The 180,234-nt window shown below is 47.5% G+C and carries 154 protein-coding genes and 1 rRNA gene; 109 read left to right on the top strand and 46 right to left on the bottom strand.

The window, feature by feature from the left end; translation table 11 throughout:
* The 3 genes from EKM94_RS03280 to EKM94_RS03270 form a co-directional block, all read right to left on the bottom strand.
* Positions 1-1,722, bottom strand: a 1,722-nt coding sequence (locus EKM94_RS03280; protein ID WP_125597404.1) for an IS1182 family transposase, incomplete at its 3' end; no start/stop codon positions are given.
* Between the two features lie 66 nt (positions 1,723-1,788).
* Positions 1,789-2,199, bottom strand: coding sequence for a helix-turn-helix transcriptional regulator (locus EKM94_RS12970; protein ID WP_225422141.1), 411 nt, complete (start codon positions 2,197-2,199; stop codon positions 1,789-1,791).
* Positions 2,200-2,343: 144 nt separating this feature from the next.
* Entirely contained in the window at positions 2,344-2,751 is a 408-nt protein-coding gene (locus tag EKM94_RS03270) for a cupin domain-containing protein (RefSeq protein ID WP_125597401.1), read from the bottom strand.
* Positions 2,752-2,865: 114 nt separating this feature from the next.
* Here EKM94_RS03270 and EKM94_RS03265 point away from each other — a divergent pair, with 114 nt between their 5' ends.
* A complete protein-coding gene (locus EKM94_RS03265) occupies positions 2,866-4,869 on the top strand; it encodes a glycoside hydrolase family 127 protein (protein ID WP_164511082.1) in 2,004 nt (667 codons plus the stop codon).
* 64 nt (positions 4,870-4,933) lie between these two features.
* On the opposite strand, the gene EKM94_RS03260 is transcribed toward EKM94_RS03265, so the two are convergent.
* From EKM94_RS03260 to EKM94_RS03250, 3 genes are read right to left on the bottom strand one after another with little or no spacing between them, the layout of a single operon-like run.
* Complete coding sequence (locus EKM94_RS03260; RefSeq protein WP_125597394.1) at positions 4,934-6,328, bottom strand: glycoside hydrolase family 1 protein; 1,395 nt, start codon at positions 6,326-6,328, stop codon at positions 4,934-4,936.
* A 29-nt stretch (positions 6,329-6,357) separates the two neighbouring features.
* Positions 6,358-8,640, bottom strand: a complete 2,283-nt coding sequence (locus EKM94_RS03255) for an alpha-galactosidase (protein ID WP_225422139.1) — start codon at positions 8,638-8,640, stop codon at positions 6,358-6,360.
* Positions 8,627-9,586, bottom strand: coding sequence for an acetylxylan esterase (locus EKM94_RS03250; protein WP_125597391.1), 960 nt, complete (start codon positions 9,584-9,586; stop codon positions 8,627-8,629). Before EKM94_RS03250 ends, EKM94_RS03255 begins: the two co-directional genes overlap by 14 nt.
* Before the next feature lie 845 nt (positions 9,587-10,431).
* On the opposite strand from EKM94_RS03250, the gene EKM94_RS03245 reads away from it, so the two are divergent.
* The 6 genes from EKM94_RS03245 to EKM94_RS03220 all read left to right on the top strand — a co-directional run bounded on the left by EKM94_RS03245 (position 10,432) and on the right by EKM94_RS03220 (position 15,631).
* A complete protein-coding gene (locus EKM94_RS03245) occupies positions 10,432-11,322 on the top strand; it encodes a carbohydrate ABC transporter permease (protein ID WP_225422138.1) in 891 nt (296 codons plus the stop codon).
* Positions 11,323-11,339: 17 nt separating this feature from the next.
* Positions 11,340-12,221 carry a carbohydrate ABC transporter permease gene (locus EKM94_RS03240; RefSeq protein WP_125597390.1) on the top strand — a complete coding sequence of 294 codons (882 nt, stop codon included), beginning with the start codon at positions 11,340-11,342 and terminating at the stop codon, positions 12,219-12,221.
* Between the two features lie 19 nt (positions 12,222-12,240).
* On the top strand, positions 12,241-13,527 hold the full coding sequence (locus EKM94_RS03235) for an ABC transporter substrate-binding protein (RefSeq protein WP_125597386.1): 1,287 nt from the start codon (positions 12,241-12,243) through the stop codon (positions 13,525-13,527).
* Positions 13,528-13,610: 83 nt separating this feature from the next.
* Positions 13,611-14,231 carry a hypothetical protein gene (locus EKM94_RS03230; RefSeq protein ID WP_125597383.1) on the top strand — a complete coding sequence of 207 codons (621 nt, stop codon included), beginning with the start codon at positions 13,611-13,613 and terminating at the stop codon, positions 14,229-14,231.
* 17 nt (positions 14,232-14,248) lie between these two features.
* Positions 14,249-14,857: a hypothetical protein gene (locus EKM94_RS03225; RefSeq protein WP_125597380.1), complete on the top strand. Its 609-nt coding sequence runs from the start codon at positions 14,249-14,251 to the stop codon at positions 14,855-14,857.
* Between the two features lie 54 nt (positions 14,858-14,911).
* On the top strand, positions 14,912-15,631 hold the full coding sequence (locus tag EKM94_RS03220) for a GntR family transcriptional regulator (RefSeq protein ID WP_318531095.1): 720 nt from the start codon (positions 14,912-14,914) through the stop codon (positions 15,629-15,631).
* 266 nt (positions 15,632-15,897) lie between these two features.
* On the opposite strand, the gene EKM94_RS03215 is transcribed toward EKM94_RS03220, so the two are convergent.
* The 3 genes from EKM94_RS03215 to EKM94_RS03205 form a co-directional block, all read right to left on the bottom strand.
* On the bottom strand, positions 15,898-17,913 hold the full coding sequence (locus EKM94_RS03215) for a beta-galactosidase (protein WP_125597431.1): 2,016 nt from the start codon (positions 17,911-17,913) through the stop codon (positions 15,898-15,900).
* Between the two features lie 143 nt (positions 17,914-18,056).
* Positions 18,057-18,776, bottom strand: coding sequence for a GntR family transcriptional regulator (locus tag EKM94_RS03210; protein ID WP_125597372.1), 720 nt, complete (start codon positions 18,774-18,776; stop codon positions 18,057-18,059).
* Between the two features lie 290 nt (positions 18,777-19,066).
* Positions 19,067-20,185: a GntR family transcriptional regulator gene (locus EKM94_RS03205; protein WP_125597369.1), complete on the bottom strand. Its 1,119-nt coding sequence runs from the start codon at positions 20,183-20,185 to the stop codon at positions 19,067-19,069.
* A gap of 262 nt (positions 20,186-20,447) precedes the next feature.
* On the opposite strand from EKM94_RS03205, the gene EKM94_RS03200 reads away from it, so the two are divergent.
* From EKM94_RS03200 to EKM94_RS03180, 5 genes are all read left to right on the top strand, one after another.
* Positions 20,448-21,710: an ABC transporter substrate-binding protein gene (locus EKM94_RS03200; RefSeq protein ID WP_125597366.1), complete on the top strand. Its 1,263-nt coding sequence runs from the start codon at positions 20,448-20,450 to the stop codon at positions 21,708-21,710.
* Between the two features lie 43 nt (positions 21,711-21,753).
* Positions 21,754-22,686 (top strand): carbohydrate ABC transporter permease, encoded by a 933-nt coding sequence (locus EKM94_RS03195; RefSeq protein ID WP_225422136.1) that lies wholly within the window; start codon positions 21,754-21,756, stop codon positions 22,684-22,686.
* 23 nt (positions 22,687-22,709) lie between these two features.
* On the top strand, positions 22,710-23,537 hold the full coding sequence (locus EKM94_RS03190; protein WP_125597363.1) for a carbohydrate ABC transporter permease: 828 nt from the start codon (positions 22,710-22,712) through the stop codon (positions 23,535-23,537).
* A gap of 34 nt (positions 23,538-23,571) precedes the next feature.
* Positions 23,572-25,707 carry an alpha-galactosidase gene (locus tag EKM94_RS03185; protein WP_125597360.1) on the top strand — a complete coding sequence of 712 codons (2,136 nt, stop codon included), beginning with the start codon at positions 23,572-23,574 and terminating at the stop codon, positions 25,705-25,707.
* Positions 25,708-25,814: 107 nt separating this feature from the next.
* On the top strand, positions 25,815-26,663 hold the full coding sequence (locus tag EKM94_RS03180; RefSeq protein WP_125597358.1) for an aldo/keto reductase: 849 nt from the start codon (positions 25,815-25,817) through the stop codon (positions 26,661-26,663).
* 164 nt (positions 26,664-26,827) lie between these two features.
* Here EKM94_RS03180 and EKM94_RS03175 read toward each other — a convergent pair whose 3' ends face one another.
* Entirely contained in the window at positions 26,828-27,733 is a 906-nt protein-coding gene (locus tag EKM94_RS03175; protein ID WP_125597356.1) for an ArsR/SmtB family transcription factor, read from the bottom strand.
* A 210-nt stretch (positions 27,734-27,943) separates the two neighbouring features.
* Here EKM94_RS03175 and arfA point away from each other — a divergent pair, with 210 nt between their 5' ends.
* The 9 genes from arfA to EKM94_RS03130 all read left to right on the top strand — a co-directional run bounded on the left by arfA (position 27,944) and on the right by EKM94_RS03130 (position 37,403).
* Positions 27,944-29,446: an arabinosylfuranosidase ArfA gene (gene arfA / locus EKM94_RS03170; protein ID WP_125597353.1), complete on the top strand. Its 1,503-nt coding sequence runs from the start codon at positions 27,944-27,946 to the stop codon at positions 29,444-29,446.
* A 12-nt stretch (positions 29,447-29,458) separates the two neighbouring features.
* Positions 29,459-30,811, top strand: coding sequence for an ABC transporter substrate-binding protein (locus EKM94_RS03165; protein ID WP_125597349.1), 1,353 nt, complete (start codon positions 29,459-29,461; stop codon positions 30,809-30,811).
* Between the two features lie 67 nt (positions 30,812-30,878).
* Positions 30,879-31,808 carry a carbohydrate ABC transporter permease gene (locus EKM94_RS03160; RefSeq protein WP_225422135.1) on the top strand — a complete coding sequence of 310 codons (930 nt, stop codon included), beginning with the start codon at positions 30,879-30,881 and terminating at the stop codon, positions 31,806-31,808.
* Positions 31,809-31,822: 14 nt separating this feature from the next.
* Positions 31,823-32,683, top strand: coding sequence for a carbohydrate ABC transporter permease (locus EKM94_RS03155; RefSeq protein ID WP_225422134.1), 861 nt, complete (start codon positions 31,823-31,825; stop codon positions 32,681-32,683).
* Between the two features lie 30 nt (positions 32,684-32,713).
* On the top strand, positions 32,714-33,334 hold the full coding sequence (locus tag EKM94_RS03150; RefSeq protein WP_125597346.1) for a DUF624 domain-containing protein: 621 nt from the start codon (positions 32,714-32,716) through the stop codon (positions 33,332-33,334).
* 42 nt (positions 33,335-33,376) lie between these two features.
* Positions 33,377-34,357 carry a glycoside hydrolase family 43 protein gene (locus EKM94_RS03145; RefSeq protein WP_125597343.1) on the top strand — a complete coding sequence of 327 codons (981 nt, stop codon included), beginning with the start codon at positions 33,377-33,379 and terminating at the stop codon, positions 34,355-34,357.
* 15 nt (positions 34,358-34,372) lie between these two features.
* The gene (locus tag EKM94_RS03140) at positions 34,373-35,821 is read left to right on the top strand and encodes an alpha-N-arabinofuranosidase (RefSeq protein ID WP_125597340.1); all 1,449 of its coding nucleotides are present in this window, start codon (positions 34,373-34,375) and stop codon (positions 35,819-35,821) included.
* Positions 35,808-36,062 carry a DUF6171 family protein gene (locus tag EKM94_RS12965; protein ID WP_125597337.1) on the top strand — a complete coding sequence of 85 codons (255 nt, stop codon included), beginning with the start codon at positions 35,808-35,810 and terminating at the stop codon, positions 36,060-36,062. Before EKM94_RS03140 ends, EKM94_RS12965 begins: the two co-directional genes overlap by 14 nt.
* 123 nt (positions 36,063-36,185) lie before the next feature.
* The gene (locus EKM94_RS03130) at positions 36,186-37,403 is read left to right on the top strand and encodes an arabinan endo-1,5-alpha-L-arabinosidase (RefSeq protein WP_125597334.1); all 1,218 of its coding nucleotides are present in this window, start codon (positions 36,186-36,188) and stop codon (positions 37,401-37,403) included.
* 110 nt (positions 37,404-37,513) lie between these two features.
* On the opposite strand, the gene EKM94_RS03125 is transcribed toward EKM94_RS03130, so the two are convergent.
* Genes EKM94_RS03125 through EKM94_RS03115 form a run of 3 tightly spaced genes read right to left on the bottom strand, consistent with a single transcriptional unit; the run spans position 37,514 to position 41,499 of the window.
* Positions 37,514-39,070: a response regulator transcription factor gene (locus tag EKM94_RS03125; protein WP_125597331.1), complete on the bottom strand. Its 1,557-nt coding sequence runs from the start codon at positions 39,068-39,070 to the stop codon at positions 37,514-37,516.
* Positions 39,063-40,517, bottom strand: coding sequence for a sensor histidine kinase (locus tag EKM94_RS03120; RefSeq protein WP_125597328.1), 1,455 nt, complete (start codon positions 40,515-40,517; stop codon positions 39,063-39,065). Before EKM94_RS03120 ends, EKM94_RS03125 begins: the two co-directional genes overlap by 8 nt.
* Positions 40,518-40,524: 7 nt before the next feature.
* Positions 40,525-41,499, bottom strand: a complete 975-nt coding sequence (locus EKM94_RS03115; protein WP_125597326.1) for an ABC transporter substrate-binding protein — start codon at positions 41,497-41,499, stop codon at positions 40,525-40,527.
* Between the two features lie 265 nt (positions 41,500-41,764).
* On the opposite strand from EKM94_RS03115, the gene chvE reads away from it, so the two are divergent.
* The 11 genes from chvE (at position 41,765) to EKM94_RS03060 (ending at position 55,331) form a co-directional block, all read left to right on the top strand.
* On the top strand, positions 41,765-42,880 hold the full coding sequence (gene chvE / locus EKM94_RS03110; protein WP_225422133.1) for a multiple monosaccharide ABC transporter substrate-binding protein: 1,116 nt from the start codon (positions 41,765-41,767) through the stop codon (positions 42,878-42,880).
* A 117-nt stretch (positions 42,881-42,997) separates the two neighbouring features.
* Complete coding sequence (gene mmsA, locus EKM94_RS03105) at positions 42,998-44,533, top strand: multiple monosaccharide ABC transporter ATP-binding protein (RefSeq protein ID WP_125597322.1); 1,536 nt, start codon at positions 42,998-43,000, stop codon at positions 44,531-44,533.
* Positions 44,534-44,595: 62 nt separating this feature from the next.
* A complete protein-coding gene (mmsB, locus tag EKM94_RS03100) occupies positions 44,596-45,738 on the top strand; it encodes a multiple monosaccharide ABC transporter permease (protein WP_379861879.1) in 1,143 nt (380 codons plus the stop codon).
* Positions 45,739-45,747: 9 nt separating this feature from the next.
* Positions 45,748-46,080, top strand: a complete 333-nt coding sequence (locus EKM94_RS03095; RefSeq protein ID WP_125597316.1) for a PTS sugar transporter subunit IIB — start codon at positions 45,748-45,750, stop codon at positions 46,078-46,080.
* 241 nt (positions 46,081-46,321) lie between these two features.
* Entirely contained in the window at positions 46,322-47,407 is a 1,086-nt protein-coding gene (locus tag EKM94_RS03090) for a GntR family transcriptional regulator (RefSeq protein WP_125597313.1), read from the top strand.
* Between the two features lie 244 nt (positions 47,408-47,651).
* A complete protein-coding gene (locus EKM94_RS03085; protein ID WP_125597310.1) occupies positions 47,652-48,356 on the top strand; it encodes an L-ribulose-5-phosphate 4-epimerase in 705 nt (234 codons plus the stop codon).
* Between the two features lie 25 nt (positions 48,357-48,381).
* Positions 48,382-49,812: an L-arabinose isomerase gene (gene araA / locus EKM94_RS03080; protein WP_125597307.1), complete on the top strand. Its 1,431-nt coding sequence runs from the start codon at positions 48,382-48,384 to the stop codon at positions 49,810-49,812.
* A gap of 232 nt (positions 49,813-50,044) precedes the next feature.
* A complete protein-coding gene (locus EKM94_RS03075; RefSeq protein WP_125597303.1) occupies positions 50,045-51,649 on the top strand; it encodes a xylulokinase in 1,605 nt (534 codons plus the stop codon).
* A 109-nt stretch (positions 51,650-51,758) separates the two neighbouring features.
* Positions 51,759-53,144, top strand: a complete 1,386-nt coding sequence (locus EKM94_RS03070; RefSeq protein WP_225422132.1) for a glycoside hydrolase family 43 protein — start codon at positions 51,759-51,761, stop codon at positions 53,142-53,144.
* A 96-nt stretch (positions 53,145-53,240) separates the two neighbouring features.
* Complete coding sequence (locus EKM94_RS03065) at positions 53,241-54,500, top strand: glycoside hydrolase family 27 protein (RefSeq protein ID WP_125597299.1); 1,260 nt, start codon at positions 53,241-53,243, stop codon at positions 54,498-54,500.
* A 156-nt stretch (positions 54,501-54,656) separates the two neighbouring features.
* Positions 54,657-55,331, top strand: coding sequence for an MIP/aquaporin family protein (locus EKM94_RS03060; RefSeq protein ID WP_125597296.1), 675 nt, complete (start codon positions 54,657-54,659; stop codon positions 55,329-55,331).
* Positions 55,332-55,652: 321 nt separating this feature from the next.
* Here EKM94_RS03060 and EKM94_RS03055 read toward each other — a convergent pair whose 3' ends face one another.
* Complete coding sequence (locus EKM94_RS03055; RefSeq protein WP_125597293.1) at positions 55,653-57,623, bottom strand: glycoside hydrolase family 127 protein; 1,971 nt, start codon at positions 57,621-57,623, stop codon at positions 55,653-55,655.
* A gap of 130 nt (positions 57,624-57,753) precedes the next feature.
* Between EKM94_RS03055 and EKM94_RS03050 the strand changes: the two genes are divergently transcribed.
* The 5 genes from EKM94_RS03050 to EKM94_RS03030 all read left to right on the top strand — a co-directional run bounded on the left by EKM94_RS03050 (position 57,754) and on the right by EKM94_RS03030 (position 63,982).
* A complete protein-coding gene (locus EKM94_RS03050) occupies positions 57,754-58,725 on the top strand; it encodes a helix-turn-helix domain-containing protein (protein WP_125597290.1) in 972 nt (323 codons plus the stop codon).
* A 171-nt stretch (positions 58,726-58,896) separates the two neighbouring features.
* A complete protein-coding gene (locus tag EKM94_RS03045) occupies positions 58,897-59,118 on the top strand; it encodes a hypothetical protein (protein WP_125597287.1) in 222 nt (73 codons plus the stop codon).
* Positions 59,119-59,183: 65 nt separating this feature from the next.
* Positions 59,184-59,648 (top strand): hypothetical protein, encoded by a 465-nt coding sequence (locus tag EKM94_RS03040; RefSeq protein ID WP_125597284.1) that lies wholly within the window; start codon positions 59,184-59,186, stop codon positions 59,646-59,648.
* A gap of 105 nt (positions 59,649-59,753) precedes the next feature.
* Positions 59,754-61,256: a glycoside hydrolase family 43 protein gene (locus EKM94_RS03035; protein WP_125597281.1), complete on the top strand. Its 1,503-nt coding sequence runs from the start codon at positions 59,754-59,756 to the stop codon at positions 61,254-61,256.
* A 53-nt stretch (positions 61,257-61,309) separates the two neighbouring features.
* Positions 61,310-63,982, top strand: coding sequence for a beta-glucosidase (locus EKM94_RS03030; protein WP_164511081.1), 2,673 nt, complete (start codon positions 61,310-61,312; stop codon positions 63,980-63,982).
* 116 nt (positions 63,983-64,098) lie between these two features.
* On the opposite strand, the gene EKM94_RS03025 is transcribed toward EKM94_RS03030, so the two are convergent.
* Positions 64,099-64,704: a YesL family protein gene (locus EKM94_RS03025; protein WP_125597275.1), complete on the bottom strand. Its 606-nt coding sequence runs from the start codon at positions 64,702-64,704 to the stop codon at positions 64,099-64,101.
* A gap of 103 nt (positions 64,705-64,807) precedes the next feature.
* Between EKM94_RS03025 and EKM94_RS03020 the strand changes: the two genes are divergently transcribed.
* The 11 genes from EKM94_RS03020 (at position 64,808) to xylB (ending at position 78,818) form a co-directional block, all read left to right on the top strand.
* Positions 64,808-65,770, top strand: a complete 963-nt coding sequence (locus tag EKM94_RS03020) for an ABC transporter permease (protein ID WP_125597272.1) — start codon at positions 64,808-64,810, stop codon at positions 65,768-65,770.
* Between the two features lie 40 nt (positions 65,771-65,810).
* Complete coding sequence (locus EKM94_RS03015) at positions 65,811-66,725, top strand: carbohydrate ABC transporter permease (RefSeq protein WP_125597270.1); 915 nt, start codon at positions 65,811-65,813, stop codon at positions 66,723-66,725.
* Positions 66,726-66,751: 26 nt separating this feature from the next.
* Positions 66,752-68,509, top strand: a complete 1,758-nt coding sequence (locus EKM94_RS03010; RefSeq protein WP_125597267.1) for a type 2 periplasmic-binding domain-containing protein — start codon at positions 66,752-66,754, stop codon at positions 68,507-68,509.
* Between the two features lie 102 nt (positions 68,510-68,611).
* Positions 68,612-69,274, top strand: a complete 663-nt coding sequence (locus EKM94_RS03005; protein ID WP_164511080.1) for an SGNH/GDSL hydrolase family protein — start codon at positions 68,612-68,614, stop codon at positions 69,272-69,274.
* Positions 69,274-70,737 carry an alpha-L-fucosidase gene (locus EKM94_RS03000; protein WP_125597261.1) on the top strand — a complete coding sequence of 488 codons (1,464 nt, stop codon included), beginning with the start codon at positions 69,274-69,276 and terminating at the stop codon, positions 70,735-70,737. The genes EKM94_RS03005 and EKM94_RS03000 overlap by 1 nt, the downstream gene beginning before the upstream one ends.
* 8 nt (positions 70,738-70,745) lie before the next feature.
* The gene (locus EKM94_RS02995) at positions 70,746-71,561 is read left to right on the top strand and encodes an alpha/beta hydrolase (protein WP_125597257.1); all 816 of its coding nucleotides are present in this window, start codon (positions 70,746-70,748) and stop codon (positions 71,559-71,561) included.
* A 56-nt stretch (positions 71,562-71,617) separates the two neighbouring features.
* Positions 71,618-72,499 carry an ROK family protein gene (locus EKM94_RS02990; RefSeq protein ID WP_125597254.1) on the top strand — a complete coding sequence of 294 codons (882 nt, stop codon included), beginning with the start codon at positions 71,618-71,620 and terminating at the stop codon, positions 72,497-72,499.
* 1 nt (position 72,500) lies between these two features.
* Positions 72,501-73,979, top strand: a complete 1,479-nt coding sequence (locus EKM94_RS02985; protein ID WP_125597251.1) for a glycoside hydrolase family 1 protein — start codon at positions 72,501-72,503, stop codon at positions 73,977-73,979.
* A 539-nt stretch (positions 73,980-74,518) separates the two neighbouring features.
* On the top strand, positions 74,519-75,673 hold the full coding sequence (locus EKM94_RS02980; RefSeq protein ID WP_125597248.1) for an ROK family protein: 1,155 nt from the start codon (positions 74,519-74,521) through the stop codon (positions 75,671-75,673).
* Between the two features lie 140 nt (positions 75,674-75,813).
* Entirely contained in the window at positions 75,814-77,154 is a 1,341-nt protein-coding gene (gene xylA, locus EKM94_RS02975) for a xylose isomerase (protein ID WP_125597245.1), read from the top strand.
* Positions 77,155-77,315: 161 nt separating this feature from the next.
* A complete protein-coding gene (gene xylB / locus EKM94_RS02970; RefSeq protein WP_191987492.1) occupies positions 77,316-78,818 on the top strand; it encodes a xylulokinase in 1,503 nt (500 codons plus the stop codon).
* 79 nt (positions 78,819-78,897) lie between these two features.
* Here xylB and EKM94_RS02965 read toward each other — a convergent pair whose 3' ends face one another.
* The gene (locus EKM94_RS02965) at positions 78,898-79,920 is read right to left on the bottom strand and encodes an aldose epimerase family protein (protein ID WP_125597239.1); all 1,023 of its coding nucleotides are present in this window, start codon (positions 79,918-79,920) and stop codon (positions 78,898-78,900) included.
* 131 nt (positions 79,921-80,051) lie between these two features.
* The gene (locus EKM94_RS02960; protein WP_164511079.1) at positions 80,052-80,681 is read right to left on the bottom strand and encodes an HAD family hydrolase; all 630 of its coding nucleotides are present in this window, start codon (positions 80,679-80,681) and stop codon (positions 80,052-80,054) included.
* Positions 80,682-80,845: 164 nt separating this feature from the next.
* Here EKM94_RS02960 and EKM94_RS02955 point away from each other — a divergent pair, with 164 nt between their 5' ends.
* On the top strand, positions 80,846-81,385 hold the full coding sequence (locus EKM94_RS02955; protein ID WP_125597233.1) for a cysteine hydrolase family protein: 540 nt from the start codon (positions 80,846-80,848) through the stop codon (positions 81,383-81,385).
* Between the two features lie 229 nt (positions 81,386-81,614).
* Complete coding sequence (locus EKM94_RS02950) at positions 81,615-82,430, top strand: DUF368 domain-containing protein (RefSeq protein WP_125597229.1); 816 nt, start codon at positions 81,615-81,617, stop codon at positions 82,428-82,430.
* Between the two features lie 438 nt (positions 82,431-82,868).
* Here EKM94_RS02950 and EKM94_RS02945 read toward each other — a convergent pair whose 3' ends face one another.
* Positions 82,869-84,896: a beta-galactosidase gene (locus tag EKM94_RS02945; RefSeq protein ID WP_125597226.1), complete on the bottom strand. Its 2,028-nt coding sequence runs from the start codon at positions 84,894-84,896 to the stop codon at positions 82,869-82,871.
* A gap of 199 nt (positions 84,897-85,095) precedes the next feature.
* Between EKM94_RS02945 and EKM94_RS02940 the strand changes: the two genes are divergently transcribed.
* From EKM94_RS02940 to helD, 3 genes are all read left to right on the top strand, one after another.
* Complete coding sequence (locus EKM94_RS02940; protein WP_125597223.1) at positions 85,096-85,893, top strand: AraC family transcriptional regulator; 798 nt, start codon at positions 85,096-85,098, stop codon at positions 85,891-85,893.
* A 553-nt stretch (positions 85,894-86,446) separates the two neighbouring features.
* Positions 86,447-86,698, top strand: a complete 252-nt coding sequence (locus EKM94_RS02935) for a hypothetical protein (protein WP_125597220.1) — start codon at positions 86,447-86,449, stop codon at positions 86,696-86,698.
* A gap of 255 nt (positions 86,699-86,953) precedes the next feature.
* Positions 86,954-89,236: an RNA polymerase recycling motor HelD gene (gene helD, locus EKM94_RS02930; protein ID WP_125597218.1), complete on the top strand. Its 2,283-nt coding sequence runs from the start codon at positions 86,954-86,956 to the stop codon at positions 89,234-89,236.
* A gap of 157 nt (positions 89,237-89,393) precedes the next feature.
* Here helD and EKM94_RS02925 read toward each other — a convergent pair whose 3' ends face one another.
* The 6 genes from EKM94_RS02925 to EKM94_RS02900 form a co-directional block, all read right to left on the bottom strand.
* A complete protein-coding gene (locus EKM94_RS02925; RefSeq protein ID WP_125597215.1) occupies positions 89,394-90,062 on the bottom strand; it encodes a CPBP family glutamic-type intramembrane protease in 669 nt (222 codons plus the stop codon).
* A 225-nt stretch (positions 90,063-90,287) separates the two neighbouring features.
* The gene (locus tag EKM94_RS02920; RefSeq protein WP_125597213.1) at positions 90,288-90,647 is read right to left on the bottom strand and encodes a hypothetical protein; all 360 of its coding nucleotides are present in this window, start codon (positions 90,645-90,647) and stop codon (positions 90,288-90,290) included.
* Entirely contained in the window at positions 90,640-91,941 is a 1,302-nt protein-coding gene (locus EKM94_RS02915; protein ID WP_125597210.1) for a Y-family DNA polymerase, read from the bottom strand. Before EKM94_RS02915 ends, EKM94_RS02920 begins: the two co-directional genes overlap by 8 nt.
* Before the next feature lie 264 nt (positions 91,942-92,205).
* Complete coding sequence (locus tag EKM94_RS02910; RefSeq protein WP_125597207.1) at positions 92,206-93,225, bottom strand: alpha/beta hydrolase; 1,020 nt, start codon at positions 93,223-93,225, stop codon at positions 92,206-92,208.
* Between the two features lie 45 nt (positions 93,226-93,270).
* The gene (locus tag EKM94_RS02905; RefSeq protein ID WP_125597204.1) at positions 93,271-94,005 is read right to left on the bottom strand and encodes an SDR family oxidoreductase; all 735 of its coding nucleotides are present in this window, start codon (positions 94,003-94,005) and stop codon (positions 93,271-93,273) included.
* 51 nt (positions 94,006-94,056) lie between these two features.
* Positions 94,057-94,545, bottom strand: a complete 489-nt coding sequence (locus EKM94_RS02900; protein WP_125597202.1) for an LbetaH domain-containing protein — start codon at positions 94,543-94,545, stop codon at positions 94,057-94,059.
* Positions 94,546-94,669: 124 nt separating this feature from the next.
* On the opposite strand from EKM94_RS02900, the gene EKM94_RS02895 reads away from it, so the two are divergent.
* Positions 94,670-95,545 (top strand): LysR family transcriptional regulator, encoded by an 876-nt coding sequence (locus tag EKM94_RS02895; protein WP_125597199.1) that lies wholly within the window; start codon positions 94,670-94,672, stop codon positions 95,543-95,545.
* 196 nt (positions 95,546-95,741) lie between these two features.
* Here the strand turns inward: EKM94_RS02895 and EKM94_RS12755 are convergent, their stop codons facing one another.
* The gene (locus EKM94_RS12755; RefSeq protein ID WP_263853224.1) at positions 95,742-95,876 is read right to left on the bottom strand and encodes a hypothetical protein; all 135 of its coding nucleotides are present in this window, start codon (positions 95,874-95,876) and stop codon (positions 95,742-95,744) included.
* 477 nt (positions 95,877-96,353) lie between these two features.
* Between EKM94_RS12755 and EKM94_RS02890 the strand changes: the two genes are divergently transcribed.
* The 7 genes from EKM94_RS02890 to EKM94_RS02860 all read left to right on the top strand — a co-directional run bounded on the left by EKM94_RS02890 (position 96,354) and on the right by EKM94_RS02860 (position 103,473).
* On the top strand, positions 96,354-96,584 hold the full coding sequence (locus EKM94_RS02890) for a hypothetical protein (protein ID WP_125597196.1): 231 nt from the start codon (positions 96,354-96,356) through the stop codon (positions 96,582-96,584).
* Between the two features lie 429 nt (positions 96,585-97,013).
* Complete coding sequence (trpS, locus tag EKM94_RS02885; RefSeq protein WP_125597193.1) at positions 97,014-98,030, top strand: tryptophan--tRNA ligase; 1,017 nt, start codon at positions 97,014-97,016, stop codon at positions 98,028-98,030.
* 74 nt (positions 98,031-98,104) lie between these two features.
* Positions 98,105-99,274 (top strand): aminotransferase class I/II-fold pyridoxal phosphate-dependent enzyme, encoded by a 1,170-nt coding sequence (locus EKM94_RS02880; RefSeq protein ID WP_125597190.1) that lies wholly within the window; start codon positions 98,105-98,107, stop codon positions 99,272-99,274.
* A gap of 54 nt (positions 99,275-99,328) precedes the next feature.
* The gene (locus EKM94_RS02875) at positions 99,329-100,321 is read left to right on the top strand and encodes a D-2-hydroxyacid dehydrogenase (RefSeq protein WP_125597188.1); all 993 of its coding nucleotides are present in this window, start codon (positions 99,329-99,331) and stop codon (positions 100,319-100,321) included.
* 315 nt (positions 100,322-100,636) lie between these two features.
* The gene (locus EKM94_RS02870; protein WP_125597185.1) at positions 100,637-101,218 is read left to right on the top strand and encodes a LemA family protein; all 582 of its coding nucleotides are present in this window, start codon (positions 100,637-100,639) and stop codon (positions 101,216-101,218) included.
* 19 nt (positions 101,219-101,237) lie between these two features.
* A complete protein-coding gene (locus EKM94_RS02865; RefSeq protein ID WP_125597182.1) occupies positions 101,238-102,074 on the top strand; it encodes a TPM domain-containing protein in 837 nt (278 codons plus the stop codon).
* 25 nt (positions 102,075-102,099) lie between these two features.
* Complete coding sequence (locus EKM94_RS02860) at positions 102,100-103,473, top strand: MATE family efflux transporter (protein ID WP_125597179.1); 1,374 nt, start codon at positions 102,100-102,102, stop codon at positions 103,471-103,473.
* Positions 103,474-103,733: 260 nt separating this feature from the next.
* Here the strand turns inward: EKM94_RS02860 and EKM94_RS02855 are convergent, their stop codons facing one another.
* From EKM94_RS02855 to EKM94_RS02835, 5 genes are all read right to left on the bottom strand, one after another.
* Positions 103,734-104,459 carry a GntR family transcriptional regulator gene (locus EKM94_RS02855; RefSeq protein WP_125597177.1) on the bottom strand — a complete coding sequence of 242 codons (726 nt, stop codon included), beginning with the start codon at positions 104,457-104,459 and terminating at the stop codon, positions 103,734-103,736.
* 265 nt (positions 104,460-104,724) lie between these two features.
* Positions 104,725-105,843: a GDSL-type esterase/lipase family protein gene (locus EKM94_RS02850; protein WP_125597174.1), complete on the bottom strand. Its 1,119-nt coding sequence runs from the start codon at positions 105,841-105,843 to the stop codon at positions 104,725-104,727.
* 34 nt (positions 105,844-105,877) lie between these two features.
* On the bottom strand, positions 105,878-107,335 hold the full coding sequence (locus tag EKM94_RS02845; protein ID WP_125597171.1) for a PTS transporter subunit EIIC: 1,458 nt from the start codon (positions 107,333-107,335) through the stop codon (positions 105,878-105,880).
* Positions 107,336-107,757: 422 nt separating this feature from the next.
* A complete protein-coding gene (locus EKM94_RS02840) occupies positions 107,758-108,675 on the bottom strand; it encodes an aldo/keto reductase (RefSeq protein ID WP_125597168.1) in 918 nt (305 codons plus the stop codon).
* A gap of 18 nt (positions 108,676-108,693) precedes the next feature.
* Positions 108,694-109,203 carry a YbhB/YbcL family Raf kinase inhibitor-like protein gene (locus EKM94_RS02835; RefSeq protein ID WP_125597165.1) on the bottom strand — a complete coding sequence of 170 codons (510 nt, stop codon included), beginning with the start codon at positions 109,201-109,203 and terminating at the stop codon, positions 108,694-108,696.
* 76 nt (positions 109,204-109,279) lie between these two features.
* Here EKM94_RS02835 and EKM94_RS02830 point away from each other — a divergent pair, with 76 nt between their 5' ends.
* The 3 genes from EKM94_RS02830 to EKM94_RS02820 are packed head-to-tail and all read left to right on the top strand — an operon-like array spanning position 109,280 to position 111,292.
* Positions 109,280-110,278: a hypothetical protein gene (locus EKM94_RS02830; protein WP_125597163.1), complete on the top strand. Its 999-nt coding sequence runs from the start codon at positions 109,280-109,282 to the stop codon at positions 110,276-110,278.
* Positions 110,271-110,978 carry an NAD-dependent protein deacylase gene (locus tag EKM94_RS02825; RefSeq protein WP_125597159.1) on the top strand — a complete coding sequence of 236 codons (708 nt, stop codon included), beginning with the start codon at positions 110,271-110,273 and terminating at the stop codon, positions 110,976-110,978. The genes EKM94_RS02830 and EKM94_RS02825 overlap by 8 nt, the downstream gene beginning before the upstream one ends.
* Positions 110,972-111,292, top strand: a complete 321-nt coding sequence (locus tag EKM94_RS02820) for a chorismate mutase (RefSeq protein ID WP_125597156.1) — start codon at positions 110,972-110,974, stop codon at positions 111,290-111,292. Before EKM94_RS02825 ends, EKM94_RS02820 begins: the two co-directional genes overlap by 7 nt.
* Positions 111,293-111,464: 172 nt before the next feature.
* Here the strand turns inward: EKM94_RS02820 and EKM94_RS02815 are convergent, their stop codons facing one another.
* On the bottom strand, positions 111,465-112,373 hold the full coding sequence (locus EKM94_RS02815) for an EamA family transporter (RefSeq protein WP_125597153.1): 909 nt from the start codon (positions 112,371-112,373) through the stop codon (positions 111,465-111,467).
* 749 nt (positions 112,374-113,122) lie between these two features.
* Here EKM94_RS02815 and EKM94_RS02810 point away from each other — a divergent pair.
* A complete protein-coding gene (locus EKM94_RS02810) occupies positions 113,123-113,350 on the top strand; it encodes a hypothetical protein (RefSeq protein WP_125597150.1) in 228 nt (75 codons plus the stop codon).
* 308 nt (positions 113,351-113,658) lie between these two features.
* On the opposite strand, the gene EKM94_RS02805 is transcribed toward EKM94_RS02810, so the two are convergent.
* A complete protein-coding gene (locus tag EKM94_RS02805; RefSeq protein WP_125597147.1) occupies positions 113,659-115,659 on the bottom strand; it encodes a glycoside hydrolase family 31 protein in 2,001 nt (666 codons plus the stop codon).
* A 157-nt stretch (positions 115,660-115,816) separates the two neighbouring features.
* On the opposite strand from EKM94_RS02805, the gene EKM94_RS02800 reads away from it, so the two are divergent.
* Positions 115,817-116,689 (top strand): AraC family transcriptional regulator, encoded by an 873-nt coding sequence (locus EKM94_RS02800; protein ID WP_125597145.1) that lies wholly within the window; start codon positions 115,817-115,819, stop codon positions 116,687-116,689.
* Between the two features lie 157 nt (positions 116,690-116,846).
* Here EKM94_RS02800 and EKM94_RS02795 read toward each other — a convergent pair whose 3' ends face one another.
* From EKM94_RS02795 to EKM94_RS02785, 3 genes are all read right to left on the bottom strand, one after another.
* Positions 116,847-118,781, bottom strand: a complete 1,935-nt coding sequence (locus tag EKM94_RS02795) for an ABC transporter ATP-binding protein (protein ID WP_164511077.1) — start codon at positions 118,779-118,781, stop codon at positions 116,847-116,849.
* Positions 118,759-120,594, bottom strand: coding sequence for an ABC transporter ATP-binding protein (locus tag EKM94_RS02790; RefSeq protein WP_125597140.1), 1,836 nt, complete (start codon positions 120,592-120,594; stop codon positions 118,759-118,761). The genes EKM94_RS02795 and EKM94_RS02790 overlap by 23 nt, the downstream gene beginning before the upstream one ends.
* A 305-nt stretch (positions 120,595-120,899) precedes the next feature.
* Positions 120,900-122,051, bottom strand: a complete 1,152-nt coding sequence (locus tag EKM94_RS02785; RefSeq protein WP_125597137.1) for an ABC transporter ATP-binding protein — start codon at positions 122,049-122,051, stop codon at positions 120,900-120,902.
* Between the two features lie 428 nt (positions 122,052-122,479).
* Between EKM94_RS02785 and EKM94_RS02780 the strand changes: the two genes are divergently transcribed.
* From EKM94_RS02780 to EKM94_RS02735, 11 genes are all read left to right on the top strand, one after another.
* Positions 122,480-123,325, top strand: a complete 846-nt coding sequence (locus tag EKM94_RS02780; RefSeq protein WP_225422140.1) for a DUF72 domain-containing protein — start codon at positions 122,480-122,482, stop codon at positions 123,323-123,325.
* 92 nt (positions 123,326-123,417) lie between these two features.
* A complete protein-coding gene (gene metG, locus EKM94_RS02775; RefSeq protein WP_125597131.1) occupies positions 123,418-125,454 on the top strand; it encodes a methionine--tRNA ligase in 2,037 nt (678 codons plus the stop codon).
* Positions 125,455-125,490: 36 nt separating this feature from the next.
* On the top strand, positions 125,491-126,273 hold the full coding sequence (locus EKM94_RS02770; protein ID WP_125597128.1) for a TatD family hydrolase: 783 nt from the start codon (positions 125,491-125,493) through the stop codon (positions 126,271-126,273).
* Positions 126,270-126,824, top strand: a complete 555-nt coding sequence (rnmV, locus tag EKM94_RS02765) for a ribonuclease M5 (protein WP_125597125.1) — start codon at positions 126,270-126,272, stop codon at positions 126,822-126,824. Before EKM94_RS02770 ends, rnmV begins: the two co-directional genes overlap by 4 nt.
* Complete coding sequence (gene rsmA, locus EKM94_RS02760) at positions 126,814-127,713, top strand: 16S rRNA (adenine(1518)-N(6)/adenine(1519)-N(6))-dimethyltransferase RsmA (RefSeq protein ID WP_379861858.1); 900 nt, start codon at positions 126,814-126,816, stop codon at positions 127,711-127,713. The genes rnmV and rsmA overlap by 11 nt, the downstream gene beginning before the upstream one ends.
* 114 nt (positions 127,714-127,827) lie before the next feature.
* Entirely contained in the window at positions 127,828-128,082 is a 255-nt protein-coding gene (locus EKM94_RS02755) for a Veg family protein (protein WP_125597119.1), read from the top strand.
* A gap of 213 nt (positions 128,083-128,295) precedes the next feature.
* A complete protein-coding gene (gene ispE, locus EKM94_RS02750) occupies positions 128,296-129,192 on the top strand; it encodes a 4-(cytidine 5'-diphospho)-2-C-methyl-D-erythritol kinase (RefSeq protein ID WP_125597412.1) in 897 nt (298 codons plus the stop codon).
* A 68-nt stretch (positions 129,193-129,260) separates the two neighbouring features.
* Positions 129,261-130,106 carry a pur operon repressor gene (gene purR / locus EKM94_RS02745; RefSeq protein WP_125597116.1) on the top strand — a complete coding sequence of 282 codons (846 nt, stop codon included), beginning with the start codon at positions 129,261-129,263 and terminating at the stop codon, positions 130,104-130,106.
* 359 nt (positions 130,107-130,465) lie between these two features.
* Complete coding sequence (locus EKM94_RS12290; protein WP_164511075.1) at positions 130,466-130,606, top strand: hypothetical protein; 141 nt, start codon at positions 130,466-130,468, stop codon at positions 130,604-130,606.
* A 312-nt stretch (positions 130,607-130,918) separates the two neighbouring features.
* Positions 130,919-132,307: a bifunctional UDP-N-acetylglucosamine diphosphorylase/glucosamine-1-phosphate N-acetyltransferase GlmU gene (gene glmU, locus EKM94_RS02740; protein ID WP_125597113.1), complete on the top strand. Its 1,389-nt coding sequence runs from the start codon at positions 130,919-130,921 to the stop codon at positions 132,305-132,307.
* Positions 132,308-132,340: 33 nt separating this feature from the next.
* Positions 132,341-133,327, top strand: coding sequence for a ribose-phosphate diphosphokinase (locus EKM94_RS02735; protein ID WP_125597110.1), 987 nt, complete (start codon positions 132,341-132,343; stop codon positions 133,325-133,327).
* A 107-nt stretch (positions 133,328-133,434) separates the two neighbouring features.
* Here the strand turns inward: EKM94_RS02735 and EKM94_RS02730 are convergent, their stop codons facing one another.
* The 6 genes from EKM94_RS02730 to EKM94_RS12750 all read right to left on the bottom strand — a co-directional run bounded on the left by EKM94_RS02730 (position 133,435) and on the right by EKM94_RS12750 (position 139,305).
* A complete protein-coding gene (locus EKM94_RS02730; protein WP_125597107.1) occupies positions 133,435-135,237 on the bottom strand; it encodes a MucBP domain-containing protein in 1,803 nt (600 codons plus the stop codon).
* A gap of 323 nt (positions 135,238-135,560) precedes the next feature.
* Positions 135,561-135,980 carry a large conductance mechanosensitive channel protein MscL gene (gene mscL / locus EKM94_RS02725; RefSeq protein WP_125597104.1) on the bottom strand — a complete coding sequence of 140 codons (420 nt, stop codon included), beginning with the start codon at positions 135,978-135,980 and terminating at the stop codon, positions 135,561-135,563.
* A gap of 27 nt (positions 135,981-136,007) precedes the next feature.
* Complete coding sequence (locus EKM94_RS02720) at positions 136,008-137,360, bottom strand: HD domain-containing protein (RefSeq protein WP_125597101.1); 1,353 nt, start codon at positions 137,358-137,360, stop codon at positions 136,008-136,010.
* A 280-nt stretch (positions 137,361-137,640) separates the two neighbouring features.
* The gene (locus EKM94_RS02715) at positions 137,641-138,465 is read right to left on the bottom strand and encodes a lipoyl protein ligase domain-containing protein (protein ID WP_125597098.1); all 825 of its coding nucleotides are present in this window, start codon (positions 138,463-138,465) and stop codon (positions 137,641-137,643) included.
* A 165-nt stretch (positions 138,466-138,630) separates the two neighbouring features.
* On the bottom strand, positions 138,631-138,906 hold the full coding sequence (locus tag EKM94_RS02710) for a hypothetical protein (protein ID WP_125597095.1): 276 nt from the start codon (positions 138,904-138,906) through the stop codon (positions 138,631-138,633).
* A gap of 273 nt (positions 138,907-139,179) precedes the next feature.
* Positions 139,180-139,305: a hypothetical protein gene (locus EKM94_RS12750; protein WP_263853223.1), complete on the bottom strand. Its 126-nt coding sequence runs from the start codon at positions 139,303-139,305 to the stop codon at positions 139,180-139,182.
* Positions 139,306-139,613: 308 nt separating this feature from the next.
* Here EKM94_RS12750 and EKM94_RS02705 point away from each other — a divergent pair, with 308 nt between their 5' ends.
* The 8 genes from EKM94_RS02705 to EKM94_RS02670 all read left to right on the top strand — a co-directional run bounded on the left by EKM94_RS02705 (position 139,614) and on the right by EKM94_RS02670 (position 146,153).
* Positions 139,614-140,057, top strand: a complete 444-nt coding sequence (locus EKM94_RS02705; protein WP_125597092.1) for a DUF1934 domain-containing protein — start codon at positions 139,614-139,616, stop codon at positions 140,055-140,057.
* A 46-nt stretch (positions 140,058-140,103) separates the two neighbouring features.
* The gene (gene rpoE, locus EKM94_RS02700) at positions 140,104-140,811 is read left to right on the top strand and encodes a DNA-directed RNA polymerase subunit delta (RefSeq protein WP_125597089.1); all 708 of its coding nucleotides are present in this window, start codon (positions 140,104-140,106) and stop codon (positions 140,809-140,811) included.
* Positions 140,812-141,031: 220 nt separating this feature from the next.
* Entirely contained in the window at positions 141,032-141,352 is a 321-nt protein-coding gene (locus EKM94_RS02695) for a PadR family transcriptional regulator (protein ID WP_125597086.1), read from the top strand.
* A gap of 61 nt (positions 141,353-141,413) precedes the next feature.
* Positions 141,414-141,773 carry a DUF1048 domain-containing protein gene (locus EKM94_RS02690; RefSeq protein WP_125597083.1) on the top strand — a complete coding sequence of 120 codons (360 nt, stop codon included), beginning with the start codon at positions 141,414-141,416 and terminating at the stop codon, positions 141,771-141,773.
* Complete coding sequence (locus EKM94_RS02685) at positions 141,770-142,084, top strand: DUF1048 domain-containing protein (RefSeq protein WP_125597080.1); 315 nt, start codon at positions 141,770-141,772, stop codon at positions 142,082-142,084. Before EKM94_RS02690 ends, EKM94_RS02685 begins: the two co-directional genes overlap by 4 nt.
* A 305-nt stretch (positions 142,085-142,389) precedes the next feature.
* Complete coding sequence (locus EKM94_RS02680; RefSeq protein WP_125597077.1) at positions 142,390-144,003, top strand: CTP synthase; 1,614 nt, start codon at positions 142,390-142,392, stop codon at positions 144,001-144,003.
* A 473-nt stretch (positions 144,004-144,476) separates the two neighbouring features.
* The gene (locus EKM94_RS02675) at positions 144,477-145,793 is read left to right on the top strand and encodes a UDP-N-acetylglucosamine 1-carboxyvinyltransferase (RefSeq protein ID WP_125597074.1); all 1,317 of its coding nucleotides are present in this window, start codon (positions 144,477-144,479) and stop codon (positions 145,791-145,793) included.
* Between the two features lie 96 nt (positions 145,794-145,889).
* On the top strand, positions 145,890-146,153 hold the full coding sequence (locus tag EKM94_RS02670; protein WP_125597071.1) for a type B 50S ribosomal protein L31: 264 nt from the start codon (positions 145,890-145,892) through the stop codon (positions 146,151-146,153).
* A gap of 602 nt (positions 146,154-146,755) precedes the next feature.
* Here EKM94_RS02670 and EKM94_RS02665 read toward each other — a convergent pair.
* Entirely contained in the window at positions 146,756-147,061 is a 306-nt protein-coding gene (locus EKM94_RS02665; RefSeq protein WP_125597068.1) for a hypothetical protein, read from the bottom strand.
* A 211-nt stretch (positions 147,062-147,272) separates the two neighbouring features.
* Here EKM94_RS02665 and EKM94_RS02660 point away from each other — a divergent pair, with 211 nt between their 5' ends.
* The 9 genes from EKM94_RS02660 (at position 147,273) to EKM94_RS02620 (ending at position 157,700) form a co-directional block, all read left to right on the top strand.
* Complete coding sequence (locus EKM94_RS02660) at positions 147,273-148,181, top strand: helix-turn-helix domain-containing protein (RefSeq protein ID WP_164511074.1); 909 nt, start codon at positions 147,273-147,275, stop codon at positions 148,179-148,181.
* Between the two features lie 565 nt (positions 148,182-148,746).
* Complete coding sequence (locus EKM94_RS02655) at positions 148,747-149,841, top strand: D-alanine--D-alanine ligase family protein (protein ID WP_164511073.1); 1,095 nt, start codon at positions 148,747-148,749, stop codon at positions 149,839-149,841.
* A 91-nt stretch (positions 149,842-149,932) separates the two neighbouring features.
* Positions 149,933-151,306: a UDP-N-acetylmuramoyl-tripeptide--D-alanyl-D-alanine ligase gene (locus EKM94_RS02650; RefSeq protein ID WP_125597060.1), complete on the top strand. Its 1,374-nt coding sequence runs from the start codon at positions 149,933-149,935 to the stop codon at positions 151,304-151,306.
* Positions 151,307-151,931: 625 nt separating this feature from the next.
* Positions 151,932-153,479 carry a DEAD/DEAH box helicase gene (locus tag EKM94_RS02645; RefSeq protein ID WP_125597057.1) on the top strand — a complete coding sequence of 516 codons (1,548 nt, stop codon included), beginning with the start codon at positions 151,932-151,934 and terminating at the stop codon, positions 153,477-153,479.
* A gap of 377 nt (positions 153,480-153,856) precedes the next feature.
* Positions 153,857-154,210, top strand: coding sequence for a holo-ACP synthase (gene acpS, locus EKM94_RS02640; RefSeq protein ID WP_125597054.1), 354 nt, complete (start codon positions 153,857-153,859; stop codon positions 154,208-154,210).
* Between the two features lie 12 nt (positions 154,211-154,222).
* Positions 154,223-155,359, top strand: a complete 1,137-nt coding sequence (alr, locus tag EKM94_RS02635; RefSeq protein WP_125597051.1) for an alanine racemase — start codon at positions 154,223-154,225, stop codon at positions 155,357-155,359.
* Positions 155,360-155,721: 362 nt separating this feature from the next.
* On the top strand, positions 155,722-156,081 hold the full coding sequence (locus EKM94_RS02630; RefSeq protein WP_125597048.1) for a type II toxin-antitoxin system PemK/MazF family toxin: 360 nt from the start codon (positions 155,722-155,724) through the stop codon (positions 156,079-156,081).
* Between the two features lie 291 nt (positions 156,082-156,372).
* Complete coding sequence (locus EKM94_RS02625) at positions 156,373-156,693, top strand: hypothetical protein (RefSeq protein ID WP_125597045.1); 321 nt, start codon at positions 156,373-156,375, stop codon at positions 156,691-156,693.
* Between the two features lie 80 nt (positions 156,694-156,773).
* Positions 156,774-157,700 carry a DUF7916 family protein gene (locus EKM94_RS02620; RefSeq protein WP_125597042.1) on the top strand — a complete coding sequence of 309 codons (927 nt, stop codon included), beginning with the start codon at positions 156,774-156,776 and terminating at the stop codon, positions 157,698-157,700.
* Positions 157,701-157,822: 122 nt separating this feature from the next.
* Here EKM94_RS02620 and EKM94_RS02615 read toward each other — a convergent pair whose 3' ends face one another.
* Both EKM94_RS02615 and cbpA read right to left on the bottom strand, forming a co-directional pair.
* Entirely contained in the window at positions 157,823-159,334 is a 1,512-nt protein-coding gene (locus tag EKM94_RS02615) for a MucBP domain-containing protein (protein WP_125597040.1), read from the bottom strand.
* Between the two features lie 234 nt (positions 159,335-159,568).
* Positions 159,569-160,237 (bottom strand): cyclic di-AMP binding protein CbpA, encoded by a 669-nt coding sequence (gene cbpA / locus EKM94_RS02610; RefSeq protein ID WP_125597037.1) that lies wholly within the window; start codon positions 160,235-160,237, stop codon positions 159,569-159,571.
* 121 nt (positions 160,238-160,358) lie between these two features.
* On the opposite strand from cbpA, the gene EKM94_RS02605 reads away from it, so the two are divergent.
* On the top strand, positions 160,359-161,057 hold the full coding sequence (locus EKM94_RS02605; protein WP_125597035.1) for an O-methyltransferase: 699 nt from the start codon (positions 160,359-160,361) through the stop codon (positions 161,055-161,057).
* A gap of 494 nt (positions 161,058-161,551) precedes the next feature.
* On the opposite strand, the gene EKM94_RS02600 is transcribed toward EKM94_RS02605, so the two are convergent.
* Both EKM94_RS02600 and EKM94_RS02595 read right to left on the bottom strand, forming a co-directional pair.
* Positions 161,552-162,928, bottom strand: coding sequence for a L,D-transpeptidase family protein (locus EKM94_RS02600; protein ID WP_125597032.1), 1,377 nt, complete (start codon positions 162,926-162,928; stop codon positions 161,552-161,554).
* Between the two features lie 316 nt (positions 162,929-163,244).
* A complete protein-coding gene (locus EKM94_RS02595) occupies positions 163,245-164,225 on the bottom strand; it encodes an L-lactate dehydrogenase (protein WP_125597029.1) in 981 nt (326 codons plus the stop codon).
* Between the two features lie 540 nt (positions 164,226-164,765).
* Between EKM94_RS02595 and EKM94_RS02590 the strand changes: the two genes are divergently transcribed.
* From EKM94_RS02590 to EKM94_RS12560, 14 genes are all read left to right on the top strand, one after another.
* Entirely contained in the window at positions 164,766-165,014 is a 249-nt protein-coding gene (locus EKM94_RS02590) for a hypothetical protein (protein ID WP_125597026.1), read from the top strand.
* 110 nt (positions 165,015-165,124) lie between these two features.
* Complete coding sequence (locus EKM94_RS02585) at positions 165,125-165,460, top strand: hypothetical protein (protein ID WP_125597023.1); 336 nt, start codon at positions 165,125-165,127, stop codon at positions 165,458-165,460.
* Positions 165,461-165,813: 353 nt separating this feature from the next.
* Positions 165,814-166,374: an aminoacyl-tRNA hydrolase gene (gene pth / locus EKM94_RS02580; RefSeq protein ID WP_125597020.1), complete on the top strand. Its 561-nt coding sequence runs from the start codon at positions 165,814-165,816 to the stop codon at positions 166,372-166,374.
* A 66-nt stretch (positions 166,375-166,440) separates the two neighbouring features.
* Positions 166,441-169,995, top strand: coding sequence for a transcription-repair coupling factor (gene mfd / locus EKM94_RS02575; RefSeq protein ID WP_379861874.1), 3,555 nt, complete (start codon positions 166,441-166,443; stop codon positions 169,993-169,995).
* A complete protein-coding gene (locus EKM94_RS02570; RefSeq protein WP_125597017.1) occupies positions 169,985-170,242 on the top strand; it encodes an RNA-binding S4 domain-containing protein in 258 nt (85 codons plus the stop codon). The genes mfd and EKM94_RS02570 overlap by 11 nt, the downstream gene beginning before the upstream one ends.
* Before the next feature lie 134 nt (positions 170,243-170,376).
* Positions 170,377-170,799 carry an FtsB family cell division protein gene (locus EKM94_RS02565; protein ID WP_125597014.1) on the top strand — a complete coding sequence of 141 codons (423 nt, stop codon included), beginning with the start codon at positions 170,377-170,379 and terminating at the stop codon, positions 170,797-170,799.
* Between the two features lie 70 nt (positions 170,800-170,869).
* On the top strand, positions 170,870-171,349 hold the full coding sequence (locus EKM94_RS02560) for a S1 domain-containing RNA-binding protein (protein ID WP_125597011.1): 480 nt from the start codon (positions 170,870-170,872) through the stop codon (positions 171,347-171,349).
* 10 nt (positions 171,350-171,359) lie between these two features.
* Complete coding sequence (gene tilS / locus EKM94_RS02555) at positions 171,360-172,880, top strand: tRNA lysidine(34) synthetase TilS (RefSeq protein WP_125597008.1); 1,521 nt, start codon at positions 171,360-171,362, stop codon at positions 172,878-172,880.
* A gap of 32 nt (positions 172,881-172,912) precedes the next feature.
* The gene (hpt, locus tag EKM94_RS02550) at positions 172,913-173,449 is read left to right on the top strand and encodes a hypoxanthine phosphoribosyltransferase (RefSeq protein WP_125597005.1); all 537 of its coding nucleotides are present in this window, start codon (positions 172,913-172,915) and stop codon (positions 173,447-173,449) included.
* A 107-nt stretch (positions 173,450-173,556) separates the two neighbouring features.
* Entirely contained in the window at positions 173,557-175,824 is a 2,268-nt protein-coding gene (gene ftsH, locus EKM94_RS02545) for an ATP-dependent zinc metalloprotease FtsH (protein ID WP_125597003.1), read from the top strand.
* A 173-nt stretch (positions 175,825-175,997) separates the two neighbouring features.
* On the top strand, positions 175,998-176,888 hold the full coding sequence (gene hslO / locus EKM94_RS02540; RefSeq protein WP_125597000.1) for an Hsp33 family molecular chaperone HslO: 891 nt from the start codon (positions 175,998-176,000) through the stop codon (positions 176,886-176,888).
* Between the two features lie 180 nt (positions 176,889-177,068).
* Positions 177,069-178,070: a tRNA dihydrouridine synthase DusB gene (gene dusB / locus EKM94_RS02535; protein WP_125596997.1), complete on the top strand. Its 1,002-nt coding sequence runs from the start codon at positions 177,069-177,071 to the stop codon at positions 178,068-178,070.
* A gap of 63 nt (positions 178,071-178,133) precedes the next feature.
* Positions 178,134-179,609, top strand: coding sequence for a lysine--tRNA ligase (gene lysS / locus EKM94_RS02530; RefSeq protein ID WP_125597407.1), 1,476 nt, complete (start codon positions 178,134-178,136; stop codon positions 179,607-179,609).
* Positions 179,610-180,112: 503 nt separating this feature from the next.
* Positions 180,113-180,234: ribosomal RNA gene (locus tag EKM94_RS12560) — 16S ribosomal RNA — on the top strand; the annotation flags it as partial.

Raw genomic sequence — 180,234 nt, 5'->3', positions numbered from 1 at the left:
GAGGCTCGGCCATAATTGCCGATCCAAAAATAAAGACGATCGAACATTCTGTTTTCTCTGGGAATGTTCGATTTTTTTATTTTTTTCGGCCAGATCTATTTTTTGGGTACACAAATAGAGCGCCATAAAACGCTCAAATTTTACCAATAGGTTATCGTTGTTTAATAATGACTTCGTCAGTTTTTTTAGGTTAGCGGCCATAAATACCAATCCCATTTCGTTATTGGTTGCCCGTTTCCCACGTACAGAGAAGCGCATAAAATTCATGTTCGTTTTAATATTTCCAAAAACTGGTTCAACTTCAAACTTCCGTTTGGCGAAGATCGAAGCAGTCTTGTCTGCGCTGAGGTTAGATTTAACAGAATTCTTCAAATCCTCCCAGTGTGGGTTAACGCTGATACGGCGGAGGTTACCACCATCCGTATTCGCGTAGTAATAGAGCTCAGGTGTATCTGCATTAACCGCCGTATATTCTACGAAGTGCCTCGTTGTCCCGTATTTATCTGTTCGATAGTAGTCCCGATGATGTTCAAATTGGACGCCGTGATCATCGGTATAACGGTCTAAAGTCTTTTCATATAACCAGTTTTGACGCTTCGACATATCCTTCCGGTATTTACGTGAGAGCTCTTTTAAGTACATTGTGTACGGAATGAGTGGAATAGCTCTGTACTCATCAATGACGTAATCATAGTTAGATTCACTACCATATCCTGCATCAGCAACAATATAGTTAAAGTGGTGATCAACCTGTTCAAGGAAAGGTACAAGCGTTCGCTGGTCTGTAGGCCGTTGGCAGACGTAATAGTAGAGTACATACTGGCACTGCGTGCCGATTTGGACATTGTACCCCGGCTTGAGCTGACCATTCATCATCGGATCTTCTTTCATACGCATAAAAGTGGCATCGTGGTCAGTTTTTGAGAAGCTATTTCGATCACCGAAAAGGTGACGAGCCTCAACATACTTGGTTTTACGCGGAATGAGGTCTTTTTTCAGTGTATGAAGGTAGTGCTTGTACTTTCGTCTAAGTCGCTTATTTGGTGAGCCGCCAGGCTTGACCTCTTCAGAATCAATGGCCGTTGTCAGCTCTGCAACCTTCTGTTCCAATTGAGATGCGGCGCTTTCCATCTTCTTGAGAATATCAGGGTCATCAGCATCAACATTGAGATTGATATTATTTTGAATGAGTTCATCAAATAATTCATTGGCTTTTTGATCGAGTATGGGTTCATAGCGCTCCACAGAGGCACGCCAAACGAAGCTATACTTATTCGCATCGGCCAGGATCTTTGTGCCATCAATAAAAAGCGCCTCATCTGTAATCAAGTTAAGTTGCTGGAGCATGAAGCGAAAGTGCAGAAACATTTGCTTAATTAATGTCGCCGCGGTATTAGAAGACCTAAAACGATTGATCGTTCGGGCACTGGGAGTGACATCAGGATCACCAATGAGCCATTTCATCGGAATATTTTCTTCCGCCATTTCCCTTAGCTTTGACGCGGAAGTAACATTACGTAAATAGCCAAATAGTAACATTTTAAGTAGTAGGCGAGGATCATACGGCCGCTGGCCGCGTTGAGCGTTTACCCTTTGTGGGATAAAATCATCCGGAATAGAGTCCACAAACAAGCTAATAATGCGAACAACGTGTTGATCGTTGACTTTAATTTCAAGGGGGATTGATAAAGTGGTTTGATTATTGTTATACTGTTTAAACATAGAGACCGACTCCTGACACTTATTTTTTTCGTCGAATTTAAGGTTACCAGAAGATGGTTTCTATGCCTACATAAAAAGCCCCAAAATTCCGAAAAAGTTCGGAATTTTGGGGCTTTTATTTTTGAAACTAGAATTGTGTCCTAGCCTCTCAAGATCTTGGACGATTTGATGGAAGTCGGTGCCGGAATCGAGTTGGCTATTGTTATAGAAAGTTGCGGCGTAGTTGCGCCGGTATTGAGTGGGTGTCACTAAATTTCGTTGTTTGAAAACACGAGTAAAGTAGTGGGCATCTGGGAAGCAACAGGTTCGGCCGATTTCTTCAACCAATTGATTGGTAGTCAACAAGAGGTATTTGGCCAGATCGAGCCGAGCGTCGGTCAGATAGGCCTTGATCGTCGTACCAAATTCCTGTTTGAAAATGCGATTGAGGTAGTCAGGATTGAGATGAAAATGTTCAGCGATTTGTGATAACGTCAATGTATTTTTTAAATTAACGCGAAGCCATTCTCGAATTTGGAACAAGGTCGGTGCCAATAATTGTTGCTGTTGCAGGCGATAGTCATTGGCCAGTTCAATTAGAGCTAGCGTTGTTTGATAATCTCTTAAATCTGGGTGGTCGTTTCACCGATGTCCGCGGTCAAGTAGTTGTTGACCCGCCAGCAGGCTACGGGTCGGATCTTTCAGTTGAAAAAAGCGGGGCAAGATAATGATTTTTGGTGTGGTGGCAGCCTTTGATACGATGTTTGGCATAGTCTGACTGGTAAAGTGAAACCAGAGAAACTGGGCGGTGCGCTCGCAGGGGCGATCACCATCAATCTGTGTTTGGGGTGCTAGACAAAGAACCTGACCAGCCTTGAGAGTGACCGGCTGCTGATCAATCCTAAGGAAAATCGTCCCCGCCAGACCAATCATGATTTCGGTATTGTTGTGGCGATTTGGCGCGTGACGCCAGCCAGGCTGGGCCGTGAATTTGCCGCTATTAAGATAGTGAACGGGTTGAGTGAGATCGAAATAATTGAGGTCGATCATGGGAAATCTCCTAAAGAGGTCGTTTTTGTCCTCTTTTTCTGCGTGATTGGTTGTATTGGTGAGCAGCGGGACTGATTATACTAAGGCTAACAGTGAAAGGTTAAGGTGATCAGGGTGCAAATCGAGCAAGACAAGGTACAAGACGAATTCTGGAATTACTATCGCCGAATTGTCCAAACGGTGGTGGTGCCGTATCAGTGGAAGATCATCAGTGATGAAGCCACGGTCAAAATTGAGCGGGCCAATGGTAACTCCTCTGATATGGTTCAACAAAGTCACGCCATTCAAAATTTGAAAATTGCGGCCGGATTGGCAAAGGGACATTTCTACGGCGAATGGTTTCAGGATTCAGATGTTTATAAATGGTTAGAAACGGTTGCCTATACTTTACGCTATGCGCCTGATCCTGACTTGGAGCAACAGGCGGATCAAGTGGTGGCCTTGATTGGTCAGGCACAGCAAGCGGATGGTTATTTGGATACCTATTTTCAAATCGAGCGTCCCGAGCGCCGCTTCAAACACGTTTCCAAAAGCCACGAATTATATTGTATGGGCCACTATATTGAGGCAGGGGTAGCTTATTTTAAAACCACGGGTAACCAGAAGGCCCTAGATATTGCTATTAAAATGGCGGATTGCCTCACCCGTAATTTTGGCCCCAAGCCTGGTCAGCTTCATGGCTACCCGGGCCATCCGGAGCTGGAACTGGCCTTAACAAAGTTAGCGGAGTTGACCGAATCAAGGAAATATCTCGATTTAGCGGCGTACATGGTTCAGCAGCGGGGAACCAAGCCGAGTTTTTTTGCTGGTCAAAACAAGCTGAATGTTGATGTTGACGAAGGCTACTGGCCAGGCATCGAACCTGCTGCCGATCACTACCAAGATCGCGTTCCACTCATGGAAATGACCCGTGGAGAAGGTCACGCCGTCCGTATGGCCTATCTATTGACTGGTGCGACTCGCGTGGCGTCGCTGACCCATGATCAAGCACTCCTGGCCGCGTGCCAACGTCTTTGCCGCCACATCAGTGAAAAGCAAATGTATCTCACTGGTGGCGTCGGCTCAACAGCCAATGGTGAGGGCTATACGTTTGATTATGATCTGCCCAATGATACGATGTACTGCGAAACTTGCGCTTCCTGTGGCATGGCTTTTTTGGCTCAGGCCTTGCTTCAAGCAGACCCAGAAGGTTGGGTAGCCGATCTCTTGGAAACCGAACTTTATAACGGCACCATCAGTGGCATGGCGCTGGATGGTCAACACTATTTCTACGTGAATCCTTTGGAAGTGGATCCACAGGCCTGCCGCTTTGATCCACAAAAGGCGCATGTTAAAGCAACACGTTCCGCGTGGTTAGGCTGTGCCTGCTGCCCACCTAATCTGGCCCGCCTGATCGCCTCTGTCGATCAGTATATTTATTCTATCAAAGACGAGACTATTTTCAGCCATTTATTCATTGGGAATGAAGCACGCTTTTCCAATGGGGTGCTGATCAAACAGTCGGGACACTATCCTTGGTCGGGGGAGCTTGATTTCTTGATTGATAATCGGTCGGGGCATCAGGATCAAAAGGTGGCGATCCATGTCCCAGCTTGGGCGGCAGAAGACTTTGAAATCCTTACTGATGGTCCGATAATCAGTTCGGAATTACAGGCGGGATATTTACGGTTCTCTGTCCCGGCCGGATGTTGCTGGCAGTTTGAATTGAAGTTAGCGATGCCGGTGAAGGCGTTACGGGCCGTGCCTCAGATCAAGGCTGATTTTGGCAAGGTCGCGCTCCAACGTGGGCCGGTGGTTTATTGTGCTGAAGAAGTTGATAATGGCGCCGGGCTGCAGCAATTACTGCTGGCAAGTCATGCTGAATTTGCCCATCACGCTGACCAGCGAACCTTTGGAATCAGAACCGAATTGATTACGGCACAGGGATGGCGACGTTCAGTTGACTCGCGTTCTCCGCACCGGCCGTACCATTCTGACGCAAATCAAACAAGTGAACCGCTAACGTTGACCTTTATTCCCTACTTTCTCTGGGCCAACCGCCGTGTTGGTGAAATGACCGTTTGGCTCCAAGAGGCGAACACATCTTTATTTTCGACCGAACACCAGTTGAACGACTAGTTTAAAAAATGATCAGTGAAGCCAAGAAACCTTCACTGATCATTTTTTTGGTTGCTGAGCTTATTTACGCGTCAAAGCCGTTGTTCTTGCTGGCGTCAGCGAACCAACGACCAGATCGTTTGATGGTCTTGACTTGGGTGTGGATATTCGTCGAAATCAGGCCATAGCGGTTGCGATAGGCATTGGCCCAAGACCAGCAGTCGATCGGGGTCCAAACGTGGTAGCCGAAGCAATTGGAACCAGCCTCGATGCCCTTGTGCAGCCAAGTCAGGTGGTCATGCATGAATTTGATCCGGTAGTCATCGTTGATCACACCGTTCGCGTCCATGAAACGTTCTTCCCGGGAAACGCCCATACCATTTTCGGAAACGAACCAAGGAATATTGTGGTAGTCATCGCGTACGGTCAAGGCGATGTCGTAAAGGGCTTTGGGATAGATCTCCCAGCCTTTATCCACGTTCATTACGCGGCCAGGCATTTCATAGTTGTTGAAATACTTGGACGGCATCCAATCCATTAAACTATCAGGCGAGATCTCCGGTCGCTGAACGCGGAAAGGATGATAGTAATTGACCCCTAGTTGATCGATTGTTTGTTCACTGATTAGTTGCAGTTCTGCCGGTGTCGCTTGCCAAAGGACGCCATCCTGCTTTAAGGTCGTGACTAATTTCTCCGGGAAATGACCGTTGATTGCTGGATCCAAGAATAATTTGTTGGTCCACAGGTCAGCCATTTCGGCGGCAGCTTGGTCTGCAGGGTCATCAGAGGCGGCATAAGCTGGGGTCAGATTCAGAATGATCCCGATTTTGCCAGCGTTGTTGTGATCCAGACCGCGATATTTCGCCATCGCCTTGGCTGAAGCCAGGGAGAGATTATAAGCGACTTGGACGGCCTTTTTCCCATCCACGATCTTGGGGTAGTGGAATTGATAGAGGTATTCGCCGTCAACGATGACCATCGGCTCGTTGAAGGTGAACCAATTCTTGACCCGATCGCCGAAGAGTCGGAAACATTGTTCGGCATACTTGGCGTAGAGGTCGGTGACATGCTTGGATTCCCAACCGCCATAACGGTCATAAAGTTCGACGGGCAAGTCAAAGTGATGCAGGTTGATCACCGGGGTAATGTCATTGGCAATGAATTCATTGATCACGTCATTATAAAAGCGCACACCATCCGGATTGAGACTGGCCGTTTCGAAATCATCGATCAAACGGGACCATTGGATCGAGGTCCGGACCGTATTCAAACCAACTTCCTTCATCAACTTGATATCCTCGCGAAAACTATGGTAGAAGTCCGACGCTGTATCGGGACCGACATAGTTATAGAAATCCTCGGGGGCAATATCGTACCAATGATCAAAGACATTCACGTGTTGCTTATTGAAGCGGCCCTCACTTTGTGGACCTGATGTAGCGGCGCCCCACCAGAAATGATCTGGAAATGTTAATTTCATGTCAAAACCTCTTTCGATTAAATTTTTAGTCACAGCTGCAGGTCGGCAACTGCCTTTAGGGCAAATAACTGGCTAGCAAAGTCGTGTGGTTGCGGACGATTCCAATAATCTGCCGTCCGTTCACTATAATCTTCACTGAAAATGATCCCCAGGTTCATCAGTTCATCACCGTGCACGAGGATCGGCTGGCCGAGCTGGTAGTGGGCATCGATCCGCGTCAATTGATACGTTTGTTCCGGGTCTAGCCCCTGAAGACGCAAGCGACGATAAGGTGGGTTGGCCGGACTGAGGATCTGGTAAGCGGCGATCAACCCCCGGCCACTTTGGCGATCATACACTTGCCAAGCTGGTTGGTTTGAGGTAAAAGGACTGGCCAGTCGCGTGAACTCCCCCGTCAGCAGCAAATGTTGTTGCTGTTTAACAAAAGCAATTTGACGTTTGATCTGAGCCAATTCCGCCTCACTTAATTTCGTGATATCCAATTCATAACCAAACGTCCCAAACATCGCCACATCTCCTCGAGTTTGCAGCGGCGTGATGCGCCCAACTTGATGATTGGGCACAGCTGAAACATGGCTGCTGATAGCTTGGAGGGGGTAACCTAGCGAAGCGCCATATTGGATCTTCAGGCGCTCGATCGCATCGGTATCGTCACTGGCCCAAGCCTGGGGTGCATAGTACAGCATGCCCGCGTCGAACCGACCACCACCCCCGGCGCAAGATTCGATCATCAGCTCAGGAAAGCTCTGCGCTAGCAGACTGTATAGATGGTACACTCCCATAATGTAACGATGGTAGAGTTCTCCTTGTTGCTGCGCCGCGAGGTAAGGCGAGAAGGCTTCAGAGATGTAGCGATTCATATCCCATTTAATGTAGTCGATTTTCGTGCTGTGTAAAATCGCGGCCATTTGCTCGAAGATCGCCGTGACAACTTGTGGGTTGCTGAAATCTAAAACATATTGATTGCGTCCGTGGGATATGTTTTTGTCAGGATGACCTAAGCGCCACTCCGGGTGGGCCTGAAAAAGTGGCGTGTCGGTTGAAATCATTTCCGGCTCGAACCACAGGCCAAACTTCAAGCCTAATTGATGGATCGCGCTCACCAAATGAGGTAGACCCGCTGGCAGTTTGTGCCGATCAACCGTCCAATTCCCTAGCGAACCAGTATCACTGTCCCGCCGACCAAACCAACCGTCATCAAGGACGAACAAATCCAGCCCCACTGCTTGAGCCTTGGTTGCCAGTTGCAACAATTTGGTTTCATTGAAGTCGAAGTAGGTGGCCTCCCAATTGTTGATCAAGATCGGTTTAGGCTGATCCGCCCACCGCTGATCGATCAGATGCCGCCGATAAAAGTCGTGGAACTCATGACTCATCCCATTTAGTCCGGTGGTGGTACAACTCAAGACCACTTCTGGCGTTTGAAAACTTGTTCCCGGCGTCAATTGCCAAGTGAATTGCGTCGGTGAAATTCCCAACGACAGGCGGGTAACCGCGTAATTATCCACTTCGACCTGCGCCAGAAAGTTGCCACTATAAAGTAGCGCGGCGCCATAGACTTGACCTTGCTGTTCGTCAGCGTTGGTGGCGGCTAAGGCGATGAAGGGATTGTGCTGGTGACTGCTGGCCCCGCGATCACTATCGATGCTCATCCGCCCGACCATCAAGGGCTGCCGCTGGATCTGCATCTCTTTGGCCCAAGCGCCATGTAGATGGATCAAGTCATAATCGGCGTTAGGCAGATCAAGATTAGCGCTTAGGGCCTTGGTCAATTGATAGGTGGTTTCACTTTGTGGCGAATTGCTGAAGGTGCTACTGCGAATGATCAGCGCATTGGTTGTGTTGATCGTGTAATGCAACTGTAAGGTGAGCGGTGAGTTCTCATCGTGCAAGGTAATCGTCAAAGTGGCCGCCGTTTCATCACCGTAGCGGGCATGGGGTAGTTCGCCGAGATCAGGATAACCAGCGGTAACTTGATAGCTGGCATATTTGAACGCCGTGATCTCATCACCGTCCGGATAACGAATCGCGTAAGCCCCTTGGCGAAAATCAGTCGTCCCAAAAACCGGATATTCTTGCCGGATCGCCTCCAATGAGGTCGTATAATTACCGGTCAGTAAATTATTGCCCGGTCGAAGCTCCCGCTCGTTTAAATGGCCATCCAGGCTGGGTTGCTGGATCCGCGGACCATAATAGTAGTTTTCCAATTGCCCGATCTCCGGAATTACCCGGAAAAGGTAGCTAATTTTGTCATTGTGAAGGTGGAAAACCAAGTGTTGTTGATCCACTTGAATCAAATCAGTCGTCTGCATCAATAAAGAATCCTCGAATCTGATCACTGACTTTCGGCAGATACTCATGCCCGTACTCTGGCAGAACGAGTAAATGCTTCTTGGCCGTGATCTTATTGTAAGTCGCGAATTGGGTGATCGGTGGCACGGTGGTATCTTGGAGACCCATGGACCAGTAGACCTCACCACGGATCCGAGACGCTAAGTTTTGAATGTCGATATACTCTAAGGTGTGGAAAATCTCGGCTTCACGCTGATGGAGTGGGTCGCGAAATTGGAACCAATAAGGAATCTCCTCAAAGGCTGACGTTTGTGCGCCCATTTGATAGGCTTTGCGATAGTCGGACAAGAACGGATAACTCACTTGGACCCGATAGATCTCAGGCACCAAACTGGCGCAAGCAATCGCGAGCCCACCACCCTGAGAAGCGCCTGTGGCATAAACGCGTTCACGATCAACACCAGGATAATTCATCAAGATCCGCGCCGCCTGGGCCGTATCCAAGAAAACACTGCAATAATACAGCGCCTCAGGACCAGCCTCCATTCCGCGAATGATCAAGCCTTTCATCGCGTCACCTTGAGGCACCGCCGCCATTTCTGACGTGCCACCTTGGCCCCGCGCATCCATCGCCAGAACCACATACCCTTCCGCGGCCCAACCGAACTTGTCCTGATAATCCCCAGAGTCACAATGATAGCCGTGAAACATCACCATGCCCTTATGTGCTTGCCGCTCATCATAGTTCTTGGGCAGAATCAGCTGACAGTGGATCCGCGCCCCTTTGACACCAGAAAAGTAAAGATCATAAGCCTGAGCGACCCGCGATGGAATCGGCACCGCCGTCGTCGTGTAATCCAACGGTAAAGCCTGCATTTCTGCTAAAGCCCGCTCCCAAAAATCATCGAAATCAGCCGGTTTTTGCGCACTCCCAGCATACTTTTTACCCACTTCAAGATCGATCATCATTTAACCCCTTTTCAAAAATCGTTATTGGTCAAGTTAGTAATCTGAATAAAGTACAGCGTTTTCATTAATTAGTATATACTATTAAAATGTGATGTCAATAAATAAGAGGATGACTGTCAAATTCAAAATTTTTTTCTCGAATAGGAAGTGTTTCAATATTCCTGATATTTTTTTGAAGTCGACAATCAATCGTTAGGTATTGCCTAATACTGTTTCTATCTATAGATAATTATGGAGACTGGTTAATCGTTATTGTTAGATTCAAACACAATAGTGAGTAGTTAACACCCGAGTGGTCTAAATAATTATCAGCATGATAGCAACTTAAAAATGTTAAAAATGATTGATGCAGGGGACTTATATTTAATTTTAATTACGAACAGCTGACAGTGAGAGGAAAATGGTATGTGGAAATATGTGGGAATAGATGGAGAGAGAATGAAGAAAATAACAAAAAAATCTGAAAGCGCTTGCGTTTGGAATATTTAAAGTATATACTATTTGGTGTAAAAGAAACATTCGATTGAATCAAAGATCAGTCTTTGACAATTAAAGACCATACAAATGTAGCAAAAAGTGATTTCAATGGTGAATCTTTTGCGATGGAAGAGGAAAGGATGAGATAGATCATAACTGGATGTAGAACTTTGTAACGGGTCAGTATTTCTTGGGTCTAAGAAGTTTAAATTTTCAATGCTCTAATTGGATGTTTGTCAGATAGAGTTTACGGAAACATATTTTTATCAAGCCTTTTACAGATCAATTACTTAAGTGGTTAATGTTTATACTGGGCTACTCTAATTTCGTAGGAGTTATTGCAAAGGCTTGGGGAGGTGACACAAGTGTCAAGAAAAAGAACGACGTTATTATTCTATTTGTTTATTTCACCGTGGTTGTTGGGTTTCTTTATCTTCACTGCGGGTCCGATGATCTATTCATTATTTATTTCCTTAACAGACTTTTCCGGTATTGGCAGTGCCAAATTTGTTGGTCTAGCCAATTATGCGAAAATGTTTACCGGCGACCCACTTTTTTGGAAATCGTTGTGGAATACATTTGTTTATACAATATTTGGTGTTCCGTTAGGGCTCATTGCCGGCTATCTCCTGGCACTATTGCTTAATACTAAAGTTAAGGGTTTGGGTGTGTGGAGAACGATTTTCTATTTACCATCACTCGTTCCTGCAGTCGCAAGCTCGTTACTTTGGTTATTGATCTTCCAGCCTGACTTTGGTGTCGCAAATGCGATTTTACGTTGGGCAAACCTACCCACATCTAATTGGCTTTTAAGCGAGGCCATGTCTAAGCCAACGTTGATTATCATGAGCCTTTGGGGTGCCGGTGGTGGGATGATTATTTACTTGGCGGGACTTCAAGATGTTCCAACTTCGCTTTATGAAGCGGCAGAACTTGATGGTGCTGGACCGCTGCGCAAATTCTTTACTATCACTATTCCGATGACATCAAATGTAATCTTCTTTAACTTGATTATGGGGTTGATTGGCTCATTTCAAGTATTTACTCAAGCGTATGTTGTTAGTAATGGGAAGGGTGGTCCTAACAACTCAACCCTATTTTATGTGCTGTATCTCTATTCTAATGCCTTTTCGTATTTCAAAATGGGATATGCATCAGCACTTGCTTGGATTCTATTCCTCATTATTTTGGTTGTCACGGTGATTCAATTCAAATTCTTCGGCAACAAAGTTTATTATGGTGACTCTACAAATTAGGGGGAAAGGAGAGAAAAATGGATATTTCAAAAGTTCCAGAGAATACGCGCAAAAAGAAATCAAGAAGTATCAAACAAGGCCGTAAATGGTCAAAAATCATTAGTTATCTTTTGTTGATAATCTTATCTGTCGTTTTCCTTTTCCCGTTTTTGTGGCTTGTTTTCACCGCGGTTAAACCGGAGCGAGAGGTCCTAACATTTCCGCCAAGAATGTTTCCAAGTGTTTGGAAATGGTCAAACTATCCTGAAGTTTTCAAGCTGATAGACTTCGGCCAATATTACTTGAACTCAATCTTTGTTTCTTTGATTGGCGTATTTGGTACAGTTCTATCGTCAACTTTAGTTGCATTTGGCTTTGCTAGATTAAAAGGCGCCGGCCATGGCATTTGGTTTGCCTTATTGCTAGCAACGATGATGTTACCATCGCAGGTCACAATGATTCCAGTTTATCTGATTTATTCGAAGCTGAAATTGGTAAACACATTTGTTCCGCTAACATTAGGGGCGTTCTTCGGCAGTGCTTATTATATATTTCTACAAAGGCAATTTTTCTTAACCATTCCAAAATCATTGGAAGAATCGGCCAGGTTGGATGGCGCCAACACTTTTCAGATATTTGCAAAAATCATGTTACCACTTTCGGTGCCATCCGTTATTACCGTCGCATTGTTGACATTTATGGGCTTTTGGAATGACTTTATGAATCCACTAATTTATTTGAACGATCAATCTAAATACACATTAGCGCTTGGCATAATGCAGTTGCAGGGTAGTCACGTTGTTGCGTGGGGACCACTGATGGCAGCGAGCGTCATGGTGATTGTACCAGTCATAATCACATTCTTTGTCGGTCAAAAGTACTTTATTCAGGGTATTGCTACAACAGGTAGTAAAGAATAATTTTTGGAGGAAAGAAAACATGAAGAAATCTTTTGGATTAAAGTTAGCATCTTTGGCGATGCTGAGTTTAGGGTTAGTTGCAGCGTTAGCAGGCTGTGGGAGTGGTAGTTCAAAGGGTGGCACAACAGAAAAGAAAGAGGATGTCACCTTACGAATTTATACTTGGAACCAAGATCCATCTGGGGCGAAACGTGAACAGGCTATCTTCGATGAGTTTACGAAGGATACTGGGATTAAAGTCAAACAGGTGGTCGCGCCCTGGGACAAATATGTTGATAAATTTATGACGATGGCCTCTAGTAACACGTTACCTGACCTGACTTGGATTCAGACGGCTTCATTCGCGACAATCCAAAAGAAAGGTTTGTTAATGGATCTTGATTCATATGTCAAGAAGAATATTGATACTGATAAATTTTTGCCATCAGCATTAAAGATTGGTCAGATCGATGGTAAACAGTGGGCTTTACCACGTGATATGTCAGCTCAGCAGTTGTCAATTAATACTGATATGCTTAAAGAGGCCGGTCTATCAATGCCAAAGAATGACTGGACGATGGACGAATTCTTGGATTATGCCAAGAAATTAACCAAAGTTGAAAACGGAAAAACCACAGTCTTCGGTATCGATAATTTCTATCTTTCTCCATTGCTATTAGCATATTCAGGTAACAACATTACTAATCCTGCTGGTACAAAAATTACGATTGATCAGAAGAATGATGTTGCGGGTGTACAATTTGCTTCTGATTTGGTGAACAAGTATCATGTTTCGCCAACATCCGCCCAAGCACAAGGTATTTCAAACATGTTTGTTGCTGAGAAATCAGCGATGGCAATCTGTGGTCCTTGGGACTGGCAAAACATTTCCGAAAACGCTAAGTTCAATTGGGATGTCATTCCAATGCCAACTGTTAACTCCTCTTCTGTACAACCACAGGCAGGTTTACCAATTGGTGTGACTTCGCAGACTAAGCACAAGAAGGAAGCACTTCAATTCTTGAAGTGGTTGAGTGCTGGACGTGGTCAGAAATTGCAAATGAAGGGCGTTGGGTCAGTTCCCGTTCTTAAGTCACAAGTTAATGATGTTACTAAGACAGAATTTGCACCTAAGAATGCTAGCTCATTAGTTGATATTTTGGAGCATTCGAAGATGTGGATTGCAGCAGCTTATACTGAAGACTATGCCGAAATTCAAACCAAAGCCAATAACGAAGTTTCAAACATTATTTTAAAGAATCTTGATGCAAAGACTGATTTGAAGAAATTGGCCAAGAGTTTGAGATCTGAGTATAATCTAAAATAGAACGTTTCTATGGGGGCGCATCTTTCATTTAGATGACGCCTCTTTTTTGAAAGATCAAACATTTCTTAGATAGGGGTATACAAATGGAAAAAGATATCCAGCGGAATCAGAATAAAGGACGGGAATCAATCTTCTATCACTGCATGACACGCTTGTATGCTGCGATTAAGTTGAGTCTTGTATTTTGGGTAAAACTAGTCCAGAGTATCTTTACCCTAAGAATGTTTGATAGCCTGAACGCCTTATTTCAAACTAATCGGGATATTCGTGAAGACAATCTGATCAAAGTTAGAAAAAGCTATCTTGGGAATTTTAAGCAATTGCCCATTAGGCGAAAAATGGATTTATCCTGGCCACTTGTGACTATCTATTTTGGAGTCTTTGTTTTCGTGCCATTTCCCAGCTATGTGCAGTCATCGATCGTTTATTTTGTTAAGTATGTTGCACTGATTCTCTTGGTGATTTGGCAAATTATTGTCATGGTGCCCATCACAGTAACCGACGAGAAACAGAATTTACGTCTTCGTGATCAACTCTGGATAGGTTTTAGCCAGATGTGTTCTCATGCCTTTCGGTCAATTCTGTTAGTGGCTGTAACCCTAATTCTTAGTTATTTTGCCCTTAAAAATACCATTTTCTTAATTTTCTTTTTTCCTGGTATTCTTGCGTTGTTGGTACAAGGAATTCATGATCATATTGTTTAAGCTTGGAGGATTTCAAAATGAATTTGCGAGTTAAAAAGGTCTTGAAATCTGACCAACCCTTTCGACAAAAGTTATCCTACATGTGGATGTATTTTGGCAAACTATTTCTTGTATTTGTTGGGCTCTTGGTTGTACTAGTTTTTTTCCTAGGACAAGTGGTGACTAGGAAAGACTCAATTCTGACAGTTGGGATCTATACCCAAGGAATGAGTAATCCTGTTGCGACAAAGTCTATGAAGCGAGAGTTTCAGAAAGTTCTTGTTCCCAATAAGAAGCAAGAGGTTGTTGTGACATGGAACGATTTAGCAAAGCGTGATATTATGGCAAAGTTTTTAGGTACCGTCAATGATCATTCGGTTGATATTTTGATAACTAATGAGAAGCTATTTAAGCAAGTGGAAAAGGATATTGGCTGTGAGGTCCTACCCGTAAATACTGGGATTCGGAGTGCTTCTGGGAAAAAAATGAAGCAGTATATGAACCGTAATAACCACATTATTGGAATCAAAAGCGATGACGTTGAATTCTTTAAGAACTATCAAATTAAGGATCAAGTTATCTATGTACCCAAGAAATCAAAGAATATAAGTAGTGCGATGAAGCTAATTCGTTCGCTTACTGAGTAGCTGGTCTTTTGATTGTTGACTTTATATTCTGATTAGATGAAGGGAGGAACCGATGTGCAACAATCACCTAAATATGAATTAATCGCAAACGAGCTCAGGAAAAGGATAACAACTGGGAAATATCAACCAAATGAGTTGATTCCTGATCAAGTTGCACTTGCCGAAGAATTTGGCGTTAGTCGAATGACAATCAAGAAAGCAATTGATGGATTAGCAATGGAAGGCCTTTTATATACAAGGCGGGGTGATGGGACTTATGTAATGGGAGATATCTCGCTAAAAATAGAACAGAATTCTCCTGCTGAAGAGCATTTGGGCTTAACGGCATCATTTGAAGAAGGGCGTGTCACTAGCAAAATAATTCAGTTTGATATCAGATTCCCCAGCGAATCTCTTCAAAAGCATTTGAAGCTAGAGAAGAATGAACCAATATTTGAAATTCTGAGATTAAGGTTGTTAGACGGACGGCCATATGTCCTGGAACACACATACATGCCCCAAAAGCTAATGCCAGGTCTTGACGAGGCAGTGCTAATGAATTCGATATACGCTTATCTGAAGAATACGGTTAACTTAAAGTTGAGCGGGGCCTACCGAAGAATCCATGCGTTATTTGCCGATGAGTTGGATGTTAAATATTTGGAATGCAAAGAGGGGGATCCGGTTTTAGAAGTTGAACAAGTTTCCTGGCTAGATGATGGTACACCGTTCGAATATTCTTTTTCGAGAAATAAATATGATGCACGTAGCTACAATGTCTTAGACATCGGCTAGTCTTTAGTAGCTGTGAAGATGGATAAGAAAGATTTGCCCATTTATTTGGCCTAAACATCGAATCGAGGTTGATCTCGTTTCGATGTTTTTGTTATTCGGCATGCGTAGCAAAAGGACAGGGAAAGGCGCTAAATTTGTTATTAACTCAGACAACAAATTTAGCGCCCTTATTACGGGTTCTCTTATTTCTGGTTCTTATCTTATCGGTAAATCAAATTTTGATGTGCTAGTATTTAGATGTTTGTAGACACTTAACCAATTTCCTTTTAGGAGAAGAGCAGAGGATGGGCAATATCTGACTTGATAATACTAACTCCGAATGGTGCCAAATCAATCTGGCCTTGAATGGTTGTCATCGTCAATATATCATTGCCTGAAATGTCTAAATCAAAATGTTTATTCTCGTTTGAATGGTTAATGATGAAGATATAAGTACCATTTGTATTGACTCTCAAGGTTACACTGACTGCTTCAGGTGTATAGGTTGATTTAATTCCAGCTGTATTCAGAATTTCATCAAAGATAGTCTTCATGCCTTGTTTATTCAAAACTGTGCCGATGTAAAAGCTGGTTCCGTTGCCGAAATGGTTGCGGGTAATTGCCGGCAATCCTTCATAAAAAACACCGGAGCCGTATTCAGCGACAACGTCGGCCGATTTGGGATGAATGATATCGCAAAGCAAAGTTCCCGTTTCTTTACCATTGGTGTTTGCGACAAAATGAAGTGGAATCTTACGAGTGAATGGCATCGCATCGAATTCTTCGACCCAAACACCAGTCACTTTTTTCAGGGGACCGGGATAACCCCCTAAGTGAATGTTATCGTTTGAATCAACAAGACCACTCATTGTTGTGGTTACGAAGATACCACCGCTCTCCGTGAAGGCCTCAATTTTACTTGCTAGCTTATCATCAAGCAGATAGAGACATGGCGCGATTACGATGCTATATGAATCAAGTGCACTTTCTTTAGATACGAAATCGATTGGAATGTTACGTGTGTATAACTCATCATAGTACCGTTGGATTTGATCAACGTATTTGATTTCTAAGTTTGGACCGATTGCGTATTCAAGCGCCCAGTAATTTTCCCAATCGAAGAGGAGTGCAACCTTTGCTGGTGTTATTCCGTCAAGAAGTGTGGTACCAATCTTTTGCAGTTCGTTGCCTAATTGTTGAACCTCTTTAAAAACCCGTGGTTCTTCGGTCCCAACATGATCAATCACGGCACCGTGAAACTTCTCCGCGCCTCCGATTGATTTGCGTAGTTGGAAGAATTGTACCGTATCAGCTCCGTGGGCAATTGCATTGTAACTCATGTTTCGCATTTGTCCCGGCAGTTTCAAGGCATTGAATGGTTGCCAATTTTGCTGACTTGGTGTTTGCTCCATCATCATAAATGGTTGACCGTTTTTAAGCCCCCGCATTAAGTCGTGCATCATACTAGCCGAACTATTTGGCGTATCATTCGTTGGGTATGAATCCCAAGAAATAATATCCATTTCTTTAGCAAATTTGAAATAGTCAAGGGGCTTGTAGGCACCCATCAAATTAGTTGTCACGGGTGTCTTGGCATCATATAAGCGTATTGCCTTCTTTTCTTCCTTAAAGGTATTCAAAATTGAATCGGAATTGAAACGAGAGTAATCAAGCGATAGTCCTGGGAAAGAGGCCTTTTCATTTGGAATACCATCACCTATGAAATTGGGCGGAATGATCTCCTCAAACGAATAATATTTATGGCTCCAAAGATTTGTATTCCACGCCTGGTTAACTGCCTCAATCGTTGAATATTTATCTTTTAGCCACACTCTGAATGCCTTAGCGCAGTTTTCGCAATAGCATTCGCCACTATACTCGTTGGAAATATGCCAGCAGACAAGAGAATCCAATTGGCCATATCTCTCTGCTAACTGTTTGACCAATCTGATTTCGTATTTCCTAAAGGATGGGCTATTGGGACAGAAATTATGACGATGCCCAAACTTGTGAACCAATCCATAAAAATCAGTTCGATTAACATCTGGATAACGTTGACTCATCCATGCCGGCAGTGCCGCGGTTGAAGTGCCCATAACAATTCTGTAATTATTCTGGGTCAATAAACTAACAATTTTATCCAGCATTCGAAAATCATATTCGTTCTCTGAAGGTTGAAGAATTGCCCATGAGAAAACATTGATGGTTGCTGAGTTAATGTGGGCATCCTTAAGTATGTGCATATCCTCAAGCCAAATATTTTCCGGCCATTGCTCAGGGTTATAATCGCCACCGTAAATCATTTCTTTGAAGAAGCTCAAATAAAATCCCTCTTTTCAATTATTAATGAACGCAAAAATGATTATACTTATATATAAAAGTATAATCATTTGAGGGCGTTTATTCAATACTTTTTTCGCAATGACATCAAGATATCATTACGTTGTCATAGCGTGTTATTATCCACGACGGTGTAACTGCGAGCATCGTATCGATTGCGGGAAAGAGAGTACTCGAATGGGGTGCCGTCGGCTAACCATGCCACCTGTTCTACCTCAAGAACCGGATCTTTGGGACTACAATTGAGATATTTAATATCGAATTCATCGGCGAAAACGGCATGTATCTTTCGATAGGAACCGCTTAGTTTAAGACCAGTGCTTTTTAAGTACGCATAAATCGACCCATAAAGAACAGATTCATCCAGATCCGGCATCAGCTTCTGAGGCATATAAGTATGCTCGAGAACATAGGGCTGCTGATCAACCAATCGTAGACGAATTATCTTAAAGACTGGATCATTCTTTCTAAGGTGGAGCTTCTCTTGGATTTGGGGACTAGGAAATTGAATATCAAAGACAATGATCCTACTTTCAACGCGATCGGCGCCAAAATAAACCGTCAATCCCTGATGTTCAGAGGCAGGGGCGTTCTTTTCAATTTTTTGAGGAATATTGGTCATTACATAGGTACCATCTCCTCGGCGAGAATAAATCAATCCTTGAATGGCGAGAGCGTCTAGGACACGCTTGACAGTCATTCTGCTAACTGAAAATTCTGAAGAAAGAGCGAGCTGATTTGGTAGTTTCGAGCCTTGAGGGTATTCCCCATTCTCAATTCTGTTCCGTATTTCTTGTTCTATTTTCACATATTTTGGGGTGTTCATTTTGATTGTACCTTTCCAGTCAAATGTAATCGAAATCATTGTGAGTATGAAATTTCGGATGTGAAACACTGCTAGAATGACTATATCATATTAATCATATATTTAGGTAAGTGACGAACCCTTTCTATTGAAATTCACAATTTTGTTAAGCGTATTAATTATGATTAGGACACTATTATCGAATTAAAGAGCAAAGAATTCGATAACAATCAAAACGAAAATATGGGAATAATTACGAAAACCCCACTCCGGATTTTTTTGAGGGGTGAGGTTTTCTATCTTTGAAAGTATTAGTGCTGATTTTGTGTTACTGGTGCAATTGAGTTACCCATTACTAAAGTTGCTGGATATTTTTTTTGAACCTTTTTTTCTGTTGGCTGTTTCAGCGATAATTCCTTAAGCAAAAATGATGCGGCGTCCATTCCCATTTTTTCTTTTGGATGATTAATTCCGGTTAAATTTAGACCGAGTCCATGAGCTAGGGATGAGTTGTCATAACTGACGATGGAGACATCATTTGGGATTTCGATACTTAATTCATGTAGTGCTCTTATTACCGAAATAGCGCATAGATCGTTATAGCAAATAATGGCAGTCGGTCTTTGGTCATGGTCGTTGGTGAAGATGGCTTTGACATAATTACCAATCTCTTCCTCAGTATGTCCTGATTGGAAAGTTAATACACGAAAATCAACATGTTCATCCACTTGGTCAATCGCGGAATATGCACCAGCCATTCTAAGTTGTCCCTGCTGATCATCGGTCTTGAATATTCCTAATATATTCCTATGACCGTTGTTTAATAGTGACTGGGCCTGTTGCCCTCCTCCAGAGAAATCGTCCATTACAAACGAGGGGATTTGAAAGGTGTTCAACGATGAGTGAATTGATACAATCTTTACTCCTTTCCTTAGGAGTGCGGCGTACATATCGGTATTCTTTGATGGAAATGCTGATTTTGTTGGTTCAACGATTAGTCCAGTAATACTAGAATCATTTAAGAGTTGGATTAGATTTTTTCGTTCAATAACTGAATCATCTTGAGTACTGCTTAAAATAAGTTGAACGTTGTTTTGATTCAGCACGTTTTCTATCCCTGAGATAATTGGAGGGAAAATATAATTGGAAATATGTGCAGTCATTACTGCAACCATTGGTTTGTTGAAGAGAGAATCTGAGTTCTCAGCAGTTTGACGATTTTCAGGGTTTTGAACAAATGTCCCTCCACCCTGAACCTTGTAGATCAACCCGCGAAGCTCGAGCTCTGAGAGCGCACGGCGGACTGTTTGTCGACTGACCGAGAATCGAGAGATGAGTTGAGCTTCCGTTGGTAGTTTTCCGGTTGTAACGAAGTCATTATTCAAGATTTGAGTTTCAAGTTCTTTTTCAATTAATTTATATTTTTTCATATTACCACCTATACATATAGACAAATTATACCGCAATGGTACAAATTTAGATAGTTAAATAAATTCTGATAGTCCCTTGTTGTAGGGGGTCGAACCGGTAAAACGGGACAACTTTTGAAACAAATAAAGAATGCACGAGAGAATTGTACTAACCTATTTACTTATTTCAATTTGTATGGTATAACTTTGTTGTTAGCGTTTCCACGATGAGACTCAAATGGTTGAGTCTGGATGTGGGTTTATCGAAATGGAGGAAGTAAGAATGAAAAAAGGCTGGTTACTAGGGTTGGCTGTTGTCTTGGCATTGGGTGTTAGTGGATGTGGTAAGAAGAGTACAGGCAAGGCGGAAAATAAAACATTAACAGTTTGGACTTCGTATACCGAGGGCGCAGGAACTGGGAAAGAAATAAAAAAGACAATTTCTGAGTTTGAAAAGAAAACTGGTTATACGGTAAAACAATCCAACTTTACTTATGACATGATGCACGACAAGATAAAGGCGTCGGCTGCCGGTGGCAACTTACCGGATGTTATTTGGGGATTGCCAGAATACATCGGTGAGTTTAATAAGATGGGTATTCTTGAAGACATCACCACTGAAGTGAACAAATGGGATCAAAAGGATAAGATTACCAAATCAGCGCTTGAAACAATGAAAGTGAATGGTAAATATGTGGCGATCCCATATGAAGCGACAGTTCGCGCGTACCTAACTCATGAAGATGATTTCAAAAAAGCTAATGCTACCGCACCTAAGACTTGGTCGGATTTACTTGCACTTAAGTCCTTTAAAGATGAAACAGGAAAATACCCGTACTCAATTGCTGGCAAGGGAGCTCGTGAGCCACAGGAATTGATTGTTTATTTGGCCCAGTATGGTCTTGAAATTGCGAGTGAGAAGAACGGTAAGTATAAGAACACTTGGAATGAAAATGCTGATCAATTGGAGAAGGCAACAAAGGTTTTCCAATTCTACAAGGATTTAGTTGCTGAGGGAATTGTCGATAAGAACTCAGCCAACTTAGGATGGGAAGATACTGATGAAAATTTTGCTAGTGGAATAACCGCTTCTTACGTAACTGGGAATTGGTTACAAGAACGTGAAGCGACCAATCCAGATACCATGAAGGATGTTGCGGTTAACGCTATTCCTTATCCAACAGATGGGAAGCCAGCAACATACTTGGAGGCGAAGCCATTATTTGTCTTGAAAAATGATACTGATAAGAAAATGAAAGTGAAACTAGCAGAAGCCTTTCTTAGCAAAAAAGCGCAAAAGGCTGCTTTTCTAGACCGTTCTCCGCGGATTGACGTTAGCGGTGATTCGAAGTGGAGCAAGGATTTCAAAAAGCTTTCTGAATATGGGGTTACTTTCCCACCGGTAACCGTTTCAAATATCTCACAGAATATGATCGATGCACTGGCGAAGGTGCTTCAAGAAGGCAAAGAACCTAAAGAAGCAGCGAAGTGGCTATCAACGGAAGTGAATAAGTCACTTGAAGACAACGACGAGCTGGCCAAATAGGAAAGGAGTGCACTCAGCCAAGTGCTGAGTGTTTTTATATAATATGGATATGTCTAATAAGCGAACAAAAAAACGATTTTTACGTACTCGAAAACAGCGCGAGCAGTTTTTTTCTGCGACAATGCTTTTTCCGGCTTTACTTTTCCTGATTGTTTTAATTGGTTATCCCTTAGTCACGGTTTTAGTTGATGCTTTTCATAATGTCAATTTATTGAATAATTCTGCTCAACCATTTGTTGGTCTAGAGAATTTCAAGAAGGTCTTATCAGATCCTAAATTTGTTCCAGCATTGCAGCATACATTATTCTATACGTTCTTTTCGGTTGTAGGAGAGTATATTCTTGGGCTTACAAGTGCCATTCTCTTAAACAAAAAGGTAAAAGGAAGAGCCTTCTTTAGAATCGCAATCTTCATTCCGTGGTTGGTACCAATAATTGTCGCGGGCATGACGTGGAGTTGGATGCTGAACCCTGATTTCGGGATTATCAATTATCTGTTAACACACTTAGGAATTATTAAGGAACCAATCAATTTTTTGGGCGATGCAAATTATGCCCTTCAGACAGTGACTTTCGTTAATGTGTGGCGCTCCTTTCCTTACTATACAATTTCCCTGTTAGCGGCCCTACAAGCCATTCCTGATGATCTTTACGAGGCCTCGGGAATCGACGGTGCTGGTAAATTTGAGCAATTTGTCCACATAACTTTGCCACAACTTAGGTCAGTTTCGTTAGTCATTGTTTTTATGCATATTATTTGGACCGCGATTAATTTTGACTTTATCTGGGTTTTGACACAGGGCGGACCAAATTATGCCACAGATACTTTGCCATTGATGATATATCGCTACTCGATGCAAAAATTTGACGTGGGCACAGCGTCGTCTTTATCGACGATGATGTTACTCGGAATGTCACTGATATTTGTTTTCTATTACAAGATTAAAACAAAAATTAGTGAAGAAACGCTTAATTAGGAAAGGCTAGGTGAAAATTGATTATGAAGAAAAAGGGTGGCCCAGTTACCTATATTTTATTAGCATTGATTAGTCTATTTTGTATTTTTCCGTTTGTTTGGATGCTGATTTCTTCGTTTAAACCTATTGATGAAATCAGACAAAGTGTTCCAAAATTTACGATTAATAATCCGACGTTTGCTAATTTTTCAAAAGTACTATTTGAGGCAGATTTTATTAAGTATATTAAGAATAGTTTGATCGTATCGTTGACGGCGTGCGTTCTGTCGTTGTTTATCGCAATCTGTGCCGGCTACGTTTTTAGTCGCTATTTTAGATTACGAATTGTTAAGTTTTCGAACCTGTTTATGCTTATTTCCCAGATGATTCCCGGAGTGTTATTGCTTATTCCCCTTTATCTTACGATGAAATTCTTGGGTATTCTAGAGTCCTATATGTCGCTTATTCTAGCCTATACAACGTTTGTGATTCCTTTATGTACTTTCATGATGAGTAGTTTCTTTGATACGGTACCAATTGCACTTGAAGAGGCGGCGGAACTAGATGGATATAATAAATTCCAGACGCTATTCAAGATAATCTTACCAATTTCTATTCCCAGTTTGATTTCAACCGGGCTTTATGCCTTTATCAATGCATGGAATGAATTTATGTTTGGATATGTTTTCATTTCATCGGAGGATTATCGTACATTGACGCCAGCAATTATGCTTTTCAAAGGGGCGAACACTGTTGACTGGGGTTCGTTGATGGCAGCTTCAGTCATTGCAATCATTCCAGTTACATTAATCTTTTTGTTTTTACAACGATATTTCCTTGCCGGACTGTCTAATGGATCTGTTAAGGGGTAACACAACACAACGCTTTATTTGGAAGGGTAAATAAATGGAAAAAATTAAAATGAAATTAAAATCATTGGTATTGGAGTTCCATGTCAACGATAATCAGACGATCTCACTAGTAAATTTCTCGACAAATGATAAAGTCAATACGATTGGGAGCGAGAATCCCAATATACAAAACAGGAAATTTAATATTCAACAACCGGTTGAAATGAAACTCAGTGGCATAAATTCTCCAGCCGAAACGCACGGACCCAAGTATTCATTTTCGGCCCCAGGTTATCGCCTAACGTACTTGGGGCATAAAATTATCGATAATGAAATGGGCCAGAAATTGATAATCACACAAATGGATAGTGCAACAGGTGTTTATGTAACTACGGTTTATCAGACATATGCAAACTTAGATATTGTCCGTGTGTGGTCCACAATCGAGAACAAAGGTGATTCATCGGTTGGTCTTGAATATGTGTCATCGTTTTCCTATATTGGTATTGATCAGGGGGGACTAAATACAGCGGAGGAGAAACTAAGACTGCACTTACCACACAACGCGTGGCAGAAAGAGCTTGACTGGCAAGAGTATCGTTTATCCCAGTTGGGTATGAGTAATTCACAGGCCTCATTAAGGAGAAGCTCGAACTTAATTCAAATCAATAACACCGGAAATTGGTCAACTAAGCACTTCCTACCCATTGGGATTTTGGAGAACCTTGAACTTGAGCATAGCTATTTCTGGCAGATTGAGAATAACGGATCCTGGACCTGGGAAATCGGAGATCAAGATGGGCAACTATATTTAAGAACAAGTGGACCGAGCGAACAAGAATCTTCATTTTGGAAAGAGATTCAGCCTGGAGAATCCTTTACGACCGTTAAAGCAGCAGTTGGTTGCACGAATGGTGGAGCGGATGAAGCAATTCAGGAACTAGTTAAGTATCGACGCCGAATTCGCAGAAAGAATTCGGACAATCAAGTATTACCAGTTATTTTCAATGATTATATGAACTCACTTTTTGGAGACCCTACAACGGAAAAAGAAATTCCAATGATAGATAAGGCAGCGGAAGCAGGGTGTGAATATTATTGTATCGATTGCGGCTGGTATTCTGACGGATATTGGTGGGATACGGTTGGAGAATGGCGGGAAGCGGTTGGTCGATTTCCTAATGGGTTAAAAGAACTTACAGACTATGTCACGTCAAAAGGGATGGTTCCGGGACTTTGGTTAGAGATAGAAGTTATTGGAATCAATAGCCCACTATTCAAAAAGCTACCAACTTCTTGGTTTTTCCAACGACATGGCAAACCTGTCTTTGACAGAAGTCGGGTACAACTTGATTTTCGTAACAAAGAAGTTCGGGATTACTGTACAGGCGTTGTTGAGCGATTAATAAACGAGTATGGCATCGGCTATATTAAAATGGATTACAATATTGATGCGGGAATAGGCACTGATTTGAATGCCGACAGTGCCGGCGAGGGCTTGCTTGAACATAATCGTGCATATTTACGTTGGCTAGATGATATCTTTCTGAAGCATCCCGACCTTGTTATTGAGAACTGCTCAAGTGGTGGATTACGTATGGATTATGCTATGCTGAGTCGATATAGTATTCAATCAACTAGTGATCAAGAAGATTTTCGGAATTATGCAACGATTGCCTGCAATGCTGCCTCGGGTGTTAATTCTGAGCAAGCTGCGATGTGGTCGTATCCTTTGACTGAGGCTAAGCCAGAAGAAGTTATCTTTAACATGAATAATGCCCTTCTGAGCCGCATTCATCAAAGTGGACATTTGGCGAAACTGAGTCAAAAGAATTTTGATCTTGTCAAGGAGGGAATCACTGTCTATCGAAATATTAGGCCCGATATAAAGCAAAGCCTACCATTCTGGCCGCTAGGATTTGCATCTTACGAAGACGAATGGCTGTGTTATGGTGAAAAAATCGAAGGTACGCAAAAAATTTATTTGACCGTTTGGCGCCGATATGCAAATGCAAAAGTTCTTAACATTCCACTGGATTTTCTTCTTGGTAAGGAGATTACTGTTAGTCAAATTTATCCAGTCGACGCAGATGCTTATTCGAGTACAGCCGAGTGGAATAAGTTAAATGGACTATTGATGGTTGAATTACCTGAAAGACTCTGTTCGCGAACCTTCAAGATTGAGTATTAACGGCGCCAGTCCCAGTCATCCTTCCTAAAAATAAGCAAAAACATTCGCACTCCTAGAGTCCAAGTGCTAAAATAGTAATGCATTAGCAAAACGAATGGAGGAATTTCATGTCAGTTTTAACTGAGACTTATACATTAACGAACGGTGTCAAAATTCCTAAAGTTGCTTTTGGGACTTGGCAGATCCCTAATGGTGAACCTGCTTATAACTCTGTTAAGGTTGCTTTGGAGAACGGCTATCGTCATATCGATACCGCTAAAGCATACGGAAATGAAAAGAGTGTTGGTCAGGCGATCCGGGATTCTGGAATCGACCGCAAAGATATCTTTGTGACATCGAAATTACCGGCCGAGATCAAGACTTATGAGGGTGCGCTCAAGGCCTTCGACGAAACCATGGCTGATTTGGATATTGATTATTTGGATCTTTACATTATTCATGCGCCATGGCCATGGGGTGAGATCGGCAAGAATTGTGATCAAGGTAATCTTGATGCTTGGCGGGCTTTGGAAGAAGTTTACGCCAGTGGACGTGTTCGCGCCATTGGGGTTTCCAACTTTGCGGTTCGTGATTTAGAGAATCTGTTACCTAACGCTAAAGTTAAGCCAATGGTCAATCAGATTCAATATTATGTCGGCTTCACTGAACCTAAGATCACGAAATATTCTGAAGATAATGGGCTGTTAATCGTGGCCTACTCACCATTAGCAACCGGCCGGATGTTGACCAATGAACATGTGGTGGCCATTGCCAAGAAATATGACGTTACCACAGCTCAGTTAGCGATTCGTTTCTGTATCGAAAACGGCGCGCTGCCATTGCCTAAAGCAGTGACACCAGCTCATATCGTCAGCAACAAGGAACTTGATTTCACCATTTCAGCCGAAGATATGGCTGTTCTGAACAGTTTAGCTGATACGACGAATGGTAGTAATCATAATCCAACGCAAGGCTAGTCACCAGATTGATTTAAGCATTTATTTTAAAAGACCCAGTCGATCCACAATGCGGCAAAGTTAGCAGTAACTTTGAAGCTCAGTGTGATTGGCTGGGTCTTTTTTTGTGGTGAACACAGTTTGTAAAGACGTTAACGTTTTTGTTAATGTCTAGTGTTCAGCTTTTAACTATAATACACATTAAACTTGATGTCTTGATCATGATTGCCGAAGCCACTGCCGAAAAGCGTGACACCACCCACATGTTTAGCGTCGTCTTTGACTTGGATTCGGAAGTCCCAAATGTCATTTTTGCCGTCGAAATCATTGATGCTCACGTCGGAAAGCGCATCGCCGTCAATGTAAGTGCCATTGTCTTTAGTTAGTCGCAATGTCTTGAGCAGGCCATACTGGTTGATGTTTGATGGCCACCAATCAGGTGTGAATTTGCCCCGCGCATCGCCAAAATCACCCGGGCTAGTCCAAGTGCCTAACTCGGTGCCGTTTAAGGAGAAGGTGATATCAGAGGGCCATTCGTTATTGGTAAACGGAAATTCGGAAGAAATCTCGAAACTAATGTCGATTTGTTCAAGACGCTCGTCTGTTTTGAGTAAATTGGGTGTTTTGTATTCAACGAACCCCTTGGTAAACCAAAGAATCCCCGCATCCATCCGTTTGGAGTCCATAAAGAACTTAGGCTCATCAACTTCACCAATGAAGCTTTCGCGAGTTGCCAGGCCACAGGTTGGCGCGACATGATAGTCAACATAGTGACCAACCGGAATTGAGGCCGTATGCGTTTCGAATGAATGGTAGATTTTTTGGGGAAATTCCACATCAATATGATCGACCTTGAGAATCGAAATTTTCTGAATTCCAGATTTTCCGGGAACACGTTCTGTTTTGATAATGCCCGCCTGCTCCAATTTATTGACGTGTTTGGTGACGATTGCACTGCTCAATCCCAGGCTAGCAGCGAGTTCCTTGATGTTCATCTTATTGGTCGAGAGCAGCTGAATGATTCTGAGACGAACGTCGCTAGCCAGCGCTTCGTAGACTGGTAGTGAAGCTGAAGAGATATCTAATTGCATGATATTCACGTAACCTTTTCGTTTATTATTGCTTATGTAATTAATATAAACGCTTTTGTTACAGTTAGTCAAGCCAAAAGTAGCGATTTCAGTTAACTTTATCGTTGATGTAATTATATAAATAAAAAACACGAATTACCAAAAGGTTATTGACAGCGATTTCAAAATGGAGTATATATAATGGTGTAGTTAATTAAAGGAGGCAAACAGATGAAAGGAAAGCTTGTCTTGGATACGCGAGCACGAGTAGCCAAGATTGATCCACGTATTTTTGGGTCTTTCATCGAACACATGGGTCGGGCGGTTTATACAGGAATTTACCAACCGGATTCACCATACGCCGATGAGGATGGTTTCCGCAAGGATGTCATTGAGCTGGTCAAACAGCTTAACGTACCGATCGTCCGTTATCCTGGTGGTAATTTCGTTTCCGGTTATAACTGGGAAGATGGTATCGGACCAGTCGCAGATCGTCCTAAACGCCTTGATTTAGCGTGGCGAACCGTTGAAACCAATGAATTTGGCTTACACGAGTTCATGAAATGGGCCAAGAAAGTTGATACCGATGTGGCGATGGCTGTTAACTTAGGCACTCGCGGAATCGATGCGGCGCGGCATTTAGTTGAGTACTGTAATTTCGATAAGGGCACTTATTATAGCGACCTGCGCCGTAAGAATGGTGCCGAGAAGCCGTTCAATGTTAAAACTTGGTGTCTGGGCAACGAAATGGATGGTCCATGGCAGATTGGTCATAAGACAGCTGATGAATACGGACGTCTCGCCGAAGAAACAGCTAAGGCGATGAAATTAGTCGATGAAAATATCGAACTCATTGCATGCGGTAGTTCTGCCTTAGATATGCCAACATTTGGTTCATGGGAATCCACTGTTTTGGAACATACCTATGATCAAGTCGATTATTTGTCCTTACATCGCTACTATGGTAATCGTGATAATGATACACCTAATTATCTTGCCCAAAGTCTCGATATGGATGATTTTATCACCGGTGTTCTGGCGATTTGTGATTCGATCAAGGCCCGGAAACACAGTAAGAAGACCATCAATCTTTCTTTCGACGAGTGGAATGTTTGGTATCATTCGGATCAACAAACGGCTGATAATCAGCCATGGCAGATTGCTCCGCACCTATTAGAAGATATTTATAATTTTGAGGATGCCTTGTTGGTTGGGACTTTACTGATCACGTTATTGAAGCATGCAGATCGGGTGAAAATCGCTTGTTTGGCACAACTTGTCAATGTGATTGCGCCGATTATGACCGACGAGAACGGGGCTGCGTGGATGCAATCGATTTTCTTCCCATTCATGCAAGCGGCTCAATATGGTCAAGGCACTGTTTTGACTCAGATCCAAGATTCACCGGTCTATTCAACCAAGCAATTTGATCAAGTGCCATATCTGGAGAGTTTGGGTATTTTAAACGATGACGAAACTGAACTAACAATTTTTGCGGTCAATCGTTCAGATCAAGAAAGTCTTGAGCTTGATTTAACAGTTACTGACGGTTTCGTCATCGATCATCAATTGCTGGCCACCGAATTTACAGGATACGGCATTAAAGAAACAAATGAGAATGGGCAAATGAAGCTTCAAAATAATGACAATGTGACCCTTTCTCGGGAAACTGCACAGGCAACACTGAAACCATTGTCATGGAACGTCATTAGATTAGCAGTAAATAAAGCATAGGGAGTGCTGGAAATGAAGATCTGGAAAAAAATTGGGCTTTTAGCATTAAGCGCAGTAGCTGTTTTAAGTATCGCAGGATGTGGCAATAAATCTGCTTCAGGTAGCGATAGCAATAAGAAGCATACTATCACCTTTATGTATCGTGGTGGCGAAGACGAAAAGAAGGCTTATGGGCAAGCAATCAAGCAATTTGAGAAGACTCATAAGGATGTTAAAGTCAAAATTATTGTTACGAGTGCTGATAACTACGCAACGAAATTACAAGCGGCAATTTCTGGGAATAAAGTTCCTGATGTCTTCTATATCGAACAAAACAACTTATTGGCATATGTCAATAGTGGTGTCTTGAAGGATATTTCAAAAGAAGTTGAGAAATCAAATATTGATTTAGATAACGTTTGGTCTTACGGCGTAAATAGTTATCGTACCAATGGTAAGACGGTTGGTAAGGGTGCCCTTTATGGCTTACCAAAGGATGTTGGTCCAATGTCTTTAGGCTACAACAAGACAATGTTCGAAAAGAACAATATTCCTTTACCAGATAAAGACAAACCCTATACTTGGGATGAATTCATCAAGGTTTGCCAGCAATTAACGAAAGATACGAATAATGATGGTAAGATCGATCAATATGCAACTGGGTTCAATGTTAACTGGAGTCTACAATCCTTCGTTTGGAGTAATGGCGCTGATTGGTCCAATAAGGCCAAGACAAAGGTTACAATCGATACTCCTAAATTTGCTGAAGCACTTCAACTTTTTGCTGATTTACAAAACAAGTATCATGTAACACCATCAGCTAAAGAGGCACAATCGTTGGATACCTACCAACGTTGGATGAAAGGCGAGTTGGCCTTCTTCCCAGTAGGTCCTTGGGATTTGAGTACTTACAATAAGCTGAACTTTGACTATGATTTGATTCCTTGGCCAGCTGGTTCTACAGGAAAATCTGCTACGTATGTTGGTTCATTAGGTATCGGTGTATCAAACAAGACTAAATATGGTCAAGATGCCGTTGAATTGGCCGAATACCTTTCGACTAATAAGAAGGCTCAAAAGACCCTGGTTGATGCAATGGTACAAATTCCTAACTTGAAAGATATGGCACAGGAATGGGCCGATGATACTTCGATCAAACCTGCCAACCGTGAAGAATTCTTGCAAATCGTTAACGATTATGGTCATGCAATGCCAGCAGCAACAACTTATAACTCTGAATGGTATGACATGTTCATGACTGATATCCAACCAGTCCTTGATGGTAAGATTACGGCAAAGAAGTATGTTAAGGAAGAGCAACCTAAGATGCAAGCTAAGCTGGACGCAGCAAATCAACAATTAAAGACAGCGTCGGCTGGTAAATAGTGGTTTTATTCAGTTTTTGGAAGGGTGGATAAAAATCCATCCTTTTCTTTTTAGGAGGTCACTGAAAGTGGACAGTACAAAAGTTGTTAAAAAGAAGAAATCAATGTTTCATCATGACTCTAAGCTGTATCGTGATGAACACCGCGCCGCATTTCTAATGATCATTTTACCAGTCTTGGGTTTCTTGATTTTTAGCTTGGTTCCTTTGATTTACTCCGTCTTTGCTTCATTTACGAATTGGAACGGCATTGGTCAGATGACCTTCACAGGTTTAACTAACTTTAAATTAATGCTCAAGGATAATTATTTCTGGAAGACACTATACAATACATTCTTCCTGATGATTGGGATTCCGATTGGGTTGATTCTATCGTTTCTTCTGGCATCAGCCTTGAGTCGTGGTCTGAAGGGTACAACTTTCTTCCGGGTCATCTATTATATTCCGGTTATTTCATCCTTGGCCGCGATTGCAATTATGTGGCAATGGGCATACAACGGTGATTATGGACTAGTTAACCAAGTGTTGGCGTTGGTCGGCATTAAAGGCCCGAACTGGTTGCAAAATGTTCATACAGTCAAACCAGCCATTATTGCTATGAGTGTTTGGAAAGGGTTAGGCTATTCCATGCTTCTCTATCTGGCCGCAATTCAGTCAGTTCCGAAGTCATACTATGAGGCAGCAGATCTCGATGGTGCTAATAGTTTTCAGAAATTTAAGAACATTACTTGGCCAATGTGCCGTCCTGTAACTTTCTTCCTGATTATTACTAATGTCATTGGCGGTTCTCAAATCTTTACCGAAATCAATATTATGACGCCAACTGGTGGTCCTGAATATAGCTCAGCGACAATCGTTTGGTACATCTGGCAAAAGGCCTTCAAGAACTTCCAAATGGGCTATGCTTCTGCGATGTCATTGGTTTTAGGTATTTTGATTTTCATTATCACCGCACTTCAGTTCTATATGAACCGTAAGTCAGACTATCAATTAAGTTAGGAGGAGTTCTGATAATGGCTAAGACAGCAAGTGTTGGCGTTAGACGCCAAAGTAGAACTGCAAATGTATTTATCTATATTATTTTGATTCTTGGTGGGATCATCATGGTTGGACCGTTATTATGGATGGTCTCCACATCATTGAAAGATAAAATGGGCGTGTTCCAGCTGCCTCCTCAATGGATTCCAAATCCTGTTCGTTGGGACGCATATCGGCGCTTGTTTAAATTGAGTGACATGTATACGGGCTTTAAGAATACGATAATTGTTTCCTTGACGGTAACAATTATTGGTACGATGACTTCGAGTTTGGCGGCGTTCTCTTTCGCCAAGCTACGGCTACCGTTTAAGAATACTATTTTCTTAATGCTATTGATTGCCTTAATGGTTCCTTACCCTGCAGTTATGATTCCTCAATTCATGATCTTTTCTCAAATTGGCTGGGTTGATACGTTGAAACCATTGATTGTTCCGGGGTTATTTGGGAATATCACCATGATTTTCTTCCTGCGACAATATCTGCAAAGCGTACCAGATTCGGTGATTGAATCAGCTAAAATCGATGGTGCAGGATACATGAAAATCTTCATTAGCATCATCTTTCCGCTGATTCGTCCTGCGGTTGCGGCGCAATTCATTCTGTGGTTCATGGGTGCTTGGAACGATTATTTAGCCCCGTTGATTTACTTGAATTCGCCTGAGAAGCAAACATTACAGGTCGTTATTGCCAATTTATCAGCAACTTATGCGACCCAAACAGATTATCCACTGATTATGGCAATGTCATTTATTGCGTTGTTGCCCGTCCTGATCGTCTTCTTGATCTTCCAAAAACAAATCATCGAATCAGTTGCCTTATCTGGAACAAAGGGATAGTTATTTCTAAAGAACAAGGAGTGAAACTATATGGGTTGGTCAGAAAAGTTGATGAAGGTCCTGTACATTATCGAGATAGTCCTTTTTCTAAATCTGTTATGGATCGGTGGCGCATTGATTGGCCTTGGAGTTCTTGGTATTTTTCCAGCTACAAGAGCACTTTATCAATTGATTAGTCGAGAATTGTTTAATTATGATGGTGGTGGCAGCTCCTTTAAATCATTGGCAAAGGAGTTTTGGAGAAACTATAAGTCCGAATTCAAGTCGGTCAATAAATTTGGGATAATTTATTTGTTGATTTACGGTGTGCTCTATTTTGATTTTGTTGTCATTACCCAGCTGATGAAAGGCGCGGTTTATGCGGCATTTCTACCAATAGTGACGGTGGTGCTGTTTTACGTTATTTTGACCAATATCTTTTTATTGATGAATGATTCTCTCGAATTTAGTTGGACTCATATCAAAAAAATTTTGGTTTTACCGTTCGCGTTGCCTGGAGCTTCATTACTTTACGCTGTCTTCATAATAGTGTTCTCATTACTAGCCATTCGCTTTTCTGTTATTTTCATTCTTTGCTATTTTAGTGCGGTTCTCATTGTTGGTAAGGTTTTTCTGCAAATGCGAATTCAGAAAAAAGGATTCACGATTTAAAAGTTTTCAGCATTTCGTAAATAATGTGTGCTCCTTCTGAGCATGCTATTCTTGAAGGAGTTAGTACCAGTGAATACAATTAAACAACCAATCGTCCTACAACGGGCGGATCCTTGGGTCTACCTGCACACAGATGGTTATTATTATTTTACCGGCTCGGTTCCGGGATATCAGGAAATTGAAGTTCGGCGGGCGCGGACCTTGGCTGGTTTGGAAACTGCTGAACGGGTCGCCGTTTGGCATGCACATTCGACGGGTCTGATGAGTCAGTTGATTTGGGCGCCAGAGATCCTATTCTTGCAAGGCAAGTGGTACATTTACTTTGCGGCTGCCGATCAAGATGGCGAACGGGATGCGCAACATCATCATCGCATGTTTGCAATCGAGTGTGATGAAGCCTCGCCAATGACAACTAATTGGATTGAGCGTGGTCAAGTTGTAACGGATCAAGATAGCTTCAGTTTGGACGCGACGGTTTTTGAGTTTCAACAGGAACTCTATTATGTCTGGGCCCAACAAGATCCTGCAATTCCGGGTAATTCAAATCTGTATCTGCAAAAAATGGCCAATCCATGGACGTTGACCGGAAAGAAACTATTACTGTCAATTCCTGAATTTTCTTGGGAGAAGATTGGTTTTTCAGTCAATGAAGGTCCCGCTGTTTTGATCTCCCACGGTCGCGTGTTCATCACTTTTTCAGCCAGTGCCACAGACGAGAATTATGCGGTCGGCCTGCTCTGGGCAGATGAGCACAGTGATTTACTTGACAGTTATTCATGGCACAAGCTGGAGCACCCGGTCTTCAAGAGTTCTAGCAAGAATCATTTATTTGGACCGGGGCACAATAGTTTTACCAAAACACCTGATGGTCAGCAAGATGTGATTGTTTATCATGCACGTCCCTATGATAATGCGGGGATTGAAGGCGATCCTTTGGATAATCCTGACCGGCACGCATACGCCCAGACGTTTACTTGGGATGCTCAGGGATTCCCGGTCTTCGGCGAGCCAGGTGACAATTAAGTTAAGGAGAGAAATATGTCTAAAATCATCGTTAATGATCAACGCCAACGAGGAAAAATCAGCAAGTACCTGTACGGCCAATTTGCCGAACATTTAGGTCGCTGTATCTATGAAGGCCTTTGGGTCGGCGAAGATTCGTCGATTCCAAATGTCAATGGGATCCGTTCTGATGTGGTTGCGGCCCTGAAGGACATTAAAGTTCCTGTTTTACGTTGGCCTGGTGGTTGTTTTGCCGATACTTATCATTGGCAAGATGGCATTGGTCCACGGGAAACTCGGAAGAAGATCGTCAATACGAACTGGGGTGGTGTCGTTGAGAACAACCATTTCGGCACTCACGAATTCTTCGAGTTGGTCAAGCAATTGGGAACTGAAGCCTATATCAATGGCAATGTCGGCAGCGGTACGGTTCAAGAAATGTCTGATTGGGTCGAATACATGACCTTTGATGGGATTTCGCCAATGGCAGATCTGCGGGCGAAAAACGGCCATGAAGCACCTTGGGATGTGAAGTTCTTCGGTGTTGGCAATGAGAGTTGGGGTTGCGGTGGCAATATGCGGCCGGAATATTATTCGGACTTGTATCGCCAATATCAAACTTTTGTCCGTAACTATAATAATGATAAGCCAATTTACAAAATCGCTTCAGGACCGAATATCGATGATTATCATTGGATGGATGTATTGATGCGGAACGCGGCGCCATTAATGGATGGGATCAGCCTCCATCACTATGCCTTAGCATCCGAATGGGAAGACAAGCGGCCGGCGTTAGGCTTCCCCGAAAATGAATGGTTCTCTTTGATCAAGAGCGCCCAGAAGATGGACGAGTTGATCAGTAAACATAGTACGATCATGGATAAATATGATCCTGAGAAACGGGTCGGGTTGATTGTTGACGAATGGGGTTCTTGGCTAGCCGTTGAACCAGGAACGAATCCAGGCTTCTTGTATCAGCAAAATACGATTCGGGACGCGATGATCGCGGCCATTACGTTGCATATTTTCCAGAAACACGCTGATCGCGTTCAGATGGCGAACATTGCCCAAATGGTTAATGTTTTGCAGGCGATGATTCTGACTGACGGCGACAAAATGATCAAGACGCCAACCTACTATGTCTTTAAAATGTTTGTTGATCATCAAGATGCGACTGCTCTAGATACCTTGGATGATTTGGCCGCTACAACTAGCGCATCAGTTTCAAAGTCGGCCAACGGCTACCTCGTTTCGCTCTGTAATTATAGTCTGGATGCGGCCGATGAAATCAGTCTTGAGTTCGATCGTCCGGTCACTGCTTTGACTGGTGAGATTTTGCAAGGGGCAACGATGGATCAGCACAATGATTTCACGACACCTGATGCAGTCCACACAGTTGCCTTCTCAGCTGCGACACATCAAGCGCACACGGTCACGGCTACGATTCCGCCAATGAGCGTTGTGACCTTACATGTCCAGGCGTAACGGAAACTGTGTGCGTTGCGACTTGCTTGATGAACTGGCGAGTCAAGATGTTGCGGCCAATATCGCAGAGCAGTTAAGTTTGGAGGTTGGCAACCTGGTTGATCCAGAAATTCGAGATCAGCGTTTGGTAATTTGCCAATCTTGTCCCTTTTTCCAAAACGGAACCTGTTTGAAGTGTGGCTGCTATACACAATTTCGGGCCAGCTTAAAAAATAAAACATGTCCTGAAGGGCGCTGGTGACAAAGGCTTCATCGGCCATGAGCCGTTGCACCGGTGAGCAGCTCGGAAGGCGGAATGTCAATGTGCGGACTCAGGGATAAACCTGGGTCCGCTTTTTTATAAAAGAAAAATGAGGAGATTGAAATGTCAGAAAAACAACAAAATGATTGGGTCGACGCCCATTGGGGGACACGAGGCGTTCATGATCCTACTATCATTCAAGCGGATGGTCATTATTACATGTTCTCAACCGACACCCATGTTGCCGGCCAAGCGACGCATGGCATTCAAATTCGTGAATCAACCGATTTGGTGCAATGGCAGTTCGTGGGAACAGCCTTCGATCATGTGCCGATCGTGGCGGCAAATTGGGCGCAAGCGACCGGGCTCTGGGCACCCGAAGTAATTAAAGTGGGTGATCAATATCGGATGTACTATGCCGCGTCAACTTTTGGCAGCCAAGTTTCCTGTATTGGCTTAGCCACAGCCCCACGACCAGCCGGCCCTTGGACACCCCGTGACTTGGTGATCAAAACCGATGGTGGGCAAAATGGTCAAAACGCGATCGACGCTAATGTGGTGACCGCCGCAGATGGTCGCCAATGGTTACTTTATGGGTCGTTTTTTGGGGGCATTTTTCTAGTGGAGCTAGACAGCACGACCGGATTAACGAAGTATCCCGGTGACTTTGGACAACGGATCGCTCAACGGCCGCGGGCAGCACAAGATGGTGCCATCGAAGGTTGCTTTATTCAGTATCGTCCCGACCAAGGCTACTATTATTTGTTCATGTCCTATGATTCATTGACCTGGTCCTATCATGTGCGTGTAGCCCGTTCGCGACAAATTACAGGTCCCTATCATGACTTCAATGGTCAGGATGTTTTCTATCCTCAAGGTGAGCGATATCAGGAAATCGGGACGAAAATTCTGGGAAGTTATCAATTCGCAAATGAATTTCCTTGGTTCGGCCCAGGGCACAACTCGATTCTGACCAGTGGTGACCAAGATTTCATGGTGCATCATGTTCGTTGTCAACCAAATCAGAACGATTCCTATGGCATGATCCGCAAAGTATACTGGTTGGAAAACGGCTGGCCAGTGGTGGATCCAAATTACTATAAATCAACGACGGATAATCATCCACTAGCCGCCAGTCCGGCCGAAATTGGCGAAATCATCTGTTGGCCAAGCACCTCAGAACTGATTCCGAGCCATCAGATCCCACTGGATAGTGGCTTTTACGCTAATCTAGACAGCTATCGTTGGATCACCAGCTGGGATTGGGAGCAGCAGTGTGCAGCGACATATTTGATCGGCTTAACTAAAGCCGGCACCGGCCTTTGGGTCAAAGCCCACTAAAAAAATCAATCACCAAGGCTTCAGTTGCACGTGCAACCCGAAGTTAAGGTGATTGATTTTTTTACACCACTTTTTGATGGCTTCTGAAGTGGCCCTTATTTTTTCTTGTCCTAATGTTGATGACGGTACTCAGTGGGCGCGACGCCTTCCCGTTTCTTGAAGAGGTAGCTGAAATAATTAGGATCATTATAGCCAATGTCCATGGCAATTTCGGCCAATTTCTTGTTGGTGCCCGTCAAAAGAACTTTGGCCAGTTTGATCCGTTTATCGGTTAGATACTCGATGAAAGTTCGGGTCATTGATTGGGAGAAGATCGTACTGAAGTGAGCCGGACTTAGGGAAACGGCCTCGGCAACCACGGTCAGCGAAATGTCCGGATCGGTGTAATTCTCATTGATAAAACGAATGGCTTGGTTGACAACGCTTTGATATTTGGGGATGGCCGATTGGACTTTGTTGTCCAGCAAGTAATCGACCATTTCGCGGATCAGTTGTTCGAAGGCGTGATTATTACTAGAACTGGTCAGTAGATCATCTAAACTGGCGCTATCCTTGAACTTGGTCCCGATTTGATCCTGCTTTTTCTTGATCATGCCACTGAGTTCAGTTAGAACGAAGAAACGCCGCATTCTGGTGCGGTCATAATTGGCCTGAGGTTGCATCAATTTGGCGATCAATTTCTCCTTGTTGTCCTCGGTCAGATCGGCGATCTCATTGGCAAGGTCCATTTTGAAAGGGTGGGTGGGCGAAAGCTCGCCCTCACGCATGTTATCCTCATAGCTAATGATTTTCTCTACGCGGACTTGACCATAGCTGGCCAGCAATTCTTGGGCTTGCTCGAACGAAAAGGAGATATCACTTAGGCGATCAACGACGGGACCGATCCCCACGGCCAAGTCATCTTGGTCAGACCGGTCCAGCACGTGGATCAGTGTATTGGCGATTTGGTAACTCTTTTCCAAGACAGTTTCTTTTTGGGCGTCGAAAATCAGAAATTTGATGTATTTTGATGAGGAACAGGAGAAAATAATGCTCTTATCTTTGGCGAATAGATAACTGAGATAATCATTGAGCTGCTCAGTGTCTTGACCATCATGGGGTAAGCTGTTGGTTGCTAGCAGCACCACGCTTTTCTTACCGACGATTGAGCGGTCGAATCCTCGCGCAGTCGCAATTGCGTTTGGCATAGCCAGCTCACCTTTGAAAAGCTCGTTGAGGAAGAGATTCTTCTTGAGGTCGATCAATAAACTGCTATCAGAGTCCGGTTTCGGGGCTGTTTCGTGTTGCTGATCTAAGATTCGAACAACACGAGCTAAGGTGTCTTGAAGTTCTTGGGGTTTGATTGGCTTGAGCAGGTATTCATCCGCGTGGACTTGCAGCGCGACTTTCGCATACTCGAATTCATCGAAGCCGCTAATGAAGATGATCCGAGTCCAGGGCAGCACTTTTCTGGCTTCCTTGGCGAAGGTCAGTCCATCCATAAACGGCATGCGAATATCTGTCAAAATAATATCTGGTTGTAACTCCATAATGGCGGCCAATCCCATTTCCCCATCGCTGGCCTCACCAGCGAAGCTAAGGTTCAGGCGATCACCGAGTTTCATGATCTGTTGGCGCAATGTTTCCCGAATCAAATGTTCATCTTCGACAATAAAAACTTTATACATTTAGGTCATCTTTCTCCTTCTTGGGTACCGTTAATATGACTGTTGTTCCTTGCCGATAAGCACTGGTGAAGTTGATCCCGGCGGCATCGCCATAGTACAGTAACAACCGCTTGTTAACATTATACAGGCCATAACCAACACTGAAATCCGAATCCAAGCCCTTCGCTAGCTCTTGTTGGATCGTGTCAAGTTGGTCGGGCTTGACACCGATTCCATTATCTTGAACGGTGAAAATCAAATTTTGGTCGGTTTCACGGGCGCGCACACTGATGTGACCGACGCGGCGAATATACTTTGTCCCATGGTAGACTGCGTTTTCAACGATTGGTTGGAGAATCATTTTGAGGACTTGATTATCCTGCAGCTCGGTTGGAACGTCAATGTCATAGTCCAGCATTTCCCCGTAGCGGATCTTGAGAATGATCAGATAATCATGAACGTGCTGGATCTCCGTGGCAACAGTGATCCAATCACGGCCTTTACTTAAAGAAATCCGAAAGAAATCGGATAGGGCATAAGTTGTCCGCTTGGCTTCATCGTATTGTTCTTGCTCGATCAAGGAAACGATGGCGTCCAAGCTATTGTAAACAAAGTGCGGGGTGATCTGCGCTTGCAAAACACGGACTTCACTTTGGGCTAAATAGTATTGCTTCAGCGCATTTTCTTCTAGCAAGCGTTCCAAATTATCGGCCATGGTATTAAGACTCAGGGTTAAGGATGACAATTCCGGTGTTGGAGGTAAGGGGAGTCGGTAGTTGAAATTCCCTTTGGAGATTTCATTAGACATGGTGATCACGTCATCCAAGGGCATTTCGACCTTGGTTTTGAGGAAGCGGCGATTGCGGCGTGACAGATAGAGAATAATCAAGATGATCACGAACATTAGAACGCTTAAGAAAATCAGTGAATGAAATAATTCGTTATTTTTCTTACCGGCCAGCTTGATTTCGACACCCACATATTGTTGGAGGATATCAGAGAGCAGGCTAGTCACCGACTCCACTTGGACCATGATTTCTTTGTTCTTGTCATAGGCCTGATCATCATGTTTGATATTGTCGATGATTTCGTGTTGATGGTCGACCAAAGTATCAAGCACGCGCGACGTGACCTGTAAAATACTGACCTCTTCGCTGGTCGTTGTGTTGACCCGTAACTCGTTGGTTTCCCGGCGTAATTGCTTGATGATATTCTTCTTCTCGTATTGTTTCACGGAGATTTGGCCACTGACTAAATTCCAAAGTTCCTCACGCACACGGGTGTTGACACTGGCCGTGATCTTATTCGCGTTCTGGACATTGGTGATTGTCCGCTGGTAGATCAAGATCTGCTGCGAATACAGAATGACACTGGTGATCAACGGCAGGATGGCAAAGATCAACATCCATTTATTCACTTGACTAAAAATCTGCTTTAGGCTGGGATTCTTCTTATGATTATTTAGCATGGCACACCTAATAATTTCTCGTGGGCACTTTGTCCGCGTTTGATTCCGAGAAGGTTGTCTCTGGCATGTAGATTTCGTGAGGAACCTGTTGGCCGGCAAAATAACGGTTCAAGGCGTTGACCACATACCAACCTGCATCGGGATTACACTCGACAACACAATTGACCTCGCCAACCTGAAGTTTGCGAATCATGTTTTCCTGGGCGTCCACCGTTACGATGATCAGGTCCTTACCAGGTCGAATTTTTGTCTGCTTGATGGCTTTCAGTGCGCCCAAGGTCATTTCATCGCTATGGCTGAACAGGACATCAATTTGACTTAAGTCGTGGTTCTTAATGTAGTCTGCCATGACCTCCTCACCTTTTGCACGAGTGAAATCACCATTGATCGTAGCAGTGATATGCGCCCGAGGATCACGACCAATGGTATCAGCAAAACCCTCCTGACGCAGCTTGGCCGCAGAGGCGTCGGCAGTGCCATTAAGCTCAAGAATCTTGATCTGACGTTGTTTACTCTTAGCAAAATGGTTTGTTACATAGAGTCCGGCTCGCTGGCCTTCCGCCTTGAAGCTTGAACTAATATGAGTGAGATAGAGACTCTGATCATTGACCTCTAAATGGCGATCAACCACCACAACCGGGATTTTTGCCTTTTTAGCCTCTTTTAACACGGGTTCCCAACCATGTTCTGTTAACGGCGCCAAAATGATCAGGTCAACTTGGTAGGCGATAAAGGTCCGGACATCTTGAATCTGTCGTTCCTGATTCTGATAACCATTACGGTACATCACTTCATAATTATCACGTTTCAGCTCAGTCCGAATCGATTTGGTATGAAATTTCCGCCAGGAGCTTTCGGTTCCCGATTGCGAGAAACCAATCACTGGTGACTTGGTGACCGCTGTTTTGGGTTTGACCGCACAGCCTGCCAGTAATAGAAGCAACAAGATCAGCAACAGGGGAGAATAGTTTCTTTTTTTCATGATCATGCCGGCGCCCTTTCTTGATAAACGGTGACGATACCTCTAGTTTAGCAAAAAAAGCGCTTCAATTTTACTATTTATCGGATAAATTTTTTATTTCAGGAATTGGATAAATAAATTTAAGAGATTCGAAAAAAATTTAAGAAGATGACGCACTGACCAAACAATTTCAAGACGAATTCAAAAAAATAGTCAATGTAAGCGCTTTATGAATCAGCTATACTTAGAGACGAAGAAAAAATTTAGCACTTGGAGGTTTTGGGACATGAAGTTTAAGTTTAGTTTCAAAAAAATGATTGCCATGGCTGCACTGTTAGCAGTGGGCGTTGGTGCTTTGGCAGGCTGCAGTTCTAAATCAGATTCAGGTTCGGGGTCGAAATCCAGCGGCGATAAGGGCTATGTCGGGATTGCGATGCCAACGAAATCGGCAGAACGTTGGATCGCCGATGGGAACAACATGGTCAAGGAATTGAAGAAGTTGGGCTACAAGACTGACTTGCAGTATGGCGAGGACAAAGTCGAGAACCAAGTTGCCCAAATCGAAAATATGATCACGAAAGGTGTCGACACCTTGGTCATCGCTTCGATTGATGGCTCAGCATTGACTGACGTTTTGGAGAAGGCACATAAGGAAAACATCAAAGTCATCGCCTATGACCGGTTATTGATGAATTCCAAATATGTTGACTACTATGCAACTTTTGATAACTTCGGTGTTGGGGTGTTACAAGCTTCTTATATTGAGGATAAATTAGGCCTGAAAGATGGCAAAGGTCCTTACAACATTGAATTCTTTGGTGGTTCACCTGACGATAACAACGCTTTGATCAACTACAACGGGGTTATGTCAGTCTTCAAACCTTATATCAAGAGCAAACAATTGGTTGTTCCTTCAGGACAAACCAAGTTCAACCAGATCGCCACTTTGCGTTGGGACGGTTCAACTGCCCAAGCACGGATGGATAACCTGTTAAGTGCAAATTATACGGATAAGAATTTGGATGCGGTGCTTTCACCATATGACCCAATCAGCTTAGGAATCATTTCCTCATTGAAGGGTGTTGGTTATGGCTCCAGCAGCAAGCCTTTACCAGTTATTACTGGCCAAGATGCAACAGTTGCCGGTGTTAAGTCGATCATTGCAGGCGAACAAACCCAAACGATCTTCAAAGACACTCGGACATTGGCAAAGAACACGATCGAAATGATCAAAGCCATCTCTGCAGGTAAGAAAGTGCCAGTTAATGACACTAAGACTTATGATAATGGTGTCAAAGTCGTTCCTACCTATCTTGCAAAACCAGTTTCTGTTGATAAAGAAAACTATAAAGCTGAATTGATCGATACTGATTATTATACGGAAAAGCAGTTAGAAAAATAGCTGACTTAAGTCGGAAGGGATCGAATCTAATTCGATCCCTTCTCCTAATTTATGGCGATAGATCGGCAAAGGGTTGGCGCGATGTATCACTAAGTTGAGTAAGAAGGATGGGAAAAGATGGCAGATTATATTCTAGAAATGAAAAACATCATCAAAGAATTCTCTGGCGTCCGGGCCTTGGATAATGTTAATCTCCAAATCGAACGCGGGGAGATCCATGGTCTTTGCGGTGAAAACGGCGCTGGCAAATCAACACTGATGAATGTTTTGAGCGGGTTGTATCCTTATGGCACGTACGATGGCGACATTATTTATAACGGTGATACTTGCCAATTCAAGAACTTGCGCGATAGCGAGGACAAAGGCATCGTTATTATTCATCAGGAGTTGGCCTTGAGTCCGTATCTATCCGTCAAAGAGAATATCTTTTTAGGCAATGAACAAGCCAAACACGGTGTGATCGACTGGGACATTACGGAAAAGAAGACCGTGAATCTTTTGAAAACAGTGGGCTTGCATGTTAGCCCCAACACCTTGGTTTCACAGATTGGTGTGGGTCAGCAACAATTGGTGGAGATTGCCAAAGCTTTCTCCCGGTCAGTTAAATTGTTGATCTTAGATGAACCGACTGCGGCTTTAAACGAAGAAGAAAGTGCGAACTTGCTGGATTTGATTCGTGAGTTCAAGAAACAAGGGATTACCTCGATTATTATTTCGCATAAGTTGAATGAAATCGTTAATGTGGCGGATCGGATCACCATCATTCGTGATGGTCGGACGATTGAAACCTTGAACCAAGGAGAAATCAGTGAAGATCGGATCATTCGAGGCATGGTTGGACGTGAATTGACCAATCGATTCCCTGACCATCATCCGAACATTGGTGAGATCCATTTCGAAGTCAAGGACTGGGTCGTGCACCATCCGATCGATAGCAGCAAAGTTGTTGATCAAATCGATGAAATGAATATTCGTAAGGGCGAAATCGTTGGTATTGCCGGATTGATGGGTGCTGGCCGAACCGAGTTTGCCATGAGTGTTTTCGGGCACTCCTACGGTAGTAATATCAGTGGTCACGTCTATAAAGATGGTCAGGAAATTTCGGTGAAGGATGTGGCGACGGCAATCGACAACGGCCTGGCCTATGTTTCAGAGGACCGGAAAGCAGTCGGACTGAATTTGTTAATGGATATTCGGGAGAATACCTCGATTGCTAGTCTAAACAAGATCAGCCATCACGGCATTATCGATAAGGATGAAGAAATTCGTTCTGCTGAAAAATTCCGCGACAAAATGAGTACCAAAGCTAGTTCGATCAATCAAAACGTTGGTAGTTTAAGTGGGGGGAATCAGCAGAAAGTCGTGCTTTCGAAGTGGCTGATGACCGAACCGGACATCCTATTCCTGGATGAGCCAACCCGTGGGATCGACGTTGGCGCGAAGTATGAAATTTATACTTTGATTGAAGAAATGGCCGCCTCAGGCAAGAGTATCTGTATCATTTCCTCGGAATTGCCTGAAATCATTGGGATGTGTGATCGAATCTATACGATGAACAATGGGCGCTTTACCGGCGAAGTTTTACGGAAAGATGCAACGCAAGAAAGATTGATGAGTTTGATGACCATGGAAGGAAAGCGGGTACTAGCATAATGGAGAATACGACAAACGAGCTCAAAACTGAGAAGAAAAGTTTAGGTATCAAAGATAAAGTTATGGATGTTTTTAGTCGCTATAGCATGGTCATTATTCTGATCGTCTTGCTGATCGCATTTCAAGTGATGACTGGTGGGATTTTCTGGCGGCCTTTGAACATCACCAACTTGGTTCTACAGAACAGCCATATCTTGATCTTGGCCGCAGGGATGTTGCTGGTGGTTTTACTGGGACACGTCGACTTATCCGTTGGTTCTGTCATGGCCTTTGTTGGGGCCGTTGCCGGGTTGATGATGGTCAACAATAAAATGAATCCATGGGTGACCGTGGCAGTCTGCTTGGTCTTAGGTGCCGTTATCGGGGCTTGGCAAGGATTCTGGGTCGCTTATGTAGGAATTCCAGCGTTTATCGTTACTCTAGCTGGACTGCTGATGTTCCGTGGCTTGACTCAGGTTGTGTTAGGCGGACAATCCCTGGCACCATTCCCAACGGTCTTCCAAAAAATCTCGACCGGGTACTTGCCTGACTTCGTTGGTGGCGAGCACATTCATTATTTGACCATGTTGTTAGGCGCGATTTTGGCGGTTGTCCTGATCATTGGTCAATGGCGGACGCGGCAACATCATAAAGAGAACTTATTTGAAGTTGAATCAATGTTTGCCTTTACTTTGAAAGCTGTTTTCACTGCCTTGGTGATCATTGGTGTGACCTATATCTTCGCCGCTTATTCAGGCTACCCAATCATTTTGGTCAACTTAGGGGTCATCGTTGCGGCCTATGGGTTCTTAACCAACAAAACGGTTGCCGGTCGACAGATTTACGCCACTGGTGGTAACCGCAAGGCAGCTGAATTATCAGGGATAAAAACAAAGAAGATCACGTTCTGGGTTTTTGTTAATATGGGTGCAATGGCCGCTTTAGCTGGATTGGTTTTGGCAGCTCGGCTGAATGCTGCCACACCACAAGCAGGGACTTCCCTTGAATTGGATGCGATGGCTGCGGTTTACTTTGGTGGCGCTTCGACTTCCGGTGGTATCGGGACGATCCTCGGCGCAATCGTCGGTGGTTTGGTCATGGGTGTCTTGAACAACGGGATGTCGATCATGGGTGTCGGCGTTGACTGGCAACAAGCAATCAAAGGTCTGATTCTGTTGCTGGCGGTTGTCCTGGACGTTTACAACAAGAAAAAGAAGATTGCGTGAGGGTAGATAATGGCAGAGCATACGAAAAATATCTTATTGATCTGTACGGCTGGCATCACGACTGGTTTATTGGTCAAGAACGTTCAACGTTCTGCTGACGCCCGCGGGCTTGATGTTCATGTTTATTCAGCGCCTGCGATCTTAGCGGATCAGATTCTCAAGAACGAGCGGGTCGATGCCTTAATGATCGGACCACAATCCAAATATGAGATTGAACGCTTGCGAGATTATCTGACCTATCAGGCGATTCCGTATAAATTGATTTCTAACGAGGATTACGAAACACTGAATGGTGAAGCCGTTCTCCAAGAGAGCGTTAAGCTATTGAATATTGAAATCTAGTTGAGAGAGAACAGCTTAACTTGATTAAGGATCAACGGTTGTTGGAGCTTGAAGAGTCGCAAACTTGCGGCTCTTTTTTGCGATTTATCCGGACAAATCGCCAAATTATTGATTTATTGATTGTCAAAGGTTGGCCGGACAGTTATACTATGGCTATCTGCCCGTTATCTGTTCATTGCCTTGGCTGTCGAGCAAATTGGGCGTTCACCACGAAATAATTTTCGAGAAATGTAGGTCCATAATGGAAAATAAGTATGAGATCGTAAAAAAAAGTCTGTTAGAACAGATCCTAGCAGGAAAATATGCGGTCAATGATAAGCTGCCGACCGAGTCGGAATTGATGAAACGCTTTGAAGTTAGTCGTTATACGGTGCGACGTGCCGTTGGCGACCTGGAAAATGATCATTATGTTTACCGCATCCAGGGTGGCGGTATTTTTGTGGACGATTGGGTCCAACAACAAGAAAGTCGGCCACTGAAGAATAAGATGATCGGGGTTTTGACGACCCATATTGCCAACTATATTTTCCCCAATATTATTACGGGCATCGACCGGACAATTTCAAAAGCTGGCTATTCCCTGCTACTGAGCAACACGCAGAACAACCCAGAAAAAGAGCGAAAGAGTCTGATGAAAATGATGGAGAACAATCTTTCGGGATTGATCATTGAGCCGACCCAAAGCGCGTTGAATCAGACCAATTTTGATCTCTATGAGAAATTGGCGACCTTAAAGCTACCGCTGCTCTTCATCAACGCACACTACAATCAGCTGGATTTTCCTTATTTAGAAATTGATGATCAGGCTAGCGGCCGGGAATTGACCAATTATTTGTTTGAGCAGGGGCACCAACGGATCTTGGGTGTTTTCAAAACTGATGACTTGCAGGGCGTTCACCGAATGAATGGCTTTATCACTGCTTATCAGCAACAGGCCGGGGAACCTTACCTGAGCGAATCGATCATGTTTCGCACTGCTGATAACATGGCGACGGTGTTCAAGCGCGTCAAGACTGTGTTGGATCGGCCCGAGCGTCCGACAGCGATTGTTTGTTACAACGATCAATTGGCCATCCAATTGATTGCTTTCGTTAAGTCGCTGGGGTTCAAGGTGCCCCAGGATATTTCCATCGTTGGCTTTGATGACTATCAATTATCGGCCTATGTGGATCCACCACTCACTACCGTCGCTCACCCCAAGGAACAATTGGGACATGATGCTGGCACGGCCATCTTGGCGCTGATCAATAAGAAGACGGTCACACCGCTTGTCTACCCTCCACACTTGGTGATTCGCCATTCAGTCAGGGATTTGACGGCACGCTAGCCGCTGAGACCGCCACACCCAATGGTGACCGCCGGCCTAGGTCAGCTGGAGGTCATGCCGCGCTGCAACACGCCCGCAATTACAGCCACTTTCGTAGAAGTGCGGGTTGCCAATTTTAATAAATTTTGACGGATAAATAATTTTACTATTGACTTATACGGACAAAAATATTAAACTCATCTTGTAAGCAGTTACAGGATGAGTTTTTATTTGACATTGATTTGGTAATTAAGGAGGTTTTCCATTGTTAGAAAATCTAAAAAAAGAAGTTTATGAAGCCAATATGTTGTTGCCTAAGTATGACCTGGTCACTTTCACTTGGGGCAATGTAAGTGCGATCGATCGCGACAAAGGCCTGTTTGTCATCAAGCCTAGTGGGGTAGATTATGAAACCTTGACGCCGGATGACATGGTCGTGGTTGACTTGGATGGCAACGTGGTTGAAGGCAAGTTGAATCCCTCAAGCGACACGCCGACGCATACCGTGCTTTACAATGCCTTTCCTGAGCTTGGCGGCATTGTGCACACCCATTCACCTTGGGCGGTCTCCTTTGCGCAGGCGGGAATCGATTTGCCAGCCACCGGGACGACCCATGCGGATACTTTCTACGGCCCAGTTCCTGTTTCCGATGCCCTGACACAAGCGGAGATCGAGTCGGACTATGAAGAGAATACTGGTAAAGTAATCGTCCGGACTTTCGCTGAGCGAGGGATCAAACCGATGGATGTGCCAGCGGTCTTGGTTCAAGATCACGGGCCCTTCACCTGGGGCGCGACGGCGGAGAAAGCCGTTTACAACGCGAAAGTTTTGGAAGTCGCGGCGGAGATGGCCTATCATACCATGATGTTACAAGGACATGGCGATGTTTCCGTACCACAATATTTGTTGGATAAGCATTACTATCGTAAGCATGGCGCCAACGCTTACTATGGTCAAAAAACAAACTAAACGAAGTAAAAAGGAGTGTTTTTGAATGTTAGCAGTACCTGAATATCGTTTTTGGTTCATCGTTGGGAGTCAAGCCTTATATGGTGAAGACGACTTAAAGGCCGTGGAAAAAGATGCCCGCGAAATCGTAAAGAGTTTGAACGACAGTAAGGAATTACCTTATCCAGTCGAGTTCAAGGAAGTGGCCATCGATGCCGCGACGATCACATCAGCAATGAAGGAAGCCAACTTTGATGATAGCGTCGCTGGGGTCATCACTTGGATGCACACCTTCTCACCAGCAAAGAATTGGATCCGTGGGACGAAGTTGTTGCAAAAACCATTGTTGCATTTAGCAACGCAATTCCGAAATGATATTCCTTGGTCAACAATTGACATGGATTACATGAACCTGAACCAAAGTGCTCATGGTGATCGGGAATATGGCTTTATCAATGCCCGCCTACGTAAGCATAACAAGGTTGTCTATGGCTTCTGGGGTGATCAAGAAGTTAAAAAAGAAATCGCCGCTTGGATGGATGTTGCCGTTGGTTACAACGAAAGCTTCAAGATCAAAGTTGCTCGCTTCGGCGATAACATGCGAAATGTTGCCGTCACTGAAGGCGATAAGATCGAAGCGCAGATCCAATTCGGTTGGACCGTTGATTATTTCGGGATCGGTGATCTGGTTGCCGAAATGAAGTTGGTTTCTGACGAAGCGATCGATGCTGAATATGAGGACCTGGAAGCACGTTATGACTTGGTTCCAAGCGCTGGCGACAATGATCCTGAATTCTTCAAGGAACATGTCCGTGAACAATTACGCGAGAAGATCGCCATGGAACGTTTCTTTGAACGCGGCGGTTACTCAGCCTTCACCACCAACTTTGAAGATCTTTGGGGGATGAAGCAATTGCCTGGCTTGGCAGTTCAATTATTGAACCGTGAAGGCTATGGTTTTGCCGGCGAAGGTGACTGGAAGACAGCGGCCTTGGATCGTTTGTTAAAGGTTGTTAGCCACAATAAAGAAACAGGCTTCATGGAAGACTATACCTTGGACCTGCGCCATGGCCATGAAGAAATCCTCGGCTCACATATGCTTGAAGTTGATCCAACCTTAGCCAGCACGAAACCACGGGTCGAAGTTCATCCATTAGGGATCGGCGATCGGGAAGATCCTGCTCGGTTGGTCTTCGATGGCTTGGAAGGTGACGCGATCGACGTGACCGTCTCTGACTTCGGCGACGAACACAGAATGATTGCTTATGAAGTTGAGGCGCGTAAACCTGAAGCACCAGCACCACATTTGCCAGTCGCCCGGCAAATCTGGGTACCAAAGGCTGGCCTGAAGCGTGGCGCCACTCAATGGATCGAAAATGGGGGCGGCCACCATACCGTCTTCTCACGTGCCGTAACTATCCAACAGCTAGCTGACTTGGCCAAAATGTTCGAACTTAAATTTATCAACATCGACTAATGACTTCTAAAAATCCTCCTAAAATTTAAAGTAGTTAACCCAAATCTGTTGATAAATGGACGAACATACACCTTTTGTCCATGAAGCAAGAAATACACCGGAGAAAGAGCTGGGACAAAGCTGAGCAGCTTTGTTTCCAGCCTTTTTTCTATTAAAACTTGATTATTTTGCCAACAGGTCATTGACCTGAACTTACGACTATCAAGACACTTAAGAATGGAGTGCTTTAATCATGACAACAATCAACGCGGATCTGCAGGCCGGCCGTACGGCTTTAGGAATCGAGTTAGGCTCGACCCGAATCAAGGCGGTGCTGATCGATTTGAACAACGAAACCATCGCTTCAGGTAGCTATTCCTGGGAGAACCAGTTCGTGGATGGCACCTGGACCTATTCTCTGGACCAAGTTTGGCAAGGTATTCAGGCCAGCTATCGCCAGTTGGCCAGCAATGTTTACGAGCAATATGGCGTTGCGCTGACGAAGATCGGGGCGATCGGGGTCAGCGCGATGATGCATGGCTATTTGGCTTTCGACGATCAAGACCAATTATTGGTGCCGTTCCGGACTTGGCGCAACAACAGCACTGCAGAAGCGGCTGAGCAATTGACGAAGCTGTTTGACTTCAACATTCCGCAACGTTGGAGCATCGCCCATTTATATCAAGCGATTCTTAACCAGGAAAGCCACGTGAAGTCGGTCAACTATTTGACCACGTTGGCCGGCTATGTGCATTGGCAATTATCGGGCGAGAAGAATCTCGGCATTGGTGATGCATCAGGCATGTTTCCAATCGACGAGCAAACCCATGACTATGATCAAGGCAAAATCGAACAGTTTGAACGTTATACCAATGTTTTAGGGTTCAATTTCAAGCTACATCAACTTTTGCCGAAGGTGTTGGTGGCGGGACAAGTTGCCGGGCACTTGACTGACAAAGGCGCACATTTACTTGATCCCAGCCAAACACTTGAAGCGGGTGCCTTATTAGCGCCAGCTGAAGGCGATGCGGGTACCGGCATGGTTGCGACCAATGCTGTTCGCAAACGGACAGGCAATATTTCTGCAGGAACTTCGGCCTTCTCGATGATTGTCTTGGATCAACCTTTGAAAGCCGTTCATCGCGATATTGACGTGGTAACCACACCTGATGGCGCGCCAGTGGCGATGGTTCATACCAACAACTGTACTTCCGATATCAATGCCTGGGTGGGCTTGTTCCAAGAATTCGCTGCCAGCATTGGTCAAGAAATCGCTCCCGATCAGTTATACGCGACCTTATTCAAAGAATCGACCAAGGGCGCGGCGGATTGTGGCGGGCTCGTCAATTATGCCTATCTCTCCGGGGAAAACATCACCAACGTGGAAGCCGGCCGGCCTTTATTCGTGCGGACTCCTAATAGCCAGTTCAACTTGGCCAACTTTGTCAAAGCCCAATTATACTCAGCCTTTGCGCCGCTTAAAATTGGAAATGATATTTTGATGAAAGAGGAACAGATTCAAGCCGACAGCATGATCGCTCAGGGTGGTATTTTCCGGACACCGGTGATTGGCCAACAAGTCTTGGCCGATGCGCTGAACACGCCAATTACCGTGATGAAAAACGCCGGTGAAGGTGGGCCATGGGGTATGGCAGTGCTAGCCGCCTATCTGTTGACAGATTCTCAGCTTGATTTAGCGGACTACTTGGCTCAACAAGTTTTCGCCCAACCACAGAGCACAACGATTGCACCAACGGCAGCTGGGGTCAAGGGCTTCGATGACTTTATCGACCGCTATCAACAAGGCCTAAGCATCGTTCAAGGCGCTCAGGTTTTACCAGATCCGGAGCGGAATTAAGCGTGGTAGCAGCACGATATTAAGAACAAATCAGCATTATAGGAGTTGGGTAGTTTTGAGGAGAAAATTTAATCATAAATGGACGGCGCTAATCGGAGTGGTTTTTAGTTTGTTAGTTCTCGCTGGTTGTCAGTCAAAGCCGGCAGCTGTTAAGCAAAAGTTGACGGATCCGGACTTCAGCGATGCGGTCGTTCATGACCCCTCTGTCATCAAGGCGGACGGACAATATTACACAATCGGTTCACACATGCAAATGGCCAGCACCAAGGATTTCATCCACTGGAAGCAACTGTCCACTAGTGTTAATGATCAAACGGCTTTTAAAGATATTCAAACTGATTTGGCCGATGTTTTCGAGGATGCTAGTACGGCAACATTATGGGCTGGCGACATTGAACGCTTGGCTGATGGTAAATATTATATGTACTATTGCGCTTGTGAAGGGGATAATCCAACCTCGGTTCTTGGCTTGGCGGTCGCTGATCAAGTGACCGGTCCTTACAAGAATAAGGGCGTCTTCCTGCGATCGGGCAATGCTATCAAAGATGACAGCGCCTATGACGCAACGAAACAGCCCAACGTGATTGATCCCCACACCTTCCATGATAAAGATGGAAAGCTCTGGATGATCTATGGTTCTTATTCAGGTGGGATTTTCATTTTGAAGATGAACGAGCAGACTGGCTTACCAGAAAAAGGTCAAGGTTACGGCAAACGGATTTTGGGTGGCAATCATTTGCGGATCGAAGGTTCTTATGTGCTGTACAACAAGCAAACAGACTATTATTACTTGTTTCTTTCCTTCGGTGGTTTAGCGGCAGACGGCGGTTATAATTTGCGGGTCGCACGTTCGAAACAACCGGATGGTCCTTACAAAGATGCTCAAGGCCATAATTATCAAGATCTTCGCGGTGCTGACGGGACGACCTTCGACGATGACATCATCAAGCCATACGGTGTCAAAATCATGGGCAATTACACGTTAGATACGAAGGAGCCTTATCAATCTGGTTATGTCTCACCTGGTCATAATTCAGCGATTTATCGACCAAGTGATCATAAATATTTTTTGATTTTCCACACGCGCTTCCCTAGTCAGGATGAAGTTTATGCAGACCGGGTTCATCAAATGTTCTTTACCAAGGCAGGTTGGCCGGTGGTGACCCCATTACGTTATGCCGGTGAAACTAAGGCAAACTACGCTTTGAATCAAGTGATCGGTGAGTATCAGGCCATTCAAATGAATAAAACAATCACGGCAGATGTGACGACGCCAACGAAACTAACAATTACGAGTCGGGGTAAGATCAAAGGTACCAAGGCGGCGGCAAGCCTTGACTTCAAAGACAATGGTCAGGAAAGCACGGTGACGATCGGTCGGAAGGTTTATCATGGCTATTTCATTTCGCAATGGAACGAGTATGATAATAAGCAGACAATGTGTTTCACTGGAACCGATCAAAATGGGGAACCACTTTTCTTAGTTCGCAAGTAAGAAGATGAAATCGCGATTGGCCATTGGTGCTAATGGCGATTTTATCGGTTTGCCCCCTCGAAAATCAATCGTTGTTACAGAGAAAGTAGGTCAGTCATGTCACATTTAGATTTTGCAGTAACACCACCAATGGGTTGGAACTCCTGGGATTCCTATGGCGCCTCAGTTCGTGAGGATGAGGTCAAGGCCAACGCGGATTATTTGGCGGCCAATTTGAAATCATATGGCTGGGAGTACGTGGTCGTCGATATTCAGTGGAGTGAACCCACCGCTAGTTCGATGGTTTATCATAACTTTGCTCCCCTATGTATGGACGAATACTCCCGTCTGATTCCGGCCACCAATCGCTTCCCTTCCGCGGTGGATGGGCAAGGGTTCAAACCGTTGGGTGATTATATCCACGGCCTCGGTTTGAAGTTTGGCATCCATATCATGCGAGGCATCCCCCGTCAGGCGGTTCATCAGAATACGGCGATTAAAGGGACTGACAAACGGGCCCGGGATATTGCCTTGAATAATATTTGTTTATGGAATCCGGACATGTATGGCGTGGATGTTAGTCAAGCGGCCGGACAGCGCTACTATGACTCCCTGTTTGAGTTATATGCCTCTTGGGGAGTGGATTTCATTAAGGTCGATGATATTTGTGACTCTCGCTTTAACCATGACGCGTTTAAGGCCGAGATCCAGGCTATTCATGATGCCATCGCCAAAACCGGCCGGGAAATCGTTTTGTCGCTATCACCTGGTCCAGCTGCCTTGAAAAATGGCACCTTCTTCCAAAACACGGCCAATATGTGGCGGGTCACCGATGATTTCTGGGACAACTGGGAGTCACTGCGGACGATGTTTGATCGGGCCGCCGAGTGGTCTCCGTTTGTCCGGCCAGGTAATTGGCCAGACTGTGATATGTTGCCTCTGGGTCATCTCCGGGTCCGCGCTGATGAGGGGGCCAATGATGATCATTGGACTCACTTCACGCCGGCAGAACAGTATTTGTTGATGAGTTTGTGGACCATTAGTCGTTCGCCATTGATGTATGGTGGCACTTTGCCTGACTTGGATGATTTCACCAAGGGCTTGTTGACCAACCGTGAAGTTTTACAAATGCATCGTGAGGTGGTTGAACGGCGGGAAGTTTATCGGGATACGGACTGGATCGTTTGGCGGGCGAACAGCGCCACCGCCAACTACTTGGCTTTCTTCAATATTTCCGAGCAAACGCGCGACCTGCCTGCCGCGCTCAAACACTTGGCCACCACCGAGCAGGCCCAAGACCTCTGGCGGAACCAACCAGTCGATTGGCAACAAGCACAGTCGGTCACGACTCATGGCGTCCTCCTGGTTCAAGAGTGAGAGCCGACCTGGGTAGCTTCTGAGCATTAGCCTAACAACAATTTTGGAGGCTGGTTTGTGCCTCCCGAATTGTTGTGTAGCTAAGCGGAGGAAGCTAGGTCGGCGAACACGTTTCGCGCCGCACGTTAAAAATATAAGGGTAGGTAGGCTAGCAGAATGATCAGTAAATTTCATAATTTGGATAAATACGTCGCGGAATTTCTAGGTACTTTTGTGATGATGATTATTGGCACGGGTTATTGCCTTTTTATTGGTAGTGGCAATCCTTATTTCGTGGCTTTGGCGTTCGTCCTCCCGATCCTAGTCATGATTTTTGCGGTAGGGGATCTTTCTGGCGCCCATTTCAATCCCGCCGTTTCCTTGGCTTTTTGGCTGGTTCATCAGTTAAGCGGGCGCGAATTCATTGGTTATCTAGTCGCCCAGTTTTTAGGAGCCACGGCTGCTTCCGGGTTGTTGCGTAATTGGACCTTAGCCGCGGGATTATCAGCCCAACATTTGGGTGAGACCGATTTTTCAATCAATGCCGGGAGTGCCTTTTTGATTGAAATGACGATCACCTTTATCTTAGTTGGCGTGATCCTCTTCGTTACTGATACTGATTTTGGTCATCCTGAAGCGGGGCCTTGGGTGATTGGGGTCGTTTTGGGTTGCCTGATCATCTTGGGGCAAAAGCTGACAGGCGCCTCCTTGAATCCGGCGCGTAGTTTTGGACCGGCAATCTTTCTTGGCGGCCAGGTGCTGCGCCACTATTGGTTGTATGTCTTAGCGCCATTGGCCGGCGGCGCCCTGGCGGCGTTGGTTTATCGAGTGATCAAAGCCAACCGTGCCTAGAATTATCGCAACTGTCACGTAAGGTGAGCCAGTGGTTTTCTGGGAAACTAGGGTGCCCAGTTGGTTGTCTGGTCTGTTGGTCGACCGATGTTCAAATCAAGGACCAATGGCGACCGTGGTTGGGTTTGCAACGAAAATGACCATGAGCAATACCAGGCCCACAAAACTCTGAAAAGCTACATCAAAAGAACCAGCACGACTTGAAATTTTGAAGTCACGCTGGTTCTTTTTTGGCTCTTTGTCAATGAAAATGAGAATCTTCTTTTAGGAGTGGCGGTATTGCTTTGGAATGCGGCTTTTAAGAGGTCTAGGATTTTTTAGTTAATCTTGGTTTAGCCAAACCCGCATTTCTCCAGCTTGACGGTTGGCCCAGGCGAAATAAGGAATCAAGGTAATTGCTTGGGGTTGGCGGACGGGTGTGGTGGACTTGGTATAAAGTGGCGCATCCGGCGCCGGTGCGCTCACTTTAGTTGCTATTGTTGTTAGACTCTGCAGTTGTGACAGCGCCAAACCCCGAGTGTCCGGGTGGATCTGGAAGGTTGGTTGTTCAGGCAATGACAGCCAGGCAAGGTTCTTCCCGTTATCGGCTTCCTCAACGCAATAGACCAATGGACCGCGTTGGACGGCAACTTTGCCTAAGTCAGCGGTCACGCGCGGATTGGCTTGAACAGTCCGCACGCTCATGTCGAGGTCAATAATAATCGTGGTGGTGGCTGACCAGGTTTTAGTGAAACGCAGGTAGCCTTGTTCTAAAGTGGCAGTGATTGGCTGCCCATCAACGCTGACTTGGAAATTTGCTTGCGACCAAGCAGGAATGCGCAAAGCCAGGGTGAATGGCAGCGGCGTCGTGGTTGTGATTTGATAAGTGATCTGACCGGACCAAGGATAATTACCCTGTTGCTCGATTTGCAGACCATTGCCAAAATCCGTCTGATTGGCGATAAATTGGTTGCTATAAATCGTATCATCCTTGACGGTATAGAGATACTGATCGACTGAGGCAATCAAACGCGCCAGATTCGGTGGGCAACAAGCACAGCCAAACCAGGCTGGTCGTTGCACTTTAACGTGGGATTTCGTCGGATCTTGGGCGCTGGCCTGGGGGTCGACCTCGAGCGGATTGACATAGAAGAAGTGTTGCGCGTCCAGGCTCATCCCGCTGATCGTGCCATTGTAAAGTTCGCGTTCCATGACATCAGCATACTCGCCTTGAGGTGTTGTCTTCAACATTTGTTGCGCGAAGAAAACCATCGCGCAAGAGGCACAGGTCTCACAATACATGGTGTCATTCGGCAAGTCATAATCATAAGTAAAGGCCTCCCCAGCCACCGTTGCGCCAATGCCGCCAGTGACATACATTTGTTTTTTGACAATATCTTGCCACAGCCGTTGACAAGTCGCTGCCAGTTCCTTGTCCTGAGTTTGGCGCGCCACATGGGCCATTCCCGTCAATAAATAAGTCATCCGCACAGCGTGACCTTCAGCATGGTCCAGTTCACGAACGGGACGGTCGTTTTGGAAATAACTTTGGGCTGGATCTGGCTGTTGTGGAAAGGGAAGCGTTAAGTGCTTGTGCTTATTTTGGTCGTTTTGTTCCGCGAAAAAGTTAGGGGTCTGTTGGCCACGCTGATCGATCATGTAGGCGGCCAAATCGCGGTAACGGGGCTCGTCTGTGACGTCAGCCAGTTTCGCCAGGGCCAGTTCGACCTCCGGGTGACCAGGATAGCCATGCAATTGTCCGGGTTTTGGACCAAAGTGACTGGCAATACAATCGGCCATCTTGGTGGCGATCGTCAATGCTAACTGATTTCCGGTCGTTTCAAAATAAGCGATCCCCGCCTCAATGTAATGCCCCATACAGTAAAGTTCATGACTAAAACTAATATGCTGAAACTTCTCGGCCGGTGCCTGCAATTGGAAAAAGGTATCTAAATAACCATCTGACTCTTGCGCTTGACCAATCAAGTCGATCAAGTCATCGGCGATGTTCTGTAAGTGTTGATCTGGCTCATAACGAAGTGCATAGGCCACGGCTTCCAGCCATTTGTAAACATCAGAGTCTTGGAACCAAAAGCCATAAAAGTCACCCGTTGCCTGCCCCGCGGCGATTTTTAGATTCTGAATGGCGTGGCTTTTTTCAGTGACGTTATATGAGTTAGCATTCTCTTGTTCGATTTGGACCGTCGCGTCGTCGTTGATCACCGACCACTGGTAGGGAATCATCACGGTCTTGACCAAATGACGATATTGTTGCCAAAAGGTGTCGGTTATTTTGATTTCAGGTTGTAGCATGGGGTGGAACTCCTTTCGATGGTAACTTCATTATTTAACTTCATTGTAATCGCTTTTCTTAACAAGAAAAACTGCTATAATCGAAGAGAAAGTGGACAAATCCGATATTGAAAATGGAAGGGGGATCAATTTGGCTGATTTACTGATCGATTGCCAGCGACCGGTGCGCTATTTGCAAAGTGGCCAATTTAGCGCTGAGTTAGGCTGGCGCCATCACTTATTTACCCACCAAGCTGATACCGAGGTGATCATTGGCTTGAGTGGCCGAATCCAATTGGCCATTGGTAGCGAACAATTCAAAGTTGAGGCCGGCGATGTGCTGACCGTTTTCCCTTTTGAAAGTATTGTTGGGACGTTGGCGACCGTGACCCCAAGCCAATTCATCTGGTTTCACTTTATCCAAGATGGTAGCTACCAAGTCGTCGCCTCCGGGAACACCGGTACGCAAAAGTCTCAGACTGTGGGCGGGCAAGCAGCGAACAATCAACCCACAGGACCCACGCCGTCTGAGCTAGCGGCGACCACGTTACGCATACCGCGATATTTTCATTTGGCGCAACAAGAAAAGGTCTTGATCGCGGCCAAACAGCTGTTAGATGTAGCGCACAGTCCATATTTCGCCCAAATGGCCGAAAACTATCAAGCAACGATGCTACTGATCGAGTTGGCCAATGCCAGTTGGCAAGAGCGCCAAGGCATTTCCAGCAACCAAACCTCCCTCAACGAAATCAAAGAATGGATTCGGGTGCGGATGGACCAAGACCTGCGTGTCGCCGCCGTGGCGGCGCACTTTGGCCTAAACCCCGATTACTTAACACGCCGGTTCAAGCAAGAGTTAGGGGTCAGCGTTAAGGCCTATATGAATTCGGTCAAACTGGATTGGGCCAAATATTTACTTTTAACCACGCGACTGAGTGTGGCTGAAGTCAGCCAACAAGCCTATTTCCAAGACGCCAAATATTTCATGCGCTTCTTTAAGCAACAAACCCGCTTAACACCGAGCCAGTATCGCCATGCCTACACCCATACTTTCTTGAATAACCAGCAAGTGGATCCTGGGGTGGACATAAGCGCCGCGCTGGCGCGTCAGGATTTAGAATAAATTCGGTTGTTGCGGATCATAGGCTTGACGGCTTTGTTCAGTGTTTGGACTGATTTAGTTGTTTGATTTCTATTCTTGAATCTGCGTTTGATTGCAGGCTTTTGGTGGGTGTTGCGCGTAAGCGCAACCGGCTGGGACTGCTGATGCGGACTGGAACGTGGTGGGCGTCGTTTGAAGCCAATTCCAAAAGCGGGAATTGGCTTCAAATCGAGCCTTGTCCTAAGCGGCAAAGCCGCAAAGGACAATTTCACCACTGAGCCGCGCAGTCCCAGCCGGTTGCTAGGCAGAATTGAGCCTATCTGCCATCGAGGCGAAGGATTTGACGAAGTGCTTTGGCAAGCTAGAGGTCAAAACAATTACCCACTTTTTGGGTGGTACGGCAATGCCAACTGATTCGGATTAAAAGGTCGTGACATTTTGCGTAGGCTGAACATCTCTACTCGTTTCCTTAACAATTCTTGGGTGAAGAACGACCGATTCAGCTGATTCAGCAAGATCCTGTACGAGTTCATCAGGCAGACTGCACTGGTGTCACCAATTTAAAGCTGGTAACCACTAACCATGGCCGTCAACTGCGTGAAGCCTCATCAATTGACCATAGGTTGCCAGTTGGCGTGAGTGCTCAAACGGCTGTTATAACGTTGAGCGGCTGGAGCGGAGAAATTCGGGGTGAGATCGCCGTGAAATTGTCCTTGGCGGTTTACCGCTTAGGACAAGGCCTGATTTTGAGACAAGCCGCGCACTTTGCGGATTGGCTCAAAACAGCGCCCACAGCGAGCTCACCCCGAATTTCGCAGCGCAAGCCGCGGCCAACATTGAAACATCTTCACCGCCAGCTTCGCAAGCACATTAGGCAGATGACGCCCCAGCAACACCAAGCCAATTTTGGGGAAATCAATGATTTACTAACGTTACTAAAATAACCTTGTTTTTTCCGGTGAAAAGGTTATCATTTGGTTAGTTGGTGTTACAAACAAACGCACTGAGAACACCACATTTATAATCTATTCAATTATGGAGGACCTGTAATGAAATATCATAATCCTATTATTCCTGGATTCCATCCGGATCCAAGTGTTTGTCGCGTTGGCGATACTTATTATTTGGTGACTAGCTCGTTCAATTATTTCCCAGGTGTTCCCTTATTTGAGAGTAAGGATCTGTTGAATTGGCATCAGATCGGACATGTGTTGAATCGAAAGGAACAATTACCTTTAGCGACCTCATCGACATCGGGCGGGATCTATGCGCCGACGATTCGTTATCATCAGGGTCGTTTTTATATGGTGACAACTAATGTTGATCATGGTGGCAACTTCTTTGTCTGGACAGATGATATTCATGGCGCTTGGTCAGATCCAATTTGGGTCGATCAGGACGGCATTGATCCTTCATTTTATTTCGAAGGGGATCATGCTTATTTCATGAGTAATGGCACCGATGATGACGGCGTGAATGGCATCGTTCAATGTGAACTCGACTTAACGATCGGGCGGAAATTGAGTCCGACTCGGTGTATTTGGCAGGGTAATGGGGGCCGTTATTTGGAAGGTCCGCACCTATACCAAATTGGAAAAACCTATTACTTGCTGGCATCTGAAGGCGGTACGGAATATGGGCATATGATGGTGATGGCTAAAAGTGATCAGTTAGCTGGTCCCTATCTCTCAGACCCACATAATCCGATCTTAACAAATCGTGATCTAGGCGGGTATCAGATTCAAGGTTGTGGTCATGCAGATTTGGTTGATGACCCGCAAGGTAATTGGTGGCTGATCCATCTGGCCTTTCGCCAATTGGATCAATACATTCAACACCACATTACCGGTCGCGAGGTTTACTTAGTGCCGGCGACATTCGATGAGAGTGGTTGGCTGCAGGCTGGTGATCAGGGGACGACGCGCGCTGAGATGACGGGTCCTGGTCAAGCGCTGCAACAAGATCAACATCGCCGCTTTGATTTTACCAACACAACCATTGGTCAGGAATGGGTTTATCTCCGCAATCTGGAGCTGGCAAATTATCGGATTGATCAGGATACTTGGCAATTACACGGGACTGATGTGACGATTGATAATACCCAAACATCGCCTACCGCCTTGTTTGTCCGTCAAGATGAACTGGATTTCACCTACGCGGTCACTTTAACTGGCGCGGCTCAAGAGGCAGGAATCACGGTTTATATGTCCGAAAATCAGCACTATGAATTATTGGTGCGCCCGACTGATCATGGCGTCGAGTTATTACGGCGGCTATCTTTAGGTGACCTGGTCCAAGAAGACCATCAAATTATTTTACCGTCCAGCGCCAGCCCCCAACCGGTGCGGTTAACTGTGACGGGAAGTAATTATCACTACGGTTTTAGCGCTACAGTTGCCGGAAAACAATACGATTTGGGGCAAGCTCAGACTAAGTATCTTTCAAGTGAGGTTGCTGGTAATTTCACCGGTGTGATGCTGGGCTTGTTCGCCCAAAAGCCGGCGGCCACGTCTGCTTGGAGCACGTTTAGTGATTGGCGTTATCAGTATTAGCAGTTCGGTTTTTGTCATTCAATCTTAGCAATCATCAAGATGGAGGTAGTAATTTGAGTCACTCGTGGGCACGTCAGCAAGCAGAAACCATTGTCGCACAATTAACTTTGGCCGAAAAAATCAGTCTTCTATCAACTTCGCAATCCCCAATTCCCCGGTTCAATTTAGGGGAGTTCCATATTGGTGGTGAGGCCGCGCATGGCATCGTTGATCGTCAAAAGTATCAAACCACGTCATTTCCCATTCCCTTGACCTTATCGCAGACTTGGAACCCGACCTTAATGGAAAAAGTTGGCGCCGTCGTTTCCGATGAAGCCCGAGCGTTATACAACACTACTGGTCGGCAGGCCTGGCTCATGCCGTGGGCGCCAACGGTTGATTTGGAGCGTGATCCGCGCTGGGGTCGTAATGAAGAGGGCTATGGCGAAGACCCTTATCTGACAGGGCAAGTCAGTGGCGGCCTGATTCGTGGCTTTCAGGGCTCCGCTCATTTCTTGAAAATGGCGGCGGCGCCAAAGCATTTCTTTGCGAACAACAATGAGATCAATCGAGGAAGTACGTCGAATACGGTCATTCCTACGATGAAACATGAATACTACTTGAAACCTTTTATTTTCGCTTTTCGGGATAATCATGCCCAATCAATGATGACCGCTTATAACGGGATCAATGGGATTCCGGCGATGCAATCACCGGAAATCCAGCAACTGAAGGATCAGTGGCAAATGGACGGCTGTGTCGTGACGGATGGGGGCGCTTTGACCCTCAATCTGGAGGACTATCACTATTATGACCAGCCGGCCGCGGCGGTGGCCGATGCCCTAAGGAAGGGAATCGACTGCTTCGTTGATGACAAAGACAAGGTGGAAACGGCTGCGCGGCAGGCTTTAACTCAAGGCCTTATTAACGAGCAAGACATCGATCGCGCGGTGACAAATACGTTGAAAGTGCGCCTAGAACTAGGACAGAATGGCGCAACAACACCTTTTGATTCGTTGAATCGCAACGATATTGGCACCGAGGCCCACGATTTACTGGTTCAGCAGACATATGCCGAAGGGACAGTCCTGTTAAAAAATCAAGGGAATTTGTTGCCGCTGGATCCCCAACAAGATGTCCTGGTCACGGGGCCATTAGCCGATCGATTCGTGCGCGATTGGTATGCCACGATTCCGGAAAATCGGGAAACTGTTCAGGCAGGGATCGGTCACTTATTAGGCGATCATTGTCGTTATGTGAATAGCAACGATTACGCTGAACTTACTTTCGCGTCAACCTATCCAACCAACGATAAACTTAACGGTCATGTGTTTGAGGTTGAACGTTGGAACCAAAATTTGGTCTTCTTCCGTGATCAACAAAGTCGCCGTTATTTACGTTTGAACGAACAGGGTCAATTAGAGTTAGGCAAAACCGAAGTTTACGATTGGATTGTCCGCGAGGCGTTTTATCTGGATGGCGCTGGTCAATTCTACGCCTTGGATCATAATTTCAATGCTAGTGATATCAACAGCATGAGCGCGGCGGGAATTTTGAAGCCGGCAGTGGGAACGGTCAAAATCGTTGATTCTGGTCAAGCCCGGGTCCAAGCGCTTGCTAACGATTTTCCAACGGTCATCTTGGTGGGCGGCAATCATCCCCTCGTGAACGCGCGGGAAACGGAAGATCGCAGTAATCTTGAACTGCCGGCGGAGCAAGTCCAATTGGCGCAAATGCTCGCCACAACGTCAGCGCAAGTGGTCACCTTGATTGTTGGCGGGTATCCGTTCCTGACCGACCAATTACCAACCCAGGCACTGCTATTTACGGGGTATGCGGGCCAATCTCTAGGCACCGCCATGGCCAAAATTATTTTTGGACAGTTGGCGCCGACTGGCAAATTATCGCAAACCTGGTATGGCCGCAACTGGCACATGCCGCGGTTGACCGATTACGATATTGAGAAAACCCAGCGCACGTATCAATATGCGCTACTGGAACAAATCGCTTATCCCTTCGGCTTTGGGCTGACTTATGGCCAAGTTCAATTACAACAGGTCAACAGTCAGCGCGCTGGCACCGATTTGACCGTTCGGCTGACTCTGACGAATCCGGAAGCCTATGCCGTGACGGAAACGCCGCAGGTCTATTTGCAAGCCAGTGGTATTGCTGGTCGGGCTAATCGTAAACAATTGTTGGCCTTTCAAAAAACAACTTTAGCGGCGGGGGCGACCAAACAATTGGAACTGACCGTTGACCTGAACGACTTTACCTGGTTTGATCCGCAGTCCCAGCAATTTTACTTCCCCGAGGCGTCTTACCACTTAGAAGTCGGGTTCGCCGCCACGGATGCGCAACAACGACTGCCTCTTGATTTAGGAGTGGCCAAGCCTGCGCATCCCTTGACCAACCTAGCAGCCGTTAATTTTGATGAGTACCACAACATCGAAATCACTAGCAAAAAAACTCAGTATCAGCTACTGAGTTTAGGTCAAGATGGGTATGTGGTTTATCGGGATCTAGAACTCCACCGTGGTCATTTGGCATTAGTTTTGTCCGCGCGGGCCACTGGAACGTTGACGTTAACGGATCTACGGACTAATCAAGCACTGGGAATTCTGCATTTCCATGATCAGGAGCAAGAACAAACACTAAGATTATTAATTCCGGAAAATAAGACGGTTGATTTAAAGATTGAGACTGCTATACCAGTCATTCTAACGAGGTTAAGCAGAGAAAATCATTAAGCCTTTTGTAGGTGAACAGCAAATAGTTAGTAAAGTGTATTTACAAATCGAATTTTAAGGAATATAATAAACGATGTTGATAGAACGCTTACATCAACACTCAGAAATAAGGCGGATCACGCCGTATATTTCGTTAGAATTCTTTTGACGATGAACGACTTGATGTAAACGACGAAAGCAACACCGAAGATGAGAAACATCACCCGCGCGAAGTTGGAAACGTAAACCAGCGCTAGCGCTGAAGCATCGATCGCCAGTAACAAGAGTGTCTGGAAGAAATTGCTGATCGCAATCAAGAACGCATTCTGGTAAGTCTGGCGAATCGTGTTTTCAAAGCGACCGATCAGTGGGAAGAGCAATTCAGTTAGAAAAGCAATTAAGACCAAAACAATAATCAAAATGATGAAGATTGGTTGAGCGACAACTGAGTTGAATTTCCGCCAGAAGGCAATGTTAAAACCGATGATCGCGACAACGGCCGCTAGGATGATGAAGATCAACGAACCGTGTTTGAAGTTTTTCCGGAAGGCTGTCCAGTAGTTCTTGACTAAAGGGAGATCCTCGTTATCAATGTATTTCAGCGTGGTCGCGTAAAGCGAGGCCAAGGCTGGACCAATCGTAAAGATGGGAATACAGGTGATCAGGAACAAGACATTCAGACCGGTAAAGCTGAACAAGGTTCCCATGAATCTGAAGAACGAACTGTTGGTGTTGAATTTCATTTTTAAGCTTCCTCACTTTGTTTTTGAGTAACGGATGTAACGGTCTATATCTTAACTTAAGTTTTTGCGGTTTTGCAAGTGATTTTGTGCTAGGAGGATTATCATGCAAGAAGCATTGAATGATACTCAGGATTTGAAAAAACAGAAAAAAGAAAAGCAACGCGCCAAGAATCGTCGTGGCATACGGCTCTTCTTGCTGATCGTCCCATTCCTGATTTTAGTTTTGCTATTTTCTTATTACCCTTTATTCGGGTGGGTTTACGCGTTCTTTGATTATCAACCGCCAATTCCGCTGCGTGACAGCCAATTTGTTGGGCTGAAGTGGTTTGCGATGATGGTTCAGAACAAGACGCAGTTGCATCAGATCGGGCAAGTTCTGGCCAATACGTTCGCCATGAGTTTCTTGAATATCTTAACCTCATTCTTGCCAGTGTTGTTCGCGATTGGCTTGAACGAGATTCGCAACAAGCATTTCAAGAACGTGATCCAGACTTTAACAACGTTACCTAACTTTATCAGTTGGGTGCTGGTTTACTCAATCGCGTTCGCCATGTTCTCTAGTAGCGGCATGGTCAACACTTTGTTGCAAAATGTCCACTGGATCGCCGAACCAATCAAGTGGTTGGACAGTGATGCGCACACTTGGCTGAAGATGCTTCTTTGGAACTTGTGGAAGGGTCTAGGCTGGGGTTCCATCATGTACTTGGCGGCGATTTCTGGGATCGATCCGGAACTTTATGAAGCTGGCCGGGTCGATGGCGCGAATCGGTTACAATTGATTCGCCACATTACCATTCCTGCCTTGATGCCAACGTACTTCGTTATGTTGATGTTAGCGATTTCTAACTTCCTGTCCAACGGGATGGACCAATACTTTGTATTCCAAAACGCCTTCAACTTGAAGCATATCCAAGTGCTCGACCTTTACGTGTACAACGTAGGTATGGGGAACAATAGTTTATCACTTGCGACTGCCTTGTCGATGTTAAAGAGTTTAGTCAGCGTTGTCTTGCTCTATGTTGTCAATCTGGTTTCCAAGAAGACACGGGGCGCGTCGATCATCTAATTTTTTCGAAGATGTCAAGTGATATAGGAGTGTGTGAATAATGAGTAATATCGAAAAAAATGAAGTGACCTCAGGTGAGCGCGTTTTCCGGGTACTGAATATCCTGTTCTTCGTGATCTTCACCTTGATCTGTGTCTATCCTTTCTACTATTTGATCATCAATAGTGTTTCCGCGAATAACTTATCCGCTGCCGGAGTGATCAACTGGTTACCTAAGAAGATCCATTTCCAAAACTACGCGGAAGTTCTGAAGCTGGAGGGTTTACCCTTAGCTGCCTTGGTCTCTGTTGGCCGGACAGTGGTCGGGACGGTCTTGACCGTGATTGCTTCCGCCTTTCTGGGGTTCATGTTTACCCAGGAGAAGATGTGGCATCGTAAATTCTGGTACCGGTTCGTGGTTGTGACCATGTACTTCAACGCCGGGATCATTCCAATGTTCATCACCATGAAGAACTTGCACTTAACGAACAGCTTCTGGGTTTATGTTCTACCAGCAGTTGTGCAGCCGTTTAATATCATCTTAGTTAAAACGTTCGTTGAATCTTTACCCAAGTCGCTAGAAGAAGCGGCAGAGCTCGATGGCGCGACAACGATCCAAACGTTCTTTAAAGTTATTTTACCAAGTTGTACGCCGATCTTGGCTACGGTTGCGATTTTTACCGCCGTTGGTCAATGGAATTCATTTCAGGATACTTTAATTTATATCACAGATCAAAGTCTCTATTCTCTTCAATATTTGCTTTATCAATATATTAACCAGGCCAGTTCTTTAGCGGCTATGGTTAAGAATAGCACGGGAGGTGCACTGAATCTGGGGGCGATTGCGACACAGCAAACGCCGACATCAATTCGAATGACTGTTTCGATCATTGTAGTTTTACCGATCATGTTTATTTATCCAATGTTCCAGAGATACTTTGTTAAAGGGATTATGCTTGGAGCTGTGAAGGGTTAGTATCATTAGGAGGTATAGGAATTATTATGAAGAAGAGCAAAATTGCATTATTGGCGACGGCAGCCGCTGCGATTGCCTTGATCCTGGGCGGATGTGGCAAATCATCAGAAACATCTAACAAGACTGCCGCAGAAAAAGACGATGGCAAATTAATGAAGGTCACCGTCTATGATGATTTAGCAAACTACCAAGGCAATGCCAAAGGTTGGTTCGCCAAAATGGTCAAAGATAAATTCAATATCGAAATGAACATCGTCGCGCCAAACGTGGCCGGCGGTGGGAGCACTTTGTTTGATACCCGTTCCGCGGCTGGTAACTTAGGTGACATCATTATCACCGGTTCTGGTAATGGTCGCGCGAAGAAGCTGGTCAAAGCTGGTTTGATTTCTGATATGACTCCTTACTTAAAAGGGATGAAGTACATCAAACAATATTCCGGCGCGACTGACGCTTTGCAGAAAGTCGCTGGTCAAACTAGTGGTGTTTGGGGCGTGCCTAGTTCCGTTAGCGCTTCGTCACCAACCTCCGCTTCAGAAGGGACCGAACCAACTTTCGGACCTTATATTCGTTGGGACTATTACAAGAAGATCGGCTATCCTGAAATCAACAACATGGACGACATGGTTTCTGTTTTGAAGGATATGCAGGCAGAAGCTCGTAAAGAGAACCCTGGCAAGAAGATCTACGCCTTATCTCTGTTTAAAGACTGGGATGGCAATATGATGAACAATGCCAAGCAACCAACCTGCTTCTACGGTTACGATGAATTAGGCTTCGTTTTGGCCAAGGCCAATGGCGATGACTACCAAGACATTACTCAAACCAATGGTCAGTATGTTAAGGCGTTGCGCTTCTTCAACAAGGCTGAACAAGCTGGCTTGGTTGACCCAGAATCCTCAACACAAAACTACGATACCATGTATGCCAAGTATCAAGAAGGTAATGTCCTCTTCTCCTTCTGGCCATGGTTGGGTCAAGCCGCTTTCAACACAACTGAGAATAAAGAAGCAGGCAAAGGCTTTATGATCGCGCCTTTGAAGAACATGAAGATCTTCTCTTATGGGAATACCACTAATGGGACTCAAACCTTTATCGCTATTGGTAGCAAGGCTAAGAACAAGCAACGCTTAGTTAAGTTCATCAACTGGCTCTATTCTCCAGAAGGTGTCGCAGCTGCTGGTGCTCAAACTGGTGGTACTTCCGGTCCTGAAGGTTTAACTTGGAAGATGAAAGATGGCGAACCTGTTTTAACTGATTTCGGTAAGAAAGTCTTCTTGGAAGGCGGCGCAAACGTTCCTGCTAAGTGGGGCTCCGGTAAATATACTGATGGTGTTTCGCAATTGAACTACCCTGCAGTCGCTCCTAATGACATTAACCCTGAAACAAAGTACTCATATAGCTACACGTTGTGGCCATCTGTATTGAAGGCGACTAAGACAGCGCTTGATACTGACTGGTCTGACCATATGGGTGGGGCAACCACAACAATGGACTACTTGAAGAAGAACAAGAAGATTTTGGTAGCGCCAGGCGCAAGCTATGTGACTCCAGAAGAATCCTCAGAAATTTCTTCATTACGTGGTCAAATCAAGACGCAAATCGTCAACGAATCCTGGAAGATGGTCTTTGCAAAGAATGATTCTGAATTCGATAGCATGTTGACTTCAATGCAGAAGACGGTCAAAGGCTTGGATTACGCTTCAGTTTTGAAAGTTGATATGAAGAATGCCAAGGATCAAAACAAAGAACGTGTCGCAATTAAGAAAGAATACGCTAACAAATAATCGTGATTGCTTAAGACGATTTTGGCCTTAACAGTTAGCAAACTTGAGGGTCAACACAATTATTGTGTTGACCCTCAGTTTATGAAGGAGATATTGTTCACCATGCTACTAGAAAAAAATTCGACAATTGTTTTTGCCGGCGACTCGGTCACTGATTGCGGTCGGACCTATGAGGCGGAGCCAGCTGGTTGGGGCTCGTTCGGCGATGGTTATGTTAGCCTGATCAATGCGGCGTTGGTCGCGCTCTATCCGGAATATCGGATCAAGGTGATCAACAAAGGCGTTAACGGCGACGATATTCTGAAGTTGGCGGCGCGCTGGCAAAAGGACGTCGTGGCCTTTCAACCGGATTATGTCTCAATTCTGATCGGGGTCAACGATGTTTGGCGTCACTTCGACGATGCCGCTTTTCAGCATCGCGCGGACTTGGTGGATGAGCAGCTCTATCAGACGACGTATCAGAAATTGATCGACCAGACGAAGGCGCAGGCGAAGCAGATTTTCATCATGAGTCCGTTCATGTTCGACTTGAACTTGCAAGATCCCATGCGCGCGCTAGTGCAGCGGTACGCCGCAATTGCCCGTGAGTTGGCAACTAAGAATGACTTGATTTACATTGATATTCAAGCCGCGGTTGATCATTTCCTTCAGAGTACGTCCAGTTACATTGTGACCGCCGATCGGGTTCATCCGAACTTGAAGGGGCACATGCTGGTCGCCAATAAATGGCTGAACGCTATTGACTACGATTGGAGAAGATGCTAATGGTCAAAACTGTCGCAGAAATCAAGGCTATTAATGCCAAAGGTAAGTATCAGGCAACGTGGGCCTCACTAAGCCAGTTCAAAATGCCCCAATGGTTTATGAACGCGAAATTTGGGATTTTTACCCATTGGGGTTTGTATACCGTGCCGGAGTACCGTAATGAATGGTATTCCCGGAACATGTATATCCAAGGCTACCCGGAATACGAACATCATCGTGAAACCTATGGACCTCAGGATCAATTCGGCTACAAAGACTTCATCCCACTTTTTACCGCCGAGAAATTCGACGCGGAGGAATGGCTGAAAATCTTTAAGAACGCGGGCGCCCGCTATTATTTCCCAGTTTCTGAACATCACGATGGCTTTCAAATGTATCAAAGCGAGTTGTCCCATTATAACGCGTACGAAATGGGACCGAAACGCGATGTGATCGGTGAGTTGCGGCAGGCGACGATTGGCGCTGGGTTGCACTTCTGTACGTCGAATCACCGGGCGGAACATTGGTGGTTCATGAGCCATGGTCGCGAATTCAAAAGTGATATTCACGAGCCAATGCAAAAAGGCGACTTTTACTGGCCAGCCATGCCTGAACCCAACAATCAGGATCTCTTCAGTGAACCTTATCCGACGACTGAGTATTTGGATGATTGGTTGATGCGCGTGGTCGAGATCATTGATCGTTATCAGCCTGAGTTGTTGTACTTCGACTGGTGGATTCAGCATGAAGCTTTTAAACCATATATTAAGGAACTGGCCGCCTACTATTATAATCAAGGTGCGGCCTTGGATTATCCGACCGGGATCTGTTTCAAATATGATGGGATGGCCTTTGGTACTGGCATCCCTGATGTGGAGCGAGGCGGCTTTGCTGACGCGAAGCCGTTCCATTGGCAGACAGACACCGCCATCGCCAACAACTCGTGGTGTTACACCACAACTCTGGAATACAAGACAGCCAATGAGATCTTGATCAATTTGATTGACGCTGTCAGCAAGAACGGCAATCTTCTATTAAATGTCGGACCGAAAGCCGATGGATCGATCGCGGCCAAGGATCAGGAATTGTTGGCGGCGGTTGGTGATTGGCTGCGGGTCAATGGCGAGGGTATCTATGATAGCGAAACTTGGAAAATCATGGGCGAAGGTGATACCAATATTAGTGGCGGCATGTTCGAAGATCTGTCTAAACTAAAGTATCACGCCAATGATATTCGTTACACCGCCAATCATGGCTCGGTTTATGCTTACGTGCTCAACCCAGAAGGTCAAGCTGAAGTTGTTTTACAGGCGTTTCACGCGTTCGATGAGAAAGATGAGCCCACTTTCCACGGGGTTTTGGCCGGAGTTGAACAGCTTGGCGTTGGCCCCGTCGATTGGCGGATCACCCCGCAAGGCATGGTCGTTAAAATCAAACCAAGCGCCGATGATCGTCCCGTTGGAATTAAAATCATATTGGAGTAGGTAGAATAATGAAATTAATTGAAGAAACATTAAAAACTGATTTTTCAGATAGCGCCAAGTTTTATGGCTATGTTTTAGATAATTCTGAAGAGATGGATCCCCAGCGGCAGCGGCCCAGCGTGCTGATCTGCCCTGGCGGCGGGTATGTGATGACCTCTGATCGTGAAGCGGAGCCAATCGCGATCAAGTTTCTCGAGCAAGGCTTCAATGCCTTTATCCTGCGCTATTCGGTCGCGCCAGCCCACTATCCCACGGCTTTGATCGAAGCCGCGACGGCGATGACCTTGATTCGGAAGAACGCGGCTGCTTGGCATGTTGATCCGAACAAACTCATTATCGCTGGTTTCTCCGCCGGTGGCCATTTAGCCGCTAACTTGGCGACCGACTGGCAACGGGAATTTCTGGCGGGATCTGGTTTTGATCCGGAAATGATTAAACCTAATGGCTTGTTCTTAGGCTATCCGGTGATTACGGCGGGCAAGTACGCTCATGTTGATTCGTTCAAGAACTTGCTAGGAAAAGGCTATGATGATCCTCGTTTGCGTGATCGCGTTTCGTTGGAGAAGCGGGTCACAGCGGCGATGCCGAAGACGTTCTTGTGGCACACCTATACCGATGATACGGTGCCGATGGAGAACTCTTTGCTATTCGCGCAGGCGCTGCGAGAACAAAACATTCCTTTCGAATTGCACATTTTTCCAAATGGTGGGCACGGTTTAAGTCTGGGTATCAAGGAAACGGCGATTCCCAATGGCTATGGCGTCGAACCAGCGGTCAGTGTTTGGCCCGAACTCTTCAAAACATGGGTCGCCGAGAATATCTGATTGCGCGGCGGTTGCCAGTTAGTGCCCGAATTATATGAAACGAAAGTGGGAGCGTCATGAAATATCTTTGTTTTGATGTTGGTGGAACTTTTGTAAAATATGCTGTCTTTGACGAGCAAGCCAACTTTCTTGAAAAAAATAAATACCCAACAGATTGCTCAGAGCCAGAACGTTTCTTCGCGAAAATGGCGGGGATCGTCGCTCAATATAGCGATTTGAGCGCGATCGGCTTAAGCTTCCCAGGCTTCATCAATACTGTAACTGGAGTCGCTGTTCGGGCGGGAGCCTTATATCAACTTGATGGTCAGAATATCATTGCTGGTCTGCGGGCGCAGCTAAAGTCAGAGATTCCGATCGTGGTTGAAAACGACGCGAAATGTGCCGCTTTGGCGGAGAAACTCAATGGTAATGCTCAAGATGTCCACGATTTCGCGGTGATTACCCTGGGTACCGGTGTGGGTAGCGGGATTGTCATCAATAATCAGGTTCTTCACGGCGCTGGCTATCGCGCTGGGGAATTTGGCATGATGATCACCGACTATACTGCCCATGGTTTTGCGACCTTACATGATTTGGCCTCAACCAGTGCTTTAGTCAAGCGTTATGCGGCTGCTAAGCGTCTGGAGGCCAAGGAGGTTACCGGCGAGCAGATCATGGCCGATCTTTGCGATCCCGAAACCAAACAAGTCGTTGAGGCGTGGGCACAATATGTGGCAATCGCGATTTTCAATATGGTGGTCACCAATTCACCTCAACGGATCCTAATTGGCGGTGGCATCAGTCAGAATCCTCGGGTCTTGCCGTTCATTCTGGCGGCGTTGACCAAGATTCGTTTCTGGGAAGATTATCATGTCGAAGTTACCACTTGTGCCCATCACAATGACTCTGGTCTATTAGGCGCGCTTTATTTAGCCAAGCAAGCAGTGCAGGAGGCGTAAAATGTATTATCAAAAATTAGATGAATTTCCCCAGGACTTCCTCTGGGGCGCGGCGTCAGCGGCCTATCAGATCGAAGGCGCTTTTGATGAGGCTGGCAAAGGTCGCTCGATTTGGGACACTTATGCCCACACACCGGGTAATACCTATCAAGGAACAACCGGTGATGTCGCGGTCGATCATTATCATCATATGGAGGAAGACGTGGCGTTAATGGGGAAGATGGGGCTGAAGGCCTATCGGTTTTCCGTCGCTTGGAGTCGCGTGATCCCTGATGGCGAAGGCGCGGTCAATGAAGCTGGCTTGGATTTCTATCGCCGCTTGATCAAGGCTTTACGGGCCAACCATGTTGAACCGGTTTTGACTTTGTATCATTGGGATCTACCCCAAGCCCTCCAAGACAAGTATCAAGGATGGGAGTCGCGCGAAACAATCGCGGCCTTCAAGAAATATTGCCAAGTTCTGTTTGCGGCGTTTAAAGATGATGTGAAATATTGGGTCACCTTCAACGAACAAAACGTCTTCACCTCAATGGGCTATCGTTGGGGCACCCATCCGCCGAAAGTAATGGACATTAAGCGGATGTATGCCGCCAATCATATTATTAATTTGGCTAACGCCGAAGCCATCAACTTGTTCCATGAGATGGTGCCAAACGGATTGATCGGGCCCAGTTTCGGATATGGCCCAGTTTACCCGCTAACCGGTGACCCAAATGATGTCTTAGCGTCAGTTAATGCCGATGACTTCAATAATAATTGGTGGCTGGATGTCTATTGCCGCGGCGAATATCCCTTCTTTATGATGAAGCAGTTGCAACGAATGGGAATCGCACCGGTCGTCACAGCTGCGGATGAGCAGTTATTGAAGAGCGCGAAGCCCGATTTCCTCGGGGTCAATTATTATCATGGTGGCACCGTTCAAACCAATCGTTTACAGAAACCAGTCGCCACGGATCAGCAGGCCAAGGACTTCTCGGCAACCGACCCATATTTGATGCAACCAAAGGCAGATCAAGCTCAATCTCCAGAGATTCCAGCATTCAATTCCGTTGCCAGCCCTTATTTGGCGAAAACAGAATGGGGTTGGGAAATCGATCCGGTCGGCTTCCGCGTAGCCCTGCGTCAGGTCTATGAAAAATACCGGCTGCCGATTTTTGTCACCGAGAATGGATTAGGGGCAGTCGATCAATTGGTTAACGGCCAAATCGATGACCAGTATCGGATCGATTATTTACAAGCCCATCTGTTGGCGATGAAAGAGGCCATCACTGATGGCGTTGCAATGATTGGTTATTGCGCTTGGTCGTACACAGATCTACTCAGCTGGCTAAATGGCTATCGGAAGCGTTACGGTTTCGTCTACATCGATCGTGATGACAATGGTCCCAAGGAATTGAAACGGATCCCTAAGGCAAGTTACTACTGGTATCAGCAGATCATCGCCGAGAATGGCCAACAAATTGGCGCACAGCACGACTGAACAAAATTGTGTGCGCGCCCACGCAAAGTTGGGGTACAATTGACCGGCGCAGGTGTCGCGATTGCCAAAAAATGGACGTTGAACACTGTTTTTTAACTGTTTTCTGGCATTAAGTAACGAACAGATGCAAAGCTAGGTACTTCTGTTATATAATATTCAGAGTGAATGATATTCTTGCACAAACCCGGGTGAAATCTCGGGGGTTGGGCGAACAATGTTTTTGAATGACAGTTATCTTGATGATGACCGGGTTCAGGCAATGTTGTGATTCACTTATTCAACATTAAGACTGTCTGCGACAACGAGAATTACCGATAAACCGGTTTAGCTTTTTGTTAAGGGTACAAGCGAATAGAATTGAAACAAATTTAGAAATCCAGGATGCGATGATGAGGGCACATCATCGCGGGTCATCAGGTCGCGAGACGTTGGTCGTCGTCACGACAATGAGCTCAGTTTGGTTCTTTAACTATCAGTTTGTATTTTTGCGGATGTTATTAGCTGTTGAGTGAATAGAACACTAATAAAGGACGTGTGAAATGCAATATAAAAAAAATCTTGTGCGCGTTCTGAATGAACAGCGTGTGCTTCAGCAAGCCTTTAACTTCGGACCGATCTCCCGTAGTCAGATCTCCAAAAATCTTAAGCTGAATAAAGTGACCGTCTCGGATATTGTTGCCAGCTTGATTGATCGGCGCTACCTGCTCGAGCTGGGCCAAGGCGATAGTACCGAGAACGGTGGGCGTAAACCGACGATCCTCGAGTTCAACGCTCAGCTGGGTTATGTCATCAATTTCGACCTAGGTTATGATTATATCGATCGGATGTTCAATCTGATGGACGGTCGGGTGATCAGCCTCGAGCGCTATCCCGCCAAGGATATGTCGATTGACGATCGCCTAGAGCTGATGACCAGTTTGATCCACACTGAACTGCTGGATGATCAGATTCCGTTGCGCGGTGTTTCAATCGCGATCCACGGGATCATTGATAAGAACCAGATTCTCTACGCGCCTTTTATTGATTTCAAGGGCTTAGATGTGGCTAAGATCATGGCGGATAAGTTAGGCGTTCCGGTTTTGTTGGAGAACGAAGCGAATTTATCTGTGATTTACGAGCGAGATTTCGAAAGCAATGATGATATTGATAATATTATCTGTATCAGTATCCATAAGGGGATTGGCGCGGGAATCGTGATCAATAACCATCTTTATACCGGTAAACATGGCGAGGCTGGTGAAATCGGGCATACGATTATTTATGATCACGAATTTCGCCGCCGCCGCGCTCCGAACACAATTGAAAGCTATTGTTCGGAAGACGCGATTTTGGATATGATCCGTGAGGTTAAAGGTCAGCCAACTTTAGGCACCAACGAAATTGTGGCCTTATACGCGCAACATGATCCTGATGTGGCGCAGATTTTAGATGACTTCTGCTTCTATATCGCCAACATCATTTACAACACTATTGTTACGCTGGATCCTCGTCGAGTCGCGTTGAACTCAAATCTGATCGCGTTGATTCCGGAGTTGTTAGGTAAAATCAAGGCGAATATCCCCCATTTGACCAATGATGAGACGCAAGTTTACTTGGTTGATGATGTCCGCAACGCGACGCTGTTGGGTGGATGCTCGTTGATCATTCAACACGTGCTGAAAATGCAAAGTGGCCAATTAGCGTTTCGCCGCTGAAATAATTTAGTAAAAAATAGCCAAAGAAATTTGGCTATTTTTGTTGTGCTTTGTTTAGGAAAGCGCTATACTATCCTTGTAGGTAAGTTAGTTATACAAACAAACTAAAAGTAATGATCATCATTTGGAGGTTCTTTTCAATGACAAAAACATATTTCCCTAATGTCAACAAGATTCCATTCGTTGGAACTGGTGACTTGAAGTCTGGCTTTGGCTATCATTATTATGACGCTGACAAAGTCGTTGGTGGCAAGAAGATGCGCGACTGGATGCGCTTCTCAGTGGCTTACTGGCATACTTTCGGTCAACAATTGGATGACATCTTCGGCGCAGGAACTGCGATTCGTCCTTGGAATGGCTTGACTGGGATGGACTTAGCTAAGGCGCGGGTCGAAGCTTCCTTCGAGTTCTACGATAAGATGGGCGTTGATTTCTTCTGTTTCCATGATCGTGATGTTGCTCCTGAAGGCGACACTTTGCGGGAGACCAACAAGAACTTAGACGAGATCACTGACATGTTTGTTGAGTATCAGAAACAAACAGGCATGAAGGTACTTTGGAATACCGCAAACATGTTCACCAATCCACGGTTCGTTTCAGGGGCGGCGTCATCACCATTCGCTGATATTTTCGCTTACGCGGCTGCGCAAGTTAAAGAAGGATTGGATACTGCTAAGAAGGTTGGCTCGTCAAACTATGTATTCTGGGGTGGCCGTGAAGGCTATGAATCACTGCTGAATACAGATATGAAGCGCGAGCAAGAACATTTGGCGAAATTCTTCCATATGGCGGCTGATTATGCCAAAGAGATTGGTTATGAAGGTCAATTATTGCTGGAACCAAAGCCTAAGGAACCAATGATGCATCAATATGACTTTGACGCGGCGACAACGATTGCCTTTATGAAGACTTACGGCTTGGATGGCACTTATAAGTTGAACTTGGAAGGCAACCATGCTAACTTGGCTGGCCATAGCTATCAACACGAGATTCGGACAGCGCGTGAAGCTGGCTTATTAGGATCATTGGACGCTAACCAAGGCGACAAGTTGATTGGCTGGGATCTGGATGAATTCCCTTCAGATCTTTATGAAGCAACTTTAGCGATGTATGAAGTTGTTGAAAACGGCGGCTTAGGCAAGGGTGGTTTGAACTTTGACGCGAAACCTCGCCGGTCATCATTCACACCTGAAGACATGTTCTATGCGCATATCGTGGGGATGGATACCTTCTCAGCAGGCTTGTTAGTTGCTTTGCGCCTGAAGGAAGATAAAGTCTTCGAGAACTTCGTCGCTGACCGTTACTCAAGTTACGACGCTGGACTGGGCGCTGATATTGAAGCAGGTAAGGTTGACTTCAAGACGCTCAATGACTATGCTATCGACAAGCCACAGTCTGTTCTGTTGGCCGCAACGAAGTCTGGTCGTATCGAAGAGCTGAAAGATACTTTGAACCACTATATCATTGACACCTTGAAATAAGCTTGGTGTCCACCAACCTAAATTTACCTAAAAAAGTTTGAAAACACCCTGAAAGTAAGGCAATGACGTTGCTTTGACGCACGAAAGCTGTGGCAAGAGCAGATTGAGTTAATCGGTCAATCATTGCCTTACTTTTTTTGTGGAGAAAAAGAGGTTGAATCATGAAATATGTAATTGGGGTCGACTTAGGCACTAGCGCTGTTAAGGTCCTGCTCGTCGATCAAAACGGAACGGTCACCGCTCAGGCAAGCGAGGCCTATCCGTTGCAACAACCAGCGCCAGGTTATAATGAGCAAAATCCCGATGACTGGGTTCAAGGGACGTTGACGGCCATCCAGCATTTATTGGCCACTAGTGGCGTCACGGCCAGCGAGATCGAAGGGCTTAGTTATTCTGGGCAAATGCACGGTTTAGTTCTGTTGGATGCGGCGGGCCAGGTTTTACGCCCAGCGATCCTTTGGAATGACACGCGGACGACGAAACAGTCAGAAGAGATCATGGCGAAAATGGGTCCACGTTTCATTGAAATTACCCGTAATCGCCCTTTGGAAGGCTTCACGTTACCCAAGATTCTGTGGGTCAAAGAAAATGAGCCGGAGATTTTCGCTCAGGCAGCAACCTTTGTTCTGCCTAAAGATTATGTTCGCTATCGGATGACCGGTCAGTTGAATATGGAATTATCAGACGCGGCTGGCACGGTGCTCTTGGATATCGCCAAGAAAGAATGGAGCCGTGAGATTTGCGCGGCCTTTGGGCTACCACTCTCATTATGCCCGCCGTTGGTTGAGGCGACCACCAATGTGGGAACTATCACGGCAGAATTTGCCCAAGCATCCGGCTTGTGCAGTCAGACCGCTGTTTTTGGTGGCGGGGCGGACAATGCTTGCGGCGCGATCGGCGCTGGCATTTTGCATCCTGATCAGGCGATGTGTAGCATTGGCACCTCTGGCGTTATTTTGACGTACGAGCCTGATACAACCACTGATTATCATGGTCAGCTCCATTTCTTTAATCACGCGGTACCTAATAGTTTCTATTCCATGGGCGTCACCTTGGCGGCGGGGTACAGTTTAAGTTGGTTCAAGCAAACATTCGCGCCGGACGCGTCGTTCAATGATTTCGTGGGAAGCGCGGCAACCTCGACCATCGGCGCTCACGGTTTGTTATTCGCACCGTATATTGTTGGCGAGCGAACCCCATACGCGGACGCGAAGATTCGTGGGAGTTTCATCGGAATCGATGGAAAACAAGAACGGTCCGATTTCGTCCGGGCGGTTTTGGAAGGAATCGTTTTCTCCTTTAAGGATATTTTAGATATTTACGCGGCCAATGGTAAGAACTTCAAACAATTGGTTTCCATTGGTGGCGGCGCCAAAAGCCCATTATGGTTGCAGATCCAGGCCGACATTTTCAACAAGGATATTGTCCGTTTGGAAAGCGAACAAGGACCTGGCTTAGGCGCGGCCATGCTAGCCGCCGTCGGTCTGGGTTGGTTCGACAGCTTATCGACTTGCGCCGATCATTTCATCGCGGTCAAGAAAGTTTATCATCCCGTCGCTGAGCACGTGGCTAAATACGCGCAACTTCACCAAATCTATCAACAAATCTACCCCCAAACGAAAGGCATTACCGGCGCGCTACTAGACTATGAGGAACAACAATGAGCCGGTTTTGGTAGCAGAAGGTAAATAAAGAAGCCCGATTCGAATTCGAATCGAGCTTCTTTATTTATTAGGGCTATTCTTAAAATCTGACTTGGTATTTCGTTTGATAATGTTGCCGTTCGCCATCTTGAAGGCTGAAGTCGCCATAATCGTGGTCAAAAATCGCGTTCGGCGCGATTTGGGCTTCGAGGGCAACACCAACGTAGTTCTGGCCGGTTTTGGTCAAATAAGGTTGGTCAGGGCCGAAGTCGTTAGCGGTGAAGAGGACGATTGCGTTGCGTTGGGAGAAAATCGAAACGCTGATGTGATTCGTCGGGTGACTGAGCACGGCGATGGGGTCGTTATCAGCGTGGCGGTCGATCAAGTAAACATCATCGATGCCCTTTTCCGGAATCGTCTGCAGGCCATCGATCGCGGCTCCTAGTGTCTTCTGGGTTTCAAAGCCATAAGGTGTGTCGGTATTGACCAGTGTCTGCCCTGTTGGGATTTTTTCAGTGTCCAGGGCTAGGCGGTGACTGCTCTTTAAGCGCAACGTCAAGTTCTTGATGTTCTTGTCATCAGCGTTGAGATTGAAATAGGCGTGGTTCGTTGGATTAAAGACGGTCTCACCATGGCTGAGCACATTGTAATCCAGTAGAACTTGATTGTCATCAGTCAATGTATAAGTTAAGGTCACATCCAAGTCGCCAGGGAAACTATCGACGGCGTTGGTGATTTTGTGAGTGAAGATGATCTGGTTGGCAACGACTTCACTGTCCCAATTGATTTGGTTGAAACCGTGAGGCCCACCATGGAGGGTATTTCGTCCCTCGTTAGCCGCGACTTGATAGTGATGGTCGCCGATCTTGAATTGACCTTGGCCGATCCGCCCGGCAACGCGGCCAATGGACATATTTAAATATTCATTCGTCGCTTGGTAATCAGCGATCTTGGCGAAATTCAGAATAAGGTTTTGCGGACCAGCCGCCGTTGGGACCAAGAGCTCATACCAGTTGGCGCCATATGAGAGACACGAGATCGTCATGTTGTTGGCATTGGTCAGTGATAATTTGTAGACCGGTTGGCCATTAACGGTGTCAAATAGTTCTTTATTTGTGATCATTAAGATGTAACTCCTTTCATTCACAGTTAAGTCTAAGCAATGATCGGCTTGATGTCAACGCTTCCGCGAAGATTAATCGTTGCTTTTTTCGTGACTGAAAAGCGGCTTAGTTCTGGAGATAAACCAATTCGTTAACGAACCAGGTCAATGATTTCCGCTGGTCGGGATAAGAAGTAGTCCATCTCTTGGAATTGGCCATGATCATGAGCGCCCCAACTGGCTAGCGCGAATTTCACGCCGGCGCCATGGGCACATTGCATATCATAGGCGGTGTCACCGATATACAAAGTCTCGTGGGCAGGGATCTGACTTTTGGCCAACATTTTCAACATGGGTTCAGGATTGGGCTTATGCTTGGCGGTATCGTCGGCCGTCACAATTTGCGTGAAATAGTCGTTAAGTCCCCGGGATTTAAAGTCGACACTCATATCGTACTGATTCTTCGAGGTGACCACGCCGATCGCGACATCGTATTCTTGTAATGTTTTCAGCGTATTGATAATACCTGGGAAAACTTGCACCAGTTCTTTGTATTTGGTAAACGTCTGATGCCACTCATCGAGTAACCCTGGTACATCTTTTTCCGCGAAACCTAGCTGAACTAGGCCGTCATAACCAGGAATACCATAAATCGTCACAACTTGATCGTAGGTGTAGGCCCAACCGTGCTGCTGGTTCAAAACATCCAACAAAGCGTCCATATACGCGCGTTCCGTGTCGATCAGTGTACCATCAATATCGAAAACAACATTTTTAATCAAGGGGAGAACCTCCAAATTTATATTCAAACCTTATGGCTATTGTAGCATGTTTTGCTGGCGCTCGTAGAGACGAAATGGCGACAGCGGAGTCGCAAAGTTGTTTGTCGTCTGTTTTTTTGCTTTAATTGAAGCAGATGAAAAGTAAGAAAGCGAGTGAGATAGACATGAAAGGTTTAGTAGTCATTGATTATACCAATGATTTTGTGGCTAGTGATGGCGCCTTGACCACCGGCCAGCCGGGACAAGCGATCGCGCCAGCACTGCTTGCCACCACCCAGGATTTCATTTCCGCCGGTGATTTTGTGGTGATGGCGGTTGACGGCCATGATCCCACCGATCAGTATCATCCTGAGAATAAGTTGTTTCCACCACACAATGTCATCGGCACACCAGGACGAGCGCTCTATGGTCAACTGGCTGTGCTGTATCGGGAGCAGCGGGATAAGATCTACTGGTTGGATAAACGGCATTACTCGGCGTTTTGCGGGACTGATTTGGATTTACGCCTGCGGGAGCGGCGCATCACTGAGCTACACTTAGTCGGGGTCTGTACCGATATTTGTGTGTTACATACAGCGGTGGATGCTTATAATTTAGGCTATCAAATCGTTGTTCACCAACAGGCTGTGGCTAGTTTCGATCCGGTGGGTCATGATTGGGCGCTACGTCATTTCCAAAAGACGCTTGGCGCCAAAATCGTTTGAGTGCTTCGAAATTGGCGCGCGGTCTCACTGGGTTGGCAGCAATGGTCGTTTTGAGTAAAAATAACCACGCTGTCCGCGACTTGCATGGCGCGCCCCCGCCGAAGCGCGTCATCAAATCCATGCGGATGCTTGAAAAAAGGTTAAGGGTTGTTTGCGAATCAACAATTACCCTACAGTTCTAGCGCCGCAAATGATATAATTTAATCAAAATTGTAAATGAGGTTACTTAATGACAGATTGGTTACTACGCTTTGTTAAAGGCATCTTTATTGGTTCCGGATTTATTTTACCCGGGGTCAGCGGAGGCGCTTTGGCAGCAGTTTTTGGTGTTTATGAGCGCATTATTTCCTTTCTTGCCCATCTAACACGTGATTTTAAGAAAAACGTGCTCTTCTTTATTCCCCTTGGGTTAGGCGGGATCGCCGGTGTTTTTCTGTTTTCTTTTTTAGTTAGTTACGCCTTTAAATTTGAAAACTTGATTCTCTGGTTCTTCGTTGGCGCCATCGTGGGGACCATCCCGGCCCTATGGCAACAGGCTGGGCGCGAAGGACGTGGCGCCAAGCACTGGTGGATCATGGGGATCACGTTTGTCGTTTTCCTGATTTTCCTCCTCTTTGGTAAGGGGTTATTCGGTGATGGCGTGGCGCAGAACTTTGGTACCTGGGTATTGGCCGGCGCCTTGATTGGGTTAGGCGTGATCATTCCCGGCTTGAGTCCGTCGAATTTCTTACTTTATATGGGCATGTATGATTCAATGGCGGATGGGATCAAGCAGCTGAACTTCAGCATCATCGTTCCTTTGGCGATTGGCGGCATCGCGTCGGTGTTACTGCTGTCGAAAATTGCCGACTATATTTTCAAGAAGGCCTATGCGGAGCTATTCCACTTTATTCTGGGAGTCGTCTTCGCGTCAACGATCATGATCATTCCTTTTGGCGCGAAATACACGGGCTCAGGGATCTTGATCGCAATTCTCATGTTTATTGCTGGAACGGCCCTGGCATATTGGATGAGCCAGTTGGAAAACAAATATCAGGCGGATTAAATGATTGGTATCTGAGTGATGACTATGATTTTTAAGGTAATGGTGCTATATTATAATTAAGTTTTAACCATTTTAGGGAGATGAGCCCATGCGCAAGCTACTGCTTTTTCTAATTCCTGTCGTCGCTGTCTTTTTCTTGTCAGCCGCCTTTGTTACGCGTGCAATCACCAAATTAGCTGATTACCCGAACTGATTGGTCTGGCTTGGCGGATCAATGATCATGAGAATAACGATTGCTTGAGATCAGTTTCTGATAACTGATCTTTTTTTGTTCAGAAAAAGCGCTGCGAATAATCGGTTCGCAACGCTGATAAGCGGAACTATTTTGGAAGACCTGGCAAGATTCACTGAATCGGTCTTTCAGAAGCAATTTGTTCATTTGGGTTCGTCGCGCCTACGATCACGCTTTGATGGGGAACTTTTTGGTGAGATCCAGGTCTATTTCGCGACCTTCACGAGTTTGACGCCGTAACTTGGCAGGGTGATCTCGCCGGGCGCGACGGTCTGTTGGTTCAGCAGATCAGTGCCTTGATAGGGCCAAGCTAGTGTTTCTTGCGCCGGGCCATTGTTGATGACGAAATAGTAACGCGCGTCGGCCTGTTGGCGGCAAGTGATCTCAACGTTGGCTGGCGTGGTGAAATGTTCCCAGTCAAATTGATCGATCAGCTGACCAACTAGGTGGTCGATCCCCGCGGCTGCCAGTTGTGTGCCCACATAGTAAGCACGCCCTTGACCAACTTGGTGATTGGTGACGACTGGCGTTTCAGCGTAGAATTCGCCGGCGCCATAATGGGCCAAGGCTTGCGCGCCTTCTAGATGCATAATGTCGCAAATCAATTCGCATTCATAAGTGCTTTGGTCGGTGAAAATGACTTGCCCGTGCTTTTCAGGTGGTAAAGCATCGAATTCTTCGACCCAAACACCCAATAGTTCTCGTAATGGGCCAGGGTAGCCACCGATAAAGACGTTATCATTGCGATCAACCAGCCCACTCATGAACGTGGTCAGGAAGTGGCCGCCATTCTTGACATAGGTGGTCAGATTCTCGGCCACGCCAGGCTTGACCATATATAAGACTGGCGCCACCACGAGATCATATTTGGCCAACGCCGCGGCGGAGAGATCGGTTGGAATCAGATCAACAGCAATGTTTTGGCGATAAAAAGCCGCGTAGTATTGTTGGATTTGGTCAACATATTTCAAACGAATGTTGGGACCACTAGCATATTCTAAGGCCCAATAATTCTCCCAATCAAAAATCAGCGCGACTTTGGCTTGGGTGCGCGCGCCAAGAATGTCGCCACCTAATTGAGCCAATTCATGACCCAGCGCGGCTGTTTCATGGAAGACACGGGTCTGATCAGTATCTGCGTGGCTAATCACGGCGCCGTGAAATTTCTCGGTTGCGCCTTTAGATTGCCGCAATTGGAAAAATTGGATCGTGTCAGCGCCATGGGCCATCGCCTGGTAGCTCATGGCACGCATTTGGCCCGGGCGTTTCAGCGAGTTGTAGGGTTGCCAATTTTGCTGTGAGGGTGTTTGTTCCATCAGCATGAAAGGATCGCCGTTCTTCAGTCCGCGCATCAAGTCGTGTGTCATCGCGGTGAAACTGCTGGGTGTATTGTAGGCAGGATAGTTATCCCAAGAAACCAGATCCATTTCCTTAGCCCATTTGAAATAATCTAGATCCTTGAAGGTGCCCATCAGGTTCGTTGTGATTGGCGTCTCGGGGTCAAAGCGACGAATCGCTTGGCGTTCGTCTTTGTAATTTTGGAGAATGCTGTCGGACATAAAGCGGCGATAATCGATCGAAAGTCCGGCCAAGGTTGAGTTATCGTAGCCAATCGCGTCACCAAGGTCGTTAGGCGGGAAAATTTCACTCCAGTCATAAAAGGTGTGACCCCAAAAATGGGTGTTCCAGGCCGCGTTGACCGCGTCTAAAGTCTTGTACTGGCGCTTGAGCCAAACCCGGAAGGCGGCGGCACAATTGTCGCAGTAGCATTGACCGCCATATTCGTTCGAAATATGCCAGCAAACAATATTGCGTAAATGACCGTAACGCTCGGATAATTTCGCGGCCAATTTCTGACTGTAATAGCGGAAAGTGGGGCTGTTGGGACAAGCGTTATGCCGACCGCCGAAACGGTGATGACGTCCTTCGAAATCAGTCCGCGTAACATCGGGATAGCGTTCTGCCATCCAGGCTGGTAAAGCCGCGGTCGATGTCGCCAAAACAATTTCAAAGTGGTTCTCGGTCAAGAGTTCGATAATTTGATCTAAAGTTGAGAAATCGTAACGTTCTTCTGATGGCTGCAATTGGGCCCAAGAAAAGACGTTGATCGTGGCCTCGTTGATGTCGGCCTTGGTCAACAATTGCATGTCCTGATACCAAACTTCTTTCGGCCATTGTTCGGGATTATAATCACCGCCGAATAAAATTCGACCGAATTTCTGTGATGCGCTCATGGCTTGCCTCCTAGCAATATTTGAACCTTAACTAGTTACGTCCGGGGATAATTGACAGAAATCAGCGAACCAATGACTAGTTAGACTCTTATTTCAGCTTTCATCCCAGATTCTAGCTGACAATCGTTCAGAAATGTCGTACAATTTGAAGATAAACTATCGGTATTTGAACATTTTTTGCAAAAAGTGAGGGACCCTTATGCGAGTTGTTTTCACGCAGATCAATGCGCACTTGCCGCTTTATTTAGAAAGCATCGGCTATGACTGGCATCAGGAAACGGTGATGCGCGCGCATGGTTATGGCTACTACCACTGGCTCCAAACAACGCGCGGTCAGGGAATTTGTCATGTGGGTGGTCAGACGTTGACGTTGACTCCTGGCGATGCGATTTTACTTGGTCCAGCAATTCCCCATGACTATTGGGCGGCTGAAGCCAATCAGTGGGACACACAGTATTTAACATTCGGTGGACCGGCAGTCGGCGCGATTTTGGGGCAAAACTTGGTGGATTACCAGATTTTTCGGCGGACGGCACCGGCCTTGCGCCATTTTATCGCCGATTATGGGCCACAAGTGACGACGACCACAGACCCCAATGAACTTTCGCTACTGATCTATCGGTTTCTCCTTTTATTAAAGCAAACACGCGAAAGTGGCCAACAGCTTAAACGTCAATATGCCGCTATCTTACAGGCGACCAAACAGTATTTAGACCAGAATTACCAGCAAAACCTGACCAATCAAGAGTTGGCGCAACACTCAGGTTTCTCCTCACAACATTTGAATCGCCTTTTCAAACAGGCGTATCATGTGACGCCGCTGCAATATCTCAACGATTTGCGTTTGCGCAACGCGCAGACGCTGTTGTTGAGTCAGCCGCAATTGACCGTTGAACAAATTGCGATTCAGACCGGCTTTAGCAGTGCCAGCTATTTCATTGCCCAGTTTCATCAGCAGTTACAAATGACCCCGCGGCAGTTTCGGCGCTTGCATTGATCCTGCGCTGGGACCGTAAATGTGGTATGATAGTAAATCGCTAAAAGTCTTTGGTGATTGGTTGCCATGCCGTGGTTTTGAAGTCACGGGCTCTATTTTTGAACTTATACTTGATTGCAGGTTTGGTGGGTTTGGTGGTGACGCAACCGCCTCAGGACGTTTGTCGTGGCTGGAACGCGGTGGGCACTGTTTTGAGCCAATCCGCAAAGACCGCGGCTTGTCTCAAAATCAGGCCTTATTCTAAGCGATAAATCGCTAAGAATAATCTCACCGCTGAGCCACACGTCCTGAGGCGGTTGCTAGGCAGAATTGAGCCTATCTGCAATCAAGGCGAAGGATTTGACGAAGTGCTTTTGCAAGCTAGAGGTCAAAACAATCGCCTTTTTTGAGGTGGTACGGCGATGCCAACTGATTCCAGAGGCATGGACGCTATTCTTGAACCTGGGCTAGATTGCAGGTTTGAGGTGGTACGGCAACACCACGGATTTGGATCTGTTGGTTGGCACAGTTTGCATTTGTTTGGACATCTTTACCTGTTCCCTAATCAATCCTTATGTCGAAACCGGCCAATTCAGTTAGTTCGCTGAGAACTAGCTTTGTTTGTCAGGCAGACTTCGCTGGTGTCACCAATTTAAAGCTGGTGACCACTAACCACGGTCGTCATTTGCGTGGATCCTCATCAATTGGCGATAGCTTGCCGGATGGCGTGAGTGCTCAAACGACTGTTATAACGTTGAGCTGCTGGAGCGGAGCGTGGTGTTGGTGGTCCGTTTGCTTGCTTGGCGTAAGGTCGGGCTGGGGGTGAGTCAGCCGCGATATTATTGTTGGCGATTTATCGCCTACAATAAGGCCGAGCTTGAAGATTTTCGGTGCACTTCCGAAAAGCTTCAAGTCGTGCCCGCAGCGTTCCACCACCCCCAGCCCGACCTGGAGCCCCACCACATCCGCAATCCACCAACGCCACGCGCAGCGCAAGCCGCGGCCAAGCTACTTTTCATCAGGCAGTTCCAGCAAAGTTGTCAGCAGTCAGAATGATCAAAATCAGATAGGAGTGTCGCGAGTGTACGCATCGAAAGAACGACAAGCAGAAGAACAGCGGGTCCGCCAAGTAGCGGCTACGATCCAACGCGAACTTGAGCAGAATCAACAAAAGCTGACTAACGCCGCCCAAGAAACCCATCAAATTGAGTTGAATTATGGCGATACCGCTAAGATCAACACCTTAGAAGTCGATGACCGCATGGAAACCAACGCGGCCGTCCAACAGCAAAAGCAATTGGTGGCCTTAGCGGTTGAAAATCAGACGATTTTAGCTAAACGGCAGCAACGCCTGCAACGTTTGGCCCAATCGCCTTATTTTGGGCGGATCGATATTGCGGAAGGCACCGATCAAGATACTCTTTATATTGGGACCGCAACCTTGATGGATGATCAGGATGAGGATTTCTTGGTTTATGATTGGCGCTCGCCGGTGGCTGGCGTCTATTACAATGGCACCTTGGGTCCAGTGACCTATCCCACACCACTGGGACCGCAACGGGTGGAATTGCAACGCAAGCGGCAGTTCACGATCAAGGCGGATCGGATCACGAACATGTTTGATACGGATGAAACTGTTGGTGATGAGGTACTACAAGGTGTTTTGGGCGCGGCCGCCAGCCTGTATATGCAAAACATTGTCGCCACGATCCAGCGCGAGCAAAACGAAATTATTCGGAACACCAGCGCGGATGTTTTGGTGGTCCAAGGCGTCGCGGGCTCCGGGAAAACTTCGACAATTTTGCAGCGGTTGGCATATTTGCTTTATCATAGTCGGAAGCAATTGGCCGCGGAACAGGTCATCATGTTTTCGCCGAATCATTTGTTTAGCAATTATATTTCGCAAGTCTTACCCAGTTTAGGCGAGAAGAATATGCGCCAAGTTACCTTACATGAGTTCTTGGAAAAGCGGTTGTGGGAAGTTCAAGTTGAGCATCAATTTACTCGCTTTGAGAAAGATCAGCGTTCGTTACCAGCGGCGACGCGTAAGTTGCGGCAATATTTAGAGAGCACGACAATGATGACGCGGTTGCGCGCGGTGGTCCAGCAACCCAATTTCTGCCCGCGCTTTACCGACTTACTGCTGGCTGGAGAGCCGATCTTGACGCAAGAGCAGATGCAGGCGCTCTGGCAGCAGCTGCCAGCTTCTTTGACAGTGGCGGATAAGTATCAGCAGACGAAAAACAAGCTGATTCGTTTGCTCCAGCGTCGCGTCCGCCAAGCGATTGGGACGGATTGGCTTCAGGAACAGTTGGAGAGTTTGAGTGAGCTTGATTATTTATCATTAAGCGCTGGCGCAACGTTTACCAGTGATGCCGAGGAACGCTACACCCTGGGAAAGAAACTCGCGCAACAACATTTCGCGCCGATTTATGATGCGATTTATAATGATTTCTTTTTGGACCTGGAGCAACAATATTTAGTTTGCTTGCGGCAGGAGTGCCCCGCCGGAGTCAGCCCGGTCAGTTGGCAAGCGCGTACGGAGACTGTGGCCAGCAACTTTGAACGTCATCACGTGGCGCTAAGTGATACGGCGCCGCTGCTGTATTTGCGAGATCTAATCACCGGTGGGGGACAAAACCATCAGATTCAATATTTGTTTATTGACGAAATGCAAGACTATTCGCCGGCGCAATTGTTTTATATTCATCACGCTTTTCCCGTGGCGAAATTGACGTTATTGGGAGATGGCGCCCAGGATCTATTTGCCCATGAGACTCTCCGCGGTGAGCTTTTACCGGCGCTAAAACAACTGTTTCCGCATCAGAAAATCAAGGTTTACTCCTTGAATAATAGTTATCGCTCGACCCAACAGATCACCCACTTTGCCAGTGCTTTGTTGCCAGACGCGCCCCAGATTCTCGCGTTCAATCGTCCGGGACCGCGCCCGAAACTGCTGGTCTGCCAGCGGTTGCTTGAATTGAATCAGCAAGTTAGCCGGGCCTGTCGCGACTTATTGACCCGGGAAACGATGGTGGCGGTGTTGACTAAGACCCAGCAAGAGGCTGAACAGATTTACGCGACCTTGCAGGTGGACGCGCCGGTGACGTTGATGACTGAACAGACCCATCATTTACAAACCGGGGTCATGATCATGCCGATCTATTTAGCCAAGGGATTGGAGTTTGACGCGGTTATTGGCTATAACGTCTCCGCGGACTTGTTCAACGCAGCCAACGACGCTTATATCTTGTACACGATTGCTTCGCGGGCGATGCATGAGCTTTGGCTGATCTCCTTGGGGGCGCCGACGCCGTTGATTACCCAACTGGCCCCGGACCTTTATGAACGGACCAATGCTTGAAATGCCGACCAGACCGCCTGATGAACGGGTGGTAAGTTGTGTCAGCTCCTGCGCTGGTCAAGGATTGATTTATGAATTTTTCTACTAAAAAAACCACCTCCTATGAGATGGTTTTTTTAGTAGCTGTAACTTTTCAAGCGAATTTCAGGGGATCAACTTAGCCTAAGACAATGAATAAGATCGCACTGAAAATATTTAAGAAAATCGGGACGGTGAGATTGTTGGTGCGCAGGTAACTTAGGGCGAAAAGCCAGCCAAAGGAGGCTTGAAGGAAAGCGGGCATGAACCAAGGTTGAAATTGCAATAAGGCGAATAAGAGACCACTGAGTAGCATACCTAAAACGATATTCAGGTGACTCTCAACCCGGAAAAAATAATTGAAGAAAAAGCCGCTAACCAAATATTGATTGACGATTGGCATCAAAATCCCACTCATGAGAATATTCAGCCAGAAACCCATGTCAACCACCTCGAAGCCCGTTGCTTCTTGACTGAACACTGGGAGTTTACCATCAACTTGAAGCCAGGCAATCAGTAAAGTAAGCCCACCTACCGCTAGAAACATCACGATCACGAAGCCAAAGGCATTGTTGAAAACGTCACTTAATGAATTGAGTCGATCGGAAAAGTAGCGCTTCTCCAAGTTGAATTGACGAATAAAAAAGAGTAGCGTCAAAGCCGCGATGCTAAAGAAAAGTAGTCCAAAAAGCCCGGATATTTTATTTTGGTCAAAGGTCATGTTGCGAAGCCAAGTGGTAACGATTGCTAAAGCAAAGAAGATAATGAAGCGGACACTGTTGCCTAATCGTGATGCTGGACTTTTCATTGTTTACCCATCCCCAACTTAATTGTTATCACCTAAAATCATACAATAGTCAGCGTCAGAATGCGACACTTACCACCATAATTAATGAAGAACAAAGATTTTGACCACGTTTATTGGGGCCGGTTGGCTGGTGGCACAATGGCAGCAGCATCAGGTTGTCGAACTGTCGAAATAGGCTAGGCGGGCTGCTTGTGGGGGGCGATGCGCTGAGCGGCGAGGTGTTCCTTAGGTAGTTTGAATATGGCGTAAATCATCGATCAGGAATTCATGGCCGTTGATCAGCACGCCAGCTTCTGTAAAGCCGGTCACGTTGCCGCTGATTTCTTCGACCTTGTCGTCGTTCAGCCGAATCGTATTAAGTTGCAGCGTCACAGTCAAATGTTGATTGAAGGCGGCCAAGAGCAACTCCGTTAATTCTTGGCGTGATTGCTGCGCTTGTTGGCTGACGATTTTCGTGGCTAAGTGCGCCTCTTTTTCCAGCTGTTGGGTATGGTCACTTAAATAAAAGCCGGCCCACTTTAGCATACCGCGGTCCTGATACTGCTTGAAGAAACTGGTCACCGTGCGGTCAAAATCCTCACTCATAACTGTTGCCGCCGTTATGACCGCCGACTAAGCCAGCGCGCTGGATCGCGGTGCCGCCTTGCATTAAACTACTGGCCTTGACGATTGTTTTAAAGCCATAACGTTGCCGTAATTGATCGACCACAAAATCCCGTCGGCGTCGTTGCACCTGTGTTTGCGTCGTTTCGAAGAAATTCAGTTGTTGACTGCGATCGGCACGCAACGCGCCATAACTGACGCTGAGATTGCGCAAAGGCGCCCCGTTCCAGTGAGCGCGAAATAGTCCCAGCACGACTTGAGTCAGTTCGGCGTTTAAATTAGTTGGGGTTATTTTCGCCTGATGGGAGGAGAAAGAACGCCCGGTTTTCGTCGACTTCTGCGCTTGACCCAGCGCGATCGTGACTAAGCCAGTTTGCAAGTGCCGCTTGCGGATACGCGCTCCAACTTGTTCAGCGATCTCCCGGAGGACGACCTCAATATCGGCGGCTTGATTGTAGTTGCGCGGTAGCACCTGCGAATTGCCATAACTTTTGCTGATGGGGTGGTACTTCTGAGCGATGATACTCCGATCGATCCCCCAAGCGGTGGCGAAAAGCTGCGCCCCAATGACCCCCATATTGGCTTGAAGGGCGTAGGGATCCGTGTGCGCTAGTTGATACATGTTGGTGATTCCCAGCTTGCCTAACCGAATTGCGGTCCGTTCACCGATTCCCCAAACATCAGTTAAGTTTTGAATCTGCCAGATCGTATCTGGCACCGTTTGATAGTGCCAAGTCGCCATTAGCGAGTGACTATGCTTGGCTTCAATGTCCATGGCCAATTTCGCCAAAAGCGGGTTGTCGCCAATTCCAACCGTGGTATAAACGCCGACTTTAGCGCGAATCTCTTGTTGGATCTTGCGGGCGGTTTCTTGCGGACTGCGCCCGTAAAGTCGCCAAGACTGGGTCAAATCCAGCATCGATTCGTCAATCGAGTAAACATGGATGTCTTCACGCGCCGCATATTTTTGAAAAATGGCGTTGATTTCCAAATTCTTCTTAATATAGAGATTCATTCGTGGCGGCACCTTTAATAACCGCGGATCATCGGGCAATTCGTAGTAGCGTGAAACATTGCTGATCCCATATAACTTCTTGGCCATTGGCGAAGCGGCCAGCACTAAGCCACCGCCGCCAGTATTGGGTGCTTGAGAAACAACAACTAGAATTGATTTAAGCGGATTGAGCCCGCGCTCCACACTCTCCACGCTGGCGTAAAATGACTTGCTATCGATCATCATGATCGTGCGGACAGGCTCCTGCTGATAATCGAACATGAGATGGCCTCCAAAATATACGAACATATGTTTGCTTTAATAACTCCAAATTACACCTTTTTGGCAGATTTTGCAAGTACCGATATTGTCAATGATGGATTCGATAGGATTAGAAGCAGTCGCTTGCTATTTTTGAATTGATGGGGAACGGATCGGTTGAGTCACTTGCGCCTGCAAAGCCAGCGCAAGTGACTCAAACAAACGCGGCAAAACCAAAAAATCACCACCAAAGAGTGATGATTTTTAGCGAGTTGCCAGGGACGATTATTTGTCGGCGGCGAGGTTTTCCGTGAAAAAGGCGGTGAATTTAGCGAAAGGAATCAAATCGCTTTGATCATATAGATCGGTATGTGTGGCGCCGGGGACAATGACTAATTCTTTAGGATCTGCTAGACGTTGATAAGATTCCTCAGCCATGTACCGGGAGTGGGCCTTCTCCCCAGTGACGATTAGCACTGGGCGCGGCGAGATTTGCTCGATGTGGGCCTGTAGCGGGAAATTATAGTAGCTGAGCGGGGTGGTAGCTGTCCAAGCGGCGGCGGAATTGATTGAGCGGGGATGGAAAGCGCGGCCGCGATAATAATTGAAGAACTCGGTTGTGACTGGGTCGGCATCAGCTGGTAGTTCTTCTGAGAACAGTTTATCCGCCTCAATGGGCTGATCATCAGCGGTGAAGGGTAACTCGTGGAGGCCTGGAGCCGGTTGCCCCTTTTCGGCGTCGCGCCAGCGTTGCTCAGCTAGCAATTGCTTTTCGATCGCGCGTTGTTTGGCTGTCTTGCTATGATTCAAACCGGCCCACATGGAATCGGCCATGTCGTACATAACAGAGGTGGCGACGGCTTTGATCCGCACGTCCACAGAGGTGGCGGTGAGGACATGGCTGCCCAGTCCGCAAATCCCTAAGGCGCCGATCCGTTCGCGGTCAACGAAATGTTGAAGCCCGATGAAGTCGACGGCCGCTGAGAAATCCTCAACGAAAATGTCGGGTGAAGCGACATTACGAATCGAACCAGAACTCTCGCCCGTCGTTGACTGATCAAAAGCCAGTGTAACGAAGCCGTTTTCGGCCAGCGTTTGAGCATACAAGCCACTTGATTGTTCTTTGACCGCGCCAAAGGGACCAGAAATCACGATGGCGGCGTAAGTTTGGCGCTCGTCAAAATGTAAGGGCAAATATAAATGCCCAGCTAAATTGAAGCCATAGCGATTATTGAAACGCACATTCTGGACGTCGATTTGGGGATTTATTTTGAAAACGCGGGTATCGTTCGCTAATTTACTCATGGGTGGGACTCCTTTATTTGTTTGGCAGGGAGGAAGCTTGACTAATTAGACGGTTTGTTCGATTGGACGAATGATCAGCTCGTTCAAGTCAACGTTGGCTGGTTGCGTGAGGGCAAAGACCACGGCCTGGGCGATGGCGTTAGGATCGATGCCAATCTCATTTTCGGTTGAGATTTCTGCTTGCTGATATTCGGGATTACGGACGGATTTGTAAAGTTCAGTATTGACCGCCCCTGGGGAAATGATCGTTGTCCGAATGTGATTCTGATGTTGTTCTTGGCGGAGGCCTTCCATGATGGCGCGCACCGCGAATTTGGAGCCATTGTAAACGGCGTAGTTAGGAAAGACCACGTGGCCGGCAACGGAATCAGTTGCTAAAATATGCCCAAACCCCTGTTTGACCATGATCGGTAAAACGGCGGCGATGCCATTCAAAACGCCCATCACGTTCACATCTAGAATCTGTTGCCATTCCGCACGGGCGCCGTTGATCAAAGGATTGACTGGCATGACCCCGGCGTTATTGTAGAGAGCGTCGACTTGGCCAAAGTTGCTGACGGCCAAGTCAACTAGGCTTTGGATTTCGGCAAAATTTGTCACATCTGTTGGTTGGATCAAAATCTGTTCTTGGGGAAATTCGGCCTTAAGTTGCTCCAGACGATCGCGACGGCGAGCCCCGATCACGAGTTTGGCATGTTGCTGAGCTAATAGCCGCGTTGTGGCGGCACCGATACCACTGGAGGCTCCGGTAATAATCACAACTTTATTTTTCAAATTCATTTTTTTCGATCCTTTCTTGACTTGCTATGCCGCTGAGTTGATCGCAGATAGTCAGTTGCTTGTTACCACTGAATTTGCGGGGATGTTGTGGCTAACGATTGCGCCAGCCATGATGATCGAATTGGCACCGATCGTGACGCCGGGCTGGACGATCACACGGTTGCCGATTTTGGTCCCTCGTTTAATGGTGATTGGCGCTGACCAGCGTTGGGGTTGTCCCTGGGGATCCATCTGGTAGCCGGTGGTCAATAACATGGCGCCCGCGCCGATCTCGACATGGCTTTCGATGGTGATCAGATCCTGGTCGGCCAAGGTCACATTCTGCTCGATCAGTAGACAGCGTCCTAGTTTGAGATGGCGCCCATATTCTGTATAAAATGGTAGCCGGATCTGACTAGTGGGATCTAACGGGTGACCAAGGATCTCACCTAGTAACTGCCGGATCTCGCCGGGACAAGCATAATCGTAATTTAAATGTTGCAATAAACGCTGATTTTGCGCGATCAGTCGGTCATCAAGATTGCTTTCTGATACTGCCAATATTTTCACCTGCCCTTGCTGGATCAACTGAACAAATTCAGTATAAGGGGACTTGATTTCAATGTAAAATACTTATAAAATATCGTTATAAATAACTTTTTGTTATATCTAGGAGGCGTTGTTAATGGAACTACGCGTTTTACGTTATTTCTTGGCCGTGGCGCAAACACGGAATATTACCCATGCCGCGCGGCAGCTCTTGATCTCGCAACCGGCTTTATCGAAGCAATTGGCCGATTTGGAAAAAGAATTGGGAACCACCTTATTCATTCGCGGACATCGCCAGATCACACTCACTTCGGCTGGCGAGTATCTCCAAGCGCGTGCGGTGGAGTTAGTCGGATTAGCGGATAAAACAATGGTCAATCTTCGCGCCGACCAAGTTATTAGCGGCGAATTAACCATTGGCGCCGGTGAAAGTCTAGGCATGCAGCGGATCATGCGGGTCCTCAGCCAGTTGACGCAAGATTATCCTGATGTGAAGATCCATTTGCGCAGTGGTAATGCCGCAGATACCGAAGCGCAATTATCCAAAGGGGTGCTTGACTTTGCCGTGATCATGGGCGAACGACCACTGGAACAATATCATTATCTACAGCTCCCGGAACGTGATCAGTGGGGCGTGGTCATGCGCCGAACAGATTCGTTGGCGCAACGAGCAGAAATTCGTCCGCAAGATTTGTGTCAGTATCCCTTAGTGCTCTCCGAACAAGCGGTAAACGCCCGTCGCTTTCAAAGTTGGTGGGGAAATCTAGGCCCACAGATGCAGATTCTGGGCACCTTCACCTTGGTCTTCAACGCGCAATTACTGGTGCGCAATAGCGGCGCTTATTTACTGACCTTCGATCATCTGATCGATACCTCGGCCCATAGCGAATTGGTCTTTCGTCCTTTAACGCCACAGCTAACCGAACCAATTACTGTGATCTGGAAGAAAAACACCGTTCAGTCTAAAGTGGCGCAGTTGTTTGTGGAGCGGCTTCAAGCAACGTTGGCTTGAGTTGGCCGGGATTAGTGGTTCTTATTCTTGAACCTGCGCTTGATTGCGGGTGTGGGTGGGTGTTGCGCGTGAGCGCAACCGGCTGGGACTGCTGATGCGGACTGGAAACGTGCTCACCGACCCAGCTCCCTGCGCTTAGCTACGCAATTGTTCTGGAAGCGAAGTGCGGCTTCCAAAACAATTGCTAGGCTAATGCTCAGGAGCTGACCGGGTTGGTTCGCACTCTGTTTCGAACGTGGTGGGCGCTGTTTTGAGCCAATCCGCAAAGATCGCGGCTTGTCTCAAAATCAGGCCTTGTCCTAAGCGGCAAAGCCGCCAAGGACAATTTCACCACTGAAACGTGTTCGCCGACCTAGCTTCTTCCGCTTAGCTACGCAACTATTCCGGAGGCACAAACCAGCCTCCAAAATAGTTGCTAGGCTAATGCTCAGAAGCTGACCAGGTCGGCTCTCACTCTTGCTAGAGCCGCGCAGTCCCAGCCGGTTGCTGAACAGAATTGCGCCTATCTGCAATCGAAGTTGGGTATCTGACGAAGTGGTTTTGCGAGCTAGAGGTCAAAACAATTGCCCATTTTTGGGGTGGTACGGAAACACCAACTGATTCGGATTAGGAGGTCGAGACACTTTGCGTAGGTTGAACATTTTTACTCGTTTCCCGAACGATTCATGGTTAGAAATCGGCTGATTCAGTTGATTCACTGAGAATCAGGCCTGTTCATCAAACAAACTGTACTGGTGTCACCAATTCAAGGATTGTAACCACTAACCACGGCCGTCAACTGCGTGGATCCCCATCAATTGGCGATAGCTTGCCAATTGGCGTGAGTGCTCAAACGACTGCTATAACGTTGAGCGGCTGGAGCGGAGAAATTCGGGGTGAGATCGCCGTGTCGTTATTCTTAGCGGCTTTGCCGCTTAGAATAAGGCTCAGCTTTGAGATTCGCGGTTTTTGCGAAGCTCAAAGTGACGCCCACAGCGAGCTCACCCCGAATTTCGCAGCGCAAGCCGCGGCCAACATTGAAACGTGTTCGCTAACCTAGCGTCTTCCGCCTAGCTACTTTACCATCCCGCCGTAGGGCCCAATCCCCAGTTTTTCGCTTTTGCTCTTGACTTTTAACAAGTGGCTGGCTATGATAACCTTAATATCATGCCGATTCGGTCTAGAAAGTAGTAACTGACGTGGCGCGACAAACAGAGAGTGGTAGCATGCTGAGATTACCATTGTCGCGTATCAGTGAATGGATTCTAACGTAGTCAGCGGCGCAAGTCCTGACGGTGGTTGAAGCCTTAATTCAATCGAGTTGATCCTGAGTTAGCGGTTGCTGACGAGGATAATTTAGGTGGCACCGCGGAAGATCGTCCTATTGTAATTGGAATAGGACGGTCTTTTTCTATATCATCATGATAGGTTTTCCATGGCAACATCGAGGCAATAGGTCCAGCGCACATTAATAATTGGAGGTTTTCAAATGGCAAAGAAAGTTATTCTGACCGCAGATCGGCCGACAGGTAAATTACATATCGGACATTATCTTGGGTCACTCAAAAATCGGGTCGCCCTGCAAAATTCAGGTGAGTATCAAACCTATGTCATGATCGCGGATGTTCAGGCTTTAACGGACAACGCCCGTAATCCAGAGAAGATCCGGAATAGTTTGATCCAAGTGGCCTTGGATTATTTAGCGGTGGGGTTGGATCCGGCGAAGTCAACGATTTTGGTGCAGTCGCAGATTCCGGCTTTGAATGAATTGACGATGTATTATTTGGACTTGGTTAGTGTGGCGCGGCTTGAACGTAATCCGACGGTCAAGACCGAGATCAAGCAAAAAGCGTTCGGCCAATCGATCCCTGCTGGCTTCTTGGTTTATCCGGTTAGTCAAACCGCTGATATTACGGCGTTCAAGGCGGATACAGTGCCAGTCGGCGATGATCAAGAACCGATGATGGAACAGGCGCGGGAACTTGTGCGGACATTCAATACCACGTATCAAACGGATGTATTAGTTGAGCCTCAAGGTTATTTCCCGCCTAAAGGTCAGGGACGTTTGCCAGGGTTGGACGGCAACGCCAAAATGAGTAAATCGCTGGATAATGCGATTTATTTGGCTGATACCGCCGATGAATTGCGGCAGAAGGTGATGTCAATGTACACGGATCCTAACCATATTCATGTGAGTGATCCCGGTCAAATCGAAGGCAATATGGTCTTTACTTATTTGGATGTTTTCGATCCGGATAAGACGAAAGTGGCGGAGCTTAAGGCGGAGTATCAACATGGCGGGTTAGGCGATGTGAAGATCAAGCGTTACTTGAATGAGGTCTTGGAAACGGTCTTAGGACCAATTCGGCAGCGCCGGGAGCAATATGCCCAAGATATTCCAGCGGTTTACGACATGCTCAAGCAAGGTAGCGCCCAGGCCAATGAAGTCGCCGAACGCACTTTGCAAGAGGTTCGTGAAGCGATCGGGTTAAACTATTTTAAATAAAGCAACAGGTTCGGCAGGTTAACAGAGGTCCTTTCAGCATTAAGGCACATTCTGAAGTTTAAAGAGGTCAAGTTATGGCAAAAGAATTAGCGTCATTAATGAAAAACGAGTTGGCTAACGTGGAAGCGTCAGCGATTCTGCAATTTGATAAAGACATTTCCCAGATTCCTGGAATCGTGAAACTGACCCTGGGAGAACCGGATTTCAACACCCCCGACCATGTCAAAAAAGCTGGGGAGGCCAGTATTGCTGCCGATCATAGCCATTATACGCAGTCACCGGGGTTACCCGCCTTGCGTCAGGCCATCGCGGCTTTTCTGGCGAATAAATATCGGGCGCATTATGATCCGGAGACTCAGATCATTACCACGATTGGTGCATCCGGTGCTATTTATGCGTCGTTGACCGCGATTTTGAACCCTGGTGATGAAGTGATCGTCCCCATTCCGACATTTCCTCAATATTTACCGATCATTAAACTGAATGGCGCCACACCGGTGTATATCGATACGAGTGTGGATAATTTCGTGTTGACACCAGAGAAGTTGGCGGCGACCTTGGCGGCACATCGGGATAAGGTCAAGGCAATTGTTTTGAACTATCCGACGAATCCCACGGGCGTTACTTACCGGCGCGCCGAATTAGAGGCTTTCGTCGCAATTTTGCGGCAGTATGATATTTTCGTGATCAGTGATGAGATCTATAGTGAATTGACGTATGGCGCGCCCCATGTTTCACTGGGTGAACTCTTGCCAGATCAGACCTTGTTGATCAACGGCGTTTCTAAGTCGCATGCCATGACGGGCTGGCGCATCGGATATGTGGCCGGTCCAGCGGCGGTCATCGCCAAAGTTGGCTTGGTCCATCAATTGACGGCCACCGCGGCGGCGACAATGGCGCAAGAAGCGGCGCTGGAAGCCTTGCAAGCTGGCCCCGACGACGGGTTGAAAATGCAGGTCGAATATCAGTCACGGCGGGATTATTTGGTTCAGCAATTGAACGAATTGGGCTTTACGACGGCTAAACCGGCGGGAGCCTTTTATGTGTTCGCGCGGATACCAGAACGTTTCGGTCATGATAGCTTGGCCTTTGCTTATCGCTTGGCGAAAGAAGCGCAAGTGGCCGTCATTCCGGGTTCAGCCTTTCCGGCGGGAGAAGGATACTTGCGGATCAGCTATGCCGCCAGTATGACTAAGCTGGAAACGGCTTGCCAACGGTTAGCGGCCTTTGTCGCGGCTAATTGAGTGTTTGCTCTAAATCACAGCCTCGAAATCAACTTACAAGGAGCGAGTAATCCTATGAAAATTCAAATGTATTCTGTTCGACCTGACGAACAAGCCGCCATTGAACAATGGGCCAATGCACACCATGCCGTGATTCGAACCACCACTGAACCTTTAAACGAAACCACGGTCAAATTAGCGGTCAAATGTGACGCGGTGGTGCCGGCGCAACATGGTGCGATCACTGCGCCTGTATACCGACAATTAGCGGCGCAAGGAATCAAAATCATCGCCCTGCGAATTACGGGCTACGATATTATTGATTTCGCCAGCGCTCAAGCCAACCAGATCCAAGTCACCAATGTCCCAGCTTATTCCCCTCGTAGCGTCGCGGAAGAGGCTTTGACGCACACCATGTTATTGTTGCGTCATTTGAAAGAAACTCAAATGCGCATGGTCCAAGGGGACTTCTCTTGGGGTGGCCTAGAAGCCTTTGAAATCCATAATTTGACGGTGGGCGTTTTAGGCGCTGGCAAAATTGGGGGCACGGTCGCGCGGATCTTTAAGGCGCTGGGTGCGCGAGTGATCGCCCATGATCTCGTCCAGCGGCCCGAACTAGCGGACACACTAGATTATGTCAGCTTCGATGAATTGCTAGCGCAAAGTGACGTGTTGACGATCCATACCAATTTGACCCCATTGACGACCAAAATGATTGACGCGGCCGCGTTGAAACAAATGAAGCCAACCGCGTTGTTGATCAATTGCGCCCGGGGACCGATCGTCGATCTAACGGCGTTACGCGCCGCCTTGGATGCCGGAACGATTGCGGGTGCTGGCTTAGACACGATCGAAGCAGAGACCGGGATTTTCGGCGTGGATCTGCGCGGGAAAAAGCACGACTTAGCCGCGGTCAACGATCTACTGGCACGACCTAATGTTTCCGTGTCACCACACATTGGCTTCTATACCGATCAGGCGGTGAAGAACATGGTAGAAACGGCCTTGAATGATGCGGAATTACTATTCCAAGGCCGGCCTTGCGCGCATTTGGTTAGTGGGGACTAACAACCTAACTAAGCACAGAAGTCAATCCGTTACGCTCCGCACTCTGTTTTTAAATGGTCATACCCAAGCCGAGGACACAATCGTTCTCGGCTTTTTTTGTTTCGTCAGGCGGCAACTTTAAGGCTTTTGAAAATCGCCATAACGCCGTTACAATTAAGCGTAACGGTTAGGCTGGAAGGTAAGCTGGCGCTTTTTTATGGATTAAAGTATCCTTAATTATTCGGGCAAACCGCTTTCTTTTTTACAGTTACATGCTAAAATATGATACATGACATTAATACTGGATTTGCTCAATTACGGAGAGGAATTTATCTAATGAAGAAAAATAAAACAAAACAAGGGTGGCTAATTGGTCTAGTGATTGGACTAGTTGTGCTGATCGGCATTGTGGTCGGCATGTACAACAGTCTGGTTAAATCTGAACAGGCGGTCGAGTCTCAGTGGAGCCAAGTTGAAACGGTGCTACAACGGCGTTATGACTTGATCCCCAACTTGGTCAACGCGGTCAAAGGGAGCATGAAGCACGAAGATAAGGTCTTCAGTGAAATCGCCACAGCGCGGAAAGCTTATGGCAGCGCTAGCACCACTAGTGAGAAGATCAAGGCTAACGCCCAATTAGACCAATCTGTTGGCACCTTGGTCAGCGTGATTGGCGAGAATTATCCCAAGCTACAATCCAATGAAAATGTGCAAACTTTGATGACGCAGTTGGAAGGTTCAGAAAATCGAATTTCAGTAGAAAGACGGCGTTACAATCAAGCGATAGAAGCTTATAATAAGTCAGTTGCTACTTTTCCTAAGAATCTGATGGCGGGAATGATGGGCTTTGAAAAGAAGACTTACTTCAAAGCTGATACGAATGCCAGCAAAGCCCCGGTCGTTGATTTAGATGACTAGGGTGAGCGCGCGGAGCAAGATGGCGCGACAGTTTAAATTTTCAGGGTTATTCACGCTTGTTTTATTGGGCTTGTTCTACTGGTTATTACCGGCTAGCTCAGTTGCGGCGGCGCTACCGGCGAACCCTGATCAGAATTATTATGACCAGGTTGGTGTGCTGACAACGGCCACAAAATCATTAGTAACCCAGAAGAATGCGGTTTATGCGGCCTCAACGCAACGACCCCAGATCATGTTGGCCGTCATTAAAAGTACGGATGGCGATAGTATTGACAGCTACGCGCCGGACCTGTTCACCAAATGGGGTCTAGGTCAGAGGAGTCAAGATAACGGCGTTCTGATTCTGTATGCGGTCAATAATGGCCAGCGTAATGTGCGCATCGAAGTTGGTTATGGCCTCGAGGGTGAATTGACGGATGCGCTTTCCGGTCGGATCTTGCAGAAATCCAAAAGCAAGTTGAAGTCGAGCGACCCAGCGCAAATCAATCAAGGTTTGCAGCAAGTCTTCAATAGTGTTGCAACCGTGATCGACAAGAAGTACGATTTTAAAAAAGACAAGAATACTCTGACGAATCAAGAGTACCAACAACTGCGCCAGCAACAAAGCACTACCGGCGATTGGAGCGACCATCTGTGGACGATCATCGTGATCGTTGTCGCGGTGATTTTCCTCATGGGTGGCGGCGGCCGCGGTGGTCGTGGCGGTGGCGGTATGTGGTGGCTTTGGGCCTTACTCGGTTCGGGCAATCATAATAATCGTGGCGGCTTCGGTGGCGGCGGTGGTTTTGGCGGCGGTTCCGGTGGTGGGTTCTCCGGTGGCGGCGGCTCATCAGGCGGTGGCGGCGCATCGATTTAGCCAAGGGGTTCTAGGGGGATTTATTTTGCACGATTTAACAAAAGGCAAACCGATTAAACAGATTATCTACTTCACGATTCCGCTGCTGATCGGTAATATTTTCCAGCAGGTCTATACCTTATCTGATACGATCATTGTTGGGCGCACGATTGGGGTGAAGGCCTTAGCGGCGGTAGGGGCGACTGGGAGTTTGTCGTTTCTGATCATCGGGATCGCGCAAGGAGCGACCAATGGCTTTGCAATCATTGCCGCTCGCCGCTATGGTGCCGGCGATTTCAAGGGGATCAAGCGCAGTTTCGCGACAAGCATCGTGATCAGCGCGGGACTTTCTGCGATTTTGTCGGCGATCAGTATGACGTTTTGTGGACAGATCCTACGACTGATGCAAACGCCGGCGGATATCATCAATGATTCTTACACGTTTTTGGTGATCCAGTTTGCCGGGATCTTTATTATTGTCGCTTACAACCTGTTTGCCAATATGATCCGCGCCATGGGGGATAGCCGCACACCGTTAGTCTTTCTGGTGATCGCCTGCGTTATCAACATTGGCTTGGAATTATTGTTTATCGTGGTCTTTAAGTGGGGCATCGCGGGCGCGTCTTCCGCGACGCTGTTGGCCGAGCTTATTTCGGCCGTTTTGTGTTTGTTATACATTTATCGTCGTTTTCCGTTGCTCCAGATTCATCGGAGTGATTTCAAAATCTCCTTACAAGAGATCAAAGATCATTTACGCTTAGGCCTGCCAATGGGTTTTCAATCTTCAATCATTGCGCTGGGACAGGTGATCTTGCAATTGATGCTGAATACCTTAGGCTCAAACGCGGTTGCGGCGTATACCGCGGCTGGGCGTATCGATGGATTGGCGACCATGCCAGCCATGTCGTTTGGGGTGACGATGGCCACCTTCGCCGCGCAAAACTTAGGCGCTCGTGAATTCGGTCGGATTCGGACAGGGGTACGGCAAACGTTGCTGGTTTCGGTGCTTTTCTCAGGCTTGACCGGCTTGCTGATTATTTACTTCGGCCGCCCCTTAGTTAATCTATTCATTGGCAACGGCCAGCCCGTCGTAACCGCCACGGCGCAAACTTATTTCCACTTCAATAGCAGTCTCTATTGGCTGCTGGCGATCCTGTTCGTGGTTCGGTATACCTTGCAGGGCCTAGGTCAAAGTTTGGTGCCGACTTTAGCGGGGATCATGGAGTTACTGATGCGGGCCTTTGCCGGGTTAGTGTTAATTCGCCTATTTGGCTTTGCCGGCGCCAGTATGGCAAATCCACTGGCCTGGATCGGGTCGCTCCTGGTTCTGATCAGTTCGTACGTGCGAACGATGCGGCATTTGCGCAGCTTGGAACGAGAGCCCGAGCAGCAGAATGATTTGACCCGAACCTTACCTTAATTTTAAAACTAAAAAGGACTGTTTCCCGATTATTTAGCAAGTGGGGAAAACAGTCCTTTTTTTGGGTCTAGAATTTTTGGTGCCGAAAGATGATTTCACACCAGGAGTTCTAGACTTTTTTTGTTGCTCGCCGGTGGGCTGGCTTGCGTGGTTACGCGGCCGGGGAGGGCTATCCGTTTATCTGCCGATTCCAGCCCGTTCGATTCTAGTCCGGCCGATCTCAGTCCAGTCGATTCTAGGCCAGACCGGCTTAGTCTAGTTTAATCAGGCTGACCATTATCTTGGTCAAAGTAACTCAGGCTGAAGCGATCAGGAATAAAGCGACTTTGGGTGTATTCAAACATTAACCCATTTTCGCTGAAAACCAGGTCCTCCATTACGCCAACGCAATTGTAGCTGCCCAGTTCAAGATAAGCGTAATCGTCTGGTGTCGCCGGCATGACCGTGAAACTCCGCTTAGCCGCGATGATCTTGAATTTTTCTTTGCGAAAGTAGTCGTAGATCGACCCAGCAACGATTTGCTTGGAAAGGGCCGGGACTTGATCGGCCCGGAAGAAACTGTGGTCCCAAATCATCGGATGCCCATCAAACACACGAATCCGATCAACCAGATAAAGAACCTCGTCGATCTCAAAAGGAAGTTCGGGGGCGTTCTCCGCGGTAACAATGATCTTCTTGAAATTCGCGATTTCGGTTGTCGCCATTAAGTGGTTGCTTTCTTTGATAGCCCGTAAACCGTTGAAACCGCGGGCGCCGAAAGACCAACGGGGACCGTTGAACGATTCCAGGATCACCACACCACTGCCTTTAACACTATAAACATAGCCACGGTCGCTGAGTAAGGCGATCGCGCGCCGAATCGTGTTTCGACTGGTTTGGAACTCTTGGGTCAAGACACTTTCTGTTGGTAGGGTATCTTGGTAGACTCCCGTGTTGATCCGCTGTTCCAGTTCTTGATAAATGTGATGAAATTTCCTTGCCGCCATTCTAAATCATCCTTTATGCGTTTATTTGAATTGAATCGCTTGATCGGACCAGCCAACGTCATTCGCCCCGTGCGCCAAGCCACTGGGCCGCCACGAAAACCATATTTAACAAAAAGTAAGTGGTTCCAATCAATAAATCATGATAACATTGCCTGAATTTGGTGTCTAGTTACGTTCGCGCTAAAAATCAGTTATTTATTTAGGAACGTTGAAACCCAGCTCCCCGGAAAAATGGTATTTTACCGGGAAAGCTGGGTTAACAACCCTAATCTTCTTGACAGCGCTTGACCAATGTTGGCGCCAATTCTTGGGCTAATAACTGTCCGATTTTCGTGGCGCCGCTAGGTGAGAAGTGCAGGTGATCGCCACAATCATAGGCTGGCGCCAAGGTGGTCACATCTGAATTCAGGGCAACTTGGTGCGCTAAGTCGAAAGCATTGGGTAAGGTGAGCAGGTAGCGATTGACGGTTTGTCGAATCGCTTCTTTCGCCGGTGTCCAGGAACTCACTTCGAAATTGCGGGCGCCCTTGAATGGCGTGATCGTCAAAGGAATGAAACTGACCCCACGACGTTGACAAACCTGATAAAGCTGGCTGATCCCCCCGATCAGCTCAGCCGCGGTCGGCAGTTCGCTTGGTGGCGCGCCGGCACCAGGATGGAACAAGTCATTGACCCCTTCGAGAAACACCACCACATCGGGACAGCTACAGAGCACATCACACATGAAGCGTTCCTTACCAGCTGGGCCGAAACTGTCATTCCATGGCGATTGCGAGTCACCGGCGCGTAACAGGCGATTGCCGGAAATGCCCGCGTTGAACGTGGTGATTTGATTGGGATAATTCTGATAGAGTTGTTGCGTCAAGGCGCTGGTGAACAAGCCTTGATTGACCAGCGAATCACCGAAGAACGCGACGGTTCGCCGTGGTTGTGCCGTGGTCACTTGAATATTGTCCACACCATAGAAGTAGTTGCGCTCCAGCAAATTCGTGGCGCTGGTCACATTGACCAAGTAGTGGGCCAATGTACTGGCCAAGGAGTTGATGCGGTTGCGCGTATTAGTCGCCTGCAGCGCCAAGTAGAATGGTTGCCCCGCCCGAATGGGAAAATGAACAGGGTCACTCCACAAGGTTCGTCCGGCGTCAACCAGAGCCTGGCGTTGACCGTTGAACGTGAGGTTGACGGCATCCTTGAGATCCGGGGTAGCCGCGATCTGCAAGCCCTTGATTTGTAAGGGAACCTCATCGAAGCGATTATTGAGCTCAACACGCAATTCCTCCCCCGAGACATTGTGTTGATAGCACGTGATCTGTTGTGGCACTGGCCGATACGCTAAGTTGTGGAAATTTGAAAAGAGATGTTTCCAAACAATTGTTTGCGGCATCTACTCACCTCCTTGAGGGTCCAGGGTGGTCGGCTTAAATCTGTTCCTCCGCCGGGATCGTGTCTTCCTCAGTCACAGTTCTCCGGGCTAAAACGCGTCCGTAAGCATAGGTGGTTCCTAGGGAAATAACGAAGGCACCAGCCATGATCAGATAATGCCATGGCCAGAACTGCGCCGGAATGATCACGAAGGATAATGGGCCGCTTGGTCCTAAGGAGACCGCGTACTCTTTGAAGACCATGATCATGGCGCCAGCTAATCCAGCGGTCGCGATCGAGCAAATAAAAGGATATCTGGCCGGGATCGTGACCCCAAACATAGATGGTTCTGTGACACCGAGTAGCGCAGAAGTCCCTGCGGAAACGGCGATACTCTTTTGTTTCTTGTTCCGGGCCAGCATCGCCATGGCAAAGTCGGCGCCAGCTTCAGCGACACAGACGATGGTAATGATCGCCAGCATCGAGCTTTGTTGCGTGGAAGCGATCAGTTGGATATTGACGGCGATAAAGGCATAGTGCATCCCCGTGACAACCAGCGGCTCCCACAATAGACCGAACAGTAACCCCGCTAAGATCGGGCTAGCGTTGAACAACGCCATGACGCCATCGGTGATCCAAGTGGCGATTTGGTTCATGACTGGTCCAATGACCAAGAAAGTCAAGAATGAGGTGATCAAGATCGCTACTGGCGCGACCACGATCAATTGGAGCACATCCGGAACGACCTTCTTCAACCACTTCTCTAGGAACACCAGCACCCAGGAAGCAACTAATGGTGGCAGCACAGAGTTTTGGTAGCCTAATTTCATAATGTTCAGGCCGAAAATGTTCCAGTATTCTGGCTTGACCGCGCCTGAGATGACACTGGCCATTTGTGTGCCGGTCAGCAGATCAGCGTTGATCAACACCAATCCTAGCAAGATCCCTAGCATCGGATTTCCACCGAAACGCTTGGTTGCGGACCAGGCGACTAACACGGGAATATAGGTGAAGGCGGTATTGGCCACCATCAGGATCATATCAGCCAGACCTTTGATTTGCGGGTAGGTCACCACCAGCGCCTTTGGTCCAAAAATCCCAGAAGCGGTCAAAATATTGCCGACACCCAGCAAAATCCCGGCACCAACGATTGCTGGCAGCAACGGAATGAAAACATCAGAGAAAATTTTGAGACCACGTTGGAGAAAGTTCTCTTTGGATTCCTCAACTTTCTTCAATTCTTCCTTGTCCGCTTGTTGCAGTCCCGTTTGTTGTTGAACAACATCGAACAGTTTATCAACTAGACCTGGGCCGATCACTACTTGGAATTGCCCCCCGGCTTTAAAGCAGCCCTTGACCAGATCAACATTCTTGAGCGCCGTCTCATCGACCTTGCTCTCATCCTTTAGTACAAAACGCAGACGGGTAACACAGTGAGTCAGTAGTTCAATATTGGCACGCCCGCCGATTGCCGCAACAATCGCTGTTGCCGCAGGTTGTAAATTTTGGGCCATTTTTCTCCCCCCTTGGGATAAACGCGACCAACCAGAAAAAATAAAGGCAATGTTGAAAACAAAGATGAAAAATTGAATAAAGGGTTAAACAAGTAATATCACTTGTTTAAACAAATAATACAATCAATCACTTTTCTTGTCAAAGATAACGCTTTATTGTTTTCTAAAATCCCATCAACCGCGAGCTGGTAACGGCGCTGGCACGTGCCTCCGCGCTGGTCACAAGCAGGTTGCCGCCCACAAAAAAACCGCCACCGCCAACGAATTTGGTCGCGGTGGTTTGAATAACCAGGGGCCAGGCGTTAGCAGTAGTCGGTTTGTTTTGCGTATAAAAGAAAAATATTTATTTGGCAGAAATAAAAGGGAAAAGTGCCGCGTTGGCGTATTTACCCTTAGGCGTTCAAGATCGCCAAAATTATTGGTTAAGGCAGATCGTTGCCAGCTGCTAAATAGAGATCATACCATTCTGTCCGCGTCAATTGCACTTGATCCGCTTCACAGATCTCAGCCAGGCGATGAGGATTGGTGGTGCCGGCGATGACTTGCATGCTGGTTGGCAGCCGCAAGATCCAAGCCGCTGCCACCGCATTGACATTACTGTCATATTTCGCGGCAAGTTTTTGAAGCATTTCATTCAGTTTCGGGAACTTAGGATTATTGATGAAGACACCTTCGAAGAAGCCATATTGGTAAGGACTCCAAGCCTGGATGGTCATGTTGTTCATGCGCGAATATTCATACAAGCCACCGTCATGATCAATACTGCGAGCGTCGGCCATGTTGGTATGGAAGCCAAAGTCGATCATTCCAGTGTGCATCAAGCCGAATTGTAACTGGTTGATCACTAATGGTTGTGCCACGGCCTGTTGCAACAATTCAACTTGTAATGGGTTGAAGTTGCTGACCCCGAATTCTCGGACCTTGCCTGCTTTTTGCATTTCGAAGAAGGCGTCAGCGATTTCGTCTGGTTCCATTAAGGCATCCGGCCGGTGCAAAAGCAAGAAGTCAACGTGATCCAAGCCCATCCGTTCCAGACTCCCATCGAGCGCTTCGACTAAATGAGCCTTTGAGAAATCATATTGATTTTGACCAATGCCCGCCTTCGTTTGCACGAGAATATCATCGCGGTTGATCGAGGAAGCGGCCAGCGCATCGCCAAAGCGACGTTCTGAATCACCACCACCATAAATATCCGCATTGTCGAAGAAGTTGACGCCGTGGTCAACCGCCGTTTCCAAAAGGGTCACCACTTCGGCGGTTGTCTTCTCGGGGATCCGCATCAGACCTAGGGCGATTTCTGAAGCGTTGATGTTATCTAAACCAATACTAACTTGACGCATGATATAAGTTCCTCCTTATTAAGCGCGACTAGGAATGAGTAATTTAGCCGTGGTAATCACTTGTGTTTGAGCCAATTGCCTAAATTCGTTGTACCAATAACCAGCTTGCAGCGGCAATGTTTCCCGCAACGCATATAAAGTCAGTTCATATTGGTGATCTTGATCAGGTGGCTGAGGTCCAGTATAACGCTGATTGGTGCGCGGGTCCAAATTATGCACGAGGCGCCCGGCGGTACTATTACGTCCCTGGACAAAGTCACCGCCGATTTGGCTGGCATTCTCGGGGATCCGCGCCAAATCTGGCGCGAAATTGGCGGCCAGCCAGTGGATCCAAACAAATCCACCAACAGGCACCGCGTCAAAATCCAGCAAGGTCAAGGCCAAACTAGCTGTGCCCGCAGGAACATCACTGACGGTGATCTCCGGTGAGATTATCGGATAGCCAGCAATCATTTCGTTGGCGGTAGCATATTTTCCATAGCGGTCAGGCAAATAACCCTGCGCTGTTAAAGATACTGATATTTTCATGAGGCGCTCCTTACTAACGCTGACAGATGCGTTATAATGAGAATAATGAAATAAAACCCACAAAGGATGAGTGAATATGAAACCTGAAGAACAATTAAGTGCAACAGTCCAAACGTTATTGAACCAGTGCCGGGAGCAGATTGCGCCGCATACACTGAATTTGTTAATTAGCGGGCCGGACTCGTTAACGTTGAATCCAACTGCTTCGCAAATCGTTAAAGATCAAGAAGGCAATTATGTTTTGACGGTCCCCAATCCACGCTTCGCTAACTTCATTGTAGCGCATGAATTGTTACATTTACAACAGGAAACCAGTCAAAGTATTCAAGTTGGTCCAGTTGATGATACGGATAAGCAAATGGCGAACTTTTTGGCTGTGTTTGGTCAAATCGTCTTGGAAACGATTTTGCACCAAGCCATGTTACCACGATTGCAAGCAATGGATGTCTTGGATCAACCGACCCAAAATGCGATTCGATCATATGTCAGCGCTAACTTGATGCACGATGACGACTTGTCAATCGGAAGTGAAGGCTCAACCGTGACTGGTAACGCGTTGCATATTGTCGGCGCGCGTGTCCTATTAGACGCAGAAACTCTTGCGGACACGAGCTGGGCCAATGATTTCCCTCGGGCCTGGTCGTTAGCACAAACCTTGCAAGAAACTTGGTTGGAGAAACCCTTAACGACCAATCGCCAATTGCGGGCAGCGTTGATGCGGGTTTTGAATCTGTTCATGGATAAGAAATTAATTGACGAGCAAATCGATTTAGGCCGTCATTTAACCGTGACCGCGGTTCTTTCTCCCCGAGAATTAAATCTGAAGGTCAGCCAATTATTCCACTTCTATCATCAACCTGAACCTGAGCTGGCCGATTTATATTTGCTGCTGGGTGATAAAGATGAGCAGTGTGTTGGCACCTTCAAAATCCCAGTTGATCAGCAAGGCTCAGAGGCGATGCATGAGCGTTACGAACAGCGGGTCGAAGATTTCCTTAACGAGCATCAGATCGAATACGCCCAGCGCGACGGCCACTATTTACCGGAGCAATTTCCCGGTGAGCAGCATGAATGAGTTGATTGCGGCGATCAAACAGGCGCAACGGATTACTTTCTTGACTGGAGCGGGCGTCTCGACACATTCGGGCATTCCCGATTACCGCTCCAAAACCGGCCTGTATGCTGGCGCTGCCAATCCGGAATATTTGCTGAGTCATGAGAACTTGACCCAGCATCCCCAAGCCTTTTATGAATTTGTGACTAAACGGATGTATTTTCCCGCGGCGCGACCAAATTTGATTCACCAAGAAATCGCGGCGTTGTGTAATGAGAAAGGGACGCTGGTGACGCAAAATGTTGATGGTCTGGACAAACAGGCAGGTAATCAACATGTCATCGAGTTTCATGGGAATCTGTACGATTTGTATTGTCAAAAGTGTGGTCAAGCGGTTAGCTATGAGGACTTCGCCCAGGACTATCATCATCAAATCGATGGAGGGATCATTCGGCCGCACATCGTTTTATACGGGGAGTCGATTGCGTCGGAAATCTTGATGAAGTCGGCTCAGGCGATTGCTAACGCCGATTTGTTATTGATCGTGGGGACGAGTTTTCGGGTCTATCCCTTTGCCCAACTGATTCAGTATCGTCAAGCCGAGACGCCGATTTATGCGATCAATCGTGAGAGTATTGCCGCACCAGCGTCCGTTCGCCTGATCCAAGACGATGCGCTGACGGTTTTTGAAGAAATTCGGAAGGGGTTGGAAACATGTTAGAGCAAGAACGTGCCGAAATCGACCAAATCGATCAGCAATTGATGCCGTTGTTGGCCCAACGGTTACAGGTGGGCCAACGTATCGCCGCCGTTAAGCACCAGCATCAGCTGCCACTAGTTGATCGGCGGCGCGAGGCCCAAGTTTATGAGCAAATTGGACAACGCGTTCCCGCCGAACAGGCCGAATATGTTCGAACGCTGTACGCCGATATCTTATTAGTTTCCAAGCAGTATCAGGCTCGATTGATCAAGGCGTGGCAGGATGAGGCAGATGGTCAGTCGGCTCCTGACGCCGACCAATCCAAGCTCAAGTGAGTTGGTCCGATCAGCTCCTGACTAAGGCTTAATTGCGGTCGTGATGACACGAACGCCACCCCAATTTTTCGGGTCAAATTGCCCGCCGGCCATCAAAAAAACGCAACCCCAGCCAAAGGGAGTTGCGTTTTTGATTTGCCTGGCATCCAGAGCACGTTTCGAGCGTGGGCGCTTAGGCGTCATAAAAGCCTAAGATCGCAATGGCGACCATGATGCCGCCCACGACGATATATTGTTTGGTACTGAGTTTCTCCTTCAGGAATATGCGCGCCAGAATGATCGAAACGATACTGTACGAAGCAATCATTGGCGCGGCGATGATCGACTTAGAAGCCATCGCGCCAACGTAGAAGAATTGACCTAAAGTTTCGAAAATCGCAGCTAGACCACGATATTTTTCCTTGAAAACATTGACGGTTTCCTTCTTGACGAAGTGCAGGTAAAGCCAAACTAGGATCCCCACGAACAAGAAAGTCAGTTCGTAGCTCATGTTGGCCTGATCTTCAGGCAAGATCTTCTTGTAATCTAGGTAAACCCCATCGAGGTATGTGCCCATCGCATCTAGCAAGGCATAGATCACGGGGAAAATAATCGCAATGGCACTGATGCGGTACTTCTTATCGACTTTCTCACCGCTGGCTTTTAGCTCAGCATCTGCGGACTGTTTCTCAAAGATCCCTAGCAAAAGCATTCCCAAGATGATCATGAACACGGCGACCCATTCTAGAGGCGCCATATTGCCATGCATAAAGAAGAAGGAAAGTAAGACGACAAAGGCGCCAGAAGAATTGCTGATCGGGCTGGAAATCGACAATTCAATATAACGCAAGCCGAAATAGCCAACCGCCATTGATAAGATATACATGGAAGAAACAGGCAGATAAACAAGCAAGTTCCGCCATTGATAATCGATGCCCTGATAAACGCCGTAATAAAGGATCGCGTGAAGCCCCATGACTAAACCGACCATGATCACGGTTTTCAAGGCACTATTTTGCTCCTTTTCGTTGTTGCCGATTTTGTAGAACAGGTCGGCAGTTCCCCAAGCAAGCAAGGTAATCAGTGCTGGTAAAAACCACATAAATGAGTTGCCCCTTTTCATTTCATTAACTTTTTGTCAACGTCTAGAATAGAATAGCGAATCTGGTGGGAGGCGTCAATGGTCTATCGCCTTTTTTTGCTGAAAATATGGCAAGTTATTGATTGTTGTCAGGCGCGCCTAATTATTGGCCGACTGGAAGTAGCTTGCTCGTGGCCGGTGTCATAATTGCGACACTAGACGAAAAGTAGCTTGGCCGCAACTTGCGCTGCGCGTGGCGTTGGTGGATTACTGATGTGGTGGGGCTCCAGGTCGGGCTGGGGGTGGTGGAACGCTGCGGGCACGATTTTGAGCTTTTCGGAAACCCGCCGAAAATCTCAAAACTCGGCCTTATTGTAGGCGATAAATCGCCAACAATAATATCGCGGCTGACTCACCCCCAGCCCGACCTTCCGCCAACTAGTAAACGATCCACCAACGCCACGCTCCGCTCCAGCCGCTCAACGTTATAACAGCCGCTTGAGCATTCACGCCGACTGACAAGCTATGGCTAATTGATGAGGAGCCACGCAACTGACGACCCTAGTTAGTGGTTACAAGCTTTAAATTGGTGACACCAGTACAGCCCATCTGATGAACAGAACTAGTTCTCAGCGAATCAACAGAATCGGTCGATTTTCATCGGGGATTGTCTAGAGAGCAGGTAAAGATGTCTAACGAATGTAAAGTGTCCCGACATCCTAATCCGCATCCGTTGGTGTTGCCGTACCACCTCAAAACTAGTCGATTGTTTGACCTCTAGCTTGCAAAACTACTTCGTCAAATTCTTCGCCTTGATTGCAGATAGGCGCAATTCTGTTCAGCAACCGCCTCAGGACGTGTGGCTCAGCGGTGAGATTATTCTTAGCGATTCATCGCTTAGAATAAGGCTCGATTTGAAGACAAGCCGCCGGGCTTGCGGATTGGCTTCAAACGATGCCCACCGCGTTCGAAACAGAGTGCGCAGCGCAACGGGTTGACTTCGAGCATTAGCCTAGCGACGGCTTTGGAAGCGGGCTTCGCTTCCGAAACCGTTGCGTAGCTAAGCACAGAAGTCAGTTGCGCGGAGCACGTTTCCAGCCACGATAAACGTCCTGAGGCGGTTGCGTCCCCATCCAAACCCACTCAAATCTGCCATCAAACGAAAAATCATGAATAGGACCCGGTTGCGCTTACGCGCAACACCCGCGCGAACCTGCAATCATGCGAAAAAACAGCGGCCACTCCACTGAGTAGTCGCTGTTTCGTATATTGTGTGGTTAGCTCGAACTGGTGGGTAAGCTTGCGCTTAAGCCAGTTTCTTAAAGACGGGAATCTGGTTCAATGGAGCCGCCGCCATGATTGTTTGTTCACCGCTGTATTCATGTTGGTCGTTAACGTTCACCCAACGACCAGCTGGTAAGTAAACCTCGCGTTCGCTGATGCCAGCGCGAAGAACGGGCGCGACGAGGTAATCAGAGCCGAACATATATTGATCTTGTAATTCCCAAGCATGGGCATCGTCAGGGAATTCATAAAACATTGTTCGCAATAACGGCGCGCCAGTTGCGCTTGCTTCCTTAAACAGTCGTTCGATATATGGCTTCAAACCGTCACGAATCTGCAACTGATCCTTCATGATCGCGAAAGCATCCTCGCCATAACTCCAAATTTCGTTGTCATGACCAGTATAAAGACTACCACCACCATGATCGGAATCAGATAAAGCAGGAATATCATGGGGACCGCGATCACCATGCATCCGCAAGAATGGTGTGTAGACCGCAAATTCGAACCAACGGATCAACAACTCCTTAAAGGCGGGATCGTTGACGTCATCGGTCATAAACCCACCAATGTCGGTTGTCCACCAAGGAATTCCGGCCAGTCCCATATTTAAGCCGGCGGATAATTGATCTTCTAGGGATTCAAAGGTACTAGGAACATCGCCTGACCAGATCAAAGTGCCGTATTTTTGGCTGCCGGCCCAACCGGAGCGCACCAAGTGTAGTTGCTTCTTGGCGGGATCTTCCGCGGCGATACCATCTTCAAAAGCTTGCACATATAATTGTGGGTAAATATTGGTGACTTCCAGCGCTGGTCCCAGGTAGTAACGGTAGTTGTCATAATCATAAACCGCGTAATCGGGTTCGGCGTTATCCAACCAGAACATATCGATGCCGTAATCATAGTAATTAGCCTTGCATTTCGACCAAATAAAGTCACGTGCAGCTGGATTGGTCACATCGATCTCCAAGCAATCGCCTTGGAAATCATAGGTTTGGATCGAGCCGCGTTCGGTCCGAATCAGATAGCCTTTTTCAAACATTTCTTCGAAGTTCTCGCTCTTGCGGTCAACGGATGGCCAAACGGAAACCACGACCTTGGTGCCCATGGCGTGGAGTTCGTCACACATGGCTTTAGGATCTGGCCAGTATTCAGTATCGAAATGCCAGTCGCCTTGGCGCGTCCAGTGGAAGAAGTCAATGACGATCACATCCAGCGGGATCCCCAATTCTTGATAATGACGGGCAACTTTGAGTACCTCAGCTTGGGTCCGATAACGTAATTTCGATTGCCACAAACCTAACAGACCATCAGGTAAGGCAGGCGCGCGACCGGTCACTGCGGAGTAATTCTCCACGATTTTAGCAGGAGTATCAGCCACGGTGATCCAATAATCCATTTGTTTGGTTGCGTCCGCGTGCCATTCGGTCATGTTCTTGCCAAAGTTGACTTGGCCGATGCCTGGGTGGTTCCACAAAAAGCCATAGCCTAAGCTAGAAACCGCGAAGGGCACAGTGACTTGCGAATTACGTTGGGCCAGCTCCAAAGTACAACCCTTGAGATCCAAATATTTCTGTTGGTATTGACCCATTCCGAAGAGTTTCTCGCCATCATTGGGGTCGAAACGAACGGTCAAGCCATAATCGCCGCCGATAATTGGTTTCCAATCACGGCCGATGATCTTCAAACAACGGCTCTCATTGCTTTCGGTGCCAAAATAAGACCGGAAGTATTCGCGAAGAATCAGTTGACCATCGCGGAAAAAGGACAAAACTCCCGCCGCGTTGACTTTTGCCTGTAAACGGCCATTGACGATGTTCGCGGTGCCGTCGTTTTCATTGATTTCAATGTCAGCTTGTCGTTGCGCTGGCGCGACCGGTTGGCTGAGAGCCCAATCGTTCGCGGTGAAATCAGGGTATTCGGTTGCTCGGATCCGCAACGCATCCTGACCCCAAGCTTCTAAGCGTAGTGTTTCATTTTGGTGACCAACGATCAGGGCACCATCTTTGATTTTGTATTGCATGATTAACCTCCCATGAGTTAATGACGATTAACACAATGATGACGTAACTACTTGGCACACGTTTACGCCTCTAAGGTTAATATAGCTATCTTAGCGCTAAAAGGCTATAATAAAATTGACTTAAAGTAACACAATATTGCGCAAAAAGGATAAATAAATGTACGGAGAAGAACTGAAAGAACTCGAACCACATGGCACCAAGTTGTTTCCGCTGCGGGTCCATGATTTTTGCTCGGATCCAACGGTCATTGAACGGGTCGCAACTCATTGGCATTCGGAATTTGAGATTCTCGTCGTGGTCAACGGGCAAGGAGAACTGCATTTGAATGGCGCCTCTTACCCACTCCAAGTGGGGGATGTGGCGGTCATTCAACCGGATCAATTACACGCGATGAGCGCGCCCATGGCGGTCCCGTTCGATTTCTACGCGGTCGTTTTTGATCCGATTTTGTTGCAATCGGCGGTGCCGGACAGCATTCAGCAGCAATATTTGAGCGCCCCGCTCCAAGTGCCACCTGTCTTACCACCGACCGCACCGCTAGTGGCGCAATTAAAGGCGGAATTGGCAGTGATCCAGCGCGACTTCGATCAAAGCGCGCCGGCCTATATGTTACGAATTAAAGGCCACCTCTATTTGGTTTGGGCAATTTTGGCGCAGTTGGCGGAAACCGCCCACGTTAAAGTTAATTCTGGGGGGATCGCCGTGGAACTCACGAAAACAGTGATCGCCTTCATTCAAGCAAATTATGAGCAACCGCTGACGCTGAGTTCGCTGGCGACGCGCTTTAATTTGAGTAAAAGTTATCTCTGCCGTATCTTCAAACGGACAACCAAGATTGCGTTGACCGATTACATCAATATCTTGCGCATTACGCAAAGCACGATCTTGTTGAAGACCACCACCGATTCGATCAGCGCGATCGCCAGTCATGTTGGCTTCAACAATGTTTCCTATTTCAACAAGGTTTTCCACCGCCGGCTGCAACTAACGCCAACCGAGTACCGCCGGGCCGCCACCACCCCAGCGTAAAAAAAGAGCAACGCCAAAATTAGGCTGGCTAATTTTGGCGTTGCGGCATAATTCTAAAAGGCATTCCCGGAAATTGATTAGGGCGGATCGCAAATGCTCACGTTTGCGATCCGCCCTAAATAGGTTGAAACTAGTTATCTCAAGCTTGCTGACCGGGCTAACTTTGATAATATTGTGCTTGCGCCGTGTACAGCCGATGGTAAAGACCAGCTGTATCGGCCAAGAGTGATTGATGGTCACCATCTTGGATGATCTGTCCGGCTTGTAAGACCAGGATTCGATCGCAGAAACGGCAAGAACCCATGCGGTGGGAAATATAGAGGGCGCTTTTACCATTGCTGATCGTTTGGAAATTCTGATAAATATCGAATTCCGATTGGGGATCCAAGGCGGCTGTCGGCTCATCTAGGATCAGGATCGGCGCATCTTTGTAATAGGCGCGGGCGATCGCTAATTTCTGGCCTTCGCCACCGGAAACATCGCGACCATGATCGTTTAGATCGTGACTCAACCAGGTTTTCTCGCCTTCAGGGAGTTGCTTGACCCAAGTGCCCATCCCGCTGGCAGCCAAGGCCGACCACATTTTAGCTGGATCGACGTCAGCGGCCGCGGCGATATTCTGATCGATAGGGTAAGCGAGTAGCTTGAAGTCTTGGAAAACGACCCCGATCAACTGCTGGAATTGATCGGCGCTCAACTCACGGATATCTTGACCATTGATCAAAATACGACCGCGGGTTGGTTGATAAAGGCGGCAGAGTAACTTAACGATCGTTGTTTTACCAGATCCGTTTCGACCGACGATGGCAACTTGGGTTTGGGGTGTCAACGTTAGATTCAGATCTTTGATCACCCAGCGTTGGCTACCGGCATAATGGAACCACACATGCTCGAATTGAATCGTCGGCGCTAGCGAAACGGCCGAATCACTGGTGGGCGCGGCGGCCTCTGTAACGTTTGCGGACGGCTCCTCGCCTTGTTCCGTCGGCGCTGTTGTGGTCGTTTGCGCGTCGTCGGTTAGCTCGGTCAGTTCAGCCGGTGCGCCTGCATCTGGTAACGCCAGAAAGTCGATCAAGGTGTTCAGATAGTCGAGCATAGCCAGGCCATCATTCCACTGGGCGATATTGGCGCTAACAACGTTGATGAAATTCTGCAAATAACCAACGTAGATGATGATCGCGCCGATCGTGATCGCCCCGACGTAAGCCTTCAGGCAGATCAGCGCATAGAGACCGCCGGTGACAAGCAGGGTCAAGGCTTGTAAACTGGCTGTATTCAGCGCCATCTTTTGGCGATTAGCAATCACTAACTGGATCGGCGTTAATTTGAATTGTTGGGTGATCCACTGCAAGAAGCTGTTACTGGCTTTGAAGGCCCGAAAAATCGCGCCGGAATCATCATTGAGCAAGACTTGATTGGTGAAATAGCCATCAGCCTGGTTGAAACTGACGATCTGGTCCATCACGGTTTGCTGCAAATGACGATTGCGATTGGAGAGGACTACAGATAGCAACAGCGGCACGGCCAAGGCGATCAGTAGGATCAGGCTGAACCAAGGTGAGTTCGTGAATTGGGCCAAGCTACTGTTCTGACCACTGTGTGTCGTCAAAATCGCGACCATGGTCACCACGGTGATCACGAAAGAAATGACGACATTCAGCGTCCCGGAAAAAAGGCCGTCGATTACTTGATTCAGCGCGTTATTGTAAACCAACGCATTCTCACCCTTGGTTCTCAGCGCCATCACTTCTGGCGATTCTAGTTGTTCATAGTTCAAAGTCATCGTCTTTTCAGCGGAGCGCTGCGTGAAACGTAAGTAGATTTCTTGCTTGATCAAGGTCACTTGTAGATTCATCCAATTGTTGAGTAGGCCAAAGAGCAAGCCACCGAAACTCAGGCCAACGACCAGCATGATTAAGTTGTTTAATGCTGCTTTAGCCGTCAGCGCGTTGATGATCAGCGCCAAGGAAGTGCTGGCGTAATAAGGATAAAGCACGGTAACCAAGGCGGCCAAAACCAAAACACGCAAACTCCGAGGCACCAATTCGTGGATCATTTTCAAGGCGACTTTAGTTTTCAGCCACTGACTCATCAGACTCATCCTCCTCTTGATCTTGATAGTATTGGCTTTGGATCGCGAACATTTCCGCGTAGATCCCGTTTTGCGCCATTAGCTCCTCGTGGGTGCCTTGTTCCTTCAAGACACCATGATACAGCAGGATGATCCGATCACAAAAACGTGTCGAGGCCAAGCGGTGGGAGATGAACAAGGATGTTTTCGCGCCGATCAGATCCTGATATTCTTCGTAAAGTTCACTTTCGGCCAAAGCGTCCAAGGCCGCGGTCGGTTCGTCCAACAAAATAGCCGGAGTTTGCCGGTATAAGGCCCGCGCCAACATCAAGCGTTGGGTCTCACCACCAGAGAATTCCACGCCATCACTGTGGATATAGCGGGTCAAATGGCTGTGGATGCCTTGGGGCAGTGCCTGGATCTTGGTCAACAACCCCACCTGTTCTAAGACTTGCTTGACCTTGGCCTCATCGATCGCAGTCTCATCGGCAACCATAGCCACTGTCTGGGCAATGGTCGTCGCCCAAATATCGGTACTTTGAAAAACCGGGGTGACCAGATCGGCCAGTGCAGCTTGACTGAATTGATCGGCCGCGACGCCATCAAAGTAAATTTGTCCCGCGGTCGGCCGCAACAAGCCTAGCAATAAGTTAACGATCGTGCTTTTGCCGGCGCCGTTGTTCCCGACCAAAGCCAAGCGCTCGCCGGCTTTGATCGTGAAACTGACGTCGTGTAAGGTTTCTTCCGTCGCGTCAGGATAGCGATAGCTGACATGATCGAACCGAATCTCCACTTGGTTTTGCGGCAAGGTTGGATCAGGGTAATGCTTACGAAACTCGGGAAAAGTGAGAAAGTTACGCAAATGGTCAATATCCTGAGACGATTTCTTCAGATCATTGGTCTCACTCAACAATTGCCGCAGCCAGCCATTCATCTGGGCCAAAATATTGAAATAAAGCACAAAACTGGCCACGGAGATCTGTTGGCGTTGGATCAAAATGATCAAGACCACGAACACCAAGGAATCCCGCAGAAAACTAAACAAACTTTCCCAGAAGTTGGCCAATAAGGTGTGCCGGGCTAACTGCCGTTGGTATTGCAGCGACGCGGACACCGTTTGATCCAAATTAGCCGCCAGCCAGTTGTCCATTTTGAACAGGCGGATCTCTTTGCCGTTCTTGATATTGCCAGCGGTCCGAGTCAAATAATTCTGTTGAGCGTACAATTGATCGCGATAGGCCAGCGTCTTCTGCCGATAATTGGTGTCAAAACGCACCACTAAATAAGTCAAGGCCAACTCGACGACGATCAGGACGAAGAAATATGGGATCTGGGTCGTGGCATAGAGCGAAAAGCCAACGATCAATAGCAAGTCCAAACCGACTAAGCCAAACTGCTGTAAAATCTGCGCGACCCCTGAGCCGTCGCCGTAAACACCAAAGGTCAGGGCATTGACCAGTAGTTTCTGAAACCGATTGGTTAAGGTATTCTCATAATCGGTAGTCATTAACTTCTGATAGAGTTTCAGCTCGAAGGACTTAAAGCGCCCGCGGGTGATCGTCGCATCCGCCTGGGTTTTGACCACCAAGGAAAAGAACGCGGCCAGTGCCAACAGCAGGACCAAACCACCGACCTGAAGTAAGAGTTGCGGCAATGCCACCTTGGCCTCAAACTGGGCCACGATCAGCGCCGGCAAAGCGGTCACGCCTAAAGTCAACGTTAATGAGAGGAGATAATAAAGAATGAGTTTGCCCAGATAATGCTCCCCGCTAGCCGCAAACCCGGCTAGAACATAATGGACATTCTGTAAAATAGTGTGTTGTTGCTTCTCCATAACAAGTGGTCACTCGATTCCTGCTCCCTTTCGCCATCATTCGATTGGATTACATTAGGAGACCTTATTTTGATCTTAAATTACGTGAATAGCTAAACTATAGAACAAAATTAAGAAAAGTCAACCCTAATTAAAAAAAAGCTAATTTTCGATATTAAATTCTAATTCTCGATGCGATGTTCGCTAGTCATTAGGTGAATGACTCGATTGATCAACAGATGAAGATGTCGCGGTTGGATCACAGGACAGCAAAAAAACAGACGTGGTTAGCGTCTGTTTTTTGCTTTTTTAGGGGAGGAAACGAATTAAGCGTTTTGATCGACCCGTTGCTCGTCTTTAGCTTTTTGCATAATGGATAAAGTTGTATCTTTATCGAAGAAGTGTGCTTTGTTCAAGTCGAAGCCGAGTTGCATTTGTTCGCCAGGTTTGTGGTAGTCACGCGCGTCAACTTTCGCAACGTATTCAGTATCACCTGATGTGACGTAAAGCATTGATTCAGCACCAAGTAATTCAGAAACGACAACCTTGCCTTGAACTGTCGCATCTGGGAATGTTTCTAAGAAGGCACCTTCAGTATGGATATCTTCAGGACGAACGCCTAAAGTCAAGTCCTTACCATTGTAGCCATCTTCATCCAAGATCTTAGCGCGACCTTCTGGAACGTTTAAGTGTAAGCCATCACTCTTGTCAGTCAAAACACCATTTTCATAATGAACTTCAAAGAAGTTCATCGCAGGTGAACCGATGAAACCAGCGACGAATTTGTTCTTAGGAGTATCGTAAACTTCAGCAGGAGTCCCGATTTGTTGAACTTCACCCATTGACATAACAACGATCCGGTCAGCCATGGTCATCGCTTCTGTCTGGTCATGGGTTACGTAAATTGTTGTTGTGTTCAAGCGTTGGTGTAATTTAGCGATTTCAGCACGCATCGTGACACGTAACTTGGCATCCAAGTTTGATAAAGGTTCGTCCATCAAGAAGATAGGCGCATCACGGACGATCGCACGACCTAAAGCGACACGCTGACGTTGACCACCTGACAAAGCAGCTGGTTTACGTTCTAGATAATCAGTCAAGCCTAAGATTTGTGCGGCTTCGTCAACACGTTTCTTGATGTCAGCTTTTTCGTATTTACGTAATTTCAAACCAAAAGCCATGTTATCAAAAACAGTCATATGTGGATACAAAGCGTAGTTCTGGAAGACCATGGCGATATCACGATCCTTAGGAGCAACGTCGTTCATGACTTTGCCGCCGATCTTTAAGTCGCCTTTCGTAATATCTTCCAAGCCGGCAATCATCCGCAATGTTGTTGACTTACCACAGCCTGAAGGCCCAACGAATACGATAAACTCGTGGTCATCAATGTGTAAATCAAAGTCGGATACGGCGAAATTATCTTCTTCAGCATTTGCATAACGTTTGTAAATGTGATCTAAGTCTACTTTAACCATTTAGAAAAACACCTTTCTTTTTCGAGTACGCTTATATCATAAAAGAAAACGATTTCCTAGACCACCCTATTTCGCACAAAAAAGCGTTTTTACCATTGTGCAACATGACCAAAGGCGCCGTGGCACTAGTTGGAATGGCTTAACCACGGCATTCTTCGTAGGGTCAGCGGGGGGGCGCTCGCTTGGCGGCAAGCCGGGGTGACTCAGCCCCACACTGGCAAGCGGCCCACGTCATGTTCACTGTAGGCGGCCATCAGCGGAAAGGGGTTTGGTAGCGCAGGTTGGCCCGCTATCTTGCCATCAATGTTTGCCAGCCATCGTTCACCATCATTCGCCAGCAATCGTTCGCTTGAAATTCGACCTGATCCGCAAGATAATAATAGACGGACAAGCAAGTTAGCATAGTAGGGAGGACCCTGAGAAAGTTGGTGGAACAATTGGATTTGATCGGTTTAACAACCTGGACAGAACATCCGCGCCTGATACCTGGCATCAAAAAACCAACCTTAACAGAATATAGTCGAGTTTTCCCTGTGGTTGAATTGGATACGTTTTTCTATGGGTTAAAAGACGTGAAAATCGTTGCGCATTGGCAGACTCAAGTTTCTCCGCAGTTTCAGTTCATCATCAAACCGCCTCGAGAGTTGACCCTGCATGAAGCGCCGGCCGCAGGTGTCAGTCTGGCCCAAATCTATCAGCAGTTCTTGGCGACGATCAGGCCATTACAGGAGCGCGGGCAATTAGCGGGTGTGCTGATGCAATTCTCACCGAACTTTGGGTTGGCTGGTTCATCCCTGGATTATTTGGCGTTCGTGCGGAAGCACTTGCCCAGATTGCCGATCATGATTGAGTTTCGTCATCGTAGTTGGTATGATCCTCGTTACTTCGATCAGGTGGTGGGACGGTTACGCGCCTTACAATTGACTTTAGCGATGATCGATCAACCTGACATTGGCGCCGACAGTGTGCCGCTGCGGCCAGTGGTGACCACCCCGCAACTGGGCTTTTGGCGGTTTCACGGTCGCAATGGCGTGAACTGGGCCAAGAAAGGGTTTGGCGGTAAGGTGGGGCGAACGCTATACCATTATTCTGAAACCGAGTTACAAGAATTGGCCGCACTGGTGAAAGAGTTTTCGCCGCAAGTAGCGCATAATTACATCATTTTCAATAATAACTCTGGCGGTGACGCGTCTGAAAACGCCTTACAATTTAGTCAAGCATTGGGACTGAACTATCAGCGTGCAGGGGGCCAACAGCTGGATCTGTTTGAGTGAAAATAATGGAAACCTTTCTGAAAAATCAAGATCGGCTAGGTAATTATTTCCAACGCGTTATATGCTATAATAAATTCTGAATATGCTTCGGCATGTTAAATTCGAACTTAGAGCAGTTGGAGGTTTTTTTCGTGGCAAAACCAACCTATTATATTACAACACCGATTTATTATCCTTCAGGTAAACTAACGATCGGTAATTCCTACACCACCATCGCGGCTGATTCTTTAGCGCGCTACAAGCGCTTGAAGGGCTACGATGTGTTCTTCCTGACCGGGACGGACGAGCACGGTTTGAAGATCGAACAAAAAGCGGAGGCTCAGGGGATTTCACCTCAAGCTTACGTTGACAAGATGGCGGCGGGCATCAAGCAGCTTTGGCAACAACTGGAAATCACCAATGATAAGTTTATTCGGACCACGGATGATTATCACGTCAAAGCCGTCCAAAAAATCGTGGAGCGCTTGATTGCGCAAGGCGATGTTTATTTGGGTAAGTACACCGGTTGGTATTCTGTTTCCGATGAGGAATATTTCACGGAATCTCAATTGGCCGAAGTTTATCGCGACGATCAAGGACGGGTGATCGGCGGCAAGGCGCCGTCCGGTCATGAGGTACAGCTGGTCAGTGAAGAATCTTACTTCTTCAAGATGAGCAAATACGCTGATCGTTTGTTGAAATATTATGATGAGAATCCTCAATTTATTCAACCGGAGTCGCGGAAGAATGAAATGATCAATAACTTCATTAAACCGGGCTTGGAAGATTTGGCGATGTCACGGACAACGTTTAATTGGGGTGTGCCGATTCCTAGCAATCCGAAACACGTGGTTTATGTCTGGGTCGATGCGTTACTCAACTATATTACCGCGCTTGGTTACGGTTCAGATGATCAGACCTTGTTTGACAAATACTGGCCGGCGGATGTCCATTTTGTCGGCAAAGAAATCGTGCGGTTCCACACGATTTATTGGCCGATCATCTTGATGGCGCTGGATCTACCTTTGCCTAAACAGGTCTATGGTCATGGCTGGCTGCTGATGAAAGATGGCAAAATGTCCAAGTCCAAGGGGAATGTGGTTTATCCAGAAATGTTGGTTGAACGTTACGGTTTGGATGCGTTGCGCTATTACTTGATGCGGGCTTTTCCTTTTGGTCATGATGGTATTTTCACCCCGGAGGATTATGTCGATCGGATCAATTTCGATTTGGCGAATGATTTGGGGAATCTCCTGAATCGGACCGTGGCGATGATCAACAAGTACGAGGCTGGGCAAGTACCTACGGAATTAAGTGATGCCACTGGCTTCGACCAGAGCTTGCGGGAGACCGCCAATGCTACGATCACCGCTTATGACGAGGCGATGACGCATTATCAATTCCCAACGGCGCTAGAGAAAGTTTGGCAACTGATCAGTCGGGCCAATAAGTACATCGACGAGACCGAGCCTTGGGTATTGGCGAAAGATCCGGCTAAAGCCACCGAATTGGCTAATGTGATGGGACATTTGGCGGAAAGCTTGCGGATCATTGCGATTCTGATCCAACCGATCATGACCCACGCGCCGAAGAAGATCTTCGCGCAATTGGGTTTGCAGGCAGCCGAGTTGGCTGAAAACAGCCCGGTCTTCGGCCAGTTCCCAGCAGGGCGTGTCGTGGTTGAAAAAGGAACGCCGATCTTCCCACGACTTGAGCGCGACGAAGAAATCGCCTATATCAAAGCCCAGATGAGCAAGGAACAAAAGCAACCGGCAGCGGATAAACCGGCCGCGCCAGTTGCTGAACCAGCCGCGAAGCCGGAAATCAAGTTTGACCAATTCGATCAAGTTGAGATCAAGGTTGCGCAGATCTTGGCCGTTGAGAAAGTCAAAAAGGCTGATAAACTATTGAAGTTCCAACTGGATTTAGGGAACGGGGAGCAGCGGCAGATTCTATCCGGCATCGCTGAATTCTATCCGGAATTCAACCAATTGGTTGGGCAGAAAGTCTTAGCGGTCACTAATTTGGCGCCCCGGAAGATTCGCGGCGAGGTCTCCAATGGCATGTTGCTTTCGTCTGAAGACAGTCAAGGACAGGTGCAACTCGCCTTGGTTGGCGCGGAGCATGCTAACGGCGCGTTGATCGGTTGATAATAGATAGCGGACGGCTGAAATCAAGGGGTTACAATGGTTAAAATTTTTGATACACATACACATTTAAACGATACGCCTTTTGCTGGTCAAGAGGCGTCTTTTGTGCGCCACGCCGCGGCCTTAGGCGTGGTCAAACTGGCCAACGTTGGTTCCAACCAAACATTAAATGAAGGGGCCTTACGGTTAGCGGCGGAATTTCCCAACGCTTATGCGATCATTGGCTGGCATCCTGACGACGCGAAGGATTATGATACCGCGGCGGCGGCTTGGTTGCGCGCGAATTGCCAGCGGCCTAAAGTAGTGGCGATTGGCGAGATCGGGTTGGATTATCACTGGGACGCGTCACCACGACCAGTTCAGCGGCAGGTTTTCGCCGCGCAACTGGCTTTAGCCAAAGCGCTTGATCTGCCGGTTTCGATTCATTCTCGTGATGCTTTGGCGGACACTTACGCCATCTTAGCGGCGGCGCAACTGCCACCCCAGCGGATCATTATGCACAGCTTTAACGCGACGCCTGAATGGGTCCCGCAATTTCTAGATTTAGGGGCCTATCTTTCTTTTAGTGGGGTGATCACCTTCAAAAACGCCGCTTACCTACGGGAAAGTCTGGCGCAAGTTCCCCTGGATCGCTTGTTGGTTGAAACGGATGCGCCATACTTGACGCCGATGCCGCATCGCGGTCAGCAAAACGAACCTGGTTATACGCGTTATGTGGCCGCAGGGATCGCGCAGACCCTGGACCTACCGCTGGCAACGATTGCCCAGCAAACCTACCGGAACGCGTTGCGAGTTTTTGGTTTGGAGGATAGCGAATGATTCAAGAAGTGATCATTGTGGAAGGACGCGACGATACGCGGCGGTTGCGTGAAGTTTTTGGCGCGGTGGACACCATTGAGACACGGGGATCAGCGGTCCCGCCTGCGATCTTGCAAGAAATCAAGGCTGTGGCGCAGAAACGGCCACTAATCGTGCTGACCGATCCCGATTTCAATGGTGAGCAGATCCGCAAGAAGGTGCTGGCCGTGGCGCCAAATGCCAAGCAAGCGTTCTTGCCCCGCAGTCAGGCTCGGCCACAAGGAAAAGGGAGTTTGGGCGTGGAACATGCCAGCGCTGCGGATCTACGCGCTTGCCTGGCCCACGTTCTGACCACGGATCAGACATTTGTGAGTCAGCTTAGTCGCCGCGATCTGGTGGCGGCGGGGTTGATTGCCGGACCGGCGGCGAAACAGCGGCGCGAGCAGCTCGGCGATCTGTTGCACATTGGTTATGCCAATGGCAAACAACTTTTGCCGCGGCTTCAGATGTTACAGGTTTCCGTCGCGGATTTCCAACAGGCTTTGCAACGATTGGAGGACAATGATGACTAATCAACCACAGCGACTTGATATCGCCGATCCAATCCGGACCAACGCGATTTTGCACCAGTACCATTTCGAATTCAAGAAGAGTTTGGGCCAGAATTTTCTGACAAATCGCCGCGTGATCGCGGGGATCTTGGCGGCGGCGCAGCTTCAGCCTGATGACTTGGTGATCGAGATCGGCCCTGGTATTGGTTCATTGACTGAACAGTTGGCGCGGGAGGTTCAACAGGTGATTGCCGTGGAGATCGATCAACGCTTGATCCCAATCCTTGAAGCGACCTTGGCGCCTTATGACAATGTGACGGTGGTCCACCAAGACATTCTACAGACGGATCTGGCGAGTTTAGTGGCCGCCCACGCTCAACCTGGTTATGGTCAAATCAAGGTTGTGGCCAATCTGCCCTATTATATTACGACTCCGATCATGTTTAGCCTGATCAACGGCGTGACCCAACCAGATGTGTTGGTGCTGATGATGCAAAAAGAAGTGGCGCAACGCATTATTGCCCACCCTGGCCACAAGGATTACGGTCCCTTGAGTATTAGCACCCAACTGCAAATGCAGGCGGAAATCGACCAAATCGTTCCGAAAACCGCCTTTGTTCCCCAGCCTAATGTGGACTCGGCCGTCTTGCGGCTACATCGTTACGCGCAGCCACCTTATCAGATCGGGGATCGTCAACGCTTTGACCAAGTGGTTCAGGCCAGTTTCCAACAACGGCGCAAGAATTTGCAGAATAATTTATTACGGCTGGTCGGGAAAGACCAGAAAAGTGAATTATCTGCTGTTTTTAGTCAACTTGGGTTGGCGGGCACATTAAGGGCAGAGCAATTGACGATTCCCGATTTCATTGAGTTGACCGCGGCGCTGGCTGATTTTCACTGGAGTAAGTAAGGTGGATTCGTTTGTCGGTCTGGCGGTGCTGAGAATTTAATTTTAATCTCATTTTTTAATAAACTTGAAAAAATTCACAATTTGTGCTATACTTAGGCCCAAGGAGTGAGGCCAATGCCAATGTCATTATCAAGCATCAAGCATCAACTTGACGATCATATCGGTCAACGGTTGACGGTAGTTGCCCAGGCAGGACGGAAAAAGATTACCAGACGTCATGGCACTTTGAAGGAAACTTATCCGGCAGTCTTTATCGTTGATTTGAATCAGGATGAGAATTCTTTTGAACGGGTTTCTTACAGTTATACCGATTTACTAACCAGATCGATCGAGATCGAGTTCGACAATAGTTCTCTTACAGCTGAATAGTTACTGGTCGTCGTATTTTCGTTTAGATTTACAAGCAGTCAAGTCGGGCACGCAGGTGTTCGGCTTTTTTTCTAACCTTTTTTCAAATGATTGCGGTGGCCGGGGACATTCCAGAGCCACGACTAGGTGGGCTGGTCGTTGGCGGACGGTCAGTGACCGTGGATCCGGCGCGCACGTGGTACAATGACGACAATAGAGAAATGTGGTGAAGACATGGAAATCAGTGAACAGGCGCCAGCTAAAATCAATCTGGGGCTGGATCTGCTCTACCGCCATCATAACGGCGCCGAAGAATGGCGGATGGTTTTGTTGGCGGTGGGTCTGGCGGACACCGTTCGAATCCAACCGGATCCAACTGGTCGCATTCAAGTGACGACCAATCGAGATTTCTTGCCGGTGGATCAGCGCAATTTAGCTTATCGCGCGGCCCAGTTACTGCAACGCCGCTTTAATTGTCAGCAAGGCGCGAAAATCGAAATCATTAAACGGATTCCGGTTTCGGCTGGTCTAGGGGGCGGTTCGGCGGATGCGGCCGCAGTGCTCCGCGGGCTGAACCAGTTATGGCACTTGCAATTATCTTTGGCGGAACTGGCCCAGTTGGGCGTGGCATTAGATGCCGATGTCCCTTTCTGTGTGTACGCGACGACCGCGGTGGTCAGCGGTCAAGGTGAACGGGTCGAACCTTTGGGACTGGTGCCGAATTTCTGGCTTGTTTTGGTCAAGCCCCAGGTCAGCGTATCGACGACGCAGCTTTTAGCCCGGACGTCGTTAAGTCAATTGACCCAACATCCTGATATTGAAATGATCAGCGCTGGGTTGCGCCAGGGCGATTGGCACCTGCTGTCGCGGGGGATGGCCAATAGTTTGGAAGACGTCACCAGTCGGCAATATCCCCAATTGCTGGTGATCAAGGAACGAATGTTACGTGCTGGCGCCCTGGCCGCGCAGATGAGTGGCACGGGGCCGACCATGTTTGCGTTGACGGCGCGGCAGTCGCAAGCTAAGCGGATCTATAACGCGATGCGGGGATTTTGCGAGGAGGTTTACTTGGTTCAACCGATGAGTTTATTACCCTTCCCAATAAAAAGCGAACGATTTAGCAAAAAATAAGTAAATTGTCTAGAAATTTCAACTTATTATCGGTATAATTGAGCTAATAATTCGAGGAGAAGATAATAATGAAAGTAAGGCGTAGTGATCGGTTGATCGACATGACCAGTTATCTGTTGGACCACCCCCGGGAATTGATCTCCCTGCCGTTTTTCGTGCGGCGCTATGATTCGGCTAAATCGTCGATCAGCGAGGATCTGGCCATTATTAAACGAACTTTTAACACGCGCGGTTTGGGGCGCGTTCAAACACTGCCTGGCGCGGCTGGTGGTGTGCAGTATTTGCCAGGTGTTAGTCAGAGCGGCGCGACGGATTTCCTGGGCATGATGGCCCTGAAATTAGCCGAAAAAGAGCGGCTATTGCCCGGCGGCTATCTCTATTTGTCTGATTTACTTGGTAATCCGACTTATTTGCGAATGATCGGGCGGTTGATCGCGGCGCTTTATGTTGATCAACAGGTCGACGCGGTGATGACGGTGGCCACTAAGGGCATTCCCATCGCGCAAAGCGTGGCCACTTGCTTGGGCGTTCCTTTTGTGATCGTGCGGCGCGACGCGAAAATCACCGAAGGCGCCACGGTCAGCGTGAATTACGTCTCTGCCTCCTCCTCACGGATCGAGAAAATGGAGCTCTCCAAGCGTAGTCTGCCCGAGGGCGCGAATGTGGTGATCGTCGATGATTTCATGAAGGGCGGCGGTACGATTCACGGGATGCATGATCTGCTCAAGGAGTTTGAGGCCGAGTTAGTCGGCATTACCGTTTTTGCTGAAGCGACTTTTGCGGGGCAACGGGTGGAAACCGAGTACACCTCATTGTTGAATGTAGTGGCTGTGGACACGCACGCCAGCGAAATCAAAGTAGAGTTAGGCAATTATTTGGACAAATTGGCCGCGGTCACCTCAGATCAGGCCTGAATTCAGCCTTGGGTTGAAGGCTGGGTTCGTTAGCAAGTTTTGGCTGTTAAATTTGTGGCTTGGAGTTTGGAAATCGGGGTAGATTTCCAAACTTTTTTTACGGTTATTTTCGCTCAAGCGCTAGGTGAGCATCGTTTTGCAACTGCGCGCTTTTGGGATGGCACGGCAACGCCACTGATTTGGATCAGGCGGTCGGGACAATTCGGCTAGCGCCAAAAACCATGCCTTAATAACTTAAACGAAGGTTGACTTGAAATCGGCTGATCTGTTCGAGTCATCAAAAACCTACGCTAGTTCATCAAACAAACCGTGCTGGTGTCACCAATGTAAAGCTGAAGGCCACTAACCACGGCCATCAATTGCGTGGCTCTCAATCCATTGACAATTGCTTGCCGGATGGCGTGAGTGCTCAAACGACTGCTATAACGTTGAGCGGCTGGAGCGGAGCGTGGCGTTGGTGGTTCGCTTGTTCGTCTGGCGGAAGGTCGGGCTGGGGGTGAGTCAGCCGCGATATTATTGTTGGCGATTTATCGCCTACAATAAGGCCGAGCTTGAAGATTTTCGGTGGTTTTCCGAAAAGCTTCAAGTCGTGCCCGCCGCGTTCCACCACCCCCAGCCCGACCTGGAGCCCCACCGCATCTGCCATCCACCAACGCCACGCGCAGCACAAGCTGCGGCCAAATTACTTTTATCGGGCTAGAGCCACGACCCGCCACGCCTTTTTCCATTGAGTTTATTTTGCGATTAAGTTATGATTAACATGATTCAAGAGTCAAAAATCTCTAAATTGGTTTACTGAAGGGAAGCTTATTATGTCAGGGCGTTATACCGTTATTTTAGCAGCTGGTCAAGGAACACGAATGAAGTCGAAGTTGTACAAAGTCTTGCACCGTGTTTGTGGCCGGGCCATGGTCGATCATGTATTGACACAGGTCGAACAAACAAATCCAGAGAAAATCGTGACGGTCGTGGGTCATGGGGCTGAAGCGGTCGAAGAATTATTAGGTGCGCGCAGTGATTATGCCTTTCAAGAAGCACAGTTGGGGACTGGACACGCGGTTTTGCAAGCGGAGGCGAAATTAGGTGCTTTGGCCGGGATGACGTTGGTGGTCAATGGCGACACCCCATTGTTAACGGCGCAAACCTTTGAGAAATTATATGCTTATCATCAAGCAAAGGGCGCCAAGGCTACGATTTTAACCGCGCATGCCAGTGATCCCACTGGTTACGGTCGCATCATTCGCAATGAATTAGGCATTGTCGAAAAGATCGTCGAACAAAAAGATGCCACCAAAGAAGAGGCCGCGGTTACTGAGATCAACACCGGCGTTTATTGTTTTGATAATCAAACCTTGTTCAAGGCCTTGCATCAAGTGACCAATCATAATGCCCAAGGTGAGTATTATTTGACCGATGTGATTCAGATTTTGAAGGATCAAGGCGAGATTGTTGCCGCCTACCAAACGCCTGATTTCAATGAATCTCTAGGTGTGAACGATCGGGTGGCGTTGGCGCAGGCCACTAAATTGATGCAACGGCGGATCAACGAGGGACACATGCGCGCAGGCGTGACCTTGATCGATCCCGAAACGGCCCACATTGACGCGGATGTGCAGATCGGCAATGATACGATCATCGAAGGCCAAGTCAATTTGAAGGGGCAGACGGTGATTGGCTCTGATTGCTATATTGGCGCGAATTCTGAGCTTAACGATAGCCGCTTGGCCGATCACGTTCACGTGACCAGCTCAACGCTGGAACAGGCGCAAATGGCCGCTGGTTCAGATATTGGCCCGAATAGCCATTTACGGCCACAAGCAATTATTGGCGCGGATGTGCATATCGGTAATTTCTGTGAAGTCAAAAACGCGACGATTGGCGCCCGCACTAAGGTGGGCCACTTGAGTTATGTTGGCGACGCGACCCTGGGCAGTGACATCAATGTTGGTTGTGGTGTGGTTTTTGTTAACTACGATGGTGTCCACAAATTTCATAGTGAAGTTGGCAGTCACAGTTTCATCGGCAGTAATTCCAACATTGTCGCGCCAGTTAAATTAGCGGATCATAGTTTTGTGGCGGCGGGTTCAACCATCACGGATGACGTGCCAACACGGGCTTTGGCCATCGCGCGGGCGCGCCAAACAAATAAAAATGACTATTGGCAGAAATTACCCCTTGCTCAGGACCCCGAATGGCATTAGAATTTAGGTAGTGTGTAAAAATAGGAGGAAACAATGACAAGTAGTTGTGCTGATTCAAAACTGAGGATTTTTTCGTTAAATTCCAATAAGCCTTTAGCGGAAAAAATCGCGGCTGCAGTTGGTGTACCCCTGGGTAAGTCATCCGTAACACGTTTCTCTGATGGTGAGATCCAAATCAACATCGATGAGAGTATTCGTGGTGCCGATGTTTTCCTGATTCAATCGACCTCAGCGCCGGTCAATGATAATTTGATGGAATTATTGATCATGATCGATGCGTTGCGCCGGGCTTCAGCGAGAAATATCAATGTGGTGATGCCTTATTACGGCTATGCGCGTCAAGATCGTAAGACGCGGGCCCGGGAACCGATCACGGCGAAATTAGTTGCTAATATGTTACAACGTGCTGGCGCTGATCGGATTTTGGCATTGGATCTCCACGCTCCCCAAATTCAAGGCTTCTTCGATATTCCCGTTGATCACCTGGTTGGCTCGCCATTATTGGCGGACTATTTCCTGGCGAATCACTTGGAAGAGAATGCTGTTGTTGTTTCACCTGACCACGGTGGTGTTGGTCGGGCGCGGAAATTAGCGCAGTTCTTAAAGGCGCCGATCGCTATTATTGACAAGCGTCGGCCGCGAGCGAATGTGGCTGAAGTCATGAACATCATTGGGAAGGTTTCCGGTAAGCGGGCAATCATTATCGATGATATGATCGACACTGCCGGGACGATCACCTTGGCGGCTCAGGCCTTGATGGACGCTGGCGCCAGTGAAGTCTACGCGTCGTGTACCCACCCAGTGCTCTCCGGTCCAGCAATTGAGCGGATCACCAAGTCACCAATCAAGAAATTGATCGTGACCGATTCGATCAATTTACCGCAAGAGAAGGTCATCGATAAAATGGTTCAAGTTTCAGTGGGACCATTAATGGGCGATGCGATTCGCCGGATCTATCATGATGAACCTGTGAGTCCGTTGTTCATCAATCGTTATCAGGGTCACAACCAAAATCAATAAGTTTTCGACCAGAAAAGGACCACGGCGCTGAAATATGCCGTGGTCCTTTTGAGTTGAAATTTTGGGTCTAGTATCCTAGCACAAATCATATTTTAGTCTTGGTAAGATCAATCTAGTTGGACCCGTGCATATTGACTCGAAATCCATTGCTGGCCACCAAGATTATACCAGGTTTCTGCGCCGTTGCTGGCCTGGGCGAAAACGCGCCAGCGCGACTGATGGGGAAGTTTGTTCCAGGTGGCCAGTTGCCGGTGGGCACCATAATGATTCCAAAGCGCGATGCCATAGCCTGGCTGATAGTTGATAGTAGCGACCCCCTTTAACTGAGTGATGCGATAATTGTCGTTAGTTGGTGCCTCTAGTTTGAGATACTTAGCTTGAACCCATTGCTCCCCACCAAGATTGTACCAAGTTTCGTCCGCGCGGATGGCCTTTTCGAATATCCGCCATCGGGATCGATGTGGGAGCCGCTTGACTTGTTTTCGACCGTAAACCAAGTGACGGGTGTCTTGAAAATCGTCCCAGACAGCAATCCCATAGTTGGGATGATAGACGACGGTGCCAATGGCATTCATGGGATTGACTTGCCAAGTGGTTGTTTCGTGGATACGTTGATAACGATAAATGATAACCACTGTACCAGAACGAAATGTGCCGGCCGCGTTGCTGGGATTTGCCGTCAAGGTATAGCCGGCAAATGATGGCGCCTTGGTCTGATAAGTGGTGCCAATAATACCTTGTAGCTGGGCTGGGGCTTGGAGGTCCTGTCCATCAGGATCCAGGTACTGAACTTGGACGTTACCCAATTCGCTTGGATGTGGGAGCGCCTTTTTCTGGTAGTGATAAGTAACGGTCAAACCCGCTTGATCACTAAAAGTGCCGCTCGCGTTGGTTGGGTGACCTGCCAGTTCATAGCCGGTAAATTGTTTACTTGTTGTTGTATACGGATCCCCGTAGAACTTACCCGCGGGTGAAATTGTTTCCGTATCCAATAGCGTGTGCGCTTGATCATCGACTTGATAATTAACGGTAATGGCAGCGGCCGGATTGGCATCGTAGTAGTAATAAATATCGCCCTGATCCCGGTTGGAACCCGTCAACGGCTCGTTATCGGTGACGGTCTTGCCAGCGCTGTCGATCTTTGTGGCGTCAACATGATGTGTTTTGGAAATGGTGTAACCGGGAATCTTCCGATCGACTAGACTGGAAAGATCATAAGTGCTAGGCTTGTTTGTTTCTTGTTTGAAATCAATATATTGATTTAAAAAAGGAATCTGGGCCAGTTCTTTTCTGGCGGTCGTCTTGTGTGGATTGGCGATGAAGTGAATCTTCGTGGCCGGACTGGCCTGCTTTAAATCGACCTCTGAGCCTGCAAACATGACCTTTTTAATGGCATCAATCGGCGCTTCCGATCCAAGCATGTCATTGTGAACCACACCACCTAGTTGCAAACTGATCCCGTAAGAAATAGGTACCCCGGATCGATAGGAAGAGCCGAGTTCCAATGACATATGGCCTTTGAGGGTATCGTTATAAGGAAAGTTGCTGGGATGCTCGCTATACCTACCAATGGTTCCCTGATCAGCGTGCCAAAAGAATTGGTCGACAAAATATCGTTGTGGATATTGACTAACATGATCATAGTGTGGTGAAAAAACCGAGGCGAAAATATATTTCTTGAAGATTTCGGCCATTTGCGGATAGGGCTGCCCATTGGCGTCAAGCATCTCATTGATTCCGTAAGTCGTTGTTTCTATATTAGGATCAGGATCGGCCCCGCTGAAATAGATGCATAGTTGCGTGTTGATTTGTTCGCCTTGAACTTTAATATTTGGCGCTGCCACCAATGCCCCCAATAAAAGAGCAATTCCCAAACTTAAATAGCGCTGGTGCCGTTTACCTAACTTCAATCGTCCCACCCCTAAGTCTTTTTTTGCAACGTGGTCACCACCCCTGCGCTTTCCGCTTAGCTACGCAATTGTCTTGGAAGCGAAGCGCGGCTGCCAAAACAATCGTCAAGCTTATGCTCCAGCGCTCCCTGGAGTGGTTCACACGCTGGTTTGAATACGCGCTAATAATAGCATGGTCTCATGATGAGACAAATGCTTATTTCCGTTGATTTATTAATTTTTCTGACGACTTTTTGTCAGATAAAAACGCAACAAAAAAACTGATGGCTCGTCAAGCTGCTTGTGCTTGATGGTCATCAGTTTTTTTGCGGGACATTTCTCAGTTATGACTGATGGTGTTCCGAGGGTTGCTCGACTTTGGTGGCTTGTTGCGCTGCCAATAAATCCCGGATTTCCTTCAAGTATTGTTCGTCAGCGGGGATCACTTCTGGCTCTGGTTCGGCCGGCTGGGTGGTCAGATTGCGCAACTTGTTGAACGATTTGACGATCAGAAAGATCACGAACATCATGATCAGAAATTGGATCACATCATTGAGGAAACTGCCGATAGTAAATTTAGCGGCGCCAACTTGAAAGGAAATCGAGGATAGATCAACGGACCGGGTAAAAATCCCGATCAAGGGACTTAGCACATTTTTGGTGAGGGAAGCGACTAAGCCATTAAAGGCGCCCCCGATCAAAACACCAATGGCCATGTCGATCACACTGCCACGAGAGATAAATTCACGAAATTCTTTGATCATTGTTGTTCACTCCTTAGAAAGTTAAACTTACGCGCGCGGGTCAACCAAGCAGTCGTTGCGTAAATAAGTTTGGAATTCTTGATACAGTGGTTCGAAAAGTTGGAGCTCTTCGGGATGGATCATTTCTCGAGGGAAGAAGAACCGCTCATCACCGGTACTCTTCCCGGTGATCGCCGCGACGATCGGACTGACCGTGGAAAGTTCTTCCAAGGTGCCATCTTGTTCCATCAGCTCAATTTGCGTTTTTGGTTCCTTGGAAGAGGGATCGTAGGCGTCATACGGCAAGTCGTAACTGTCATTTACGGCCGTGTAATATTGGGGATTGAATCCGGCCGCCTCGATCAATTCTTGCAGATGGGGCAGCAAGTCACGGGTCTCTGGGGTGAAGCGCACCGACTTCAATGGCCGCCGATCGAGAAAACGTGAGGTCAAGTCGCGTAAGATATCATCAGGATGGTCCCGCCACAATGTGAAGTAGGTTGTCAATACGCCGTCGTCTAACCGCAAATAGTCTTGCAAGGTGAAGTCATCTTCGAGAAACGGAACTAATAGGGTGGGGGTCTGCTCGTGGTTCAGCTGACCATGTTCGTAGAGATATTTGGCACGATGGAGTAAGTGATCGAGAATCACTTCCATTGACCGACTGACAGGATGGAAATAGACCTGTTGATACATTTGGAAACGACAAACGATATAGTCTTCCACGGCGTGCATACCACTGGCCTCAAAGGCGATGCCATGGCGGTAAGGCCGCATCACCCGTAAAATCCGGGTCAGATCGAACATGCCGTATTTCGTGCCGGTATTATAGGCGTCCCGCAACAAGTAGTCCATCCGGTCAGCGTCGATCTGACTGCTGATCATTTGCACAACTTGGGGATCAGCGTAGGTTTTGCCGATCACGCTGGCGACTTTTTCTGGGAAATCTGGGCTGACGCCGCGTAGGACTTGGTTGACTTCTGTTTCAGGAGAAGTCAAGATTTGTCGGGTGATCGCCTCATGATCCGTTCCGAAAATGTGCTCAAAAGTGTGGGAGTAGGGCCCGTGACCGATGTCATGCAGTAAGGCCGCGCATAAGGCGACCAGACGTTCCTCGTCGTCATGCCACAAATGATCTTCAGGGGTCTTCGAAGGATAATTACGTTGGAAATTGTTACAAATCTGCCGCGTGATTTCATAAACGCCGACACAGTGGGTAAAGCGAGAATGCTCCGCGCCGTGAAAAGTATACGAGGACGCGCCCAATTGTTTGATGCGACGTAACCGTTGAAACTCGGATGTGTTGATCAAATCAAGAATGACTTGATGAGTCACATGAATGTAGTTGTGAACGGGATCGCGCAGAACTTTCTCCCGCGGTAGCATGATTGGTTTTTCCATTACGGACAACTCCTTTTTAAACGTGTTCGCCACCCCAGCTTCTTGCGCTTAACTACGCCAGGCTTCTGGAGGCTAAGCCCAGCCTCCAAAATCCTGGCTAGGTTAATGCTCAGAAGCTACCCGGGTTGGCTCTCACTCTGCTTTAAACGTGTTCGCCACCCAGCTTCTTGCGCTTAACTACGCCAGGCTTCCGGAGGCCAAGCCCAGCCTCCAAAATCCTGGCTAGGTTAATGCTCAGAAGCTACCCGGGGTGGCTCTCACTCTTTAGTTCAGATTGATTTCACTGGATCGGCTGATTGAGTTCAATCAGCGCTTGTTGTGCTTGGTTAAAGTAGGTTTGGTATTCTGGTTCCGCAAGCAGGTCCATGAAACGCAGTGGGTCCAATTCAGTGCCTTGAGTCTGCAGGCCCGCTTGGATCATTTGCAGGGTTTGGCGAACTTGCAATCCGGGAAGGAAGGCCGCTAATGTGGTCATGACTTGCGGGTCGACCGCTGGGAAAAGTGGCGGTTGCCCGCCACTGGCCTGATAGAAGGTACGCATCAATTCACCGCGCTGAGGTTGATCGCCGTTGACCCCTAAATAGGCCATGATTGCGGTTGCTCCGCGGCTCCGCCGTTGGGCGATGCCGGCGACTTTTTGCGTGCCCAGACTGAGATCGAACGTTCCCGGGCAATATGACGTTGCCACTTCGCCAGGAACCAGCGCCAGCTTCTCGGCGGCGAATCCGGCCTGTAAAAGCGCGGTCATCATTTGATAGCCTTGGTTGATCGTCACTTGGTAATTGGGCGGTAGGATCAGCGAGATGTTTAGGATACCTTGATCACTGGGGATCCCCAGGCCACCAGCGTTACGGAAGAAGTAGTGCCAGCCCGTCTGACCAAGACCCTGCAAACCCGCGGATAATTGGGGTAATTGTCGATCGCGCAGCCCCAAGATCACAGTCTGTTCAAGCGTCCAGTAATGCAATAATGGGCGTTGCGTTCGTTGCACCAAACGCATAAACGCTTGGGTATCCGCAAAAGCGGCCAACATTTTGTTAGGGGGGTAATGGCATTGCAAGACATCAACGACTGGTGTCGGATTTTCAAAAATGATGATGGTCACCTCACAAACTAAGCTAGCCTTAGTATAGCGTAAACTCCGTCTTCAGGGCAAAAAACATGCTATTTTTTTCGGGTAATTGTGGTCTAGGCAATTGCGTAGGGAGCTGGGTCGGTGAGCGCATCTCAAAAGTGTGCGAACCGACTTGGGTAGCTCCTGAGCATTAGCCTAGCAAAAGTAGCTTGGCCGCAGCTTGCGCTGCGAAATTCGGGGTGAGCTCGCTGTGGGCGTCACTTTGAGCTTCGCGAAACCCGCGCGAATCTCAAAGCTGAGCCTTATTCTAAGCGGCAAAGCCGCTAAGAATAACGACACGGCGATCTCACCCCGAATTTCTCCGCTCCAGCCGCTCAACGTTATAACAGCCGTTTGAGCACTCACGCCAATTGGCAAGCTATCGCCAATTAATGAGGAACCACGCAATTGACGGCCATGGCTAGTGGTCACCAGCTTTAAATTGGTGACACCAGTACAGTTTGTATGATGAAGGAACCTAGTCTCAGCGAATCAACTGAATCGGTCGGTTTCCACTTAAGGATTGTTGAGAGAACTGGTAAAGATGTTCAGTCTACACAAAATGTCCCGACAGCTTGATCCAATTCAGTTGGTGTTGCAGTACCACCTCAAAACGGGCAATTATTTGACCACTAGCTTGCAAAACCACTTTGTCAGATACCCAACTTTGATTGCAGATAGGCTCAATTCTGCCTAGCAACCGCCTCAGGACGTGTGGCTCAGCGGTGAGATTATTCTTAGCGATTTATCGCTTAGAATAAGGCTCGATTTGAAGACAAGCCGCGCACTTTGCGGATTGGCTTCAAACGATGCCCACCGCGTTCCAGCCACGACAAACGTCCTGAGGCGGTTGCGTCCCCACCAAACCCAGCACACCTGCAATTAAGCGGACGAGCAAGAATAGGAACCGGTCGTTTCCAATCAATCCAAACGATGCCCACCATGTTCGACCAGAGTGCGAGTCAACCCGGGTATCCCCTGAGCATTAGCCTAGCCAAGCTTTTGGAAGCGGTCCTGTGCTTCCAGAAGGCTGGCGTAGCTAAGCGGAAGGGGATAGGTCGCGTAGCACGTTTCAATAAAGTGCGCACGACCGGTTGATTTGCTATATAATTAAAGCGATTGAGAAAAGAGGCGGTAGTATGCTTGATTTAACAGCACCAATGCCCGTGCACTTACAAATGTCGACACGGATCGAACAGGCAGGTGAGATCACGGCCCATCATTTCGATGAACCGGGTCAACTGGTCCAAATGGGATCGACCTTGTATTTGCGTTATCGGGAACGCGATCCGGAAACTGGCGCCCAAACGCCGGTCACGATGAAGATCCAAGGAGATGGGTTGGTGATCTTGACACGTGGTCAAGCGGATCTGCGGTTACAATTACATTTTCACCCGACGGAGCGAATGACCACGGCCTACAAAACGCCGTATGGTGAGATACCAGTCACGACAGCCACCACGCTGATGGAAAGTCGCATCAAAAGCGAGCCATTACATGGCGAAGTCGCGATTGATTATCAACTTTTTTCTGAAAAAGAACTGTTGGGAAAATATCAATTACGATTGATTTTCAAAGCTTAGTCGAGTATTATTAAGGATAGACTGCTGAAAGGATGTGTCCCCCCAAATGGAATTAGATGTTTTTGCGGGCCAAAAAAAATCCGAATTGTCACTGATCGAAGTTGCGCATGCCATGCTGGAAGTGCAAGGTGAAGCGATGCCTTTTGCGGATATTGTCAACCAAGTCCAACAGTACTTGGGTAAGAGCGATGAAGAAATCCGTGATCGGTTAGGACAATTTTATACTGACTTGAATATGGATGGCAGCTTTATTTCTTTAGGCGAGAACGTTTGGGGGCTACGGGAGTGGTATCCATACGAATCCGTAGACGAAGAAGTCAACCATCCGGAAGATGATGAAGAGCGCCCACGTAAGAAGCGTCGCCGCAAGGTCAATGCCTTTTTGGCCGATGTTTCTGACGATGATGACGTGATCGACTACAACGATGATGATCCTGAAGATGAAGATGATTCTGACGACGACGATGACGATGCCATCGAAGTTACTGAAGAAGATGATGATGACGACCGCGAAGAAAGTCATCCCGCTGACTTCAAGCCAAGCCTGACTGATCTTGATGACCCTGACGATAACGATGACAGTGATGAGTTGGATGATGGGATCGAAGGACAATTATCTGAATTCAACGATGACGAATTGGTTGACGACGGCGATGCCGACTTCAGTTCTGACGATGACAGCACCGATGACGATGATCATCAAGACGACGAAGAGACCAACGACGATGCCGATGATGATGACACCGACAAATAATTGAACTTGAGAAATTTTAAATCGACCCGTGCCAGTAAGCTAGTTCTTGCTGACACGGGTTTTTTGTAACGACAAAAAGCGGGTGACGCCAGGGCTCAGCCGGGCCTTTGCTACTTAGTATTAGATAGTAGTTGACAGAATTGATCATGCGCACTATACTGATCCAGTACTTAGTATTACTAGGTAAGAGTTACAAGCCTTTTAAGAAAGGATGACGAGATTGACAGGAATGACAGAATTACTAAAAGGGGTACTTGAAGGCGTTGTCCTGCAGGTAATCCAGAACAGTCAGGAAACATATGGCTATCAAATTACCAACACCTTGATCGAGTTGGGCTTTCAGGATATTGTCGAGGGGACAGTTTATACCGTTTTACTCCGGCTAGAAAAGAAAAATCTCGTGACCGTTGAGAAAAGAAAATCAACTGTGGGACCGGCGCGCAAATTTTATCGGCTGAATGACGCCGGGGTCGCTTACTTGGCTGACTTCTGGCGGAAGTGGGCCTTCCTGGTGGATCAACTGGTCAAGATCAAACATTAGCCCAGTGCCCGCTGATGAAAATAGGAGCCTGTTTGAAACATGATGATGGAGGCATTGAAAAATGAATTTTTATGATAAAGTCACGGGTCATGATCTGACGAAGTTACAGAGGGCGTATGATCAACGGATCGCCCAATTACCTCAGGACTACCAAAGTGCCTGGCGCCAGCTGAATCAGGAGATTTGGCAGTTTACCGACTTCTCCGGTCGTAATCTCTATCCAATCTTGGCCGATGTGGTCGGATTGTTCGAGGAAAGCGCGGCGGAGGGGCTGGCGGTCAGCGCGGTCATCGGGTCCAGTCTCAACAACTTCATTACGGAGTTGGCCCATGTTGAAGGCGCCAAAGATTATCGCGATAAACTGCGCGCTCAGCTCAACCAGACAATCGCGAAGAAATTAGCCAAGGAGGAAACACGATGAGTTTGAAGCAAGCTTGGGCGGAAAAGAAAGAATGGCGCGAGCTCCAAAAGCGTGTCGCGGCGTTACCCACCCGTTACGCCATCGTCTACCAAGAAATCCAGAAATATCTCATGAAAGTCGATCCAATCAATCTGACCAATGATTTTCAACCCTTGAATGAGCTGTTGGATTTGTTTGAGGATGGCGCCCGCCGGCACAAAGATGTTCTGGCGGTGACGGGTCAGGACGTGGCGGCTTTCGCTGACGGCATGATTCTGACGGATCATCCGTTCTTGGACGCGTGGCGGCAACAGGTGAATGATCGCCTTTGAAAGAACCCGATTTCAGTTCGCGAACTTCTGCATTTTGGGTCGCAGACTCCTGCATTTTTGCAAGCGTTGCAGTTGTGGACGCGCTATCCCCTAGGAACAGGGCGGCTTTCCCGACGAACCGACACTAGTGATTCCTCCGGGATAACAGGAAGTTGTCAGTTTTCCTTGACGAACGGGGCAAATGTTTGTAGAATATCTTTTGGGCGCCTTACATTTCGTAATGCCAATTGACCAAGCTCCCTATTCAATGAATAGGGGGCTTGTTTTATATTATTTCCCCGATCAGGATGAAAAGGAGCGTCAGTATGACCAAATATATTTTTGTTACCGGTGGAGTTGTTTCATCGCTTGGAAAAGGGATCGTTGCCGCCTCACTAGGCCGTTTACTGAAGAATCGTGGCTTGAAGGTGACCATGCAGAAGTTTGATCCCTATATCAACATCGACCCTGGCACCATGAACCCCTATCAACATGGGGAAGTTTTCGTCACTGATGACGGGGCGGAGACCGATCTTGATCTCGGCCACTATGAACGTTTTATTGATAATGATTTGAATAAATACTCTAATGTCACAACTGGTAAAATTTATTCCGAAGTTTTGCAAAAGGAGCGCCGCGGTGATTACAATGGCGCGACCGTTCAAGTGATTCCGCATATCACCAATATGATCAAGGAGAAAATCATGCGGGCGGCAACAACGACCGATTCTGACGTGATCATCACTGAGGTTGGCGGGACCGTTGGTGACATTGAATCCTTGCCATACTTGGAAGCGTTGCGGCAAATGAAATCTGAGGTCGGCGCGGAGAATGTTGTTTATATCCACACGACTTTAGTGCCTTACTTGCGAGCGGCTGGTGAAATGAAGACCAAGCCAACTCAACATAGTGTGAAGGAATTACGGGGTTTGGGGATCCAACCCAATATTCTCGTGGTCCGCACAGAGGAACCAATTTCCCAAGATATGCGGAATAAAATCGCGCTTTTCTGTGACGTGGACCCGGAAGCCGTGATCGAATCGCTGGATGTGGAGACACTCTATTCGATCCCGTTGAATCTGGAGAAGCAGAAGATGGATCAGATCGTCTGTGACTATCTCCATTTGACCACGCCGGCGGCCGATCTAAGCGAGTGGCGCGAGTTGGAACACCGGGTGCAAAATTTACATCATCACACCAAGATCACCTTGGTCGGGAAGTATGTCGAGTTACAGGATGCTTATATTTCCGTTTCCGAGGCCTTGAAACACGCTGGCTATTTGTATGACTCAGAAATTGAGATCGAGAAGATCCAGGCCGAAGACGTGACCGCGGAGAATGTGGCGGAACTTTTGGGTGACACTCAAGGAATCATCGTGCCCGGTGGTTTCGGTAATCGTGGGTTGGAAGGCAAGATTCAAGCGATCAAATACGCGCGCGAAAACAACGTTCCTTTCCTAGGCATTTGTTTGGGAATGCAACTGGCCTGCGTGGAATTCGCCCGCGATGTTCTAGGTTACGCTGACGCTGATTCGACCGAGGTTGACACCAATACTAAACATAAGATCATTGATTTGATGCCTGATCAAAACGATGTGGAGAATATCGGCGGCACCTTGCGCTTGGGTCTCTATCCATGCAAATTGAAGCCAGGGTCCGTGGCCGCGGCGGCTTATGATCACCAAAGTGTGATCCAAGAACGCCACCGTCACCGTTATGAATTCAACAATCAATATCGTGAAGAAATGGCGGCCAAGGGCTTTGTTTTCTCCGGTGTCTCGCCAGATAATCGGTTGGTTGAGGTGGTGGAACTTCCTGAAAAGAAATTCTTCGTGGCGGCCCAATACCATCCGGAATTCCTTTCGCGACCAATGCGACCGGAAGGACTCTTCAAAGCCTTCATCAAGGCTGCTTCTGACTTACCTGAACAACCTTGGTAGTCTGAAGATCAGCTAAAAGTAAGCCTGGTTAACGGGTTGTCTTGACAGCTAGGTGGCTGATCGCCGCAACTTTTGTTGGGATCGCGTTACCGCGCGCTTGCGTGAGAGTGGCGATGATGATATTCTTATAGGCTATTTTGACCTTGATATTAAGGCCAAAATAGCCTATTTGTTTTCAGAAAATAAAAAATGCCGGCTCATTCAGGCTGGGCAATTTGCACAGTTATTCCCGAACCCCTTCAGGCAAACTGACAAATAATAAGGACGTTGTTTTCACCGTTATGGCGTTATATAAATTTAATAACGGAAGTGGTGACCCCTTGTAATTTCAACGATAATTCTTTATGATAGGTATTGATGACTTGACTAGTAAAAAAGTCATTGGACCATTTCTTTGTGAACGCAATCAATTGAAAAAGTACTGAAAAAAACTTAAAAAAAAACATACTCAAGACGATAAGGAATCAGCTATAATGAAAAAAATGATTATCCACGGTGGAAAGCGTCTAACCGGTGAAGTCGTTATCGGTGGTGCTAAGAATAGTACAGTCGCTATTATTCCTGCTTCGATTCTTTCAGAATCAAAAGTCACACTTGATGGCGTACCACGCATTCAAGATGTTGATAACTTACGTGATATTTTAACTGACATGAACGTCACTTCAGAAGTAACCGAGCAAGGCCTGGAGATCGATCCGACCCAGATCATCTCCAAACCGTTGCCCAACGGTAAAATCAAGAGTTTACGCGCTTCTTACTATTTCATGGGGGCATTATTAGGTCGTTTTGGGCGGGCGATCGTCGGGTTACCCGGTGGCGATGACATTGGTCCGCGACCGATCGATCAGCATATCAAGGGCTTTGAGGCATTAGGGGCCACCGTCAGCAATGAACACGGGGCCATGTTTATCCAAGCGCCAGATGATGGGCTTCACGGTGCTAAAATTTATTTCGATATGGTATCCGTTGGCGCCACCGTCAATGTTATTTTGGCTGCAGTTCGGGCGACGGGCACTACGATTATTGAGAACGTGGCCAAGGAGCCGGAAATCATTGACTTGGCGACGTTCTTGAACAATATGGGCGCCAAGATCCGGGGCGCGGGCACCGATACGATCAGAATTGAAGGCGTGCCCCATTTATATGCGCGCAATGCGCACACGATCATTCCTGATCGAATCGAGGCGGGAACTTATTTGGCGATGGCCGCGGCTTGTGGCAACGGCGTGACCGTCCGAAATATTATTAGCGAACATTTAGACTCATTTTTGGCCAAGATGGAAGAAATTGGGGTTCGTTTTGACATCGTGGAAGACAGCATCTACGTCTATCCCACTGGTGACCTGCAAATGGTGACGATTAAAACCATGCCCTATCCCGGGTTCGCCACGGATCTGCAACAACCGATCACCCCGCTATTGCTGAAGGCTCAGGGTGAAGGCATGATTGTTGACACACTTTATCCGCGGCGGGTTCGTCATGTCCCTGAATTGGTGCGCATGGGCGCCAATATTTCTGTGGAAAATGACGTGATCTTGTTACACCATACCGATCAGCTTCAGGGAACCGATGTGACTGCTGATGAGATTCGGGCCGGGGCGGCGTTGATGATCGCTGGCTTGATGGCGGAAGGAACGACCACGATCCATAAGGTGGAAAACATTTTGCGGGGCTACGACCAAGTGATCACCAAACTTCGCGGTCTTGGGGCTGATGTGGAAATGATTGACGAAGATGAGCCCAGTAGCACGTTGACTAGCGCCGAAGTTTTTCAGAAAAAAGCATTGTAATCAAGCGGGTTCCGTGCTAATATCTTATATTGTCAGACTACTTACGAATATGGACTCTAGGTTAGCAAATAGCTTAGGGAAAAGGAGCTAATTATAATGAAAAAAGGAATTCATCCAGATTTCCACGAAGTTGTTTTCATGGACTCAGCAACAGGTTTCAAGTTTCTTTCAGGTTCAACTAAATCCTCAAAAGAAACTGTCGAATTTGAAGGTCAAGAATACCCATTGATCCGGGTTGAAATTTCATCAGATTCACATCCATTCTATACTGGCAAGCAGAAGTTCACTCAAGCCGACGGTCGTGTTGATCGCTTCAACAAGAAGTATGGCTTCAAGGATACTGGCGCTGGCGCTAAGTAATCAAGAATCGGATTTAATGTGGAACCACACCGCGTTTAGCGGTGTGGTTTTTTGTGTTTTTCGGCACCTAGTCGACTTATGGCGGAAAAAATAAACCGCGGCTGCGGTTTATTTAGAAGGAGTGTGGGCCACAACGGGTTAGCTCCTGAACATTAGTCTAGCAAAAGTAGCTTGCCCGCGGCTTGCGCTGCGCGTGGCGTTGGTGGATGGGAAAGTGTGGTGGGGCTCCAGGTCGGGCTGGGGGTGGTGGAACGCGGCGGGCACGACTTGAAGCTTTTCGGAAGACCACCGAAAATCTTCAAGCTCGGCCTTATTGTAGGCGATAAATCGCCAACAATAATATCGCGGCTGACTCACCTCCAGCCCGACCTTCCGCCAAACGAGTAAACAGCCCACCAACGCCAGAGTGTGAAGCTGACCAGATCGGTTCACACGTTTCAACGCCACGCTACGCTCCAGCTGCTCAACGGTATAACGGTCGTTTGAGCACTCACGTCAACCGGCCAGTTGATAATCACAGCGTTGCAGATGCCCATCCCAACAGATTACCTTTCCCGTAGAGCAATAGCATGAATGATTCAGCTAAGGCTATTCAGCAGTGATCACTGGTTCTGATGTTGGAAATAGGCATCGACGATTTCCTTGATCTTGCCAACCTGACCAGTAACGAACAACGTCGCCGGTACTTTGATTTCAGGAAGTTGCTTCTTGTTGTCGAAGTTGGCGATTTGGTCAGGGACGACTAAAGCATCTAGCGATTCCGCCGTATCGGGATCGAAACCGATCTCATACGCATCATCGAATACTTGATGGAGCTCTTGACTCAGTTTCTTATCGAATGGACTGGCAAGATTGGCATAACCCAGTGATTGGTAACTCGCGTATAAGACAAAAACGATTTTTTTCATTTCTTTCCGCTCCTTACTTGATTTTTGACCCTAACAGCTACGCGAAGCGGGCAGAGATAGCAATGGTAGCGCTTGAACGACTGCTTAGCTTCTCGTATACTGATCATATAACCAACACAAATTATAGCATGCGGATTTGCGAAGCTTTGAATTTGTTAAGTCTTTTGACATGGAATGGCGTTTCGGGTAACTAGAGGGGAAGGCAATGATCATGACTCATGGTGAATTGATCAAAAAACTTCGGGTTGAACGTGGGCTCACTCAAGCAGAACTGGCTAAAGGAATCTGCAGTCGGACGACATTATCTGTTTTCGAAAATAATGGGACGTACCTTAGCGCCGAGATCCTATTTAAATATTTGGACCGTTTGAATGTCCTGCCCAATGAATATATGGCAATGATCGCGGCCGATGATGAAGTTGGCCTGCCTGAGCTTCCCGCTAATAAAGACTATCTGCTCCGGAAAATCGAGAGTTTGATCTATCAAGGGAAAAGCTTATCCCTGCATGAATCTATTAGGGGATTTTACGCGGCGTACGCCTGTGATCATGATGTCTTTTACCTATATTTATTGATTCAAATCGAAAGCGCGCGTTCACTGCAAGTAACTGGCCGGGTACAGCTCAATCCAGAGCTGATCGCTGATGCGAAATCATATTTAACGCGGAGCGAGAGTTTTCATAGTTTTGACTTGTTGCTCTTTACCAGCGTCTTGCACACTTACACGGCCGAACAACAAGCGGAGTATTATTCACAGATCATCACGAAACGACTGCTTAGCGCCTACGATCGCCCTGAATACATCGCCCTAACCAAATTTATCATTCGAGCAATCACGTTGCGCTTGAGTAATCAAGATTATGAACGGGCTAGACAATATTTAGGTGATTTACAGGAAATCACCAGACGATTCCCCGACATGGACTGTCACCTGCTGTTTATGATTCTCGATGAAAAGTTAAACCAAGGCAATCAGCGGTTGGCCCAACAACTTTTTGAGACACTAAGAGTGATTGCGATTAATGATCAGCTTAATCCTGATATAGAGATTATTGGCTACTTACTTAACAATGATGGGTCCAGTGATGAATCAAGCAGGCGCTGTTTAGTCTTCAACTAGAGCATCTAAGTTGCCAACTCAGACCAGCTCAGCTGCGAAGGACCCTGACATCTTTTTTGGAAAAATTTCCTAGATTTTATTTTGTGCGACGATTTCATCGGGATTCGTGGGAAAAGGTCTTATTGCAGCTTAGTCAATCTGATAAATTAATGATCACGGTCTAACCGCACCTCTCTTTTGAAACGTGCTCGCTGGCCCAGCTCCCTGCGCTTAGCTACGCAATTGTTTCGGAAGCAAAGTGCGGCTTCCAAACCAATTGCTAGGCTAATGCTCGGGAGCTACCCGGGCCAGCTCGCACTCTGATTTGAAACGTGCTGCGAGGTGCAGACCGCTGCGCCTTAAAGTATCAGATTGCCCAATCTGATAAATTAATGCTCACGGTCTAACCGCACCTCTCCGCACTCTTTATTTTTTTTGCTTTCTTTTCTGGTACTTTTCTTTTATACTTAAGGCTTGAGAATCAGATTAGCTGCGTTCTGGTGGAATCTTCTGCTGGTGGTGAAAGTGGGGCTTTTGCCAGGGGCGAGCTTAAATTTGGATGGAACCAAGAGGAGGACAAAAAGATATGAAACTTTACCTCATGTATGGTGGTCGGACCGTTGAGCACGATGTGACTGTCATGAGTACCCGGTCCGCGTTGAGCGCGGTCGATTACCAAAAGTACGAGGTTATTCCGATTTATATCACGCGTCAAGGTTTGTTTTTGAAGGGGTTGACCCTCACCGCACCGGTCGCGGCTGAGACTGCATTGAAACTTGATGCGGCTGAGCAAGCGGCGTGGCGCCCTGAGCCGGAACACTCTTTAGGCACCAAGTTTGATTTCGCTGAGTTGGCCGGACAAAAAGATTGTGTCGTGTTCCCAATGATCCATGGGACTTGGGGTGAAGATGGCACGATCCAAGGTTTGTTAGAAGTTTTGGATGTGCCTTATGTTGGCTCTGGTATTTGCGCGTCAGCAGTGGGTATGGACAAGATCATGGCCAAAATCGTCTTTGATGAATACCAGATTCCGCAAGTGCCATATCTTTCGGTTTTGGCGGTTCACTACCGCGACGCAAACAAGGCTGCTGAGATCCGGGAACAGATCGCAACAGAAATGGGTTTCCCAGTTTATGTCAAAGCGGCTAACGCGGGCTCTAGCATTGGCGTCAGCAAGGCCGAAAGCAGCGAAGAATTGGTCGGCTGCTTAGCTGATGCTTTCACCTATGATGATCGGGTCGTGGTCGAAAAGGCCGTACCAAAAGCGCGGGAATTAGCGGTCAGCCTGTTAGGTAATGATGATCCTAAGGCGTCGATCGCTGGTGAGATCGGGAAGAAGCAAGACTTCTATGATTATGAGTCGAAGTTTATTGATGGCTCGACTAAGCTGATCATTCCCGCGCCAATCACAGCGGAACAATTGGCTGAAGTTCAAAAGTATGCGGTGATGGCTTTTAACGCAGTCGGCGCCGCAGGCTTGACGCGGGCTGATTTCTTCCTTGATCAAGCAGGTCAAGTCTGGTTGAATGAGATCCAAACCATGCCTGGCTTTACGCAATTCTCGATGTACCCATTCTTGTGGCAAGCGAGCGGTGTCCCTTACCCAGAATTGATCGATCAATTGATCCAGCTCGGTCTGGAACGTTACGCCAGCAAGAAGCAAACAGTGGCGAACAAATAGTTTCACCGATTGAAACAGGCGATTGAAACGTGCGCCTTTTAATTGGGTTGTTCTAAAATATGAGGTTTGAATTGAGAGGTTCCAAGCATAAATGAAAATGACATTATCTGAGATCGTTCAGGCAATTGGGCTGGATGTTTCAGAAACTCAGCAGCGTCAATATCAAAACACGGTTGTGACGAGTATTTGCATTGATAGTCGCCAAGCGCGGCCCGGCAGTCTGTTCGTGCCGTTAGTTGATCAGCGTGATGGCCACGATTTCGTGGCGCAAGCGCAGATGGCTGGCGCCGTCGCGACTTTCTGGCAAACGGGTCACCCAGGCCGACCAACCAATCTTCAAGTGATCGAGGTTGCCGAAGTTTTACCTGCTTTGCAGAAATTGGCGCATTATTATTTATTGAAGGTCAATCCAAAGGTGGTCGCGATTACCGGAAGCAACGGCAAAACGACCACCAAGGATATGATTGCGGCGATTCTGGCCAAGCAACATAACACGGCCAAAACCCAGGCCAATTTCAATAACGAAATCGGCGTGCCCTTAACGATTTTGGGAATGGAAACCAATACCGAAGTGTTGGTCGTGGAAATGGGGATGGATCGTCCCGGACAGTTACAATTTCTCAGTGACTTGGTCGAGCCGGATGTGGCTGTGATCACCATGATCGGGGAAGCGCATATCGAATTCTTCGGGACCCGCGATAAAATCGCCGATGCTAAGATGGAGATCACCCATGGTCTGAAAGAGGACGGGTTATTGATTATCAATGGTGATGAGCCGTTGTTGACGACGCGCGCGGCAACGTTTGCGCCCCGGACTTTCGGATTCAAGGAAGAGAACTATCTTTATCCGACCGCCATGACCTTGACCAAGAATCATAGCGAATTCTCAGTCAATCGCTGGCCAGAAGTTAGTTTCACCGTGCCGATGATTGGCGAATTCAATGTTTTGAACGCATTAGCGGCGCTGCTAGTTGGTCGTCATTATCACGTTTCGCCAGACGAAATGGCTCAGGCCTTAGCGCACTTCCAACCCACCGAGAACCGGACCCAATGGTTGACAGGCGATGCTGGCGAGGAGATCTTGAGCGATGTTTACAATTCAAATCCGACGGCTGTTCGGGAAGTCGTTGAAAGTTTCATCAAGGTCGCTGCCAAGGGTCGTCACGTTGCGGTTCTAGGGGATATGTTGGAATTGGGCGAGCAAGCAGAGAAACTCCACGCCAACTTGGCCAGTGAATTAGATCCGCGTCATATTGAGGAAGTTTATCTCTATGGTGATCTGATCAAGTCTCTGGATCTGCGGTTACGTGGCGTTTACCCGCCGGAAGCTCTGCACTATTATCCTTTGGGTCAACAAGCAGCCTTGATCGCCGATTTGAAAAATGATTTACACTATGGCGACATGGTTTTGCTCAAGGGAAGTAACGGTATGAAATTGAAAAAAGTTGTGCAGGCCTTGCTATAAGCGCAACTTCATTGCAGGAAAGGCAAGAAAGCGTTGGTCGCTTTCTTGCCTTTTTCACTATTCTGGCGTTTTGAAACGTGTTCGCCAACCCAGTGCTTTCCGCTTAGCTACGCAATTGTTCCGGAAGCAGGGCGCGCTTCCAAAACAATGGCTAGGCTAATGCTCAAGCACTACCCGGGCTGGCTCACACTCTTTTTTGAAACGTGTTCGCTAGCCCAGCTTCTTGCGCTTAACTAAGTCAGGATTTCGGAGGAAAGAAAGCGCCTCCAAAATCCTGACTAGGTTAATGCTAAGAAGCTACCCGGGCTGGCTCACACTCTTTTTTTGAAACGTGTTCGCCAACCCAGTGCTTTCCGCTTAGCTACGCCATTGTTCCGGAAGCAGGGCGCGCTTCCAAAACAATGGCTAGGCTAATGCTCAAGCACTAAACGGGCTGGCTCACACTCTTTTTTCTGAAAACAAGCGGTTTACTTCCTTGTGGTTTCCAAATGAAAATGGTAAGATATGTAGAACACTGATTAGAACAGTGTGATTGAAAAAAGTGATTACAAACAGTTATGAAAGTTGAACGGATGTCTCCTGCTGTGATGTGATTGTTTTTTTCGAATCCAGAGGAGGACATTTTTTGAAATTTTCAGAACTTAATTTAGAACCAGATTTACTCGAGGCTGTTGAACGCGCTGGCTTTACCGAAGCGACACCGATCCAAGCTGAAACCATTCCCTTGGTCTTAGCTGGTGATGATGTTTTGGGTCAGGCCCAAACCGGTACCGGTAAAACAGCGGCGTTCGGCTTGCCATCATTGCAACACGTTGACATGGATGACCCGCAGATCCAAACTTTGATCATTTCCCCAACTCGGGAATTGGCAATCCAAACCCAAGAAGAAATGCAACGCTTAGGTGCGGCCAAACATGTTAAGGTGCAAGTTGTTTATGGCGGTTCCGATATCAGCCGGCAAATTCGTAATTTGAAGAAAAAGCCGCAGATTTTAGTGGGAACACCTGGCCGCTTGCTTGATCACATCAATCGTCACACCGTTAAACTTGATGGCATCAAGACCATCATTTTGGACGAGGCTGACGAAATGTTGGATATGGGCTTCGTGGAAGACATTGAAAGCATTTTGAGCCATGTGCCTAATCAACATCAGACTTTACTTTTCTCAGCGACCATGCCGAAACAGATCATGGGCATCGCTGAACGCTTTATGCACGATCCGAAAATCATTAAGATCAAGTCAAAAGAATTGACTGCTGATTTGATCGATCAATATTACATCCGTTCAAAAGAATTCGAGCGTTTCGATATGATGACGCGGCTCTTCGATGTTCAAAATCCAAAACTGGCCTTGATCTTTGGCCGGACCAAACGCCGGGTCGACGAATTGACCAAGGGCTTACAGGCTCGTGGTTATAAAGCCGAAGGGATTCATGGCGATTTGACCCAACAGAAGCGGATGAGTGTTCTGCGTGAGTTCAAGAGTGGTGAATTACAATTCTTAGTTGCAACCGATGTGGCTGCCCGGGGCTTGGATATTTCCGGGGTGACTCATGTTTACAACTACGATATTCCACAAGATCCTGATGGCTACGTCCATCGGATCGGACGGACAGGTCGTGCCGGTGCGGCGGGCGTTTCCGTTACTTTCGTCGCTGGCAGCGAAATGGGTTATCTGCACGCGATCGAAGATTTGACCCGGGTCCGGATGACGCCATTGAAGCCAGCAACGGCTAAAGAGGCGTTCCGGGGACAACTTCACGCAGCTTATGCGGAAGTCGATCAGTTGATCGACAACGCCGACTTGGAACGTTTTGCAGGTCCAGCGCAAGAATTACTCGAAAAATATACACCAGAACAATTGGCGGCGGCTTTATTGCGGTCCCAAGTTAAGGATCCAAGCCAAGTTCCAGTGCACATCGCGCCAGAACGCCCATTGCCATCACGGAAGGTTTCCAAGCCTCATTATGGCAACAAGCGGGGCGGTGGTTCCCGCTCAAGTTACAATCGTCGTGGCGATCGCAGCCATGGTGATCGTGATCGTTCGCGCGGGGAACGCGGCGGTGACTCTCGTGGTCGTCGCTCCGGTTCCGGTAACGGTGGCAGCCGTCATCAAGGCGGCAACAATGGTGGCAAACGTAACTTCACCATTCGGAAGAATCCAACTGCCTAATAAAGCCAAGAGGTCCGCGTTAGCTGAAACTGGCGCGCACGTTTCAAAAAACATGATCCGGTCAAGTGACTGGGTCATGTTTTTTTGTTGGAAGAAAATGCAACTCATCGTGAATCATTCTCATCTTGGTTTTGACTCAAGTGAATCAAATTAACGACAATCAATGGTATAATAAAAAAAGCATCAGTTGCGGGCTAGTTGCTGAGGCGTCGTTAAAACCGACGGATCAGCAACTAGCGTGATGCGCTGAGCGGCCCGAACATGACCAACCGTTGCCAGCATTGAATGGACAGCGTCAGCTATGTACGGGAACAGGGCCAAATCATTCGCTTTTTGTGGCGGGGATGGTTAGACTAACGGTGAAGGTGGCGATCGAGATGATTGCAGGATTAGGTGTTGATATTACAGAGATCGCGCGAATTGCGGCGGCAGTGGAACATAATCCGAAGTTTGTGGACAAGGTTTTGACGGCGGCGGAAATTGCCCAGTTTGACGAATTGCGCGGTCAACGACAACGCGAATATTTGGCGGGGCGCTTTTCGGCCAAGGAGGCTTTCGCAAAGGCCATGGGAACTGGTTTGGGGCAAGTCAAATTGCATGATGTCACAATTATCAACGATAATATGGGCAAACCCGTGATCAGCCAGCATCCTTTTGCTGGTCGGGCCCTGGTCTCGATTTCCCATACCGCGACTTTAGTGATGACAGAAGTAATTTTGGAAGAAGAATAGAGAGGATTTCCCGTGCAAACATCATATTTACGACCAACTTATTTAGAAATCGACCAACAGGCGATCTATGACAATGTCCATCATGAGCGGGAACGATTACCGCAATCAAGCCAGCTTTTCGCTGTGGTCAAGGCAGATGCCTACGGTCATGGCCTCGTTCCCGTGGCTCGTGTTTGCCGCGCGGCTGGGGCCAGCGGTTTTTGTGTGGCGACCTTGGATGAAGCCTTGGTCTTGCGCGAAGCCCAGATCGTGGAACCGATTTTGGTGTTAGGGGTGACAAGTGTCACAACCGCGGCGATTGCTGCCAGCCAACATATTTCGTTGACTGTCGCCGACCGCGACTGGCTGGCCGCTGCCGCGCAGACACTGGCAGGTAAAAATAATTTGCCACCATTAGCGCTTCATTTAGCGGCAGATACCGGCATGGGGCGGATTGGCTTCACGGAACCAGCCGAACTCCAAAAGGCGGCGGCGTTTGTCTTGGACCACCCAGAGACGTTCGTTTTCGAAGGGGTCTTTACCCATTTCGCGACGGCGGATCAAACAGATTTGACGCACTTCCAGCAGCAACAAGCGAAGTTCAAACAAATGCTTGCAGTCTTGCCAGAAAAACCGCGCTACATTCATTGCGCGAATTCGGCGACCAGTCTTTGGCACGCGGAATTGGCGATGAATATGATCCGTTTCGGAATCGCTTTGTATGGCCTAAATCCGTCCGGAACGGTGATCCCAGCGCCGTATCCACTAAAACCAGCTTTGGCGCTTTATAGCGAACTGGTTTTCGTCAAGGAAATCCATGCTGGCGATACGGTGGGCTATGGCGCCACCTACACAGCACCGGCAACGGAATGGTTGGGCACCATCCCGATTGGTTATGCAGACGGCTGGTTGCGCCGCATGTCGGGAATGGCCGTGTTGATCGAAGGCCAACGTTGCCCGATTGTTGGCCGGGTCTGTATGGATCAAATCATGGTCAAAATGCCCGCGAAGTTTCCAGTTGGTAGTAAAGTGACCTTGATTGGCCGTGATGGCGCTGATGAAATCACGATTCAAGAAGTCGCCACTTATGCACAGACAATTCATTATGAGATTGCTTGTGGTTTGGATAATCGCCTGCCGCGGCATTATTTACCTTTTGATCCCGATTAGTGGTGATTTGCTTCGTTGTTGATTCGTTGTTGATTCGTTGCTTATTCGTTACTGATTCGCGGTTTGAGCGTACTGATTGTAGCATCATCACACCAGTTGAACTTTCCCCGGATCAAGCCGCCAACAAGATACCCGGCGTAGCGGCGTGGCAGCACCGTGGTCACTGTGAAATTAATTGAGCCAGTTCGCCGACTTAGTTTGAAGCTGAGGCGGCGAATGCAGTTAGCGCGAACAATAATAAACACGCGGCAATCAAGCTGTGTTACAATAGTAACAACATGAAGACCTGATCCTGTCTGAACCAGCGCGTGTTTGCGTGTTGGCGCTAGGCAGGATCGTTTTTAGAAAAGTTGAGTGAGCGTATGGAACAAGAAATTAAACGCGGAGACATCTTCTTCGCTGATTTATCGCCGGTCGTCGGTTCGGAACAAGGCGGCTTGCGACCGGTCTTGATTATTCAAAACGATACCGGTAACCATTTCAGCCCCACCGTAATCATCGCCGCGATCACCGCTAAAATCAGTAAACCCCGATTACCAACCCATGTGGGGCTAACTCCTGATCCTGATGGGGTCGAGCGGGATTCAGTCGTGCTGTTAGAACAAGTGCGAACGATCGATAAACAACGCCTGCGGGCTCAAGTTTCGCGCCTAGAACCAGCGCGAATGGCGTTAGTTGATCAAGCGCTGTTGATCAGTCTAGGGTTGACACCAATGGAATAACTACATAGTATCGGAATAGTGTTGTGATCGATTTACGGTTTGATCAGTCTAGGGGAATTGCCCTAGGCTTTTTTTGTTGGTGACAGGTTGTTTGGCTCTGATTGAAAAAAATCGTTTTTGTTCATGAGCTTGAGCAGAAGCCCGTTGCGTTCCCCGCCCAAAACGTGTTCGCAACAATTTCTCCCGCGCCCTTATCAATTCCTGGTTGGCAATCGGTCGATTTAGCCAATTCATCAAGATCTTATCCCAGTTCATCAGACAGACTGTACTGGTGTCACCAATTTAAGGCTAGTGACCACTAACCACGGCCGTCAAGTGCGTGGCTTCCCATCAATTGACCATAGCTTGCCAAATAGCGTGAGTGCTCAAACGGCTGTTAAAACGTTGAGCGGCTGGAGCGGAGAAATTCGGGGTGAGATCGCCGTGAAATTGTCCTTGGCGGCTGTGCCGCTTAGGACAAGGCCTGATTTTGAGACAAGCCGCGTACTTTGCGGATTGGCTCAAAACAGCGCCCACAGCGAGCTCACCCCGAATTTCGCAGCGCAAGCTGCGGACATCATCATTCATCATAAGCGCCATCAAAAATCTACCAAGGCCGAAAGGGGGGGCTGACGCTGGGCAAGGCAAATGCTACAATGGTAATGGTCCCAAAAGAGAAATAAATATTTTGGTAGAGATAAGGAGCAGATAAAATGGTAGAACGCTTGATCAGTGCGCAATCATCAGAGGTTTTAGCAATGTCCGCGGCAGAATTGAAAACAGCCATCCAGGCCAGTGAAGGTCGGGTCATGTTATCCGAGGATGTGGTAACGGCGCAACCGCTGGCGGAAACAATTACCAATGCGGAGGTTGCCAGCGCGTTTGGTGCGGATTTGATTCTATTGAATCTGTTTGACGTGGAACGGCCTTTTATTTTAGGCTTGAATGAAGGCGAGGACTCCTTAGCCAATGTCCAGCCTGATCCTGAATCGGTTCATAAATTGAAACATTTGATCGGTCGGCCAGTGGGCTTGAACTTGGAACCGGTCAATCCTCACGCGGCTATGCTGTCGGATCAATTCGAAGTCAGTCAAGGTCGGCAAGCGACGGCGGCTTCCTTCCAGAAAGCTGCGGCGTTAGGATTCGACTTTGTTTGTTTGACGGGCAATCCTGGTAGTGGTGTAGATAATGAGGCCATCATTAAGGCGCTCAAGGTCGCCAAGGCCAACTTCCCAGGGCTGATCATCGCCGGCAAAATGCATGGTGGCGGCGTTAACGAGCCGATTATTGATGAGGCTGTCCTTGGTGCCTTGATTGAAAATGGCGCGGATATTATTTTAGTTCCGGCGGTGGGAACGGTACCTGGGTTCACCGACGCAGAATTGTTGCAAGTGGTTCGTCAAGCCCACGCTGCTGGCGCCTTGGTGATGTCAACGATCGGAACTAGCCAAGAAAGTGCCTCAACCAGTGTGATCGAACAATTGGCGATCCGCAATAAGATTTGTGGCGTGGACATTCAACATTTAGGTGACGCGGGTTACTCGGGCGTGGCGCCGGTGGAGAACTTCATCGCGATGAGTAAAGCGATTCGTGGGCAACGCCATACCCTGAACCGGATGGCACGTTCAGTTAACCGTTGATTTTCAAATAATGACGTGGAAATGATTGTCTGATTTCCGAATAAAAATAGGAGCCCCACCGGTCAAAATCGACCGTGGGGCTCCTATTTTTTGAAATCATTACTGCAATTTGTTGCCTGAACTTACTTGTTGGCTTGGCGTTTGTTCTTTACAAAGAAGAACAGGCCCAGACTGATTCCCAACAGGACGATCCCTGAGAGAATAATTGTTTTCACCATTGACTGATTTTCATGTTCATCGGCCTGTGGTAGTTTGCCAGTGGCGGTCTTGGTCCCGTTTGCTGAGGAAGCCTTCTTGCTGGAAGTAGTTTCCTTGCCGGTTGACTGATTGCCAGCACTGCCTAAACGTTGATAGATCAAAATCGTGGTCTTATCTTTGGCGGAACCGCTACCTGCTGGTTCCGGGCCGGTGAAACGCAGGTATTCATAGCCAGGAATGTTGAATAAATTACCGGTATAAGGCTGTCCGTAGGCTGGTAGAGTTGTGTAATCAGCGTGGATCGTTTTGCCTTTGGTGTCTTGATATTTCAAGGTGATCAAGCCACATTGGCGGTTCATCAAGGTCCAGACTGATTCACGTGCGGCGTCGACTTCGTTAGGTTTAGCTTGGTTTTGGGCCAACAGGTTTTGCAGCTTCTGTGTCGCTGTTTTAACTTCAGCCTTGGCCTGAGCAGACATTGTAGGGTCAACGGCGAATTTATCGGCGTAATCAAGCGCGCCTAAAGCCTCTTCAACGGCCATCGCTAATTTCGGTTCAGCCGTCATTATGGCTAGGGGATCATAGTCGGGCAGGCTGGCGGTGCTGGCAACACCAGCGGCGCCCAGGAGAACTTGGTTGACGGCTAAAGGAGACGTGGCTTGATCGATTGCTTTCCGTTTGGTAGCTAACCAGCTGCTCCCTAGTTGTTGAGAATGTTGATAATAATAGCGAGTGGCTGCGGTCGTTGCCCAACCCTGAGCAGTATCTAACATGCTGTCACCAAGTCCGGTTTGGAGGCAATAGGCGGTGAACAGATCGGTTTTAGTGATCAGGAAATCACTGGCAGTAGCCTGAGTCAGTTCTTTAGTGGTATCAGCATTGGCAGCAGGACCCACAAACAAAGTCTTGCCTGCCTTGGTGAAAGCTGCTTGCAACAGTTTGACCGTTTGAGCTTGCGTGCTGGTCAATTTGGTGCCAGCTGGTAAAGCTAAGCCGGCCAGCGTCGTTGGTTGTACTTCAGTCTTGATCAGTTCCTGCGCTAAAGCCGTCACGACAGTTGCCGTTGGAATTTCAGTAGCGGTGGCCCAATCGCCTAATAATTGCTTTAGCGTCACGGCCTGATAAACTTGCGTCCCTTGTGCCGCCCATTTGGTGATTTGACCAGATGTTTGCAACTGTTGCTTGAAACTGGTTTGTTGCGCAGCAGTTAGCGTATCCAGCGGGTTCAAGACAATTTGTTGATTGCCCACTGGTAATTGGTCCAAAGTAAGCCAACTACCCGAAACCGCCTTATCTTGTGCCACTGGATAATAAAGTGTTGTCCCAGTGACTGTTGCTGCCGAGCTTGCTTGTAAGACATGGGTTGGTTGAGCCCGCAACCCTAATGTCATGATGACCGCTAACCCAATGGCTAGCAGTGCCCGTGTTTTCTTCATTATGCCCTCCCGTAATGCTTTTGAAATATTTGTAATACAAATGCAACATAAGTATAGCACATCGTTTATCTGATTGAAAGGTCTTATTCAGAAGGTAACAAATAATGTTACCAGAAAATCCAGGTGTCCGTTTGCGGGGAGCTTCTTCTAGTGACGATATCAAAAAACGAGCCTTGCGGATTTGCACGAGACTCGTTTGTATGAGTGTTGATATTGTTTTCCAGCGACAAGTGGCTAAAGCGCGTTCTTCTCGTTGCGGATCGTTTCCCCAGTTTGCAGGTCATCGATTTCGACGACGCGATATTGCTTGCGCTCCAAACGATCAACGATTTCAGCCAAGGTCTTTGGTTTGAGGCCTGCCGGTAGGGTGATCAACGTTCGCCGAACAAAGGTGCCTTTTTTCGCATCTAAGGTTAGGATACCGGCAATCGAAGTATACTTGGAAATGATCTTGGACATTTCAAAGAGGTCGCCTTGTTGGCCCGTCGACATAATCGTCAAAACATAACTGCCGATATTTAAATTCCATGCTTCTGATAACATCCCTAGTAATTTCGCGTGGGTTAGGATACCATAGAAATTATGGTTTTCGTCCAAGACCGCGATGTACGGCAAATCCTTGATATTGAAAAAGACCTTAAAGAAAGGTGAATCGATATCAATGGTTTTCGTGGCATTCTTGAGTAAGTAAGTCACAGGTAGTTGCATATTGCCGCCTTGGGATTTATGGCGGTAGATATGCATTTTATAAATATTCCCGCGGAAAATACGGCCGCTTTCATCGAGAATCGGCACGCACCGGAAACCAGAATCTTCGAGGATCTGTAGTGCTTCCTCTAAGGTGGCATTCTCCTTAACAGTGGTGAGTTGATCTTTCTTCAAAACTAAGGTCTTGATTAACATGGGACTCCTCCTCAAACAAACTACTTATCGCTGTAATCATAACATAAAAACAGAAATTTTAAAATATATGAGAAGTTTATTATACCACTAACGGACAATTAAATGTGAGGTAAATGAGAATATGCGTAATGAAATGATGGATCAACCAGTAATCGCGACGGACGTACTGAAATTTATGCGGATGCAGCCTTTGCCGCTGAGTCCGCAACTAGAACGGATCGAGCAGGAAGCAACCACGAGGCGGATCCCAATCGTGCCCCGTGAAACGGCGGTTTATTTATATCAACTCGTTCAACAACGCCAACCGCAGCGGATTTTGGAAGTGGGAACGGCCATCGGTTTTTCCGCAGCGCTCTTTGTTGAGGCCAGTCAACGGCGCGCGCAGGTGACCACGATCGACCGCTTTCCTAATTTCTATGAGCAGGCACAAGCCAATTGGGCGACATTGGGGTATCAGCGAGAAATCGAGTTGCTGATCGGTGATGCTGCGGAGGTGCTGCCAACCCTGACTGGGCCTTATCAACTGATTTTTCTTGATGCGGCCAAGGCACAGTATATCAAGTTCTTACCGGAGGCTTTGCGTTTATTAGCGCCAACCGGCACGCTCTTGATCGATGATGTGCTCCAAGGTGGCAGTGTTTTTGCCGCCGATAGTACGATCCGTCATCGAAATAAGGGGATCCATCGGAATCTGAATCGCCTTTTTGACAGCGTCTATCAAGATCCACGACTATTGGTCAGTATGTTGCCCTTGGGCGATGGGTTGTTGCAAATTACTTGGCGCGATTCGATCGAAGCGGCGACATCACAGCACGCTTAACATAACTTAGAGACCGGCAACAATTAAAAGTATGCAGAAAGGTATGTTGCTTTCATGGTTAAATATTTGGCACTGTTCCTTTTGATTGCACTTGTGCTGTTATCCATCGGCATTAAGAAACGCAACAAAATAATGATATGGCTAGCGAGCTTCAGCGTGATAGCCTTGCTCCTATTTATTATCTGGTTAATATTCGTACTGATCCCTTCGATGTAAGTCCGTATGGATAAGGCGGATGTTTTTGTAGAACAGAATCTGAAGCTAATAGCGGGTTTGCTCCTCGGCTAGGCTGTAATTTGTTAGATCTTCCAAGCTAACGTCTAACTTTTCCCATTCTGATTCAACGATCAAGTGGCAACTGATTCTAGCGGTGGGGTTGTGGCCCATCGAAATGATCACCACTATTTTGCGGGTAGATCCGGACACAACAAAAAAGTGTTTATCACTGTCCTCACAGGTGATAAACACTTTTTTTCATTGGTCATGAAATTGATTTAGAAAACGATGACGGCTGTTCCCTTAGGAACCAGTTCAAAGACTTGCGCCATGATCTTGGGCGGTGTGTTGATACAGCCATGGGAGCCATGGGTCTTGTACCAGTCGCCACCATACTTCGGTTGCCAAGAAGAATCGTGGATCCCAACGCCGGTGGTATCGATCGGCATCCAATAACTAACGGGTGAGGCGTAACTGCTGCCATCATTATTCTTCCCTTTAAGGGTTGAGTTCCGTTCCTTGGCCCAAACGGACCAGACGCCGACTGGAGTATCCTGACCGGGCTGACCCGTGACGATATCTGTGCTGACCTTCAAGGCACCATTGATATAGACATACATGTGTTGGTTGACTTTATCAACTTCGACATACGTATTGCCAATATCTGTGCCATCTTTAGAGTAGCCACTCCCTTGGATCGTTGGTGTCCGCGTAAAGTCTTTCCCAGCTAATACCACGCTGGTCAAATTAGCGGTCTCAGCGCTGACGTTGATACTCCAACCATAGATACCTGCAGGAACTGAAACAATCCCCCGCTTAGTTGACTGGAAGCGTCGCGTCTTATTATAGGTAGCATACTTGCTATTTAATTCCCTGAGATAATTACCGACGGCGGTCTGATCTAAGGTTGGTTGCCCATTCTGATAGGTCAACCAAGCACGGATCATGCTCGAGGTGATCTTCTCTGTCTGCCCAGCAATCGTATAAGTGCCGGAGACCTTTTCGATCTTAGCTACTTGTCTGAGCGCTGTTTGCATCTGGCTGGAGCTCTTGGTGATGGCCGGCTTGATGTAAACACTGCTGACCTGGATCTGACGTTGCCCCTTACTGATGGCGGTTTTCATCGAGCTCATCAGTTTTTCGGCGTCGATTTGATTACCTTGAACTTCCGCCTTGATCTTGAACCCGTTATCGGTTTTGATCAGGGTCGCGTTCTTGGTCACCGAGCGATTCTGGTTCAGGGATTGGGTGGTCTTATTGACGAACGCCTGAAGATTGGCCGTACTGAAAGTGACATTATTATTCGTTTGGTCTGTCCCAGCTTGGACTTTAGAACTCAGCCCCCATGGATTCTGCTGGGCCATGATCTTCTTTAAAGTGGTGCCGGTTTGCTGGGTCAATCCCAATTCTTTGCCGCTGATCGTCGCCAATTCTTTCTTATCATCGAGTAGTTGATATTGAGAATTTTGCAATTCGTCGGTCAACTTTTGCTTGGCCTCAGCGTAAGTCAATTTACTGATATTGACATTTTCCACTTCCGTTTTAGGAAGGAAGTGGTCCTGATAGTAAACCCCATGGTGGATGTAAAGCCCACCAAAAAGCAAAACAAGACCGAAACCCGCAGCCGCTAGGATGATTTTGCTTTTCTTTCGCATCAAAAAACACCTGCTTTTTCGTTTACTTGTGATAAGTCTATTGTAACAGCTTTTTCGGCGACACCCTAATATTCCTGCTTCCCGACGACATTATGTCTACTGTCGAAAGCGGTGCGAAAGGGCGCCACATCAGAGTTACAATGGTCTATAACGAGATTGTAACACATGTAATATATTTGTAAAGGTTCGATTTGAACCATTGCTTTCTTCGTTTCAGTAAAAACGATGTTCAGACGAATAAAGGCTGAACCAAAACATTAAAGTTTTGATTCAGCCCGATATTGCAATATAAGCGCAAGTTTCTAACGCGAAGAGATTATTGACGAGTTTCGATTTCGCCCTTAGCGAAAGCGTCATCCAAAATCTTCTTCAATTGTTTAGCAGATGCTTGCATTGATTCTTGTTCGTGGTCAGTTAATGGAATTTCCAAGATGTTTTGGATCCCATCACGGTTGATCACGGCAGGACTACCGATATAAATATCGCTTAAGCCATATTGACCATCCATATAAACAGACAATGGCAAAACAGCGTTCTCGTCATCGAGGATCGCCCGAGTGATCCGAGCTAAAGCCGTAGCGATACCATAGAAAGTAGCGCCCTTCAAGTTAATGATCGTGTATGCCGCGTCACGAACTGATTCAAACATATCAACCAATTTAGTTTCATCGATCTCAGGATGTTGCTTGACCCATTCAGCAATCTTGATCCCAGCGATGTTAGCGTGTGACCAAACTGCGAATTCAGTGTCGCCATGTTCGCCCATGATGTAGGCATGGACGGAACGCGCGTCAACGTTGACCAATTCAGCGATTGATTGACGTAAACGAGCAGTATCCAAAGAAGTACCAGAACCAACGACACGTTCTTTAGGGAAGCCTGATAATTTCCAAGTCGCGTAAGTTAAAATATCAACTGGGTTAGCAGCAACTAAGAAGATGCCTTTGAAGCCAGACTCAACGATTGGATCAACGATCGACTTCAAGATCTTCAAGTTCTTGTTGACCAAGTCCAAACGAGTTTCGCCTGGTTTTTGAGGAGCGCCGGCAGTGATGACAACAACGTCAGCGTCTTTAGCGTCTGAGTATTCAGCAGAATAGATTTGTTTAGGTTGGGTAAATGGTAATGCATTAGAAAGGTCAATCGCATCACCCTTGGTCTTGTCCTTAGCGATATCGACAATTCCGATTTCTTGGGCGATTCCTTGTAATACTAACGCGTAAGCATAACTAGAGCCGACAGCACCGTCGCCGACCAGCAATACTTTTTGGCGTTCTTTGATCTTTGCGTTTGACATGTATAATTCATCCTTTCGTGTGTGAACGTATTTACTTTGTAAGTATAACACATTTACGACTGTTTGGTAGAGAAAATTACCCACAATCATGAAAAAGATTAAATGGCGGTTTCCGTTATTGCTATCACAATGTTTCAGCTCTGGTGAAAAATATAAAAGATAATCAGAAAACGTTTTCAGTAAAATTTCACAGTTTGGTTAGTACACTTTATTGTCGCTGTATCAACAAACTGACCCGCCACCTCCTTACCTGTATAGCTATTTCTGTTGGCCCAAACCGCACATTCACCCACATTATACCGATTCTCGCGCGATAAGTGGAATAGAACGACTTATTCAAATTACCAAGAAACAGTCATCGACCTGCTCCTATCATTCGGGCCTGCAGTTATTTGAAATCAACTTTGATGGCGCATTGATATTTGAGCCTGATTGCTGTGGGGGTGTGTTGGTTGGGTTCAGGTGTGACAGATTCAACAGATTCAGTGGATTCACAATTTTGTCTTATTTCTTCAGGTAAGCTGTGCTGGTGTCACCAATTTGAAGATTGTAACCACTAACCACGATCGTCAATTGCGTGGCTCCTCAGCAATTGACCATAACTTTGCCAGTTGGCGCGAACGCTCAAACGACTGTCAAAAACTTGAGCGGCTGGAGCGGATCGTGGTGCTGAAACTTGTTAACCTGCCTATCTGGTTGCTAGGCAGAATTGAGCCTTTCTGCAATCAAGGCGAAGGGTTTGGCGAAGTAGTTTTGCAAGCTAGAGGTCAAAACGATGGCCCACTTTAAGGTGGTACGGCAATGCCAACTGATTAGGATCAGCTGGTTGGTACAGGTTGCGTTGGTTGAACATCTTTACCTGCTTCATAGACAATCATTGGTGAAATCGACCGATTCGGTTGCTTCATCAAGAACCTGCCCCAGTTCATCAGACAGACTGCCCTGGTGTCGCCAATTTAAAGCTGGTGACCACTAACCACGGTCGTCAATTGCGTGGCTCCTCATCAATTGGCCATAGCCTGCCGGATGGCGTGAGTGCTCAAACGGCTGTTATAACGTTGAGCGGCTGGAGCGGAGAAATTCGGGGTGAGATCGCCGTGTCGTTATTCTTAGCGGCTTTGCCGCTTAGAATAAGGCTCAGCTTTGAGATTCGCGGGCTTTGCGAAGCTCAAAGTGACGCCCACAGCGAGCTCACCCCGAATTTCGCAGCGCAAGCTGCGGACAAGCTACATTAATCAAGTTCCGCCTCCAAAATCTTTGCTAGGCTAATGCTCAGAAGCTACCCGGGGTGGCTCGCACTCTGTTATTGAAACGTGATGCACGCAACTGACTTTTCCGCTTAACTACGCCAGACTTCCGGAGGCAAAGACCAGCCTCCAAAACTCTGGCTAGGTTAATGCTCAAAGTCAACCCGTTGCGTTCCGCACTCTGTTTTTGTGGGCGAGTTGTGCTATAATTTTGTTACGGAACTGGGGTTTGCCTAAAAAACGCCAGCTTTTTGTGATGTGGCCACTGGATCATTGCAGTGGTTATTTGTGGTTAGTGATCACAGCGGCCGTCATCAACATGAAAGACGAGGTAGAGAAATATGAAAATGATCGTTGGGTTAGGCAACCCAGGTAGTAAGTACGCCCACACCAAGCACAATGTTGGTTTCGATACGCTGGATCAGTTGGCGCAAGCGTTGCAGGTATCAGTTAGCAAGAATGAATTCTCGGCGTTAACGGGCACCTTGAAGGTTGGTTCGGAAAAGATCATGCTGGTCAAACCGCTAACTTATATGAATGATTCAGGTCGGGCGGTTGGTCAATTGGCCCAATATTATCAGTTTTATCCCGAGGAAATTGCGGTGATCCAGGATGATCTTGATTTGGCCTTGGCCAAGCTACGTTTACGGACCCATGGTGCTTCCGGTGGGCACAACGGGATCAAGAGTATTATCAGCGCTTTGGGAACTGATCATTTCAACCGGGTCAAGATCGGGATCCAACATCCCCAGCGGCAGAAAGTGGTTGATTGGGTTTTGTCGCCTTTCACCGGGGATGAACGGATCGCGATTGAACAAACGATGGATCGCGCCACCACCGCGCTTAGCAAATGGAGTGTGGATGATGTTGACTTTGCGGCGTTGATGAACGAATTTAATTAGGCGGCCGGAAATTAGCCTGGCCGCTGATGGATTTCTACTGGTAAACCACAAAGGAGGCAGTCATTTGTGGATCTGATCGATTATTTCCAAACTCAAACGAAAATGGCGACGCATTTCACCGATTGGGCCGCGCCAAAACGTCGCTTGGTGACCGGTCTTAATGGCTCGGCGGAAGCTGTTTATTTGGCGGCAATGGTTCGTAGCCAGCAAGCGCCGGTTTTGTTTGTGACCGATAATGGGTTTCACGCCAATCAATTTGTCGATGATCTGACCGCCTTATTGGGGGACGATCAGGTCTATTATTTTCCTGTTGAGGAAGTTATCGCTGCGCAGGGGGCGACAAGTTCGCCGGAGTTTCAAAGCTTGCGGATCGAGGCCTTGGCTTTTTTGTTGAGCCAGCGGCCGGGAATCGTGGTGACGTCGGTGGCGGGGGCTCGCTATCAGTTGCCTGTGCCAGCAACTTTTGCGGCGGCGAAATTGGTCTTGCGCCAAGATGAGGATTTAGATCTGACCCAACTACCGGAGCAATTGGTACTGATGGGTTATCGGCGGGAGAAGTTGGTCGCCAATCCTGGGGAGTTCGCGATCCGCGGGGACATTATCGATATTTACCCGTTGATGGCCGCGGATCCGGTCCGGCTGGAGTTGTTTGGCGACACAATTGATGGCATTCGTTATTTCGACAGTGCCAGTCAGCGCAGTATCGAGAATCTAAGCGAGCTGACGGTTTTGCCAGCGACAGATCTGCTGGCCGATCAAGCGACCTGCCAAGCTACCGGGCGCGCCTTGGCCCAGGCGGTCACTCAGGCCACTGCGGCATTACCGAAGAATAAAAAGAAGGAACGAGCCGCCTTAACGGAGCATTTCGCGCCGACAATCGCGCAGTTCAATGAAGGCATTTTGCCGGAGAATGCGGGCCTGTTCGTCGACTTCCTATATAAAGAGACCACGACCATCAGCGCTTACTTGGCGACAACCGGCTTTGTGGTCTTTGACGACTATGCCCGGTTACTGGAGAAAACCGATGCGATGGACGCGGAATTAGCCAGTTGGCAAACGGATCAGCTGGCCTTGCAGCATTTATTGCCCGACCAGCAGTTTCGCCCAGATTTCCGTGAGGTCAACCGGCAGCTCCAACAACGCCAGCTCCACTTGGCCCTGTTTCAAAAAGGGCTAGGCAGTCTGCGCTTTGAACGGATCGAGCAGGTCCAGATCCGCACGGTCCAGCAGTTCTTCAGTCAAATGCCCCTGATCAAAACCGAAATGGATCGGTGGCATAAGCAACTGCGGACTGTGCTGGTCTTGATTCCCGAGGCTGGCCGCCGCATTCGCTTGCAACAAACCTTCGCTGATTTTGAAGTTCAGATCGCTTTGACCGAGCAGGACCAGATCCAGCCCCAGGCACTGCAATTGATCGCCGGCAGTTTGCGAAATGGATTTGAGGTGCCAGACGCAAATCTCGTGGTGCTCACGGAGCGGGAGCTGTTCAATCGCATCAAGAAGAAGACCCCACCGCGTCGTCAGACAATGGCCAACGCCGAGCGACTTCGGAGTTACAACGAGCTGAAGCCTGGCGATTACGTGGTTCACGTCAATCACGGGATCGGTCGGTTTGAGGGCATGCAAACCATGACCGTGGATGGGGTTCATCGTGATTATTTATCGATTGCTTACCAAGATAACGCGAAGCTCTTCATTCCCGTCGATCAGCTGAATTTAGTTAGCAAATATGTGTCGGCTGAAGGTAAGGAACCGCGGATCAACCGGCTTGGTGGTAGCGAGTGGCAGAAAACTAAGCAGAAGGTGGCCAGTCGGATCGAGGATATCGCGGATGACTTGATCCAGTTGTATGCGCAGCGCCAAGCGGAAAAGGGGTTTGCTTTTGCTGCGGATGATGATTTGCAGCAGCAGTTTGAATCGGAGTTTCCTTATGTGGAAACGGCCGATCAATTACGGAGTACGGCGGAGGTCAAGGCCGACATGGAGCGGGCGCAACCAATGGATCGGCTTCTAGTCGGCGATGTGGGTTTTGGTAAAACAGAGGTCGCGTTGCGCGCGGCCTTTAAGGCGGTCATGAGTAACAAACAAGTGGCCTTTCTAGTGCCGACAACGATTTTGGCGCAGCAACATTTCGACACGATGAAGGATCGGTTTACCGATTTCCCAATCAGAGTGGCGATGATGTCCCGCTTCCAAACCGCGGCAGAAAATCGTGAAACGATCAAGCAGTTGAAGAATGGTCAAATCGATATTGTTGTGGGCACCCATCGGATCTTGTCACAAGATGTCCGCTTTGCTGACTTGGGACTGTTGATCATTGACGAAGAACAGCGCTTTGGCGTCAAACACAAGGAGAAGCTGAAGCAGTTGAAGGCGTCGGTGGATGTTTTAACACTGACGGCCACGCCGATCCCGCGGACGTTGCATATGTCGATGTTGGGCGTGCGTGATCTATCGGTGATCGAAACGCCGCCAACCAATCGCTATCCGATTCAGACCTATGTGATGGAACAAAACGCCGGGGCGATTCGTGAGGCGATCCAGCGGGAAATCGAACGCAACGGGCAGGTTTTCTATTTGCACAATCGGGTGGATGACATTGAGCGGACGGTTGATCAACTGCAAGCCTTAGTCCCGGAAGCGACGATCGCCTTCGCTCATGGGCAAATGACTGAAAATCAATTGGAAAACGTCATTTATAACTTTATCAACGGTGATTATGATATTCTAGTAACAACCACGATTATTGAAACTGGCGTCGATATGCCCAATGCCAATACTTTGATTGTGGAGAACGCGGATCGTTATGGCTTATCACAGCTATATCAATTGCGCGGGCGAGTAGGCCGTTCCAGCCGGATTGCCTACGCGTATTTTATGTATCAACAGAACAAGGTTTTGACCGAGATTGGGGAGAAACGCTTGCAGGCAATCAAGGACTTTACTGAATTGGGCTCCGGCTTCAAAATCGCGATGCGCGACTTGTCAATTCGTGGCGCCGGTAATTTGTTAGGCAAGCAGCAACATGGGTTCATCAATTCGGTCGGCTTCGATCTTTATTCGCAAATGTTGAACGCGGCGGTGCGGCAACGCCAACATCAACCGACTGCGCCGCAGACAGATGCGGAACTGGTTTTGGATGTGGAAGCCTATCTGCCTGAGGATTATGTTGAAGATAGCCGGCAGAAGATCGAGCTGTATAAGCGGATCCGTCAGGTGGAGTCAACCGACGAATTAGCGGAGATCCAAGCTGACTTGATTGACCGGTTCGGTGATTATCCGGAGCCAGTGGCCAACTTATTGCTGATCGGTCATTTGAAAATGCTGTCCGATCGGTTGTTGCTGCAAACGATCAAACAAGATGGTCGCAAAGTCATCGTGACCTTTAGTCCAGCGGGGACCAAGCGGTTAAATGGTGAGGAACTATTCGCCACGTTCGCGGTCTTGAATTACCATGTGGATGTTAAAATCACGGAGACCAAGTGCTATCAAATCACGATTCAACTAGACCGACCGTTACCACCAGCGGCTAAGTGGGTGGCGGATCTCATCAAATTTCTCGAAGCAGTGCAAAAAACAGTTTTACTGAAAAATAAAGGAGTCGATCAACATGCGTCTTGATAAATATTTAAAGGTTTCTCGTCTGATCAAACGACGGACAGTTGCTAAGGAGATTGCCGATAAAGGGCGAATCACGATCAATGGTAAAGTGGCTAAATCATCCAGCGACGTGGGAATTGGCGATGAACTTAGCTTGTTGTTTGGCAACAAGACCCTGGTCGTCCAAGTGACCCGCATCGTCGAGACCACTAAAAAGGCTGATGCGGAAGAAATGTATACGGTCATCAGCGACACACCGCGGGTCTAGATTTCAATCTGAGCAGGTTTAAGGTTGATGCTGTGGTTTTTCAGTTTTTTGGCGGATCGGGCGCAACTTTTCGTCCGGCGTATGCTATACTCAAAGGTAGATGTCGTCGCACTGTGGTCTGAGGGAGTGAGCACATGGAAGCACCAAAACGTCGCTTTGATTCGAAAATCACCAATCTCAATAATCAGTATATTCAGGAACAACAGGAACAAGAAGCGTTGGCCAAACATCAACGTTTCGTTCGCCGGGTCCATCGCCGGCGCCTGCTGTTTTTAGGCGTGCTGGTGCTGATATTCGCAGCTTTGCTGGGTAATCAGTGGTTGCGTTCGCAGCGGACCCAGCGGACTTTACAGGCGAATATTGCAGTGCAACAGCAGAAGCTGAAGAAGGCACAGCAGCAGCAGGAGGATTTGCAGATCCAGGTCGATCAGTTACACGATGCTGACTATTTGGATAAGCTGATCCGCTATAAATATGATTATTCGAAAAAAGGCGAGGTTATTTTCACATTGCCTGATAACGAAGGACAGACCACGTCGTCAAATCCCAAAAATTAGTTTTAAATGGATTTGTTCGGTGGTATACTAAGATAACAATAAGTGGTATCCAAGGAGGATTTTGGGGTATATGGCAGTTGAAATTGGGTCGAAAGTTACTGGTAAGGTAACTGGGATCACCAACTTCGGAGCATTCGTCGATCTAGGTTCTGGTAAAAGCGGGCTGGTTCATATCAGTGAGATCTCTAATCAATATGTTAAAGATATTCATGACGTGTTGAGCGTTGGCGATGTTGTGACAGTAAAGGTTGTTTCAGAACAGAACGGAAAGATTGGTCTATCGATCAAGCAGGCTAGTGAGGAACAACCTGCCGCCGCCACCCACGCGAAGCCGGTCCATCATGATCGGCCGCGCCGTGAGCGACATGAATCAGAAGGTAGCAACAATAATTGGCGTCGGAACAACAATAATAACAATGGTGGTCATCCAGGCCATCAGGATTTCGATAGTATGTTGTCTGGTTTCTTGAAAGACAGCGAAGATCGCCTGACTGCGATCAAACGTAATACTGAGGGCAAACGTGGTGGCCGTGGCGGTCGCCGGAGCTAATCAGGATGTAATGGGTAAAGATAAGACGTGCCCCGCTATTTTGGCGGATCAAGGTCGACTTGTTTTTACCTTTTTTGATTACAGTGAAAACGAAGAGAAGGGGAGCGGTTCATTGCAAGCATCATTGTCAACTCGGTTTGCGCGCCATTGGGCAACGATGACGGCGAAGTTATCGCCGCTACCATCGGTTGTGGTGGCCTTTTCCGGTGGGGTTGATTCGGTGGTATTGGTTGAATTGTTGCGCTCCTTGCCCGCGGCTCAACGGCCCCACCTGAAATTGGCGTACTTCAATCATCAGTTGCGCGCCGACAGCGAGCATGAAGCGGCTTTTGTGCAACAGTTTGCCCAACAGCGCCACTTGCCGTTGGTCACAGGTCGCTGGCAGCGTGAAAAATCAACGCCAGTGACCGAGGCCAATGCCCGGGCGGCCCGTTACCAATTCTTGACTGCAACTTTAGCGGCAGAGGATCATCCGGTATTACTGACGGCTCATCATCAGGACGATTTGTTCGAGTCGATCTTGCTGCAATTGATTCGCAGCGGTGGTGTGGCCGAAATGCCCGGGCTGCAACCGCAGATGCCCTTTGCCGGTGGGCTCTTATTACGGCCCATGTTGCCCTTTAGCAAGGCGGAAATTCGGGCATACGCGCAGGCCGGCAAGTTGACGCATATTGAAGATGGCACCAATCAAACCATGTTTACGCAACGGAACCGGTTGCGGCTTACGGTAGTTCCAGAGTTGAAGCGAGAAAACAACCAATTATTGGCTCATGGCAGCCGCTTTGCGACGGAATTAGTCGCGCTGCGGGAACTGGCTGCCCAGACCACAGCCAGCGTGATTGATGCCATGGCGGTCATGCTGACGGAAACTGGCTTACGCGGTCAATTGCCGCCAGCGTTGACTGGCTTGTCTCCAACGGCGGCGCAGATGGTTTGGCAAGCTTTCTGGCAACGGTATTTTCCACAGCGACCGCGGCTCAAGCAAGGGGTGCTGCAAGCATTAACGCGGCTGACCCAGGCGGCTCAAGGTCATCATCAGGTGGATCTGGGACAAGGGTGGCAGTTGCAGCAGTCTTACCAGAAGTTCAGGATTTTAACGCCAACGGACCCAGTGGCGCCTGGCACGACCGCGGCCGCCGCAAGTCAGGCGGCGCCAACTGGGCAAGCACTACCACTAGATCAGTGGATCCAGGTTGCCGGTGGGGCGTTGGGCGCTTTTACTTCCAGACCCGACGTCGATATTGATCTAGCCGGCTCACATCAGGCGATTATCCAAGTGCCCCCAGCGACCACAACCTTGTGGTGGCGGTATTCCCAGCCCGGCGATTGCTTAGAGTTGGCTCAAGGTCAGCATCAGAAATTACGGCGGCGTTTGATCGACGCGAAGGTTCCTTTGGACCGCCGTGCGCAGCTTTGGCTGTTGACAGCGGCCAATAAAATCGTCTGGGTTGAGAATATCTTCAATTATAAATTGTCGAAAGCCCCAGAAACTGCTAAAATCATTTATGTATTGTGGCGACACGATCAGTAGCCAAAACAAATACCCATTTTAAGGAGAACGAGATGCGCGAAGATATTGAAAAGGTCATTGTTTCCCAGGGGGAGATCCAGGAAGCAGTTGCTCGACTTGGTAAAGAGATCCAAACTGATTATGTTGGAAAGGTGCCGATTTTCATTTGCATCTTGAAAGGCGCGGTGGTCTTTATGACGGATCTGATTCGCGCTTATGATGCGCCAGCGGAAATCGAATTTATGGATGTATCCAGCTATGGTGATGCTTTCGAGTCCAGTGGCGAAGTCCGGATCTTGAAAGACTTAGATATTCCTGTCAACGGTCGTGATTTGATCATTGTGGAAGATATCATTGATACTGGTCGGACCTTGGAAGCGCTGATCAAGTTGTTGAAGACGCGCGGCGCTAGCTCGATCAAGATCTGCTCATTTCTTGATAAGCCAGCGCGCCGTTTGATCAATGTTCATGTCGATTATACCGGCGTGCTCGTTCCCGATGAGTTTCTGGTCGGCTATGGTCTTGACTACAAGAATCAGTATCGTAATCTGCCTTATGTGGGCGTTCTGAAGCCAATCATCTATTCTTGATTTTTTGGACAAATCAAGGTCTTAGTTATTGGTCAAAAATGGTCAAATATGGTATGATTACAGCATTCGATTATGCTCAATCAATCGATTTATTCAGGAGGTCATAAATGAAAAATAACCGTAATCGCCTATTAAATAGCGGTTTGTTTTACATTTTGATGTTTGTTGCCATCGTTGCGGGGATCAGTTTCTTCTTTAATCGCGGGAACAGTGGCAATACCCAAAATGTCAGCACGACCAAGTTCGTGACAGAATTGAAGTCAAATAAAGTCAAAGAGTTCACAGTTCAACCTGCCAATGGGGTCTACTCGATCCGTGGCGAGTATAGCAAGCCGATTACCAAGAAAGCATCAAGTGGTGCGCTTTTTGGTGGCACAACCTCGACTGTGGTTACTGGCTTTACGACATCTTTACTGCCTAATGATGGGTCGTTGAAGCAAATCACTGAATTGGCGCAAAGTGAGGGTGTGACGATGCACGCCCAAGAAGAGTCACAATCCAGTGTTTGGATCAGTTCGCTCTTCATGCTGCTCCCAACGATTTTGCTCTTCGTTTTCTTCTATTTCATGATGAATCAAGCTGGCCAAGGTGGCGGCGGTGGCGGCAATGGCCGTGGCGTCATGAGTTTTGGCAAGTCTAAGGCTAAACCAGAAGACCCCCAGAAAAACAAAGTTCGTTTCTCTGATGTCGCTGGCGCTGAAGAAGAGAAACAAGAGTTGGTCGAAGTTGTTGAATTTCTGAAGAACCCGAAGAAGTTCAGCGCCTTAGGAGCACGAATTCCCAAGGGTGTTCTGCTTGAGGGGCCTCCGGGTACTGGTAAAACATTACTTGCCCGCGCGGTTGCTGGCGAAGCAGGCGTGCCGTTCTTCTCGATCTCTGGTTCTGATTTCGTCGAAATGTTCGTCGGTGTTGGGGCTTCACGAGTGCGGGATCTGTTTGATAACGCCAAAAAGAATGCGCCAGCAATCATCTTTATTGATGAAATCGATGCTGTCGGTCGTCAACGTGGCGCCGGCATGGGTGGCGGTCATGATGAGCGGGAACAAACCTTGAACCAATTACTGGTTGAAATGGACGGGTTTACCGGCAATGAAGGCGTCATCGTCATCGCGGCCACGAACCGTTCTGATGTTTTGGATCCGGCCTTACTACGTCCTGGTCGTTTTGACCGGAAGATTTTGGTCGGGCGTCCTGACGTAAAGGGTCGCGAAGCCATCTTGAAAGTTCATGCCAAGAATAAACCATTGGCCGATGATGTTGACTTGAAAGTGATTGCCCAACAAACACCAGGTTTTGTCGGGGCCGATTTGGAAAACGTTCTGAACGAAGCTGCCTTAGTTGCTGCGCGGCGGAATAAGACCAAGATCGATGCTGCCGATGTTGATGAAGCCGAAGATCGGGTGATCGCGGGACCGGCGAAACGGGACCGGGTCATCAGTACGAAAGAACGCACGATGGTGGCTTACCACGAAGCCGGCCATGCTTTGGTTGGGTTAGTGTTGAGCGATTCCAGGGTCGTTCGTAAGGTGACGATCGTGCCGCGTGGCCGCGCTGGTGGTTATGCGATCATGTTGCCGCGTGATGATCAGTTCCTTTTGACGAAGAAGGAATTGAACGAGCAAATCGTTGGTTTAATGGGTGGCCGGACGGCGGAAGAGTTGATTTTCAACTCGCTATCGACCGGTGCGTCGAATGACTTCGAGCAGGCAACCCAAATCGCCCGCGGGATGGTCACTCAATATGGGATGACTGACCGTTTAGGGACGGTTGCCTTGGAAAGCGAAGGTCAGCCATTCGTTGGTGCCGAATACGGCCAACGACCACCATACTCGGAAACAACAGCGGCGGCGATTGACGATGAAGTGCGCGAGATCATTAACGCGGCTCATGATGAGGCGCGCGAGATCATCAGCAGCCATCATGAACAACATAAGCTGATTGCTGAAGCGTTGCTTAAGTATGAAACCTTGGATGAAAAGGAAATTCTTAGTTTGTTCAACGATGGCAAGATGCCGGAACGGGATAGCAATTTGTATCCTAGCGAGCACGCGCAGACGTTTGAAGAAGCCAAGCGTGCCTTGGAGCAAAAGGACGCGCAATCTGATCAGTCAGAGAGCGCGGATCAGCCGAAGGACGGCGACGCGAAAGCGGCCGACCAAGCGGACCAATCAGCGAAGAGTGAAACCGATCAGCCTAAGCAGGACACACCGGCTGCAGAGCAGGAGCCGACCGAGCCTCATACCGAGGCGGCCGCTCAGTCTGAACCGGCGAAACCCGCTGACTCAGCTACGGCAACTACAAGCTCTGATCCAAGCAGTGAAAGTGATCAGACAGCAGATAAGAATGCTGACTCAAAGCAAGATGAGCCTAAATAGTTTTCGTTTGAAGCCTGAATGGCAACATTCAGGCTTTTTTGATCGGCCGGTTCTGGGCGATCCATTTGCAGTTGCTAGCATTCTGTGAAAAATGAATGAATCGAGTTGACTGGTATTTTTTGTGAAAATACGCTAATATACTAAGTTAGAGTTTTCAGAAATGAGGGATTGAATTGGCAGATCATCTTATCAAAGCAATTACCACTGACGGCGCCTTTCGAATGTTGGCGGTTGATGCCAGCGCCTTAGTCGGTTCGGCTCAGCGGCGTCACGATACTTGGCCCGCTGCGACCGCTGCCTTGGGGCGGACCTTGACGGGCACGTTGTTGCTGAGTAGCGCCTTGCTCAAAGAACCTGAGACAATGACGGTTCGGATCCAAGGCGACGGTCCCGTGGGCATGATCGTGGCGGATGGCAACGCCAAGGGGCAAGTGAAGGGGTACCTTAGCCATCCCCAGGTCAATTTGCCCGCGACGCCATTAGGCAAAATCGATGTGCGTCGGGCGGTCGGTACCCAGGGATCATTAAGCGTGACCAAAGATCTTGGGTTGAAGGAACCTTTCACCGGGCAAGTACCCTTGGTTTCGGGCGAAATTGCCGAAGATTTTACGTATTATCTGGCCAAGTCAGAACAAATCCCGTCGGCCATGGGGTTATCGGTCTTTGTTGATCCCGACGGCAGTGTGGCAGTGGCTGGTGGCTTTCTGATCCAGACTTTGCCCGCGGCGACGGCGGAACAATTGGCGGCGTTGGAAAGCAGGTTGCAACAATTGCCGCTAGTTTCCGATCTTCTACGCCAGGGACAAACACCAACGCAATTGTTACAGCAGATTTTTGGCGTGACGCCGATCAAGGTGTTGGCTGAGATGCCGGTTAGTTTCCACTGTGATTGTAGCAAGGACCGTTTCAGTCGAGCCTTGGCGACGCTATCATCTAGCGAATTACAAGCGATGATCACCGAAGATCATGGCGCTGAAGCGGTTTGTAAGTTTTGCGGGGCCCACTATCAGTTTAGCGAAACCGAACTACGACAAATCATTGCAGCAAAGACGTCATCAAAGTAATTGTCAATTAACCGGACTGCTTTGCGTTGGTAAATGATTCTTTCTCGAAAGTAAATTGGCGATCAGTTGGTTCTGGCGAAGTTAATGCTTGGATTTTAGCCTTTTTTCGAGGGTGAGGTTGCGTTCACCCTGGTTTTTTTGCTAAGATTAAGCGAATCTAGATTAGGAGCGTTAAAAGTAATGGAATGGCAGATCGGAAATGTGACGATTCCTAACCAAGTTGTTGTCGCCCCAATGGCGGGGATCACCAACTCGGCGTTTCGAATGGTTGCCAAAGAGTTCGGCGCGGGCTTGGTTGTTTGCGAAATGATCAGCGACCGCGGCATCATGTATCACAATCAGAAAACATTGGATATGTTGTTCGTGGATCCGCAAGAACATCCCATCAGTATTCAGATTTTTGGTGGCACGAAGGAAACCTTGGTCAATGCGGCGAAGTTTATTGATCAGAATACCAAGGCGGATATCATTGATATCAACTTGGGCTGCCCGGTTCCCAAAGTCACGAAAACAGACGCCGGGGCCAAGTGGTTATTGGACCCGGACAAAGTTTATGAGATGGTGGCAGCTGTCGTGGCCGCCGTTGACAAACCGGTCACGGTCAAGATGCGAACAGGTTGGGATGATGATCACATTTATGCGGTCAAAAACGCCCAGGCGGTTGAGCGGGCTGGGGCAGCGGCCTTGGCGATGCACGGGCGAACCCGGAAGCAGCTTTACATGGGGCACGCCGATTGGCATATTTTGGCGGAAGTGCGGCAGCATTTGACGATCCCGTTCATGGGCAACGGCGATGTCCGTACCCCCGAAGATGCCAAAAGAATGTTAGATGAAGTTGGCTGTGACGCGGTCATGGTCGGGCGTGCGGCGCTAGGAAATCCTTGGGTGCTGCGGGCGATCGAGCATTATTTGGCTAGTGGTGAATTATTACCGGAACCGACACCCCGGGAAAAGATTGCGACGGCTAAGGAACAGTTGGCCCGGTTGGTCGCGCTTAAAGGTGAGCAGATCGCGGTTCCCGAATTCCGCCAACAGGCTGCCTATTATTTGAAGGGGATCCCCCGGGCCGCCAAAACCAAGGCGGCCGTAAATGAAGTTTTGACCCAGGCGGAAGTCGATCGGATTTTTGATGATTTCGTTGTTAGTTATGAAGCAAGAGAAGCCGAAAAAGCGGCGCAATAAGGATAGAGAGAGGTAGTATCAGTGGCAAATCAGGGAAATAAGCTTAGCAAAGCCGATAAGGAAATGAATGATCAATTGGTCGTACGGCGGGAGAAAATGGAGGCCTTAAGGGAACAGGGAATCGATCCTTTTGGCACGGCCTTCAAACGGAGTCACTTGGCTGAACAACTGCACACCGAGTTTGGCGACACCGCCAAAGAAACGTTGGAGGCAGAAGTTCCGGTAGTGACGATCGCTGGGCGCATGGTCTCTAAACGTGGTAAAGGTAAGGTTGGCTTCGCGGATCTGCGCGATCGGAGTGGCCGGATCCAAATCTATGTCCGCAAAGATGTTGTGGGTGAAGAGAACTACCAAATTTTCAAGAAGGCGGATTTAGGCGACTTTCTTGGCGTGACCGGTGAAGTCATGAAAACCGATACCGGCGAATTGACGATCAAGGCAAGTCACGTGACCTTTTTGACCAAGGCCCTCCGTCCGTTACCCGATAAGTATCATGGACTCAGCAATGTTGAGCAGATCTATCGGCAACGTTATTTGGACCTGATCGCCAACGAGGATAGTTTCGACCGGTTCATCAAGCGGAGTAAAATCATTAAAGCTGTGCGGGAATATTTGGATAATCATCAGTTTACCGAAGTTGAAACCTCATCTTTGCACGTGCAGGTTGGTGGCGCCAATGCCCGGCCATTCATTACCCATCACAACGCGCTAGATATTGACCTTTATTTGCGGATCGCCCTTGAATTACAGCTGAAGCGGCTGATTGTTGGGGGCATGGAACGCGTTTATGAAATCGGTCGGGTCTATCGTAATGAAGGAATCGATACCCGCCACAACCCTGAGTTCACGATGTTGGAGACTTACGCGGCTTATTTCGATTTCCGTGATGTCATGGACGAAACTGAAGGAATTTTCCGTTACGCGGCGCAAAAAGTTTTGGGTAGTGGCAAGTTTACGTATCAGGGCCAGGCAGTTAATTTGGATCAACCTTTTGACCGTATTCATATGGTTGATGCGATCAAGAATCAAACCGGGGTCGATTTCTGGCAACCGATGACTCTAGCGCAGGCTCGCCAAGTGGCTGACGAGCATCATGTCCACTATGAGGCTTATTGGGAAGTTGGTCATATTATCAATGAATTCTTCGAACAGTTCGTGGAAGAGACCTTGCAGACCCCGACTTTCGTTTATGGTCACCCAATCGAAGTCTCACCATTAGCGAAGAAGAACGTTGACGATCCCCGCTTTACGGATCGGTTTGAGCTCTTTATTTTAGGCACGGAATATGCCAACGCCTTCTCCGAATTGAACGATCCAATCGATCAACGGGCCCGCTTTGAAGCCCAGGAAGCAGAACACGAGGCCGGTAATGACGAGGCGCATGGCGTCGACTACGACTTCATTGAGGCGTTGGAATACGGCATGCCACCAACAGGCGGATTAGGAATTGGTATTGATCGTTTAGTGATGCTCTTGACTGACGCGCCATCGATCCGTGACGTGTTACTCTTCCCAACGATGCGGCCTACCGCAGAGTAAAGCATGATTTAAGGGCGGTTTTGCGCCTGAATGCTCTATTTTCAGAAAAAACAAAAAAGATTTATCACCGATTTTGGTGGTAAATCTTTTTTATTGTTCAGGAATCAAGCAATCTTTTAGTGGGTAACGTGAGGCAAATAATCCGGCGCCGGCTATTGACGAACTTAATTTCAAAAGGAGCCATTTAAGTTCGTATTTGCGGCTAAAAAATAAGTGTTGACGAATCAGCTGGAAATTGATAAGATAGTTTTTGTTGCGAAATAGCGATTATCGAAGCGCTTCATTCATTGTTCTAACAACCTTTTCTGAAAAAGTTGTTGACAAGGAATTGACCGCGTGCTAAGATATAAAAGTTGCTTTTGCGACAAGGTAGACCTTTGAAAACTGAACAAAGTTTCGATAAATGTGCAGGGTCGATAACGATTTCGGTCGTTATCTACAAAGAACATTTGCGAAGTCAATTCGCTAGTTAATGGATTTAAAATTGAGTCTAACTCAAACTTTTATATGAGAGTTTGATCCTGGCTCAGGATGAACGCTGGCGGCGTGCCTAATACATGCAAGTCGAACGAGTTTCGACATTTACGGAAGATGCTTGCATCGGAAGAAAATGTTGAAACGAGTG

It is taken from the genome of Lapidilactobacillus achengensis (genome assembly GCF_003946655.1).
In the GTDB taxonomy this organism is placed as follows: Bacteria; Bacillota; Bacilli; order Lactobacillales; family Lactobacillaceae; genus Lapidilactobacillus; species Lapidilactobacillus achengensis.
Note: the sequence above shows the minus strand (reverse complement) of the source record. Positions and strands in the feature narration are given on the sequence as shown.

Coding starts and splice junctions, on each gene's coding strand:
- EKM94_RS03270 (WP_125597401.1), bottom strand. CDS start 2,751: ATGATCGACCTCAATTATTTCGATCTCACTCAACCCGTTCACTATCTT.
- EKM94_RS03260 (WP_125597394.1), bottom strand. CDS start 6,328: ATGAAATTAACATTTCCAGATCATTTCTGGTGGGGCGCCGCTACATCA.
- EKM94_RS03255 (WP_225422139.1), bottom strand. CDS start 8,640: ATGCAGACGACTGATTTGATTCAAGTGGATCAACAACACTTGGTTTTC.
- EKM94_RS03250 (WP_125597391.1), bottom strand. CDS start 9,586: ATGATCGATCTTGAAGTGGGTAAAAAGTATGCTGGGAGTGCGCAAAAA.
- EKM94_RS03240 (WP_125597390.1), top strand. CDS start 11,340: ATGGATATTTCAAAAGTTCCAGAGAATACGCGCAAAAAGAAATCAAGA.
- EKM94_RS03235 (WP_125597386.1), top strand. CDS start 12,241: ATGAAGAAATCTTTTGGATTAAAGTTAGCATCTTTGGCGATGCTGAGT.
- EKM94_RS03230 (WP_125597383.1), top strand. CDS start 13,611: ATGGAAAAAGATATCCAGCGGAATCAGAATAAAGGACGGGAATCAATC.
- EKM94_RS03225 (WP_125597380.1), top strand. CDS start 14,249: ATGAATTTGCGAGTTAAAAAGGTCTTGAAATCTGACCAACCCTTTCGA.
- EKM94_RS03215 (WP_125597431.1), bottom strand. CDS start 17,913: ATGATTTACGGTGGCGATTATAACCCTGAGCAATGGCCGGAAAATATT.
- EKM94_RS03210 (WP_125597372.1), bottom strand. CDS start 18,776: ATGAACACCCCAAAATATGTGAAAATAGAACAAGAAATACGGAACAGA.
- EKM94_RS03205 (WP_125597369.1), bottom strand. CDS start 20,185: ATGAAAAAATATAAATTAATTGAAAAAGAACTTGAAACTCAAATCTTG.
- EKM94_RS03200 (WP_125597366.1), top strand. CDS start 20,448: ATGAAAAAAGGCTGGTTACTAGGGTTGGCTGTTGTCTTGGCATTGGGT.
- EKM94_RS03195 (WP_225422136.1), top strand. CDS start 21,754: ATGGATATGTCTAATAAGCGAACAAAAAAACGATTTTTACGTACTCGA.
- EKM94_RS03190 (WP_125597363.1), top strand. CDS start 22,710: ATGAAGAAAAAGGGTGGCCCAGTTACCTATATTTTATTAGCATTGATT.
- EKM94_RS03185 (WP_125597360.1), top strand. CDS start 23,572: ATGGAAAAAATTAAAATGAAATTAAAATCATTGGTATTGGAGTTCCAT.
- EKM94_RS03180 (WP_125597358.1), top strand. CDS start 25,815: ATGTCAGTTTTAACTGAGACTTATACATTAACGAACGGTGTCAAAATT.
- EKM94_RS03175 (WP_125597356.1), bottom strand. CDS start 27,733: ATGCAATTAGATATCTCTTCAGCTTCACTACCAGTCTACGAAGCGCTG.
- arfA (WP_125597353.1), top strand. CDS start 27,944: ATGAAAGGAAAGCTTGTCTTGGATACGCGAGCACGAGTAGCCAAGATT.
- EKM94_RS03165 (WP_125597349.1), top strand. CDS start 29,459: ATGAAGATCTGGAAAAAAATTGGGCTTTTAGCATTAAGCGCAGTAGCT.
- EKM94_RS03155 (WP_225422134.1), top strand. CDS start 31,823: ATGGCTAAGACAGCAAGTGTTGGCGTTAGACGCCAAAGTAGAACTGCA.
- EKM94_RS03150 (WP_125597346.1), top strand. CDS start 32,714: ATGGGTTGGTCAGAAAAGTTGATGAAGGTCCTGTACATTATCGAGATA.
- EKM94_RS03145 (WP_125597343.1), top strand. CDS start 33,377: ATGCTATTCTTGAAGGAGTTAGTACCAGTGAATACAATTAAACAACCA.
- EKM94_RS03140 (WP_125597340.1), top strand. CDS start 34,373: ATGTCTAAAATCATCGTTAATGATCAACGCCAACGAGGAAAAATCAGC.
- EKM94_RS12965 (WP_125597337.1), top strand. CDS start 35,808: ATGTCCAGGCGTAACGGAAACTGTGTGCGTTGCGACTTGCTTGATGAA.
- EKM94_RS03130 (WP_125597334.1), top strand. CDS start 36,186: ATGTCAGAAAAACAACAAAATGATTGGGTCGACGCCCATTGGGGGACA.
- EKM94_RS03125 (WP_125597331.1), bottom strand. CDS start 39,070: ATGTATAAAGTTTTTATTGTCGAAGATGAACATTTGATTCGGGAAACA.
- EKM94_RS03120 (WP_125597328.1), bottom strand. CDS start 40,517: ATGCTAAATAATCATAAGAAGAATCCCAGCCTAAAGCAGATTTTTAGT.
- EKM94_RS03115 (WP_125597326.1), bottom strand. CDS start 41,499: ATGAAAAAAAGAAACTATTCTCCCCTGTTGCTGATCTTGTTGCTTCTA.
- chvE (WP_225422133.1), top strand. CDS start 41,765: ATGAAGTTTAAGTTTAGTTTCAAAAAAATGATTGCCATGGCTGCACTG.
- mmsA (WP_125597322.1), top strand. CDS start 42,998: ATGGCAGATTATATTCTAGAAATGAAAAACATCATCAAAGAATTCTCT.
- mmsB (WP_379861879.1), top strand. CDS start 44,596: ATGGATGTTTTTAGTCGCTATAGCATGGTCATTATTCTGATCGTCTTG.
- EKM94_RS03095 (WP_125597316.1), top strand. CDS start 45,748: ATGGCAGAGCATACGAAAAATATCTTATTGATCTGTACGGCTGGCATC.
- EKM94_RS03090 (WP_125597313.1), top strand. CDS start 46,322: ATGGAAAATAAGTATGAGATCGTAAAAAAAAGTCTGTTAGAACAGATC.
- araA (WP_125597307.1), top strand. CDS start 48,382: ATGTTAGCAGTACCTGAATATCGTTTTTGGTTCATCGTTGGGAGTCAA.
- EKM94_RS03075 (WP_125597303.1), top strand. CDS start 50,045: ATGACAACAATCAACGCGGATCTGCAGGCCGGCCGTACGGCTTTAGGA.
- EKM94_RS03065 (WP_125597299.1), top strand. CDS start 53,241: ATGTCACATTTAGATTTTGCAGTAACACCACCAATGGGTTGGAACTCC.
- EKM94_RS03060 (WP_125597296.1), top strand. CDS start 54,657: ATGATCAGTAAATTTCATAATTTGGATAAATACGTCGCGGAATTTCTA.
- EKM94_RS03055 (WP_125597293.1), bottom strand. CDS start 57,623: ATGCTACAACCTGAAATCAAAATAACCGACACCTTTTGGCAACAATAT.
- EKM94_RS03035 (WP_125597281.1), top strand. CDS start 59,754: ATGAAATATCATAATCCTATTATTCCTGGATTCCATCCGGATCCAAGT.
- EKM94_RS03025 (WP_125597275.1), bottom strand. CDS start 64,704: ATGAAATTCAACACCAACAGTTCGTTCTTCAGATTCATGGGAACCTTG.
- EKM94_RS03020 (WP_125597272.1), top strand. CDS start 64,808: ATGCAAGAAGCATTGAATGATACTCAGGATTTGAAAAAACAGAAAAAA.
- EKM94_RS03015 (WP_125597270.1), top strand. CDS start 65,811: ATGAGTAATATCGAAAAAAATGAAGTGACCTCAGGTGAGCGCGTTTTC.
- EKM94_RS03010 (WP_125597267.1), top strand. CDS start 66,752: ATGAAGAAGAGCAAAATTGCATTATTGGCGACGGCAGCCGCTGCGATT.
- EKM94_RS03005 (WP_164511080.1), top strand. CDS start 68,612: ATGCTACTAGAAAAAAATTCGACAATTGTTTTTGCCGGCGACTCGGTC.
- EKM94_RS03000 (WP_125597261.1), top strand. CDS start 69,274: ATGGTCAAAACTGTCGCAGAAATCAAGGCTATTAATGCCAAAGGTAAG.
- EKM94_RS02995 (WP_125597257.1), top strand. CDS start 70,746: ATGAAATTAATTGAAGAAACATTAAAAACTGATTTTTCAGATAGCGCC.
- EKM94_RS02990 (WP_125597254.1), top strand. CDS start 71,618: ATGAAATATCTTTGTTTTGATGTTGGTGGAACTTTTGTAAAATATGCT.
- EKM94_RS02985 (WP_125597251.1), top strand. CDS start 72,501: ATGTATTATCAAAAATTAGATGAATTTCCCCAGGACTTCCTCTGGGGC.
- EKM94_RS02980 (WP_125597248.1), top strand. CDS start 74,519: ATGCAATATAAAAAAAATCTTGTGCGCGTTCTGAATGAACAGCGTGTG.
- xylA (WP_125597245.1), top strand. CDS start 75,814: ATGACAAAAACATATTTCCCTAATGTCAACAAGATTCCATTCGTTGGA.
- xylB (WP_191987492.1), top strand. CDS start 77,316: ATGAAATATGTAATTGGGGTCGACTTAGGCACTAGCGCTGTTAAGGTC.
- EKM94_RS02965 (WP_125597239.1), bottom strand. CDS start 79,920: ATGATCACAAATAAAGAACTATTTGACACCGTTAATGGCCAACCGGTC.
- EKM94_RS02955 (WP_125597233.1), top strand. CDS start 80,846: ATGAAAGGTTTAGTAGTCATTGATTATACCAATGATTTTGTGGCTAGT.
- EKM94_RS02950 (WP_125597229.1), top strand. CDS start 81,615: ATGACAGATTGGTTACTACGCTTTGTTAAAGGCATCTTTATTGGTTCC.
- EKM94_RS02945 (WP_125597226.1), bottom strand. CDS start 84,896: ATGAGCGCATCACAGAAATTCGGTCGAATTTTATTCGGCGGTGATTAT.
- EKM94_RS02940 (WP_125597223.1), top strand. CDS start 85,096: ATGCGAGTTGTTTTCACGCAGATCAATGCGCACTTGCCGCTTTATTTA.
- EKM94_RS02935 (WP_125597220.1), top strand. CDS start 86,447: ATGTCGAAACCGGCCAATTCAGTTAGTTCGCTGAGAACTAGCTTTGTT.
- EKM94_RS02925 (WP_125597215.1), bottom strand. CDS start 90,062: ATGAAAAGTCCAGCATCACGATTAGGCAACAGTGTCCGCTTCATTATC.
- EKM94_RS02920 (WP_125597213.1), bottom strand. CDS start 90,647: ATGAGTGAGGATTTTGACCGCACGGTGACCAGTTTCTTCAAGCAGTAT.
- EKM94_RS02915 (WP_125597210.1), bottom strand. CDS start 91,941: ATGTTCGATTATCAGCAGGAGCCTGTCCGCACGATCATGATGATCGAT.
- EKM94_RS02910 (WP_125597207.1), bottom strand. CDS start 93,225: ATGAGTAAATTAGCGAACGATACCCGCGTTTTCAAAATAAATCCCCAA.
- EKM94_RS02905 (WP_125597204.1), bottom strand. CDS start 94,005: ATGAATTTGAAAAATAAAGTTGTGATTATTACCGGAGCCTCCAGTGGT.
- EKM94_RS02895 (WP_125597199.1), top strand. CDS start 94,670: ATGGAACTACGCGTTTTACGTTATTTCTTGGCCGTGGCGCAAACACGG.
- trpS (WP_125597193.1), top strand. CDS start 97,014: ATGGCAAAGAAAGTTATTCTGACCGCAGATCGGCCGACAGGTAAATTA.
- EKM94_RS02880 (WP_125597190.1), top strand. CDS start 98,105: ATGGCAAAAGAATTAGCGTCATTAATGAAAAACGAGTTGGCTAACGTG.
- EKM94_RS02875 (WP_125597188.1), top strand. CDS start 99,329: ATGAAAATTCAAATGTATTCTGTTCGACCTGACGAACAAGCCGCCATT.
- EKM94_RS02870 (WP_125597185.1), top strand. CDS start 100,637: ATGAAGAAAAATAAAACAAAACAAGGGTGGCTAATTGGTCTAGTGATT.
- EKM94_RS02865 (WP_125597182.1), top strand. CDS start 101,238: ATGGCGCGACAGTTTAAATTTTCAGGGTTATTCACGCTTGTTTTATTG.
- EKM94_RS02855 (WP_125597177.1), bottom strand. CDS start 104,459: ATGGCGGCAAGGAAATTTCATCACATTTATCAAGAACTGGAACAGCGG.
- EKM94_RS02850 (WP_125597174.1), bottom strand. CDS start 105,843: ATGCCGCAAACAATTGTTTGGAAACATCTCTTTTCAAATTTCCACAAC.
- EKM94_RS02845 (WP_125597171.1), bottom strand. CDS start 107,335: ATGGCCCAAAATTTACAACCTGCGGCAACAGCGATTGTTGCGGCAATC.
- EKM94_RS02840 (WP_125597168.1), bottom strand. CDS start 108,675: ATGCGTCAAGTTAGTATTGGTTTAGATAACATCAACGCTTCAGAAATC.
- EKM94_RS02835 (WP_125597165.1), bottom strand. CDS start 109,203: ATGAAAATATCAGTATCTTTAACAGCGCAGGGTTATTTGCCTGACCGC.
- EKM94_RS02830 (WP_125597163.1), top strand. CDS start 109,280: ATGAAACCTGAAGAACAATTAAGTGCAACAGTCCAAACGTTATTGAAC.
- EKM94_RS02825 (WP_125597159.1), top strand. CDS start 110,271: ATGAATGAGTTGATTGCGGCGATCAAACAGGCGCAACGGATTACTTTC.
- EKM94_RS02820 (WP_125597156.1), top strand. CDS start 110,972: ATGTTAGAGCAAGAACGTGCCGAAATCGACCAAATCGATCAGCAATTG.
- EKM94_RS02815 (WP_125597153.1), bottom strand. CDS start 112,373: ATGTGGTTTTTACCAGCACTGATTACCTTGCTTGCTTGGGGAACTGCC.
- EKM94_RS02805 (WP_125597147.1), bottom strand. CDS start 115,659: ATGCAATACAAAATCAAAGATGGTGCCCTGATCGTTGGTCACCAAAAT.
- EKM94_RS02800 (WP_125597145.1), top strand. CDS start 115,817: ATGTACGGAGAAGAACTGAAAGAACTCGAACCACATGGCACCAAGTTG.
- EKM94_RS02795 (WP_164511077.1), bottom strand. CDS start 118,781: ATGAGTCAGTGGCTGAAAACTAAAGTCGCCTTGAAAATGATCCACGAA.
- EKM94_RS02790 (WP_125597140.1), bottom strand. CDS start 120,594: ATGGAGAAGCAACAACACACTATTTTACAGAATGTCCATTATGTTCTA.
- EKM94_RS02785 (WP_125597137.1), bottom strand. CDS start 122,051: ATGGTTAAAGTAGACTTAGATCACATTTACAAACGTTATGCAAATGCT.
- metG (WP_125597131.1), top strand. CDS start 123,418: ATGTTAAATTCGAACTTAGAGCAGTTGGAGGTTTTTTTCGTGGCAAAA.
- EKM94_RS02770 (WP_125597128.1), top strand. CDS start 125,491: ATGGTTAAAATTTTTGATACACATACACATTTAAACGATACGCCTTTT.
- rnmV (WP_125597125.1), top strand. CDS start 126,270: ATGATTCAAGAAGTGATCATTGTGGAAGGACGCGACGATACGCGGCGG.
- rsmA (WP_379861858.1), top strand. CDS start 126,814: ATGATGACTAATCAACCACAGCGACTTGATATCGCCGATCCAATCCGG.
- EKM94_RS02755 (WP_125597119.1), top strand. CDS start 127,828: ATGCCAATGTCATTATCAAGCATCAAGCATCAACTTGACGATCATATC.
- ispE (WP_125597412.1), top strand. CDS start 128,296: ATGGAAATCAGTGAACAGGCGCCAGCTAAAATCAATCTGGGGCTGGAT.
- purR (WP_125597116.1), top strand. CDS start 129,261: ATGAAAGTAAGGCGTAGTGATCGGTTGATCGACATGACCAGTTATCTG.
- glmU (WP_125597113.1), top strand. CDS start 130,919: ATGTCAGGGCGTTATACCGTTATTTTAGCAGCTGGTCAAGGAACACGA.
- EKM94_RS02735 (WP_125597110.1), top strand. CDS start 132,341: ATGACAAGTAGTTGTGCTGATTCAAAACTGAGGATTTTTTCGTTAAAT.
- mscL (WP_125597104.1), bottom strand. CDS start 135,980: ATGATCAAAGAATTTCGTGAATTTATCTCTCGTGGCAGTGTGATCGAC.
- EKM94_RS02720 (WP_125597101.1), bottom strand. CDS start 137,360: ATGGAAAAACCAATCATGCTACCGCGGGAGAAAGTTCTGCGCGATCCC.
- EKM94_RS02705 (WP_125597092.1), top strand. CDS start 139,614: ATGCTTGATTTAACAGCACCAATGCCCGTGCACTTACAAATGTCGACA.
- rpoE (WP_125597089.1), top strand. CDS start 140,104: ATGGAATTAGATGTTTTTGCGGGCCAAAAAAAATCCGAATTGTCACTG.
- EKM94_RS02690 (WP_125597083.1), top strand. CDS start 141,414: ATGAATTTTTATGATAAAGTCACGGGTCATGATCTGACGAAGTTACAG.
- EKM94_RS02685 (WP_125597080.1), top strand. CDS start 141,770: ATGAGTTTGAAGCAAGCTTGGGCGGAAAAGAAAGAATGGCGCGAGCTC.
- EKM94_RS02680 (WP_125597077.1), top strand. CDS start 142,390: ATGACCAAATATATTTTTGTTACCGGTGGAGTTGTTTCATCGCTTGGA.
- EKM94_RS02675 (WP_125597074.1), top strand. CDS start 144,477: ATGAAAAAAATGATTATCCACGGTGGAAAGCGTCTAACCGGTGAAGTC.
- EKM94_RS02670 (WP_125597071.1), top strand. CDS start 145,890: ATGAAAAAAGGAATTCATCCAGATTTCCACGAAGTTGTTTTCATGGAC.
- EKM94_RS02665 (WP_125597068.1), bottom strand. CDS start 147,061: ATGAAAAAAATCGTTTTTGTCTTATACGCGAGTTACCAATCACTGGGT.
- EKM94_RS02660 (WP_164511074.1), top strand. CDS start 147,273: ATGACTCATGGTGAATTGATCAAAAAACTTCGGGTTGAACGTGGGCTC.
- EKM94_RS02655 (WP_164511073.1), top strand. CDS start 148,747: ATGAAACTTTACCTCATGTATGGTGGTCGGACCGTTGAGCACGATGTG.
- EKM94_RS02650 (WP_125597060.1), top strand. CDS start 149,933: ATGAAAATGACATTATCTGAGATCGTTCAGGCAATTGGGCTGGATGTT.
- acpS (WP_125597054.1), top strand. CDS start 153,857: ATGATTGCAGGATTAGGTGTTGATATTACAGAGATCGCGCGAATTGCG.
- EKM94_RS02630 (WP_125597048.1), top strand. CDS start 155,722: ATGGAACAAGAAATTAAACGCGGAGACATCTTCTTCGCTGATTTATCG.
- EKM94_RS02620 (WP_125597042.1), top strand. CDS start 156,774: ATGGTAGAACGCTTGATCAGTGCGCAATCATCAGAGGTTTTAGCAATG.
- EKM94_RS02615 (WP_125597040.1), bottom strand. CDS start 159,334: ATGAAGAAAACACGGGCACTGCTAGCCATTGGGTTAGCGGTCATCATG.
- cbpA (WP_125597037.1), bottom strand. CDS start 160,237: ATGTTAATCAAGACCTTAGTTTTGAAGAAAGATCAACTCACCACTGTT.
- EKM94_RS02605 (WP_125597035.1), top strand. CDS start 160,359: ATGCGTAATGAAATGATGGATCAACCAGTAATCGCGACGGACGTACTG.
- EKM94_RS02600 (WP_125597032.1), bottom strand. CDS start 162,928: ATGCGAAAGAAAAGCAAAATCATCCTAGCGGCTGCGGGTTTCGGTCTT.
- EKM94_RS02595 (WP_125597029.1), bottom strand. CDS start 164,225: ATGTCAAACGCAAAGATCAAAGAACGCCAAAAAGTATTGCTGGTCGGC.
- pth (WP_125597020.1), top strand. CDS start 165,814: ATGAAAATGATCGTTGGGTTAGGCAACCCAGGTAGTAAGTACGCCCAC.
- EKM94_RS02570 (WP_125597017.1), top strand. CDS start 169,985: ATGCGTCTTGATAAATATTTAAAGGTTTCTCGTCTGATCAAACGACGG.
- EKM94_RS02565 (WP_125597014.1), top strand. CDS start 170,377: ATGGAAGCACCAAAACGTCGCTTTGATTCGAAAATCACCAATCTCAAT.
- EKM94_RS02560 (WP_125597011.1), top strand. CDS start 170,870: ATGGCAGTTGAAATTGGGTCGAAAGTTACTGGTAAGGTAACTGGGATC.
- tilS (WP_125597008.1), top strand. CDS start 171,360: ATGGGTAAAGATAAGACGTGCCCCGCTATTTTGGCGGATCAAGGTCGA.
- hpt (WP_125597005.1), top strand. CDS start 172,913: ATGCGCGAAGATATTGAAAAGGTCATTGTTTCCCAGGGGGAGATCCAG.
- ftsH (WP_125597003.1), top strand. CDS start 173,557: ATGAAAAATAACCGTAATCGCCTATTAAATAGCGGTTTGTTTTACATT.
- dusB (WP_125596997.1), top strand. CDS start 177,069: ATGGAATGGCAGATCGGAAATGTGACGATTCCTAACCAAGTTGTTGTC.
- lysS (WP_125597407.1), top strand. CDS start 178,134: ATGAATGATCAATTGGTCGTACGGCGGGAGAAAATGGAGGCCTTAAGG.